Raw genomic sequence first — 230,686 nt, forward strand, 5'->3', positions numbered from 1 at the left:
ATGCCCGACTATCGCGATGACCTGCGCCTCGCCCATGTCCTGGCGGACGCCGCCGACGCCGCGACGATGGACCGGTTCAAGGCGCTCGACCTCAAGGTCGAGACCAAGCCGGACATGACCCCGGTGAGCGAGGCCGACAAAGCCGCCGAGGAACTGATCCGCGGCCACCTCGGAAGGGCACGGCCACGGGACGCGATCCTGGGCGAGGAGTACGGGGTCGAGGGCACGGGCCCCCGCCGCTGGGTGATCGACCCGATCGACGGCACCAAGAACTACGTACGCGGAGTCCCCGTCTGGGCCACCCTGATCGCGCTGATGGAGGCGGGCGAGGGCGGCTACCAGCCCGTCGTCGGCGTGGTCTCCGCACCCGCGCTGGCCCGCCGCTGGTGGGCCTCGAAGGGCCACGGCGCCTTCACCGGCCGCAGCCTGTCGTCCGCGTCCCGGCTGAAGGTCTCCCAGGTCTCCCGGATGAAGGACGCCTCCTTCGCGTACTCCTCGCTGAGCGGCTGGGAGGAGCGCAGCCTGCTGGACGGCTTCCTGGACCTGTCCCGCGAGGTGTGGCGCACGCGCGCGTACGGCGACTTCTGGCCGTACATGATGGTCGCCGAGGGCTCGGTCGACATCTGCGCGGAGCCCGAACTCTCGCTCTGGGACATGGCGGCCACCGCGATCGTGGTGACCGAGGCGGGCGGCTCCTTCACCGGCCTCGACGGCCGCCCGGGCCCGCACAGCGGCGACGCGGCGGCCTCGAACGGCATCCTCCACGACGAGCTGCTGGGGTACCTGAACCAGCGCTACTAGCCGGACACGCGCCCCGAACCAGCCACGTACGCCCCCTTGTTGACCCTCCCTTTAACTGCGACTCTGAGAGTTCCCCCACTTGTGAACTTGTGAATTCGTTAACGAACGGATTCGTAGGAGGTGGCTCGGTCCATGCTCGTCCGCGACGCCATGAGCACGGTGGTCCTCACCATCGGCCCCGCCCACACACTCCGGAAGGCTTCCGCCCTGATGGCCGCGCGCCGCATCGGCGCGGCGGTGGTCCTCGATCCCGACGGCACCGGGATCGGCATCCTCACCGAGCGCGACATCCTCAACTCCGTCGGCCTGGGCCAGAACCCGGACACCGAGCGGGCGCACGCGCACACGACCACCGACGTGGTGTTCGCGGCCCCGACCTGGACGCTGGAGGAGGCCGCCCGGGCGATGGCCCACGGCGGCTTCCGGCATCTCATCGTCCTCGACCGCGGCGAACCGGTCGGCATCGTCTCGGTCCGCGACATCATCCGCTGCTGGGCGCCGCTGCGTCAGCCCGCCCCGGCCTGAGAGCCCCGACGGGCTCCGAGCGGGCGGCGGCACAGGGGTGAGCGGGCCGGCTCCCCGGTACGGGGGAATCCGGCCCGCTCTCTACGGCAAGCGATCCAGTGCTGGTGTCAGCCGCGCAGGGCCTGGACCGCGGCGTCCAGCCGCTTGCCGAAGTCCTCGTCGGCCTGACGGAAGTTGCCGATCGCCCGCGCGGCGATGTCGTCGCGCGAGACCTCGGCGATGAACCCCGCCAGGTTGCCGATCAGCCGCTCCCGCTCGGCCTCGGACATCAGACGGTAGAGATCGCCCGCCTGTACGAAGTCGTTGTCCTCGGCGTGGGCGGGCGCCTCGCCGTTGCCGGTGACGCCGGTGACGGGAAGGGGCTGCCACAGCGGCCGGTCCGTCTGGACGGGCCCGCCGAAGCTGTTGGGCTCGTAGTTCTTCGCGCCCTTGTGACGGCCGTCGTACAGGAAGCCGTCACGGGAGTTGGTACGCGCCTCGGTGGCGTGCGGACGGTTCACCGGCAGATGGTCGGCGTTGACGCCGACGCGGTAGCGGTGGGCGTCGCCGTACGCGAAGAGGCGGCCCTGGAGCATCTTGTCGGGCGAGGGCCCGATGCCCGGCACGAAGTGCGCGGGGCTGAAGACGCTCTGCTCGACCTCGGCGAAGATGTTCTCCGGGTTGCGGTCCAGCTCCAGCTTCCCGATCTCGATCGGCGGGTAGTCCTCGTGCGGCCACACCTTGGTGAGGTCGAACGGGTTGAAGCGGTAGGCCGCCGCGTCGGCCGCCGGCATGATCTGCACCTGCACCGTCCAGGACGGGAAGTCGCCGCGCTCGATCGACTCCCGCAGATCGCGCTGGTGCGAGTCGGGGTCGAGCCCCGAGACCCGCACCGCCTCCTCGGTCGTCAGGTTCTTGATGCCCTGGTCGGTCTTGAAGTGGTACTTGACCCAGAAGACCTCGCCGGCCTCGTTGTTCCACTGGTAGGTGTGCGAGCCGTACCCGTTCATGTGGCGGTACGAGGCCGGGATGCCGCGGTCGCCGAAGAGCCAGGTCACCTGGTGGGTGGACTCGGGCGACAGCCCCCAGAAGTCCCACACGTTGTCGGCTTCCTGCGAGCCCGTGTACGGGTCGCGCTTCTGCGTGTGGATGAAGTCGGGGAACTTGATGGCGTCCTTGACGAAGAACACCGGGGTGTTGTTGCCGACGAGGTCGTAGTTGCCCTCCTCGGTGTAGAACTTCAGCGCCCAGCCGCGCGGGTCACGGACGGCGTCGGCCGAGCCGAGGTTGCCGGCCACGGTGGAGAAGCGCAGAAAGGTCTCGGTCCGCTTGCCGACCTCGGAGAGGAACGCGGCACGCGTGTAGCCGGTGACATCGGCGGTGACGGTGAACGTGCCGTAGGCGCCGGCGCCCCGGGCGTGCACGACCCGCTCCGGAATGCGCTCGCGGTTGAAGTGCGCGAGCTTCTCCAGCAGGAGCTGGTCCTGGACGAGGACCGGGCCGCCGATGCCCGCGGTCTCGCTGTTCTGGTTGTCGGCCACCGGCGCGCCGGCCTCCGTCGTAAGCGGTCCCTGCGTCACGTGCGCCTCCTGGTTCCTGTGCCAAAGTCGAGATCGATCCTACAATGGACATTGTCTAAGTCAAGCCAAGCTCCAAAGTCACACTTGTTCGGGTTCTGGTCCAGCAGGCTGTTAAGCTGTGCGTATGAGCGACCTGTTGGAACGACTGCGCGGACGCGGCTGGCGCATGACCGCGCAGCGGCGCGTCGTGGCCGAGGTCCTGAACGGGGATCACGTCCACCTGACGGCCGACGAGGTGCACGCGCGCGCCGTGGTGCGACTCCCGGAGATCTCCCGGGCGACCGTCTACAACACCCTGGGCGAGCTGGTCTCGCTCGGCGAGGTGCTGGAGGTCGCCACGGACAAGCGCGCCAAGCGGTACGACCCGAACGCCCACCGGCCGCACCACCACCTGGTCTGCGCCCAGTGCGGCGCGATCAAGGACGTGCACCCGGACGGCAACCCGCTGGCGGACCTCCCCGACTCCGAGCGCTTCGGCTTCACGGTGTCGAACGTAGAGGTGACGTACCGAGGCCTCTGCCCGAACTGCGCGGCAGCCTGAGCGGGACTCCCGGCCCCTGGCTGCCGGGAGCACGCACAACACCGAGGGCCCGGAACCAATGATCTGGTTCCGGGCCCTCGGTCTTCAGTAGCGGGGACAGGATTTGAACCTGCGACCTCTGGGTTATGAGCCCAGCGAGCTACCGAGCTGCTCCACCCCGCGGCGATGTCTGAACATTACGCCACCCCGACCGACCAGCGCAAATCACTATTCCGACGGCTCCATTCAGCCCGTCCGCGAATTATTTAGCCCGTCCGGCGCTTGAGGACGAGCGCGAAGCGCGACAGGGGGGCAAGGGGGCGAAGCCCCCATACGTGGACGGGAACGGGAAGGGGCGGCGGGGGCGAAAACCCCACCCCGCCACCCCTTCCCCCTCTCCCCCCCGCCCGGAGGGCTCACGCGGACAACTCCTGCCGCAAAGCATCCCGCAACCGAGCCGCCCGCTCAGAAACCTCCCGAGGCCCGAGCGACACCGCCCGATCGGCCCACCGCTGCCCCTCCGCCAGCTCCCCCCGACGCGCGTAGACGAGGGCGAGCCGCAACGCCGCCCGCCCATGCCCCGCATCGGCGGCCCGGGCCCACCACAGCGCGGCCTCCGGCTCGCTCCCCTCCCGCGCCAGCAGCAGCCCGAGATTGAACGCCCCGTTCCGCGACCCCGCCTCGGCCGCCTCCCGGTACCACCGGGCGGCCTCCACGACGTCCCCGCGCGCGGACGCGAGCATCCCCACCCGCACCTGGGCCCGCCGATGCCCCTGGGACGCGGCCCGCTCGTACCACTCCTCGCACTCGCTCTTCTCGGTGGCCGGCTCCCCCAGCTCGTGTTCGGGCGCGGGCGGGCGCCGCGCGTCGAGCACGGTCGCCAGCCGGTAGGCCCCCTCCGCGCTGCCGCCTCCCGCGGCGCACCTGAGGTGCCGCTCGGCGGCCGACTCGTCGCCGTCCCGGAGCCGGGCGATGCCGACCTGGAGCGCGGCCTCGGTGTGCCCGGCCGCGGCGGCCCGCTCGTAGCAGCGCAGCGCCGCCGCGTCCTCACCGCGCCCGGCGTGCAGGATGCCGAGGTTGAACGCGGCGTCGACACTGCCGGCCTCGGCGGCCTTGGAGAACCACGGCTCGGCCCCGGCGGCGTCACCGACCTGCAGCAGCAGAATGGCCAGCGCGTTCGCCGCCTCGCGGTGCCCCGCGTACGCCGCCCGCCGGTACCACTGCTCGGCCTGGGCGGTCCGCGACTGCTCGGCGCAGAGCAGCCCGAGGTTGTACGCGCCGTTCACGTCGCCCGCGTCCATCGCGGCCCGGTACCACCGCTCGGCGGTCTGCGTCTCGCCCCGCTCCGCGTGCAGCGCGCCCAGGGCGTTGGCGGCGTTCCCGTCGCCGTCCTGGGCGGCGCGCAGCCACCACACGGCCGCGCTCTCGGTGTCGCCCGCGTCCCGCAGCAGGAAGCCGAGCGCGCAGGCGGCCCGCGCCTCACCGTCCTTGGCGGAGGTCAGGTACCAGCGCCCGGCCTCCTTGAGCTCCCCGCGCCTCTCCAGGATCGCCCCGAGGTGCAGCGCGGCCCGGCGGTGGCCGCGCGCGGCGGCCTGCCTGTACCACTGCTCGGCCGCCTCGCCCGCGGCCCCCGCGGTCTCGGAGGCACCGCCGTCGAGGTCGGTCCCGTCCGCCTGCGCGGCCGTCCGGTCGAGTGCGCGCGCGAGCCGGTAGGCCGCCTCGCGGTGTCCTCGCTCGGCGGCGGCACGCATCCAGTCCTCGGCGCGGGGGTCACCGCGGTGCTCCAGGAGATCGGCGAGCGCGTACGCGCCCAGCGAGTGGCCCTGCTCGGCGGACTGGCGCAGCCAGTACTCGGCGGCGGGCTCGTCGCCGCGCTCACGGTGGTGGCGGCCCAGCGCGTGCGCGGCGGCGGCGGAACCGGCGACGGCGGCGATCCGCCACCATCCGGCGGCCTCCTCCGCGTAGCCGCGCTGGTGCAGGAGGACACCGAGGTTGTTGGCGGCGGCCCGGTCGCCGGCCGCGGTGGCAGCGCGCAGCTGCGGCTCGGCTCCGTCGAGATCACCGCGGCGGAGCAGCATGGCTCCGAGGACGCTCATGGCCTCGGCGTCGCCCTCTTGCGCGGCGAGCCGCTGACGAGCCTCCTCCACTGCCTCACCGGTCTCGTCCCGGTCGGAAGGCTGCACAAACCGCCCTGTATCCAACAGAGTTGCCTTGTCCCCCATAACGTCCATCGTCGCACCACCTGCAACCTGGGTACACCTGGTATACCGCAGCCAGTGAGGTCACTTCAGCGTTTTGTCGACATGCCCACAGAGAGACAAGTGAAACACAGTTCCCCCAACTCCCTCCGTCTCGCGCGGCCTTCACCGCGGCAGCACTGGTGAACGAGGAGCGCCTTCGCGCACTCGGCTGACGGTCCGCACACGCAGAAGGACCCGGATCCTGTGAGGATCCGGGTCCTTCAACATCAGTAGCGGGGACAGGATTTGAACCTGCGACCTCTGGGTTATGAGCCCAGCGAGCTACCGAGCTGCTCCACCCCGCGCCGTTGTGTTGAAACCGTACCACGGCGCGAGGGTGGCTCCTGACTCACCTCTGCTCAGCCGCTGTCCGGGCTCTTGCTGCTGCTCGGACTGCTGCCGGGCTTGGCGCTCTCCTCGGTCTTCTTGTCGCCCGAGTCGCCGGCCTTGTCGCTGCCGCCCGCCTTCTTGTCGGCCGCGGCCTGTGCGTCCTCGGCCTTCTTGAGCGCGTCCTCCAGGTCCTTCTGCGCCGTTCCGTACGCCTCCCAGTCGCCCTTCTTGAGGGCTTCCTGGCCCTGGTCGAAGGCCTTCTGGGCGTCGTCGAGCGCTTCCTGGACCGTCGGGTCGCTGGAGGTCGGCGGCGGATTCGTCTCGTCCTCATCCGGCGGTTCGGCGGTCGAACCCTCCGCTCCGAAGACCTTGTCGAGCGCCTGCCCCAGCGTGTCCTCGAAGGCCGTCGCGCCTCCGTAGGTCACGAGCACCTTCCGCAGCAGGGGGTACTTCAGTCCACCACCGCGTACGTAGACGGGCTCCACGTAGAGCAGTCCGCCGTCGAGCGGCACCGTCAGCAGGTTGCCGTACTCGACTTCCGAGTCACCACCTCTGAGGAGCCTGATGGACTCGGCGATGGACGGCTCGGAGTTGAACTGGCTCTGCACCCGTTTCGGTCCGTCGACCGTTCTGCCGGTGGGCAGTTTGAGAATGTTGATCTTGCCGTAGTCGCTCGTGCCGGCTTCGGCGTTGACCGACATGAAGGCGCTCAGGTTGTCCCGGCCGTTCGGAGTGAGCGTCGTCGTCAGGGAGAACGCCTGCGACTCCTCCCCCGGCATCTTCATGCTGAGGTAGTACGGCGGCACCGCGTTGCCCGACTTGTTCGTCGGGTCGTCCGGCACCTGCCACACCTCGCTGCCGCTGAGGAACGTCTCGGCGTCCTTCACGTGGTAGCGGGTCAGCAGCTCGCGCTGGACCTTGAACAGGTCCTGCGGGTACCGCAGATGATCCATGAGGGCCTGCGGGATGTCGCCCTTCGGCTTCACCGTCCCGGGGAAGGCCTTCTTCCAGGTCTTCAGGACCGGGTCCTTGGTGTCCCACTCGTAGAGCGTGACCTTGCCGGTGTACGCGTCGACGGTCGCCTTCACCGAGTTGCGGATGTAGTTGACCTGGTTCTGCTGGGCCACCACCGCCCGCTGGTTGTTGGCGGCGGTCAGCGAGTCGGCCGTCGTGTCCCCGAGCGTGGTGCGCGAGGCGTACGGGTAGCCGTTCGTCGTCGTGTACGCGTCGACGATCCACTCGATCTTGTTGCCGACGACCGCGGGGTAGGCGTCGCCGTCGATGGTCAGCCAGGGGGCCACCGCCTCGACGCGCTCCTTGGGCGTGCGGTTGTAGAGGATCCTCGAACCCTCGCCGATCGCTCCGGAGTAGAGGATCTGCGGCTCGCTGAACGCCACCGCGTACGCCGCCCGGTTGACCGGGTTCGAGAGGTTGACCCCGCTCTTGCCCTTGTAGCTGGTCGTCTTCTCGCCGGTGTCGTCGGAGTAGTCGATCTCCTTCTGCGGACCGCCGACGATCGAGTACTGGCTGGTCTTCTCGCCGTAGTAGATCCGCTGCTGGTACTCACCGAGGTCGCCCTTGGACGGCAGGTCGTACTCGGTGAACTCGGGGCGTCCCTCGGAGTCGGCGGTGGTGCCCTTGGCCGCGACCACTCCGAAGCCGTGCGTGTAACGGAAGTGGTTGTTGATCCAGTTGCTCTTCGGGATGCCCTGCAGGTTCAGCTCGCGCAGACCGATGACGGTGTCCTGGTCCTTGCCGTCCTTGCTGTAGCGGTCGACGTCGAGGTTCGACGGGAACGCGTAGTAATTACGGACCTGCTGGAGCTGCTGGAACGTGGGCGAGACGACGTTCGGGTCCAGGAGCCTGATGCTCGCGGCGCCGTCGGCGTCGTCGCGCAGCTTGGTCTTGTCCTTGGTCGTGCTCGTGCCCGCGTACTCGGTGACCTCGGTGCCCGTGATGCCGTACGCGTCGCGGGTCGCCTTGAGGTTCTTCTCGACGTACGGCGCTTCCTTGGCCTGCTCGTTCGGCTGGACCTGGAACTTCTGCACGATCGCCGGGTACAGACCGCCGATGAGGATCGCGGAGAGCACCATCAGGCCGAAGCCGATGACGGGCAGCTGCCAGGTGCGCCGCCACAGGGTGGCGAAGAACAGCAGGGCGCAGATGACCGCGATGCAGAAGAGGATCGTCTTGGCCGGCAGGTAGGCGTTGGCGTCGACGTACCTCAGGCCCGTCCAGTTGCCGGTCGCCTTGAAGTCGCTGGACTTCACCGCAAGGCCGTACCGGTCGAGCCAGTACGCCACCGCCTTCAGCGCGACGAAGATGCCCAGCAGCACCGAGAGATGGCCGGTGGCCGCCGCCGTGGCGCGCGCTCCGGGGCTGGTGACGCGCAGTCCGCCGTACAGGTAGTGCGTCAGCGCCGCGGCGATCAGGGAGAGGATCGCGGCCGCGAAGCCGAAGCCCAGCATGAAGCGGTACCAGGGCAGGTCGAAGGCGTAGAAGGACACGTCGAGGTGGAACTGGGGGTCCTTCTGGTCGAAGGGCACTCCGTTCACCCACATGAGCCACGTACGCCACTGGCCGGCCGCGGAGGCTCCCGCGATCAGCCCGACCAGCGAGGTGATCCCGAGAAGAATCCACTTCTTGTACGGGGCCACGCTCATCCGGTACCGGTCGAGGCTCTGCTGCTCCATCGACATGGCGCTGAGCGGCGGCCTCAGACGGTGGGCCAGCCAGATGTTCACGCCGACGGCCACGGCCATCAGCAGTCCGAAGACGAAGAACAGACCGATCTTGGTCCACAGCGTGGTCGTGAAGACCGACGAGTACTTCACCGACCGGTACCAGAGCCAGTCCGTCCAGAACCCCGCGAACATGACGAAGGCCATGGCCAGCACGGCCAGTACGCCCAGTGTCATGAGCAGGGTCCGGACGCGCCGGGACGGTCGGCCCACTCTCATCCGCGGCCCTGTCGGGCCTCCGCCGCGGTCCGGCATCTGGAAAGCCAAGGTGCGCACCTCGAAGTTCGCTGTTGGAATCTGGGGGCCCTGCAAACGCCGGGCCCCATCTATGCAACTTACTAATGCTTTACTCGGTTCCCGGTTCGGGGGCCGAACGAGGCAGGATTGTGACCATGTCCAACACCGCCTCCTCAGGCACCCCCATGGCGGCCGGGCCGCTCACCCGCGCCGCGCTCGAAATCGACGAGTACGTCGCGGGGCTCGGCTGGGACCAGCCCGCCCGGCTCTTCGCCCTGGTCGACACCGGCAGACTGCGTTCTCAGGAACCCGGACTCGCCGAGCGGCTGGGTCTGACCGAAGACGTGCCCGACGGCACCCTCACCCCTATCGAGCAGGAGGAAATTCCCGCGGGCAGCCCGCTGGACGAGTTCCTGGGCACCATCGCCTGGCCGGACTCCGTGGTCGGCTGCGCGCTGTCCGTGGAGCGGCTGATGCTGCCGCCGTCCGCGGAGGCGTCCGTACCGGACGGCCTCGACGAGAAGCGGCTGGCGAAGTGGGTCGCCGAGCACCCGGAGCGCCAGGAGGTCCGGATGACCGTCGCCGTGCTGCGGGGCGGGAAGCGCGAATCGGCGCTGCGGCTGCGCGAGAAGGACTCGGCGAACGACGTGCTCACCGGCTCCGACCTGGTCCCGGGACTGGCCGACGCGCTCACGGCGACGTTCGCGGCGTAGTCCGGGCGTCCGCGGCCTGCCGGTGTGCCCGGACCCGGTGTCCTAGGCGCATTTCGGCAGGCCGTCCGTGTCGCCGCCACGGATGTCCTTGAGGGCGCTCACCGCGTCGTCGATGGTGTCGACCTTGACGAGCGTGAGCCCGTCGGGGACGTCACGGGCGGCGGCCGCGCAGTTGTCCTTGGGCGTCAGGAAGTACTGGGCGCCCTTGGCGCGGGCGCCGACGGTCTTCATCTCGATACCGCCGATCGGGCCCACCTTGCCGTCGTCGGTGATCGTGCCGGTGCCGGCGACGAACTTGCCGCCGGTGAGGCTCCCCGGGGTCAGCTTGTCGACGATGCCGAGGGCGAACATCAGACCGGCGCTGGGGCCGCCCACGTCGGCGAGCTTGATGTCGATGGTGAACGGGAAGGTGTGGTCGGTCCCGGCCGAGATGCCGACGATCGCACGGTCCTCGCCGCTGTCGTCGGACTTGGCGGTGGTGATCGTGATGTCCTCGGTCCTGGTCGCCGTCTTCTTCTGCTTCTCGGCGGCGGCCTGTTCCTTGGCGGGCACGATCGTGAAGACGACCTTCTCGCCGGCCTTGTGCTTGGTGACCAGCTTCGCGACGTCGTCGTACGCCTTCACCGCCGTGCCGTCGACGGCCTTGATCACGTCACCGGCGTGCAGCCTGCCCTCGGCGGGGGTGTCCTTGACCACGGTGGAGACGATCACCCAGGACTTCACGGGGATGCCGATCTCCTTGAGCGCCGCGACCTTGGCGCTCTCCTGGGACTGGCTGAACTCCTCGGCGTTCTCCTGCGTCGACTGCTCCTCCGTCTTGCCGTTGGGGTAGAGCGTGTCGTGCGGGACCACCTTGTTGTCGTGTGCCAGCCAGCCGTACACGGCTTCGACGAGGTTCATGTTGTAGTCGGCGCTCGTGACCCGGACGGTGGTCATGTTCAGATGACCGCTCGTCGGGTAGGTCTTGCGGCCGGAGATCTGGAGCACCGGCTCGCCGTCGTGCTCGCCGAGCGTGTTCACCGTCGGGCCCGGTGACATCTCCGAATACGGCACGTTGATGAAGACTCCCGCGCACAGGAGCGCGATCAGCATCAGGGTGGAGGCGAGCATCGTCGCGGTGCGGCGTGGCATGGAACGACAGTACGGGACAGCACTGTCAACGCACCGTCGGGGCCGCCCGTCCGGGGGTCCGACGGTCGGTCAGGCGTCCGAGTGCGACTTCTCCATGGCCTCGCGGAAGCGTGTGTAGCCGGCGAGCTCGTGGCCGTCACCGATGGTCTTGCGGTTCCGTCCCGCCCAACTGCCCCAGGCTCCGGCACCGATCGCGGCGAACAGCGGAATCAGCAACCAGGCGAGCGCCGCCATGCCGACCTCCCAACCCCATGATCCACCGCAACTGACTGATCAGCAGATTAACCATCCGCTTGTCCAACGTTCGCGGCAGGGGTCGGGTTACGCAACCGGAGCGGTCAGCAGGCCCCGACCCATTCCTCCGTGCCGTCGGAGAACTTCTGGTGCTTCCAGATCGGGACCTCGTGCTTCAGGTCGTCGATCAGCTTCCGGCAGGCCTCGAAGGCCTCGCCCCGGTGCGGGCAGGAGACGGCGACGACCACCGCGAGATCGCCCACCCGCAGGTCACCGACCCGGTGCACGGCGGCGAGCGCCCGCACCGGGTACTCCGCGACGACCTTCTCCGCGACCCGCCGCATCTCAGCCTCGGCACTGGGGTGGCAGGAGTATCCGAGGGCGTCGACGTCCGCTCCCCCGTCGTGGTTGCGCACGGTCCCCACGAAGAGCGCGGTCCCTCCGGAGGCGTCGTCACCGACGGCCCGGAAGACCTCGTCCAGGGAGAGGTCGGTCTCCCGGATCGCCAGAAGCTTGATGGGGTCCTGCGCCGCCTGCTCACCGGGATGGTCGCTCATGGGTGCCATGCCCCCATCGTGCCCCACCCCGTCGGCACGGCGGAACGGCACTTTCGCACGTACGCGCGCGTCAGCCGTCGGAGCCTCCTACAGGACCGCGGGCAGGGCCCGGTCCGGCGCCTCGCCGTTTCGGCGTCGTCCCGGCTCCGGCACCGGCTCAGATCCGCCGCCGGGCCTTGCGCGCCCGCCGTACCAGCGCGGCCGTGCCCAGCAGGGCGACCGTCGCCCCCGCGGCTCCCGCCGCCGTGGCGTCCTTGCGGCCGAGCCGCCGTCCGGCGAGGGTGTGCCGCCCGGCGACCTCGCCCAGCAGCTCGGCGAGCACCTCCTCGTTGGTCCACCGGGGACGCCACCCGGCATCGTGCAGCCGGCTCCCGCTGACCACCCAGGGGTACATCGTGTACGCGAGGTCCCCGGCCGGCGACGGGGTGAGCCCGATGCGGTGGAGGCGGGCCGCGGCGCCCAGGGCGACGGCGGACGGCAGCTCCATGCGCCGGATGCCGCTGAGCTCCTCGACCTCCTCCTGCTCCAGCCATCCGTCGCACCCGACGGCCAGCTCCCCGTCGACCTTCTCCAGGGCTGCGTACTCCAGAGCGGCGCACAGGTCCTCGACGTGGCAGAACTGCCAGGCGGGCCGCGAACCGGCGACGACCAGGAGGCGGGGCGACTCGAAATACCTGGTCAGCGCGGTGTCGGTGCCTCCGACGAGCACGGCGGGGCGTACGACGGTGACGTTGAGCCCGGGGTGCGCGCGGGGCGCCCGCCGGGCGAGCCGCTCGACCTCCAGCAGGTCCCCGACGCCCGTGGCCTCGGCGGTGGCCCGCAGTTCGGCGTCTTCGGAGAGGGGCAGTTCGTTGTCGGGCAGCGCTCCGTAGACCATGGCCGACGTGCACAGCACGACGCGGTGGACCCCGGCAGCGGCGGCGGCCGTGAGCACGGTCTGGGTGCCCCGCACGTTGTACGCCGTACGCGCCGCCGGATCCGTCTCAAGGTCGAGGTCGAGGGCCAGGTGCACCACGACGTCCGCCCCGCGCAGCTTCTCGGCGATGGCCGGGTCCCGGACGTCCAGGATGTGCCACTGCGCGCCCGCGCACTCGCCGCGCCGCTCGTCGATGGCGATGACCTGCTTGATCTCGTCGCAGGCGACGAGCCGCTCGGTGAGCATCGCGCCGATCCCGGCCGCGGCACCGGTGATCGCGACGACGGGGCCGCGCACGGCGGAGGTCCCGTCGGCGCGCTGCGACGCCGGTGCGGGCCGATGTTCGGGTGACGGGTGGGTTGAGAGGTTTCGCGCTGCGCGAACCTGTGGATCTGGGGAACTCACCAGGCGTCTCCAGCGGTTGTCTTCAGTAAGAACGCGAGTGACGCGTACGTACCAGGTGGCATCCATCCTGCCGCAGCCGCCGAGTCGGCGACGCACCGAGGCCCGAACCGGTTGTGGTGTCTACGCTGGGTGGTGATGCAGGGCAGCCGCCGTCGGAGCGAACCGGCGGCCTTAACAGCCGAGGAATCCCGTGAGTGACACCCCATTCGGATTCGGCCTTCCGCCGGAGGAGCCGGAGAACGGCGACGAGGGCAAGAAGAAGGACCAGCAGAGCGGTGGTGGTCAGGGACCTGCCAACCCGTTCGGTTTCGGGCCCGGCGGACCTGGAGGCGACAACCCGCTCGCCGCCATGTTCGGTTCGCTGAACCCCAACGACCTGGGCGCCGCGTTCCAGCAGCTGGGCCAGATGCTCTCGTACGAGGGCGGCCCGGTGAACTGGGACATGGCCAAGCAGATCGCCCGCCAGACGGTCTCCCAGGGCACCTCCGACGGCACGAAGGACGCGAGCGTCGGCCCCTCCGAGCGCGCCGCGGTCCTGGACGCGGTGCGGCTGGCCGACCTGTGGCTGGACGACGCGACCTCGCTGCCGTCCGGCGCCACGTCCGCGGTGGCCTGGAGCCGCGCGGAGTGGGTCGAGGCGACCCTGCCGGTGTGGAAGGAGCTCGTCGACCCGGTCGCCGAGCGCGTCGGCGCGGCCATGGGCGATGTGCTGCCCGAGGAGATGCAGGCCATGGCGGGCCCGCTGCTCGGCATGATGCGCTCCATGGGCGGCGCCATGTTCGGTTCGCAGATCGGACAGGCCGTCGGCGTGCTCGCCGGCGAGGTCGTCGGCTCGTCCGACGTCGGCCTGCCGCTCGGCCCGGCCGGCAAGGCCGCGCTGCTCCCGCTGAACATCGAGGCCTTCGGCAAGGACCTGGGGATCGCCCAGGACGAGGTGCGCCTCTACATCGCCCTGCGCGAGGCCGCCCACCAGCGGCTCTTCGCCCACGTGCCGTGGCTGCGCTCGCACCTGTTCGGCGCGGTCGAGGGGTACGCGCGCGGGATCAAGGTCGACACGGCGAAGCTGGAGGACGTGGTCGGCCAGTTCGACCCGCAGAACCCCGAGGAGCTGCAGCAGGCCCTTCAGCAGGGCATGTTCCAGCCGGAGGACACACCGGAGCAGAAGGCCGCGCTGGCCCGTCTGGAGACGGCTCTCGCGCTCGTCGAGGGTTGGGTCGACGCGGTGGTCCACTCCGCCGCGAAGCCCCGTCTGACGTCCGCCGACGCGCTGCGCGAGACACTGCGCCGCCGCCGCGCCACGGGCGGCCCGGCCGAGCAGACGTTCGCCACGCTGATCGGCCTGGAGCTGCGTCCGCGCCGGCTGCGGGACGCCTCGCGCCTGTGGGCCTCGCTCACGGACGCGCGCGGGGTCGACGGCCGGGACAACCTGTGGGAGCACCCGGACATGCTGCCGACCGCCTCCGACCTGGACGACCCGGACGGCTTCGTGCACCGCGAGCAGCTGGACTTCTCCGAACTCGACAAGATGCTCGGCGAGGCAGCGGGCGGTTCACCCGAAAAGCCCAACCTCACGAAGGACGAGAGCGGGCCCGAGGACGAGAACGACGACAAGGGCGACAACGACAAGTGAGCCTGTACGACGACGCCGTCCTGGTCCTGAAGGACATCGAGGGCCAGGAGGAGCTGCGCGAGGCCTACCTCGACCATCTTCGGGCTCACCCGGACGGCATGTGGAAGGCCTGCACGGCAGGACACGTCACGGCGAGCGCCCTGGTGATCGACCCCGAGCAGGGCAGGGTGCTGCTGACGCTCCACAGGAAGCTGCGGATGTGGCTCCAGATGGGCGGTCACTGCGAGCCCGGGGACACCACCCTGGAGGCCGCGGCCCTGCGTGAGGCCACGGAGGAGTCGGGCATCGCGGGTCTGACGCTGCTCCCGGGCGGACCCGTCCGGCTCGACCGGCACCCCATCCCGGCGCCGTGCCACTGGCACTTCGACGTCCAGTACGCGGTCGTGGCCGAGCCGGGCGCCGTCCAGGAGATCAGCGACGAGTCCCTGGACCTGCGCTGGTTCGCCTACGACGAGGTGGCACAGGTGGCGGACGACTCGGTCGTCCGCCTGCTGAACGCGACACGGGCAAGACTCTGATCGGGGGTATCGGGGGTACGGGTAAAGGAGCGCCCGCAGTAGCGACCGCCCCTTACACACGTGCCCCGTCAGGGGCGCGGGGAACTGCGCGACAAGCCCTCACCGGACCGGCACCCGTCCACCGGCCCCTCCCCGCGCGCCCCCGAAGGGCCTAGCTCCAGACATTCCCCTGGTTCTGCCCCCGGGCGCCCTGCTGCCCGACCCCGTACTGCGCCCCGAGCCCGGACCCGATGACCGCGTTCTGCGGCGGCAGCATCTCGCTGGGCTGGACGAGCACGTACCCCTGCCCCATGAAGCTGAGCTCCCAGCCCTCCCCCGTGTTGCCACGACGGCGGAACACTCCGGAGGAATGCGTCTGGGCCTGCATCTGTACGCGCAGACTCGTGGACCAGGCGACGATCGCGTCCGCGTCGCAGTTGACGTACTTGTCCGGCGTGACCTGCATCATCAGGGGCATGCCCGACGTCATCAGGGCGACCTTGCCGCGCCCGGTGATGTTGAGCTGATACTTGCCGGAGCCGGAGATGCCGTACTGGCTGTCCACGGCGATCACCTCGTGGTGCAGCGCGGAGTCCATCGCCAGGACGTAACTGCTGTCCACGGTGAGACCGTCCTGGTCCACGTCCACCACGTGGATGTGCTGGGCGAGGTTGGCCAGGAAGACGGTGCCCTGCCCGTGGCAGCGCATCAGGTCGAGGCCCTCACCGGTGTAGGCGCGCGACCGCTGCTGGCCGGAGTTCTGGTACTCGGCGTCGAACTCCACCATGCCCTGGTAGGCGACCATGGTGCCCTTGCGGGCGAGCACGTCGTCGTGGCCCTCCAGAAGGACCCGCAGCATCTGCTTGTTCTGCAGGCTGTAGCGGTCCTGGGACTGCTGGTCGTTGTAGGCGAAAAGCGAACTCTGCATGATGTGTGTCCCCCCTCAGCCCCGTACCCGGAGGCGGTCGGTGCTGTCCTCGCTGGGCTGGACGACGACGATGCCCTGTCCGGAGAAGGCCATCTGGAAGGCCTCGCCGCTGCCGCGCCCTATCAGCGACTGCGCCTTGAAGCTGCGCTTGCCCTTCACCTTGAGGTTCGGGGACCAGGCGACGAGCGCGTCCGGGTCGACGTACGTCTCGTCCTCGCCGCCGCCGCAGTCGACGACGATGGGCTTGCCCCGGGAGGTCAGCGCGACCCAGCCCTGCCCGGAGATCTTGGTGTTCCACAGGCCCTGGCCTGCGAACTTGGCAAGCCCCTTGACCCGCTCGACACCCCACGTCAGATGGGCGTCGAAGGCGAGCAGGTTGGTGGCGTTGACGGAGATCGCGTCGCCGTTCAGGTTGATGACGACGACGTTCGCCCCGTAGTCGGAGAGGTAGAGCAGGCCGTCTCCGGAGCACTTCATCAGAGGTGCGCCCTCGCCGGTCATCCAGTCCTTGGCGATCTGGCGCACAGCCGGCGGATTGGGCTCGTACTGGACGAAGCCTTCGTAGGCGACCATCGACCCCACGCGCGCGAGGAGGTCGTTTCCGGTCTGCATGGCGACCTTGAGCATGTGATTGCCGTGGTTCTCCATGCGCGCGGCAACGGGTGCCGGGGCGAAGCCCGCGAGTTGCTGGATCATGAAACGGGCTCCCTCAGACCTCGTACGGCTGGACGACGATGAAATTGCCGGGCGCGCCGCGGAACTGGAGGTTCACGCTCTCCCCGGTGTCGCCCGGATAGGCGTTGCGGCGCATGCGCACCTGGCTGGAGACGATCACCTGGGAGGCGGCGGACCAGGCGACGACGGCGTTGCAGTCGGCGAACGTCGTCGGTGTCACGGGCAGGACGACGGGCACGCCACGCGTCTTGACGACGATCGTGCCGGTCCCCTGGAACTGCATCGTGAACAGGGCCCCTCCGGGGATGCCGTGCCCCTCGACGCGGCGCACCTCGTACTGCAGCGTCTCGTCGAAGGCCAGGACGTTCTCCGCGGAGACGCAGACGGCGTCCCCCTGCAGCTCGATGGGGTGCAGCATGGCGCCGTTCTCCGCGAGGAAGACCTGGCCGCGGCCCGAACACCGCATGAGCTGCATCTCCTGGCCGGTCGCGTTGCCCACGAGCCGGCCGGAGAACCCGGCGCCCTTGTAGCTGAAGTCGACCTTGCCCTGGTAGAGCACCATGCTGCCCTGGCGGGCCAGTACGGCCTGGTCGCCGCCCATGCCGAGGTCGACACGGACCATCTTCTTGTTCTGCTGGGTCCAGCGCTGCCCGGTGGGCGTCTCCTTGTAGGCCTGCAGTGCCGCGGTGACACCGGCGCCGCCCTGGGGAGCGCCCTGCGGCACGCCGTATCCGGCGGGCGCGCCCGGTGCGCCGGGCGGACCGGGCACCTGACCGAACGGCGGCTGCTGTCCGTAGCCCGGAGGCGGAGCCGGCTGGCCGCCGTAGCCGGGTGGCGGGGCGGGCGCCTGAGGTGCCTGGGGCTGTCCGTAACCGGGCGGCAGAGGTGCGGTCTGGCCGGGGGCCTGGCCGTACGAGGGCTGCTGGCCGGGCTGTCCGTACGGCGCCGGAGCGGGTGCCGGCGGCGGTACGGGAGCGCCACCGGGCGGGGTCATGGGCGCGATGATGGTCGGCGCCGCGTGCACCGGAGGCGCGGGCGCGGGCGGCGGCGTCTGGCCCGCAGGCGGCGCGAAACCCTGCGCGGGCTGCGGTGCCGGAGGGGCGGGCGGGGCATGACCCGCCGGGGCCCCGAACGCGGGCGGCGCGGCGGCCTGGGCCGGCGGCGCGAACGACGGCGCACCGGCCTGCGGCGCGGGCGCGGCGGCGGGCTCCTCCTCGGCGACCTCGCCGCCGAAGTTCTTCAGCAGCGCGTCGAGGCCGCCGTCGAAGCCCTGCCCGACCGCGGCGAACCGCCAGACGTCCTTCAGGTAGAAGTCGCCCAGCATCACGGCACGCTCGGTGGAGAACTCGGCGCCGGTGAACGAGTACCGGGCCACCTCCTCGCCGCCCGCCACGATCCGGATGTACCCGGGCGCGATCTGGGACATCTGTCCCGCGCCGTCGACGGTCGCCGTGAACGACAGTTTCTGGATCTGCGGAGGGATCCTGTCGAGCGTGACGCGGAAGGACTCCGTGTCGCCCGCCTGCGCGCCGAGGAGCTGAATCGACTCCTCGGGGGACTTCGGCTGGTTGAAGAAGATGAAGTACCGGTCGTCCGACAGCCGTTCGTCGGCGTCCAGACCGAAGCAGCTGATGTCGAAGGTCAGCCCCGGGCCGGTGATCTGCACGCCTACGTACAGATCGGTGCCCGCGGTGAGGTCACTGATCCTGGCCTTGTGGCCGCGTTGGAATTCCCTGGCCATGCGTAACGACCGTCCCCCATCCCGAATACAAGTGCGTCGCGTCAGGCTAACGGCAAAATCCAGCCGTGGCGGAAGCCGGTACAGACCCGGTACACAAACCCGCTCCCGGCGGTCCGTGCAGGGCGTTCGGCGTCAGGCCGTCAGCCGTGCCTCACTCGCCGCGCGCCGCGGGCAGATGGGGCAGCCGGTCGGCGGCGACCACTCCTTCGAGGTAGCCACGGGCCCGCTCGGTGCGCGGATAGGCCTCCAGGAGCCGCCAGAAATCGGCTCCGTGGCCCGGTACGAGCAGATGCGCGAGCTCATGGACGAGGACGTAGTCGACGACGTACTCGGGCATGCCCTGCAGGCGGTGCGAGAGTCGGATACTGCCCTCGGCCGGGGTGCACGAGCCCCAGCGCGTGTTCTGATTGGTGACCCAGCGCACCGAAGTGGGCCGGGCCCGGCCGTCGAAGTACAGCTCGGAGAGGCGCGCGGCCCGCTCGGACAGCTCCGTGTCGCCGAGCACCCGCCTGTTCTCCTGGGCGGCCAGCTTGTCGAGCATGACGGTGACCCAGCGCTGCTCCTCCGCCTCGGACATCCGGGCGGGAATGAGCACGACGGTGCGATCGCCCTCACGGTACGCGGAGACCGTTCTGCGCCGTCGCGCGCTCCTGCGGACCTCGATCGCGCTCGCCCCCGAGCCGCTCGGCGGCTGGCTCGTCGTGCTGCGCTGTGGGTTTCCGGCACGGTGCAGTGGGTCGGCGGGCACGCCCCGACGTTACCCGTTGCGCATGGTGGAAGTCCCGTCCCCGGTACGCATCGATGCCGAACCGCACCCGACGCGCTCGATTTGTATGACGAACATCCACCGCCTGTGGACAACTTTCGGCACGCGCCGGGCAATGCGGGCATCCTGGCATTCGGCCGACGGAGCAGGACGAACTCCGCCGGCACACCGGGACGACGACGGGGACGTACGGGGGTCGCTGCATGCATCCGATGGTGAAACCCGCGCTGCGGCGCGGCTGGCGGGATCTGAACACCGTGCAGTTCGGGATGGCACCGGCGCACGCGATGGTGCTCGGCCCGGTGGACACGGCGACGGGCAGCCTCCTGACCTTGTTCGACGGAACACGCGGGCTGCCCCTGCTGCGCGACGAGGGGCGCCGGATGGGCCTGCCCGACGGCCATGTCGACGGCTTGGTGGAGCGGCTGTCCCGGGCCGGACTGCTGGACGACGCGACGGGCGGCGGCCCGGCCGCCGACGCCCTGCGCGGAAAACCGGCCGTCCTGGACCGGTTACGGCCCGACGCCGCCTCGCTCTCCCTCGTCGCTCCCGATCCGGGCGAGGCCATGCGTCGGCTGGCGGCCCGCCACTCGCTGCGCGTTCAGGTACGGGGCGCGGGCAGGGTCGGGGCCGTCCTGGCCGCGGCGCTGGCGGGCGCGGGCGTGGGCAGGGTCGAGGTGCAGGACGGCGGCTGCGTCGAGCCCTGGGACGTGGCGCCGGGCGGACTGCCCGTGGAGTCCGTCGGCGAGCGCAGGGACGAGGCCGCACGGCGCGCGGTGCGCAGAGCGGCCCCCGGCCGACCGCCTCGCCAAGGAGGCGCCCGGTCCGCTTCCGCTCAGGACGACCCGGGTTTCTCCCTGGTGATCGTCGCGCCCCGGGACGGCCTCGCCGTCCACGCGCCCGATCCGGCGGTCTTCGAGCCACTGATCGACTCCGGTACGCCGCATCTGTTCGCCGGGGTCGTGGAAGGGACAGGCGTCGTCGGCCCGCTGGTCCTGCCCGGGGACACGGCCTGCGTGGGCTGTCTGGACCTCGGGCGCACCGACCGGGACCCGGCCTGGCCCCGCCTTCTCGCACAGTGGCGCTCCGGGCGGCCCCGTCAGGTTCCGGCGTGCGATCTGACCCTGGCGGCCACGGTCGCGGGGCTGGCCGCGGGGCACGCGCTGGCCTTCCTGGACGGGGGGCTACCGTCGAGTGCGGGAGCCCGCTGGGAGGTCTCGGTCCCCGGTTTCGACTGGCACGCCCGCCCGGTGTGGCAGCATCCCGCATGCCCCTGCGGGCCCGGGGAGAAAGCTAAGGGGGAGCAGACCTCGGAAGACGAAGGGCCGCACGAGACAATGGCCGGGCAACAGCCGCACGCGGCACGGCTGTCCGGTACTTGGAGGGCGCATGTCTGATCTTCCCCGGAAGGCGGTCACCCGGACCGCCAAGCTCGCCGCGCTACCGCTCGGCTTCGCCGGGCGCGCCACCTGGGGACTCGGCAAGCGGATCGGCGGCAAGTCCGCGGAACTCGTGGGCCGCGAGCTGCAGCAGCGGACGGCCGAGCAGCTGTTCAAGGTGCTCGGTGAGCTCAAGGGCGGCGCCATGAAGTTCGGGCAGGCCATGTCCGTCTTCGAGTCGGCTCTCCCCGAGGAAGTCGCGGGCCCCTACCGCGCGGCGCTCACGAAGCTCCAGGAAGCGGCCCCGCCGATGCCGACGCGCACGGTGCACACCGTGCTGGCCGAGCGGCTCGGCGAGGACTGGCAGGATCTGTTCCTGGAGTTCGAGGACAAACCCGCCGCGGCGGCCTCGATCGGGCAGGTGCACCGGGCGGTCTGGCACGACGGCCGGCAGGTCGCCGTCAAGGTCCAGTACCCCGGTGCGGGCGAGGCCCTGCTGTCCGATCTGAACCAGCTGAGCCGTTTCGCCCGGCTGCTGGGACCGCTGATCCCGGGCATGGACATCAAGCCGCTCATCGCGGAACTGCGCGACCGGGTGTCCGAGGAGCTCGACTACGGCCTGGAGGCACAGGCGCAGCAGGCACACGCGGAGGAGTTCGCGGACGACCCGGATGTGCTGGTGCCGGCGGTGGTCCACCAGCGCGAGCAGGTGCTGGTGACGGAGTGGATCGACGGAACGCCTCTGTCCGAGGTGATAACGGACGGCACTCCCGAGGAGCGGGACCGGGCCGGTCAGCTCCTCGCCCGCTTCCTCTTCTCCGGCCCCTCCCGTACAGGTCTGCTGCACGCCGACCCGCATCCGGGGAACTTCCGTCTCGTGCCGGACGACGGTACCGACAGCCCCGACGGCTCCGACGGCCCCGCCGACATGAGCGGCTGGCGGCTGGGGGTCCTGGACTTCGGCACGGTGGACCGCCTCCCGGACGGGCTGCCGTGGACGATCGGCGCATCTCTCCGTATGACCCTCGACGGCGAGGCGGACGCCGTCTACGAACTGCTCCGCGAGGAGGGCTTCGTCAAGGAGTCCATAGAGCTGGACCCGGACGCCGTCCTCGACTACCTGCTCCCCATCATCGAGCCGGCTCAGGTCGACGAGTTCACCTTCAGCCGGGGCTGGATGCGGAACCAGGCGGCCCGGATCGCCGACCCTCGCTCCCCCGCACACCAGTTGGGCAAGCAGCTCAATCTGCCCCCGGCGTATCTGCTGATCCACCGGGTGACCCTGAGCACGATCGGTGTGCTGTGCCAGCTGGGAGCGACGGTCCGGCTACGGCAGGAGCTCGAAGAATGGCTCCCCGGCTTCCTGCCGGACACGGAGCCTGATCTGGACACGGACTTGGACGCCGATGCGGACACGGATGTGGACGAGGCGGAGGACTCGGCAGCCGGGGCGTGACGTCCTCCCGCGCGTTCGCAGAGCGAAGCGAAGGAAGGCACAACGCACCGCGGGGGCCGGTCCCGTTCGGACCGGCCCCCGCGATCAGCGGTTGTTCGTGCTGCCTCTCGGCCAGTGGGTCCTACTGCATGACCGCCATGGCCAGGGCGCGGCGGGCACGCAGCGACGCGCGCTCGGCCCTGCGCTGCATACGGCGGGCGACCACCAGGCGCATGGCCCGGCGTTCCCTCTCCGCCTCCTGGATTCGCTCGTGCATATGCGCACGGGCGAGAGCTTCTGGGATGAGTTGCATCTCGCGGGTCCTGTTCTGACGCGAGTCGTTCGCGCCGGTGGCAGTGAAGTCTGGGGTCGCGGAGCCGGTGGGCTCGCCGGTGGACGGCTTCATCGGGGCCTGTTTCTTGGGGTCGTGCGTCAGGGGGCGATCGATCGTTCCTGTGATGTTCATGCCGCAACCGGGTTCTTGCGCGGGCGGCCACGCGGCCGCTTCCGGGCGACAACGACACCCTGGACGAAGAGCTCGCCGCCCCAGACGCCCCAAGGCTCGCGCCGCTCCTTGGCGCCGGCGAGGCAGGCCTCGATCAGCGGGCAGGTGCGGCAGAGGGACTTGGCGTACTCGACATCGGCCGGCGACTCGGCGAAGAAGACCTCCGGGTCGTACGAACGGCAGGGGACGGGCACGCCGAGGTTCTCGATGGCGTCGTCGAGCGCGGTCAGCGCAGTGAGCGGGGTCAAGGTGGAGTCCTCCGTGGAGCCGGGCGGGGTGATCGTTTCGGAAGGCGGTACGGACGGGGCGTGCGCTTCGAGTTGCACGGTTGGTCTTCCTCGTCTGGTCGTGCCGGCCGGGTCGGCCGGTTGGCGGCTGGTACCGGGTTTTTTCTTGTCCCGAGGCCCCTTCGCTCCGTCGTCCCCGGTCGGGGACAAACAGAAGGGCCGCGGATCCCGGGTGGGGTTCCGCGGCCCTGAAGGCGCCGGCCTGATCATCGGATCAGGCTGGATCACTCCAGGGGTCAGGCCCACGGAAGGCCCACATCGTGTGATGCGTCTGCTTGCTGGCTCCGGCACCGGCCGCCTCAAAGGCATAGGCCTTCGCCTGTGCCTCTACTGCTTCCAGTGCCTTCATCGGTCGCTCATTGCGCTCGCGGACAGGGAGTGTCGCGAGAGACACGGGGGACGCCGGCCGAACGGCAGCGATGCCGGACAGACCGGTGCCCAGGTTCGAGAAGCCGAGCAGGCAGGTGGAGACGACCGAGCGATCGGTCATTTTGGCGGTGCTGGCGGAGCTGGTGGTGATGCTGATCACTGGAATCGCCTCCTCTCGGCGTCTCTGGGACCGGGCGAGCCGGTCCGTCGGTTGTTAAGTACAGCACGAAACCTGGGCCTTCGAGAAGGCCGCCGTTTCCGTGCTCTAGAACTTATGGGGATTGCTGGGGCATGCGCAAACTATTTTCTCGACGAGTTTGAATCATTCCTCGTCTTCACCGGTATCAGGCTCTTGACCTGCGCAGATGGCGAGTACGTCGGTTCCGTAGCGGTTGAGCTTGCGGGCGCGGACGCCCGGGATGCGGGCCAGCTCAACCGGAGTGGACGGCACCGCTTCCGCGATGGCCATCAGCGTCTTGTCCGTGAAGACGCAGAAATCCGGCTGCCCGCTCCCCTGGGCCTGGACCGCGCGCCAGTCGCGCAGCCGCTCATAGAGCCCTTCGTCCATGTCGGAGGGGCAGTCCTCGCAGCGCATCAGCTTCATCTCGCCGGCGTCGTTGAGGGTGCGACCGCAGACCCGGCAGCGGGCGGGGGTGCGGTTGGTCCGCCGGGGTGCGTCGGGGACGCTGCCCGCGGCCCCGCGCTCGATGCCGCCGGGCCCGCCGCCCGTCAAGCCCCGGCGGCCCGCGGTGGCGACGGAGCCGGGCCGCAGGCCGTCGAGGAAGCGGCTGGGCCGCCGGTTGGGACGGCCGCCGGGCGAGCGGGACTGCGACCAGGAGACGCAGAGGTGCTGTCGTGCGCGGGTGACACCGACATAGAGGAGGCGGCGCTCCTCCTCGATCTGGTCGTCGGTCTTGGCGTAGGAGATCGGCATCATGCCCTCGGCCACGCCGACCAGGAAGACGACGTCCCACTCCAGGCCCTTGGCGGAGTGGAGGGAGGCGAGGGTGACGCCCTGGACGGTCGGGGCGTGCTGGGCGCCGGCGCGCTCTTCGAGTTCGGCCACGAGGTCGCCGAGGGTGGCGCCGTCCCTGGCGGCGGCGAAGTCCTGGGCGAGGTTCACGAGGGCGGCGAGGGACTCCCAGCGCTCCCTGACGGCGCCGGAGCCCGCCGGTGGCTGATGGGTCCAGCCGTCCCCGGACAGCACCGCCCGGACCTGCGAAGGCAGGTCGGGGGCGTCGTCGAGGAGCGAGTCGTTGCCCCCGAAACGGGCCGCGCCGCGCAGGGCGTGGATGGCCCGCTTCACCTCGGGGCGGTCGAAGAAACGCTCGGCCCCGCGCAGCTGGTAGGGCACGGCGACATCGGCGAGGGCCTGTTCGTAGATCTCGGACTGCGAGTTCGTACGGAAGAGGATCGCGATCTCGCTCGCGGGGGTGCCGGAGGCCATGAGGTCGCGGATGCGGCGGGCGGCGCCCTCGGCCTCCGCGGGTTCGTCGGCGTACTCCGCGTAGCCGGGCTCGGGGCCCGCGGCGCGCTGGGAGATCAGCTCCAGCCGGTGGTCGGCGGCGCGACCGCGGGCCTGGGCGAGCAGCCCGTTGGCGAGGTGGACCACCTGGGGGGTGGAGCGGTAGTCGCGGACGAGCTTGACGACCGTGGCGCCGGGATGGCGGGCGCGGAAGTCGAGGAGGTGGTCGGGGGTGGCGCCGGTGAACGAGTAGATGGTCTGGCTGGCGTCGCCGACGACACAGAGGCTGTCGCGCTCGCCGAGCCACAGTTCCAGGAGGCGCTGCTGGAGGGGGCTGACGTCCTGGTACTCGTCGACCACGAAGTGCTGGTACTGGGCGCGGACCGCTTCCGCGATGTGGTGCTGGTCCTGGAGGATGCCGACGGTCAGCAGCAGGACGTCCTCGAAGTCGATGACACCGCGCCCGCGTTTGATGTCCTCGTACGCCGCGTAGAGCTGTGCGATCTCGGCGCGGTCGCGGGGGGCCTCGCGTCCTGCCTTCACGGCCGCCGCCGCGTAGTCGGCGGGGATGGTCTGGGTGACCTTGGACCATTCGATCTCGGCGGTGACGTCCCGCAGTTCGCCGCGGTCGAGCCGGATGCGGGAGGCGGCCGCGGCGTCGGCGACGAGCTGGATCTTGCGGTCGACGATGCGGGGCAGGCTGCCACCGACCGCTTTCGGCCAGAAGTACTGGAGCTGACGCAGGGCGGCGGAGTGGAAGGTACGGGCCTGGACCCCGGAGGCGCCGAGCTGGCGGAGACGGCCGCGCATCTCGCCCGCGGCGCGTGCGGTGAAGGTGACGGCGAGCACGCTGGAGGGCTGGAGGATCCCCGCCCGCACCCCGTAGGCGATCCGGTGGGTGATGGCACGGGTCTTGCCCGTGCCGGCTCCCGCGAGCACGCAGACCGGGCCGTGCAGGGCGGTGGCGACCTCGCGCTGCTCGGGGTCGAGCCCTTCGAGCACCGCATCGGCCCCACTCGGCGGTGCCGGGTACTGAGAGCCGTGGGTGCCCTGCGGGAAAAGGGTGGAGTGCGATGCTGCTGTCACCCCGCCATGCTGCCAGGTCGGCCGGGACGGATGCGCCGGTTGTCCACAGGCAGCCGCTCGCAGTCGTACTAATACGGCAGGCGTCGCCCGCCCCCGGGTCGCCCCTGCCCGCCCGCGCACGGGAATGGCAGCCCGGTCGCGTACGTTCCCCTCACTGCGAACACGCACCTCCCTGCAGCGAAGGAGCATGAGAGACATGCCGGGCACTGTGACGATGTACAGCACCACGTGGTGCGGCTACTGCCGTCGGCTGAAGAGCCAGATGGACCGTGAGGGCATCACGTACGACGAGATCAACATCGAGCACGACCCGGCGTCCGCGGCGTTCGTGGAGAAGGCGAACGGCGGAAACCAGACAGTTCCCACCGTCCTCTTCCCGGACGGCTCGACGCTGACGAACCCTTCGCTGGCGCAGGTGAAGCAGAAGATCGGCGCCTAGGGGGACCTGTCAACGGTCCCGGGCGCGGGCTGCCTCAGGCGGCCGCCGAGCGCGTCGGCAGGGGCTTGCCGTACCAGAGCTCGATCAGACGGGCCGCAATCGAGATGCCGTACGGAGGCAGGACCTCCCCGGACTCGAAAGCGGCCCGCAGGTCTTCGCGGGAGAACCAGCGCGCTTCCTCGATCTCCTCGCCGTCGACGTTGATCTCCGCCGAGGTCGCGCGGGCCATGAAGCCCAGCATGAGGCTGGAGGGGAACGGCCAGGGCTGACTGGCGACGTACTCGACCTCGCCGACGGTGATGCCGGCCTCCTCGAACACCTCGCGGCGGACCGACTGCTCGATGGACTCGCCGGGCTCGACGAAGCCCGCGAGGGTGGAGAAGCGGCCTTCGGGCCAGTGCACCTGCCGGCCGAGCAGGATGCGGTCCTCGTTGTCCGTCACGGCCATGATCACGGCCGGGTCGGTGCGCGGGTAGTGCTCGGCACCGCAGGCGGGGCAGCGGCGGATGTGACCGGCCGCGGCGATCACCGTGCGTTCACCGCAGCGGGAGCAGAAACGGTGCAGGCGCTGCCAGTTCTCCAGGGCGACCGCGTGCACCATGAGACCCGCGTCACGGGGTGACAGGAGCAGGCCCGCCTCGCGCAGACCCGCCGCGCGCGCGGACTGGTCCATACGGCCGGGCAGGGTGTCCTTCTGGAGGGCGAAGTAGCTCACACCGTCGTCGTCGGTGCCGAGGAAGTAGCGGTGCGCCTCGGTGAGGGGCGCTTCGAAGGACGGGGTCATGACGAGTTCGGTGGTGCCGTCGGGCGTCTCGTCGATGAGGACCTGACCGCCGGAGACCACGAAGGCCCGGGTGGTGGGGTGGCTCCACGCCGCGGCGAGCCAGGCCTCGTCGAGCCGGTGGTGGGCGGCCCGGTCGATGCCGCTCGGGGCGGTGAGCGAGATGGGACGGTCGGCGGTGCGGTCGGTCCAGGTGGTCACGGGTGCTTCCAACTCCCCCGGTGAAACGGTTGGTTCGGCGGGCTGTTCAGCCGGATGTCCGGTTGTACGGCAGGACGGGTGCGGCGGGGCTTCTTCAGTGTGCATCTCGCCAGTTCCGGGCCAGATCGCCCCACAGGTGGGCGGAGGTCTCGACGCCTTTCAGGAGGAGGTCGAGTTCGACCTTCTCGTTCGGGGCGTGCCAGCCGTCGGACGGGACCGAGATGCCGAGGAACAGCACCGGGGCGGCGAGGACGTCCTGGAGGTCCGCGGCGGGCCCCGAACCGCCTTCGCGGGTGAAGCGGATCTCCTTGTCGAAGGCGCGGCCCATGGCCCGTACGACGGACTGCAGGGCGGGATGGTCGAGCGGTGTCAGGCACGGGCGCGTGGCGGCGCCGAAGGTGATCTCGTGGCGGATCCCGGCGGGCAGCTGCTCGGCGGTCCAGGCGCGGACGGCCTTCTCGATGTGGTCGGGGTCTTGTCCGGCGACGAGCCGGAAGGAGAGTTTGACCATCGCCGAGGACGGCACGATCGTCTTGTTGCCGGGGCCCTGGTAGCCGCCGCCGATGCCGTTGACCTCGGCGGTCGGGCGGGCCCAGACGCGCTCCAGAGTGGTGTGGCCGCTCTCTCCGTAGGTGGCCGTGGACCGGGCGGTGCGCAGCCAGCTCTCCTCGTCGAAGGGCAGTTCGGCGAAGAGTTCCCGCTCACGGTCGGTGAGTTCGGTGATGCCTTCGTAGAACCCCGGGATCGCCACGCGCGCGTGCTCGTCGTGCAGGGCGGCGACGAGGCGGGCGACGGCGGTGGCCGGATTGGGCACGGCGCCGCCGAAGGAGCCGGAGTGGATGTCCTGGTCGGGTCCGTACAGCTGGATCTCGCACTCGGCGAGGCCGCGCATGCCGGTGCACACCGTGGGGGTGTCCTCGGACCACATGCCGGTGTCGGAGACGATCACCGCGTCGGCGGTCAGCCGGTCCTTGCGGGCTTCGACGAGGTCACGGAAGTGCGGGGAGCCGGACTCCTCCTCGCCCTCGATCAGCAGCTTCAGATGGACCGCGGGAGTCGTGCGGCCCGTGGCGGCGAGGTGGGCCCGGACGCCGAGTGTGTGGAAGAACACCTGCCCCTTGTCGTCGGCGGCCCCGCGCGCGTGGAGTCGGTTCCCGCGGATCACGGGCTCGAAGGGGTCGGTGTCCCAGCCGTCCTCGCGGGCGGCGGGCTGTACGTCGTGGTGGCCGTAGACGAGGACCGTGGGCGCCCGCGGATCGTCCGAGGGCCATTCGGCGAAGACCGCGGGTGCGCCGGGGGTCGACCAGACCTCGCAGGTCGGGAAGCCCGTCTCCCGCAGTTTCGCGGCGAGCCAGTCGGCACTGCGCCGTACGTCCGCGGCGTGCTCGGGCTGGGCCGAGACGGACGGGATGCGCAGCCATTCGGCGAGGTCGTCGAGGAAGGCTGCGCGGTGCTGCTCGGTGTACGCGCGGACGGCGCTGTCCGGAGTCTTGCTCATGGTCACGAGCCTATCCGTCCACGCGCGCGTGCTGGTCCGGCGGTTCGTCGGGAACCCCTTCGGGTGGTTCTTCCAGGAGGAGGCGTTCCAGCGCGGCCCGGTCCGGCAGGCTCCTGGGGCGTACGACCTCGCCGCTGCGCACGTACAGGAAGGTGGCCTGTACGGATTCCAGGGGGATGCCGTGCTTCTCGGCCCAGGCGAGCCGGTAGACGGCGAGCTGGAGCGGATCGGCGGTGCGGGTGCGGCTGGTCTTCCAGTCGACGATCTCGTACATCGTCGTCGCCCGCCCGTCCCCGTCGGCCTCCTCCTCGGGGACCTCTTCCTTGTAGACCGCGTCGATCCGGCCCCGTACGACGCGGCCGGCGATGGCGAGCTGGAAGGGGACCTCGACCCGGTGGGGCGTGCGGTGGGCGTAGGGGGTGCGTTCGAAGGCGTCCTTGAGGGCTTCCAGGTCGCGTTCGTCGGCGATCTCGGCCCCGCTGCCGGGCAGGTCCTCCGGCTCCAGCATCGGCAGGCGCAGCGCTTCGAAGCGGGCTTCGACCCAGGCGTGGAAGCGGGTGCCCCGGCGGGCGGCGGGCTGGGGAGGGCTCGGCATGGGGCGTGCCAGTTCCTGGGCGAACCCTTCCGGGTCCGCGGCCAGACGCAGCAGCTGGGACGCGGTCAGGGAGGCCGGCAGGGGGACGTCCGTGACGCTCTCGCGGGCGCGCAGGAGTTCCCCGGTGAGGGCGTCCAGGTCGCGGTCCCAGGAGGCGATGGTGCGGGCTTCCTCGGGGGTGGGGCGCGTGGTCCCGGGAGAGTGCGGGCGGGCGTCCGGGGCGGGGCTGGGGTGCGGGACCGTCGGACGGTCGGAGGTCGCCGGGCGGTCGGGGGTCGCCGGGCGGTCGGGGGTCGCCGGGCGGTCCGGTGTCCACGAGTCCCAGTCGTCTGGGGCCGCGTCCGTGAAATCGGCCTCTTCGTAAGGAGGCTCGTCCTCCTCCGGCGGCGGCCAGTCCGGGTCGTCGTAGGGACCCGGCTCGTCGGGAGCCGAGGGGTGGGCGCTCTCGTGGGAGTGGCCGGACTCCAGGTGGGCCAGCACCGTCCGGGCGGCCTCGCGGCGGCGGGCCGTCGCCAGGTCGTCGAGCGGGAGCGGCCAGGCGTGGTCGCCACCGGCCGCCAGCAGCGCGGGGTTCTCCTCGTCCTCCTCGGGCTCGTCCTCCCAGGCCTCGATCTCGCCGTGCCCGGCCGCGCAGTGCTCGTACAGGGCGTGCAGGAAGTCGGAGGGGCCGCGGGGCTTCTTCTGGGAGGGGCCCCACCAGTGGCCGGAGCCGAGCAGCAGGGAGCGGGGGCGGGTGAAGGTGACGTAGCCGAGGCGGAGTTCCTCGGTGTGCTGGTGCTCCTTCATGGCCTCGTGGAAGGCCTTCATGCTGCGGGAGTCCCAGGCGTCGATGTCGGGCAGGGTGTCGGCGTCGCCGCGCAGTCCGTGCGGCAGGACCTTGCCCTGGGCGGTCCATTTCTCGCGGCCCTGGGCGCTGGGGAACGTGCCGGTGACGAGCCCCGGGACCACGACGACGTCCCATTCCAGGCCCTTGGACTTGTGCGCGGTGAGCACCTTGACGGTGTTCTCGCCGCCCGGCAGGGCGTTGTCGAGGCCCTTCTCGTACTGGGCCGCGGTGCGCAGGAAGCCGAGGAAGGCGAGCAGGCTGGCCTCGCCCTCGTTCGCGGCGAAGGAGGCGGCGACGTCCAGGAAGTTGGACAGGGTCTCGCGGCGGCGGGCGGCCAGGGCGTGCGGGGACGCGGAGAGCTCCACCTCAAGGCCTGTGGTGGCCAGGACCCGGTGCAGGACGTCCATGAGCGGGTCGGCGAGCGAGCGGCGCAGATCGCGCAGTTCGGTGGCCAGGCGCGCGAACCGTACGCGTGCGTCGGCCGAGAACGGCAGCCCGTCGTCGTCCCCTTCACCGCCGAGGGGCGTCTCCAGGAAGGTGTCGAGCGCGTCCGCGAGGGAGATCACCTCGGCCGGGTCGACGCCTTCGACGGCTGCGGCGAGCCGCAGGTCGGGGTCGTCGTCGGCGTCCACGCGCGCGTGGGACACGAGCAGCCGGGCCCGGCGGCCCAGGAGGGCGAGGTCGCGGGGGCCGATGCGCCAGCGCGGTCCGGTGAGCAGACGGACCAGTGAGGCGTTGGCCCCGGGGTCCTGGAGGACCTCGCAGACGGCGACCAGGTCGGCGACCTCGGGCAGGTGCAGCAGCCCGGAGAGCCCGACGACCTCCACCGGGATGTCGCGGGCCACGAGCGCGCCCTGGATCTGGGCGAAGTCGGTCGCGGTGCGGCACAGGACGGCGATCTCACCGGGGGACTTGCCGGTGCGTACGAGATGGGCGATGGAGTCGGCGAGCCAGTCCATCTCCTCGGCGTGGGTACGCAGCAGCGCGCAGCGGACCGTGCCGTCGTGCTCGGCGCCTGGGGCGGGGCGGAGGGCCTCCACGCCCGCGTGCATGGCGCGCAGGGGTTCCGCGAGGCCGTTGGCGAGGTCGAGGAGGCGGCCGCCGCTGCGGCGGTTCTCGCTGAGCGACTGGCGGGTCGCCGGGCGGCCGTCGGCGTGCGCGAAGTGTTCGGGGAAGTCGTCGAGGTTGGCGACGGAGGCGCCGCGCCAGCCGTAGATGGCCTGGCAGGGGTCACCGACGGCGGTCACCGGGTGGCCCGTGCCGCCGCCGAACAGGCCTGCCAGGAGGATGCGCTGGGCCACGGAGGTGTCCTGGTACTCGTCCAGGAGGACCACCCGGAACTCGTCGCGCAGGATGCCGCCGACCTCGGAGCGGGTGCGGGCGAGGGTCGCCGAGAGGGCGATCTGGTCGCCGAAGTCGAGGAGGTCGCGCTCGCGCTTGGCCTTCCGGTAGCGGCTCACCAGCTCGGTCAGTTCACGCCGGGCGGCGGCGGTCTCCGGGACCTTGCGCAGGTCGGCGTTGGTGAGCTTGGCGCCCTCCAGGTCGTGCAGCAGCCGGGCGTCGTACGCGCGCAGTTCCTCCGGCTGTACGAGGTGTTCCGCCAGCTCGGAGTCGAGGGTGAGGAGGTCGCCGACCAGGTCGGGGAAGGAGCGGGTGAGCGCGGGGTAGGGGCCCGGTGCCTCGCGCAGGACCCGGGCGGCGAGCTGGTAGCGCGTGGCGTCGGCGAGGAGGCGCGCGGTGGGTTCGAGTCCGATGCGCAGCCCGTGATCGGTCAGGAGGCGGCCGGCGAAGGCATGGTAGGTGGAGATCACCGGTTCGCCCGGCGGGTTGTCCGGGTCGATCACGTCCGGGTCGGTGACTCCGGCCTTGATCAGGGCCTTCCGTACGCGCTCGGCGAGTTCGCCCGCCGCCTTGTTGGTGAACGTCAGGCCCAGGACCTGCTCGGGGGCCACCTGTCCGGTGCCGACCAGCCACACCACGCGCGCGGCCATCACCGTGGTCTTGCCGGAGCCGGCTCCGGCCACGATCACCTGCGGGGCGGGCGGGGCGACGATGCAGGCCGTCTGCTCCGGGGTGAACGGGATGCCGAGGAGCTCCTTGAGCTGCTCGGGATCGGAGATACGGGCTGGCACGTCAGAGAGGCTAGTCGCGCCCACTGACAGTCGGCGCCGATTCGGCGGCAGGGTCGAAGGATGCGCAGGTCAGCACACGTGGTGCTGTATGTCACTTCGCGGCGCTTCGTACCCGGCAGGCACCCTTTGGTGCGGATTGCCGCAGACACTTCGGCGCGGATTTCCGCAGACGCCTCGGCGCGAATTGGCGCAGACGGGGCGGACACCCCGCGCACGGCTGCCCGGGGTCGTGCCCCGTCACTCGACGACGTGGCGTCCCTCCGGGCGGGCGCTGCACGAGGCCCGGAACGCGCAGTGCGTGCAGTGCTGGCCGGTCGTCGGCGTGAACCGTTCGTCGAGGACCTTGCCCGCGGCGGTGGCGAGGAGGTCGCCGACCCACTCCCCCTCCAGCGGCTGCTGGGCCTGCACCTTGGGCAGGGTCTCGCCGCCGTCCTTCTTGGGGGCGCCCTGGCGCAGCTGGACGAGTTCGGCGCCGCCGGGCTCGGGGCGTTCGCCGTCGAAGGCCTCGTCCACGGCGCCCTCGCTGACCGCGAGCTGGTAGACCGCGAGCTGCGGGTGATGAGCCACGTCCGCGGCGCTCGGTGCCTGCTTGCCGGTCTTGAAGTCGACCACGTAGGCGCGGCCCTCGGCGTCCCGCTCGACGCGGTCCATGGAGCCGCGGATGCGGACTTCGTAGGAGCCCGCTTCGAGGGTGACGTCGAAGTCGTGCTCGCTGGCCACCGCGGTGCGTTCGGCGCGGTCCATGACGTGCCACTTCAGGAAGCGTTCGAGCGCCACGCGCGCGTGCTCCTTCTCCTGGGCCGACTTCCAAGGCGCGTCGAAGGCGAGCGCCTCCCACACGGAGTCGAGGCGCTCCATGAGGACGGCGAGGTCGGCGGGCGTGCGGCCGGAGGCGACCTCGTCCGCCAGGACGTGCACCACGTTGCCGAAGCCCTGGGCCGCGGTCGCGGGGGCGTCGGCCTTCACCTCGCGGCCCAGGAACCACTGCAGGGCGCAGGTGTTGGCGAGCTGGTCGAGGGCGCTGCCGGAGAGCACGACGGGATGGTCGCGGTCGCGCAGCGGCACCTTGCTCTCGGTGGGCTCGTACATGCCCCACCAGCGGTAGGGGTGCGCGGACGGCACCAGGGGGCGGCCGTCCTCGTCGCCGAGCGCGGCGAGTCTGCCCAGGCGGCGCGCGGCGGCCTCCCTGAGGGTGGCCGAGACGCGGGGGTCGACCGTGGTGGACCGCAGTTCCGCGACGAGCGCGGCGACGGACAGGGGGCGGCGGGGGCGGCCCGTTATGTCCTTGGGCTCCGTGCCGAGTTCGGTGAGGAAACGGGAAGGCTGGTCGCCGTCGTCCGCGGGGGCCTTCACGGCGGTGACGACGAGCCGTTCACGCGCGCGCGTGGCGGCCACGTAGAACAGGCGGCGCTCTTCGGAGAGGAGCGCTCCGGGGGTGAGCGGCTCCGCGAGACCGTCCCGTCCGATGCGGTCGGCCTCCAGGAGGGAGCCGCGCCGGCGCAGGTCGGGCCACAGGCCCTCCTGGACGCCCGCGACGACGACCAGGCGCCACTCCAGGCCCTTGGAGCGGTGCGCGGTCATCAGACGTACGGCGTCGGGGCGCACGGCCCTGCGGGTGAGCGTGTCGGCGGCGATGTCCTGGGCGTCGACCTCCTCCAGGAAGTTGAGGGCGCCTCGGCCTCCGGTGCGTTCCTCGGCGCGGGCCGCGGTCGCGAACAGCGCGCACACGGCGTCGAGGTCGCGGTCCGCGTTGCGGCCGGCCGCTCCGCCGCGCCGGGCGGCCCGCTCCAGGCGCTGCGGCCAGGGTGTGCCGTCCCACAGCTCCCAGAGCGCCTCCTCGGCCGTGCCGCCCCCTGCCAGGCGCTCCCGTGCCTTGCGCAGGAGGGCGCCCAGGCGCTGGGCCCCGCGCGCGTACGCGGGGTCGTGGGCGACCAGCCGCTCCGGCTCGGCCAGGGCCCGCGCCAGCAACTCGTCGGAGGGCGGCGGCACGTGGTTGCCCGCGGCGCGCTCCTCCTCGCGCAGGGCGCGGCCCAGACGGCGCAGGTCCGCGGCGTCCATCCCGGCCAGCGGGGACGCGAGGAGGGTGAGCGCGGTCTCGACGTCGAGCCACGGCTTCTCCTGGACGGCCTGTTCCCCCGGGGCGGTCTGTTTCTCCGGGACGGCCTGCTCTTCCTGGACGGACCGCTCCTCCGAGGCGGCCTGCTCCTCCGGGACGGACTCCTCCGGCGAGGCGGGTCCCTCCGGCGTCACCTCGGCCGAGGCCGGCTCCTCAAGCTCCGCCACGGCCACCGCCTTGAGAGCCGTCAGCAAGGGCGTCACCGCCGGTTCGTGGCGCAGCGGCAGGTCGTCGCCGTCGATGTCGAGGGGGACGCCGGCCGCGGTGAGCGTGCGGCGGATCGTCGGGATGGTGCGGGAGCCGGCACGTACCAGGACGGCCATCTCCTTCCACGGAACGCCGTCCTCCAGGTGGGCGCGGCGCAGGATGTCCGCGATGTTGTCCAGCTCCGTACCGGCGGTCGGGTACGTGTAGACCTCCACCTGGCCGCCGTCCCGTACGGGGGCGAGTTCCCTGTGGGCGCGTACCTTCTCCGCCGGGAGGCGGGTCAGGGGCATGCGCTGGGTCAGCAGCCGGGTGGCCGCCAGCAGGCCCGCCCCCGACCTGCGGGACGTCCTGAGGACCTCGACCGGCGCCGGTGTGCCGTCCACGCGCGGGAAGACGTCCGGGAACTCCAGGATGCCGTTCACGTCGGCGCCCCGGAACGCGTAGATCGACTGGTCGGGGTCGCCGAAGGCCACCAGCGTGCGGCCGCCGCCCGCGAGCGCGTCCAGGAGCCGCAGCTGCGCCGGATCGGTGTCCTGGTACTCGTCGACGAAGACCGCGTCGTACCGCTCGGCGAGCCGTTCGGCCACGCCGGGACGCCGGGCGAGCAGCACCGCGCGGTGCACCAGTTCGGCGTAGTCGAGCACTCCCTGCATGTCGAGCACGTCGAGGTACTCGGCGAGGAAGGCGGAGGCGGCCAGCCAGTCGGGGCGGCCGATGCGCCTGGCGAAGGTCTCCAGGGCGTCGGGGCCGAGGCCCAGTTCACGGCTGCGGGCGAGGACCGCGCGGACCTCGTCGGCGAAGCCGCGCGTCGTCAGGCACGCGCGCAGTTCGTCCGGCCAGCGCACATGGGCGAGGCCGAGCCGCTCCAGGCCGGGCTGGCCCGCGAGCAGTTCCCGTACCGCCACGTCCTGTTCGGGGCCGGAGAGCAGCCGCATCGGTTCCACGAACAGATCGGTGTCCTGGTGGGCCCGGACCAGGGCGTAGCAGAAGGAGTGGAAGGTCGTCGCCCGGGGCGCGCGGGCCGCTCCCACGCGCAGCGCCATGCGGTCGCGCAGTTCCACGGCGGCCCTGCGGCTGAACGTCAGCACCAGGATGCGCTCGGGGTCCGCGCCGCGGGCGACCCGGGCCGCCACGGACTCGACGAGCGTGGTCGTCTTGCCGGTGCCCGGACCTGCGAGGACGAGCAGCGGGCCCCCCTCGTGGTCAACCGCCGCACGCTGGGCTGCGTCCAGCAGAGGGGGAGCCACCCGTACCGGCGGGGTACGCACCAGCCGGTAAGCGCCACGGGTCCCCTGTCGACCCTGGGGGTACGACAGGCGCCTGGTGGAGAAAGAGGAGCTCACGTGGTTCGCCGGTCCTGGTGGGTGTGCTGGGGATTGTCACTGTCGGCGCGGGTCGCCGTCGGTGAGGGATCGTGCTCGGGCGACGGGTGGGAGATCGGCGGCGCGAGGCGGGCGGTGGCCGCGGGATGAACGGGACGCGTGCCGTCGACGCTACGCCGGTGGATGCCGTGGAAACGGCGCTTCCCCGTGTTCCCTCCCGGCACCGGTGTCTCCCGCATCACGAACGTACGGCATGTCCCGGGCGTGCCCGCATTCCCCCGTACGGGTCACCCGTCCCCCTCCTGGCGGTTGGATGCCGGAAGCTGTCGGGTGTGACCCTCCGCGCGATCACCGCCGTCCCATCTGGCCTGTTTCATGTCGATACGCGGAAGGTGACCCTCGGAGGATCTGCTCGCGCCCTTCAGGGGCGTACCTTCGGCCCGGTACTGCTCCAGCGCCCGCAGTTCGTGGCCGGGGAGCAGCGTCCCGTCCGCGCGGACGACCCGCCACCACGGAACGGCTCCTCCGTAGAGGGCCATCACCCGTCCGACCTGTCGCGGACCGCCCTCCTCCAGCCATTCCGCGACATCTCCGTACGTCATGACGCGCCCGGGCGGGATCTGCTCAGCCACGTCGAGGACCCGCTCCGCGTACTCCGGCAAGGCGTCCGCCGGGAGGCTCTGCTCGCTCATCCGGTCCATCCTGCACCACCCCTCCGACAACGTGACGCGGCGGCGACGGTACGTATCCCTCGCCCCGGAACAGCGCTTCGGGCAGACTGTGCGCCCCCGCATTGCACCCTGATGCCCCCCTGTGTCGGCGGGGCATGCCACCATCGTGCGGGCGGTTACTGGTGATACGAGACCAAGAAGAGACGATGAAACAGCAGGGTGTGCACCCCGAAGACGCGGAGGGCACCTCTGAGGTTTCGTCGCGCCCGGATTCCGGCGACGATACGGACGAGAGCCTTCCGGAGAAGGCAGAGGCGTCCGTGACACCGGTGACGGACGCCACGCCCGAGACGGGTGTGGCGTCCAAGACGAGTGTGACGGGCGTGACGTCCGGGAATCCGGACACGTCCCGGAAGAAGGACATGCGCAAGGAGAGCGGAGCCGCGGAGACCGACGGCGTGGCCTGCGACGACGCCCCGGCCGAGGCGGTCGAGGGCGACGAACCGCTGCTCCCCGCGCGCGTGCACCGTCCCTCCGACCTGATGCGCCTGCTGGTGGGCGTTCTCGCGATCGTCGTACTGCTGTCGATCGCCGCTTTCGCGCACGGCACGACGTCGGGGCTGGCGCAGGACATCAACAAGGGCACCGACGAGGCGCCCGACCTGCTGATCAAGATCGCCGGGCTCGCGTCGAGCATCGCGATCCTCCTGGTGCCGGTCGCCTTCGCCATCGAGCGGCTGATCAAGCGGGACGGCCTGCGGATCGCCGACGGCGTGCTGGCCGCGGTCCTCGCCCACGGTGTGACGCTCGCCACCGATCTGTGGGTCGCCAAAGGCGCTCCGGACTCGATCCAGAAAGCGCTCACACAGCCCTCCCCCGGAGACATCCACGCCCTGACCGACCCGGTGCACGGTTACCTCGCGCCGGTCATCGCCTACATGACGGCCGTCGGCATGTCGCGACGGCCGCGCTGGCGTGCGGTCCTGTGGGTCGTGCTGATGCTCGACGCCTTCTCCATGCTGGTCACCGGCTACACGACCCCCTTCTCGATCGTCCTCACGGTGCTGATCGGCTGGAGCGTCGCCTACGGGACGCTGTACGCGGTCGGCTCACCGAACGTCCGGCCCACGGGCCGGACCCTGATGGCCGGCCTGCGGCACGTCGGCTTCCACCCGGTGAGCGCCGCGCGCGACGAGACCCCGGAGGCCGCGGACGGCGACCGCGGCCGCCGGTACTTCGTGACACTCCAGGACGGCGCCCCGCTGGACGTCACGGTGGTGGACCGGGAACAGCAGGCACAGGGCTTCTTCTACCGCGTGTGGCGCCGGCTGACCCTGCGGGGCATCACCACGCGCCGCAGCCTCCAGTCGCTGCGCCAGGCCCTGGAACAAGAGGCGCTCCTCGCGTACGCGGCCATCGCGGCCGGGGCCAACGCGCCGAAGCTGATCGCGACCTCCGAGCTGGGTCCGGACGCCGTGATGCTGGTCTACGAGCACATCGGCGGGCGCACCCTCGACGCGCTGACGGACGAGGAGATCACCGACGACCTGCTGCGCGAGACCTGGCACCAGGTGCAGGCGCTGCAGTCGCGGCGCATCGCCCACCGCAGGCTGGCCGGTGACGCCGTTCTGGTGGATCGTTCCGGCACGGTGATCCTCACGGACCTGCGCAACGGCGAGATCGCCGCCGGTGAGCTGATGCTGCGCATGGACGTCGCCCAGCTGGTGACCACGCTGGGCCTGCGCGTCGGCGCTGAACGCGCGGTGGCCTCGGCCGTCGGTGTGCTCGGCCCGGACGCGGTCGCCGACTGCCTGCCCATGCTGCAGCCCATCGCGCTCACCCGCTCCCACCGCGCCACCTTGCGCAAACTGGCCCGGGAGCGTTCGGAGCGCGAGCGCGAGGCGGTCCTGGAGGCCTCCCGGCAGGCCAAACTGGCCCGCGCCGAGGAGCACGAGGCCACGCCCGAGGAGACCAGGCCCGTCCTGGAGAAGCCCGACAAGAAAACCGTACGGGCCGAGCAGCGGGCCGAGAAGCGGGCGATCGACGAGGCGCTGGACGAGGCCCGCGAGGAGGATCTGCTCACCCAGATCCGGCATCAGGTGCTGCTGATCAGGCCGCAGGCTCCGGTCGAGCCGGCCCGTCTTGAGCGCATCCGTCCGCGCACGCTGATCAGTTTCATCGCGGGCGCGTTCGGCGCGTACTTCCTGCTGACGCAGCTCACGCACATCGAGTTCGGCACGCTCTTCGAAAGCGCCCAGTGGGGCTGGGTCGCCGCGGCGGCGCTCTTCTCGATGCTGAGCTACTTCGCCGCGGCCATGAGCCTGCTGGGCTTCGTGCCCGAGCGGGTGCCGTTCATGCGGGCTGTTGCGGCGCAGGTCGCCGGGTCCTTCGTGAAGATCGTGGCGCCCGCGGCGGTGGGCGGTGTCGCGCTCAACACGCGGTTCCTCCAGCGTGCGGGGGTACGGCCGGGGCTCGCGGTGGCGAGCGTCGGCGCGTCGCAGCTGTTCGGGCTCGGCTGTCACATCCTGATGCTGCTGTCGTTCGGCTATCTGACCGGTACCGAGAAGACGCCCTCCTTGTCGCCGTCCCGGACGGTCATCGCGGGTCTGCTGACCGTCGCGGTCCTCGTCCTCGTCGTGACCTCGGTGCCGTTCCTGCGGAAATTCGTGGTCACGCGCGTGCGGTCACTTTTCGCGGGTGTCATTCCCCGCATGCTGGACGTCCTCCAGCGGCCGCAGAAGCTGATCACCGGCATCGGCGGCATGCTTCTGCTGACGGCCTGCTTCGTGATGTGCCTCGACGCGTCGATCCGGGCGTTCGGCAGCGAGGACATGCCCGCGATCAGCATCGCCAGCGTGGCCGTCGTCTTCCTCGCCGGGAACGCGCTCGGTTCCGCGGCGCCCACCCCGGGCGGGGTGGGCGCGGTCGAGGCCACCCTGACGGTCGGTCTGATCGCCGTCGGGCTCCCCAAGGAGGTCGCGGCGCCCGCCGTGCTCCTGTACCGCCTGCTCACGCTGTGGCTGCCCGTGCTGCCGGGGTGGCTGTTCTTCAACCACCTGACACGCAAGGGCGCGCTCTAGGCCCTGTCGTCAAATTCCCGCCTGCCGGGCGGACGTCGGGAATTTGACGACAGGACCTAGGGGGTCTCCGGGACCCGTCCGGCGCTCCCCCGGGCCGCCCGACGGGCGACGACGGTCCGCAAGGGCGGACGCGGGTTCCTCACCCGCACGGCCCGCGCCCCGAGCGGCCGGTCCTGTACGACCTCAGGATGGGTCTATGCCGAACCCTTCCCCGCCGCGTGCCGCCGCCCTGACCGCCACCGCCCTTCTGCTGCTGGCGGCCCTCGCCGGATGCGGCGACGACGGCGGCTCCGCGGACGAGGACCTGTCGGCGCAGAAGCTCAGCTGGAAGGACTGTCCCGAACCGTCCGAGTCCGAGGGCGGCGGGGACGCCCCCTCGCCGCTGCCGGACGGCGGCACCTGGCAGTGCGCGACCCTGAAGGCGCCGCTGGACTGGGACAAGCCCAAGGGGGACACCATCGGTCTCGCGCTGATCCGCGCGCGGACGAGCGGCGCCGAGGACCGGCGCATCGGTTCACTGCTCTTCAACTTCGGCGGACCGGGCGGCTCGGGCGTCACCACGCTCCCCGCGTTCGGCAAGGACTACGACGAGCTGCGTACCCGCTACGACCTGGTCAGTTTCGACCCGCGCGGTGTCGGCCGCAGCGCCGGTGTGAAGTGCGAGGACAGCGAACAGCTCGACGAGTACTTCCAGCAGGACGCCACCCCGGACGACGAAGCCGAGCAGCGGACTCTGCTGAACAGCACGAAGAACTTCAACAAGGCCTGCGAGAAGAACTCCGGGAAGCTCCTCCCCCACGTACGCACCACCGACGCGGCCCGCGACATGGACCTGATGCGCCAGGTCCTCGGCGACGACGAGCTGCACTACTTCGGCATCTCGTACGGCACCGAACTGGGCGGCGTGTACGCGCACCTGTTCCCCGAGAAGGTCGGGCGGGCCGTCTTCGACGCGGTCGTGGACCCGACGCAGAACTCCGAACAGGGGTCCCTCGGACAGGCCAAGGGCTTCCAGCTGGCGCTCGACAACTTCGCCGAGGACTGCGCCTCCAAGGCCGAGGAGTGCCCCCTCGGCGACAGCGCGCAGGACGTCAAGGACCGGATCGCCACACTGCTCAAGGAACTCGACGGCAAACCGATCCCGGGCATCTTCCCTCGTCAGCTCACCCAGACCGCCGCCACGAGCGGCATCGCGCAGTCCCTGTACTCCAAGGAGTTCTGGGAGTACCTCACCGAAGGACTCCAGCAGGCGTACGACGGTGACGGCAAGGTTCTGATGCTGCTGTCCGACTCGATGAACGGACGCAACCAGGACGGCGAGTACAGCAACATCAGCGCCGCCAACGTCTCCATCAACTGCGCGGACGACAAACCGCGTTACACCGCCGCCGACGTGACGGCGAAGCTCCCGGAGTTCCGCAGGGCCTCGCCCGTCTTCGGCGACTATCTGGCGTGGGGCATGGTCGGCTGCACCGACTGGGCGGTGGCGGGCGACGCCGACCACCCCGATGTGAACGCGCCCGGCTCCGCTCCGATCCTCGTGGTCGGAAACACCGGCGACCCGGCGACCCCGTACGAGGGCGCCCGGAAGATGGTGGATGCACTGGGCAAGGGGGTCGGTGTGGAGCTGACGTACAAAGGCCAGGGGCACGGGGCGTACGACAGCGGGAACAAGTGCGTGCGCGGCGCGGTGAACGGCTATCTGCTGAACGGGAAGGTCCCGCGGACCGGAACGGTCTGCTCCTGACGAACCTCGCAAAGCGGCAGGTCAGAGGGTTATCCACAGGGCTCCGCTGTGCTCGCGGAGATCTGCCTACTATGGCCTGACTGTCATCCGCGACATCGGCGGACGACGATGCGAGGGGGGAAGTTCATGGCGCGTATCGCACGGTGGACGGCACTGGCCGCCGCCGCGTTGCTGGTGGCCGGCTGCAGCGGCTCGTCCGGGGACGACGGAGGGAACGACAAGAACGACGACGCGGGCAGGTCCCCGGGCGCGGCATCCTCCTCGGACACCGTGCCGGGGCTGCCCGCCTCGCTCACCTCGCAGAAGCTCGACTGGGACAAGTGCAAGGCCACCGAGACCGGCCCCGCGCCGGGCGGGGACTGGCGGTGTACGACGCTCAAGGTGCCGCTGGACTGGGCGAAGCCGGCGGGCGAGACCATCGGACTGGCCCTGATCCGCAGCGAGTCGAGCGGATCCTCGGACGACCGCATCGGCTCACTGCTGTTCAACTTCGGCGGCCCCGGCGGCTCGGGCGTCGACTATCTGCCGCCGTACGGGCCGACGTTCGCGAAGCTCCACGAGCGGTACGACCTGGTCAGCTGGGACCCGCGCGGTGTCGCGGCCAGTGAGGGCGTGCGCTGCCGCAGCGACAAAGAGGTCCAGGCGGCCGAAGCCGTCGACACCACCCCGGACACCTCCGCCGAGGAGACCGCGTTCCTCAAGGACGCCGCGGACTTCGGCAAGGGCTGCCAGAAGTCCGCGGGCAAGCTCCTCGGACATGTCTCGACGACCGACACGGCCCGGGACATGGACCTGATGCGGCATGTCCTCGGCGACCGGAAGATGCACTACTTCGGCATCTCGTACGGCACCGAACTGGGCGGCGTGTACGCCCACTTGTTCCCCAAGAACGCGGGGCGGCTGGTCCTGGACGCGGTCGTCGACCCGAGCGCCGGGACGGTGGGCCACGCGGAGAACCAGACCAGGGGTTTCCAGCGCGCGCTGGAGGACTACCTCGAATCCACGGGCCGGGACCCGAAGGAGGGCTCCCAGGAGATCGCGGCCCTGCTCAAGCGGATCGACTCGAAGCCGCTGGCGACCACGAGCGGCCGCGAGCTGACCCAGCAGCTCGCTCTCACCGGCATCATCTATCCGCTGTACAGCAAGTCGTCCTGGCCGGCTCTCACCAGCGCGCTCGCAGCGGCCGAGGACGGCGACGGAACGGAACTGCTCGCGCAGGCCGACGGCTACAACGACCGTGACGCCTCGGGCCACTACGGCACGACCACGCATTCCCAACGGGTCATATCGTGCTTGGACGACAAGGAGCGGCCGACGCCCGAGGAGGCGAAGAAGCGGCTCCCGGAGTTCAGGAAGATCTCGCCCGTGTTCGGGGACTCGATGGGCTGGGACACGGCCGGCTGGTGCCACGACTGGCCGGTGGCCGGGCAGTACGAGACACCGGAGGTGAGCGCGCCCGGCGCGGACCCCGTCCTGGTGGTGGGCAACACCGGCGACCCGGCGACGCCGTACGAGGGTGCGCGCAAGATGGCGGACGAGCTGGGCAAGGGCGTCGGTGTGCAGCTGACCTGGAAGGGCGAGGGACACGGGGCCTACGGGAACGGGAGCGACTGCGTCGACAGCACGGTGGACGACTACCTGCTGGACGGATCGGTACCGGACGACGGCAAGGTCTGCTCCTAGCCGACCCGGCCACCCCTGCCCGGGCGACGGGAAGGGGCCCGGCACACACGGTGCCGAGCCCCTCTCCGTACAGGGTCTGTCCCTGCGGGGTCCTGCTAGTAGATCGGCTTCTCCGGCTCGATCTGGTTGACCCAGCCGATCACACCGCCGCCCACGTGCACGGCGTCGGAGAATCCGGCCGACTTGAGGACCGCGAGGACCTCCGCGCTGCGGACACCGGTCTTGCAGTGCAGGACGATCTTCTTGTCCTGCGGCAGGGTCGCCAGGGCGGTGCCCATGAGGAACTCGTTCTTCGGGATCAGCTTGGCGCCGGGGATCGAGACGATCTCGTACTCGTTGATCTCGCGGACGTCGATGATCTCGATGTTCTCGCCGTCGTCGATCCACTCCTTGAGCTGCTTGGGAGTGATCGTCGAGCCGGCGGCCGCCTCCTGGGCCTCTTCGGAGACGACGCCGCAGAAGGCCTCGTAGTCGATGAGCTCGGTGACGGTCGGGTTCTCGCCGCAGACCGCGCAGTTCGGGTCCTTGCGGACCTTGACCTGGCGGTACTGCATCTCCAGGGCGTCGTAGATCATCAGGCGGCCGAGGAGCGGCTCGCCGATGCCCGCGAGGAGCTTGATGGCCTCGTTGACCTGGATGGAGCCGATGGACGCGCACAGCACGCCCAGGACACCGCCCTCGGCGCAGGAGGGGACCATGCCGGGGGGCGGGGGCTCCGGGTAGAGGCAGCGGTAGCATGGCCCGTGCTCGGACCAGAAGACGGAGGCCTGACCGTCGAAGCGGTAGATCGAGCCCCAGACGTACGGCTTGTTCAACAGCACGCACGCGTCGTTGACCAGGTAGCGGGTCGCGAAGTTGTCCGTGCCGTCGACGATCAGGTCGTACTGGCTGAAGATGTCCATCACGTTCTCGGCTTCGAGCCGCTCTTCGTGAAGGACCACGTTCACGTAGGGGTTGATGCCGAGCACGCTGTCGCGGGCCGACGCCGCCTTGGAGCGGCCGATGTCCGCCTGGCTGTGGATGATCTGGCGCTGCAGGTTCGACTCGTCGACCTCGTCGAACTCCACGATGCCGAGCGTGCCCACGCCCGCGGCGGCCAGGTACATCAGCGCCGGCGAGCCCAGGCCGCCGGCGCCCACACAGAGCACCTTGGCGTTCTTCAGCCGCTTCTGCCCGTCCATGCCCACGTCGGGGATGATCAGGTGGCGGGAGTACCTGCGGACCTCGTCTACGGTGAGCTCAGCAGCTGGCTCGACCAGGGGTGGCAGCGACACGGGGACTCCGTTGGTCGGTCAATCACTACGGTTGTTCTCCCCGTAACACTGCCACGCCCTTCTTCATTCCGAGACACCCGTTCCGATCCGCGAGACGAGTTCGTCCCAGTAGCCGGGCAGGCTCTCCCAGGGGCCGGCCGAACCTCCGCGGTCCGTGCGGTCCGTGAAGTAGATCGTCGAGGCTCCCTGCCAGCGGGCGATGCGCAGAGCCTCGTCGAGATGGCCTCGGGGCATGCCGTGGACGAAGTGGCAGAAGCGCTCCGGCGGGTATTCGGCGGTCCACTCCGCCACCTGCGACCAGCGGTAGTCGCTCCAGGGCCCGGAGAAGGTCACCAGCTGGTCGGCGGTCTCGGCGTAGCCGGGATACGGGTGGGTGCCGTGGCCGAGGACGATGTGGCCGTCGCCGAGGAGCGCCCGCAGGGTGTCGCTGGTGCGCCGGACCTCCGGGAGGGCTGTCCGCTCCGTGGGACAGCGGTCCAGGAGGAAGCCGTCGACCTGATACCAGTCGAGATAGCGGTGTGCCTCGGAGACGACTTCGCCGAAGGCGCGGGCGCCGTAGGTCACGTCCAGGTGGCCGAGTACGCGGACGCCCGCGTTGCGCAGGCGTCCGGCGGCCTCCAGGCAGTGGGGGTCGGGGCGGGCGCCGGGGCCGTCGGAGACGTTCAGGACGACCCAGTGCAAGGGGGTCCCGGGGCGGGTGAGGCCGCCCCATTCGACCGGGGCGACCAGCGGGTGCGCATAGCCGGGGACGCCGAAGCCGATCCTCAGGTCCGTGCTCGCGGTGCCCGTCGGCGTGCTGGTCAGATACGGCATGCGGCCTCCATCCAGATGTCGGCGAGGGATTCCTCAAGGTTGATCCGGGGCCGCCAGCCGAGCCGGTCGCGTGCGGTGCGCACGTCGGCCTGCTGCCAGCTGCCGCAGCCGTCCGGGTAGGGGTACGCGGCGGGGGCCGTGTGCTCTGTTTCGGAACGGGGGTGACCGATGGATGGCCGGGCGGGGCCGGGAACTCCGTCGAGTTCGTGGAGGGCTCCCCCGTAGCCGGCGACGCGTGCGAGGACGGAGGCGGCGTCGCGCAGACGTACGGCACGACCGGATCCGATGTTGATGACGCCCTGCGCGGCGGAGAGGGAGGCGGCATGGACGGCACGGGCTACGTCGCGTACGTCGATGAAGTCGCGTTGGACACCGAGGCCGGCGAGTTTGAGGTCGCCGTCGCCGGACTGCATGGCGCGGCGCATCGCTTCGGCGAGCCGGCCGAGCGGGGAGCCCGCCGGGGTGCCGGGCCCGCACGGCGAGAACACCCGCAGGACGACGGCGTCCAGGCCGGAGCCGAGGACCAGTTCGGTGGCGGCGAGCTTGCTCACGCCGTAGGGGCCGCCGGGGCGGGGCACCGCGTCCTCGGCCGTGGAGGATCCGGGCTGGCTGGGCCCGTACTCCGCGCCGCAGCCGATCTGTACGAGGCGTGCACCGCACCCGCTGCGGCGCAGTGCCTCACAGACGGTGGCGACGGCGACGGTGTTGTGCCGGGTGAGCTCGCGGGCGCCGCCACGGGTGGTACCGGCGCAGTTGACGACGACCCCGGGGTGCACCGCGTCGAGGAAGCGGGTGAGCGCTCCCGGGCTGCCACTGGCGAGGTCGAAGCGCACGTCCGCGTCGTCGCCCCGGCCGAGCGCGGTGAGCTGCACGGCCGGGTCGGCGAGGAGACGGTCGGCGACGAATCGGCCGAGGTATCCGTTGGCTCCGATCAGCAGCACCCTCATCGGGCGGCTCCCGGGGCGGACTCTCCGATGCGGAGGGTGATCATCTTGCGTTCTCCTTCAGGGTGGTGCCATGGGTCGTACGGAAGGCCCGCGGTGTCGGCCCCGCGGGAAGGGGGGTGCTCGGCGCGGGGATCCATCACGAATCCTGGAGCCGAGAGTCGGTGGCGGGTCACGGCGTGTCCCCGTGCGCCGCGTGGGCGGAGGCCCGGGTGAGGGTCCTGGTCGCGTGGATCAGGAGGACGAGCGCCGCGGCCCCGCACGCGAGAGCCGGGATCGCGCCCGCTCCCCAGGCGTCGGCCACGGTCTCGACGGGCACGGCCAGCGCCTCGCAGCCGGGAAGGCGGCTTCCGAAGACGCTCAGGAGGGCCAGCGCCTCGGCCACGCCCGCGGCCGCGAGCATGACGGCGGGGGCGTGCCTGAATCCGTGCACGGTGAGAAGCCGGGCGAGCAGGAGGAGCGCGCCGAGGGCCCCGGCCCCGGCGTAGGCGGCGGACTCGTCCAGTACCGCCCCGCTCAGGGCGAGCAGGCCGCCGAGGACGCAGAGGAACAGGACGAAGACGCCCAGGAGCAGGGGTTTCACGGAGGACGCGAACTCCTCCAGGGCGCGGCTGGTGACGAGGCGGCGGCGCGCACGCACCGTGAAGAGGTGCGCGCACCAGGCCGCCGGGGCGCAGGCCGCGCTCAGGGCCAGGACGGACGCGAGGGCGATCGGCCAGGAGCTGCCGGGGCTGCCGGTGGGCGGTCCGTCGGGGCCGCCCTCGATGGCGGCGGCGAGCAGGCCGTCGCCGAGGAGGGCGTAGGCGACGAGCCAGTAGGTCCACGCGCGGGTGGACGGCGTCGGGGACCACGGCCGCGTGGCGTGCAGGGGGCCGCGGCTGCGGGCCGCGCGTACGGCGAGGGCCACGGCGAGTACGCCGACGACGGTCACCGCGAGGCGCGGCCGGCCCTCGGTGTAGCGCAGTCCGGTCACGACAGCCGCGCACAGGGCGCCCGGCAGCAGGGTGAGTACGGCCCAGTCGGCGTGCGCCTTCGGGGTGTCGGGTGTCTCGGGCCGGGGTGCCGTGTCGCCGGCGCGGGGCACTCGCGCGTACATCTCCTCCGCGAGGGAGAAGACGTCCCGGTGCCGGAAGTGGGTGGCGGTCCGGTCGGTCACACCGTGCGCCTCCAGGGCCGCCGCGATCTCCAGCGGGTCCACCGCGCGCTCGCACAGTTGCCGGTGGCGGTGCATCAGGGCCTTCACCGGGTCGGCGTCGCCGCGGGGGGCGGAGGGCGTGCGGTCGGCGACGTCAGGCTCGCCGAGCTGTCCGTCGGCCTGGTCGTGAACCGGGCCGAGGGCAGCGACCGCGTCCACCGGACCGGGAGCCTGCCGGTCGGAGATCCGCCGACCGAGGTGCTGCTGGTCGACGGTCTGCTGGTCGGCGTCCGGCCACGCGGGAACCTTCGGCTCGGGAACCGGCCGGTCGGAGACGTGCGCCTCGGGAACCGGCCGGTCGGAGACGTGCGGCTCGGGAACCGACCGGTCGGAAGCCTGCTCGTCCGCAGCCGGAGGGGACGCCTCCGGCGTGACGGTCACGGCGTCCCACGCCAGCCGGGCGTACGTGGCCGTCGAGGACCCCTGCCTCGGTCCCGGCCGGGACCCGTGCTGGGCCGGGTCCTTCGCCCAGCTGGGCCGTGGGACCGTCGGTCCCGGTTCGCCCGGGGGGCGTGCGTCCGCGATTCTCGACTCGCCCAGCTGGACGTCGACCACACGGGTCTCGCCGGGCTGGATGTCCACCACCTTGATCTCGCCCACCTCGGCGTTCATGCCCCGCACGTCCCCGAGGTCTCCCGACCGCCCGGCCTCCGTGTCCTCGGTGGGGCCGCCGGAGGTCCGGTCCGCCGCTTTGATCCGTCGCGCGCTCACCGCGCCCCCTCCCCCGCGGGTACGGGCTCGCCCGGAGCGCTTCCCAGCGGGACACCCCGTACCGGCGGTCCCGCCGCCCAGCCCGGGCCCGGTCTCCCGGCCGCCGGCCGCGCCTCCGGTTCCGGCCACCGGCCCGGCACCTGTGCCTCGACGGGTATGGCGAACGGAAGGGGCTCGCCCGAGGCGTCGACCACGTCCCGCCGGACCGGGCAATGCGAGACGATATCGAGGTAAATGCCGTGAAATGCCATGATGTTCTGCTCGACGGTGAAGAGTTCGAGGGCCCGGGCGCGGGCCGCGGCACCGAGGCGCGACCGGCGTTCCGGATCGCGCAGCAGGGCGACGCAGGCCTCGGCGAGCGCCCGCGGGTTGCGCGGCGGAACGACGAGCCCCGTACCGCCGATGACCTCGACGACCGCGCCGACGTCCGTGGAGACCGTGGCGCGGCCGGCGAACATCGCTTCGACGAGGCTGATGGGGAAGCCCTCGACGACGCTGGACAGGACGACGAGGGCGCCTGCCGCATAGGCCTCGGGGAGGGTCGGTACGTCGGGTCCGCCGATCTCCTCGAAGGAGACCGGGTTGTCGCCGACGGCGTGCACGCGCTCGGCCTCGTCGGGGAAGAGTTGCGAGGCCAGCGCCTTGCAGTGCGCCAGATGGGTCGCGCCCTCCGGGCCGTCCGCGGGTGCGCCGACGATCCGCAGCCGCGCCTTCGGCTCCTCCTTGCGGATCTCCGCGAAGGCGTTCAGCAGCGAGGCCAGATCCTTGGCGGGCTCGATGCGTCCGACCCACACGAGGGTGTACGGGTCGGCGTGTTCGGCGCTCTCGCCCACCTCCGAGAAGCGGGACGCCTCCATGCCGGGGTAGACGGTACGGATTTTGGTCCGGTCGGCGCCGCAGCGCTCCTGCCAGCGGCGGGCGTGCGTGTTGCCGGGCGTGATGACCGTGGCCTGCCGGTAGGCCTCCGCGGCGAGCCGGCCGTGGAACGCCGCGAGCAGGGCCCGCGCCGGCGCCGACGCGGCGTGCCCCCGAAGATCCTCGCGGGGGCCCAGGTAGTGCGCCCGCAGCTGTACTCCGTACTCCGTGACCAGCAGGGGTACGCCCGAGAAGTGGCGGGCGAGCAGTCCCGGCAGGGCCGCGGCGCCGCCGGACGTGGCGTGGCACAGGTCGACCGAGCCGAGCCCGTCGTCGCCGTACCAGTCGAGGGAGAGGGGGCGCAGTGCGCGTTCCACCTGGGCGGCGACGGTGAGCAGGTCCGGCACGCGGGCAGTGCGCGCGGCGCGCAGTGCGCCGGGCGCGCGGCAGGCGCGTTCGAGGGCGCACACCGCCGCCTCGGAGCGCAGGGCGCCGACCATGCCGCCCTCGTCGCGGGCCAGTTCGGCGAGCCCGTACAGCGCGCTGCCGAAACGGTCCGCCGCACCGGCCGAGGCGCCCTCGCCCCGACCCCCGGCGTGACCATCGGCCCCGGCGTGACCATCGGCTCCGGCGAAACCCCCGGACGCCGTATCGGACATCACACCGGACACCACGCCGGGCAGGGCACCCGACACCGCATCGGGCGCGGCGCCGCCGAGGGCGTCCGGCGCGCACATGGCCGCCGCCAACTCCGCGTAGCACTCGGCGAATCGGCGCCGGGCCCGTCGCCCGTAGGCCACGCCGTCGTCGTTCGCCGTCCAGAGCGGGGCGGTGCGCACCCGGCTCACCTGGGAGGGGAGCTGGATCCAGCCCTCGTCCTCCTGCTGCTCACTGCGGCTCAGCGCGTAGATGTCGAACTCGTGCTGTCCGAGCCCGCGCACGAGCCGGTCGCACCAGAGCCTGGCCTCACCGCTCACATACGGATAGCCACCCTCCGTAAGCAGTCCTATGCGCACGACCGCACTCCCGATCTCCCGTATGGGGAGCCGCCGTTGACCCGGCGGCTCGCAGCGGGAAGAACGTATGCGGACATGGCGGTGGTGCGATGGAGGGTTGTCCATCGCACCACCAAAAGGGGTGAACGGTCGTAACTTTCCCGTGCGGGTCGCGTTCCGTCGCGCTAAGAGATCAACCGAACACGTTTCGTCATACGGCGGCCAGTTGTTGGCGGGCGGCTCGACGGGTCGCGCGACGGGCGGCCGCGACCGCCGGATCGAGCGCGGGGACGGCGGCGAGGAGCTGCCGTGTGTACGGGTCCCGCGGCGACTCGTAGACCTCGTCGACGGGTCCGTACTCGACGATCCGGCCGCCGCGCATCACCGCCACCCGGTCGCTGACCTGGCGTACGACGGCGAGGTCGTGGGCCACGAAGACCAGGGCGAGGCCGAGTTCCCGCCGCAGTTCGCCGAGCAGGGCGACCACCTGGGCCTGGGTGGTGACGTCCAGTGCGGAGACCGGTTCGTCGCACACGATGACCCTCGGGTCGGCCGCCAGAGCACGTGCGATGCCGACGCGTTGGCGCTGGCCGCCGCTGAACTCGTGCGGGTAGCGGTCGTAGTGCGCCCCTTCGAGCCCCACGCGCTCCAACAGCTCCCGTACGCGTCCCCGCACGCCCCCTTCGTCCCGCTCGCCCCGCGCCCGAAGAGGGTCGGCGATCGACTCGCCCACGCTGCGGCGGGGGTTGAGGGAGGAGACGGGGTCCTGGAAGACCATCTGCACATCGGGGCGTACCCCGCCGCCGGGGGTGATGCGCCCCGCCGTCGGTTCCAGCAGGCCGACCAGCATGCGGCCCAGCGTCGTCTTGCCGCTGCCGCTCTCGCCCACGATGCCGAGCGTCTCGCCCCGGCGGACCGTGAGCGACACGTCGTCGACGGCCGCGAACGCCCGCTTCCCGCGCCCGAACTCGCGCCGCAGCCCGACCGCTTCCAGCACGACCTCGTCCGCCGCCGCGCCGGACGTCACGCTCGCCGCCACGCCGGACGTCACGCTCGCCGCCGCGCCGACCGCCGCACCGGTCTCCACACCGCCTGGCGCGTCCCCCCTCGACGCCGACGCGTCCACCCTTGGCGCATCCACCCTCGGGACCGCGCCCAGCAGTTCGCGTGTGTAGGGCTGCGCCGGCGCGCCGAGGACCGTGGCGACGGGGCCGTGTTCGACCACGCGTCCGTGCCGCATGACCAGGATCTCGTCGACGCTCCCGGCGGCGACGCCCACGTCGTGCGTGACGAGCAGGAGCCCCATTCCGGTCTCCTCCCGCAACGTGTGGAGCAGGTCGAGGATCTGGGCCTGGACGGTCACGTCGAGCGCGGTGGTCGGCTCGTCGGCGATCAGCAGATCGGGCTCGCAGGCCAGCGCCATCGCGATGAGGGCACGCTGGCGCATCCCGCCGCTGAACTCGTGCGGGCGCGAACGGGAGCGCCGGACCGCGTCCGGGATCCCGACACGGTCCAGCACCTCCACGGCACGCGCGCGGGCAGCCCGCCGCGAGGCACGCGTGTGCACGCGGTACACCTCGGCGATCTGGTCCCCGATCGCGTAGTACGGGTCGAGGGACGACAGCGGGTCCTGGAAGACCATTGCGGCCCGCGCGCCGCGCAGCCGCCGCAGTTCGTCGTCCGACGCCCGCTGTACGTCGATCCCGGCGACCTCGACCGAACCGCCGACGTACGCGCCCGTGCCCCGGTGCAGTCCCAGCAGGGCCGAGGCGACCGTGGACTTGCCCGAGCCGGACTCGCCGACCAGCGCGAGCGCGGCGCCCCGCGCCAGCCGGAAGGAGAGCCCGTCGACGGCCCGCAGTTCGCCGAACCCGACGGTGAGATCGCTCACTTCGACCAGGCTCACGCCCGCACCACCCGTACTACCCGCACCACTCATGCCACCCGCACCACCCGTGCCTCCCGTACTACCCGCACCACCCATGCCCCCCGCATCACCCGCACTCATGCCAGTACCACCCGTCGGTCGGCCACCGCGTAGAGCACGTCCGCGAGGGCGTTGGCGATGACGACGAAGAACCCGACGACCAGGACCATCCCGACCACGACGGGGAGGTCGACGACATCGACGGCGTGGACCAGTTCCCTTCCGATGCCGGGCAGCCCGAAGAGCGTCTCGGTGAGGACCGCGCCGCCGACGGCCGATCCGACGTTGTTGGCGTTCAGCGCGATGACCGGGGCGAACGCCCCGCGCAACGCGTGCCGCCAGATGACCGACCGCTCGCCGACGCCGTACGCGCGGAAGGTCCGGATGTGGTCCTCGGCCAGGGTCTCCAGCATCGACGACCTGGTCAGCCGGGCGAACGCCGCGGCCTCGATGAGCGCGAGGGAGAGCCAGGGCAGCAGCAGGTTCCACGCCCACTGTTCGGGGTCGTCGGTGAGGTTCACGTACTGCGGGAAGGGCAGCAGTTCCAGTTCGCCGCAGACGACGATCATCAGGACCAGGCCGATGACGAAGACGGGTGTGGCCACGCCCACGAGCGTGATGCCGGTCAGCACCCGCTCGGTGAGCCGTCCGCGCCGCCACGCCGAGAGCACGCCGGTGCCGACGCCGAGGATCAGCCAGATCACCATCGCACCGAACACGAGCGACAGGCTGACCGGCAGCTTCGTGAGGATCAGCTCGGTGACCTGCTGGTCGCTCTGGTACGACAGCCCGAGGCAGGGCGCCGGGCAGTGCTGCACCGCGGTGCCGGTCGAGTAGTCCTGGCCGGCGACGAGCCCTTCCAGGAAGTGCCAGTAGCGCACGTACAGCGGGTCGTCGAGGCGTAGTTGCTCGGAGACCTGCTGGACCTGGACGGGCGAGCAGCGCGGGCCGCAGGTGATCTGGGCGACGTTGCCGGGGGTGACGTAGAAGACGACGTAGATGATCACCGAGATGGCGAAGAGGGTGACCAGGACGCCGACGACCCGGCGCAGGACGAACCCCGTGAACCCACTCATGAGGCACCTCCCCGCCCCGACCCACCGGACACACCTGACACATCTGACACACCGGAGCCATCGGCCCCATCGGCCGCGGCAACCGCCCCAGCCACCCCAGCCCCCTCAACCGCCACAGCGGACCGCGTCACCTTCGCCTCCCGCCGCCGCCCCGTCCCGACCCGCAGCCGTGAGGCCGCGCGCGGGTCGAGGGCCGTGCGGACCCCGTCGCCGAGGACGGTCAGCGCGAGGACCGTCACGAAGAGCGCGCCCGCCGGCAGCAGCAGATACTGCGGCGCGGCCTGGTACCAGACGTCGGCGGCGGTGAGCATCTGCCCCCACGACGGTGTCGGCGGCTTCACGCCCACCCCCAGGAAGGACAGGGCCGCCTCGACGGTGATGTTCTGCGGGATGAGGATCGCCGCGTACGTGATGACGGGCGCCGCGAGCCCCGGCAGCAGCTCTCGCCGGGCGATCCGCCAGGTGCCCCAGCCGCTGAGCCGGGCGGCGGAGACGTAGTCCAGCCCCTTGAGGGTGAGCGTCTGCGCGCGGACGATCTTCGCGATGTTGCCCCAGGCGATCAGCCCGATGACGCCTGCGACGAGGACGGGCCGCGGGAATCCCGACGGCACGATCGCGAGCAACGCGAGGGACATGATCATCAGCGGCAGGGCGACGATGATGTCGGTGAACCGGCTCAGCAGCTGGTCGACCCAGCGGGTGCCGAGCGCGGCCGCGACTCCGACCACCACGCCGATGACGATCTGCGCGACGGTCGCGGCCAGCGCGACACCCAGTGAGACCCGGGCCCCGTACACGAGCCGTGCGAACAGGTCGCGGCCGGTCTGCGGCTCGACGCCGAGCCAGTGGTCGCCGCTCATGCCGCCGAACGATCCGACCGGCACACCGCCGCGCGCGGAATCGATCAGATCCGGGTGGTACGTGGTCGGATCCTGACCCTCGATCGCGGTGAGCAGCGGTGCGGCGAGCGCGACCAGGACGAGCAGGGCGACGACGGCCGCCGCCGCGAGGGCGGCGCGCTGTGCGCGCAGCCGCCGCCAGAACTGACGAGCCCCCGAGGCCCCCGGCGCGACGGAGAGGTCCGCCGCGCCGGGGGCCTGGGAGGCGACGAGTACGTCGCTCACGGCGCTACTTCACCGAGACCTGCGAGATGTCCAGCACCCCGGTCCAGTCGCTGATCACGATGTTCTTGATGTCCTTGCCGTACAGGCGCTTGTAGACCGGGTGGAACAGCGGCACGGTCAGCGCCTGCTCGCCGATCTTCTTGTCGAGGGCGCCCCAGCGGGTGGCGGCCTCGTCGAGGTCGGTCAGCTTGTTGATCGCGTCGATCTCGGCGTTGACCGACTTGTCGTCGAGGAAGCCGGTGTTGAAGTTGGCGCCGTCCTTGACGATCTGGCGGCCGTCGAAGATCGGGGCCAGGAAGGGCCCGCCCGAGGGCCAGTCGGCACCCCAGTGCGCGAGGAAGAAGCCGGGCTCGGTCTTCGCGCTGTGGATCTTGTCGCTGTAGTCGTTGTCCTCCAGGCCCTGGAGCTTGACGGTGATCCCGGCCTTCTTCAGGGCGTCCTGGATCGCGGTCGCTATCTCGGGGCTGGTCTCGAAGTCCTTGGCGTTGGAATGGGTGAGGGTCACGGTCAGGCCCTTCGCGTGCCCGGCCTCCTTCAGCAGCTCCTTCGCCTTGGCCGCGTTGCCTGACTTGCCGGCCGGGAAGTGGTCGTAGGCGGTGTAGCCGAAGGACTTCTGGTTCGGCAGGTACGTCGTCGCGGCCTCGGCCAGCGAGGAGCCGCCCGCCGCGTTGATCACGGAGGTGCGGTCGATGGCGTACGAGATCGCCTGGCGCACCTTCGGGTCGTCGAACGGCTTCACCTTCGGGTTGAAGGCGATGTAGTTCGTGTAGCCGAAGTGCCCGGTGCCGACCCGCGCGGCCAGTTCCTTGTCACCGCTGACCTTGGCGAGTTCGGCGGGTCCGAGGTTCGTGTCGGTGGTCACGGCGGCGGCGTCCGCGCCCTGCGAGGAGGACAGCCGCTGGTTGATGACGGACGAGTCGAGCCCGGAGCGTACGTCGATCCTGTCGGGGTAGGCCTTGCGCTCGGCGTCCGTCGAGGCGGACCAGTGCGTATTGCGCTCCAGGGTCAGCCGCTCGCCGTCGTTCTCGTTCTTGACGACCTTGTACGGACCGGACGAGACCGGGTGCTCCTCGTACTTCGTACCGGTGTCCTTGGCCTTCGGGACGGGCGCGAACTGCGTCTGCGTGGCGAGGTACGGGAACTCGCCCTCGGGCTTGTTCAGATGGAAGACGATGGTCTGCTCGTCGGGCGTCTCGATGGAGTCGAGGCCCTTCTTGTCCTTGTAGGGCCCCTGGTAGTCGGCGCCGCCGATCAGCCAGTCCCGCAGGTAGGGCGCACCGCCGGAGAGTTCGGCCGCGAAGGACCGCTCGATGCCGTACTTGATGTCGGCCGAGGTGATCGCGCTGCCGTCCTCGTACGTGAGGCCCTTCTTCAGCGTGTACGTCCACACAGTCGCGTTCTTGCTGGGGCGGCCGGTGTCCGTGGCGAGGTCGGGGACGACCTTGGCGCCCTCGGCCCCGTCCTCGCGGTTGCGCGTGGTGAGCGTACGGAAGACGAGCGAGGGGACGTTTCCGCCGCCGGAGGTGTAGAGCCGGGCGGGGTCGAAGTCCTGCTGCGGGTTGGAGTTCAGGACCGTGAGGGTGCCGCCCTTGGCCGGCTTCGCGTCCGCGCCGCCGGACGTGGCCTTGGCATCGTTGTCCTCCGGCCCGCAGGCGACTGCACCCGCTGCCACGGCGAGGCTGACGGATACGGCGGCCAGACGGCGCGCTGTGACGGACGATTGACGCATGGGAGGAAACCCCTCGGAGAATTCGGCGAACACCGCGCGCGAACAGGGCACGGCGTGAGGAAGTAATCGCGGAATCGCCCCGAGGGCACGCTGGCACAAGAGCACGAGGGCGCTCTGGAAAACACCCGGCACCGTGATTCCGGTGCCGGTGAAAGAGCGGGAGAACGCCGACGCGCGCCAGGGGCGAGGGTCAGCGACAGTGAATGTCGGCCACGCAGAGCGCGGTCACGCCGAACAGCGCCAGCTCAAGGGCTGCGCGTGCGGAGATGTGACGAGGCGACATGCGAGAAAATATGAACGAACTTTTCCCGCCTGTCAATGTGAGCCGTCCGTCCCCCGACCGCTCCCGCGGCGCGCCCGCTCAACTCGACGGGAAGGGCCACGGGTTGGGCCGGCACTTGATCCCGTCGTGGTTCAGGAACTTGGTCTGCTGCTGCATGACGGGGGCGAGCCCGCCGTCGACACTGCAGCTCACATGCCCGTACCCGAGCCGGTGCCCCACCTCGTGGTTGATCAGCATCTGCCGGTACGAGTACATCTTGTCCCCGTACGTCTCGGAGCCCTGGGCCCACCGATATGCGTTGATCATCACGCGGTCGGTGGCGGCCGAGTCGCAGGAGACATTGTCCTCGGTGGTGTCGAGACCCGACTTGGCGCACCAGAACGCGGTGGTGCCGGGACTCGCGAGCGTGATGACGAAGTCGGGCTTTCCGGAAGAAATCCGCTCGAAGGTGCGGCCGCCGCCGTGCGCCCAACTCCGCTTGTCGTTGAGGGTTTTCTGCACGGCCTGTGCGAAGAGCTTTCCGTCGAGTCCGAGGGATTTCTCCACGTCGACGCGGTAGGTGAATTTCTGTCCCGTACCCGGCGCCTTGTCGAAGCCGGTGACCGCGTCGAATTTCCCGCCGCCCTTGAGTTCGGCCTCCAGGGGGTATTTCGCCGCCATCTGCTGGGCGTACGACAGCGTCGTCACCGCGCGCGGTGACGTGGAGGGCGCGGGCCGCTTGTCGGTGCGCGACGCGGAGTCCTTGGCCTCCCGGTCGGCGCCGGCCGCCTGCGAGCCCGCGGAGTCCTCCTTGCCGCCGTCGGCGACCTGGCCCGCCACGACGACGGCCAGCACGGTGGTGACGGCCGCGGCCGCGATGCCGGTGAAGGCCCGGCCCTTGCCGCCCTTGGTCCTGTCCGGCCGGGTGTCCGGCGTCCGCGGCCCCCGGGGCGACGACGTCTTGTGCTCGGCCTCCTCGTCCGGGTCGGTGACCGGGGCGAAGGGGTCCGCGCGCAGCGCCGCCCCCGCGGGTGTGGCGGCACGCGGTGCGAACCGGTCGTCCTCACCACCCCCGCCGCTCCCGCCGCCCCCGTCGAACGCGTCGACGTAGGCCTGGCGCGGGCCGCCCGCTCCCGCCGTGCCCGGCGCGTACCGCTGCCCGGGGATCGGCACTCCCGGGCGGTCGCGCGGCGCGCCCTGGCCCGGACCGCGCGGCGGCCCCTGCGGAGACGCCTGCGTCACGCCGACGCCGACGCCGTACCCGGACCCGGCGGCCGTCCTCGCCGTGCCCCAGCCGCCGCCCGCCTCACGCTGCTCGGGGTGACCGCCGCGGACACGGGGCACGCCGTGGGCCGGGGTGCCGTCGGCGTCGAGCGGCGCACCCTGCGCCGGACCGCCACCGGGCGACCCACCGGGCGACCGCTGAAAGCCATGGGCCGGGGTCCCGTCCTGAAGGCGCGGGAACCCGTGCGCCGGAGTGCCGTCCGGCAGCCGGGGAAATCCATGGGCGGGGGTGCCGTCGGGGAGCCGCGGAAAACCGTGGGCCGGAGTGCCGTCCTGGAGACGGGGGAATCCGTGTGCCGGAGTGCCGTCGGGCAGGTGCGGGAATCCATGGGCGGGCGTTCCGTCGGGAAGACGCGGGCCTCCGCCCGGCTGCGCGCCGCCCCGGTACTGGCCCGCGGACGGGCCTCCCTGTCCGGGCACACTTCCCGGCCCTTGCGGAACCCATCCTTCAGGCAGCCGGGGCACCCCCCGAGCAGGTGTCCCGTGGGCCGGCGGGACCGGCGGTGTCGCGGACTGCGGTCCGCCCGGGGGCCGTCGGCGCGCCGCCGCCTCCGAGGTGGTCCCCGTCTGCGGCCGGGCAGCCCGAGCAGCGGGAGGGTCGGCGGTCTCGCCCTTGGGGGCGGGCCCGCGCCGGCTGTGACGTCCCACGTGCCGCTTCAGCTCCTCGCGCCGGTAGCGCCGGTGTCGGTCAACTCGCCTGTGTCCGCGAGGAGTTCGCGGAAGGCCGTGGCCACGGTCTCCGGATACTCCATCATCGCCACATGCCCCGCGTCAGGCAATGTCAGCAACCGTGAGTCCCTGAACGCACGCGCCGCGCGCTGGGCCATACGGTACGAGACGAGCTGATCGCGGCCTCCGTAGACAAGAAGTGTAGGGGCGAGCACCCGCTCGGCCTGACGCCACAGTCCGTGCTGGCCGCCCAGGGTGTACGCGTTCACGATGCCGCGCGCCGAGCGGGCCATGACGTCCCAGAAGTAGGGAAGGGCGAGCCGCCGCTCCATCTCCTCGACCGCGTTGCGGAATCCTTCCGGCGTCACCATGCCGGGGTCCCCGTAGCAGAGCGCGGTGACCCCCCGCACCCGCTGCTCGGCGGTCCAGCCCTTGGTGAAACCGGTGAACAGGGCCGCCACACCCGGCAGGGCGAGCAGCGCCGTCGGCACCGCGCTGCGCTGCACCCGCAGTTCCGGGAGCGCCGGTGAGACGAGCGTGAGCGTACGGACGAGATCGGGACGGACGGCGGCCACGCGTGTCGAGACGGCGCCGCCCAGCGAGTTCCCGAAGAGGTGCACGGGCCCGCGCTCGGCCGCGTCGAGATAGCGGATGACCGCGCGGGCGTGTCCGGTCACCGAGTAGTCGCTATCGTCCGGTGGCGGCGAGTCGCCGAAGCCCGGCAGATCGAGGGCCTCGCTGTCCACGAGGCCGTCCAGGAGCGGCATCAGCGCCGACCAGTTCTGCGAGGAACCGCCCAGCCCGTGCACGTACAGCGCGGGTGGCAGGCCCTCCGAGGCCGGCGGCCTCGAACGGACCGTCAGCGTGATCCCGGGGAGCCCGACCGTGCGCAGCCGCTCCCCCGCGGCCACCCTGACGGAACTGACCTTCGGCGCGACGGAGGTGGCCAGCACTGACGGCAGTTCGGTCGAAGACATGCGGCAATGTTACGAGACGATCACGCGCTGGATCGTGTGTTCGCCGTCACAGGAAGCAGTCACGGCCCGGCTGGATCGCGTAGCGCCCCCCTCCCAGGTCTCTTAGGCTTCGTGAACGAGGGCACTCGTACCAGCGCAAGAGCGCACTCGCACCGCTCGGGAAGAGGACTCATGACTGTCGACCCCACCGACCCCGAGGCAATCGAGGACACGGACGCCACCGGCGCGACCGAGATCGGCGTGGAGGCCCCCGAGGCCGACGCCGCCGAGCAGCGGACGGATCTCGCACCCCGGCAGGACGACCCGCTGACCGGGGCGGACCCGGACAGCGCCAGCGAGGGAGACCTCGCCGAGCAGGCGAGAGTCGTGGCACTCGACGAGGACGACTATCGGTGAACCGCCCCCGGGCGGTCCGACCGACCGCCCGGACCGCGGCATCCGGACCGCGGCACCGGGACCGCCGTGCCCGGACACACGGGCACCCGTCACCGGGTGCGGCACCGGGAACCCCACGAGCCCGCCATGACCCCCTATGGCGCGATCTGCACGGTTTCACCGGCGTCCGGTCCGTGAAATTCTCCGCTCGCACCGCGCACACCACGGTTACCGAAAAGTACGATGGCCGCGCGGCGCTCACCGCATGTGGACGATTTTGGGAGGCGGCGTGACAGCCATCGAGCAGACAGAGGCGGCACGCCCGCGGGGCACACGCCTGCCGCGCCGTGCCCGACGCAACCAGCTCCTCGGCGCCGCCCAGGAAGTGTTCGTTGCGCAGGGATATCACTCGGCCGCGATGGACGACATCGCCGAACGCGCGGGCGTCAGCAAGCCGGTTCTCTACCAGCACTTCCCCGGCAAGCTCGATCTGTATCTCGCGCTGCTCGACCAGCACTGCGAGTCGCTGCTGGTCGCCGTACGGACCGCGCTGGCGTCCACCTCGGACAACAGCCTGCGCGTACGGGCCACCATGGACGCCTACTTCGCGTACGTGGAGGACGAGGGCGGCGCCTTCCGGCTGGTCTTCGAGTCGGACCTGACGAACGAGCCCGCGGTGCGCGAGCGGGTCGACAAGGTCACGTTCGAGTGCGCGGAGGCGATCTGCGAGGTCATCGCGGAGGACACCGGTCTGTCGAAGGCCGAGTCCATGCTGCTCGCCTCGGGCCTGGGCGGACTCGCCCAGGTGGTGGCCCGCTCCTGGCTGCACAGCGACCGCAGCGTGCCGCGCGAGCAAGCGGTGCAGCTGCTGACCTCGCTGGCGTGGCGGGGCATCGCGGGTTTCCCCCTGCACGGCACCGAGCACCACTGACCGCCACTTTGTTCCCACAAGGTGTTCGCTCCTGGCGTTCTCGGGCGGAGCATGTACGTCCCCTCACCGGGCTAATGTGTGCTGCGTACGGCGCGGAGACACGCGCACATCAGTGACCGTCGGAGGGACATAGCCGTGGAGGTCAAGATCGGCGTGCAGCACGCGCCCCGCGAGATCGTTCTGGAGAGCGGTCAGACCCCGGAAGAGGTCGAGCGCGCGGTGTCCGAGGCGCTGGCAGGCAAGTCGCAGCTGCTCAGCCTCGTGGACGACCACGGCCGCAAGGTCCTGGTACCGGCGGACCGCCTCGCGTACGTGGAGCTCGGCGAGCCCACGACCCGCAAGGTGGGCTTCAGCGCGCTGTAGGACGCGGTACGCAGTACGCCGCAGAAGGCGGAAGAGGGGCTCGGAGGCCGATGGCCACCGGGCCCCTTTTCATGCCTTTCATCGCCCTTCCATGCCGTTCTTCCCTACCGTTCCTCCCTGCTGTGCGCCCCGTCCGCGCCGCATGTCCGCGCTTCACGGATGGAGCACAACTCATCCACACGGGAGGGTTGCATTCCGCAGGTCACGGGTATGACGGGCTACGACCGAAGTGCACACAGCCGTGCGGAAGGGACCCCCCTCATGTTCTTGGAAGCGCTCGGCTCGGCCATCCTCGGTCTGGCACTGGCCCTGGCGGCGGCATACCGCCTGCCGCACCGCCTGCCGGTCCGCAGGATCGTCCTCCCGACGGGCGTCGCGGGCGGCCTCTTCGGAGCCTTCCTGACCCACACCGCGCTGGGATCCGTCGGCTTCCTGCCGGTGATGCTGGGCGCGGCAGCAGTGGCCGCGGCCTCCGTCTCCCTGCTCCTACGCCCCGCGGGAAGACTCCGCCACCACCACGGGGCAACGGTCTGAAACACGACGACTGAACCCCCGAAAGGCCCCGCCAGGGGCCTTCTTGGGGGCGCGGGGAACTGCGCGACCAGCCACGACGTGGCCCGCACCCGAACACCGGAGGCCCAGGGGCCCCTTCAGGGGCGCGGGCAACGGCGCGACAAGCCCCCACGGACCCGCAGCCGAACGCGACAGGCCCGAAGGGCCTTTCAGGGGCGCGGGGAACGGCGCGACCGGCCCCCACGGACCCGCAGCGACGACGAACCGTCACCACTCAAAGCTCAGGCGGCCAGCCCCAACGCAGCCATCCTCTTCGTGTGCGCCTCCGTGATCCGCGAGAACATCCGCCCCACCTCCGCGAGATCGAACCCGTCCGCGACCCCACCGACGAGCATCGTCGACAGCGCGTCCCGGTCGGCGACCACCCGCTGGGACTGCGACAACGCCTCCCCCATCAGCCGCCGCGCCCACAGCGCGAGCCGCCCGCCCACGCGCGGATCCGCGTCGATGGCGGCCCGCACCTTCTCGACGGCGAACGACGCGTGCCCCGTGTCGTCGAGGACGGCCAGCACGAGTTTCCGCGTATCGGCGTCGAGCCGCGCCGCGACCTCCCGGTAGAAGTCACTGGCGATCGAGTCGCCGACGTAGGCCTTCACGAGCCCTTCCAGCCAGTCGGACGGCGCGGTCTGCTTGTGGAACCCGTCGAGCGCGGCGACGAACGGCTCCATCGCCTGCGTCGGCTCCGCCCCGATCTCGGTCAGCCGGGCCCGCAGCTGCTCGAAGTGGTGGAACTCGGCCGAGGCCATCTTCGCCAGCTCCGCCTTGTCCCCGAGCGTCGGCGCCAGTTTCGCGTCCTCCGCGAGCCGCTCGAACGCCGCCAGCTCCCCGTACGCGAGCGCGCCGATCAGGTCCACGACCGCGGCACGGTACTGGGGGTCCACGGAGGCCGTGGCCCAGTCCTGGGCGGCGACTCCGGTGGGTTCGGCGGGTGCGTCGGAAGATTTGGCAGGCGTCGTCATGAAGCGCACAATAGCCCGCTCGCCGCACGGCGTAAGGCCCTGGTCAATCAGTGTGACGACGACTACGTGACCAAATCGGCCATCGCATATGCGCGGATCCGGGGTATGGTGGTAATGCGCTCGCTGAGTTGATCTACGTAACCCGGCGGGTCCGCACGAATGAGGATGCCCGGTCGGTGGCCCGATCGGCTCCGACCCGACAGCCCTCTCAGCCCGTACGGCACAGTGCGTACGGCATCCGGAGGGACCCTCAGCGGTACGAACGCTTGAGCGTCGGCAGTGGTCCCATGCCACCCCGGCCGCTGGTCAATAGCGGCCGACGTCCCCGGCACGGTCCCCGACACGACCCCCGCGCTCGCCTCGCACCGCGTACACAGAAGAGGCAGCACCCTGACTACTTTCCGAGACCTCGGGATCCTTCCCGAGACTGCCGAGGCCCTTGAGGCCGTCGGCATCACGAGTCCCTTTCCCATCCAGGAGATGACGCTCCCCGTCGCCCTCGCGGGCAACGACGTCATCGGCCAGGCCAAGACCGGCACCGGCAAGACGCTGGGCTTCGGCCTCCCGCTCCTTGAGCGCGTGACCGTCCCCGCGGACGTCGAGACGGGCCGGGCGCAGCCCGAGCAGCTCACCGACGCCCCGCAGGCCCTCGTCGTCGTCCCGACGCGCGAGCTGTGCACCCAGGTCACGAACGACCTGCTGACGGCCGGCAAGGTCCGTAACGTCCGCGTTCTCGCCATCTACGGCGGCCGGGCGTACGAGCCGCAGGTCGAGGCCCTCAAGAAGGGCATCGACGTCGTCGTCGGCACCCCGGGCCGACTGCTGGACCTCGCGGGCCAGAAGAAGCTCAACCTCAAGCACGTGCGCGCCCTCGTCCTCGACGAGGCCGACGAGATGCTCGACCTGGGCTTCCTGCCCGACGTCGAGAAGATCATGAACATGCTGCCGGTGCGCCGTCAGACGATGCTGTTCTCGGCAACCATGCCGGGCGCGGTCATCGGTCTCGCGCGCCGCTACATGTCGCAGCCCACGCACATCCGCGCCACCACGCCGGACGACGCGGGCGCGACCGTCGCGAACACCGCGCAGTTCGTCTACCGCGCGCACAACATGGACAAGCCCGAGATGGTCGCGCGGATACTGCAGGCCGACGGCCGCGGTCTCGCGATGGTCTTCTGCCGTACGAAGCGCACGGCCGCCGACCTCGCCGACCAGCTGCAGCAGCGCGGTTTCGCCTCCGGCGCGGTCCACGGCGACCTCGGCCAGGGCGCCCGCGAGCAGGCGCTGCGCGCGTTCCGCAACGGCAAGGTGGACGTGCTCGTCTGCACCGACGTGGCCGCGCGCGGCATCGACGTCGAGGGCGTGACGCACGTCATCAACTACCAGTCCCCCGAGGACGAGAAGACGTATCTGCACCGCATCGGCCGCACCGGCCGCGCGGGCGCCAAGGGCATCGCGATCACCCTCGTCGACTGGGACGACATCCCGCGCTGGCAGCTCATCAACAAGGCGCTGAACCTCGGCTTCAACGACCCGCCGGAGACGTACTCCACGTCCCCGCACCTCTTCGAGGAGCTGAGCATCCCGGCCGGCACCAAGGGTGTCCTGCCGCGTTCCGAGCGCACCCGTGCCGGTCTGTCGGCCGAGGTCGTCGAGGACCTCGGCGAGACCGGTGGGCGGGGCGCACGCGGTGGCCGCGGAGGCCGTCCCTCCACAGGTCCGGCCCCGGCCGCCGAGCGCGGTCGTGACCGCGACCGTGACCGTGACCGTGACCGTTCGGAGCGCACCCCGCGCCGCCGCCGGCGTACGCGCAACGGCACGGCGCTCGACGCCGCGGAGCCGCAGAACACGTCGCGGACGGCAGCACAGTCCGCGCCGGAGACCGTGATCGACGGCACCGAGCCGGGCCGGGCGACGGAGTCGCGCACCCCGCGCCGCCGCCGTCGTACGCGTGCCGCGGGCTCGGAGGCAGCCGCGAGCGCGGTCGCGACGTCCGAGAACACGGCCGTCGAGGTCCCCGAGGCGGCTGCCGTACCGGCCGTCGTGCCCGTCGCCGAGCCGGTGGCGGACGCCGAGGCCAAGCCGCGCCGCCGTCGCACGCGTCGTACGGCGGAGGTCGCGCAGCCCGAGGCCGTCGTCGTCGAGGAGGCCCCCAAGGCCGAGCCGACCGTCGTGACCGAGGTGGCCGAGGCAGCCGAGGCCGTGGTGACCAAGCCCCGCCGCCGCACCCGCAAGACCACGGTCGCCGAACCGGTCGTGGCCGCGGTGGAAGCCGTCGCCGACCCGGTCGAGGCCGTCGAGGCCAAGCCGCGCCGCACCCGCAAGGCCACAACGGCCAAGGCAGCCGCCGCCGAGACGGTCCTGGACACCGCGGAGGCCGTCGAGGCCAAGCCGCGTCGGCGGACCCGCAAGGCCGCCGCGGCCACCGAGACCGCCGAGGTCACCGCGGTCGCCGAGGCCGGTATCCCGGCTCAGGCGACCGAGGAGCCCGAGGCCAAGCCGCGCCGCCGCACCCGCAAGGCCGCCGCGACCGCCGAGACGGCTCCCGCGGCTCCGGCCGCCGTGGTCGCTCCGGTGGAGGAGGCGCCCGTCGAGGAGACCAAGCCTCGTCGGCGTACGCGCAAGGCCGCCGTCGCCGCCGAGACCGCGGTGGACGCCGCCGAGGGCACGACGGCCGAGGCACCGGCCGCCGCGGTGACCAAGCCGCGTCGCACCCGTAAGGCCGCCGCGACCGTGGAGGCGGCGGAGAGCGCCGTGGACACGGCCGAGGCGACCGAGGCGAAGCCGCGCCGCCGCACCCGTAAGGCCGCGGTCGCCGAGGCCGACATCCCGGCCCAGGCCACCGAGGCCGCGGCGGACACCGCCGAGGCTCCGGTCAAGCCGCGCCGCACCCGCAAGACGGCCGCCAAGACAGCGGCCAAGGCGACCGCCACGGACGCGGTGACCGAGCCGGTCGCGGCCGAGGCAGCGACCGAGGCCAAGCCGCGTCGGCGTACACGCAAGGCCGCTGCGGCGGTCGAGCCCACGGAGGGCTGAGTTCCGTATCCGAACGGCCCGGTTCCCCTCACGGGGGCCGGGCCGTTCGGCGTTGCGGGAAAGGCCGGCTTCGAAAGCCCGGTGCCACCGCCCGGTATCCCGCCCGTCAGGTCGCCCGTCAGGTCGCCCGGATAGCCTCCTCCTCATGAGCAGGCCCTTCACCTTCGTCCCGCCCTCCGGGGCCCGCGCGTATCGCCTGGGCACCGCGCGCGGGGAGTTCGCCGTGATCGACGCGGGCAGCCCCGCGAAGGGAACCGTGCTGCTGCTGCCAGGGTTCACCGGCAGCAAGGAGGACTTCATCTCGCTGCACGAGCCACTGGCGGCGGCCGGCTACCGGACCGTCGCGGTGGACGGCCGGGGCCAGTACGAGTCACCGGGCCCACGCGACGACGAAACGCCTTACGCACAGGGCGAGTTGGCGCAGGACGTGCTGGCCCAGCTCGACGCGCTCGCCGACGGCCCCGGCGCCTCCGGCAGCTCCCAGGAGCGCTTTCATCTTCTGGGCCATTCGTTCGGCGGACAGGTCGCGCGCGCGGCCGTTCTGCTGGCACCGGCCCGCTTCCGGTCGCTCACCATGGTGTCCTCCGGGCCCGCGGAGATCTCTCCCGGTCAGCAGCAGCGGGTGAAGCTGCTGCGGGACGCGCTGACCGTGATGGACATGGCGCAGGTGTGGGAGGCGATCCGGGCGCTGGACCCGCCGGAGGACGCCGAGGGTGAGCTGGACGCCGGCCTGGACGACCAGCAGGACCTCAGGCGGCGCTGGCTGGGCAACAGCCCGGCTCAGCTCGCCGCCGCCGGGCGGCAGCTGTGCGAGGAGCCCGACCGGGTGGCCGAGCTGGCGGCCCTGCGCCTGCCCGTGCACGTCCTGTCGGGCGAGAGCGACGACACCTGGCCGGTCCCGCTCCTCGACGACATGGCCGTACGCCTGGAGGCGCACCGCACGATCATCCACGGAGCCGAGCACTCCCCGAACACGGACCGCCCGCTGGAGACGGCGGAGGCGCTGGCCGCGTTCTGGGACGGCGTGGACTAGCCGCGCCCCGTCAGGGGCGCGGGGAACTGCGCGGCCGACCCCCACCGGCCCGCGGTCATACGGCTACGTGTCCCTCACCACGCCGAGAGCGGAGCGCCTAGTACTGCCCCTGCAAGTGCTCCCAGAACCCGTCCCGCAGCGCCCGCCGCAGATCCGCCTGCCCGCGCAGCGAGTACTGCAACAGCCCCTCGGACTCCACGAGCAGCTCTTGGTCGACGGGCCCGGGCAGATACGGATGCCCGGGCAGCAGTTCGGCCAGAGACTCCCGCCCCCGCGCGGCCAGCCACTTCGCCGCGATCTGCGCCCCCACGAACCGCACGTCCTCCCTGCTGGGCCGGGCCACCGCCGACGTCTCGTACGAGGTGGTGGTGCGCCGGGCCACGTACGGCTTGAAGAAGTCGAGGTCGAACGTGCGCTGGCTGTCGACCTCCCAGAGCAGCGGCTCCGCCTGGTTGCGGCCCTCCGGGGCCTCGATGCCCCAGAGGTGGACCCGGGCCCCGTACCCCTGCGCCGCCTCGACCGCCGAGACCAGGTCCTCGTCGCCGCCGATGAGGGCCGCGTCGCTGATGGCGCGGTGCCGGGCCAGTGACTCCAGGTCGGAACGGATCAGGGAGTCGACGCCCTTCTGCTGGTTGTTGGCGTTGAGGTTGCCGAGCCGGACCTTGACGTCGGGCAGCTCGGCGATGGACTGCTGCTCCGCGGTGTGGATGCGGCGCCGCGCCCCGTCGTACCAGTAGACGCGCAGCAGCCTGCTGTCCGCGAAGATCGTGCGCGCCCGGTCGATGAGCGCGTCGATGAGCCCCTCGGCGTCCAGCTCGAAGGCCCGGCGGTCCTCCGTGCCCGCGACGAGCCGGCCCGCGGCCGCGTAGAGGTACCCGGCGTCGACGAAGATCGCGTGGGTCGACGGCGTCTTCGCCACCTCGGCCAGCATGCGCTGGAGCAGCTCGTTCGAGCGGTCGATGCGCGCGGCGAGGGCGGAGAGGTCGTCGGGGTCGTCGGCTGCCGCGATGTCGTCATTCATATGCGCCTCATTGTCGCAGGACGTCACTGTGTGTACACACGCGGTCCCGATACTCGCAAGTAATTAGACGTTCGAAAGTTTTCTTTAGCGTAGGGAATGTTCGTAACAATCAACCCGTTGACTCCTATGGGAACGCGGAGCGCTCGCGCTTCGCTCACCCACCCCCACCAGTAGTTCTCCTCCAGGAGGATGACCAGACGAAGGGAGAAGCCCTTGCGCTTCGAAATCATGCGACTCGACGACGTCGACGGCACGCCCGTGGACAGCACCGTCGTGGACGCCGCCTCCGTCAACCGGATCGTTCAGCAGGCCGCCGCCATCGGGCAGCGCCTCTGGATCCGCCCGGCCGACACCTCGGCCTCATAACAGCGGTCGTTTGACAGTCTTCGGAACCCCCGTCCGGCACGATGCCGGGCGGGGGTTCCGCGTTCGGTCGCGCCCCGCCCGCCCCGCCCGGCCGCACGTCAGCTGTTCTGAATGACCTGGGTGACGCCGTTGATGATCTGCTGCACGGCGATCGCGGAGAGCATCATGCCCGCGAGGCGCGTCACGAGCACGACTCCGCCATCCTTGATGACCCGGATGATCAGCAGCGAGTACCGCATCACGATCCACAGCACGACATGGATGGCGAGGATCGCCGCCCACACCGAGACCTGGGTCGCCACGCTGTCGGCCTTCTGCACGGCGAGGATGACGGACACGATCGCGCCGGGGCCCGCGAGCAGGGGCATGCCCAGGGGTACGAGGGCGACGTTGACGTCCTTGGTCTGCTTGGGCTCGTCGGTCTTGCCCGTGAGCAGGTCGAGCGCGATGAGCAGGAGCAGGAGGCCGCCGGCGATCATCAGGGCGGGGACCGACACGTGCAGGTAGTCGAGGATCTGGTGCCCGAGCAGGCCGAAGACGGTGATGACGCCGCCGGCGACGCAGACGGCCTGGAAGGCCATGCGCTTCTGCGTCTTGGCGGGGCGGCCGGATGTCAGCGCGAGGAAGATCGGGGTGATCCCCGGGGGGTCCATGATGACGAAGAGGGTGAGGAAGAGGGAGCCGAAGACGGCGAGGTCGAACATGAGCAGGTGAGCCTTGCTGGGTGTCGAGGGGGTGGGTGGGGGTGAATGTGGGCGGGTTGCTGCGGGTGCGTTGTGGCTGGGCGCGCCCACGCGGCGGAGCCGCATGTGTCACAGCGCCGCGCCCCTTGGCGGTCGGCGGTGAGCCGTGCCTGGAGGCGGAGGGGGACGTGCGTGGGTCGCTGCGGGTGCGTCGTGGCTGGGCGCGCAGTTCCCCGCGCCCCTTAGGGGGCTGGCGGTGAGCCGTGCTCGGAGGTGGGGCGAGTTGCCGGGCCGCTACCGAGTGCGACGGCGCCCGGCCGGTGGACGGGCGCCCTGTGCCGGTCCGGCAGCGGTGCCGGGGGCTAGGCGCCCGCCGGTCCGCCCGTGCCCGGGACGGGGAACGCGCCCGTCGCCCGGCGGGTGATCTCGGCGTAGATCTCGGGGTCCGTCGTGTACTCGCCGAGTTCGCACGCCTTGCGGTGGCCGTGGTAGTCGCTCGAACCGGTGGTCAGCAGCCCCAGCTCGGCCGCCAGGCCGCGCAGCCGGGCCCGGGTCGGCGCGTCGTGGTCCATGTGGTCGACCTCGATGCCGTCGAGCCCGGCCGCGGCCAGTTCGGCGATCGCGGACTCCGGTACGGTCCGGCCCCGCTTGGCGGCGGCGGGATGCGCGAAGACGGTGACCCCGCCCGCGGCCTTGACCAGCCGGATCATCTCGAAGGGGTCGGACTCGTGCTTCTGGATGTGCGCCCGGCCGCCGTCGGCGAGCCACTGGCTCGTGAACGCGTCCGAGACGGTCGGCACCACGCCCAGCTCGACGAGCGCGGTGGCGATGTGCGGCCGGCCCACGGACCCGCCGGACGCGATCCGCTCCACATGCTCCCAGGTGATGGGCACCCCCAGGTCACGCAGGCTGCCGATCATCGCCTGGGCCCGGGGCACCCGGTCGTCGCGTACGAGCTCGCGCTCACGCAGCAGGTCCGGCTCCTCGGGGTCGAAGAGGTACGCCAGCATGTGCAGGCCTACGCCGTCGAGGCGGCAGGACAGCTCGGCGCCGGTCACGAGCGTCAGCCCGGCGGGCACGGCCGCGATGGCCTCGGCATAGCCGCGGGTGGTGTCGTGGTCGGTCAGCGCGACGACGTCGAGACCGGCCGCGGCGGCGTTCCGTACCAGCTCGGCGGGGGTGTCCGTACCGTCGGAGGCCTTGGAGTGGCAGTGCAGATCGATGCGCACGAGCGGACTCCAGACAAGGCCAGGACAAGGGGAACCGTTCAAGGATAACGGGCCCAGAGCCCACTCCTGTCACACCCACCACCCAGGGTCGCCCCCTACAGAACCTGGACCGCAGACACGGACTCGCCACCGCCGCCCAAGGGGCGCGGCCATGGCGACACGGGCTCACCCCCACCGCCCAGGGACGCGGGGAACTGCGCGACCAGCCACGACGCACCCGCACCCGCACCCGACAACCCACGCACCCCAGGAGGGGCCGCGCGGAACCTACGGCTCCAGGATCCGCGGCGACAGCGCCCCGCAAGGCAACAGATCCGCCTCCGCACCCGCGTCCCGCAGATCCGTCAGCACCAGTTCGTCGTACATCATCATTCCCGACTGCTCCGGCCACACGACCGCCCACAGCCACAGCCCGAGCGCCTCACCGGCGAAGACGGCCCGGTCGCCGGGCACCCCGGGGACGTGCCAGAGCGGCGTCGGCCGCCCCGCGGCCAGCACCTTCACCTGAGGGGGCTTGTCCACGTTCATGTACGGCCCCGGGTCGAGCCCCTCGATGCCCGCGTACCGCGCGCCCAGACCCACGCCCAGTTCCTCGGCGACGAGCATCAGCTCCCCGAATCCGCCGAGCGGCCCGGGCCCCGAGCAGGCGACGGCCGTCGCGCGACCGCCGCTGCGGTCGTCACCGGCGAACGCGGCACCCGTGAAGAGCCAGCCGACGGGCAGCGGCCACGGCATCCACACCGGTACGCGCGCACGGTGCACGACCACACCGAGGGCTTCCACGCTGGGCGGGATCACGGGCTGCAGCGGATGCACGATGCCGTGCACATCGCACTGCCAGGAGTCGGCAAAGAGGCCGGGAGCCCTGACCCGGCCACCACACTTCGGGCAACTGGGTTCGCCCCTCATAAGGCACAACGGTCCTCCCCGTCCTTCGTCGCGTCAAGGACGATCACCCGTCCGGCGCGCGCCTGTCACCTCGTCGCCACGGCCCACCACCAGGGAAAACTAGATGTAGCTTGCATTCATTAGCCGCTCTAACTTATTATGTGTATACGCCAACCATCTATGAGCATCTCTCCGCGAGCAGCGTGAAGGAGCGGGCATGAACAGCAGCACGGGAGGCCCCACCGAAGGGGACACCTTCGACGCGGGGGCCACGAGCCTCCTGCGTCAGCCGAAGGCGGTCTGGGCGACCGCCGGGGCATCCGTCGTCGCCTTCATGGGCATCGGCCTCGTCGACCCGATCCTGCCGTCCATCGCCAAGGGCCTGGACGCCACCGCCGGCCAGGTCTCGCTGCTCTTCACCTCGTACTTCCTGATCACCGCGCTCGCGATGCTGGTCACGGGCTTCGTCTCCAGCCGTATCGGCGGCCGTCGCACACTGCTGCTCGGCCTCGCGCTGGTCGTGGTCTTCGCCGGACTCTCCGGCACCTCCGGCTCGGTCGGCGAACTCGTCGGCTTCCGGGCCGGCTGGGGCCTCGGCAACGCCCTGTTCGTCTCCACCGCCCTCGCCGTCATCGTGGGCGCGGCGGCCGGCGGCAGCGCGGCGGCGATCCTGCTGTACGAGTCGGCCCTGGGCCTCGGCATGGCCTGCGGCCCCCTGCTCGGCGCGCTGCTCGGCGACGCCAGCTGGCGCTACCCGTTCTTCGGTACCGCGTTCCTGATGGCGATCGGGTTCCTGTGCATCACGGCGTTCCTGAAGGAGCAGCCGAAGCCCGCGCGCAGGACGGGCCTGCTCGACCCGGTCAAGGCCCTCGGCCACGGCGGCCTCGCCTCGGTGGCGGGCTCGGCGTTCTTCTACAACTACACCTTCTTCACCGTGCTGGCCTTCACACCCTTCGTACTGAACATGAGCCCGTACAACAGCGGCGCGGTCTTCTTCGCCTGGGGTGTGCTGCTCGCGGTGTTCTCGGTGCTCGTCGCGCCGCGCATGCAGGCCCGGTTCGGCTCGCTGAAGGTGCTCGGCGGCTCACTGGTGCTGCTCGCGGCCGACGTCCTCGTGCTCGGCTACGGCAGCCACACCACGGCCGTCGTCTGCACGATCCTCTCCGGTGCCTTCATCGGCGTGAACAACACCGTCTACACGGAGCTGGCCCTCGGCGTGTCGGACGCGCCGCGCCCGGTGGCGAGCGCCGGCTACAACTTCGTCCGCTGGTTCGCCGCCGCGGCGGCGCCGTTCTTCGCGCCGAGGATCGAGGAGTGGACCGACATCCACATCCCGTTCGTGGTCGCGGCGGTCACGGCGGCGCTGGGCGCGCTCGTGGTCCTCGTACGCCGGGACGCCCTGACGCACGAGGCCGAGGAGCTGGAGGAGCGGCACGCGGTGGAGGACGGGGTCACCGTCTTCGCGAACTGATCCCCGGCCGCCCTCCGCCGGACCTCCCGGAGGGCTCCACGGAGTGTGAGATAGCCAACTGGCCGACCCGGGTCGGCTGTTGAGCGTCAGTCCAGGGAAACGGACTTGCGTGCGGGATCGCGCAGGTCCGTTCCGCTTGCCAGCCAGCGCTCCTGGAGCGCCGCCGCGCCGTGCACCCGCTTCCACGCGGCCTCGTTCGGTGTCATGGGCAACAGCGGCAGGAAACGTACGGGATCCAGGGGTGCGTCGAGTTCGAGATCCTCGACCAGGCCGCCCGGCTCGGCGACCAGGACGGAGGTGAAGGGGGCGCCCGGCCACAGCGGATCGCCCACGTCGAGCGAGGCGCCCGGGGCCACGACCAGGCCCTCGACCTGCGGGGACGCGGCCAGTACGGCGAGCGGGCGGAGCACCTTGTCGGTGTCGGCGGCACCGGCCCGTACCGACAGGACCAGCTCGGCGCGCGGGCCCGCGACCGGGTCGGCGACGGCCGCCGTGGGGTCCGCCATCGGCTGGGCCGACATGCCGAGCGTGGCGTACCGGACGATCCCGGCGGGGGTCGTACCGGAGGTGTCCAGGTCCGTGAAACGGAGCACCTCGACGCGGTCCGTGCCCAGGAACGTCACCGCGGCGCGCGCGTCCGGTTCGCCCAGGGCGGTACGCAAACGGGCTTCCACCAGAGCAAGAACATCAACCATGCGCCGAGCATAGAACTCGTCAGCAGCGGGCAAAGCGAGGGCTTGACACTTCAGCCGGCTGCTAGTCTTGGCCGCTGGCCGGGGCAGCACGCAGAAGCGTCGCTCTCAAGTCCCGGCCCACGTCTCGACGCATGAGACTCCCCTACGGGGGATGGACCTCCCCTACGGGGGACCGGCCGGAGGAGGTGGGGCTCCATGGATCGAAGTCGACCAGGCAGTACCACCCGCTCTTCCGGCTGCTGAGTTCCTCTCAGCTTCCCGAGCTCACGCTCTGCCGACTGCCACCCCTCGCGTTCGCGTCGTTTCCCGCGCTCGTGTCATGGCCGGTCCGGTACACAACGGAAGAGCACTTCGTTTTCCCTGATCTGTCTGAATTTTTCTGATCTGTATCAGTAGCGAAGTCGCCACCGTGACGGTGCGGTGCTCCCCGCTTTGTGGACGTGCCAAACATCCGCAGTCTGGACGTCCCCATTCCGGGCAGTTCCAACCGTCGTCGGCGGCCTTCGTTCGCGAAGGAGCCACCATGTCGATGATCCACAACCTGCGTGCCGCGGTCCGCCCCTCGCTCCGCAAGGACGGCGGCGCGTACGACACCACCCGGTCGGCCGCGGAGAGTTCGGCCGTCGTGGACTGCGCGGTCTACCGCGACGGCGTCCGCCTCCCGTCCGACGACAGCCTCACGCCGCGTACCGCGATCCGTCAGGTGCGGCGCGACGGCGGATTCGCGTGGATCGGCCTGCACGAGCCCACCGAGGACGAATTCGCCGGCGTGGCCGCTGAGTTCGGGCTGCACCCGCTCGCCGTCGAGGACGCCGTCCACGCCCACCAGCGGCCCAAGCTGGAGCGGTACGACGACACGCTGTTCGCCGTCTTCAAGACCATCCACTACGTCGAGCACGACGAACTCACCGCCACCAGCGAGGTCGTGGAGACCGGCGAGGTGATGTGCTTCACCGGGCGGGACTTCTTCATCACCGTGCGGCACGGCGGGCAGGGCTCGCTGCGGGCGCTGCGGCACCGGCTGCAGGACGACCCCGAGCTGCTCGCCAAAGGTCCCTCCGCCGTGCTGCACTCCATCGCCGACCACGTCGTCGACGGTTACATCGCGGTCGCGGACGCCATGCAGGACGACATCGACGACGTCGAGACCGAGGTGTTCTCGCCCGGCCGCCGGGGCGGGGTGTCGCGCGGTGTCGACTCGGCGCGGATCTACCAGCTCAAGCGTGAGGTACTGGAGTTCAAGCGCGCGGTGTCGCCGCTGCTGCGGCCCATGCAGTTGCTGAGCGAGCGGCCGATGCGGCTGGTCGACCCCGACATCCAGAAGTACTTCCGCGATGTCGCCGACCACCTGGCGCGGGTGCACGAGCAGGTCGTCGCCTTCGACGAACTGCTCAACTCGATCCTGCAGGCCAACCTCGCGCAGGCGTCCGTCGCGCAGAACGAGGACATGCGCAAGATCACGTCCTGGGCGGCGATCATCGCCGTGCCGACGATGGTGTGCGGCGTGTACGGCATGAACTTCGAGCACATGCCGGAGCTGCACTGGCGGTACGGGTACCCCTCGATCATGGGCATCACGGTGGTGCTCTGCCTGGGCATCCACCGGACGCTGAAGCGCAACGGCTGGCTCTGAGCGCTCGCCCCGGGGGCCGTTCGGGGCGGCGCTAGGGTGACCCTCATGACGGATCAGGCTCTTGCCGAACAGGCCCTCGTCGAGGAGGCCACGAAGAAGTCCGGGCTCATCTGGGTGCGCGGGAGCGGTGTCCCGTCGCTGGACCCCCAGGATCAGGGTCCGGGCCGGGGTGCGCCGACTCGTGCGTTGTGGCACGTGTGGCACGACGGGGCCGTGTACCTGGTCGGGGACGGGCCCGGTGAGCAGCCGCTGCCGGGGCTCGTGGACGGGCGGGAGGCGGTCGTGACCGTCCGCAGCAAGGACAAGGGCGGGCGGCTGGTGTCCTGGACGGCGTCCGTGGCGGAGCTGGCCTCCGGGTCCGAGGAGTGGGGGGTGGCCGTCGGCGAGCTGAAGGGGAAGCGGTTGAACGCGCCCGACGGGGAGGCGATGACGGAGCGGTGGGCTCGCGAGTGCCGGGTCGTCCGGCTGGCGCCGACGGGTTCTACTGCGTCTTTGCCTTCGGGGTCGTTGGCGGCGGTGCCGGTGCCTACGTCGGCGACCACGCGGCTGCCGGTCCCGGCGGGTCTGCCCCGCCTGCTCTTCCGCCGCCGCCGACGCCCCTGAGCGCTCCGCGGGCCGACTACGGGCTGCGGCCCGGCGGGGGTCGCCCGCGCCGTTCCCCGCGCCCCTGAAGCCTCCGCAGGCCGACCATCGGGTGCGGCCCGGTGGGGGTTGCTCGCGCCGTTCCCCGCGCCCCTGAAGCCTCCGCAGGCCGACCATCGGGTGCGGCCCGGTGGGGGTTGCTCGCGCCGTTCCCCGCGCCCCTGAAAGACGGGGCTGCGCCCCGGTCTTTCAGGCTTCAGCCGTGCGGCCACCATCGCTATTAGGGGCGCGGGGAACTGCGCAGGCTTTTGTCTTTAGGGGCGCGGGGAACTGCGCAATCCTTTTGTCTTTGAGGGGGCTCGGGGACACACCCGGGGTCAGGACGACGGGAGTTGTTGGCCGTAGTCGACAGTGTCCGCCGCGGCCGGGGCCTTCAGCGTGAAGTCGCGGCCCCAGTCCGTCAGCCGGATCGTCCCCGCACCCCCGGCCCGCACCAGCAACAGCGGATACGGCTTCCCCTCCAGGGAGACGTCGATCCGGCCCCCGGAACCCTCGTCACTGGTGAGCCGGATCGTACGGACGCCGTTCAGTTCGTGGTGCCCGTCCGTCGCCAGCTCACCCGGCAGCGACAGGAGCCCGTCCAGCAGCACGTCCTTCTCGGTGAAGACACTGAGCTGCTGATACGCGGGATCCCCCTTCGGGACCTTCACGTACATGCCCTCAAGCTTCCCCGCCGCGGCCGTGTCCGACGTACTGTCGTCGCTCTTGCCGTCCTGGTGGTTCCAGAAGTCCGCGTCGGCCTTGATGAACAGGTGCTCGTCCACCCGCAGCAGGCGGAACGTCACACCGTCGGAGGTGACCGACCCCGTACCGCCGTCCTTCTTGAGCTGCATGTCCAGCTTGTAGGTGCGCTTGTCGCTGACGACGGCCCCGGACAGCCGTACCGTTCCGGCCGCCGCCGCGGCCGACTGCGTTCTGCTCTGGATCTTCGCGGGGGGAAGTTTCCCGACCCCGTTCGTCCCCGCGTCCGGGTCCTCACCGCCGCACCCCGTCACCCCTGCCCCCGCCACGACGAGCGCGCACACGGCCCTCGCCAACGCGGCCTTACGGGTTCGTCCACGGGGAATCGCAGTCACAGGTGGCGCTGCCTCTCGTGCGGTTGTCCTCAACGGCGTACCGCAGCGTACCGGGGCCCGCTACGCCACTCGGAGTCAGTCCGTCCGCACCGCTCACCAGGGCGTATCCGACCGGGACGGGCTAGCCTGAAGCCCACCCGAGCGGACATGACACTCAATAACACCCGAAGCCAAGCGCGTACACCAGAGTCCGTGCACCGAAGCCCGTACGAAGAAGGAGGCGCCCGGATGGCGGCAGGCGCCCCCAGGATCTTCGTCTCGCACCTCTCCGGCATCGCCGTCTTCGACCCCAACGGCGACCAGGTGGGACGTGTGCGCGACCTCGTCGCCATGCTGCGCGTGGGACGGCGGCCCCCGCGGCTGCTCGGCCTCGTCGTCGAACTGTCCACCCGGCGCCGTATCTTCCTGCCCATGACCCGGGTGACGGGCATCGAGTCGGGCCAGGTCATCACCACCGGCGTACTGAACGTCCGCCGGTTCGAGCAGCGCCCCACCGAGCGGCTCGTCCTCGGCGAGCTCCTCGACCGGCGCGTCACCCTCGTGGAGAGCGGCGAGGAGCCCGAGACGGTCACCGTCCTGGACATCGCCATCCAGCAGCTGCCCGCGCGCCGCGACTGGGAGATCGACCGGGTCTTCGTACGGAAGGGGCGGACCGGCGGCGCGTTCCGGCGGGCCAGGGGCGAGACCCTGACCGTCGAATGGTCGGCCGTCACCGGGTTCTCGCTGGAGGAGCACGGACAGGGCGCCGAGAACCTGCTCGCCACCTTCGAGCAGCTGCGCCCCGCCGACCTCGCGAACGTCCTGCACCATCTGTCCGCGAAGCGGCGCGCCGAGGTCGCGGCGGCCCTGGACGACGACCGGCTCGCCGACGTCCTGGAGGAGCTGCCGGAGGACGACCAGATCGAGATCCTCGGCAAGCTCAAGGAGGAGCGCGCCGCGGACGTCCTGGAGGCCATGGACCCCGACGACGCGGCCGACCTGCTCGGCGAGCTGCCGGAGGACGACAAGGAGCGGCTGCTCGCGCTCATGCGCCCGGACGACGCGGCGGACGTACGGCGGCTGATGGCGTACGAGGAACGCACCGCAGGCGGTCTGATGACGACCGAGCCGATCGTGCTGCGGCCCGACGCGACCGTCGCGGACGCCCTCGCCCGGGTGCGCAACGCCGACCTCTCCCCCGCGCTGGCCGCCCAGGTGTACGTGTGCCGCCCGCCGGACGAGACCCCCACCGGCAAGTACCTCGGCACGGTCCACTTCCAGCGGCTCCTGCGCGATCCGCCGTACACGCTGGTGGGCTCGATCATCGACGACGACCTGCGGCCGCTGGACCCCGAGGCCGTGCTGCCCGTCGTGGCCGGCTTCTTCGCCACGTACGACATGGTCGCGGCGCCCGTCGTCGACGAGAGCGGTTCGCTGCTCGGCGCGGTCACCGTGGACGACGTCCTCGACCACATGCTGCCCGAGGACTGGCGGGAGAGGGAGTTCCACTCGGACGAGGAGGCGATGGGGTCCGGCACCGGGCCGGCCGCACCCGCGACCGCCTCCGCCTCCGCGACAGCCGACGCGACCGCCACCTCGGCTGCCGCCGGCGGACGCACGGGTGCCCAGGAGGCCGCTGATGGCTCCTGAGCGCGAGACCCGGGAGCGGGCCGCGGGCGGGGCGGGCGCCCCCGCGCGGTCCCGCCTGCGGCTCGACCAGCCGCAGCCGCCGCGGCGCAGACTCCTGCCCGAGTACGACCCGGAGGCCTTCGGACGGCTCTCGGAGCGGATCGCGCGGTTCCTGGGCACGGGCCGGTTCATCGTCTGGATGACGTTCGTCATCATCCTGTGGGTGGTGTGGAACGTGTCCGCGCCGCGTGATCTGCGCTTCGACAACTACCCGTTCATCTTCCTCACCCTGATGCTCTCGCTCCAGGCCTCGTACGCCGCCCCGCTGATCCTCCTCGCGCAGAACCGGCAGGACGACCGCGACAAGGTCAACCTCGAACAGGACCGCAAGCAGAACGAGCGGTCGATCGCGGACACCGAGTACCTGACCCGGGAGATCGCCGCGCTGCGCGTGGGCCTCGGCGAGGTCGCCACCCGCGACTGGATCCGCTCCGAGCTGGAGGACCTGGTCAAGGAGCTGGAGGAACGGCGCCGCGACGGCGACGGGGGCGGGCCGGCGGACCGCCCCTTCGACCGCCCCGGCGACCGGCGTGGCGTATTCCCGGCGGATCACCCTCGGGGACGTGACGTAGACGACCGGTGACGGGGCTTTCCGGCCCCCGGGCCGGGCGCCGTACCATCGACCCATGGCTACGGAAGACGCGGTGCGTGAAGCACTGTCGACGGTGAACGACCCCGAGATCCAGCGACCCATCACCGAGCTGGGGATGGTCAAATCGGTGGAGATCGGCGCGGACGGTTCGGTCGCGGTCGCGGTGTACCTGACCGTCTCCGGGTGCCCCATGCGCGACACCATCACGAAGAACGTGACCGAGGCGGTCGCGCGCGTCGAGGGCGTCACGCGCGTCGACGTCACGCTGGACGTGATGAGCGACGAGCAGCGCAAGGACCTGGCGTCCGCGCTGCGCGGCGGCCAGGCCGAGCGCGAGGTGCCCTTCGCCAAACCGGGCTCCCTCACGCGCGTGTACGCGGTCGCCTCCGGCAAGGGCGGCGTCGGCAAGTCGTCCGTGACGGTCAACCTCGCGGCGGCGATGGCCGCGGACGGGCTGAAGGTGGGCGTCGTCGACGCCGACATCTACGGTCACTCCGTGCCGCGCATGCTCGGTGCCGAGGGCCGTCCGACCCAGGTCGAGAACATGATCATGCCGCCGTCGGCGAACGGTGTGAAGGTCATCTCGATCGGCATGTTCACCCCCGGCAACGCGCCGGTCGTGTGGCGCGGTCCGATGCTCCACCGCGCGCTGCAGCAGTTCCTCGCGGACGTGTACTGGGGCGACCTGGACGTCCTGCTCCTGGACCTGCCGCCGGGTACGGGCGACATCGCGATCTCGGTCGCGCAGCTCGTCCCGAACGCGGAGATCCTGGTCGTGACGACCCCTCAGCAGGCGGCGGCGGAGGTCGCCGAGCGGGCCGGGTCGATCGCCGTGCAGACCCACCAGAAGATCGTCGGTGTGGTCGAGAACATGGCGGGCATGCCGTGCCCCCACTGCGACGAGATGGTCGACATCTTCGGTACGGGGGGTGGGCAGTCGGTGGCCGACGGGCTGACCCGCACGACCGGGGCGACCGTGCCGGTGCTCGGCTCGATCCCCATCGACGTGCGGCTGCGCGAGGGCGGGGACGACGGCCGGCCGGTCGTCCTGACGGACCCCGACTCCCCGGCGGGCGCGGCGCTGCGCGCGATCGCCGGCAAGCTCGGTGGCCGCCAGCGGGGCTTGTCGGGCATGTCCTTGGGCATCACCCCGCGGAACAAGTTCTAGAGCTTCACGGGGGCGTGGCGGGGGCTGCGCCTCGGCGACTGCGGGCACGTCGCGGCGGGCCGCGCGGTTCCCCACGCCCCTGAGGGCTCCGCAGGCCGACTATCGGCTGCGGCCCGGTGGCGGCTGGCCGCGCCGTTCCCCGCGCCCCTATCGGGCCCGCACCCGGACAACGACGCAGCCCGCCGCCTAGGCGTACGTGCCGATGTCCTTGATCATCGCGAAAGCCACCCCGTACGCGCTCATCCCCCGCCCGTACGCCCCCACATGAACCCCTTCCTGCGTGGACCCCGCGAGGACCCAGCCGAACTCGGATTCTCTGTAGTGGAACGGCGTCGGCACCCCGTCCACGGGAAGGGACAGCGTCGACCAGTCGGACCCGTTCAGATCGTCCGCGAGGACCCACGCCGTCTCGGTCTGCTGGTCCAGCCAGTCGTCGCGCAGGGTGTGGTCCATCTGGCCGGGCCAGGTGAAGGACAGCAGCCCCACTCCGGCGAGCCAGGCCGCGGAGGACACCGAAGTGGCCTCCAGCAGCCCCGTACCGTCGGCACTGCGCCGCACGGGGTTGCCCGCGACGGTCACCACGACCGCGAATCGCTCCTTGTCCTCGGTGGACTCACTGCGCACCGACGGCTCGTCGCCGTGCCCGATCGAGCCGTGTTCGATGGCTCCGTCGGCCGCGGCGCCGACCTGCATCAGCCAGCGCGGCCCCGTGAAGGCCTCGTCGAGGCCGTACCACGGGAAGGGCGCCAGCAGGTAGCCGTCGACCGTGCGCCGGGCGGAGGGGAGCTGTTGTCCACCCTCCGCAGCCGGCGCCTGCGCGCCTACCCGACTTGTCGTCTCCATCTGCCCGGACGCCTCCTCGCTCTCGGCGGACCGGGTGGCCCGCCCCCCTTCGGGCGTCCGTCCGGTCCGCACAACAACTAGGCAGGATAGCCACAGCTCCGCCGAAGGCCGGAAAACCGGTCGGCACATGGCTCACATACGCACCTGATCCGGCGCATCCCGAACGGATGGAACCCCAAGCGGGGCACGGGGAGAGGGACGGCGTTCGACTGAAAGTGAAGCGCGTCCGGGACGGCGGGCGCGCCGCCCGGGGTGAGGACGCGTCAGGTCGCCTCGGTCCGCCTCAGGTCGCGTCCGCGTCGAACGGAGGGCGCTCTTGCGGCGCCAGCTTCTCGCGCTTCTTCGTCATGTCCACCGTGCCGCCGGTGGAGCCCGCAGACGAGGACGAGGAGGACGAGGACGTCGACTCGGACTCGCGGCCGTGCACGGCGTCCGTGACCTCGGCCATCTCCTTCTTCAGGTCGAAGCCGTTACGGATCTCCTTGAGCCCCAGCTCGTCGTTGTCCAGCTGCTTGCGGATGAACGTCTTGGGGTTGAGGTCCTCGAACTCGAAGTCCTTGAACTCCGGACCCAGCTCCTCGCGGATGTCCGCCTTGGCGCTCTCCGAGAACTCACGGATCTTGCGAATGGTCCGTGTGACGTCCTGGATCATCTTCGGGAGCTTCTCCGGACCGAAGACGAGCACGGCAAGGACAACGATCGTGACCAGCTCAAGCGGTCCTATGTCATTGAACACCTTGCGTCTCCTTGCGATGTCCTCGGCGCTCGGCAGTTCGTCCGTGGTCCGGGCCCGGTCCACGGTACCCGGCGATCCTGTCCGACCGGTACTGCCCCGGGCCGCCGGACCGCGTGTACACGGCGGGTTTTCCCGGTTGTTTGCCTTGGGGGACAAGGGGGTGGACGGATTTCTGTGAACTTCCTGTCAGTCCCCGTCGGCCGAGCCGAGGACGAGGGTGACCTTCCGCTCCTTGCCGTCCCGCTCCAGCGTCAGCTCCAGCCGGTCGCCGGGCCGGTGGGACCGCGTCTTGACGATGAGCTCCTCGCCGGAGTGCACCCGCTGTCCGTCCACCTCGGTGATGACGTCACCGGCCTTGATGCCGGCCCGGGCGCCGGGGCCGCCCCGGGTGACCGCCGAGCCGCCGTCGTTGCCCTTGACGCCGACGCGGGCGCCGTCGCCGGAGTACTCCATGTCGAGCGTCACGCCGATCACCGGATGGGTCGCCCTGCCGGTGTTGATCAGCTCCTCGGCGACGCGCCTGCCCTGGTTGATGGGTATGGCGAAACCGAGGCCGATCGAACCGGACTGGCCGCCCTCCAGGTCGGAGCCGCTGTCGGCGGAGCGGATGGCGCTGTTGATGCCGATGACACGGGCCTTGGAGTCGACCAGGGGACCGCCGGAGTTGCCGGGGTTTATCGGGGCGTCCGTCTGCAGCGCGTCCACGTACGAGATGTCGCTGCCGTCGCCCTCCTCGCCGCCCGCCGTGATGGGGCGCTCCTTGGCGCTGATGATGCCCGCGGTGACGGTGTTCTCCAGGTCGAAGGGCGCTCCGATGGCCACCACCGGATCACCGACCTGGACGTTGTCGGAGTTGCCGAGCGAGAGGGGCTTGAGGCCGCTGACATGGGCGACCTTGACCACGGCGAGGTCGTAGCCGCTGTCGTGGCCCACGACCTCGGCCTTGGCGGTCTCGCCGCCGCTGAACGTCACGGTGATCCCGCCGCCGCCGTCGGCCGGTTCCACCACGTGGTTGTTGGTGAGGATGTGGCCGCGCCGGTCGAGGACGAACCCCGTGCCGGTGCCCTGCGCCTCCGAACCGCTCACATGCAGGGTCACCACACTGGGCAGCGCGCTGGCCGCGATACCGGCCACGCTGTCCGGCGCCCGCCCCTTGGACTCCACTCCGGCCTGCGGGAGCTCGACGTCGTCGATCCCCCCGGTCCGCTCCAGATAGGCGCCCACGGCCCCGCCCACGCCTCCGGAGACCAGGGCGAGCAGGACGGCGCCGAGGACCAGCGCACGCCCGGTCCTCCTGCGGCGGACGCCCGGCGCCTCGGCGGCGGCCCCGTGGTGCTGGAGGGGCGCGGCGGCCCAGGGGTCGTAGTTCTGCCAGGGGGTGTGGGGGCTGGGGGCGTCCAGGGCGGGGGCGCCGTTCTCGGCGGCGGCATGGGAGGCCCCGGCCGTCCGGTGCCCGACGGGCGGCTCCGGACCGAGGAGACCCTGCGGCTGCGGGGCGGGAGTCCCCGAGGCGGGTGCCTCCGGGAAGGGGGCCTCGGGGAAGGAGGTCTCGGGGAAGGGCGGCCGCGGCGCGGGCAGGTGCGGGGCAGGCCTGTACGGGGCGGACGTGTGCGGGGTGGGCGCCCCGGAGCCGGCCTCGCCCGGGGGGTCCTGGGGCGCAGCGTCCTGGGGCGGAGCCACCGCCTCCACCGTCGTGCCGTGCGCGGGGGTCGTCCCGGGGTGCTGCACCGGCGGCGCGGGCGCCCAGGGGCCCGGTCCGCCGTACGGCGGTGTGCTGTAGCGGTCCGGGTCGTGCAGGGGCCTCGGCCGCTCACCGGGGACGGGCGTACCGACGCCGTCACCCACCTCGCCCGCGGTCCGCGCGGCGATGGGGCCCGCGCCGGTGCCTGTGGCCGCGCCGGTGCCTCCGACAGCGGTCGCCCCCGTGCCCGTACCCTCACCCGTACCCGCGGGCTTCTCCAGCTCGAAGTCGCCGTCCATGTCTCCCCCGTGCACCCCGCTCGCGCCGTCCCCCGTGGAAACCGGGTCCGCCGGAGCGGAGTCCGGCCCATGGGTCCGTGGCCGGCTCCACCACTTCGGCTTCGTGGGCTTCCCCTCGTCCATGCTCTCCCCACACCTGACCCGCGGCACGGCATGTCGGCGCTCGCCGCGTCGTCTCGACCTCCGCGCCCGGATCACAGCGGCGGGCGCGGCCCATCCCTGGATTCAACCAGGTTCGCGGGCCGCCGCGCAGAGGGCCGGTTCAGCCCGAGGAGGAAGGCGCGGGTGAGGCGGACGGGTCGAACGTCGGCACGGCCGACAGGACGGACGCCTCGAACTCCGGTCCCGACGACCACGTGGTCAGCGTGACCCGTGGGGCCGGCGCGAACGGACGTATCAGCGGGGACATCGCGGCGGCACCGGCCACCACGGGGGTGGTCAGCGCGTGCGCCGGGCCCGAGGCCTTGTTCGGCTCGCCCTTCGAGGGCAGTCCGGGCGCGGGCGCCGGGACACCGGGCAGCAGCGGCGCGGACAGTTCGGTCTGCGCGCCCCCTTCGTTGCCGAAGGAACGCTGGCCCTGGGCGAGCAGCGGTGCGAGGGACCGGCGGCGCTGCGACTCGGAGCCCGTGGCACCGGTCGTGCTCGTCGTGCGCATCGGGGTCACGTTGCTTCCGTTGCCCGAACCGCCGCGCGCGTCCGCGGTGTCGGTCGGGACGCCGGTCGAGACCCCGCCGAGCGCGATCGCGGCGAGCGAGACGGCACCGGCCGCGGCGGCGGCGAAGCGCAGTCCACGGGAGGCGGAGCGCTCGGCCTCGCGCCGGCCGATGTCATGGATGCGGAATCCGCGCTGTTCCGAGGGGAGCGCGGTCGCATGGGGGCCGGAGGGCAGGTAACCGAAGGAGTCCGGCGTCATGTCGAAGACTCCGGACGCTCCGAGCGCTCCCCGGCCCAGTCGCGGGCTGTCGCCGTCCGGGTCACCTCCGGGGAGCCCCTGCAGTCTGGCCAGGAAGCTCTCGGACGGGGGCGGCGGGGCGACCTCCGCGAACACGTTCTTCAGTCGTCGCTGCTCGTCGGCCTCCGACTTGCACTTCGCGCAGGTGGCGAGGTGGGCCAGGACGCGCTCGCGCGCCTCATGGCCGAGCTCACCGTCCACCAGGGCGGAAAGTCGGTCGCCGAGGTGCTCCTCGGCAAGGGGTCCGTCGGCAGGATTCAGCCGTGATCCACTCACGCGCTCGTGCCCCCTCCTCCCAGAGCGGGCACACCGGTGACCGCGAAACCGCGGCGCTCGGCACGGGCCTCGGGAGAACGGTGGGCGAGCGCCTTGCGGAGCTGGGAGCGACCGCGGTGGATCCGGCTGCGGACCGTACCGAGCTTGACGCCCAGGGTCGCGGCGATCTCCTCGTACGAGAGTCCCTCGATGTCGCACAGGACGACCGCGGCGCGGAACTCCGGCGCCAGGGTGTCGAGGGCCTGCTGGACGTCCGCGTCGAAGTGCGTGTCGTTGAAGACCTGCTGCGGGGAGGGCTCGCGGCTGGGCAGGCGCTCGGCCGCGTCGTCGCCGAGGGCGTCGAAACGGATGCGCTGCTTGCGGCGGACCATGTCCAGGAAGAGGTTGGTGGTGATGCGGTGGAGCCAGCCCTCGAAGGTGCCGGGCGTGTAGGTCGACAAGGAGCGGAAGACCCGGACGAAGACTTCCTGCGTCAGGTCCTCGGCGTCGTGCTGGTTGCCCGTCAGGCGGTAGGCGAGCCGGTACACCCGGCCGCTGTGCGTGCTGACGATCTCCTCCCACGTGGGGGGAGTCCACGCCTGCGAGTCCGCGTCGGACGTGAAGGTCGCGGTCTGAGCGGAGTCAGCGATGCGGGATCGGTCAGCAGTGTTGTTCACGGATTTCGGCTCCCCCGACGATCTGAGCAGGCGCCGGAGCACCCCTCCTCGATCCACAGGTTCAGCCGCACCTCCCCTGTCGGCTCTGGTGGTGTCCAGTGGAGCCCCTACCATAGCCACCTCGCCCGTTAGCTCCGGATAAGCGGTTTTACGAGAAATTGATACGCGCTCATATGGCTGCGCGAGCACTTGCCGGCCGTCCCGCTCCATCCGCCACCCCCCGTGCAGTTCCCGACCCTTGTCGCCCACCCTCTCTAAACGCCTGGTCCCATCTGCGGGTTCCCGGCGGCAACGGATACAGTCACGCCCAGGCAACCACGGGGACAGGAGAGGGCCATTACCGGCAACCGGCTGACGAGCTGGGCGTTCGCCGACGCCTTTGTCGCCGAGGACGAGGCACTGCACTGGGCCCGGGACCGGGCCCGGGAGGCAGGCCTGCGCTCGGTGTCGCCCGGCACGGGCGCCGCGCTGCGACTGCTCGCCGCCACCGTGGACGCCAAGGCGGTCGCGGAGATCGGCACCGGAACCGGAGTCTCCGGTATTCATCTGCTGCACGGGATGCGGCCGGACGGCGTACTGACGACGGTGGATCCCGAGCCGGAGCACCAGCAGTTCGCCCGCCAGGCCTTCCGCGCGTCGGGCTTCGCCAGCAACCGGGCCCGCTTCATCCCGGGCCGCGCACTCGACGTCCTGCCCCGGCTCGCGGACGCGGGCTATGACCTCGTGTTCTGCGACGGCGACCGGCTGGAGTGCCTCGACTACCTCGCTGAATCGTTGCGCCTGCTGCGGGTGGGCGGCCTCGTCGTCTTCGAGGGCGTGTTCGCGAACGGGCGCACGGTGGAGTCGGGTCCGCAGCCCACGGAGGTGCTGCGGCTGCGCGAACTGCTCCGCGCGATCCGCGAGAGCCAGGAGCTGGTCCCCTCGCTGCTGCCGGTGGGCGACGGCCTGCTGTGCGCGGTCAAGCGCTGATCCCGGCCCCCGCCCGCACACCCGTCCCGTACGGCCGCCCCCACACACCTGTCCCGTACCAGCCGCCCCGTACACCCGGCCCGCACGCGCTGAAGTCCCCGGAGCCTGCCGGAACCGCGGGAATCCCCGGAAACACCACTGCCCCGGCATCGCGTTGATGCCGGGGCAGTGGAAGGGTATGGTCGCGTTCCGCGTCAGCCGACGACCTTCTTGAGGGCGTCGCCGAGCGCGTCAGCCTCGTCGGGGGTCAGCTCTACGACGAGCCGTCCGCCGCCTTCGAGCGGAACGCGCATGACGATGCCCCGCCCCTCCTTTGTCACCTCGAGCGGGCCATCGCCCGTCCGCGGCTTCATGGCCGCCATGCTCGTTCCCCTTCCTGAAACCAGCTCATCGTCGCCGACGGCCCCATTGAAGGGCACGCGTCCTCTCGTCGGACACGCGTCACCGGCATCGAACACATTGCTTCCAAGCCATTATCCCGCATCTCAGGACCCGATGACCAACATCAGTCGGCATCGCTTGCGCAACGCGCTCGATCAAAACCACCCATTTCGGCGGTGTGACTGCGATACTGCGCCACTGCATGGACTTTCGGACACCGGAATTCTTTGACGCAGGTCACATGTACGAACCCCGCCGCCCACCATGATCTCCGCCATGCTGTCCTCGGAAGCAGTGCGTACCGACGGGTACGACGAATCCGCGACACCTGAGGGGACCATCATGGCCGACACCGTGCTCTACGAGGTGAGCGACGGACTCGCGACGATCACGCTGAACCGCCCCGAGGCGATGAACGCGATGAACACCGAGACCAAGGTCGCCTTCCGGGAGGCGGCGCGGACGGCCGCGGCGGACGAGTCCGTACGGGCCGTGCTCCTCACCGCCGCCGGCAACCGGGCGTTCTGTGTGGGTCAGGACCTCAAGGAGCATGTCGGCGGACTGCTGGCGGCGCGCGAGTCGGGCGCGGGCGAGGGCGTCATGAGCACGGTCCAGGAGCATTACAACCCGATCGTGCGGGCCCTGACGGGCGCGGCGAAGCCAGTGGTGGCTGCCGTCAACGGCGTCGCGGCCGGTGCGGGTCTCGGCTTCGCGCTCGCCGCGGACTACCGCATCGTCGCCGACACGGCCGCCTTCAACACGTCGTTCGCCGGGGTCGCGCTCACCGCCGACTCCGGGATCTCCTGGACGCTGCCCCGGGTCGTCGGACCCTCCCGCGCGGCCGACCTGCTCCTCTTCCCGCGCAGCATCACGGCGCAGGAGGCGTACGAGCTGGGGATCGCGAATCGGATCGTGCCGTCCGCGGAGCTGGCAGCCGAGGCCGTGAAGGTCGCCCGCGCGCTGGCCGAGGGGCCGACCCTCGCGTACGCCGCGATCAAGGAGTCCCTCGCCTTCGGGGTCACGCACTCGTTGGACGAGACCCTGGAGAAGGAGGACGAGCTGCAGGCGCGGGCGGGGGAATCGGAGGATCACCTGATCGCTGTGCAGGCGTTCGTCAACAAGGAGAAGCCGAAGTATTTGGGGCGGTAGCCAAAAGGGGACCAGATTGGTTCGGTTCGGTTCGGTTCGACGGTGCCGGTCCGGTGGGGGCTGGGCGCGCAGTTCCCCGCGCCCCTAAAAGGCCCCCTTCGGGGCGCCTTTCCGGGACGCGCAGTCCGTCAAGTGGTCGTTCACCAGGCCGCAGGCCTGCATCAGGGCGTAGGCCGTGGTGGGGCCCACGAAGCGGATGCCCCGTTTTTTGAGGGCCTTGGAGAGGGCGGTCGACTCGTCGGTCACCGCCGGGACCTCGGACAGCGACTTCGGGGCCGGGCGCGTGGCCGGGTCCGGGGCGAAGGACCAGATCAGCTCGTCCAGTTCACCCAGCTCCCAGTCGGCCAGCACGCGCGCGTTGGCGACCGTCGCCTCGATCTTGGCGCGGTTGCGGATGATCCCCGTGTCGGCGAGGAGGCGCTCCTTGTCGGCGTCCGTGAACGTCGCCACCTCGGCGATCCTGAACGCCGCGAAGGCGGCCCGGAAGCCCTCGCGGCGACGCAGGATCGTGATCCAGGACAGCCCCGACTGGAAGGCTTCCAGGCACAGCCGCTCGTACAGCGCGTCGTCGCCGTGGACCGGACGCCCCCACTCCTCGTCGTGGTACGCCACGTAGTCGTCGGCGGACAGCGCCCAGGGGCAGCGCAGGGCCCCGTCGGCGCCCTTCAGGGCGTCGCTCACCGGCGGTCCTCCTCCGCGGGCTTCTCCAGGGAGGTGGTCTGGAGGGAGGTGGCCGGGGCGGCGGTCGCGGACGGGGCCGTGGCCGAGCGGGCGCCGGACAGCGCGGCCTCCAGGTCGGCGATACGGGCGTCCCGCTCGGCCAGTTCGGCGCCGAGGCGGCCCAGGGCGTCGTCCACGTCCGCCATGCGGTAGCCGCGCAGGGTCAGCGGGAAGCGCAGTGCGTCCACGTCGCCGCGGTGCACGGGGCGGTCCACGGGAAGCGGGTCCCGCAGACGCTCCGGCAGCGCGTCGGGGAGGGCGCCGCTGTCACCGCCCCCGACGACGGAGAGGGTCACCGCGCCGACCACGACGACGAGGGCGACGACCAGGAACAGGAACATGAACATCTCTGAGGTCCCCACGCTCTGATGCCGACGCGGGGCGCGTCGGCACGTTAAGTGTCAGGCACCGATCGTGCCATGCGACTCTGACCGTTAGGGTCGCAGGCGGCCCGACGGCGACAACTACTGGGAGAGGTCACAGGGGATGCTCAGGCTGGGCAGGCGCGAGTTCGACGCGCACGAGCCGGTGATCATGGCGATCGTGAACCGGACCCCGGACTCCTTCTACGACCAGGGAGCCACCTTCCGCGACGAGCCGGCGCTCGCCCGCGTGGAGCAGGCGGTGTCCGAGGGAGCCGCCATCATCGACATCGGCGGGGTCAAGGCCGGACCGGGCGAGGAGGTGACCGCCGAGGAGGAAGCGCGGCGGACCGTCGGATTCGTCGCCGAGGTGCGGCGCCGCTTCCCCGACGTGATCATCAGCGTCGACACCTGGCGGCACGAGGTCGGCGAGGCCGTCTGCGAGGCCGGCGCGGACCTGCTGAACGACGCCTGGGGCGGGGTCGATCCGCGGCTCGCCGAGGTCGCCGGGCGGTACGGGGTGGGGATCGTGTGCACGCACGCGGGCGGTACGCAGCCTCGTACGCGGCCGCATCGCGTCGCGTACGACGACGTCATGGCCGACATCCTGGACGTGACCGTGGGGCTGGCCGAGCGGGCCGTGTCCCTCGGGGTGCCCCGGGAGTCCGTGATGATCGATCCCGGGCACGACTTCGGGAAGAACACGCGGCACTCGCTGGAGGCGACCCGGCGGCTCGGGGAGATGGTGTCCACCGGGTGGCCCGTGCTGGTGTCGTTGTCCAACAAGGACTTCGTGGGCGAGACGCTCGACCGGCCGGTCAAGGAGCGGGTGGTGGGGACGCTCGCGACCACTGCCGTGTCGGCGTGGCTGGGGGCTCAGGTGTATCGGGTGCATGAGGTTGCGGAGACGCGGCAGGTGTTGGACATGGTGGCGTCGATCGCGGGCCACCGTCCGCCTTCGGTCGCCAGGCGGGGGCTGGCGTAGGGGTTCTCGCCCCCGCCGCCCCTACCCGTTCCCGTCCACGACTCGGGGGCCAGCCCCCGAACCCCCGGTCCTCAAACGCCGGACGGGCTGGAAAACCAGCCCGTCCGGCGTTTGAGGACACAGTGACGGTGACGGGAAGGGTAGGGGCGGCGGGGGCGAGGAAAAGCCCCCCTACCTCCCCGCCTCCTTCGACACCAACGCCACCGCCTCGTCCACGTCATCCGTCAGGTGGAACAGCAGCAGGTCCTTCTCCGATGCCTTGCCCTGGGCGATCAGGGTGTTCTTGAGCCAGTCGACCAGCCCGCCCCAGTACTCCGTACCGAAGAGCACGATCGGGAAGCGCGTGACCTTCTGGGTCTGCACGAGGGTGAGCGCCTCGAAGAGTTCGTCGAGCGTGCCGAGCCCGCCGGGCAGCACCACGAACCCCTGCGCGTACTTCACGAACATCATCTTGCGGACGAAGAAGTACCGGAAGTTGAGACCGATGTCGACGTACTCGTTGAGCCCCTGCTCGAAGGGCAGCTCGATGCCGAGGCCGACCGAGATGCCCTTCGCCTCGCAGGCGCCCTTGTTGGCCGCCTCCATGGCCCCGGGACCACCGCCGGTGATCACCGCGAAGCCCGCCTCGACCAGGCCCCGGCCGAGCGCGACCCCCGCCTCGTACTCGGGCGAGCCCACCGGCGTACGCGCCGAGCCGAACACGCTGATGGCGGCCGGGAGTTCGGCCAGCGTGCCGAAGCCCTCGATGAACTCCGACTGGATGCGCAGCACGCGCCAGGGATCGGTGTGCACCCAGTCCGACGGCCCGCCGGCGTCCAGCAGCCGCTGGTCCGTCGTGCTCGCCTGCACCTGCCCCCGCCTGCGCAGCACGGGTCCCAGCTGCTGCTCCTCCGGTGGCTGCTTGCTGCCCTCGGGGTTGCCGGTAGCCATATCCGCTCCCTCCGCTTGCCGATCGTTCCACCTCAGCGTAGATCTCCACGGGTTAAGGAGGGGGGACGCCGGCATGTCCGCCTCGGATCGGACGGCAGATCGGACCGCGGGCCGGGCCGCGGGTCAGGCCGTCAGCCAGGCCTTCAGCCGCTCCTCGCCCGCCAGGATTTTGGCGGTTTCGACCCGTTCGTCACGCTTGTGCGCCAAGTGCGGGTTGCCGGGGCCGTAGTTGACCGCGGGGACGCCGAGCGCGCTGAAGCGGGAGACGTCCGTCCAGCCGTACTTGGGCTGCGGGGTGCCTCCGACGGCCTCGATGAACGCCGCCGCGGCCGGATGCGAGAGGCCGGGCAGCGCCGCCCCGCTGTGGTCGTCGACGACGAACTCGGCCACGCCGCAGTCGGCGAAGACCTCGCGGACGTGCGCGAGCGCCTCCTCCTCGCTGCGGTCGGGCGCGTAACGGAAGTTGACGCTCACCACGCACTCGTCAGGGATCACATTGCCCGCCACCCCGCCCGAGATGCCGACGGCGTTCAGGCCCTCGCGGTATTCGAGGCCGTCGATGACCGGGTAGCGCGGCTCGTAGGAGGCGAGGCGGGCGAGGATCGGGGCGGCCGCGTGGATGGCGTTGGAGCCCATCCAGCTGCGCGCGGAGTGCGCCCGCTCCCCCGTGGTCTTCAGGAGCACCCGCAGGGTCCCCTGGCAGCCGCCCTCGACCTGCCCGTCGGAGGGCTCCAGGAGGACCGCGAAATCACCCTCCAGCCACTCCGGGTGGGCCTCGGCCACATGCTTGAGGCCGTTCAGGTCGGCGGCGACCTCTTCGTTGTCGTAGAAGATGAAGGTGAGGTCGCGGTTGGGGGCCGGCACCGTGGCCGCGATCCGCAGCTGTACCGCGACGCCCGACTTCATGTCGCAGGTGCCGCAGCCCCAGAGCACGCCGTCCTCGTCCAGGCGCGAGGGCACGTTGTCCGCGATGGGCACCGTGTCGATGTGCCCGGCCAGGATCACGCGCTCGGCCCGGCCCAGGTTCGTGCGCGCGACGACGTTGTTGCCGTACCGGTCGACCGTGAGGTGCGGCAGGGCGCGCAGGGCGGTCTCGACGGCGTCCGCGAGGGGCTTCTCGGTGCCGCTCTCCGACGGGAAGTCGACGAGCCGCGCGGTGAGCCGGGCGGCGTCCAGCGTGAGGTCAAGTGGGGTGTCGGCCATGCCGTCGACCCTAACGCGCCCGGTCCTCGCGGCCTCCCCGCAGGCCGGTCCGCGAGCCGGTGGATCTCCGCGACCTCACACGGCTCCGACAGTACTCTCCAGTACCTTGTACGCGTGCCTGAGCCGTCCCCCGCTTCCGTCGCCCCCAGGCGCCGTGGCCGTCTCCTGCGTTCCGGAGCGGCCCTCGTCGTACTGCTCGGCGTCGCGGCGTATCTCACCGTGCAGTACCTGACCGGCGGGTCCGGAGTGCCGAAGTGCACCGTCGTTTCGGCCGCGGGCGACGGCACGTCGTACGAGTTCACGGCGGAGCAGGCGGTGAACGCGGCGACGATCTCGGCGGTCGGCGTCCACCGCGGGATGCCCGAGCGGGCCGTCACGATCGCCCTCGCGACAGCCCTCCAGGAGTCCGCCCTGCGCAACCTCGGCCATGGCGACCGGGATTCGCTCGGGCTCTTCCAGCAGCGGCCCTCGCAGGGCTGGGGCACCGAGCAGGAGATCCTGGATCCGGCGTACGCGGCGGGCGAGTTCTACGAGCATCTGGACAAGGTGCCCGACTACGGGCGACTGCCGCTCACCGTCGCCGCGCAGCGCGTCCAGCGCAGCGGCTACCCGGAGGCGTACGCGAAGCACGAGCCGGACGCGACGCTCCTCGCGGCGGCCCTGACCGGCCGCGCCGCCGCGACGCTGACCTGCGAGGGCCGCCCCGACACGCGCCCCGGCGGCCCGGAGTCGGTACGCACCGCGCTGGTACGGGACTTCGGGCGCGGGGTCTTCGAGGAGGCGGGCGCCACGGTGGCGGCGACTTCCTCGGCCGACCCGTCGACCGGCTCGTCGGCTGATCCGTCGGCCGGCTCGTCGGCCGGCTCTTCGCTCGCGCCGTCGGGTCCGTCCGTGCCGTCCGCCTCGGTGAGCGGGTCCGGTGGCAAGCGCACGGTGACCCTGCCCGTACCGAAGACGGCGGCCACCGGGGGCGGGCAGCGGCAGCGCGGGTGGGCCCTCGCGCACTGGGCCGTCGCCAACTCCTCGGCGCTGCACGTCGAGCGGGTCTCGTACGCGGGCCGGGTGTGGACGGCCGGAAGCACCCGGAGCGAGTGGCGCGAGGACGGTCGGGTCGGCCGGAACGCCGTCGGCGAGGTTCGAATCGTCACCGGGCAGTAGTACGGACCCTCACCCGTTGGTGGCACTCCCGGCGTGCCACGTCGACAGGTGACCGCAGTTTTCTGCGGCTCTTTCCCGCGCTTGTCCCGCACCTGTCCCGTGGACGTCAAAACCCTTGTCAGCAAAGGGCTGTGGGGATTCGGCGGGCTGTGCGACCAGGCCTTCTTTGCCCGGGTTTCTCCGCAGCCGATAATGCGACGCATTACCAACTCTTTACTTCGGGCCACCGCAACCTTCGCGGGCTTCGAGCGGTAGTCACTGCGTCCGAGCCCGGAACGATCAACACCGGTCGACAGCCGGTCGACATCCAGTCGGCAGCCAGTCGGCGGCGAGTAGGTCAACTGCCGGGCGCGGCGGAAGATTTCATCGTTCTCTCCCCGTCAAAGGAGCACCATGTCCCTCCCCCTGACCCGTCGGATCGCCCGTGTCGCGCTGCTCATCGCAGCCGGAGCGGCACCCGTGGTCGGTGCGGCCGGCTCCGCGAGCGCGGCCGCACTGCCGGCCACCCCCGACCTCGGCGGCCTGAGCGCGCTGGACAACGCGGGCACCACGGTCGACGGTGCCACGCAGAACGCCACCGGGATGGCCGGCGAAACGGGCAGCAAGGCCGTGAAGAAGGCCGTGCCGTCCGCGGGCAAGACGGGCGGCAAGGCCGTCAAGACCGCGACGCCCGCGGCGCAGAAGACCGCCGGGGATGTTGCCGGGACCACGGGTGACGTGCTCGGTGACACCGCGGGGTCGGCGACCGGTGGTGGGCTGCCGACCGACGCGGTCTCGAAGGGCGGGCTGCCGACCGAGGGGCTGCCGCTGCAGGGGCTGCCGCTCGGCTGATCGGCTTGCCGCCGGTTCGCTTGCGGTGAAGGGGTCCAGGGGTTTCCCCTGGGCCCCTTCGCCTTTGCGCTTGCGCGTGCGGGTTCGCCTGCGGCGGGCTGGTGGGTTTTCGGGTGCGGGTGCGTCGTGGCTGGTCGCGCCGTTCCCCGCGCCCCTTGTGGGGGCTGGTCACGGGGTTTGGGGTGCGGGTGCGTCTCGGCCGGGCGCGCCGTTCCCCGCGCCCCTGGACGGCGGCCCTTCGGGCGCCGACAGAAGCTGGAGGCCGTCAGGCCACGGACACCGTCAGGCTGTGGGTGTCGTCAGGCGGGTTGTCGCCGCCTGGACTCTTTCGTCCGTTGCCGTCAGGGCCACCCTTACGAAGTTGGCGCCCGCCGGGCCGTAGAAGTCGCCCGGGGCCACCAGGATGCCGAGGGCGGCCAGGTGGGCCACCGTGTCCCAGCAGGACTCGTCGCGGGTCGCCCAGAGGTAGAGGCTGGCCTCGCTGTGTTCGATGCGGAAGCCGTGGCTGACCAGGGCGTCGCGGAGGGCCTTGCGGCGGGCCGCGTACCGTTCGCGCTGCTCCTGGACGTGCGTGTCGTCCGAGAGGGCGGCCACCGTGGCGGCCTGCGTCGGCGCGGACGTCATCATTCCGCCGTGCTTGCGGATCTGGAGCAGGTCGCCCAGGACCGCGGGGTCACCGGCGAGGAACGCCGACCGGTAGCCCGCCAGGTTCGACCGCTTCGACAGCGAGTGGACCGCGACGATCCCCTCGTACGAGCCGCCGCACACCTCGGAGTGCAGGACCGAGACCGGGTCGGCCTCCCAGCCCAGTTCGATGTAGCACTCGTCGGCGAGGACGAGGATGCCGTGCTCACGCGCCCAGGCGACGATCCGGGTGAGTTCCTGCTGGGAGAGCACCCGGCCGGTGGGGTTCGACGGGGAGTTGAGCCACAGCAGCTTCAGGCCGGTGGGGTCCAGGTCCGTCGGGTCGTCGTACGCGATGTGGTCCGCGCGGGCGAGGCGGGCGCCGACCTCGTACGTCGGGTACGCCAGGCGCGGGTAGGCCACCTTGTCCCCCGGGCCGAGGCCCAGCTGGGTCGGCAGCCAGGCCACCAGTTCCTTGGAACCGACCACCGGCAGGACGTTGCGGTGGGTAAGGTCCCGGGCGCCGAGCCGTCGCCCGCACCAGCTGACCAGCGCGTCCCGCAGCTCCGGGGTGCCCCACACCGTCGGATAGCCGGGCGAGTCGGCGGCGGCGACCAGAGCTTTCTGGATCAGCTCGGGCACCGGGTCGACCGGGGTGCCGACGGAGAGGTCGACGATGCCGTCCGGGTGAGCGGCGGCCTTCGCTTTGAAGGGCTCCAGCTTGTCCCAGGGAAAGGCGGGAAGCCGGTCGGAGACTGCGGACACGGGTTCTGGCTCACTTTCTGCGCGGCAGGCACGGCAGGCACGGGGCAGGCACGGCAAACACGGCGGCCCCGCACGGCGGCGGGCCGTACGGGACCGGGACGGCACCCGCGGCTGCCGCCGGGCGGGGCCGCCGGCGCACGGGCCGCTTACTGGTTCTGCGGCGGCAGTCCCGCGACGAAGGGGTGGTCGCGCTCGATGAGGCCCAGCTTGCTGGCACCACCGGGCGAACCCAGCTCGTCGAAGAACTCGACGTTCGCCTTGTAGTAGTCCTTCCACTCCTCGGGAGTGTCGTCCTCGTAGAAGATCGCCTCGACCGGGCAGACCGGCTCACAGGCACCACAGTCGACGCATTCGTCCGGGTGGATGTACAAGGACCGCTGGCCCTCGTAGATGCAGTCGACCGGGCACTCCTCGATGCACGCCTTGTCCTTGACGTCGACACAAGGCTGCGCGATGACGTAGGTCACGCTGTCGTTCCTCCTCGATAGGGCGCTGGCGAGCCGTCTTCAGGCTCCGCCACCTGGCGCGCGGGAGCGCGGCGTCGTCGATGCCCGCACCTAGTATCTCCGTTCTTGGGCATGATCCGAACAGGAGGGTTGGACTGAGCTGTGGATTTCTCACCACACTTCCGGCTTGAGGTCCGTGTCACCCCCGCTGACGTGGGCAAACGCGTTTCGGTACGACGGATGCGCGAAGAGGACCCCGAGGGTGAGAAGTTCACCGACACGGTCGGTGTTCTCACATCATGGGACGACGGTGTGCTGCTGATCACACGCCGGTCCGGGGAAAGCGTCCGCATTTCGGAAGCGACGCTGGTCGCGGGCAAGGTCGTCCCCTCCGCGCCGGCCCGCAGACGGGGCCCCGCCGCCTCGTACGAGGAACTGGCGCGGGTCGCCGCACGGGCCTGGCAGCCGGTGGAGCGCGAACGGCTCGGCGCGTGGGAGCTGCGGGCCGCGTCCGGCTTCACGCGACGCGCCAACTCGGTCCTGCCCCTCGGTGACCCGGGCGTGCCGCTGGACGAGGCGCTGTCGCGCGTACAGGAGTGGTACGCGGCACGCGGCCTGCCCGCCTACACGCAGACCGCCACGGGCGCGGAGGGCACGCAGGAAGCGCTGTGCGCGGAGCTGGAGGTACGGGGGTGGGTGCGTGAGGTGTCCGCGGAGCTGTGGACCGGCGCGCTGGCGCCGGTGGCGGACCTCCCGGACCCCGGGCCCGGGCGGACGGTCACGCTGTCGCGCGAGGCCGACGAGGGGTGGCTGGGCCGCTACCAGCGCAAGGGGGTGAGCGAGGTGGCGCTGAAGGTGCTGGGCAGCGGCCCCTCGGTGTGGTTCGCGACCGTGCCCGGCAGCGAGCCGGGGGTACCCGCGGCGATCGGCCGGTGTGTGGTCGACGGCCGCTGGGCCGGGTTCGCCGCGGTGGAGGTGGACCCCGCGCTGCGCCGCCAGGGTCTGGCCACCACGGTCATGACGGCCCTCGCCCGCCAGGCCCTGACGGAGGGCGCCTCGGCCGCCTGGCTCCAGGTGGAATCGGACAACACGGGCGCCCGCTCCCTCTACACCCGCCTGTCCTTCACCCCTCACCATGCCTACCACCACTACAGAGCCCCGGCTCCAGAACGGGCCCCGTGAAGGGCGCGGGGAACGGCGCGCGCAACCACGACGCTGCCGCACCCGACGACACACCGGCACCACCCCCCACCAGGGGCGCGGGGAACGGCGCGACCAGCCACGACGCACCCGCGCCCGACAACCCCACGCCCACCCCCCCCGTTCCCCCCCGTACCCCCCACAGAGAACCGCGCGCCGCGCACCGGTATCGATCGGCGTGAAAGGGCACGAAGCAGCTATGCGTCCACTACATCCCCCCGACCCGGCGCGAAGCGCCGAATGGCGGCGGCGCTTCGGCGAAGAGGCACGAGCCGACCGCCCCGACCTGTCGGCCCTGTGTCTGCTGGTGGGCGCACAGGCGGACGGCGAACTGACCGAGGCCGGGATGGACGCGGCCCAGATCGAACTGGACCGGCTGGCCGGAGAACTGCCGTTCCGGCCCGGCGGCCCCCGGTCCTGGGCCACGGCGCTCTCCGAGCACCTCGGCACCGGCCTCGGCTTCCGCGGTACGCCGGGCGACTACCAGCGCCTGGAGTCCTCCCTGCTGGACAAGGTGCTGAAGCGCCGCCGCGGACTGCCCATCCTGCTCTCCGTGGTGTGGATGGAGGTCGCGAGAAGGGCCGGAGCGCCCGTCTACGGAGTCGCCCTGCCCGGTCACTTCGTCGTCGGTTTCGGCCCGCCCGAGCAGCAGGTCCTCGTCGACCCCTTCGTCGGCGGCCGCGTACTGACCGGCACCGACGCGGAGCTGCTGGTGGCCGGTGCCACCGGCTCCCCCCTCGACCCGTCGATGCTCTCGCCCGCCGACCCGCTCGACGTCGTCCTGCGCATCCTCAACAACATCCGCGCCTGGGCCGCCGCCCGCCCCGAACGCTCCGACGTGGCCCTCTGGGCGGTCGACTTCTCGCTCCTGCTGCCCTCGCACCCGGCTCGTCTGCGCTACGAACGCGCCCAGCTCCTCGTGCAGCGCGGCGACTTCCTCATGGGCGCCACGGAACTCGACGCGTACGCGGAGATCGTGGCCGCCGTCGACGAGCCTGCGGCGGCCCGTGTACGGAGCCAGGCGCACGCGGCCCGCGCGATGCTCAACTGACCCCCGGACCGGCCCCCGGTTGTCCCTGTCGGAGTCCTTGCCGGAGTCCCTTTCAGGGCTTCTTGACGGCCAGTTCCCCCAGCACGCGGGCCACCGATCCGATGAAGGCCGCGTACGCCCGGGCGCTGCACGGCAGTTCCGGGTTCCAGGGCGTCACGGTCGCGGCGGCGGTCAGGGCGCGCCAGGCCGGTACGGACTCCAACTCGGCGGCCGGGGCGGCGTTTCCGCGGACGTCCGCGAGGACCAGGTCGGGAGCGAGTTCCACCGCCCGCTCCCAGGTGGTCGTGGCCCAGTTCGCGCCGCCCTCGCCCGGCTCGATCAACTCCACTCCCAGTTCGGCCAGATGACGTAACTCCGGCCAGGCCCCGGGGCGGGCGAGGTGCACCTGGCCGGGCCCGGCGGCCGACAGGGCGAGGACCTTGAGCGGCACCGCGGCCTTCGGCCGTACTGCCGACCGGACAAGGTCCTCCGCGGCTGCCAACTCGTCGTCTTGTCCGGCCGGTTCACCGCCGAGGGCCTCGGCGAGTTCGGTGAAGCGGGCCAGGATGCGGGGCAGCGAGGTGTCGGCGCCGACCGCGAGGGCGAGCACCGGCGCGTCCGCCCGTGCGGCCGCCGGCTCCGTGACCGCGTACGGCTTCTTCCCGTCGTAGGTGACGTCGACGACCAGGTCCGGTCGCACGGAACCCAGCGTCGCGTGGTCGAGGGTTCTGCCCGCGCCCAGGTACGGGACGTCCGCGAGGGAGCCGGACTTGGCGCGGTCGGGCTCGTCGCCGTCGTGTCCTGACCCGTACACCGCGACGGGCCGCACCCCCAGGTCCCACAGCCCCGCACCCGCGCGTACGTACGCGGCGACGCGCTCGGGCCGTCCGGTGAGCCGGACCGTGATTCCCCGGTCGTCCGTGAATTCCCAGCCCATACGGCATCCGCCCCTTCGACACCCGCCCGGCGCGGCCCACCCGGCACCGGCAACGATGCGGCGGACGTCCGGACAGGGCAAGAGGGCACCCGGCCATCACCGGGTGCCCTCTCGATGTTCCGCGAAGCGAACTGCTGCGGCGGCTACTGCTGCTACTGCTACTGCGTGGGGTCTACGTCGGGTTGGTCTCGATCACTCCGACGCGGTCCGCCGCCGTCTTGCCGAGGAGCGCCTGGCGCAGTGCGCCGACCACGTCCTGCGGGGTCACGGCGGTCTTCTTGCCGTTGCCCCGGGCGATCGTCACACCGTCGAACGCGCCGCCGTACAGCTCCTTCAGCGCGGGCAGATCGTAGTAGTCGACCAGCTTGCCCTCAGGAGTGGCCTTGACGCCGAGGAACTTCCACAGGGAGTTCTCGGGGCTGAACTGGACCACCGCGGCGCCCGCCTTGATGGTCACAAGTCCCGACATGGCGGGCTGCGCGAACTCCTTCATCATGCGGTCGACCTCGGCCTTGGAGACCTTGGGCTCCTTCGCCGTGGTCGGCACCTTCACGGGAGCCGACTCACCCGTCTCCACCTGGGTGCGGTACGCGTCCTCGACGGCCTTGGTCGACCGGTCGATGTCGATGCCCTGGCCCGCCTTGCCGTAGACGGCGACGGCCTTGCCCGACTGGAACTTGATCGTTCCTTCGGTCGCCGAGCCGGAACCGCCCGCGGCCCCTTCGAGGGCTGCCGCCAGCTTCTCCTCGTCGACGGGCATGACGGGGGCGACGACCCGCTCCTGGCCGATCAGCGAGCCGATCACCGAGACGGGGTTGTAGTCGCTGCCCGCGGCGGCCCGCACGGTGGCCTGGCTGTCGAGCTGGAGCCCGGCCTGGTCCGGCTTGAGCGCGACGGTGTCGCCCTCGACCGAGAGCTGCAACGGTTTTGCGGCCGACGCCTTGAACGCGTCGTCGAGCTTCTGGACGGCCTCGTCGCGCGTACCGCCGCCGATGTCCACACCGAGCACGCTGGTGCCCTTGGGGACGTCGGAGTGGTTCATGAGCAGTCCGGCGCCGTACGCGAGGCCGCCCAGGGCCACCACGCCGGTGACCAGGAGCACGAGCTTGTTGCGGCCCTTTTTCTTCTGCTTGGGCCGCGCGGCGGCGGGCGCGGCCGGTGAGACCGGTTCCGGCAGCTTCGGGGGCTGGTGCGGCAGCGGTCCGTCGGTGTGCGCACCCGGTCCGAACGGCGAGTTCGGGGCGGAGGGCACGACGGGGATGCCGCTGGTGAGGGTGTGCCCGGAGACGTTCTCACCGGCGCCGCCGTAGCCCGGCGCGCCCGGTTCGGGTGCGGGGACCTGCGGGGTGAGGATCGCGGTGTCGTCGCTCAGGCCGCCACCGGGACGGCCGGCGCCCGCGGGGGCACCGTTGAAGGCGGAACCGCTCTGGGCGCCCTTGCCACCGGGGAAGCCGGAGGCGTCCGGGCCACCGGGAGCGCCCTGCCCGCCGGGGCCGGGACCGCCGGGGGCACGGTGACCGCCGGGACCAGCCTGGCCGCCGGGCGCACCGGGGTTGCCGGGAGCACGGTGACCGCCGGGGAAGCCCTGGCCGCCTGGGGCGCCGGGTGCCGCCAGGGGCGTGTCGCCGCTGACCGGGCCGCCGGTGGGACCCGCGGGCCCACGCTGGCCGCCCTGACCGTTCTGGCCGTTCTGGGCGCCCTGACCGTTCTGGCCGCCGTCGGAGAAGTACGGGAGTCCGTCGCGGCGCGGTTCGGCGCCGCCGTTGTCGCCCGCCTGGGCGCCCGTCGGGTACGGAGATCCGCCCGGCCCGGTGCCCAGCGGCCCCGCCGCCAGCGCCCGGGAGACGTCGAAGGAGCCGGTACCGCCGCCGTGGCCGGGGGCCACCGGTGCGGTGCCGCCCGCGCCGGGCAGTCCCGCGCCGTTGGTACCGCCGCCGGGCCGCGCGCCGGGGGTGGCGGCGCCGCCGGGCCGCGCCGTGGGCGCTCCGGAGGGGCCAACTCCCGCACCGGCGCCCGTCGCCGGGCCCTGCGCGCCCGAACCGGCGGCCATTCCGGCGCCGTTGGCGTTGCCGCCGCCCGGGCCGCCCTTGGGCGCACCGGCCTTGCGGGGGGCGAACCAGTCGCTCCGCTTCTCCTCGGCGCCACCACCGGAAGCACCGGCACCACCGGCGCCGGGCGCGGGGTGGGAGCCCGTGTCGGAGTCGACGGGCCGGGTCGGAAGGGCGGGCGGTCCGGCCTCCGGGGCCGTGGACCGGGACGCACCTGTGGCGTCGGAGGACTCCGCGTTGGCCACGGGCGTGCGCACGACGACCGGCGGAATCGGCCGGGATCCGGGGATGTTGATGCGGATCCGCGTCGTCAGCGTGGTCTCGGTCTTGGGCTGTTCCGGCCGGTCACCGGCACTGCGCCCCGCGTCGGCGGCGCCGTCGGAAGCCATCGGCGTTCCGTACGGCGGAGTCCCCGACGGGTATGCGGTTCCCCCGCGCCCGTTGGGCCCGGAGGACGAACTGTCAGTTTCACGACTCAAGGCAGGTTCTCCTGGTTGGCTCCACCGCCCGGGTTACTCGACCTCGACCTCGATTCGGGCGGCTCGGCGGCGCGCTCCACCATACTGGCCACTTGTCCCCCTCATTTTGCGGCCGTCGGGGAAACCCACACCGGACTTGCACCTGCGCGCTGTGGCGAAGTGGTACGTCACTTGCCAAGTCGGGCGGCGGGGCCGCCCGGTTGCCGTTCCTGGCCAAGGGTGGCGCACATCACAGCCAGAGCCATCCCGCCGAGCAGGAAGAGATAGGAGCCCGCTCCCGCGGCGAAGAGGAAGTCGCCCTCGGGGCGGCTGGCGGTGAGCAGGACGACGGCGATCATCCAGCCGGCCGCGGGCGCGACCGCTCCGGCCCGGCCGCCGGTCGCGCGTGATCCGCCGAGGAACAGGCCCGCCGCACCGGCCAGCGCGAGCAGCAGCCCGCCCGGGAACCAGCCCGACTGGACCAGCGCCCCGGCCACCGCGACCACGGCGCCGAGGACGAAGAGGCCCAGGTGGACGACGACCCGCAGGGCCGAGGGCGGGCGCAGGGGCTGGGCGAGCATGACGCCCGCGTTCGACCGGTCCGCCGGCGAACGGTTCGCGCTCGACCTGTTCGCCGCGTTCATCGCGTACCGCCCTCGGTGGTTGCTTCTGTGATCTGTGCGAATGTGCTCTCCGCGAACAGTTCCGTGATGCCCGCGAACAGATCGCTCTCCCGGGCCGTCCCGCCACGCTCGCCGCGCACCAACTCGTAGTACTCCACGGGGAAGAGGGGCTGCGCGAGCCGGTTGGAGAGGGCGAACCACGGTTCGGCGACCTCGATCTGGGTGGCGTGCGCCCGCATCGCGGCGGCCTTGGCCGCGACCTGGGCGGTGCCGTCGATCTCCGTGGTGACCACCGGGTCGTCCACCACGCCCGGCACGTCGTCGACCGTGGCGGAGGCGGGGAAGGGCAGTTCGCCGAGTACGTCCTTGAGGCGGGCGAAGCCCTCGTCGGCGACGGAACGCGGCACGCGGTTCCAGTAGATCTTCGCGATCGTCCACGGTTCGCCGAGGTCGGTGCGGAAGTCCGGCTCGGCCGCGAGATCGGCGGCGCGCATGGCGACGCGGTGGGCCTGGATGTGATCCGGGTGGCCGTAGCCGCCGTCCGGGTCGTAGGTGACGAGCACGTGGGGGCGTACCTCGCGGATCACGCCGACCAGATGGGCGGCCGCCTCGTCGACGTCCGCGCGCCAGAAGCAGCGCGGGTCGTCGTTGTCCGGGAGGCCCATCATCCCGGAGTCCTCGTAGCGGCCGGCGCCGCCGAGCGAACGGGCGTCCCGCACGCCCAGCTCACGCATCGCCTCGGCAAGCTCCGCCAGGCGGTGCTCGCCGAGGTGTTCTCCCGACAGATGCGCGAGTGTGGGCGGAATGACCTCGCCCAGCTCGCCCCGTGTACAGGTCACGAGGGTGACCTGAGCGCCCATGGCCGCGTACCTGGCCATGGTGGCGCCGTTGTTGATCGCCTCGTCGTCCGGGTGCGCGTGCACCAGGAGCAGACGCCCGGCGAAGGGGGAGGGGGGTCCCCCGGGCCGGCGGCCGGAAGAGGGCAGTTCCGTCATGGTCCCCACCCTACGAGGCGGGGGTCACGGTCAGAACTTGATGTCCCCGATCATGCCGGCGATGTTCGTGGTCAGCTCGTTGATCGTCGGGGCGATCGTCGAGCTGGCGAGGTAGAAGCCGAGCAGGACGCAGACGATGGCGTGAGGCGCCTTCAGCCCTGATTTCTTGACCAGGATGAAGACGATGATCGCCAGTAGCACCACCGCCGAAATCGAAAGTGCCACGGCGGCTCACCTCCAAAGATCCCAGGGACAACGGGGGGTGGGGTCGAACATTGGGGGGCAACAAATCCGTGCAACGGTCAGCAGGTTGATACCCACACAGCGCTAGTGATCATAACTATTCGTGCGTGCGCATTGATCGGCGCACGGCCGCACAAGGGGGCGCATGGCCAATATGGTCGGAGCATGACGACCGAGCCTCTCTCCTTTCCGCGCCGGCAGGCGCGCACCCTGCGTTTCACGCTGGGCGCGCCCCGCGCGTTCACCGTGGCGCCCGACGGTTCACGTGTGGTGTTCCTGCGGTCCTCGTCCGGCACGGACCGGGCGAACCAGCTGTGGGTCCTCGACGTGGCGAGCGGCGAGGAGCGCCCGGCGGCCGACCCGGGGGCGCTCCTAGGGGGTTCCTCCGAGCGCCTCCCGGCGGCGGAACGGGCCCGCCGCGAGCGCAGCCGCGAGGGCGGCGCGGGCATCGTCGGGTATGCCACGGACGCCGCCGTGGAGGTGGCGTCCTTCGCCCTGTCGGGGCGGCTGTTCACCGCCGAGCTGAGGGCCGGAACGGCACGTGAACTGCGGGTTCGCGGACCGGTGATCGACCCGCGCCCGTCCCCCGACGGACGGCTCGTCGCCTACGTCGCCGGGGGCGCCCTGCGGGTCGTCGGCGCGGAGGGCGAGGACGACCGGGCGCTCGCGGAGCCGGAGTCGGACACGGTGACCTACGGGCTCGCCGAGTTCGTCGCGGCCGAGGAGATGGGCCGCTCACGGGGCTTCTGGTGGTCACCGGAGTCGGACCGCCTGCTGGTGGCGCGGGCCGACGACGCCCCCGTACGCCGCTGGTGGATCTCCGACCCCGCGCATCCCGGGCGGGAGCCGCAGCAGGTCGCGTATCCGGCGGCGGGCACCGACAACGCCGAGGTGCGGCTATTCGTACTGGGGCTCGACGGGGTACGTACGGAGGTCCGGTGGGACCGGGCGCGCTATCCCTATCTGGCGCGAGTGCACTGGTCGGCCGCCGGGGCGCCGCTACTGCTCGTACAGGCGCGCGACCAGGCGAGTCAGCTCTATCTCGCCGTCGATCCGGACTCCGGGACGACCAGGATGGTGCACGCGGACGAAGATCCGATTTGGCTTGATCTTTTCCCTGGTGTGCCGAGCTGGAGCCCGAGCGGACAGCTCGTGCGGATCGCCGACGAGGGAGGGGCGCGTGTGCTGGCGGTGGGCGAACGCCCCCTCACGGGTCCGCAGTTGCACGTGCGCGCCGTGCTCGACGTGTCCGACGACGACGTGCTCGTGTCCGCGTCGGCCGGCACGGCCGCGGCCGACCCCGAGATCGGGGAGGTCCACGTCTACCGGGTCAGCGACCTCGGCGTGGAGCGGATCTCCCAGGAGCCCGGCGTGCACTCGGCGGTGCGGGCGGGCGGTACGACCGTCCTCGTGTCGGCCGTGCCCGACCGGCCCGGAGCACAGGTCCGCGTGGTGCGCGACACAGGACGCAGGGCGACGGGGAGCGGCCGTCCGGAGGCGGTGACCGTGGCCTCGTACGCCGAGCACCCCGGAACGAGCCCGCGCGTGCACCTCACGGAAGCCGGTGAGCGCCGGGTGCCGTGCGCCGTCGTGCTCCCCACGGATTACGAGAGCGGTCCGCTGCCCGTCCTGATGGACCCGTACGGCGGGCCGCACGGGCAGCGGGTCCTGGCGGCGCACAACGCGTACCTCGCGCCCCAGTGGTTCGCCGATCAGGGCTTCGCCGTGGTCGTGGCGGACGGGCGGGGCATGCCGGGCCGCTCACCGGCCTGGGAGAAGGCGGTCAAGGACGATCTGGCGGCGGTCGTCCTCGACGACCAGATCCACGCGCTGCACGCCCTCGCCGAGCGCTTCCCGCTGGATCTGACCCGGGTGGCGATCCGCGGCTGGTCGTTCGGCGGCTATCTCGCGGGCCTCGCGGCGCTGCGCCGCCCCGACGTCTTCCACGCGGCCGTGGTGGGCGCGCCGGTCACCGACCAGCGGCTGTACGACACCCACTACACGGAGCGATATCTGGGCGACCCGAACCGGCAGCCCGAGGTGTACGCGGCGAACTCGCTGATCGACGACGACGGGCTGGTGGGGGCGGTCGAACCGGCGCGGCCCATGATGGTCGTGCACGGTCTCGCCGACGACAACGTGGTGGTCGCGCACTCCCTGCGGCTGTCCTCCGCGCTGCTGGCCGCGGGCCGTCCGCACGAGGTGCTGCCGCTGTCCGGGGTCACGCACATGACCCCGCAGGAACAGGTCGCGGAGAACCTGCTGCTGCTCCAGGTGGACTTCCTGAAGCGGTCCCTGGGACTGCGGTAGGACCGGCGCACCGGACGGTCGGGGTCCGGGCGGCCGGGGTCCGGCGTCCGAGCGGTCGGAGTCCGAGGTCCGGGCGGTCGGGGTCCGGCCGCCCGCACGGCCGTTACCGCAGGCTTCGGACGAGCAGGTCGATCAGCCGCCGGTAGGTGTCAGGCGAGCCGGACACCTGCCCGATGCCGCCCGACTCCAGGTGCACCGCGCCGTGCAGGGCCGTCCAGACGACCTGCGCGGCCTCCCCCACGTCGGCGAAGCCCCGGGGTGTGCGGCCTCCGGCGAGGTCCTGGACCAGCTCGATCAGGACCTCGAAGACCGCATGGCCGTACACCGACGCCTCGGAGCCCGTCCGGGCGACCGGTCCGCCGCCGCCGAAGACGAGCGCATAGCGCCGCGGATGCGCGAGCGCGAAGTGCCGGTATCCGTCGCAGGCCTGACGGAAGCGCGGCTCGGGGGCCACCGACCGGTCCACGTCGACCGCGTGCCAGAGGTCGTTCAGCGCCCGGACGGCCAGGGCGCCGAGCAGTCCGTCCTTGTTGCCGAACCGGTTGTACACCCCCATGGGCGCGACCTCGGCCTCGCGGGCGACCGCGCGCACGGTGACGCCGGCCAGGCCCTCGCGGTCGAGCACGTCCTGCGCCGCGTCCAGCAGTACCTCGTGCAGCCGTTCGCTCGCCGTACGGCGCCTGGACGGCGGACCTGCTCCGGCGCTCATCCGTCCCACTCCTCCTGTTCGGGCCACCCGGCGGGCCACGCTGTATAACATCGTTCTACAGGGTGCCTCGTCGTGCCCACAGGGCGGCAACCGGAGTGATCACTCGTGCGATCCGTTGCATGGACGCGATCCGTTGCATGGACGCGATCCGACCCATGGGCGGCCGGTGGCACGCTCGCCGTGGCGGTCGCGCTGGCCGTGGGAGCGGCGTCCGCGGTCTTCGGCGACCATGCCGGTTCGGCGACGCTGTGGGCGATCGTCGCCCTGGGAGCGGCCGGCCTCGTCCTGGCCGTGCGGGCGTGGAGTCCCGCCGTCGCCGTCGCCGCCCTGCTGGCCGCCCTGGAGATCCGCGATCCGGCGCCGTGGGGCACCTGGGCGGTCGCCGGAGGGCTGCTGTTCCTGTTCACCCTCCGCCGCCCCCGTCTCGACGCGATCGCCGCCGGCGCGGTGGTCGCGGGCGGCACGCTGCTCGCCGCGTACAACCCGTACGCCTCGTGGCAGGACAGCGGCGGCGTCGGAGCGTTCGGGATCGTCACGCTCGCGGCCGCCATGGTCGGGGTGGGGCAGTGGGTGCAGGCGCAACGGCGCTATGTCGTCGCGGAGCTGGGACGGCGGCGCCAGGAGGCCGAACGCCGGCGGGAGGAGGTGGCCCGCCACGTGGCGGAGGAACGGCTGCGGATCGCCCGCGAGCTCCACGACAGCGTCGCCCATCACCTCGCGGTGGTCAGCGTCCACACCAATGTCGCCAAGGCCAGTCTCGACTCCTCGCCGGAGGCGTCCAGACGCGCCCTGGACGAGGTGCAGGCCGCCACCCGGTCGGTGCTGGAGGAACTGGGAGTCGTCCTGGGCGTGCTGCGCGCGTCGGAGTCCGAGGTCGCCCCGGCCGCCCCCGTGGACGCTCCCGTGGACGCCGCCGTGGTCGACGAACTCCTGGAGAGCTTCGCGGGCATCGGGCTGAAGGTCGGCGCCGAGGGACTGGACCACCTGCTCGCCCTCGCACCGGTCGCCCGGACCGCCGCCCGGCGCATCCTCCAGGAATCGCTCACCAACGCACAGCGGTACGGCGACGGCGGCGCCCACGTGACGGTGGACCCGCCGGCCGGCGGATACGTCACCCTGTCGGTCCGCAACCCCTGGGTACCGCGCGAGACCGGGTCCGCCGGAAGCGGGCTGGGGCTCGTGGGCATGGAGGAGCGGGTCCACGCGCTCGGTGGCACCTTCCACGCGGGCCCGGACGCGAAGGGATTCCTGGTGACCGCACAACTCCCGGCCGCCGCGCCGCGAAGAACAGCGAAGGAGACATCCGGATGAGCGTCGTACGCGTCCTCGTCGTCGACGACCAGGTCATGATCCGCTCCGGTATACGGGCCCTCCTGGAGACCGGCACCGGAGTCGACGTCGTCGGCGAGGCGGCCGACGGGAGCCGGGCGGTCGACATGGCGCGGGCCCTCGTGCCCGACGTGGTCCTCATGGACCTGCGGATGCCGGTGCTCGACGGGGTGGGAGCGATCACCCGGCTGCGGGCCGACGCCGTCACCGCGGACATCGGGATCCTGGTGCTGACCACGTTCGACACCGACCAGGACATCCTGGCCGCCCTCCAGGCCGGGGCCAACGGCTTCCTCGGCAAGTCCGCGGACCACGAGGAGCTCCTGCGGGCGGTCGAGCGGGTCGCCGCGGGCGGCTCCTCCCTGTCCGCCGTCGCGACGGACACCGTCGTCGGGCACCTCACCCGCACCGCACGCGAGCAGCGGCAGCCGGACCCGGTCTCCCCCGAGGATCTGCGCAGGGCCGGGTCCCTGACGTCCCGCGAACGGGAGGTCACCGTGCTGGTCTCCCAGGGGCTGACCAACGACGCCATCGCGGAGCGCCTGTTCATCTCGCCGCTGACGGTGAAGACCCATGTGAACCGGGCCATGAGCAAGATGCACGTCAGGGACCGGGCCCAACTCGTGGTCGCGGCCCTGCGGGCGGGCCTGCGCGAGGACTGACCGCTCCGGGCGACGGACCACCGCGGGTGAGGATCCACTCCGGGCGGAGGAGAACCGGGGCGCCGGAAATACACCAGCGGCGGTAGATCCGCTACCGCCGCCGTGCGACGACCACCGGGCGCCTCCCGGCGGAGGCTGGGCACCGGCCGCACGAGCGGCCCGCGCACCGCTTTCCGCAGGAGTCCCGATGTCCCGATTGTTGTCCAGGATCGGCGCGTTCAGCGCCGCTCACCGGCTCGTCGTCACCGGAGCATGGTTCATGCTGACGGTCGTCCTCACCGTCGTGACGATCAGCGGCGCCAAGTTCTCCGACGCCGAATTCAGCATCTCGGGCGCCGAGTCGACGACGGCGCTCGCCACGATGAAGAAGGCGTTTCCCGAGGCGGACCCCGGCGCCGGCGAGCTGATGCTGGTCGTAGAAGCGCCCGACGGCACCTCCCTGACCCGGCCGGCGGACCGGGAACTGGTCGCGGGCCTCGTGTCCCGCGCCACCGGCGTCCCCGACGTGAAGTCCGCCGCGGACCCGTACGCCGAGGACCGCCCCTACGTGTCGAAGGACGGTTCGGTCGCCGTCTCGACGCTCAGCGTCGACCTGGAGGCGGACCAGGCCGTCGTCGAGAAGGACCTCCGGGAGGCCGCGGCACCCCTGACGGACCAGGGATACCGCGTCGAACTCGGCGGAACCCTGGAGGACGGGCCGCCCGAGATCGCCGGCGTCACCGAGATCGTCGGAGTCGTGGTCGCCTTCGTCGTACTGCTGCTGACCTTCGGCTCGCTGGCCGCCGCGGGCGCGAACATGCTGACCGCCCTGAGCGGGGTCGTCGTCGGCGTCCTGGGCATTCTGGCGTGGTCCGCCACGGGCGAGGGCATCCAGTCCACCACGCTGATCATCGCGGTGATGCTCGGGCTGGCCGTGGGCATCGACTACGCCCTGCTGATCCTCTCGCGGTTCCGTGACGAGCTCCGCCGGGGCGCCGGCGTCGACGCCGCCGTGGCCCGCGCCTGCGGCACGGCCGGCACCTCCGTGGTGGTGGCCGGGACCACCGTGGTCATCGCCCTGACGGGGCTGGCGATCGTCCGGATCGCGTTCATCACCGAGATGGGGCTCGGCGCGGCACTCGCCGTGATCGTGGCCGTGGCCGCCTCGCTCACGGTCGTACCGGCCGTGCTGAAGACCCTCGGGCACCGGGCACTGCCGCGCAGGGAGCGCCCGGCACGGGGCGCGGCGTACGCGGCACCCGCGACCGGAGTGGCCGAAGTGGCCGGAACATCCGCCGCGAAGGACGCGCAGGAGCCGGGCGGCCGCCGTGGGACGGGCCTGCTGGGCCGCTGGGCCCGGATGGTGGTCGACCGGCCCGTCCTCACGATGCTGGGCAGCACCGTCCTCGTCGCCCTGCTCGCCGTGCCGGCCCTCTCTCTCCAGACCGAACTCGATCCCCCGGGCGGCCCCGACCCGGCCAGTTCCGAGCGCGCGGCGTACACCACGGTCAGCGACGCGTTCGGCGCCGGCGAGCAGAACCCCCTGGTGGTGCTCTTCGAAGGCCGGGACGCGGCGGACACCGCGGCCGGCACGGCGAAGCGGATCACCGAGCTGAAGGGGGTGGCCGACGTCAGCCCGGTCCAGCGCGCCGAGGACCCGGGGTTCGCCTTCCTCGCGGTCACTCCCGACCACGGCCCGACCGACGCGCGTACGAGCGCCCTGGTGAACTCGCTGCGCACGGAGATGGACGACGTGGCGGGCGCGGAGGTCTCGGTGACGGGCCAGACCGCGGTCGACGTGGACGTCGACTCGGCGCTCTCGTCGGGCCTGATCGTCTATCTGATCGCCGTGGTCGGGCTCTCGCTGCTCCTGCTGACGCTCGTGTTCCGTTCCGTCATGGTGCCGCTGCTGGCCACCGCCGGGTTCCTGATGTCGCTGGCCGCGGGCCTCGGCGTGACGGTGGCGGTGTTCCAGTGGGGCTGGGCCGGCGTACTGGTCGGCCTCGACGAGGCCCGGCCGCTGGCCAGCCTGACGCCGCTGATCGTGGTGGGCGTGCTGTTCGGCCTCGCCATGGACTACCAGGTGTTCCTGGTGGCCCGTATGCACGAGGCGCACCGCGGCGGGCTGCACACCAGGGCCGCCATCGTGCGGGGCTTCGGGCAGGCCTCGCCCGTCGTCGTGGCGGCGGCCTCGATCATGGCGGCGGTGTTCGCCGGCTTCGCCTTCAGCGGCGGCGACCAGATGGTCGCGTCCATCGGACTGGCTCTGACCGTCGGGGTGCTGGTCGACGCGCTCGTCGTCCGCATGCTCCTCGTACCGGCGGCCCTGCGGCTCCTCGGTGAGGCGAGCTGGTGGATGCCCCGGGCGCTGGACCGTGTACTGCCGGACATCGACACGGAGGGTGCGTCCCTGGACCGGGAGGAGCCGCCGGCGGGCGACGGCCCACGCCAGGAGCTGGCCGGATCGGCCCGGGTCTAGAGAAACGGCACTCGCCCCCGCCGCCCCTACCCGTTCCCGTCCACGACTCGGGGGCGCTGCCCCCGAACCCCCGCTCCTCAAACGCCGGAGAGGCTGAAACGCTCTCAGCCCGTCCGGCGTTTGAGGACGAGCGCGAAGCGCGATCAGGGGGCGAGGGGCGCAGCCCCATGCGTGGACGGGAACGGCGACCGGCCGGGGAGACATGGCGCTCCCCGGCCGGTCTACGGCACCCGCACGGCCGTACGCTGTTCAGGGTGACGCGTCCGTATATCGGTGCCGGGTCGGCCAAGTTGCCTGCGTGTTAACGCGGTTGCTCCCTGTTTGTCGGCTTACGCGGGCCCGTCCGTCGGTTCGCCCGGCGGCTCCACCGGCTCCTGCGGCACAACCGTCTTCTCCTCCGCGAAGTGGCAGGCCGAGTCATGGGCGGCGGGACCGGCCTCGTACCGGAACTCCGCGGGCACCGCGAGCAGCGGGACCTCCATCTCGCAGCGCTCCGCGGCCTTCCAGCAGCGGGTGCGGAAGCGGCAGCCGGAGGGGATGTTCGCGGGCGAGGGCACGTCGCCGAAGAGGATGATCCGCTCCCGGTGCTCCCGGGCCTCCGGGTCCGGCACGGGCACGGCGGACAGCAGCGCCTGGGTGTACGGGTGCGTCGGGTGGTCGTAGATCTCGGCGTCCCGGCCGGTCTCCACGATCCGCCCGAGGTACATCACCCCGACCCGGTCGGAGATGTGCCGCACGATCGACAGGTCGTGCGCGATGAAGACGTAACTGAGGGCGAACTCGCTCTGGAGGCGGTCCATCAGGTTGATCACCTGCGCCTGAACCGACACGTCGAGGGCCGACACCGGCTCGTCCGCGACGATGATCTCGGGGCGCAGGGCGAGGCCGCGCGCGATGCCGATGCGCTGGCGCTGGCCGCCGGAGAACTGGTGCGGATAGCGGTTGATGTACTCGGGGTTGAGCCCGACCACGTCCAGCAGGTCCTGCACCTGCCGCCGCCGGTCGCCCTTCGGCGCGACCTCGGGGTGGATCTCGTACGGCTCCCCGATGATGTCGCCGACGGTCATCCGGGGGTTGAGCGAGGTGTACGGGTCCTGGAAGACCATCTGGATGTTACGGCGGACGGCCTTGAGGGCGCGGCCGGACAGCTTGGTGATGTCGTCGCCCTTGTATCTGATCTCGCCCGCGGTCGGCCGCTCCAGGTTGACCAGCATCTTGGCGACCGTCGACTTGCCGCAGCCCGATTCGCCGACGATGCCGAGGGTTTCCCCCGCGCCGAGGTCGAAGTCGACGCCGTCGACGGCCTTCACCGCGCCCACCTGTTTGCGGAACAGGATTCCCTGGGTGAGCGGGTAGTGCTTGACGAGGCCGCGGACCTGGAGGATCGGCTCGCCGACCGGGGCGTTCAGATGCTCGGCGACAGCGCCGTTCTTCCGCTCAGCCATTGAGGCACTCCCTCCAGAAGTGGCAGGCGCTCACGCGGTCCGTGCCCGCCTCGGTCACCTCGTACAGGGGCGGTACGTCGGTGCGGCAGACGTCCTGGGCCATGGGGCAGCGGGGGTTGAAGGCGCAGCCCGGCGGGATGTTCATCAGGTTCGGCGGCAGGCCCTTGATCGCGTACAGCTCCCGGCCCTTCTGGTCGAGCCGCGGGATCGATTCGAGGAGGCCCTTCGTGTACGGGTGCGCGGGGGCCTTGTAGATGTCGTGGACCGGGGCGGACTCGACGATCCGGCCCGCGTACATCACGGCGATCCGGTCGGCGACGTCCGCGACCACGCCGAGGTCGTGGGTGATGAGGATGAGGCCCATGTTGAGCTCGCGCTGCAGCTCGGCGAGCAGGTCCATGACCTGGGCCTGGACGGTGACGTCGAGGGCGGTGGTGGGTTCGTCGGCGATGATCAGGGCCGGTTCGAGGGCCAGCGCCATCGCGATCATGATGCGCTGGCGCATGCCGCCGGAGAACTGGTGGGGGTAGTCGCCCACGCGGGAGGCGGCCCCCGGGATACGGACGCGGTCCATCAGCTCGACGGCCTTGGCCTTCGCGTCCTTGCGGGACAGGCCCCGGTGGACGGTGAACATCTCGCCGAGCTGGGCGCCGACGCTGAGCACCGGGTTCAGGGACGACAGCGCGTCCTGGAAGATCATCGCCATCTGGGCGCCGCGGACCTTGCGCCGCTCCTCCTCCTTGAACTTCAGGAGGTCCTGGCCCTTGAAGAGGATCTCGCCCGAGGTGATCTTCCCGGGCGGGGTGTCGAGGATGCCCATCACGGCCTGCGCGGTGACGGACTTGCCGGAGCCCGACTCGCCGAGCACGGCGAGCGTCTCGCCCTCGTCCACGCTGTAGGTGACGCCGTTGACGGCCTTGGCGACGCCGTCGCGGGTCCTGAACTCCACGTGCAGGTCGCGCACTTCGAGCAGCACGTCGGTCACCTCAGCTTCGGGTCGAGGGCGTCGCGCACCGCGTCGCCGAGCATGATGAACGCGAGGACGGTGACGGCCAGCGCCCCGGCGGGCCACAGCAGGGCGTGCGGCGCGGTGCGGATGTACTGGGACGCCGAGGAGATGTCGATGCCCCAGCTCACGGTGGGCGGCTTCAGCCCGACGCCGAGGAACGAGAGGGTCGCCTCCAGCGAGATGTACGTGCCCAGCGCGATGGTCGCCACGACGATGACCGGGGCGATCGCGTTGGGCGTGATGTGCCGCAGCAGCATCCGGGAGTTGGAGGCGCCGAGCGCGCGGGCGGCCTGCACGTAGTCGTTCTGCTTGGTGGTGATGACCGAGCCGCGGGCGATCCGGGAGATCTGCGGCCAGCCGAGCAGCACCATGAAGCCGATCACGGGCCAGATGGTGGAGCTGGTGACGACGGACAGCAGCACCAGACCGCCGAGGACGACGGGGATCGCGAAGAAGATGTCGGTGATACGGGAGAGGACCGCGTCCCACGCCCCGCCGAAGAACCCGGCGAGCCCGCCGAGCACCGAGCCGAGGATCGCCACCCCGAGCGTGGCGCAGACGCCGACGGTGACGGAGACCCGGGCCCCGTACACCGTGCGCGTGTAGACGTCGCAGCCCTGGCCGTTGTAGCCGAAGGGGTGGCCCGGCTGGGAGCCCTCCTGGGACTTGGCGAGGTCGCACTTGAGGGGGTTGCCGGAGGCGATCGCCGAGGGCCACAGCGAGATGACGATCAGGAAGAGGATGACGAGCCCCGAGATGATGAAGACGGGGTTGCGCCGCAGATCGCGCCAGGCGTCGGACCACAGGGAACGGGGCTTGTCCTGGGGCCCCGTACCGTCGGGTCCGCCGATCGGCTTCCGCAGCGAGTCGGCCTCCTCGGTGGCGAGGTCCATCGCGCCGCCCATGCCGGTCGCGGCGATGGCGCCGTCCTCGGGGGCGCGTCCGCCGCCGGACAGGTGCGGCCCCGGTGGCATGGAGGGCAGGGGCCGCTCCGGCGGCGTCGGCTGCTCAGGCATAGCGGATCCTCGGGTCGAGTACGGCGTACAGGAGGTCGACCAGCAGGTTGGCCACCAGGAAGACGAGGACGAGGACGGTCACGAAGCCGACGACGGTCTGCGTGTTCTGGCGCAGGATGCCCTGGTAGAGCTGGAATCCGACGCCGTGGATGTTGAAGATCCGCTCGGTGACGATCGCGCCGCCCATCAGCGCCCCGATGTCGGTGCCGATGAAGGTGACCACCGGGATCAGGGAGTTGCGCAGCAGGTGCCGGGTGATGACGCGGCGCCGGGGCAGGCCCTTGGCGATGGCCGTACGGACGTAGTCGGCGCGCCGGTTCTCCGCGATGGACGTCCGGGTCAGCCGGGTCACATAGGCGAGGGAGACGGACGCGAGGACCAGGCCGGGCACGATCAGCTCGTCGAAGGGTGCCTCGGAGGAGACGGACGGGCTGATCCAGCCCCATTTGACGCCGAGCAGCAGTTGCAGCAGCAGACCGGTGACGAAGGTGGGCACCGAGATGACGACGAGGGTGATCAGCAGGACACCGGTGTCGACGGGCCGGCCGCGGCGCAGTCCGGTGACGACACCGAGCGCGATGCCGATGACGACCTCGAAGAGGATCGCGACGATCGTGAGCCGGATGGTGACCGGGAACGCGGTCGACATCAGCTCGGTGACCGCCTGTCCGTTGAAGGCGGTGCCGAAGTCGCCGGTGAAGACGTTGCCCATGTAGGTCGCGTACTGCTGCCACACGGGCTTGTCCAAGCCGAACTCCCTGCGCAGCTGGGTCGCCGTGGCGGGGTCGCACTGCCGGTCGCCGCAGAGGCCCGCGATGGGGTCGCCCATCACGTTCACCATCAGGAAGATCAGCAGGGTGGCGCCGATGAAGACCGGGATCATCTGCAGCAGACGCCGGATCACATACCGTCCCATGAGGGCTCCGGAGGTAGGTGGGGGTAGGCGGGGGCGCGCGCCTGCTTTCCTGCTGAAGTGCGCGCCCCCGTGGCTCAGTTGACCTTGATCTCGTTGTAGACGGGCAGGCTGAAGGGGTTCAGTGCCACGTTCGAGATCCGGTCCGAGTAGCCGGCGCTGCCGTTCTGGTACCAGAGCGGAATGGCGCCCATGTCGTCCCGCAGGACCTCTTCGGCGTCCTGGAAGAGGCCGACGGCCTTGGCCTGGTCGGTCTCCGCGTTCGCCTTGTCGACGAGGTCGTCGAACTCCTTGCTGGTCCACTTGCCGTCGTTGGAGGAGGCGTTGGTGTAGTACAGCGGCTGCAGGAAGTTCTGGATCAGCGGGTAGTCCATCTGCCAGCCCGCCCGGAAGGGGCCGGACATCTTGGACTGGGTGATCTGGTTGCGGAAGTCGGCGAAGGTGCCGACCGGGTTGCCGACGCAGGCCTTGTCGTTGTCGAGGGCGTTGTTGACGGAGTTGCAGACGGCGTCCACCCACTCCTTGTGGGAGCCGGTGTCGGCGTTGTAGGAGATCTTGACCTGCCCGCCGGGCAGGCCTCCGCCCTCCTCGATCATCTTCTTGGCCTTGTCGGGGTCGTACTCGCAGGCGTCACCGCACAGGCCCTCCTTGTAGCCGCCGTCCTCGCCGAGGACGGGTGAGGTCCAGTCGGTGGCGGGGGTGCGCGTCTTCTGGAAGATGGTCTCGGTGATCTGCTTGCGGTTGATGGCCATGGACAGCCCGGTACGGACCTTCTCCATCCCGTCCTTGCCCCAGTTCTTGTCGTAGAACGGGAAGGCGAGGGTCTGGATGATGCCGGCGGGGGTGTTGATGTACCGGTCGCCGAGGTCGCTCTTGGCGTTCTTGAGCTGGGCGGCGGGCACGTCGTCGACGAGGTCGAGGTTGCCGGCCATCAGGTCCGTGTAGGCGGTGTTGTTGTCGGTGTAGACCTTCAGATCCACCCCGCCGTTCTGCGCCTTGTCGTCCCCGGGGTACTTGTCCCACGTGCGCATCTTCATCGCCGAGCCCTTGGCGTACGAGTCGATCGTGTACGGGCCGTTGCCGACCGGCTTCTTCAGCCAGGCCGCGTGGTCGTCGAAGAACGCCTTGGGCAGCGGGGCGAAGGCGGCGTAGCCGAGGGTGTCGGGGAAGGTCGAGAACTTCTGGTTGAGCTTGATCGTGAAGGTGTTGTCGCCGGTGACCTTGAGGCCGCTCAGGGTCTGCGCGGACTGCTTGCCGCCGTCCTCCGGGTGGACCTTGTCGTAGCCGTCGATGTACCCGAAGAAGTACGCGTTCTTCTGGTTGTTCTTGAGGCTGGCGCCGTAGTTCCAGGCGTCCACGAAGGACTTGGCGGTGACCGCCTCGCCGTTGCTGAACGTCCAGCCGCTCTTGACGGTGACGGTGAAGTTCTGCGAGTCCGACGTGTCGATCTTCTCGGCCAGCATGTCCTTGGCCTCGCCGGTCTTGGCGTCGTAGCGCTTGAGACCGCGGAAGAGCATGTCGAGGACCTTGCCGCCCTGCACCTCGTTGGTGTTGGCGGGCTCCAGGGGGTTCTGCGGGTCGCCCCACGACGAACTGAGGATGCCGGAGCCGTCGCCGCCGCCACCGCTGTCGCCGTCTCCCCCTCCCCCACAGGCCGTCGCGGCGAGGGCTACCGCCGTCGCGCAAACGGCCCATCTGGCGTGTGTGGCTCCACGCATGGAGTGCCTCCTCATCGATGCGCTGCGGCTCCGGCGCCGGAGCCGGTTCCTTTGCGCCCAATATCGGTGCAGAACTCACATAGCGCATATTCGGCGACCCAAGTGGGTGCATGGGGTACGCGCTCTGGGGGCGGCTGGAACGGGTTGCGCCGTTCCCCGCGCCCTTTGGGGGGTGGGGTGGAACGAGGAGTGCGTGTCGGCTGCCGGCCGGTGGGGGCTTGTCGCGCCGTTCCTCGCGCCCCTGAGGGGTGGGGTGGAACGGGAGTGTGTCGGCTGCCGGCCAGTGGGGGTCACCCGCGCCGTTCCCCGCGCCCCCTAGGGGTGGGATCGGACGGGGAGTGTGTCGGCTGCAGGCCGGTGGGGGCTTGTCGCGCCGTTCCTCGCGCCCCCGAGCGGGGGCGGCCCGCTGCGTTTCCGCGTCTCGGGTGGTGTCTTTAGGGGCGCGGGGAACTGCGCGGCCCGCCCCCACCGCGTCGCAGTCAACACACGACCGGTCACCCCCTCAGGGGCGCGGGGAACTGCGCGATCGGCCCCCACCGGCCCGCAGCCGACACACGACCGGTCCACCCCTAGGGGCGCGGGGAACTGCGCGACAAGCCCCCACCCGCGGCCGACACACCACCGGTCCACCCCAGGGGGCCGGCGCAGCAAGACAGCGCGTACTGACCAGTCAGTCCGAGTCGCCCCGTTCCACGCAGAACTCGTTGCCCTCAGGGTCCGCCAGGAGAACCCACCCGCCCCCGTCCGGCCGCGTCCGGTCCGCGATCAGGGTCGCGCCGAGCGCGAGCGCCCGCTCGACCTCCGCAGCCCGCGTACGCCCCGTCGGCCGCAGATCGAAGTGGATGCGGTTCTTGGCCGTCTTGCCCTCCGGAACGCGGACGAAGAGCAGCCGCGGACCTCCGTCCGGGTCCGCGATAAGCGCCTCCGGATCACCCGGTTTGTCGTCGTCGTCCAACGGCCGGCCCAGCAGCTCGCTCCAGAAGAGGCCGAGGTCGTACGGGTCGCCCGTGCAGTCGAACGTGATGCTGTGAATGGCGGGGTTCGTCATGGCGGGGAGCCTCCCCGATGACCTTGCGGAAGTCGAACCCTTTTCACCTCCTCCCGCCGGGTCCGTTCATCCGTTGGGGCGGAAGTCGCCGAACCCCGGCCGGAACGGCGGCGCGGCCCGCCAGGGTGGGCCCGAGAGCGACGGCACGTCACACCACCTCATGCCAGGAGGTCACCGCATGCCCCCCACCGCACCGGACTTCGGTCCCGGTATCGACGACTACGCACCCCACGAGGGGCAACGGAACTGCGACCCGGCCGCGAAGCCTGGCCTCCTCGACTTCCGCGATCTGGTCCTCGCCGCCTACCCGGACACCCAGAGCCTGGGCATCAGCAGAGAGTGCGGCAGGCCGGGGGTCAGCGAGCACAAGGAGGGCAGAGCCTGGGACTGGGGTGTCGTCGCCGACGGCCAGTCCGCCATCGCCGACGACCTCATCGGCTGGCTGCTCGCCACCGACCGGCACGGCAACCGCCACGCCCTCGCCCGCCGCTTCGGAATCATGTACATGATCTGGAACCGGCGGATCTGGCAGGCCGCCCGCGCGGACGCCGGCTGGACCCCGTACACCGGTGCCAGCCCGCACACCGACCACGTCCACTTCAGTTTCGGGTGGGCGGGAGCGCGTAAGGAGACCACCTGGTGGACCGGGCGCGGGACGGCCGCGCCGCAGGTCGGCGTGGGGATCCCGTCCGTCGTGGACCACGGTTCGGGCATGGTCGTGTCCGGGGTCGACGGGACGGGCGACGTGGCGCACCGCTGGCAGAACCAGGCGGGCGGCGCGTGGTCGTCGTGGACGCCTCTGGGCCGTCCGGCCTCCGGAGCGGTGGGCCGGCCGTGGGCGCTGGTCGGCCGCTACGGCAAGCTCGCGGTGTTCGTCCGCGGGTCCGACGGGGCGCTGTGGCACACCTGGCAGTCGGAGGCGGGCGCGTGGGCGCCGGAGTGGGTGTCCCTGGGCGGACACCTCGCCAGTGACCCGGCCGTGGTCCTCAGCCCGAACGGCGCGCTGTCGGTGTTCGCCCGCGACCCCGAGGGGCGTATCACCCACACCTGGCAGCGCGGCCCCGAGCACGGTCACGGCTGGCACGGATCCTGGGTAGACATGGGCGGCGCCGCGCAAGGGCGGCCCGTCGTCCTCGTCGGCCGCGACGGCGGCATGGTCCTCTTCACCCGCGGCACCGACAACGCCCTCCACCACCGCTGGCAGACCGGCACCGGAGGCCCCTGGTCCGACTGGAGCCCCCTCGGCGGACAGCTCACCAGTGACCCGGCCGTGGTTCTCAGCCCGAACGGCGCGCTGTCGGTGTTCGCCCGCGACCCCGAAGGACGTATCACCCACACCTGGCAGCACGGCCCGGAGCACGGCCACGCCTGGAACGACACCTGGGCCGACATGGGCGGCACCGCACAAGGACGGCCCACCGTCCTCGTGGGCCGCGACGGCGGCATGGTCCTCTTCACCCGCGGCACCGACAACGCCCTCCACCACCGCTGGCAGACCGGCACCGGAGGCCCCTGGTCCGACTGGAGCCCCCTCGGCGGACAGCTCACCGCCGACCCGGCCGTCGTCCTCAATCCCAGCGGCGATCTCTCCGTCTTCGGACGGGACCCGCGGGGCCGGGTCACCCACACCTGGCAGCGCGGCCCCGAGCACGGCCACGCCTGGAACGACTCCTGGGCCGACATGGAGGGCAGCCTCGCCGCCGATCCCGACGCCCCCGCGGTCAGCGGCGTACTCGCGTCCCCCCGTACCCCGGTCCAGGACCGAGCCGCCCCGGCGGCCGCCCGCCCCACGCCGTGACCGTCCGCCCAAGGATCAGGAGCCCCAGGATGGCGTGCCACATCCCGCCCGACCGCGATCTCGAAGTGACCAAGGCCGTGTACCTCGTCGGCGTCGAACTCCAGGTCTCGGACAAGGTGATGCTCGCCGGTTTCGAGGCCGGCTGGGTCGAGTCGCACATGAACAACCTCGACTGCGGCGACCGCGACTCCCTCGGCGTCTTCCAGCAACGCCCCAGTCAGGGCTGGGGAACCCCGGAGCAGATCCGGCACGTACCGTACGCGGCCCGGCAGTTCTTCGTGCGCGCCGTACGGGTCGAGGAGCAGTCGCCGCAGCTCACCGCGGGGCAGACGGCCCAGAAGGTGCAGCGTTCGGCCTTCCCTGAGCGGTACGACCAGGTCGAGGACAAGGCCCGCGCTCTCCTCGACGAGGCGAGAAAGGCCACGGGCACGCCTTCCCTGCCGACGCCGCGTGTCAGCACCGGGGTTCCGTCGGTGGTGGACCACGGCTCGGGGATGGCGGTCTTCGGCGTCGACGACACGGGCGGGGTGTTCCACCGCTGGCAGAACGAGCCGGGCGGTCCGTGGTCGGGCTGAACTGCGATGTCCTCAAACGCCGGACGGGCTGAAAGACAATCTTTCAGCCCGTCCGGCGTTTGAGGACCGGGGGTTCGGGGGCCGGCCCCCGAGTACCTACTCCCCTTCCTTCTCCAGCGCCGCCAGCGCCGGGTCCAGCACGATGTCCTCGTTGCGGGCCTCCGTCGTCGGGTCCTCCGGGAAGTGGCAGGCCGTCAGATGGTTCTCACGGTTGCCGGAGATCTGCACGAGCGGCGGCTCGGTCGTCGCGCACTTGTCCTGCGCCTTCCAGCAGCGCGTACGGAAGCGGCAGCCGGACGGCGGGTGGATCGGCGAGGGGACGTCGCCGGAGAGCCGGATCCGCTCCCGGTCCTCGGTCTCGTCGTCGAGGGCGACCTCGGGGACGGCCGACAGCAGGGCGTGCGTGTACGGGTGACGGGGCCGGTTGTAGATGGAGTCGCGGTCGCCGACCTCCACCACCTTGCCCAGGTACATCACCGCGAGGCGCTGCGAGAAGTGCCGGACGATCGCCAGGTCGTGGGCGATGAAGAGGAAGGCGATGCCCATCTCTTCCTGGACCTTCTGGAGCAGGTTGACGACCTGCGCCTGGATCGACACGTCCAGGGCCGACACCGGCTCGTCCGCGACGATCAGCTTCGGGTTCAGGGACAGCGCGCGGGCCACGCCGATGCGCTGGCGCTGACCGCCGGAGAACTCGTGCGGGAAGCGGTTGTAGTGCTCGGGGTTGAGCCCGACCAGCTCCAGCAGCTCACGGACGCGGTTCTCGACGCCGCCCTTCGGGTTGATCCCGTTGACCTCCATCGGCGACTTGATGATGGTGCCGACGGTTTGCCGGGGGTTCAGCGAGGAGTACGGGTCCTGGAAGATCATCTGGATCTCGGACCGTACGGGCGCCATCTGCCGGCGCGAGGCGTGCGTGATGTCCTGGCCCGCGTACGTGACCTTGCCGGCCGTCGGCTCCAGGAGCCGGGTGATGAGCCGGCCGGTCGTCGACTTGCCGCAGCCGGACTCGCCGACCAGGCCGACGCTCTCGCCGACCCCGACGGTCAGGTCGACCCCGTCGACGGCCTGGACCGCTCCGACCTTGCGCTTGATCGGGAAGCCGCCGTAGATCGGGAAGTGTTTCGTCAGGCCCTCGACGGAGAGCAGCGTCTCGGCCGCTCCGTCCACCGGGCCCTGCGGCTTCGGCAGGGTGAGTTTGTCGCTCATGAGTCGTTCTCCCTAGCCCAGCCGGGGCTTGATCTGCTCGATGAAAAAGGTCGACTTCTGCGCGTCGTCCAGGTGACAGGCGGCGCCGCGGCCCGCGGGCAGCTCCGGCCGCTCGCCGGAGCAGCGGTTGCCGCCGACCTCGGACGTGAAGCCGCACCGGGGGTGGAACGGGCAGCCCGACGGCGGGTTCAGCAGGCTGGGCGGGGACCCCGGGATCGGGGTGAGCGCCTGCGCCGTGTCACCGCCGAGTCGCGGCATGGAGCTCAGCAGGCCCCAGGTGTACGGGTGCTGGGGGGCGCGCAGCACCTCGCGGACGCTGCCGCGTTCCACGGCCCGGCCCGAGTACATCACCAAAAGGTCGTCGGCCATCTTGGAGATGACACCGAGGTCGTGGGTGATGAAGATGATCGCCGAGCCGAACTCCTGCTGGAGGTCCTTGAGCAGGTCCAGGATCTGGGCCTGCACGGTGACGTCCAGGGCCGTGGTCGGCTCGTCCGCGATGAGCAGGTCCGGGTTGCAGATCAGCGACATCGCGATCATCGCGCGCTGGCGCATACCGCCGGAGAACTGGTGCGGGTAGTCCTCGAAGCGCAGCGCGGGCTGCGGGATGCCGACCTTGTCGAGCATCTCGATGGCGCGCAGCTTCGCCTCCTTCTTGGAGGCGCCGGTGTGCTTCATGAAGGGCTCCGCGATCTGCCGGCCCACCGTGTAGTACGGCGAGAGCGCGGTCAGCGGGTCCTGGAAGATCATCGCGACCTTGTTGCCGCGGAGCTTCTCCATCTCCTTCTCGGTCGCGGTGACCAGTTCCTTGCCGTCGAGGACGATCTCGCCCTCGACGGTGGCGGTCTTGGGGTTGTGCAGTCCGAGGACGGTCAGGTTGGTGACGGACTTGCCCGATCCCGACTCCCCCACGATGCCGAGCGTCTTGCCGCGCTCGACGTCGAAGGAGAGCCCGTCGACGGCCTTCACGATGCCGTCCTCTGTGGAGAACCGCACCCGCAGGTCGCGGACCGAGAGGAAGGCCTCCGGCCCGCTCGGGGCCCTCTCGCCTTCGGTCTTGGTCAGTGTGGTCACGGTATTTCTCCTAGGCGAGGCGCACGCGCGGGTCGATGTAGGCGTAGGCGAGGTCCACGACGATGTTCAGGATCAGGATGAAGAAGGCGCCGAACAGCATGACACCCATCGTCAGCGGAAGGTCCTTGGTCAGTGAGCCCTCGACCGCGAGACGCCCGATACCGGCGAGGTCGAAGGTGAACTCCGTGACCACGGCGCCCGACAGGAGCGCGCTGAGGTCCATGCCGATGATCGTGACGATCGGGATGAGCGAACCGCGCCAGGCGTAGCGGAAGAAGACGTATCCCTGCCGCATGCCCTTGGCGCGCGCGGTTCTGACGTGCTCCTCCTGGAGCTGCTCGATCATCGTCGAGCGTGCCATACGGGTGTACTGGGCGGTGAAGATGGTGGCCATCACGGCCCATGGGATCAGCATGCCCATGAACCAGCTGCCCGGGTTGTCCGTGAAGGACACGTACTTGGGGCTCTCCAGCCAGCCGGTGTTGTAGACGAGGAGGCTGAGGACGATGGGGCCCAGGAAGTAGATCTGGAACGAGCTGAGCACCATCGAGGAACCGCTGACGACCTTGTCGAGGGCCGTACCGCGCTTCCACGCCGCCATCAGACCCGTACCGAGGCCGAAGAGCAGGAAGATCACCAGGCCGCCGATGGTCAGCGAGAGCGTCAGCGGGAAGCGGTCCATGATGGAGTCCCACACGAAGTCGCCGCTGTCGAACGAGACACCCAGGCACGGGGCGGCGCAGTGTCCCTGCGGGAAGTCCCGGCCGGACACGATGCCCATCATGAATTCCCAGAACTGGGTGGTGATGGGCTTGTCCAGGCCGAGGTTCTCGCGGATGACCGCGATGTTCTCGGGGGAGCAGTTCTTGCCGCAGGACAGCTGCGCGAAGTCCTGGGGGATCGTATAGAACAGGAAGAACGTGAAGGCGCCGATCAGGAACATGATCACGACGGCGCCGCTCAGCCTGCGGATGAGGAACTGAAGCATGGCGGGTGGGTGCTCTCTTCGAAACGCGGCGGCAGGAGGGGGATACCGACCGCGGGGGTGCGCTCCGCCTGGCGCACACCCCCGCGGATCAGCCGAGCATGGGTGTTACGGCTGCTTCAGGAACAGGTCGTTGATGTCGATGTAGCTCGACTCCGTGCTGAACCGGGCGCCACCGATGTTCGAACCGTAGAGCTGCATCTGCTTCGAGTAGTAGACCGGGGCGCTGGGGTTGGTGTCCTCCACGATGCGGTGGTGGGCCTCTTCCCAGGTCTTGGCGGCCGCCTCGGGCTCCTCGGTCACGGCCTTCTTGATGAGGTCGTTGACGTTCTTGTCGTTGATGTGCGAGTAGTTCGGCGCACCGTCGGCGATCAGGTCACCGTCGTAGACGGGCGTGATGACCGTGGACGGCGACGGCCAGTCCTGGCCCCAGCCGGTCATGTACAGGTCGTACGGGTTCTTGAGCTTGCCGACCTGCTCGTAGAACGTCGCGCGGTCGATCTCCTTGGCCTGGACATCGAAGCCGAGCTTGTTCAGCGCGTCCTTGATGATGACCATCTGGGCCTGGCCGCGCGGGGTGTTGGAGTAGGCGTAGCTGAGCTTGGTGCCCTCCTTGAAGCCTGCTTCCTTCAGCAGCTCCTTGGCCTTGGCCGGGTCACCGTTGGGCTTCTTCAGCTTGCCGAACGGGTCGTACTTCGGGTCGAAGCCGGGCAGGGTCGGGGCCAGCAGACCACCCGCGACCTCACCGCCGTACCGGCCGCCGTCCGCCTGCACCATGGACTGGTTCGGGATCGCGTAGGTGATCGCGTCCCGAATCTTCTTGTCCTTCATCTGGGCGCTGTCGAGGTTGAAGCTCAGGGCCCAGACGTAGACCTGGTAGCCCTGGATGGTGCGCTTCTTGGCGTCGGCGTTGCCGATGACCGTCGACAGCTGCGCCGGGTCCACCGAGTCGGTGAACTGGATGGCGTTCTTGGCCTCGCCCTTGTCGGCGATCAGACGCTTGGTCTGGCTGGCCTGGTCGATGGTGTTGGTGAAGTTGTAGCCGTCGACGTACTGGTGGCGCACCGAGTCCGTCTTCTCGTCCCACTGGTCGTTCTTGACCAGCTTGAGGGACTTGCCGGCCTTGTACTCGGCGATCTTGTACGGGCCGAGGGAGGCGGGGGCCTTGTCGTACTTCTCCTTCGTGTCCTGCTTCTCGGGCACGATGGCGTAGCCGGCCATGGCCAGGGCCTGCGGGAGGTCCGGCTGGGCGGCCTTGAAGTGGAAGACGACCGTTTTGTCGTCCGGCGTCTCAAGGACCGAGTCCGGCAGGTGCTTGCCCTTGTAGGGGCCGTCCGGCAGCGCCTTGCGGTAGTCGGAGCCCGAGAGCCAGGTCTGGACGTAGGTGGGACCGTCGAAGATCACCTTCGAGTACTGCCGCTCGATGGTGTGCCGGACGTCCTTGGACGTGATGACGTTGCCGTCCTCGTCCTTGACGTCGTCCTTCAGGGTGTACGTCCAGGTCTTGCCGCCGTCGGACGACTTGCCGGAGTCGGTGGCGATGTCACCGACGACGGTCAGGTTGCCCTTCGCGTCCTCCTGGAAGTTCGTCAGACCGCGGTGGATCAGGTTGGCGAACTGGCCGGCGTCGCTGACGTAGATCTGGCCCGGGTCCATGTGGGACAGGTCGGACTGCTGGTAGACGTTGATCGTGCCACCGGTCTTGGCCCCGGTCACCGCTTCGGCCGGACCGGTCGACGCCTGCGCGTCGCCGTAGGCGACAGGCTTCGACTGCGCCTTGGCGTCCTCCTTGGACTTGGAGTCGTCCTTGCCGCTGTCCTTGCCACTGTCGGAGCAGCCGGTCAGGGCGAGCGACCCCGCCGCGACGGCGACGGTTATGGCGCGAACGGTGCGCATTCTTATGGGCTTCATGATGCCGATGACCTACCTGTCGTAGTTGTCCACGAGTGCTGCCTGACGGTCCGGACGAGCCGGAACGGGGGTGGCAGCCCCCCCACCACCAATGGACGTTTAGCGTCCGGTCTTGGGGTCGAATGCGTCCCGGACGGAGTCGCCGAGAAGATTGAAGGCGAGCACGAAGATCACCATCGCGATGCCCGGGAAGAACATGAACATCGGGTCCTGCTCGTAGATCCCGGCGCCGATGGCGAACATCCGGCCCCAGTCCGGTGTCGGCTCCACGAAGCCCACACCCACGTAACTGAGGAACGCGATCGAGAGGATCGCGCTGGGCAGCATGTACGTGCCCTGCACCAGGATCGGTGTGACGATGTTCGGCAGGATCTCCTTGCGCACGATACGCGCCGGAGAGGCTCCCGAGACCTTCGCCGCCTCCACGAACTCCCGCTCCCGCAGGGAGAGTACGGAGCTGCGCACCAGACGGGCCATACCCATCCAGCCGAGGAACCACATCACCAGGATGATCGCCACCGCACGCAGATAGGTGGGGGTCTCGTCCGTCGGGGAGACGAACATCGCGGTGACCACCGGCATGAAGGCGATGAAGAACAGCTGCTGCGGGAAGGCCAGGAAGAAGTCGGTGATCCGGCCCAGCCAGTAGTCGACCTTGCCGCCGAAGTAGCCGCTGATCATGCCGAGGACCACGCCCGTCACCACGCTGAACAGCGTGACGAGCACGGCCATGTAGAGCGAGGTGCGCATGCCGTACAGCAGCATGGTGAACACATCGCGGCCCAGCTTGGGCTCGACGCCGAACCAGAAGTCGGAGGACATGCCGCCGAAGGATCCGGTGGGCATGGCGAAGTCGTCGAGCAGGAACGGGTAGTCGGGCTCCTGCGCGTACAGCGTGTAGGGGTCCTTGCCGTACAGGGACGAGATGACCGGGGCGAGGGCGGCGACCGCGAAGAAAAAAATCACCACGCACGCGGAGATGACTCCGGTACGGTCTCGCTTGAAGCGATGCCACATCAGCTGCCCGGGGGAACGACCTTCGAGCTGCTCGGCCTCGGCGGGCTCGGCGTTCGGCGCGAGCTCGGGGTCCAAGGCCGCCGACGGCCCGGAGCCCTCGGCCTTGGTTGGACTGGTCATCTTTGTTCTTCCCCCGGGGGATGGAGAGTTGAGCGCAGCACAGATACCGGCAGGTTCTGTGGTTTCAGGGAACTTTCACCAAGTGGGTCAACGCGCGTCAAGGGCGGAAGACATAGGGATCTCCCTACCGTCGAAATTTTGAGCAAAAATTGCAGAGAATGACACCTGCGCGCGCTTGACAGGTGAGACGAGATTCCGGCGAACCGGGCATCTGCTGCGAAAATTTCGTTTACGTGTCCGAAACTTGATTGGGCATTGACCGATATGCGAACGCCGCCGCATCCTTTCCGCCGTTGTCCGAACTGAGCCGGTTTTTCGGCCTGCGGGCGCACGGGCATTTCGGGTACGCCAAAGGCCCGGATCCCCGCCGAGCGGGGAACCGGGCACTGGCGAAGCAGGGTCAGCCGTGCTTGGCGCGGCTCGCGGCGCGACCGCGCTCACGGGCGTCCAGGTTGACCTTGCGGATGCGCACGGCCTCCGGGGTCACCTCGACGCACTCGTCGTCGCGGCAGAACTCCAGCGACTGTTCGAGCGAGAGCTTGCGCGGCGGGACGATCGCCTCGAAGGAGTCGGCCGCGGCCGAGCGCATGTTGGTGAGCTTCTTCTCCTTGGTGATGTTCACGTCCATGTCGTCGGCGCGCGAGTTCTCACCGACGATCATGCCCTCGTACACCTCGGTGCCGGGCTCGGTGAACAGCACACCGCGCTCCTGGAGGTTCGTCATCGCGAACGCGGTGACGGCGCCGGAGCGGTCGGCGACCAGCGAGCCGTTGTTACGGGTCGTCAGCGTACCGAACCACGGCTCGTGGCCCTCGTGGATCGAGTGGGCGATACCCGTGCCGCGCGTCCCGGTCAGGAACTCCGTACGGAAGCCGATGAGACCGCGGGACGGCACGACGAACTCCAGCCGGACCCAGCCCGAGCCGTGGTTCGACATGTTGTCCATCCGGCCCTTGCGGACGCCCATGAGCTGCGTGACCGCGCCCATGTGCTCCTCGGGCACGTCGATCGTCATGCGCTCGACCGGCTCGTGCACCTTGCCGTCGATGACCTGCGTGACCACCTGCGGCTTGCCGATGGTCAGCTCGAAGCCCTCACGGCGCATCTGCTCGACCAGGATGGCCAGCGCCAGCTCACCGCGGCCCTGCACCTCCCAGGCGTCGGGGCGCTCGGTGTCCAGGACCCGCAGCGAGACGTTACCGATCAGCTCGCGGTCCAGGCGGTCCTTGACCTGCCGGGCGGTGACCTTGCGGTCCTTGACCACGGCCTTGTCCGCGCCCTTGCCGGTCGCGCCGCGGCCGACCATCGGGGAGGTGTTCGTACCGATGGTCATCGAGATGGCCGGCTCGTCCACCGTGATGAGCGGCAGCGCGATCGGGTTCTCGGGGTCGGCGAGGGTCTCGCCGATCATGATGTCCGGGATACCGGCGACGGCACAGATGTCACCGGGGCCCGCCTTCTCGGCGGGCTTGCGGGTGAGCGCCTCGGTCATCAGCAGCTCGGTGATGCGGACGTTCGACATGGTGCCGTCACGCTTGATCCACGTGACCGTCTGGCCCTTGCGCAGCTCGCCCTGCTCGACGCGGAGCAGCGCGATACGGCCGAGGAAGTTGTCCGCGTCCAGGTTGGTGACGTGCGCCTGGAGCGGGGCCTCCTCGTCGAAGGACGGGGCCGGGACGTGCGAAAGGATCGTGGAGAAGAACGGCTCCAGGCTGTCGCTGTCCGCCGGGACGGTGCCGTCCTCCGGCTTGGTGAGCGACGCCACACCGTCACGCGCACACGCGTAGACGATGGGGAACTCGATCTGGTCCTCGTCCGCGTCCAGGTCGAGGAAGAGGTCGTACGCCTCGTTCACGACCTCGTCGATGCGCGAGTCGGGGCGGTCCGTCTTGTTGATGCACAGGATGACGGGCAGGCGGGCCTGCAGCGCCTTGCGCAGCACGAAGCGGGTCTGGGGCAGGGGGCCCTCGGAGGCGTCGACCAGGAGGACGACCGCGTCCACCATCGACAGACCGCGCTCGACCTCACCACCGAAGTCGGCGTGGCCGGGGGTGTCGATGATGTTGATGGTGATGACGTCGCCGCCATCCTTCGGGTGGTACTTCACCGCCGTGTTCTTGGCCAGGATCGTGATGCCCTTCTCACGTTCCAGGTCGTTCGAGTCCATCATGCGGTCGTCGAGCGACTCGGCGGCGTGCGCGGCGAAGGCACCGGCCTGCTTGAGCATGGCGTCGACCAGGGTGGTCTTGCCGTGGTCGACGTGGGCGACGATGGCGACGTTGCGGATGTCGTGGCGCGTGGCCATATTGAGGCGCTTCTCCCGGAGTGAGGTGACGGCCATCCGCTGCTGCGCGGGGCCCTGCCGGGCTGAAACGTGCCACGGCCTTACCCCATGGTACGGGTGCGCTGCCGCTGGGGCTCGACAGGGCTTCGGCCGGTGGCCACACTGCGGGCCGGTGGGGGTCGGCCGCGCAGTTCCCCGCGCCCCTGAAGGGGCCCGCCTCACCTGCGGGATCAGGGCTTTTTCAGGAAGCCCATGTCCTCGTAGAGGGGGGTTTGGAAACCGAATGCTCCCGCGTTCGCGAGGGTCGTGCGGGAGGCCGTCAGCTGGGGGCGCTGATAGAGGGGGATCGAGGCCGCCGCCGCCCAGATGCGGGCGTCCGCCTTGCGGACCAGGGCGCGGGACTCGTCCGCGTCCAGTTCGGCGACGGCCTGGTCGAAGAGCTGGTCCACCTGGTCGGTGCCGACCCGGGTGAAGTTCTGCTCGACGTTCAGGGAGCCGTCCGCCGCCGGGACCGGCTTGGCGTAGATGGGGCGGGCGTCGGTCGCGGGGAACGCGGACGCGGGCCAGGAGTACAGCGCCAGGTCGTACTGGCCCGAGGCGATGTGATCCTTGAAATAGCTGTCGTCGGCGACCTTGGAGATCTCCGTCCGGATGCCGACGCGGCCCAGCATCCGGGCGATCCGGTCCCCGACCGCCCGCAGCGACTGGGATCCGGGGCCCGAGGGGAGCACGAAGCGCAGCGACAGCGGCTTGCCGTTCTTGGCGAGCGGCCCGGCGGCCTCGGGTCCCGGGGCGCGGGTGCCCCTCGGCGCGTACGCCCCCGGGGCGCCGCCGGGCCTGAGCTGCTGCTTCCCGTCCTGGGCGAGGTGCTTCTCCGCCCCGCTCGCCCCGTCCCGCTTCCCGGGCGCGAGCACGGTGGGGCTCTCGTCGTCCGCGGGCTTGTCGTCCGTCCCGCCGACGATGTACGTGCCGTCGTCCCCGGAGCCGTCCGCGTCGTCCGTGTCCTTGGAGTCCTTGGAGTCCTTGGAGTCCTTGGAGTCCTTCTTGTCCTTGGCCGTCTTCGAGGCCTCGGCGCCCGCCGCCTTCTTGGACTTCTTCTCCTTGACCGGGCCGCCCGCCACCCAGCCCGCGTCGGAGAGCAGGGCCTGCGCCTCCCGGGTGTCCTGGCCGCCGAGCGCGCCGCTGTTGTCGGCGTACGCCTGCTGGCCGGCCAGCGCGAGGTGGCTGCCGACCGGCTCGGCGGGCAGGCCGAGCGGTTCGAGGACGGCCTTGGCCAGCTCCCTGCGGTCGAGGGCGCGGGCCACGGCCCGGCGGACGCGTTCGTCGGCGAGCGGGCCCTCGGAGCCGTTCAACGCGAGTTGGGTGAAAGCCGGTTCGAGGGACTTGCGGACCACGAAACCGCGCAGGGCGGACTGCTGACCGGTGTACTTCTTCACGGCCTTGGCGCGCTTCTTGCGGGCCGTGGTCTCCTTGTCGGCCGCCTCCTCGTCGGAGCCGTGCGCGATCGCCCAGGAACGCAGCGCCCGGCCCGGGGTGAGGGCGGCGCCGGGGCCGTGGGTGAGCGGCACGCCCGCGCCGCCCTTGGCCTCCCGGGCGGCGGACGTGATGCGGTGGGCCTCGGTCGCGTCGATCTCGGCCAGGTCGAGCCGGCCGCCGGCGAGGGCGGCGGCACGTTTCTCCCGGGGCACGGCCCGCAGGACCAGCTCGGAGAGTTTGGCGGGCCGCCCCCACCAGCGGGGGTTGCGCTTGAGGGTGACGTCGCCCGACTTGCGGTCGACCGTGTCGACGGAGAAGGGGCCCGCGGTGACCTTCAGCCTGCGGCGGGCGCTGTCGTTGAAGGTGTCCGGGGTGCCCGTGACGTCCTTCGGGTACAGCGGTGAGAACAGCGACTGCCAGTCCGCGTACGGCTTCTTGAAGGTGACCCGCACCTCCAGGTCGTTCTTGCCGCGTTCGATCTTCTCGATGCGGTCGTAGCCGGCGTTGCGGGCCGTCCAGTACGCGGTGTCCTTGCCGGACAGGGCGCGCCACTGGGCCAGGAAGTCCGCGGCGCCGATCTCGCGGCCGTCGCTCCAGACGGCCTGCTGGTTGAGCTTGTAGAGCACGACCTGCCGGGGCTCGCGCTCGACGACCTTCGCGCCCTCCAGGTAGTCGGGGTTGCGCAGGGGGCGGCCGTTCGCGTCGAGCCGGTACAGGGAGGGCAGTACGGCGCCGGCGACCCGGGAGGTGGCGGCGTCCGCGTCCGCCTGGAAGGCGTTCAGGGTCTCGGGGACGGCGTCCACGGCCCAGTGCAGGGTGCCGCCGTCGGCGATCCGATCACGCTTCGCGGACGCGATGTCCTGGCCGGCGGCGGGCTTGCCCGCCTCGTCCTGCTCACTGCACCCGGCGAGAGCGGGCACCGCGAGGACGCCCGCCGTGAGGAACGCTACCGAGCGCGTCACCGCGCGCAGTCCGACGCCGTCGTGGGACATGACTGGTACCTCCGGGGGGCCGCTCCACGGGTGAACACGGGTGGTCTGATCACGTTTGGCGGTATTTGGAGTTGATCAGATCTATGCGGCCACTGAAGAGGAAAGGTTCCGGCACCGGGCGGCGACACGGCGACGGACCCGGGGAAGCCCACCCGTGCGGCGCAATGCCCCGGGCCCGCGCGCCGGAGCCCGATCCGTACCCGCGCGCCCCCTGGAGGGCTTCTGCCGGATCTTCCCAATCCATGCACGTCCCTTCCCACCAGCCGGTGTGACGCGCGACACTCGCAGGCGCATGAACGTTGCCGCCTTGGGCCGAGGGGTCCGCGGAAGTGAGGGCAAGTCATGTCCGTGCACGACGAACTGACGTCAGTCCAGCGCTGCCTCGACGACCTGGTGAGGTCCGTGAAGCGGCTGGAACAGCAGTTGGACGGTGGCGGCCTGGAGATGCGCAGGGTGCGCACCGACGCCGATCACCTGCGCGAGAGCGTGGCGCTGCTGCGCGAGACCGCCCCCGGTCTCGCGAAGCCCAAGCGCCCCGACCTCGTGTCCATCCCCGACACCCCGTACGACACGACCCTGTGGACGGACTCCGACGACGAGGGTCTCGGCGCCCGCGACCGCCACGCACCCTGATCCCCGACCGGAGCTCTCCTTGGCCACTGGTACGGAACCCCAAATGAAGAGCGGCGGCGTACGCAACGCCACGCGCGCCGCGATCTCCGCCCCGCATCTGCGGACCGACCGCTGGTGGCTGGCGCCCGCCGCGACGGCGGCCGGGCTGCTGGCCTTCGTCGTCTACTCGACCTGGCGGGCGTTCTCGAACAGCCACTACTACGCCGCCCCGTACGTCTCGCCGTTCTACTCCCCGTGTCTGGCGGAGAACTGCGTGCCGATGAGGAACGGGCCCAACTGGGAGATCTTCGGCAGCTGGTGGGGTCTGTCCCCCGCCCTGCTCGTACTGATCTTCCCGCTCGGCTTCCGGCTGACCTGCTACTACTACCGCAAGGCCTACTACCGCGGCTTCTGGGCCTCCCCGCCCGCCTGCGCGGTCGCCGAGCCGCACAAGAAGTACTCCGGTGAGACGCGCTTCCCGCTGATCTTCCAGAACATCCACCGCTACTTCTTCTACGCGGCGGTGCCGGTCGCCGGGATCCTCACGTACGACACGGTCCTCGCCTTCCGGAACGAGGACTACGAGTGGGGCCACATGGGGCTCGGCACGCTCGTGTTCCTGGTGAACATCACGCTGATCTGGGCGTACACCCTCTCGTGCCACTCCTGCCGGCACATCGTCGGCGGCAAGCTGAAGCACTTCTCCAGACATCCCGTGCGCTACCGGGCCTGGCAGCTGGTGGGCCGGCTGAACGCACGTCACATGCAGCTCGCCTGGGCGTCGCTGGTGAGCGTGGCGCTCGCCGACTTCTACGTGTACCTGGTCGCGTCCGGCGTCTTCGACGACCCGACCTTCTTCTAACAGACAAAAGGTGCTTCAGATGTCCGTGGTCGACCGGCAGGAGTGGGACGTCGTCGTGGTCGGTGCCGGAGGAGCCGGCCTGCGCGCGGCGATCGCGGCGCGGGAACGCGGCGCGCGCACGGCCGTCATCTGCAAGTCGCTGTTCGGCAAGGCCCACACCGTGATGGCCGAGGGCGGCATCGCGGCGGCCATGGGCAACGTCAACTCCGGCGACAACTGGCAGGTCCACTTCCGCGACACCCTGCGCGGCGGCAAGTTCCTCAACCAGTGGCGGATGGCCGAGCTGCACGCCCAGGAGGCCCCCGACCGGGTGTGGGAGCTGGAGACCTGGGGCGCCCTCTTCGACCGTACGGCGGACGGGCGCATCTCCCAGCGCAACTTCGGCGGGCACGAGTACCCGCGGCTCGCGCACGTCGGCGACCGTACGGGCCTGGAGCTGATCCGCACGCTCCAGCAGAAGATCGTGTCGCTCCAGCAGGAGGACTTCAAGGAGACCGGCGACTACGAGTCACGGCTGAAGGTCTACCAGGAGTGCACGGTCACCCGGATCCTCAAGGACGGCAGCAGGGTCGCCGGGGCCTTCTGCTACGAGCGGGAGTCGGGCCGGTTCTTCGTGCTCGACGCGCCCTCGGTCGTGGTCGCCACCGGCGGCATCGGCAAGTCCTTCAAGGTGACGTCGAACTCCTGGGAGTACACGGGCGACGGGCACGCGCTGGCACTGCTCGCCGGGGCGCCCCTGCTGAACATGGAGTTCGTGCAGTTCCACCCCACGGGCATGGTCTGGCCGCCGTCCGTGAAGGGCATCCTCGTCACGGAGTCGGTGCGCGGCGACGGCGGGGTGCTCAGGAACTCCGAGGGCAAGCGGTTCATGTTCGAGTACATCCCGGACGTGTTCAAGGAGAAGTACGCCCAGTCCGAGGAGGAGGGCGACCGCTGGTACGAGGACCCGGACCACAACCGGCGCCCGCCCGAACTGCTCCCCCGGGACGAGGTGGCCCGGGCCATCAACTCCGAGGTCAAGGCGGGCCGCGGCTCCCCGCACGGCGGAGTCTTCCTCGACGTCTCCACCCGGATGCCCGCCGAGGTGATCCGGCGCCGGCTGCCGTCCATGTACCACCAGTTCAAGGAACTCGCCGACGTCGACATCACCGCCGAGGCGATGGAGGTCGGACCGACCTGCCACTACGTGATGGGCGGTATCGCGGTCGAGTCGGACACCGCGGCGGCCCGCGGGGTGCCGGGACTGTTCGCGGCCGGTGAGGTCGCGGGCGGGATGCACGGCTCCAACCGGCTCGGCGGGAACTCGCTCTCCGACCTGCTGGTCTTCGGGCGGCGGGCCGGACTGCACGCCGCGGAGTACGCCACCGGCCTCACCGGACCCACCGGGGGCCGCCCGCTCGTGGACGACGTCCAGGTCGACGCGGCCGCCGCGGAGGCGCTGCGGCCCTTCTCCGCCGAGGGGCCCGCGCCCGGCGAGGTCGAGGACGGCCGGCCGCCGGAGAACCCGTACACCCTCCACCAGGAGCTCCAGCAGACGATGAACGACCTCGTCGGCATCATCCGCCGGGAGGCGGAGATGGAGGCGGCCCTGGAGAAACTCGCGGACCTGCGGGTACGGGCCCGGCGCGCCGGGGTCGAGGGGCACCGGCAGTTCAACCCGGGCTGGCACCTCGCGCTGGACCTGCGCAACATGCTGCTCGTCAGCGAGTGCGTGGCACGGGCCGCGCTGGAGCGCACCGAGTCGCGCGGCGGCCACACCCGTGAGGACCATCCGGCGATGGACCGGGCCTGGCGGCGCGTGAACCTGCTCTGCCGGCTGACCAATCCCACCGGCGGTCTGGCGGCGACGGACCCGGTGCACGGCCAGATCGACCTCGCGCGGGAGAACACCGAACCCATCCGACCCGACCTGCTCGCTCTCTTCGAGAAGGAAGAGCTGGTCAAGTACCTCGCCGAAGAGGAGCTCTACGAGTGAGCAGCTACGAGGCCCGCTTCAAGGTGTGGCGCGGGGACGTCGAAGGCGGCGGCCTGGAGGACTTCGGGGTCGAGGTGAACGACGGCGAGGTGGTCCTCGACATCATCCACCGGATCCAGGCGACCCAGGCCCCGGATCTCGCCGTGCGCTGGAACTGCAAGGCGGGCAAGTGCGGTTCGTGTTCGGCGGAGGTCAACGGCCGGCCGCGGCTGCTGTGCATGACCCGGATGTCGGTGTTCACCCGGGAGGAGACGATCACCGTCACTCCCCTGCGGGCGTTCCCCGTGGTCCGCGACCTGGTCACCGACGTCGGCTTCAACTACACCAAGGCGCGGGAGGTGCCCGCGTTCGTGCCGCCGGAGGGGCTGGCGGCCGGTGAGTACCGGATGATGCAGGAGGACGTGGACCGGTCGCAGGAGTTCCGCAAGTGCATCGAGTGCTTCCTGTGCCAGGACACCTGCCATGTGGTGCGCGACCACGAGGAGAACAAGACCGCCTTCGCCGGGCCGCGTTTCCTGATGCGGGTGGCCGAGCTGGACATGCACCCGCTGGACGCGGCGGACGACAGCGGCCTGGACCGCAAGAGGACCGCTCAGGACGAGCACGGGCTCGGCTACTGCAACATCACCAAGTGCTGCACCGAGGTCTGCCCCGAGGGCATCAAGATCACGGACAACGCCCTGATCCCCCTCAAGGAACGCGCGGTCGACCGCAAGTACGACCCGCTGGTCTGGCTGGGGTCGAAGATCGGCAGGCGTTCCTCGAAGGGGTGAGGTCTTCGGGGCGGCCGTGGTGGGCGGGGGTCAGAACAGGCTCAGCAGGGCCTCCGCCGGGTCCGCGAGGCTCGTTCCGCCGTTGGGCAGGGGCAGTTCGAACCACACCGTCTTGCCCCGGGGGGTGCGGCGCGAGCCCCAGGCGGCGCTGAGGAGCCCCACCAGCTGGAGCCCCCGGCCGCCCTCGTCGGTGTCGCGGGCCCGGCGCCGGCGTGGCTGGACGAGACCGGCGTCCCAGACCTCGCAGACCAGCGTGCGGTCGAGGAGGAGCCGCAGCCGGATCTCGCCCTCGCCGTAGCGCAGCGCGTTGGTGACCAGCTCGCTGACGAGCAGTTCGGCCGTGTCGACGAGCGGTTCAAGGTCCCAGCCGACCAGCTGGTTGCGGGCGAACTCGCGGGCGCGGCCCACGCTCCGGGGTTCGCGCGGCAGCGTCCAGTCGCCCACCGACTCGGCGGGCAGCCCCTGGACACGTGCCATCAGCAGCGCGATGTCGTCCTCGCCGTGATGGGTGTCGAGGGTGCTGAGGACGTGGTCGCAGACGTCCTCCAGCGGGGCCGAGGGGTCCGTGAGGGCGCCCACGAAGGCCTGCAGGCCCTCGTCGAGGGGATGGTCGCGGGATTCGACGAGACCGTCCGTGTAGAGCGCCAGGAGGGCTCCCTCGGGCAGTTCGACCTCCACCTCCTCGAACGGCTCGCCGCCGACTCCCAGCGGCATGCCCGGCGGTACGTCGAGCATGAGCGCGCTCTCGCCCGGTTCGACCAGGACGGGCGGGAGATGGCCGGCGTTGGCGAACGTACAGCGGCGGGTGACGGAGTCGTAGACCGCGTACACACAGGTGGCGAGGTACACCTCGGAGAGGTCGGCGTCCCGGGACTGACGGGCACCGCGCGTAGATTGCTGGGTACCGCCGGGTGTGCCGAGTCCCCGGGCGATCTCGTCCAACGCGGAGAGCACTTCGGCCGGTTCGAGGTCGAGCAGGGCCAGCGTGCGTACGGCCGTGCGGAGTTCGCCCATCGCGACGGCCGCCCGCAGACCGCGGCCCATGACGTCGCCGACGACCAGCGCCGTGCGGTGACCGGGCAGTTCGATGACGTCGAACCAGTCGCCGCCGACCTCCGTCGCCGCGTTCCCCGGGAGGTAGCGGCAGGCGATGTCCAGGCCGGAGGCCTCCGGGTCGCCCGGGGGCAGCAGGGAGCGCTGGAGGATCAGGGCGCGTTCGTGCTCGCGTCGGTACAGGCGCGCGTTGTCCATGCAGACGGCGGCCCGTGCGGCCAGTTCCACCGCCAGCGCCCGGTCGCGCTCCCCGAACGGCTCGCTGCCCTTCGTACGGGAGAACTGGACGATGCCGACGACCGTGTCGTGGGCGACCATCGGCACCGCGAGCGTGGACTGGATCAGCTCGCCCTCCTCGGCGGCGACGAACTGCGGTTTGGCGGTGCGCAGGGCGTCCGCGCAGGCGGAGTTGAAGGAGAAGCGGTGGACCGCGCCGACGCTCACGAGCTTGCGGCCGCCGACGAAGGGCGCGTCGGACACGGCGCTGGCGTAGGCCACCCGGCGCAGTTCGGCGCTGCCGTCGGCGAGGCCCGGCGGGGTCTCGTCACCGGCGAGCAGACCTTGGTAGAGGTCGACGGAGGCCAGGTCGCAGAAGCCGGGGACGGCGACGTCGAGCAGTTCGCGGGCCGTGGTCTCCAGATCGAGCGAATTCCCTATACGCGCTCCCGCCTCGTTCAGGAGGGCGAGATTGCGCCGGGCCTGAGCGGCCTCACGGGCAGCGGCGCGGCGTGCGGTGATGTCGGTACCCAGCCACGCGATCCCGATCGGACGGCCCGAACCGCCCTGTACGCGATAGAGGTTGATGGACCAGTGGCGGCGCTCGGTGGAACCGGGCACGGTGCCCGTGACCAGCATCTCGGTGACGGAGTCGCCCGTCTCCAGGACCCGGCGCAGTATCGCCGAGACGCGGTCGGTCTCGCCCGGCGACAGATAGTCCTTGACCGTACGGCCGCGGTGGTCGTCGACGGTGCCGCCGAAGGTCGAGGCGAACCGCTGGTTGGCGCGGCGAATCCGCAGGTCCGGGTCGATCAGGAGGAAACCGAACGGAGATTGGCCGAATATTGCCTGCGAGGCGGCGAGGTCGGTTTCGATGCTGCGGAGCGTGCGCACGTCCACGACGATGCACACGGCGGCCCGTTCGCCCTCCTCGGTGCGCGTCGGCATGACGTACACCTCGGCGAGTCCCTCGGTGATCCGGCCACTGCCCCCCGGGTCGGGCAGCCGGAAGGGGACCACGCCGGTCCACTCCCTGCCGTCGAGGACTTCGGCCATCTTCCGCTGGCCGAAGTCGCGCCTGTCCTCCGCCACGAAGGCCTCGATGGGGTCCATGCCCACGGCGCGGTCGGTGGAGATACCGAAGAGCTGCTCGGCGCGCAGGCTCCACTGGTCGACGAGACCGTCGGGGCCGATCGAGAAGGAGGCGACCTTGATGTAGTCGTAGATCGATCCGGGCGGACTGCTCTGCCACACGACCTCACCGGACGAGTCGCCCGACACCCCGCCCGACGGTGCGCCGAGCGCTCCGCCCGACACGCCGCCCGACGCTCCGGCCGCCGTCCTGCCCGCCGCGGGCGTGGCGTCATCGCCTGTCGTCGCATCAGCCATCGCGCCGCCCGACGGATCCTCGGACTCCGTGGCCTTCGCTGGTATCTCGCTCACGCGAACCGTCCCCTCCAGCTCACCGCGCCCGGCACCGGTCACCGAAAGCGGCTGCCCGCAGTATCCAGCACTACGGAGCCGCACAACACGGTGTTCACGATCACAGCACGGTCCCGATGCTTTTAGGACCGGCTGCGACAAACACTCCCAGTCTTCTAACCACGTGGCACCCCGTCGAACCACCGACTCGTCCCGTCTCTCCAGGCGAGACGGGACGGACTGCCCGCGGACCGTGCCGAAGGGCCGGCGATCAGCCGGGGAGGGCCAGTTCGAACCACACCGTCTTGCCCGTTTCGCCTGGTCTGGTGCCCCAGCGGCGCGCGGACTCCGCCACCAGCCGCAGCCCCCGGCCGGTCTCGTCGTCGGGCTGGGCGGAACGCTCCCGGGGCGGGTCGGGCAGCGGGTCGGAGACCTCCACGAGCAGGGCGTCCAGCAGGCCCGAGGGGTAGACGAGTCGGACACCGATGGGGCCGGTCGCATGCCGCAGGGAATTGGTCACCAACTCGCTGACCAGCAGCGTCGTCACATCGCTCAGGGCATCGAGGCCCCAGACGCGCAGTTGGGCGCGGACCGTGGCACGGGCGGTCCTGACGGCGCCGGGCTCCGCGGGGAAGGTCCACTCGGCGACATCGCCCTCGGTGTGAATCACGCAGCTCACTCCCAGGCCTACGGCAGACCATGTCCGATTTCATCGGGTAAATAGGCACATACCCGATATCCCGGGCGAAGTACCGCGCGCGAGGGCGTGCCGTGGCACGAACGGCGTACTCCGAGCCCGCATCACGCTCCACACACGCCCCGCGAGGGCGAGCGTCCCACGTACGACGCGTGTATCGCATCCCCTCGGGGGCTGCGCCCCCGAACCCCCCGTCGCGCTGACGCGCTCGTCCTCAAACGCCGGACGGGCTAACCGATAGCCCCTCCGGCGTTTGAGGAGCGGGGGTTCGGGGGCGGAGCCCCTGACTCAGTGACGGGAACGGGTAGGGGCGGCGGGGGCGAGAACTCCCCCCACACCACCCGCGCCACCTCGGCGACAGCCGGCACGTCCTGGTCCAGCCAGTCGACGTCCCATACCTCGTCCGCCGTCAACCAGCGCAACGCGTCATGGTCCTGAAGAGCGAGCGGCTCAGACGACCCGGCAAGCAACCGAACCGTCCACACCCGCAACACGTACGGCGCCCGCAGGGCGTACTCCCCCGGCACCCGCCGCACGACCTCCGCCGAAACCCCCAGCTCCTCCCGGAGTTCCCGCACGAGGGCCCGCTCGGGGCTCTCCCCCGGCTCGACCTTCCCCCCGGGAAGCTCCCAGCGCCCGGCCAACTCCACGGGCGCACTGCGACGCGCGGCGAGCAGGCGCCCGCCGCTCAGCACGGCGGCCCCCACCACCACGATCAGTTCGGTCATGCGCGGGAGCCTACGGGAGCCGCGCGAACCCTCCGGCGCCGCTCACCACCGCTCACCGCCGCTCATCCGACGGCCGTCACCTCGCGCCGTTCTGCGCGATCCGCTCGACCCAGTACAGCTGCTTGTGTCCCCGGCCGTCGAGGCTGTCCGCGATCTTCTGGGCCTCGGCCCTGGTCGCGTACCTGCCGACGCGATAGCGATTGCCGTTGTCGTCCTGTCGGACGACAAGCCAGGGAAGTGTGATCGTGCCGTCGTTCATCGCGCCCCTCCACTCCCCGCCCCCGGTTCGCGCCCAACCCCGTTCCATAAGGAAACCGCAATCCGCATATGCCGGAGCCTACGCCTAACCTTTACGCAGCGAATACGGCTTTTCACAAAGAGGTATGCATGACGTAAGCAACCGGCCAGCGCAGAGAGGGCGCATCCTCACGGATACGCCCTCCGACACCCCCTGCAACCCCAGGCGGGTCCCGCCGACGGGGCGAGGCCCGGCCCCGGCCCCGCCCGGAGAGGGCCGCGAGAACGACCGGATTGCACCGCCGGGCCGCCCCTCGAACCGCCGCCCGTGGCCCCTGCTTCACCGGCAGGTGGTACGCGATGCGGTACCGGTCACTTCACCGGCAGGTGGTACGCGATCCGGTACCGGTCGGCCGGCACGACCACGTCCGCCGTCTCCACCGGCCGGCCCGACGCGTAGTACGTGCGCTGGATGACGAGCACGACATGGCCCGGCACTCCCCCCAGCGCCGACAGCTCCTCGGCGAGGCCGGGCCGGGCGCCCACCTCCTCCGTGACGTTGTCCACGACCACGTCGATGCCGGCCATGCGCTCGACCACGCCCATCCCGCCGAGGGGTCCCTCCTCGGGGAGCATCACCGGAGTGCGGCCCGTGACGGCGAGGGGCTCCCAGGAGGTGGAGAGCATCATCGCCTCGCCCGCGTCCCGGAAGACGTACTTCGTGCACATCACCCGCTCGCCGGCCTCGATGCCGAGCCGCTCGGCGATGGCGCCGCTCGCCTCCGTCTGCGCGCTGTGCGACTCCCACGTACCGCGCGCGGCCAGGTCAGCCTGCTCCTGGCGGAACGGGGTCGAGCCGCTGTCCGACCGGTATCCGGAGCGGGCGACACGGCGGGGCACCGGGCGCGCGCGCACATACGTGCCGGACCCGGAGCGGCCCTCGACCAGCCCCTCGGCCATCAGCACCTTGCGGGCCTCCAGGGCGACCGTGTCCGAGACCCCGTACTCCTCGCGGATTCTGGCCTGCGACGGGAGTCTGGTGTGCGGTGGCAGCGATCCGTCGACGATCTTCTTGCGAAGATCGCCGGCGACACGCAGATACGCCGGCTGCTCACCGAATGTCACGGGCCACTCCCTCAGGTTGTACAGACAGCTACAGGGTGGCAACCGTGGGTTGTACCAGGCAAGTAAAGGCCAGAGAATCACTCGATGTGATGACGTAGGGCCTTCGGGGGCTTTACGCAGGCACTTTCTTTCCGCTACGGACGGCTCTACACCTCGGCGTCGCCGGCGCCGGCGTCACCGCCGCCGTCCTCGTACGCGGGCGGCGGGGTCGACTCAAGCCCCAGAGCCTTGCGGGTCGTGACGGACTTCTTCGCGTCGGTGAGGTCCAGCGCCTTGCCGTAGTGCTCGTAGAAGGTGTCCACGTCGGAGGTCTTCGCCGCGTCGGCCCACTCGTCCTTCGCGGACTCCAGGTGCCCGACGAGCGCGGCGACCGGCTTCTCGGCGTCGGCGGGCCACCGGTGGGCGCGCAGCAGGCCGACCTGCTCCGTGAGGGCGCCCGAGACCCGGGTCGCCCACGCCTTGTGACCAGGCAGGTCGTCCTCGACGTACTCCTCCTCGGGCGCCGAGTCCATCGCCTTGTTCAGGACCTCGGCCGCCTCCAGATAGGCGACCTGGTCGGCGTCGAGGGTCGTCTCGTCCTGGCGCAGGGAGCCGGTCAGGGTGCCCTTCTCATCCATGTTGCCGAAGACACAGCTGATCTCGCGGTCCCCGAAGCTCCAACTGTCGCTCGTGGGCGTGAAGTAGTAGATGTCGACGTCGTCCGGAACGGCCCAGGCGTCCATCGCGTAGGCGTACTGGAGCGAGTAGCACTTGTCGTCGGCGGCCTCGGTGACGGCGTCGTCGCCCGGGTAACCGCCGTCCGGCATCGGGAAGTTCGCGAAGACCTCGCCGTCGTGCTCACCCTCGCAGGACACCGTGTCGACGTCGTAGGCCATGCCCTCCAGGGAACCGCCCTGCGTGTCGAAGCACTGGCCCTTCTCCAGGGAGAAGACGGCGCCGCTGCCGCTCGCGTCGCGCGCGCCCTCCTTGAAGCCCTCCCAGAAGCCGGCCGCGCCGCCGGTGGCGAGCGCGAGCACGAGGATCGCGGTGCCGAGGCCCGACAGGACGATCCCGGCGATTGCCATGCCCTTGCCGCGTTCGCCCTTCCTCCTGATCTGCCCCAGCGCGACGAACCCGAGCACGAGCCCGACCAGCGGCAGGAAGCAGAGGATGCCGAGCACCAGCGCGGAGATGGCGAGGCCGTTGACGGGCGCCGGGGTGTTGTACGGGGAGTAGCCGTGCCCCCAGGGCTGGTACCCGTACGGGGCGGGCCCCTGCGGCGGGTACGGCCCCTGGCCCGGGTATGCACCGTACGGGCCCTGTGGCGGCTGCGGTGGCCCGGCGGGCGGGGGTATCTCCACTTGTGCTCTGCTCCTCGTCCGAGTGGTGCTGCGTTTCGCCGCCGATACGGAACTGTGTGCGACAAAGCGCATGGTAAGCGGCGTGCGGGCGGAGGTGGAACAGCAATTCCTTCCGCCCCCGCCGCCCCTACCCGTTCCCGTCACTGACTCGGGGGCGCCGCCCCCGAACCCCCGGTCCTCAAACGCCGGACGGGCTGAGATGTCGCGGGGCCGGCTGAGATGTCGCGGACGGCCGGAGATCTTCAGCACGCCCGCACACCTTCAGCCCGTCCGGCGTTTGAGGACGAGCGCGCAGCGCGACAAGGGGGGCGAGGGGGCGCAGCCCCCATGCAGTGACGGGAAGGGAAGGGGCGGCGGGGGCGAGAGAAGCATCTAACCTGCCGGAATGACACCCTTGCCGGACTGTTTCTGCCCGGTGGACGGCACCCGCGTCCCCACGGACTCCCCAGCCTGGTGCTGCCCCACCTGCCGAGGCCCCCTCGACCTGGACTTCGCACCGACCCCCGCCCCCCTCAAGTCCCTGACGGGAAGGGTCAATTCGCTCTGGCGGTACACGGAGTGCCTGCCCCTGCCGACCCCCACGGTGTCGCTGGGCGAGGGCCGCACCCCACTGGTCACCCTCAGAGAGGGCGTCTCGGCCAAACTGGACTTCCTGATGCCGACGCTCTCCTTCAAGGACCGCGGAGCCGTCATGCTCGCCGAGCTGGCCCTGCGGCTGCGCCCCCGGCGGGTCGTCGCGGACAGCAGCGGCAACGCGGGCACGGCCGTCGCCGCGTACTGCGCCCGGGCCCGTCTGTCGTGCACGGTGTACGTCCCCGAGGGCACGTCCGCCAAGAAGCTGGAGCAGATCGCGACGCACGGGGCCCGGCTCGAAGTGGTCCCGGGCGACCGTGAGGCGACGGCGTCGGCGGCCCGGGAGGCGGCGGACGAGGAGGGCACGTTCTACGCCTCGCACGTCTTCAACCCGTACTTCCTGCACGGTACGAAGACGTACGTCCACGAGGTGTGGGAGGAACTCGGCGGCCGGCTCCCCGAGGTGCTGGTCGTGCCCGTCGGGAACGGCACGCTCCTGCTCGGCGCGGCACTCGCCGTCGCCGAACTGCACGCGGCGGGCCTGATCGACCGCAGACCCGCGCTGTACGCGGTCCAGTCCGCGGCGGTCGCCCCGCTGGCCCGCGCCTGGCACGAGGGGGCGGACGACCTGGTCGGGGTCACCCCGGCGGCCCCCACGTTCGCCGAGGGCATCGCGATCCCCCGTCCGCCGAGGGCCCGCCAGATCCTGCGGGCGGTACGCGAGTCGGGCGGCGCGTTCCTCACCGTGACGGAGGACCAGATCCGCCACGCCCAGACCGACCTGGCCTCCCAGGGCCTGTACGTGGAATCGACGGGGGCGGCCTGCTGGGCGGCGACGAGAGAGGGCCCCCTGGGCTCCCGCACAGCGGTGATCCCCCTCTGCGGAGCAGGCCTGAAATCAGGCCCGGCAACCCCCGCTTGAGGGGCGCGGGGAACGGCGCGACCTTTCGTCGCTAAGGCGCGCCAGGATCGGCCCGCCCCGCCGAAGCCAACCGTTCCTGCTCCTCCTCCACGATCCGCCGAGCGATCGCCCCGTCGGAGACATCCACCGCGTCGGGCGAAGCCTCGGCCACATCGCTGCGCCGGGCGTACGCGTCGAAGAGCCGCGCCTTGCTCTCAAGAATGCGCAGCAGCCGATCGTCGACACTGTCCGTCGCCAGCAGCCGATGCACCTGGACCGACCGCACCTGCCCCATCCGGTGCGCCCGCGCGACGGCCTGATGTTCCAGCGTCGGCTTGACCTGCGGCTCGCACAGGATCACCACGGACGCGGCCTGCAGATTCAGCCCGACCCCACCCGCCTCGATCTGGCAGAGCAGCACCGCGTGCCCGTCCGTGTCCGCGAACTCGTCGACGAGCTGCTGTCGGCGCACCGCGGGCACACCCCCGGCCAGCGGCCCCAGCACGACACCACCACTGCCGTCGCCGTCCCCCAGAGCCTGCTGCACGGCGGCGAGCACATCGCGGAAGTAGGAGAAGACGACGACCTTCAACCCGTTCGCGGCGGCCTCGGTCACCAGCTCACGCAGCCGCTGGAGCTTCGCCGACTTCTCCGCGTGCGCGTACGCGGCCCGGCGCATCGCCATGAAGTTCCCCGCGGCGACCGCGAGCCGGTAGGCGTCCTCGTCGGCCGCGCTGAACTCCTCCCACTCGTCGACGTGCACCAGCGCGGGCAGTTCGGTCAGCACGTCCTGCTGGTTGCGCCGCAGATAGGCGGGGGCTACGGACCTGCGGAAGGTGTGCGGTCCGGCGACCGCGTCGCTGCCCTGGATCCTCGGCACCAGATCGGGCTGGAGGTAGCGCACGAGCGTACGGAACTCCTCGACGCGGTTCTCCATGGGCGTACCCGTGAGGAACAGGACCCGCTCGCAGCGGTTCGTCCAGCGTGCGACGGCCCGTGAGCGGCGGGCCTCGGGGTTCTTCACGTAGTGGGCCTCGTCGACGACGAGCGCGGCGGGCGCCTCCAGCGGATGCGGTTCGGCCTTCTTCGGGTCGGGCAGGCTGTGCAGCACGTCGAAGGTGGTGACCGCGACCCCACCGCGCTCACGCCACTCCGCATACGCGTCCAGCCGGTCGGGGCCGTGCACGGGCACCGCGCGCAGGGTGCTGCGGGCGCCGATCTCCCGCGTCCAGTTGATCAGTACGCTCGCCGGGCACACCACCAGGAAGTGCCGGTGCCCGTCGGCGGCGAGGTGGGCGAGGACCGCGATGGCCTGGATCGTCTTGCCGAGCCCCATCTCGTCACCGAGGACCACCCGCCGCTGGGCCAGCGCGAACCGCGCGCCGAAGGACTGGTAGCCGCGCAGCGAGACCCGACGGTGGGTGTCGTCGAGCCCCTGCGCGTGCACCCGGTCGGCGACCTCCGCCGGCAGAAAGCCCTCGGACGCCTCGACATCGGGCGCGCTGCCGGCGATCTCGGCGAGCTGGCTGTAGTACTCCGCGGACCGCAGCTCGAAGTCCACCCACGCCCCGGCGTCGGACGAGGACTCCCGCAGCAGATCGGTGGAGGCCTGTGTGAGCAGCATCGGTACGCCCTTGGAGACGGCGTCGGCGACGAGTGTGCGCAGTTCGGTCGCCGCCGCGAGCGCGCTCTCCCGCCCGGCCCGGCCGAGGAGCGCCATCCGCAGCCGTCCGCCGGCCGGCCGCGCCGCCGGAAGGAGCCCCGCGAGCTGTCGCTCAAGGCCCTGGGCCGCGTCCACGGCCCGGCGCAGGTCGGGCCCCGCCTCGACGATCCGCCGCAGCGCGATGACCAGGGCGGTGGTCCGCGGCTCCGGGTGGTCCACGTCGATCCGTACGGACACGGTCTCTTCCAGGGCGCGGGCGATCTGCCGGGCGGCGGCGAGCGCCTGGTCGGCGGTCTGCGCGCCGACCCCCGGAATCTGCCGCAGTTCGTACCGGCTCGCCTCGAACACCGGCCGTACGCTGCCGAATCCGGCGGTCTCCAGGGCGCCGAGCCGCAGCCGCCCCTCGGTGACGTCCTTCAGCCGGGAGACGGGGATGCCCTCCAGCTCCTGGGCGACCAGTTCGGCGAGGAGCGGGGCGAGGGCGGCCCGTACCTGCTCCACCGCGCGGGCGTGGTCGGCGAGCACGTTGCGGGCGAGGCCGCCCAGCCGTTCGCCGCGCGCGACGACCTCCCGCGCCTTGCGCCCCACCGCCACGGGGCCGCCGACAGCCCTCTCGCCCTCCGCCATGACGCCCCTCATACCCCGCCATACCCCGCAGACCCCGATCGAGCGGTCATCCTCGCACGGGGGTACGACAACCGGCCCGGACGCACGCTCCGGACCGTGGACCCGCGGTTCGGTACCCGCGTCAGCCCCGGTCGGTGTCCGCCGGATGCTCCAGCAGCCGCCCGCACTGTGCCGCGAGTCCCGCCATGCCGTAGGCCCGTGCGCTGCGCAGGGACTCCTGCAGCAGGCTCTGCGCCTGGGCCTCGTTGCCCGCCCCGCCGACACCGCGCAGCGCACGGGCCCGGGCCAGCCGGAGGCGGGCGAGTTCGGGCTGTGACGAACGGGCCGGTACGGCGCCCTGCCGGAAGTGGCCGAGCGCGGTCTCCGGTTCGCCCGCGGCCAGCGCCAGCAGCCCGCGGGCCCGCGCGGTCGAGCCGACCAGCACGGTGGGCCAGCCGGCGAGCGCGATCTGCTGTCCGTCGTGCGGCGCCAACCGCTCGCGCAGTCCCGGCACCAGCTCCCTCAGTCGGCTCTCGTACCCCCCTTGGATGTCCAGGGCCGCGCAGGCCTCGGCGAGGACGACGAGGGTGGGCACCGCCCAGCCGGAGGGCGGGAACCGGCTGAAGGCGACGGTGTCGGCGGCGAACCCCGCCAGCAGGTCCGCCGCCTCGGCGTGCCGTCCCGTCTCGCAGTGGGCGAGCGCGAGGCCGGCCCGCCAGATGGGGAAGTAGGCGTGCCGCTCGACGTCCTCGGCCAGGTCCGAGGTGAACAGCTCCGCCATCCGGCCCTGTTCGCGCAGCAGCCAGAAGGCCTGGCCGAGGCGGGTCTGGCGCAGGGCGTCGGCGGGGACCGCGAGATCGGCGTGCAGTCCTTCGATGTACTTCGGGGACTCGCCGAGGATCCAGTGCGCCGCCGCGTCGAACCTGCCGTGCCACAGGTCGAGCAGGGCGTCCAGGGTGTGCCGCTGCCAGGTGGCGAGGACGCTGCGGGTGTCGGCGGCGTACTTGCGGTACTGGCTCGCGGTGGCCAGTGCGCTGTAGACCCTGCCGGTGCGCAACTGGTCGATGACGAGGGCCATGAGCGCCTCGCCGTGGAAGTAGGGGGAGTCGAGCCGGACCGCGGCGTCGTGCAGTCGCTGGGACAGTGCCAGGGCGTCGGCCGCCGGGGTGAAGTCGTAGCGCGCCCAGCGGCATTCGGTGAGCACTTCGCAGCGCACCTCGTCGTCCCGGACGTCTCGTCCGTCCCGAACGTCTCTGCCGTCTCTGCCCTCTCGGCCATCTCTGCCGTCCGCCGGTAATCGGCTCAGTGTGTCGTCGGCGAGTCCGGCCCCCTCCTCGGGGCCCACCCGGCCGGCCGCGGTGTCCTCGCTGACCGCCATGGACACCTTCTTCGCCAGGTGCGCGGTGAGGCGCAGCCGCAGGCCCACGGCCTCGGCCCCGCCGTCGCCCTGCAACTCGGCGAGGCTGTTCCTGATCAGATGCAGCACTTCGTGGTCGACCTGCCCGGGGTCAGACCAGCGCCGGGCCATCCGGATCACGGCCTCGGCCTGCGCCCTGGGGTCCCCGGCGGCGCCGTGCAGCGCGGCCCGGTAGAGCCGGTCGGCCTCCCGCATGTCACCGGTGGTGTGGCTCAGGTCGCCGCGTCTGAGCAGCCGGTCGAACTCAAGGCGCCGCTGGGCACCGGTCCCCGGCGCACGGCCGCCGCCGGCCGGTCCCGCCGTCCGTCTCGTGGACCCGGTCCTGACCGGCCTCGGTAAGGGGTCGAGGCTCGGCGGAGCCAGGGCCGTCAACACCCCCTTGGCGTCCAGCACCTGCTCACACAGCTGGGCCAGCTCCACGGACGCCCGTCGCTGGCCGGTCTCGACCCGGCTCAGGAAACTGCGGCTGCAGTGCACCTTGCGGGCCAGCTCGCTGAGCGACAGTCCTGCCGCGACGCGGCGGCGGCGCAGCTCGGAGCCCAAGGCGTTGTCCTCGATCGTCATCCCCCCAACGGTCCGCCGTCCGCCCCGTGTTGCCAAAAAAGCGCTGGCAACAGCGGACCACTCCACATCGTCGCGGATACGAACGAACCTGTCCGTGCGGAGCTTATCGGGAGCAAGGGCTTGGTCACCGGCAGACAGGAGCACCGGCCACCGGCGGCACGGGCGTGCCCGCACGGTGTCGCCCCGGCCTTGTCGAACGGTGCCGGTGACCCGCACAGGTGCGGCCTGCCCGGACGGCCGCACGAGTTCGTCGCCGACGAGCACTCTTTGGGGGAAGAGGCTCGTCGGCGACGGCCTGTCCGCCCTGGGGCCCGGGGCCGGAGTCGGGGCAGGGCACGATCGGTCCGGGGCGCACGGGGGTCGCTCCGGACCGGCTCGTACGCCCGGGGCCCGACGCCCGGCCCGTACGCCGGCTAGACGCGTATTCGGGTGTCGCGGGGGCGGCGGAACGCGAAGGCCGCGACCACCCCGCCCAGCAGTCCGAAGAGATGCCCCTGCCAGCTGACCCCGGTCGCCGTCGGCAGGACGCCCCACAGGATCGAGCCGTACACCGCGCCCACGAGGAGTCCCACGACCACGTCTCCGATGCGGCGGTCCACGAAGCCCCGTACCAGCAGATAGCCGAAGAGGCCGAACACGACGCCGGACGCGCCCGCGGTCAGGGAGTGGGCGGGTGCGGTGAGCCAGACGCCCAGGCCGCTGACGAGGATCGTCACCGTGACGACGGCGAGGAAGCGGCGGGTGCCGGACAGCGCGGTGAGGAAGCCGAGGACGAGCAGCGGCAGGCTGTTCGCCGCGAGATGGTCGAAGCCGAAGTGCAGGAAGGCGGCGGGCACGATGTCGCGCAGCTCGCCGAACTCGCGCGGGGTGATGCCGAACGTGTCCAGGGCATGGCCGCTGACCGCGTCGATGCCTTCGAGCACCCAGAGCAGGGCGACCCAGCCGCCGGTCAGCAGGGCCGCGCTCCTGGCCCGCTCACCGCGCGACTGCGGAGCGGGAAGGCCCACGCCCTGCCGTTCGTACGTCATGGATGCCCCCTGCCGGTCCCTTTTCGGCCCCTGTGTTCCGTTCAACGCGCGAAGGGCTCGGGCCGGTTCCCGTCGCGGGGCGGGAAAAGGCGCGTACGCCCGCCGTCCCGGGGCTGTCCCCCGTCCGAGCTACGCGCAGGTGTCCACCGGGCGGTGACGATTCCCGGCCGCCGGATCCATAGCTTTCTGCACAGCCCGCGGCACTCGGTCGCGGCTCTGGTGCAGGAGTGCTCATGAGGTTCGTCTGGCAGCTCGTGGCGGTCGCCGCGGTCGCTTTCGTCGGTGGTCAGGGAATCATGGCGACGGAGGGCGAACCGTGGCTCCAGTTGCTCGTCGGCGTACCGACGGCCGTGCTCGCGGTGTTCGTCTACCGGTGGGTGGTGGGGCGGACCGAGCGGCGGCCGGTCACCGAACTGGCCCTGGAGGAGGCCCCCTCCGCGCTGGGCCGCGGAACCCTGATCGGCGCCGCGCTGTTCAGCGCCGTCATCGTCAACCTCTTCACCTCCGGGTACTACGACGTCGACGGGATCGACTCGCGGTCGGGCGCGATGGGCCTGCTCGGCTTCATGGCCGCCGCCGCGACGACGGAGGAACTGATGTTCCGTGGCGTCCTGTTCCGTATCGCCGAGGAGCGCATCGGCACCTGGATCGCGCTGGTGCTGACCGGCGCGCTGTTCGGTCTGTCGCACCTGCTCAACCCGAACGCCAGCCTGTGGGGCGCCGCCGCCATCGCCGTCGAGGCGGGCGGCATGCTCACCGCCGCGTATGTCGCCACCCGCTCGCTGTGGCTGCCCATCGGCCTGCACTTCGGCTGGAACTACGCCGCGTCCGGCGTCTTCAGTACCGAAGTGTCCGGCAACGACACTCCTCCGGGGCTGCTGGACTCCTCGATGTCGGGCCCGTCGCTGCTCACCGGCGGCGACTTCGGCCCGGAGGGAAGCGTGTACTCGGTGCTGTTCTGCGTGCTGGCGACGATCACGTTCATGTGGCTGGCCCACCGGCGCGGCCGGGTGCTGCCGCGCCGCTCGCGTGCCCAGCGTGCCGGCGCCACCGCTACACTCCCCCGATGATCGGGATGGTCAGTCTTCGGCGGGCCCGTGACCGGTGGCCCGCCCTGGTCAGGCGGCGGGCCCCGCAGTGGTGGCGCCGATCGGACGTCACCCTCCGGGACCTTCCGCTCGCGCTGCTGCTCGTCGCCGTCTCGTTCCTCCCGGACGCCCACGGGACGCAGATCGGCGGCCTGCCGGACCGCCCCCTGGACGCCCTGGCCCTCCTGCTGATCGCCCTCCAGAGCCTCCCGCTCGCGGTGCGCCGCCGCTGGCCGGCCGTCTGTCTCGCCCTGGTGTCGGTGGGGTTCGCCGTCGACCAGCTCCGCGGCTACCACTCGTTCGCGAGCACCGCGCTGCCGATCGCGCTGCTGAGCGTGGGGGCCCACCTGGTACGGCATCGGCGTACGGCCGCGATCGTCTTCTCCTTGGCGTACGTGCCGCTGGCGGTCGCGTTCAACCGGCTCGATCCGGGTGAGCCGCCGAGCGAACTCGTGACGTTCTATCTGGCGATGGTGCTGGCGTGGGGCCTGGGGGCATGGCTCAGGTCCACGCGGGTCGCGGACGCCGAGCACCGGCTCCGGATCGCCGAGGACACCCGGACCGCCGAACGCACCCGTATCGCCCGGGAGTTGCACGACGTCGTGACCCATCATGTGACGGCGATGGTCGTGCAGGCCGAGGCGGCGCGCTATCTCACCGCCTCGCCCGACCGCCTCGACCAGTCGCTGACCGCCGTCACCGACACCGGTCGGCGGGCCATCGCCGATCTGCGGCACCTGCTCGACCTGCTCAACCCCGACCACGGCACGGGACACGGCACCGACCAGCCGCGGACGCCGTCCGGCGGCGGGCTGCTCACGCTCGTGGAGCAGACGCGGCTGGCCGGGCAGCCGGTGGAGTTCACCGAGGAGGGCTCCCCGGCGGAGCCGGCGGGCAGCGCCGAACTCGTGGCCTACCGGGTGGTGCAGGAGTCCCTGACCAACGCCCTGAAATACGCTCACGGCAGCCGCACCTCGGTTCAGGTGCGGCACGCCGAAAGGGAGATCAGCGTGGAGGTCAGTACGGACGGTTCCGGCTCGGGGGCCGGTTCACCGGGCGGGAGCGGGCGGGGCCTCGCCGGTCTCCGCGAGCGGGTCGACATCCTGGGCGGCGACTTCAGCGCGGGCCCGCGGACGGCCGGCGGCTTCGTCGTACGGGCGCGGATACCCGCCGGGAGCCCTTCGTGAGCGCACCCGTGGCCTCCCCGATCCGGGTCCTGGTCTGCGACGACCAGGTGCTGATCCGCACCGGTCTGGTGACGATCATCGACGCCCAGCCCGATCTGGAGGTGGCGGGCGAGTGCGGGGACGGACGGGCCGCGGTCGACCTCGCCGCCCAAGTGCGGCCGGACGTCGTGGTGATGGACGTACGGATGCCGGTGCTCGACGGCATCGAGGCCACCCGCCTGCTGGCCGGCGCGGGGGTGCCGCATCCCGTCAAGGTGCTCGTGGTGACCACGTTCAATCTGGACGAGTACGTGTACGAAGCGCTGCGCGCGGGGGCGAGCGGTTTCCTGCTCAAGGACGCTCCCCCCGCCCAACTCCTGCACGGCATCAGGACCGTGGGCGCGGGCGCGGCCCTGCTGGACCCCGAGGTGACGCGCAGGCTGGTGGGCCGTTACGCCGCCCGCATCCGCCCCGCCGACAGCACCGCTCCGCAGGACATCCCGCTGACACCGCGCGAGTTGGAGGTCCTGCGCCTCATCGCGAACGGCCTCTCCAACAGCGAGATCGCCGCGACCCTCGTGATCAGCCCGGAGACGGTCAAGACCTTCGTCTCCCGCATCCTGGCGAAGCTCAATCTGCGCGACCGGGTGCAGGCGGTGGTGTACGCGTACCGCCAGGGGCTGGTGACCTGACCCGGACGCGCACAGGCGAGAGCGCCCACGGATCTCCGCGGGCGCTCTTCGTTCGGCGGGGGCCGTTGCCCTGGCCCCCTCGGTCAGGACGCGGCGGTCGTCCCCGCGGACCGGAGCTGCCGGCGGGTGTAGAGGCGGCCACGGCGCTTGGCCAGGCGCAGGAACACGACCGTGGGGACGGTGCAGACGACGATGGCGAAGATGCCGGCCTCCGGGCCGAAGCCGCCGCCGGTGATCGCCTCGGGGCCCGACAGCACGCCGTGGAGCAGGCCGGTGGGCTGGTCGTCGTTGCCGGAGACCGTGACGCCGAAGATGCCGCTCAGGGCGAAGTTCCAGCCGAAGTGGATGCCGATCGGCATCCACAGGGAGCGGGTGGCCGCGTAGACGGCGCCGAGCATCAGGCCGCCCTCGATGGCGATGGCCAGCGCGCCCCACACGGTGGCACCGGAGTTGACCAGGTGCAGACCTCCGAAGAGCAGGCCCGAGATCACCATCGCGCCCCGGGTGCCGGTGAGTTCCTCGACGAGGCGGAAGACGATGCCGCGGAAGAGGAGTTCCTCGACGACCGCGACCCCGGCCATCATCCCGAGAACGGTCAGGGCGCCGCCGACGGACACCCCGCCCTTCGTGCCGTAGCCGCCGAACAGGGCGATCAGCGCGAGCGTCGCGGTGAGGAGTCCGAGGCCGACGGCGGTGCCGACGCGCAGACCGGATCCGGCGTCGGTGGTGTCCAGTTCGGTCACGGGACGCTGTTCGAGGAACCGCACCGCCGCCGCGTAGACCGTCAGGGCGATCAGCACGGACACGGCGCCGAACAGCAGGGACAGCACCGGGTTGTCGCCCGCCACGCTCCGCATCCCGGCGGCGAGCCCCGTCACCAGGACGAACAGCACCACCATCACCGCGAGCCGCACCCCGACCGGCCACACCCGGCGCGTGGGCTCGAAGTCCGACTGCGTGTACTGGTCCTTGACCCACCGCACGGCCTGCGTGTTCCAGAGCGACATCAGATTTTCCCTCCTCGACCGGCGGCCCGGCCGCCCCTGTCATCGAGTGGAACGCTATGAGGAGGGGGTACTCCGGAACGTCCCGCCGGGGTGGGCATTGCTTGTCGCTCACGTGGGGGACAACGGGTCGTACGGGCGTCGCGGCCGTTCCCGCCCCCGTCCCTCAGAGCTGGTTCTCGCCGCCGTCGACGTAGAGGTTGGCTCCGAGGATGAAGCCGCTCCGCCCGGAGGCGAGGAAGGCCACCGCGTCGGCGACCTCGTCCGCCCGCCCGATGCGGCCGAGCGGGACGTTCGCGGCGAACTGCGCCTTGGTGACGGACGGGCGGCCCGCGGCGGCCGACGCGTCCGGCACGTCCTGCGCGTCCGCCACGTCCTGCGTGGCGACCACGGCGTCGAGGCCGGGGGTGTCGATCGTGCCCGGGGAGATCGCGTTGACCCGGACACCGCGGCCCTTGAGCTCGTTGGCCCAGGTCCGGGCGAAGGACCGGATCGCCGCCTTGGAGGCCGCGTACGTGCCGAACGCGGCGACCCCGTCGTCGGCGCGCACCGAGGAGTTGAGGATGACCGAGGCGCCGTCGTTGAGCAGCGGCAGCGCCTTCTGGACCGTGAACACCGTGCCCCGGACGTTGACTCCGAAGATCCGGTCGAAGTGTTCCTCGGTGATCTCCTCCAGCGTCGCGAACGACGCGGTGCCGGCGTTGGCGAAGAGCACGTCCAGGCCCCGGCCCCGGGCGCGGACCGCGTCGTAGAGCCGGTCCAGATCGGCCGGTTCGGAGATGTCACCCACCACCGCGGTGGCCCTCTCCGGCCCGATGGTCTCGACGGCCCTGTCCAGATCGGCCTCGCGCCGGCCGGTGACGAACACGTGCGCGCCGTCGGCCGCGAGTCGCCTCGCGGTCGCCAGACCGATCCCGGTGCCGCCGCCGGTGACGACGGCGGTCATGCCTTCGAACTGTCCCATCGGAATGACCTCCACAAACATCGGTACCGATCGGTACTGATTAACGTCGAGGGGGACCGTAACACATCCGCACCGACCGGTACGGAAAGGTAGGATGGCCCGCATGGAGACGCGACAGAGGGCACCGATCGGCCGGCCGAGAGGCTTCGACACCGAAGAGGCCCTTGAGCGCGCGATGCGGGTCTTCTGGGAGCAGGGCTACGAGGGCGCCAGCCTCACCGACCTGACGAACGCCATGGGCATCACCCGTACGAGCATGTACGCGGCCTTCGGCAACAAGGAGGACCTGTTCCGCAAGGCCCTGGAGCGGTACACCGAGGGGCCCGCCTCCTACGGCGTCCGGGCCACCCGGGAGCCGACCGCACGGCAGGTGGCCACCGCGTTCCTCGCCGGCTCCGTCCGGGCGAGCACCCAGCCCGGCGGCCCCGCAGGCTGCCTCGGGGTCCAGGGCGCCCTCGCCGCCGGCGAGCCGGGACGCACCGCCCGGGACACCCTGGTCACCTGGCGCAACGAGGGCACCACCCTCCTCCACGACCGCTTCCGGCGGGCCGTCGACGAAGGCGACCTGCCGCCGGACCTGGATCCCGCCCTGCTCGCCCGCTACCTCATGACCCTCGCGAACGGCATCGCCGTCCAGGCAGCGGGCGGCGCCACCCGCGAGGACCTCCAACTGGTGGCGGACATGGCCCTGGGGAGCTGGCCTTCGGCCGGGACACGGCGAACCGCCCCCTGAGGCGCGCGGACGCGGGTCAGGGGGCGGTTCGAGGCGGAACTAGACGTTGAAGCGGAACTCCACGACGTCCCCGTCCTGCATCACGTAGTCCTTGCCCTCCATGCGCGCCTTGCCCTTGGCGCGGGACTCCGCGACCGAGCCCGTCTCGACGAGGTCCTCGAAGGAGATGACCTCCGCCTTGATGAAGCCCTTCTGGAAGTCGGTATGGATGACTCCGGCGGCCTCGGGGGCGGTGGCGCCCTTCTTGATGGTCCAGGCGCGGGATTCCTTCGGGCCTGCCGTGAGGTAGGTCTGCAGGCCGAGGGTGTTGAAGCCGACGTGCGCGAGCCTGGCGAGGCCCGGCTCCTCGACTCCGACCGACTGGAGGAGTTCCATGGCCTCCTCGTCGTCGAGCTCCGCGAGGTCCGACTCCAGCTTGGCGTTGAGGAAGATCGCCTCGGCGGGGGCGACCAGGGCGCTCTGCTCGGCCTTGAACGCGTCGTCGGTCAGTTCGTCCTCGTCGACGTTGAAGACGTACAGGAACGGCTTGACCGTGAGCAGGTGCAGGTCGTGGAGCAGTTCTTCCTGGTCGGAGCCCTGGGTGATGCCCGCCGCGAACAGCGTCTGCCCGGCGTCGAGGATCTCCTTCGCCGCCTCGATCGCGGTCACCTTCGCCACGACGTCCTTCTTGATCCGCGACTCCCGCTGGAGGCGCGGCAGGACCTTCTCGATGGTCTGCAGGTCCGCGAGGATCAGCTCGGTGTTGATCGTCTCGATGTCGTCCTTGGGCGAGACCTTGCCGTCCACGTGCACGACGTTCTCGTCCGCGAAGGCGCGGATGACCTGGCAGATCGCGTCGGACTCGCGGATGTTCGCGAGGAACTTGTTGCCCAGGCCCTCGCCCTCGCTCGCGCCGCGCACGATGCCCGCGATGTCGACGAAGTCCACGGTGGCGGGCAGGATCTTCTGCGAGCCGAAGATCTCCGCCAGCTTGGTCAGCCGGGCGTCGGGGACACCGACCACTCCCACGTTCGGCTCGATCGTGGCGAACGGGTAGTTGGCCGCCAGCACGTCGTTCTTGGTCAGGGCGTTGAAAAGGGTCGACTTGCCGACATTCGGCAGACCGACGATTCCGATCGTGAGCGACACGTTGCGACTTCCCGTACGTGAGGGTGTGGGGCGATGACTGGGACCCGGAGGGATGCTCAGGCCGATTCATCAGTCTACGGCGTGCCGCGCCTCGCACCGGCGACGTATCGAACGCTTGGCCAAGGTCGGCCAAAGCGCGTGTCTAGGGGGGCATTCCACACATAACCCGACCTAAGTTGGACCAGTGGAGCAACACAGGACGCGTCCTCCCCAGTCACAGCCGTCGCGAGGCGGCTCGCCCCTTCCCCCGCAGGCCGGGCGGGGCGGTGCCCGTACGGCCCGGCAGGCCGGGGCCGGTGTCCCGCGTACCGCGAAGTCCGTCCCACCGCTCGTGCAGGCGGTACGCCGGTTTCCCAACCCCCGGCTCACCGGGCTGGGCAGCGGACTGTTCTGCGCCGCGTCGATGTTCGCGCTGGCATGTCTGATCCAGCTGCTGTTCGGGGCGTCGCTCGTCGTCTACGGAGTGCTGTTCCTGCCGGTCTGCGTACTGACCGCGGTGTGGGTGCGGCGGGCCGACCTCGTCACGGCGGTCGTCGCCGTGCCGATCGCCTTCGCCGTCGGCCTCCTGCCCATCGCGGACAGCGAGGGCGGCTTCGGCGGCCGGGTGATGGGCCTCGTCACCGCCCTCGCGATGCACGCGGGGTGGCTGTACGGGGGGACGCTGCTGGCCGGGGTCATCGTGACCGTGCGCAAGGCGCGGATGATGACGCGTAAGGCCGCGCAGCGGCGGCGGGTGGCCTGACCGGCCGGGTTGTCTGTTGGCCGGCTGGCCGACTGGCCGAGGGTTCGAATCTGCGGGTCGGTGGGGGCTGGTCGCGCAGTTCCCCGCGCCCCTTACGGGGCGGGGGCAGGGCGCTCAGTCCGTCTGGGCCGCTCTCATTGCCGCGCCCACGATTCCCGCGTTGTTCTGCAGTTGCGCCGGCACGATCTCCGCCTTGATGCCCTCGATCAGCGGCAGGAACTTCTGCGACTTGCGGCTGACGCCGCCGCCGATGATGAACAGCTCGGGCGAGAAGAGCATCTCCACATGGGCGAGGTACTTCTGGACGCGGTGCGCCCAGTGCTCCCAGGAGAGGTCGTGGTCCTCCTTGGCCTTCGTGGAGGCGTGCTTCTCGGCGTCGTGGCCGTTCAGTTCGAGATGGCCCAGCTCCGTGTTCGGGACGAGGGTGCCGTCCACGAAGAGGGCGCTGCCGATCCCCGTACCGAAGGTGAGCAGGAAGACCGTGCCCTTGCGGCCCTTGCCCGCGCCGAACTGCATCTCGGCGACGCCCGCCGCGTCCGCGTCGTTCAGGACGGTCACCGGCAGGCCGCCCAGCCGGTCGCCGAGCAGGGCGCGCGCGTCGGTGTCGATCCAGGCCTTGTCCACGTTGGCCGCGGTGCGGATGGTGGAACCACCGGTGACCACACCGGGGAAGGTGATGCCGACCGGGCCGGTCCAGCCGAAGTGGCCGACGACCTCCTTCACACCGTCCGCCACCGCGTCGGGTGTCGCCGGATGCGGCGTGAGCACCTTGCAGCGCTCCTCCGCCAGGTCGCCCTTGTCCAGGTCCACGGGAGCGCCCTTGATCCCTGAACCACCGATGTCCACGCCGAAGATCTGCATGGCTCTACGTTACGTCGTGGGACGGACAGTCACTCGGCCGAGGGGGTGGTTCCGGTGCGCTGCGCCACCAGGGCCGCCGCCTCCGCGCGCAGGTCGCGGCGCAGCTCCTTGGGCAGCGAGAACGTGATGGACTCCTCGGCCGCCTTCACGAGCTCGACGTCCTCGTAACCGTGCGTGGTGAGGTACTCCAGGACCTGCTCCACGAGGATCTCCGGCACCGAGGCCCCGGAGGTGACGCCGACCGTGGAGACGCCCTCGAACCAGCTGTCGTCGATCTCGTCGGCGAAGTCCACGAGGTACGCCTCCTTGGCGCCCGCGAGCTTGGCGACCTCGACGAGCCGTACGGAGTTGGACGAGTTGCGCGAGCCGACCACGATGACGAGATCGGCCTGCTCGCCCATCTGCTTCACCGCGAGCTGGCGGTTCTGCGTGGCGTAGCAGATGTCGTCGCTCGGCGGGGAGATGAGCTGCGGGAACTTCTCCTTGAGGGCGTCCACCGTCTCCATGGTCTCGTCGACCGACAGCGTCGTCTGGGAGAGCCAGACGACCCGGGAGGGGTCGCGGACCTCGACCTTCGCCACGTCACCGGGGCCGTCGACCAGCGTGATGTGGTCGGGCGCCTCGCCGGACGTGCCGATGACCTCCTCGTGGCCCTCGTGGCCGATGAGGAGGATGTCGTAGTCGTCGTCCGCGAACCGGACGGCTTCCTTGTGGACCTTGGTGACCAGCGGGCACGTCGCGTCGATGGTGGCGAGCTTGCCGGCCGCGGCCTCGTCGTGGACCACGGGGGCGACGCCGTGCGCCGAGAACATGACGATGGACCCCTCGGGGACCTCCGCCGTCCGCTCGACGAAGATCGCGCCCTTCTTCTCCAGGGTCTGCACGACGTACTTGTTGTGGACGATCTCATGACGGACATAGATCGGGGCCCCGTACTGCTCCAGGGCTTTCTCGACGGCGATCACGGCACGGTCGACACCCGCGCAGTAGCCACGGGGGGCGGCGAGCAGGACACGGCGGCCAGTCGAAGCAGTCATGCATCCCATCGTAAGGGTGCGCCCGACAGGTCGGAGATCACGTCCACGGGGAGACTGGTCCGGGGGCCGGGGAGCTGAACGGGGGGTGCAGGCGGCACGACTCTCGGGAGGCATGGATGTCCGGTACGGATTCACCGGCCCGCGCGGCCGACGGCGGACAGGGCCTGCGGCGCAGCCTCGGCTTCCGCGACCTGGTCGTGTACGGGCTGCTGTTCATCGCCCCCATGGCGCCGGTCGGTGTCTACGGGACCCTCGACGCGAGGTCGCACGGCGCGGTCGCGCTGGTCTACGTGGTCGCGACGGTCGCGATGGCGTTCACCGCGTTCAGCTACGCGCAGATGGTGCGGGTCGTCCCCCAGGCGGGGTCGGTGTTCGCCTACGCGCGCGTGGGGCTCGGGAAGGAGGCCGGGTTCATCGCCGGGTGGATGGCGATGCTGGACTACCTCCTCATCCCGGCGGTGGCGTACCTCTTCTCCGGGATCGCGATGAACTCCCTGGTCCCGGACGTCTCCCGCTGGGTGTGGACGGCGCTCGCGGTCGTCGTGACGACCCTGCTGAACCTGTGGGGCGTACGGGTCGCCGCGCGCGTCGGTTTCCTGGTGCTCGCGATGGAGATCGTGGTCCTCCTCGTCTTCTTCGTGTCGGCGATCGTCGTCCTCGCGCGCGACGGGGCGCAGCGCGGCTGGCTGTCGCCGTTCTCCGGAGACGGCTCCCAGGGGGCGTTCGCGCTGTCCGCGGTCCTCGGAGCGGTGTCGATCGCGGTCCTGTCGTATCTCGGCTTCGACGCGATCGCCTCCTTCGCGGAGGAGGTCACCGGCAGCTCGGAGAAGGTCGCTAGGGCGGTCCTGTTCTGTCTCGCGCTCGCCGGGGTGCTGTTCATCGCGCAGACGTACCTGGTCGCCCTCCTGGAGCCGATGTCGTCGGCGCGGCTCGCCGCCGATCCGGTGAAGCAGGGGTCGGCCTTCTACGACGCCGTGGACGCCTCGGTCGGTACGTGGCTGCACGACCTGGTGGCCGTCAGCAAGGCGATCGGGGCGGCGTTCGCCGCGCTCGCCGGGCAGGCGGCGGCCGGGCGGCTGCTGTTCGCGATGTCCCGGGAGCGGCGGCTGCCGCGGGCGCTGTCGCGGACGGACTCCGGGGTGCCGCGGGTCGCGCTGCTCTGCGCGGCCGTCATCACGCTGGTGGCCGCGGTGTGGGCGGCGCGGCGCGACGACGGGATGGACCATCTGGTGTCGGTGGTCGACGTGGGCGCGCTGACGGCGTTCACGCTGCTGCACGCGAGCGTGGTGGGGTGGTTCGCCGTGCGGCGGCGGGGGGTGGGTGGGGTGGTTTCGTGGTGGCGGCATGTGGTGGTGCCTGTGGTGGGGGCGGGGGTCACTGTGCTGGTGATCTTTGAGGCGTCGGGGGCGGCGCAGGTGGTGGGGGCGGTGTGGTTGGTGGTGGGGGTTGGGGTGCTGGTCGCCCAGCGGGCGTCCGCGTCCGGCTGATCCGGGCCTTTTCCTCGCCCCCGCCGCCCCTACCCGTCCCGTACCTGGGGCTGCGCCCCTTGCCCCCGTGTGCGGCTGCGGGCCGGTGGGGGTTGGCCGCGCAGTTCCCCGCGCCCCTGGGTGGGACGGGGCGAAGCCCCTCCCCGAGGGGCGCGGGGAACTGCGCGAGCAACCCCCACCGGACCCGCAGACGAACGCCGTCCGCGCAGCCCACCCCGCCGGGGCACACCCCGTCACGACCCCGGCTGTGTCAGTGGGTGCGGCTACGCTCGGCGCATGGCTCTCAATACGTCCGCCGACGCCCCCCTCCCCGTCGGCGAGGTGTCGCGGCTCATCGGGGGATGGATCGACCGGCTGGGCGCGGTGTGGGTCGAGGGGCAGATCACCCAGCTGTCGCGCCGCCCGGGCGCCGGCGTCGTCTTCCTGACGCTGCGTGACCCGTCGCACGACATCTCCGTGGGCGTGACCTGCTACCGGCAGGTGTTCGACGCCATCGCCGACGTCGTGAGCGAGGGCGCCCGCGTGGTCGTCCACGCGAAGCCCGAGTGGTACGCGCCGCGGGGCCAGCTGTCGCTGAGGGCCGTCGAGATCAAACCCGTCGGCGTGGGCGAACTGCTCGCCCGTCTGGAGCAGTTGAAGAAGTCCCTGGCCGCGGAAGGGCTGTTCGCCGCCGAGCGCAAGAAGCCGCTCCCGTTCCTGCCCCAGCTCGTCGGGCTGGTCACCGGCCGCGCCTCCGCCGCCGAGCGGGACGTCCTGGAGAACGCGCGCCACCGCTGGCCGGCCGTCCGCTTCGAGGTGCGCAATGTCGCCGTGCAGGGCGTGCACGCGGTGCCGCAGGTCGTCCAGGCGGTCAAGGACCTGGACGCGCTCGACGACGTCGACGTGATCATCGTGGCGCGCGGCGGCGGCAGCGTGGAGGACCTGCTCCCCTTCTCGGACGAGCAGCTCGTCCGGGCGGTCGCGGCATGCCGTACGCCGGTCGTGTCGGCCATCGGCCACGAGCCCGACAACCCGCTCCTGGACCACGTGGCCGACCTGCGCGCCTCCACCCCGACCGACGCCGCGAAGAAGGTCGTACCGGACGTCGGGGAGGAGTACGAGCGGGTCCGGTTCCTGCGGGACCGTGCCCGTCGGTGCGTCGGGTCCTTCATCGAGCGCGAGGAGCGGGGGCTCGCGCACGCGCTGGCCCGTCCCTCGATAGAGGATCCGCACCGGATGGTGGACGAGCGCGCCGACCACGTCGCCGCGCTCCTGGACCGGGGCCGCCGTACGCTCGGCCATCTCCTGGACCGGGCCGACTCGGAGCTGACCCACACCCACGCGCGCGTGGTGGCCCTCTCCCCCGCCGCGACCCTGAAGCGGGGGTACGCGGTCCTGCAGAAGTCCGACGGCCACGCCGTCCGGTCCCCGGACGAGGTGACGGCGGACGAGAGCCTGCGGGCGCGGGTCGCCGAGGGCGAGTTCACGGTACGAGTCGATGTCTGAGGCAGACCCTAGGGTGGACGCATGACCAGCAGGACCGGCACGGCCGGCACGACGGACGAGGCGCTCGGGTACGAGCAGGCGCGCGACGAACTCATCGAGGTCGTACGACGCCTGGAGACGGGCGGTACGACGCTTGAGGAGTCGCTCGCCCTGTGGGAGCGCGGCGAGGAGCTGGCCAAGGTGTGCCGGCGATGGCTGGACGGGGCCCGCGCCCGCCTCGACGCGGCGCTGGCGGAGGAAGAGCAGCAGGAAGGCGAGGACGGGTCGGCGGCCGGTAACGGCTGACTCCGGGGAGGCCCCAGAGGGAACGTCCGAGCAGGCGGGGCGGCGCGAGTGCGTCGCCCTTTCCTTTCGCTAGATAATTGGTCTGGCCATGTATATGTGAAGCGGATCACCCTGGTCCACTTTTGATTGAATCTTAAACCTACTCGGCGTACCGTGACACGTGTCAGCCGATCCCCCCGGATCCGACGCACGCTCCGAGAAGGTTTTGCTTCATGTCTCTCGTTCTTGACCCCGCCGCCCAGGACCTGCTGTTCCGCGAGGCCCGTACCGCCAACGCCTTCACCGACGAGCCGGTGACCGACGAGCAGGTGCAGGCGATCTACGACCTGGTCAAGTACGGCCCGACCGCCTTCAACCAGTCGCCGCTGCGCATCACCCTGGTCCGCTCCGCCGAGGCCCGCGAGCGCCTGGTGCAGCACATGGCCGAGGGCAACCAGCCGAAGACCGCCTCCGCCCCGCTCGTCGCGATCCTCTCCGCGGACAACGAGTTCCACGAGGAGCTGCCGGCCCTTCTCCCGCACTTCCCGCAGGCCAAGGACCTCTTCTTCGCCGAGCGCCCGGCCCGCGAGGGCGCCGCCGCGCTCAACGCCGCGCTGCAGGCCGCGTACTTCATCATCGGCGTCCGTGCCGCCGGACTGGCGGCCGGTCCGATGACGGGCTTCGACTTCGCGGGCGTCCAGAAGGAGTTCCTCGACGGCGACCACACCCCGCTGATGGTGGTCAACATCGGCCGGCCCGCCGAGAACGCCTGGTTCCCGCGCTCCCCGCGCCTTGAGGCCGACCAGGTCATCACGACGGTCTGAGCCGGACAGCATCCCGGACAGGACGACGGACATGCGAGAGGCCCCGGCATCGCCGGGGGCCTCTCGCATGTCCGTGCGTGCTCACGACGTCCTGAGCGACTCCGCCATCTTCGTCAGCTTCGCGAACGACGCCGTGCCGGTAACGACGGTCGTGGAGTTCTTCTCCCGGAGCACGAGGGCGTCGTACTTCTCGCCCTTGTAGCGCTTCCAGGACTTCTCGCCGATGCGCTGGGTGACGTTCGTCTCCTCGGCGCCCTGCGTGGTGTCACCGATGAACGTGACGGGCTTCTGAGTGGACTGCTCGATCGCCACGTACTCCCCGTCGGGGTCGTGGAAGCCGAGGTGCCACGCGTCGAAGTCGGCTCCGCGGAACCGCACCGAGGTCGCCTTCCACTCCGTGGGCAGACCCTCGGGCGCCGCCACCGGATAGGTGGCCGCGCGGCGAGCCGTGAGGAGCTCCACGCGGTAGTCGACCCGTTCGAGAGGGGGCTCCGAGTCGTCCTTGGGGATGAAGACGTAGATGAAGCCCGCGACGATGCCGATCAGGCCCAGGGACAACACCATGTCCCGGACCGACTGCTTGCCTTTTCTGCCTGCCACTCCCCCATCGTCGCAGGTGCACTGCCCCGCTCATCCGTGGGGCCCCCTGCTCATTTTGTCGGACTGAGGATAGAGTCGGTGAAAACCCTCATCCGGCCGTCGCCGTATCAGAAAGGTGCGCTCCGATGACCGAGCATCACTTGCCGTCCGAACTAGAGGTCCCCTCCGAGGCCCCCGACCGCAACCTCGCACTTGAGCTCGTCCGGGTCACCGAGGCCGCCGCGATGGCCGCGGGCCGCTGGGTCGGCCGCGGCGACAAGAACGGCGCCGACGGCGCGGCCGTGCGGGCCATGCGGACCCTCGTCTCCACCGTCTCGATGAACGGCGTCGTCGTCATCGGGGAGGGCGAGAAGGACGAGGCCCCGATGCTCTTCAACGGGGAGAACGTCGGCGACGGGACGGGTCCCGCGTGCGACATCGCCGTCGACCCGATCGACGGGACGACCCTCGCCGCGGCGGGCATGACCAACGCGATCGCCGTACTGGCCGCCGCCGACCGCGGCACGATGTTCGACCCGTCCGCGGTCTTCTACATGGACAAGCTGGTCACCGGGCCCGAGGCCGCCGACTTCGTCGACATCAACGCGCCGGTGTCCGTGAACATCCGGCGGGTCGCCAAGGCCAAGCGCGTCACGCCCGAGGACGTCACGGTCGTCATCCTCGACCGGCCGCGGCACGACGGCATCATCAAGGAGATCCGGGAGACCGGCGCACGCATCAAGCTCATCTCCGACGGGGATGTGGCCGGCTCGATCCTGGCGCTGCGCGAGGGCACCGGGATCGATCTGCTGCTCGGTATCGGTGGTACGCCCGAGGGGATCATCTCCGCCTGTGCGGTGAAGTGCCTCGGTGGCACCATCCAGGGGAAGTTGTGGCCCAAGGACGACGAGGAGCGGGCGCGGGCCGTTGATGCGGGGCACGACCTGGACCGGGTGCTGCTCACGGATGACCTGGTGTCCGGGGAGAACGTGTTCTTCGTGGCCACCGGGATCACCGACGGGGAGTTGCTGCGGGGGGTTCGGTACCGGCCCGAGACCGCTACGACCGACTCGATCGTGATGCGGTCGAAGTCGGGGACGGTGCGGCAGATCAGCTCCGAGCATCGGCTTGCGAAGTTGCGGGCGTACAGCGCGATCGACTTCGACCGGGCGAAGTAGCTCCGCTGGTTTTGGGGGTCGTGGGGGCCGTGGTCGGGTGCGGGTCCGTGGGGGTTGCTCGCGCAGTTCCCCGCGCCCCTTATCGGGCCGGTGGGTGCCTGCAGGTACGTCGTGGCTTGTCGCGCAGTTCCCCGCGCCCCTGACAGGGCCCGTCGTCGGGTGCGGGATCGTCGTGGCTTGTCGCGCAGTTCCCCGCGCCCCCTTCGGGGCGCGGGTGGGTGGTCGTTTGGCGGGGCGGGTCAGCCGGCTGCGGCTATCGGGCCCGGGGTTCGGGCCGTTTTCTGGAGGTCCAGGTCTCGGCGGCGGCGTCGGGCCAGGACCACGCGGCGCTCCGCGGCGGTGAGGCCGCCCCAGACGCCGTACGGCTCCGGTTGCAGCAGTGCGTGTTCCCGGCACTCGATCATCACCGGACAGCGCGCGCAGACCCGCTTCGCCGCCTCCTCGCGGGACAGCCGGGCCGCGGTGGGTTCCTTCGAGGGTGCGAAGAACAGCCCGGCCTCGTCGCGGCGGCACACGGCCTCCGTGTGCCAGGGGGCGTCCTGGTCCCTCTCGCGCACCGGCACCGGCTGGGGCGGAACGGCAGCGACCTGCAGGGACTGATGCGGCGGATGCAGCACGGTCTACTCCTGACGACGGCTTCGCGAGCGAGAGACGATGCAGCAAGGCCTACCCGCTGTACGCGCGCCTATGCACTCAGTTCGCAAGCGCCGAGGATCCCGGCCGGTACCGGACCGGGCACGAGGCTTCGCCCCGGACCGTACTCTTCCGGTCGTCGTGGATTCGCGACCGTCAATGTCCCAGATGTTTGCGCAACTTGGCGTTCACCTTGTCGGTGACCCGGTCGAGGATGTCCTCGATCAGCTTCCCCCGCTTCGGCTTCGCCTCGATGCTCCCCAGCACGGCCAGCCCGTCCACGTACACCACGGGGGCGTCCTGTTCGCCCGAGTCCAGCGTGTCCACCTCGAAGCTGCCGAGGACTCCCCCGCCGCTGCCGCGCAGCGACACGTTCTCCGGGACGCGGACCTCGACGCTGCCGAACACCGATATCGCCTTGATCACGACCTGCTGGTGCTCGAATATCGCCTCGCTGAGGTCTATCTCCACACTGCCGAAGATCGCGTACGCGTGCGTGCGGCGGCCCACGCGCCAGCGGCCCCTGCGCACGGCCGCGCTGAACACCGCCACCACGTTCTCGTCGGCGACCGGGGGGATCGCGCCCGGGACGGGCCGGTTGGGAGCCGCCGTGAACGCGGCCGACGCGCGGGGGCGGTGGGCCGCGGGCAGGTCCCGCACCAGCGGTTCCAGGTCGCCCACGGTCTTCGCGCGGAAGACCTCCTCGACCCGCTCCGCGTGCTCCTCCGCGGTGAGGCGGCCCTCGGCGTGGGCGTCGCGCAGCATGTCCGCGATCCGGTCGCGGTCCGCGTCGGACGCGCGGAGGTCGGTGTGCTTCCGAAGGTCGGGCTCGGTGTGCTTCTGAAGGTCCACGGCAGCAGCGTACCCAAACGCGATAGATCGCGACTAGAGGGTGTGGACAGCGGGTCCGGACGACCTACTGAGCCTTACCTCACAAACTCGGTGTCCGAGGCAGGTTCTACGCTGGTGGCGCCGCCAACGGAGGCCGGCCGCTGTCTGTCGATGAAGGATTTGGCGAGATGCCGCATAATTCCCCCCCGCCCAGCCCTGCGTTCGCGTACACCGATCTGCTCCCCCAGGGAGAGGACACCACCCCGTACCGGCTGGTGACCTCCGAGGGTGTGTCCACCTTCGAGGCCGACGGGCGCACGTTCCTCAAGGTGGAGCCGGAGGCGCTGCGTACGCTCGCGGCCGAGGCGATCCACGACATCCAGCACTATCTGCGGCCCGCGCACCTCGCTCAGCTGCGGCGCATCATCGACGACCCCGAGGCGTCGAGCAACGACAAGTTCGTCGCGCTGGACCTCCTGAAGAACGCGAACATCGCGGCCGCCGGCGTGCTCCCCATGTGCCAGGACACCGGCACGGCGATCGTGATGGGCAAGCGCGGCCAGAACGTGCTGACGACGGGCGGCGACGAGGCCGCCCTGTCCCGCGGCATCTACGACGCGTACCTGAACCTGAATCTGCGCTACTCGCAGATGGCCCCGCTGACCATGTGGGACGAGAAGAACACCGGCTCGAACCTCCCGGCCCAGATCGAGCTGTACGCGACCGACGGCGGCGCCTACAAGTTCCTCTTCATGGCGAAGGGCGGCGGCTCGGCCAACAAGTCGTTCCTCTACCAGGAGACGAAGGCCGTCCTGAACGAGGCCTCCATGATGAAGTTCCTGGAGGAGAAGATCCGCTCGCTCGGCACGGCCGCCTGCCCGCCGTACCACCTGGCGATCGTCGTCGGCGGCACGAGCGCGGAGTACGCCCTGAAGACCGCGAAATACGCGTCCGCGCACTACCTGGACGAGATTCCGGCCGAGGGGTCCGAGCTGGGCCACGGCTTCCGGGACAAGGACCTGGAGGAGAAGGTCTTCGAGCTGACGCAGCGGATCGGGATCGGCGCGCAGTTCGGTGGCAAGTACTTCTGCCACGACGTGCGCGTGGTGCGGCTGCCCCGGCACGGCGCGTCCTGCCCGGTCGCCATCGCCGTCTCCTGCTCGGCCGACCGCCAGGCCGTCGCGAAGATCACCGCGGAGGGCGTGTTCCTGGAGCAGCTGGAGACGGACCCGGCGCGGTTCCTGCCCGACACGACGGACGAGCACCTGGACGAGGCCGGGGACGTCGTGCGCATCGACCTGAACCGGCCGATGGACGACATCCTCGCCGAGCTGACGAAGTACCCGGTCAAGACGCGGCTGTCGCTGTCTGGGCCGCTCGTCGTGGCGCGTGACATCGCGCACGCGAAGATCAAGGAGCGGCTCGACGCGGGTGAGGAGATGCCGCAGTACCTGAAGGACCACCCCGTGTACTACGCGGGGCCCGCGAAGACCCCCGAGGGGTACGCGTCCGGGTCGTTCGGGCCGACCACGGCCGGGCGCATGGACTCCTATGTGGAGCAGTTCCAGGCGGCGGGCGGGTCGAAGGTGATGCTGGCGAAGGGGAATCGGTCGCAGCAGGTCACTGACGCGTGCGGATCGCACGGCGGGTTCTATCTCGGGTCCATCGGGGGGCCGGCCGCTCGGCTCGCGCAGGACTGCATCAAGAAGGTCGAGGTCGTCGAGTACGAGGAGCTCGGGATGGAAGCCGTGTGGAAGATCGAGGTGGAGGACTTCCCGGCGTTCGTCGTCGTCGACGACAAGGGCAACGACTTCTTCAAGGACCCGGCGCCGGCGCCCACGTTCACGTCGATTCCCGTGCGGGGGCCCGGGCTCTAGATTTTTTTCGCCCCCGCCGCCCCTACCCTTCCCGTCACTGCATGGGGGCTGCGCCCCCTCGCCCCCCGTATCGCGCTGCGCGCTCGTCCTCAAACGCCGGACGGGCTGAAAGATGTCTTTCAGCCCGTCCAGCGTTTGAGGACCGGGGGTTCGGGGGCAGCGCCCCCGAGTCAGTGACGGGAATGGGTAGGGGCGGCGGGGGCGATATACCTGCTATGACCGACTACCGCATCGAACACGACTCCATGGGCGAGGTCCGCGTCCCCGCGGACGCGAAGTGGCGGGCCCAGACCCAGCGCGCCGTCGAGAACTTCCCGATCTCCGGGCAGCATCTGGAGCGCGCCCACATCGAGGCCCTGGCCAGGATCAAGGCGGCCGCGGCCAAGGTGAACGCGGGCCTCGGGGTGCTGGACAAGGACGTCGCGGAGGCCATCCAGGAGGCGGCGGCCGAGGTCGCGGACGGGAAGTGGGACGCGGAATTCCCCGTGGACGTCTTCCAGACGGGGTCGGGGACCTCGTCCAACATGAACACCAACGAGGTCCTCGCCACCCTGGCGACGGAACGGCTCGGCAGGGACGTACACCCGAACGACCACGTGAACGCCTCGCAGTCCAGCAACGACGTCTTCCCCTCCTCCCTCCACATCGCCGCGACCGCCGCCGTCACCCGCGATCTCGTCCCGGCGCTCGAACACCTCGCCACGTCGCTCAGCCGCAAGTCCGAGGAGTTCGCCGATGTGGTGAAGTCCGGGCGGACCCATCTCATGGACGCCACGCCGGTGACGCTGGGCCAGGAGTTCGGCGGGTACGCGGCCCAGGTGCGGTACGGGATCGAGCGGCTGGAGGCCTCCCTGCCGCGGCTCGCCGAGCTGCCGCTCGGGGGGACGGCCGTCGGGACGGGGATCAACACGCCGCCCGGGTTCTCCGCAGCCGTGATCGCCGAGGTCGCGCGCACCACCGGGCTGCCGCTCACCGAGGCCCGCGACCACTTCGAGGCGCAGGGCGCGCGGGACGGGGTCGTAGAGACCAGCGGGCAGCTGCGGACCATCGCCGTGGGGCTCACGAAGATCGCGAACGATCTGCGGTGGATGGCGTCCGGGCCGCGTACGGGTCTCGCGGAGATCAGTCTGCCCGATCTGCAGCCGGGCTCGTCGATCATGCCCGGCAAGGTGAATCCGGTGATTCCCGAGGCCGTGCTGATGGTGGCCGCGCAGGTGGTCGGGAACGACGCCACGATCGGCGTCGCCGGCGCCTCCGGCAACTTCGAGCTGAACGTCATGCTGCCGGTCATCGCGAAGAACGTCCTGGAGTCCGTGCGGCTGCTCGCGAACGTCTCCCGGCTGCTCGCCGACCGGACCGTGGACGGCATCACGGCCGACCGCGAGCGGGCCCGCGAGTACGCCGAGTCGTCGCCGTCGGTCGTGACACCGCTGAACAAGTACATCGGGTACGAGGAGGCCGCCAAGGTCGCCAAGAAGGCGCTCGCCGAGCGGAGGACCATCCGCGAGGTCGTCCTGGAGTCGGGGTACGTGGAGCGCGGCGACCTCACCCGGGAGCAGCTGGACGAGGCCCTGGATGTCCTGCGGATGACAAGGCCGTAACGTCGTCGGGCGAGCAGGCGAACCATGGCGCTTACCGCAGCGTCGTATGCCCCGGGCACCTAATATCTGTTCATGGCAGAGGGCGGAGCGGTGACACATGTGGAAGCGGGCGGTTCGGCGGCGTACTGGAACCCCGGGAGTCAGATCCTGTGGCGTTACCGGGAGAACGCCGGCGATCGCTTCCACATCGCGCGTCCCGTGACCGTCGTGCGGGACGACGGCGACCTGCTCGCCGTGTGGCTGGCCCCGGGGACGGAGTGCGTGAAGCCCGTCCTCACGGACGGCACGTCCGTGCACGCGGAGCCGCTGGAGTCCCGCTACACCAAGCCCCGGACCGTGCAGCGCGACCGCTGGTTCGGCACCGGCGTCCTGAAGCTGGCGCGGCCCGGCGAGCCCTGGTCGGTGTGGCTGTTCTGGGAGCCGGGCTGGCAGTTCAAGAACTGGTACGTCAACCTGGAGGAACCGCTGGCCAGATGGTCCGGCGGCGTCGACTCCGAGGACCACTTCCTCGACATCTCGGTCCATCCGGACCGGACTTGGGGCTGGCGCGACGAGGACGAGTTCGCACAGGCCCAGCGGGACGGCCTGATGGACGAACGGCTGGCCGCGCGCGTGGGCGAGGCCGGACGCGCCGCGGTGGAGGTGATCCGCCACTGGGGCCCGCCGTTCTCGGACGGCTGGCAGCACTGGCGACCCGATCCCGCCTGGTCCGTACCGTCCCTGCCCGACGACTGGGATCGCACACCCGCGCACGTGTCCACATGAGACCCTTGATGCGCCCCCGTGGTAGAACCGTAGGATCGTCCTCCGCAACGCGAACGAACAGTCAGGGTCGGTGCGCGACACCGTCGTTGAGGAGTGATGGTCGGGCGGCGGGCGGGTGCGCCACGGCAACTCCCGCACAAGGCGCTGAGCTTGACCGAACGTCACCGAGGGGCGGCAGGACGTGAGCGTGGGATACGAGGGTCACAGCGGTACGACCCGGAGCCGGCGAATCAGGCTGTTCCCGCCGGTGTCCGAAGGTCATTCTTCTGAGAGGCTGTCTGATCACGCGGGGATTCCGTTCCTGGGGCACGCATTCCGGGTATCGGGCTCTCTGCGGGACGAACTGCACGCACGGCGCGCAGCACCGGACGGATGGATTCGACACGCGTGACGGAGCACCCCACCTCCCATGAGCGCCGACAGCCCAGCGCTGCCAGGCCCACGGCCCCCGCGGACCCTCGCGGGGCGCTTCTGCGTACCCCGGAGCCGCCCGCACAGGGCTCTCCCGGTTTACCGGCGCAGGGACGGCCTGACGACACCCCCGATGCGTCGGGGGCCGTCGGCACGCCCGTTCCCGACGGCCAGAGCCCGATCGGCACGCCCGTGACCGCGGACGCGCAAGGCGCCGCCACGGGCGCGCCCGCCGGTTCCGGGCCTGAGCACTCCCAGCCGTCGGCCACCGAACCGGCCGGCGAACCCGATCCGCACCGGCCGCGGCCCGAATCGCTGGGCGGCGCCTCCGGCACGGAGGCCGCCGTCCACCTGGGCGGCAAGGACCGCCGTACGGGGCAGAGCCCGGCGCCCGGCGCGCCCATGCCCATGCGTCGGGACGGCGACCGGCTGCGTTTCGTGGGCGCCGCCACCCGGCGGATCGCCCGCGGCATCGACCTCGACGAGATCGTGATGGGGCTGTGCCGGGCGACCGTGCCGACCTTCTCGGACGCGATCCTCGTCTATCTGCGCGACCCGCTGCCGGTGGGCGACGAGCGGCCCACCGGGCCCGTCGTCCTGCGGCTGCGGCGCACGGACCGCATCCCCGAGGACCGGGACACCGAGGGCTTCCTGCTGCCCGCGCTGCAGCCCGAGCCGGACGTCGGCATCACCGCCGAGCTGTGCACCGTACGGCCCGGTGGCGCCCTGAACGAGGTGCTGCGCGGGGTGCGGCCCGTCTTCGCGGACGCGCCCGCCGCCCGGGCCGCGCTGCCCGAGCTGATCGGCGACGACCTGAGCGTGCCCGGCGGCCAGCGCGCGATCCTCGCGCCGCTGCGCGGCCGGCGGCGCGTGATCGGGGCCGCGCTGTTCCTGCGCCGCCCCGACCGGCCCGCCTTCGAGACCGATGACCTGCTGGTCGCGGCGCAGCTCGCCACGCACAGCGCGCTCGGCATCGACAAGGCGGTGCTGTACGGGCGCGAGGCGTACATCGCCGACGAGCTGCAGCGCACGATGCTGCCCGAGACCCTGCCCCGGCCGACCGGTGTGCGGCTGGCGTCCCGCTATCTGCCGGCCGCCGAGACGGCCCGGGTGGGCGGCGACTGGTACGACGCGATCCCGCTGCCCGGCAGCCGGGTCGCCCTCGTCGTGGGTGACGTCATGGGCCACTCCATGACCTCCGCGGCGATCATGGGCCAGCTGCGCACGACCGCGCAGACCCTCGCCGGGCTCGACCTGCCGCCGCAGGAGGTCCTGCACCACCTGGACGAGCAGGCCCAGCGCCTGGGCACCGACCGGATGGCGACCTGCCTGTACGCGGTGTACGACCCGGTCGCGCACCGCATCACCATCGCCAACGCGGGCCATCCCCCGCCCGTACTGCTGCATCTGGGCGGGCGGGCCGAGGTCCTGCGCGTACCTCCCGGTGCTCCCATCGGCGTAGGGGGCGTGGACTTCGAGGCGGTCGAGCTGGACGCGCCCGCGGGCGCCACGCTGCTGCTGTACACCGACGGGCTGGTCGAGTCGCGGCTGCGTGACGTGTGGACCGGGATAGAGCAACTGCGCGAGCGGATCGCCGCGACCGCCCAGCTGACCGGGCCGGACCATCCGCCGCCCCTTGAGGCCCTGTGCGACGAGGTGCTCGACATGCTCGGCCCGGGCGACCGGGACGACGACATCGCGCTGCTCGCCGCCCGCTTCGACGGGATCGCGCCGAGCGATGTCGCGCTGTGGCACCTGGACCCGGAGGACGCGGCGCCCGGCCGGGCCCGCCGGCTGGCCCGCAAGGCGCTGTCGCGCTGGGACCTGGAGGAGCTCACGGACTCCGTGGAGCTGCTCGTCAGCGAGGTCGTCACCAACGCCGTGCGGTACGCGTCACGGCCCGTGACGCTGCGGCTGCTGCGGACCGACGTGCTGCGCTGCGAGGTCGGCGACGACGTGCCACAGCTGCCGCGGCTGCGGCAGGCGCGCGCCACGGACGAGGGCGGACGCGGCCTCTACCTGGTGAACAAGCTGGCCAGGCGGTGGGGCGCGACCCGGCTCAGTGCGGGAAAGGTCGTCTGGTTCGAGTTGAACCACAGCTGAGGGGTACCCAGGCGGGACTCACCCCGGCAGTGACCCGGCGACCCCGAGAACGACCTTGGAAGCGACCCTGAAAGCGAGCCGGAACAGAACCGGAATCAGACCCCGTCCAAATGTTGCCGACATCCCGTCGGCGGAGTTGACTGCTGGGTGAGCGAAGCGACCAATCGACTCTTCTCGAACGGGAGGACGCTCGTGACGCAGGCACCCGACCAGGCTCCGTACACCACGAACAACGTCGGCATTCCGGTGGAGAGCGACGAACACTCGCTCACCGTCGGCCCCGACGGCCCGATCCTGCTCCAGGACCATTACCTCATCGAGAAGATGGCCCAGTTCAACCGGGAGCGGGTACCGGAGCGGGTGGTGCACGCAAAGGGCAGTGGCGCGTACGGCTTCTTCGAAGTCACCAATGACGTCAGCCAGTTCACCCGGGCCGACCTCTTCCAGCCCGGTAAGCGCACGGACATGCTGGCGCGTTTCTCCACCGTCGCGGGTGAGCAGGGCTCCCCCGACACCTGGCGCGACCCGCGCGGTTTCGCGCTGAAGTTCTACACCGAGCACGGCAACTACGACATGGTCGGCAACAACACGCCGGTCTTCTTCGTCCGTGACACGATCAAGTTCCAGGACTTCATCCGCTCGCAGAAGCGCCACCCGGTGACCGGGCTGCGCAGCAACGACATGCAGTGGGACTTCTGGACGCTCTCGCCCGAGTCCGCGCACCAGGTGACGTGGCTGATGGGCGACCGGGGCATCCCGAGGACGTACCGCCATATGAACGGCTACTCGTCCCACACCTACATGTGGATCAACGGCGGCGGCGAGCGGTTCTGGGTGAAGTACCACTTCAAGACCGACCAGGGCATCGAGTTCCTGCCCCAGGCCGAGGCCGACGAGCTGGCCGGTTCGGACGCGGACAAGCACCGCCGTGACCTGTACGAGTCGATCGAGTCCGGGAACGCGCCGAGCTGGAGCCTCAAGGTCCAGGTCATGCCGTTCGAGGACGCGGCGGACTACCGCTTCAACCCCTTCGACCTGACGAAGGTGTGGCCGCACGGCGACTACCCGCTGATCGACGTCGGCCGGATGGTCCTCGACAAGAACCCCGAGGACTACTTCGTCCATATCGAGCAGGCCGCCTTCGAGCCGTCCAACCTGGTGCCGGGCATCGGCCCCTCGCCGGACAAGATGCTGCTCGGCCGGCTGTTCTCGTACCCGGACACCCACCGGTACCGGATCGGCCCGAACTACGCGCAGCTGCCGCCCAACCGGCCGCACTCGGCGGTGAACTCGTACGCCAAGGACGGGCCGATGCGGTACGTGCCGTCCAGTGCGGCGCGGCCGTACGCGCCCAACTCGTACGGCGGGCCCGCGGCGGACTTCGGGCGGTTCGGTGAGCCGGCGAGCTGGCAGACAGCGGGTGAGCTGGTGCGCGAGGCGACGAAGCGGCATCGTGAGGACGACGACTTCGGGCAGGCCGGGACGATGGTTCGGCAGGTCCTCGACGACGCTCAGCGTGAGCGGCTCGTGGCGAACGTCAGTGGGCATCTGCTGGCCGATGTCTCGCAGCCTGTGCTGGAGCGGGCGTTCCAGTACTGGCGGAACATCGACAAGGGGATCGGGGATCGGATCGCCCAGGCGGTCATGGGGGCGTGAACGCCGGTGGGAAGCTGCGGGTCCGTCGTGGCCGGTCGCGCAGTTCCCCGCGCCCCTAGGAGGGGCTGCGCCCCATCAGGGGCGCGGGGAACTGCGCGGCCCGCCCCCCACCGGGCCGCACCGCAGGTCAGTCGTCCGACTGGGGGTCGTCCGGGTCCGGGGGCAGTTCGATACCTCCCGGGGACGACGGAGCGCTCGTCGTGGGCGTCGGGTCCTCTTCCGTGGGAGTCTCCTCGGGAGTGGACTCCGGCGGGGACGTACTCGTCGGCGGTTTCGTCGTCGGATCCTCCGTGGAGGGCTCCGTGGACGGCGTCGTCGGCGTGGAGCTGACCGTCGGCGTCCGGGTCGGCTTGACCGCCGCACCCTGCTTCGTGTCCAGGTCGAACCTGGTCACCTCACCCATCGCGTCGAACGTGAACGCCGCCCAGATCTGCGCGGGATAGCCACCGCCGTTGACGCGGCCCTTGCCCGGCAGGAGGCCGGTGGCACCCTGCATCGTCACCTGCGCGTGGGACTTCGCGTCCTCGCCGAACATCCCGACCGAGGTGACCAGGTCGGGGGTGTAACCGGTGAACCAGGCCGACCTGTTGAAGTCGGACGTACCGGTCTTGCCGGCGACCTGCTGGCCGTCCCGTTCCGGGTTGTCCCGCACGGACGTGCGGGCCGTACCGTCGTCGACCACGCCCGTCAGCACCGAGGTGACCGTGTCGGCGGCCTCCCGGCTGATGACCTGATCGCCGATCGGGTCCGGGAATTTGACCGCGCGGTCCTTGTGCTCGACCGACTTGATGACGGCCGGGGTGACCTTCTTGCCGTGGTTGTCGAGGGTCGCGTAGACCCCGGCCATCTCCAGCGGGCTCGCGCCCATCGTGCCGAGGGTCTGGGCGGGCACCGACTTGACGCCCTCGACGTCCATGCCCAGCTCGCCCGCGGTCTTCATGACCTGGTCCATGCCGACGTCGACGCCCATCTGCGCGAAGACGGAGTTGATGGACTTGTTCATGGCGGTCTGGACGTCGACGTCGCCGTAGTCGACGTCGTCCTCGTTCGGCGGGGAGAAGCCGACCTTCGTACCGTCGTCGAGGACGGGACGCTTGCTGGTGCCGTCGTAGATCGTGTTCGCCGTGATCGGGTCGTCGTCCTGGGTCGTGGCGTCCTCGTCGACGGCCGCGGCCAGGATGACCGGCTTGAAGGTGGAGGCGGGCTGGTAGTCGCGGCGCGTGGCGTTGTTCGTGAAGTGCTTCACGTAGTCCACGCCGCCGTACATCGCGAGGACCCGGCCCGTCTTCGGGTCGACGGAGGCGGCGCCGGCCTGGATGTCGGCGTCGACGTCCCGCTTCTTCCCGTCGAGCTTGCTGGTCAGCTTGGCCTTGACGGCCTTCTCCAGCTGGGCCTGCTTCTTCTTGTCGATGTTCAGCGTGATGGTCCAGCCGCCCGCCTTGACCATCGTCGCGGCCTCGTCCATGTCGGAGGCCGTGCCCTGCTCGACGAGCTGCTTCTCCAGCGTCGAGTTGGCGGCCTCCACCAGATAGCCCGCCTGGCCCTCCAGGCCGGGTGCGCCCTTGGGGTCCTTCGGCACGGGGAACGTCATGCCGTCGCGCTTGGCGGAGTCCAGCCAGCCCTCCTCGACCATGTTGTCGAGGACGTAGTTCCAGCGGTTCTTGACCAGCTTCTTGCTGGTGTCGCTCGCCACCGCCCAGTCGTACTGGCTCGGGGCCTGGAGCAGGGCGGCCAGATACGCGCTCTGGGCGACGCTGAGCTTGTCCGCGTCGACCCGGTAGTACGCCTGCGCGGCGGCCTGGATGCCCCAGGCGTTACGGCCGTAGTAGCTGGTGTTGATGTAACCCGCGAGGATGTCGTCCTTGGACTGCTGGCGGTCCACCTTCAGCGAGATGACCAGTTCCTTCAGCTTGCGCGTGACGGTCTGGTCCTGCGTGAGGTAGTAGTTCTTGACGTACTGCTGGGTGATCGTCGAGCCACCCTGCTTGCCCTTGCCGGACAGGGTGTTGATCAGGCCGCGGGCCGTACCCCTGAGGTCGACGCCGGAGTCCTTGTAGAAGGACTTGTTCTCGGCGGCGACGAAGGTCATCCGGACGCCCTTGGAGACCTGGTCCAGGTCGACCAGCTCGCGGTTGACCTCACCGTCGCGGGCGAGGGTCTCGCCGTTGGCGTACTTGTAGATGTTGCTCTGCTGCACCGCCGCCGCGTTCCCCTTGGGGACGTCGATCATCAGATAGAGCCCGATGAAGGCGGCCATGCCGAGCAGGCAGAGACCGAAGAACGTGCCGAGCATCTTCTTCCAGGTGAAGAACCGGCGTATACCGCTCTTGCCGGTCTTGCCCTCCGCCTTGGACGAGCGTTTCGGCGCGCCGCGGTGCCCACCGCGCTGCCGCGCTCGTCGTTCATCCGCTCGTCCCATGGATACGTCCGCTCCGCTTCCGTCTCTCGTGTCTCACAGGTTCATCGCTCGGTTCGGCTCAGCAAACTAACACCGCACCTGCGGACAAACGCCTGTCGATCCGGCCTTTTACGGACGTGAGAATCAGCACCCACCCCTATGGAACCGACGGTTCACAGGAGTGGAAGGTTGCCGTGGCGGGTAAAGTGATATCACTTAGATAGTCATCCGGATCGAGCCGGGCGCGTCCGCACACCGGACGAAAGCACCATGAAACGGGGGAACACCCATGTCCACACACAACTCTCCGGACACAGGCCCAGGGACCGGAGCGGGGACGGGGACAGGGACGGACGCCACCGACCTGCCCGAGATGCCCGCTCCGCGCGTCCGGGAGGTCTCCGCGCACAGCATCGGCGGCGGGCTCGCGCTGCTGCTCGGGCTGGTCGGCCTGCTGCTGGGCGCCGCGCTGGTCGTCTCCGCCACCGCGGTGGACGCCGCCGGCGGCAAGGCCGTGCTCATCGTGGCCGGCGTCCTGATCGGCCTCGCGGCGTTCATCGCGATGTGCGGTCTGAACATGGTGGCGCCCGGCGAGGCCCGCGTCGTCCAGCTCTTCGGCCGCTACCGCGGCACGATCCGCGAGGACGGACTGCGCTGGGTGAACCCGCTCACGTCCCGTACGAAGATCTCGACGCGGGTACGCAATCACGAGACGGCCGTCCTCAAGGTCAACGACGCCTACGGCAACCCGATCGAACTCGCCGCCGTCGTGGTGTGGCGGGTCGAGGACACCGCGCAGGCCAGCTTCGAGGTGGACGACTTCCTGGAGTTCGTCGCCACCCAGACCGAGGCGGCCGTGCGGCACATCGCCATCGAGTACCCGTACGACGCCCATGACGAGGAGGGCCTGTCGCTGCGGGGCAACGCGGAGGAGATCACCGAGAAGCTCGCGGTCGAACTGCGGGCGCGGGTGGACGCGGCGGGTGTGCAGATCATCGAGTCCCGCTTCACGCATCTCGCGTACGCGCCCGAGATCGCCTCGGCGATGCTCCAGCGGCAGCAGGCGGGTGCGGTCGTCGCCGCGCGGCGTCAGATCGTGGACGGGGCCGTCGGCATGGTGGAGGCCGCGCTCGCGCGGATCTCCGAGCGGGACATCGTGGAGCTGGACTCCGAGCGGAAGGCGGCGATGGTGTCGAATCTGATGGTGGTGCTGTGCGGGGACCGGGCGCCGCAGCCCGTCCTGAACACGGGGTCCCTCTACCAGTGAGTTCGACTCCGGAGGGGGCCCCTCCGACTCCCCCTGATCCTCCCCCTCCTCCTCCGCGGAGGGCGCAGCAGCAGCGCAAGCAGGTGCTGTTGCGGCTGGATCCGCTGGTGTACGAGGCGTTGGCGCGGTGGGCCGGGGACGAGTTGCGCTCGGCCAATGCGCAGATCGAGTTCCTGCTGCGGCGGGCGCTCGGCGAGGCGGGCCGCCTCCCCGGCGGGGCGGGCCCGATCCCCCGCCGCGGCCGCCCTTCCCTCTCCGAGGAGGGGGAGGAGTAGGCGGGGCCGTTGCCGGGTGCGGGCCGGTGGGGCGGGCGGGCTGCGCCGTTCCCCGCACCCCTTCATCCGGGTGCGGGTCCGGTGGGGGCCGGCCGCGCCGTTCCTCGCGCCCCTTCGGTCACGTGCGGGTCCGGTGGGGGTTGCTCGCGCAGTTCCCCGCGCCCCTCGGGGAGGGGCTTCGCCCCGTCCCACCCAGGGGCGCGGGGAACTGCGCGGCCCACCCCCACCGGACCCGCACCACACATCCGACCCAAGGCCCCGCAGACCTCAGGGGCGCGGGGAACTGCGCGATCAGCCCCCACCGGCCCGCACCCGAAACAGTGCGATCGATCGCGGTGGCAGAACCGTGACAATCGGCTTCGACCTGCGAGGACGCACCCTCGGGAAGAGCGTCTACACAGTGCGTATACATGGCGTGTATACGCACTGTGTAGAGTGCTCCGCATGTCCATCGGTCACACGCTCCTAGGGCTCCTGGAGTCCGGCCCCCGACACGGTTACGACCTGAAGCGGGCCTTCGACGAGAAGTTCGGTCACGACCGGCCGCTCCACTACGGCCAGGTCTATTCGACGATGTCCCGGCTGCTGAAGAACGGCCTCGTGGAGGTCGACGGGATAGAGGCGGGCGAAGGCCCCGAGCGCAAGCGGTACGCGATCACCGAGGCGGGCGTCACCGACGTCCAGCGGTGGCTCGCGACGCCGGAGAAGCCGGAGCCGTATCTCCAGTCGACCCTCTACACGAAGGTCGTCCTCGCCCTCCTGACGCACCGCGACGCGTCCGAGATCCTCGACACCCAGCGCTCGGAACACCTGCGCATGATGCGCATCCTCACCGACCGCAAGCGCAAGGGCGATCTCGCCGACCAGCTGATCTGCGACCACGCCCTCTTCCATCTTGAGGCCGACCTGCGGTGGCTCGAACTCACCGCGGCCCGCCTCGGCAAACTCGCTGAGGCGGTGACCCGATGACCCCCGCAGGCTCCCTGCTCGTGGCCCACGACCTGCGCAAGGCGTACGGCCCCACCAACGCCCTCGACGGCGCCGAGTTCTCCATCCACCCGGGCGAGGTCGTCGCCGTGATGGGCCCCTCGGGCTCCGGCAAGTCGACCCTCCTGCACTGCCTCGCCGGCATCGTGACGCCCGACTCGGGCTCGATCACGTACAACGGCCGTGAGATGGCGACCATGAACGACTCCCAGCGCAGCGCGCTGCGGCGCTCGGAGTTCGGGTTCGTCTTCCAGTTCGGCCAGCTGGTGCCGGAGCTGACCTGCGTCGAGAACGTGGCCCTGCCGCTGCGCCTCAACGGCACCTCCCGCAAGGAGGCCGAGCGCACCGCCCTGGCCTGGATGGAGCGCCTGGAGGTCGACGACCTTGCGGGCAAGCGGCCCGGCGAGGTCTCCGGCGGCCAGGGCCAGCGCGTCGCCGTGGCCCGCTCCCTGGTCACCAGCCCGCGGGTGCTGTTCGCGGACGAGCCCACCGGCGCCCTCGACTCGCTCAACGGCGAGCGCGTGATGGAGCTGCTCACGGACGCCGCCCGGTCCGCCAACGCCGCCGTCGTCCTCGTCACGCACGAGACCCGGGTGGCCGCCTACTCGGACCGCGAGATCGTCGTACGCGACGGGAAGTCCCGGGACATGGAGCGCGCCGTATGAGCGCCCGCCCGTCGACCACCGCCGCCCCGCCCGAGGCTCCCGCGGAACTGCCCTCCTGGGACGACCCGCGCCACCGGACCCCCGTGCTGCGGCAGTGGTCCAGGGACCTCGCCATGGGGATCAAGTTCGCGTTCACGGGCGGCCGCGAGGGCTGGGTACGGGTCCTGCTCACCGGTGTCGGGGTGGGGCTCGGCGTGGCGCTACTGCTGCTCACCACCGCCATCCCGAGCGCGCTGCAGGCACGGTCCGACCGCGAGTACGCGCGGATGGACCTGGCGATGAACGGCGTCGAACCGGCCAGGTCCGACAACACGGTGCTCGTCGCGAACGTCGACACCGAGTTCCGCGGCCTGGACGTCCGGGGCCGCCAGCTGGAGCCGGAGGGCCTGCGGGCGCCACTGCCGCCGGGCATCAAGAAGTTCCCGGCGCCGGGCGAGATGGTCGTGTCCCCCGCGCTGAAGGAACTGCTGGACTCCAAGGACGCGAAGCTGCTGCACGACCGGCTGCCGTACCGCGTCACGGGAACCATCGGTGAGAGCGGCCTGATCGGCTCGGCCGAACTCGCCTACTACACGGGCGGCCAGAACCTGGCGAAGTTCGACGAGGGCTCCCGCATCGTGCGCCTCGACACCTTCGGCGCGAGGAAGGGGCCCGCGGAGGAGATGGACCCGGTCCTCCTCCTGCTCGTCCTCACGGTCTTCGTGGTGCTGCTGATGCCGGTCGGCGTCTTCATCGCCGCGGCCGTACGCTTCGGCGGCGAGCGGCGCGACCGCAGACTCGCCGCGTTGCGGCTGGTCGGCGCCGACGGCCGGATGACCCGCCGGATCGCCGCGGGCGAGGCGCTCGCCGGGGCCTTCCTCGGGCTGGCCTTCGGTGTCGGCTTCTTCCTGATCGGCCGCCAGATCGCCGGCTCGCTGGAGCTCTTCGGGATCAGCGTCTTCCCGAGCTACCTCAACCCGACGCCCGTACTCGCCGTCCTGATCGCCGTCGCGGTCCCGGCCGCCGCGGTGGCGGTGACCCTCCTCGCCCTGCGCGGCGTGGTCATCGAGCCGCTCGGCGTGGTGCGTACGGCCAGGCCCGCGCGGCGCCGGCTGTGGTGGCGGCTGCTGCTGCCGCTGGGCGGCCTCGGCCTGCTCAGCCCGATGATCGGCAAGGGCAACGACAACGGCGACTTCAACGAGTACATGGTGACCGGCGGTGTCGTCCTGCTCCTCGTCGGCATCACCGCGCTGCTGCCGTGGGTCGTGGAGTCCGTGGTGGCCCGGCTGAACTCGGGCTCGGTCTCCTGGCAGCTGGCCGTCCGCAGGCTGCAGTTGAGCAGTGGCACCGCGGCCCGCATGGTCAACGGCATCGCGGTGGCGGTGGCCGGCGCGATCGCCCTGCAGATGCTGTTCTCCGGTGTCCAGAGCGACTACACGAAGTCCACGGGCGAGGACCTCTCGCGCGCCCAGATGCAGGTCTCCGTACCGAAGTCCGTCTCCCTCGCGGACGCCCGGACCGAACTCGCGGACACCCGCGGGGTGCGCGGCGCCGTCGCGCTGTCCGACCTCTCGCTGAGCGAGCGGGCGAAGAACCCCGACACGTCCTCGGGGATCACGGTCGGCGACTGCGCCGCGCTGCGCGAGGTGGCGAAGCTGTCCTCGTGCCGCGAGGGCGATGTGTTCGCCGTGCAGGGCGCCGAGTACGACTCGGAGACCGCGAAGTTCGCGAAGCCCGGCCGCGAGCTCGTCATCGACCCCACCTACGACGACGTCGTCAAGGGCGCGGAGGTGGCCTGGACCGTGCCGCGCGACATCAAGAAGGCCGATCCGCGCAAGGACCCGACGGGCTGGGAGCGGGGCGGTTTCCTGTTCACCACGAGCGCGCTGCCCGCCGCGGCGGTTCCCGCGAGCAGCGGCGTGATCTACCTCAAGCTCGACGGGACGGTCCCGGACGGCCAGGAGCTCGTACGCAACACCGCGGCGGAGATCAATCCGCTCACGGAGCCCATGACGTTCACGGGCAGTGAGCGCTCGGAGCGTTTCGACTCCATCCGCACCGGGCTGTTCGTCGGCGCGGCCTGTGTCCTCGCGCTGATCGGGGCGAGCCTGCTGGTCTCCCAGCTGGAGCAGCTGCGCGAGCGCAAGAAGCTGCTCTCGGCGCTGGTCGCGTTCGGCACGCGGCGCCGTACGCTGAGCCTGTCGGTCCTGTGGCAGACCGCGATCCCGGTCGCGCTGGGCCTGGTCCTCGCCTCGGTGGTGGGCCTCACCCTGGGCGCGGTCCTCCTGAAGATGACGGCCACGAGGGTGACGGTGGACTGGCTGAGCGTCCTGGCCATGACGGGCATCGGAGCGGCGGTGGTCGTGGCGGTGACGGCCCTGAGCGTCCCACCGCTCCTACGCCTGATGCGCCCGGACGGCTTGCGCACGGAGTAGCCCCCCAAGGGGGTCCGTCATCGCCCGCCTGTCGCGCCGTTCCCCGCGCCCCTTAAAGATTGCGCAGTTCCCCGCGCCCCTCAAGGTGGCCGCGCCGTTGCCGGTGCGGGTGTCACAACACCCGTACCGGCAACGGCTTCAGCTCTTCCCGGAGCGCCGAAGCCAGCTCCCCGTACTCCCCCGCCCGAGCCGCCCCACCCCGCATCGCGAGCGCGATCCGCCGAGTGGGGGCGGGCTCCGCGAAGAACCCCGTGAGCAGCTGACTGCTCCGAGCCGTCTCGACCCTGACGGCCGTACGCGGCAACAGCGTCACCCCCAACCCGCCCGCGACCAGTTGCACCAACGTGGAGAGCCCCGCCGCGGTCGTGGTGACCGGCGCGTCCGCCCGCCCGGCCTCCCGGCAGATGTCGAGCGCCTGGTCCCGCAGACAGTGCCCCTCGTCCAGCAGCAGCAGATTCAGCTCGCGCAGCGCCTCACGCGCGATGCCCTCCCTGCCGCCCAGCCGGTGGCCCAACGGCGTGACCAGCACGAAGTCCTCGTCGAACAGCGGCAGTTCGACGACCCCGGGCACTCCGAGGGGCACCGCGAGCAGCAGCAGATCGAGTCGGCCCGTGGTGAGCCCCGCCAGCAGGTTCGACGTCTGCTCCTCGTGGACCTGGAGGTCGAGCGCCGGATAGCGGTCGTGGACGAGCCGCAGGACGGTCGGCAGGAGATACGGCGCCACCGTCGGGATCACCCCGAGCCGCAGCACCCCGGTGAACGGCGCCCGCACCGCCTCGGCCTCCTCCATCAGCGCGCCCACCTCGTCGAGCACCGCCCTGGCCCGTACGGCCAGCCGCTCGCCCGCCGGTGACAGGAGCACCTTGCGGGTCGTACGCTCCAGCAGCGTCACGCCGAGGGTCTCCTCCAGTGCCGAGACCGCGCCGGACAGCGCGGGCTGGCTCATGCCGAGGGCGGCGGCCGCGTCCCTGAAGTGCAGATGCTCGGCCACCGCGGCGAAGGCGCGCAGCTGCGGGAGGCTGGGCTGCCTCTTCCTGACGGGGGGCACGGTCACGGTCCTTTCGCTTCGCTCTCCGCGCTCACATGCACTGATAGCTGTTTTCGATCAACACGACCGAGTGTAGCTATTTCCCTAATCAATGCACTCTGTGCCACGATCATGGACGTCCAACCCATGGGAAAACCCCTCAAATTGGGGTTTTCTTCGCTGCAAGGAGAGCCCGTGCTCACTGTCGGTGACAAGTTCCCCGAGTTCGATCTGACCGCCTGTGTCTCGCTGGAGAAGGGCGAGGAGTTCGAGCAGATCAACCACAAGACGTACGAAGGTCAGTGGAAGATCGTCTTCGCGTGGCCCAAGGACTTCACCTTCGTGTGCCCGACCGAGATCGCCGCCTTCGGGAAGCTGAACGACGAGTTCGCCGACCGTGACGCGCAGGTGCTCGGCTTCTCCGGCGACTCCGAGTTCGTGCACCACGCCTGGCGCAAGGACCACCCGGACCTGACCGACCTGCCGTTCCCGATGATGGCCGACTCGAAGCACGAGCTGATGCGGGACCTCGGCATCGAGGGCGAGGACGGCTTCGCCAAGCGCGCCGTCTTCGTCGTCGACCAGAACAACGAGATCCAGTTCTCCATGGTGACCGCCGGCTCCGTCGGCCGTAACCCCAAGGAGGTCCTGCGGGTCCTGGACGCACTCCAGACGGACGAGCTGTGCCCCTGCAACTGGACCAAGGGCGAGACCACGCTCGACCCGGTCAAGCTCCTGGCCGGTGAGTGACCCATGTCCCTCGACGCGCTGAAGTCCGCGATTCCGGACTACGCCAAGGACCTGCGGCTGAACCTCGGTTCCGTCATCGGCAACTCCGACCTTCCGCAGCAGCAGCTGTGGGGCACGGTGCTCGCCTGCGCCATCGCCTCGCGCTCGCCGCGCGTGCTGCGTGAGCTGGAGGAGGAGGCCAACGCGAAGCTCTCGCCCGAGGCGTACACCGCGGCGAAGTCCGCGGCGGCGGTCATGGCGATGAACAACGTCTTCTACCGCACGCGGCATCTGCTCTCCGATCCGGAGTACGGGACGCTGCGGGCGGGGCTGCGGATGAACGTCATCGGCAACCCGGGGGTGGAGAAGGTCGACTTCGAGCTGTGGTCGCTGGCCGTTTCCGCGATCAATGGGTGCGGGCAGTGTCTTGACTCGCACGAGCAGGTGCTCCGCCGGGCCGGTGTCGACCGGGAGACGATTCAGGAAGCGTTCAAGATCGCGGCGGTTGTGCAGGCGGTCGGGGTCACGCTGGACGCCGAGGCGGTCCTGGCGGAGTAGTTCCGCAGGGGTTTGCTCTCGCCCCCGCCGCCCCTACCCGTTCCCGTCCACGACTCGGGGGCGCTGCCCCCGAACCCCCGGTCCTCAAACGCCGGACGGGCTGAGATGTCGCGGACGGCCGGAGATCTTCAGCACGCCCGCGAATCTTCCAGCCCGTCCGCGTATCTTTCAGCCCGTCCGGCGTTTGAGGACAAAGGGGGGCGAGGGGGCGCACCCCCCATGCAGTGACGGGAAGGGTAGGGGCGGCGGGGGCGAGGAACCCGGGCTACGCCGGTGGGGGTGTGTCCTCCGGGGGCCGGGCCGCCGCCGTCGACCCGTGCGGCCCCGGCGCATACCGCAGCGCCGCCTCACGCGAGTGGGACCGCAGGTACCCCACCACCGTGTTGGTGACGGCGACGAGCGGCACGGCGACCACCGCGCCACCGATCCCCGCCACCATCCCCCCCGCCGCCACGGACAGCACGACGGCCAGCGGATGCACCCGCACCGCCCGCCCGAGGATGAACGGCTGCAGGATGTGGCCCTCGATCTGCTGGACGGCAAGGACGACGGCCAGGGTCATGACCGCCGTGAAGACGCCCTGCGTCACGAGGGCGACGACGACCGCCAGCGCCCCGGAGATGACGGCGCCGACGAGCGGGATGAACGCGCCGAGGAAGATGAAGACGGCGAGCGGAACGGCCATCGGGACGTCGAGGAAGAAGATGCCGAGCCCGATGAAGATGGCGTCGATCAGAGCCACTATCACCGTGCCGCGGACGTACGCGGTGAGCGTGCGCCAGGCCCGCGGCCCCGCTCCGGCGACCCCCGGGCGCGCCGCGGCCGGGACGAGCTTGAGCGTCCACTCCCAGATGCGCTTGCCGTCGTAGAGCAGGAAGAGCGTGGAGAACATCGTCAGCAGGATGCCGGTGAGCGCCTCGACGATGACGGTGACGCCTTCGAGCCCAGCGGAGGTGATCTCCTCGGTGTTCGCCCCGACCGCCTCGCGCAGGCTCTTGGCGATGTCCTTGATCTGGTCCTCGGTGACATGGAACGGGCTGTTGAGCAGCCAGCGCTGCAGCTCGTCGATGCCGTCCTGGATCTGGTCGGCGAGGTTGTTGATGTTCTCCATGACCTGCCAGACCACGAACCATCCGACGAGCCCCATGATGACGAAGCCGAGGATCGCGGTGAGCGCGGTGGCGAGGCCGCGCGGAAAACCGTATCTGCGCAGCCGGGCGACCGTGGGCTGCAGCAGGGCGGTGATGAGCAGCGCGGAGACGAAGGCCAGGACGACCAGTTGGACGGCGCTGATGACGCGCATCAGCACCCAGACGGTGCCCGCGAGGACGAGCAGCCGCCAGCCGGCCTCGGCGGCGACCCGCATCCCCCACGGGACGGCGGTGGCGGGATCGGGGCGGACGCGGACGACCGGGCCGTCGGGGGGCGACCCCGGCAGGGACGCGGACGAGGAGTCCGTACCTGCTGCTTCGTCCTTGACGATCTCGTCGATCTCGTCGTCCTTCTCGGCTGCCGCGCGGCGCGCGTCCAGCCGTTCTCCCACTTCGGTGAGTCCGGCACCGATCCGGCCGAACCAACCTGGCACTCGCGACATGAACCGTCCTCTTCCCCCGTTGCTCCCCACCACTCCTCCCTGGAGTCCCTGGAGACGTCGGCATCGACCGTACATGGCAGAAGCCCCTCACCGTAGGACGGTGAAGGGCTCCGCGAGGTTGAGCCGACTGCGGCTCAGTAGTAGTTGTTGGCCTGCCAGAAGTTCCAGGCGGCGCACGGGCTGCCGTAGCGGCCGTCCATGTAGCTCAGGCCCCACTTGATCTGCGTCGCCGGGTTGGTCGCCCAGTCGGCACCGGCCGAGGACATCTTCGAACCCGGCAGGGCCTGCATGAGGCCGTACGCGTCGGAGGTGGGGTTGTCAGCCTGGTAGTTCCAGCTGGACTCGTGGTCGACGATCCGGCTGAAGCACGCGAACTGGTCCGCGGGGACGAGCTGGCGGGCCATCTCCTGGACCTCGGCGGCGGTGTACGACGCCTTGACCGTGAAGCTGGCGGCGTCACGCGTGGCGGAACGGCTGGCGACCTTCTCGGCCTCCTTGCGCTCCTTCGCCTCTTTCTCGGCCTTCTCGGCGGCCTGCTGCTTGGCGACCGCGTCCTTGGCCGCCTGCTTGCGCGCGGCTGCTTCGGCGTCCTTCTTGGCTGTCGCGTCCGCCGCGATGGCCTGGGAGTCGGCCTGCTGAGTCAGAGAGGCGGTCTGCACCTGCGCTTGCGCGCCCGCGGGTATGTCCGCGAGGAGCGTCGCGCCGCTCGCCGTTGCCTCGGCGTCATCGCTCGCCGGTGCGGTGCTGCCCGAGGCAACACCCGTTACAGCGCCGACTGCGGTGACTGCGGTGGCCGAGGCCACTGCGAGCCCACGGACCGAAATCCGGCTCACACGGTTTCCTTCCAGCATCGACCGCTACAGGTGACCCTCGCGGACGCAATCTTGCCCCTGGCACTGGCCTCCCAACTGCGGGGTCACGGGAGGCACGGGCCCGGTGGGCAACTCCCTTGCGGGGAGCGCCGCTTGGTGCGCGGGCGGCATACGACGGCGTTATGGAGTTCTGAGGTTCTTGCTGTGCTGTGCCGCTGGGGGTACAGGTGTGTCGTATGCGGGGCCTGACAGGAGTGAGACTCTGCCGTACCCCGGCGCCGGGTGGCAATTCTGTGCTGGGTGTGAAAGCTCACACCTCGTTTGCCTCAGAAGTTTTCCGGAAACGAGCGCGCACGACGACGCCGCCCGGCTAGGATCTTCGCCTTTGCCGGACGGCGCCAACTACCGCGCATCCCCCACCCGTCGGACAGACCGGGACGGGTGGGGGCAGCCGGGATCAGATCTGTCCGTCCTCCAGCATTTCGGTCACAAGGGCGGCGATCTGGGACCGCTCGGACCGGGTGAGGGTGACGTGCGCGAAGAGCGGATGCCCCTTCAGTTTCTCGACGACGGCCACCACTCCGTCGTACCGACCGACCCTGAGGTTGTCCCGCTGGGCCACGTCATGGGTCAGGATCACCCGTGAATTCGATCCGATTCGGGACAGAACGGTCAACAGGACGTTCCGTTCGAGGGATTGCGCCTCGTCCACGATCACGAACGCGTCGTGGAGCGAGCGGCCCCGGATGTGCGTGAGCGGCAGGACCTCCAGCATGCCGCGCGCGGTGATCTCCTCGATGACCTCGCGGCTGGTGACCGCGGAGAGGGTGTCGAAGACCGCCTGCGCCCAGGGGCCCATCTTCTCGGACTCGGAACCGGGCAGATAGCCCAGCTCCTGCCCGCCGACCGCGTACAGCGGCCGGAAGACCATCACCTTCTGGTGCTGGCGCCGTTCGAGCACGGCCTCCAGGCCCGCGCACAGGGCGAGCGCCGACTTTCCTGTGCCGGCCCGGCCGCCCATCGACACGATCCCGATGTCCGGGTCGAGGAGCAGATCCAGCGCGATGCGCTGCTCCGCGCTGCGGCCCTTGATGCCGAAGGCCTCCCTGTCCCCGCGTACGAGCCGGACGTTGCCCTCGGCCGTCACACGGCCCAGCGCCTTGCCGCGCTCGGACTGGATCATCAGACCCGTGTGGACGGGGAAGTCGGACGCCTCGGGGACGTACAGGCTCTCCTGGTCGAAGAGGAGGTCCACCTGCTCGCCCGAGAGCGTCAGTTCGGACATTCCGGTCCAGCCGGAGGAGCCTGTGATGGCGAGTTCCGCCCGGTACTCCTCGGCGAGGAGCCCGACCGAGGAGGCCTTGATCCGCAGCGGGAGGTCCTTCGACACGACCGTGACGTCGAAACCCTCCGCCTGCAGATTGCGGGCGACCGCGAGGATGCGGGAGTCGTTGTCCCCCAGGCGGTAGCCGCTCGGCAGCACGCTGGGGTCCGAGTGATTGAGCTCGACACGGACCGTCCCGCCCAACTCCCCCGTGGGGATGGGGGCGTCGAGACGGCCATATTTCACCCGGAACTCGTCGAGCAGACGCAGGGCCTGCCGGGCGAAGTAGCCGAGCTCGGGATGGTGCCGCTTGGCCTCCAATTCCGTGACCACGACGATCGGCAGCACTACTTCGTGCTCGTCGAAGCGGTTCATGGCGTGCGGGTCGGCCAGCAGGACGCTGGTGTCGAGAACATAGGTGCGCCGGTCTGGCATACGGCGCTTTGTGCTGGTCACCACGGAAGGACGTACCCCCTCGGATGAGGTCGGGGAGCGACGGAGGAGAGGTGGACCGGTTTCCGGCACCGATGCACGGGCCGTGAACCGGCCCTCCGCCTCGTCCGTACTGACCGCACGGTCGCGCTGGTGCAAAGGGCCTCCCGGGCGGACGGCCCCGTGCCGTCCGCTGAGATCCGACACCCGTGATTCGGGCGTCGACCTGGAGGCTTTATGCCCTCGAACGAGCCATGCCATGCCAGCACACATGACGGCGCCCTGGTGAACTCCTCATTACTTCCACCCCAAAGGACCAATCCCCGGTCCCGCGGCAGCCCCTGGCGGTGGGGCCGCCTCGGTCCCTCATCCGCCGTAGCGCCGGTGGCGGGCCGCGTAGTCGCGCAGGGCGCGCAGGAAGTCGACCTTGCGGAAGGCCGGCCAGAAGACCTCACAGAAGTAGTACTCGGAGTGGGCCGTCTGCCAGAGCATGAATCCGGACAGCCGCTGCTCGCCGCTCGTACGGATCACGAGGTCGGGGTCGGGCTGGTCGCTGGTGTAGAGGTGCTTGCCGATCATGTCGACGCTGACGTCCTCGGCGAGTTTCTCCAACGAGGTGCCCTTGTCGGCGTGGTCGAGGATCATCGAGCGCACGGCGTCGGCGATCTCCTGCCGGCCGCCGTAGCCGATGGCGACGTTGACCAGTATTCCGCCGACGTGCGCGGTGGACTCCTCGGCCTCCTTCAGGACGGTCTGCATCCGCGAGGGCAGGATGTCCGGCGTGCCGACGTGGTGCACGCGCCAGCGGCCGTCGGCGGCGAGGGAACTCACGACGTTCTCGATGATGCCGAGCAGCGGTACGAGTTCTTCCTCCGGGCGGTCGAAGTTGTCCGTGGACAACAGCCAGAGGGTGACGACCTCGACGTCGGTCTCGGAGCACCAGCCGAGGAATTCCTCGATCTTGTGCGCTCCGGCCCGGTGCCCCTGGGCGGCGGTGCTGCCGGCGGCCTTCGCCCAGCGCCGGTTGCCGTCCATGATGACCCCGATGTGCTTGGGCACCTGGTCGTGGTCAAGGTGGCCTTCCACCCTGCGTGCATAGAACCTGACCAGCAAGCGGCGCAGGTTGTCGCGCAGGTTCACGTTTTCGTCAGCCCCTCCGTGCAGATGGCAGTCCCCGAGGGCGACACCCTACCCCCGCCGGAGCGGCTCTCCCCCTAGGGGTGCAAGGGCTCCCGGCCGATGGACGGGCCGTGGCGCGGACCGGAAGTGGACCGGAAGCGGACCGATGGGCGGACCGGGAGCGGGCCCGGAGCGGACCGGTGAGCAGGACGGGAGCGAGGGCGCCCGGTTCGGTACGAGGGCTGCTCCGGGGCGTACGCCCGGCGTGTGTCGGGGCACAAAAAAACGGGCCGGTCCGTGGGGGGGGAGACGGACCGGCCCGAGGGGGGGTTTCCACCATAACCCTTCGTAAGTGATGTCGCGCGCATCGGCGTGCCACAACTACTCTCCGGAGTCGGCCGACACCGTCTGAGTGGGAGTGGAAGCGTTCATTCAGTGGCAGATCATGGCCGATTCCCAGCTAATTCGAAGGAGATCGAGGAGAATTCGAAGAGAACCAGGGGGTTCGCACGAGGATATGGGGTGTCGACCCGTCCGTCTCGGACGTACGCCCCAAGAGTGACGCGGCCGGGTGACGACCGCCCCCGCCCCGGGAATCAAGGGGAGTGGCGGGCACCGCGCAGCCCCCTCCGCAGCGCGGTGCCGTCCCGCGCAGCTTTGCTGACGCGAATTGCCTTGGTCCGAACTTACGGGACCCCGAAGAGCGGAATGAGCCAATCGGCATAACGATGTGGAAACTCTGTGTGCGTTTCAGGGATTTTTGCAGCCACCCCACCCGGCCCCCGGAGGCAGTTGGCGCTATTTGCTCCGTCTTGAGTGTTTACAGCAGATAATTTCCCTCACACATGGGTTGCTCACCATTTGCCCGGATGTGAACGTCGATTCGTGTGGCCGTCGGCCTCAGCGGCCAGGATCCGACCTACTTCCCGCCTAGCGTCGCCGCCATGACATCGAGGATCACGAAGGTCACCTGGGCCGAGGCGAGCGCGCGGCGCTACGGGCGTCAACTGCTGCACCTGCCCGCGCGGTCCGGTACCTCCGTCGCCGCGGTCGCGTCCACGCTGCTCGCCGTGCACGCGCAGGTCCTGTCGGCGGCCGAGCTCTCCCTGGCCCTGCGGCTCGGCGGCGCGACCCGCCAGGACGTGCGCTCCGCGCTGTGGGAGGACCGGAGCCTGGTGAAGACGTACGGCCCGCGGGGCACGATCCATCTCCTCGCCGCCGACGAACTCCCCTTCTGGACCGCCGCCCTGACCGCCGTGCCGGGCGGGACGAGCCCGAACCCGGCGGTGCGCATGACCGCCGAACAGGAGGAACAGGTCGTCGCCGCGGTCGGCGACGCCCTCGACGGACGGCGGCTGACCATCGACGAGCTGTCCGAGGAGGTCGTGGCCCGCACCGGACCGTGGGCCGGGGACCTGGTGATGGAGGCGTTCCAGGGCAAGTGGCCGCGCTGGCGCCAGGTGATGCACCGCACGGGCCAGTCCGGCGCCCTGTGCTTCGCGCCGAACCGGGGCCGCAAGGCGACGTACACCCGCCCGCCGCACTTCGACCCGCTCCCCGCCGACGAGGCCCTCGCCACCCTCGTACGCCATTATCTGCGCGCGTACGGTCCCGCGACGCCGCAGCACTTCGCCAAGTGGGCCGCCGCGCCACGGGGTTGGGCCGCCGCCCTCTTCTCGTCGCTGGCCGCGTCCGGCGGGATCGAGGAGGTCGACTTCGAGGGGACACCGGCCTGGGTGGTGGCGGGCGACAGGGACTTCCCCACCGAGCCCGTACGGGGCGTGCGGCTCCTCCCCTACTTCGACGCGTACGCCGTCGCCGCCCAGCCGCGTGAGCGGATGTTCCCAGGCGCCGCCTACCAGCGGGCCCTGGCCGGCGGACAGGCGGGGAACTTTCCCGTGCTGCTCGTCGACGGGGTGGTCGCGGGGGTCTGGCACCAGCGGCGGCAGGGGAAGCGGACCACGGTGACGGTGGAGCCGCTGGGACGGCTGACCGCCGCGCAGGAGAGGGAACTGGGCGAGCAGGTCGAGCGGGTGGGCGAGATCCTGGAGGCCGTACCGCAACTGGTGGTGGGGAAGGTGACGGCGGGGGCGCACGCCTGACCGGCCCGGGCACGGGGCCCGGGAGCACTTGGTGACCTACTCGCGCCAGGCGCTCTCCCGCAGGAGCCGCAGGCCGTTGAGCCCGACCAGGATCGTGGAGCCCTCGTGGCCGGCGACGCCGAGGGGCAGCGGCAGATGGCCCGCGAGGTCCCAGACGACCAGGACGCCGATGAACGCACCCGCCAGGCACAGGTTCTGCACGACCAGGCGCCGGGCGCGCCGGGAGAGGGCGACCGCCCTGGGGACGGCGGTGAGGTCGTCGTGGACGAGTACGGCGTCCGCGGTCTCCAGGGCCAGGTCCGAGCCCGCCCGGCCCATCGCGATGCCGGTGTGGGCGGCGGCCAGGGCGGGGGCGTCGTTCACCCCGTCGCCGACGAAGAGCACCCGGCCGCCCATTTCCCGTACCGCTTCGGCCTTCTCGTGCGGGAGCAGGCCGGCGCGTACGCCGTCGGAGGGGATGCCGGTCCGCTCGGCGACGGAGTGCGCTGCCCGCGAGCTGTCGCCGGTGAGGAGTGCGGGCGGGGCTGTGGTGAGGCGGTTCAGCGCGGTGACGGCCTCGGGGGCGCCGGGGCGGATCCGGTCGGCGAGGAGCAGCCAGCCCGCGCGGACGCCGTCCACGCGCACCACGACCGCCGTGCCGTCGGTGTCGGGGACCGCCGTCCCCTCACCGAGACGCTCGGGCGAACCGACCGCCACCTCGCGTCCGGCGACGGTCGCGGTGACTCCGCGGCCGGGTGCGGACCGGAAGTCGTACGCCTCCCCGTGCGTCTCGCCGCGCGGGAGGTCGTGCGCGGCGGCCACGATCGCGCGGGCCAGCGGGTGCTCGCTGCGGTGCTCGGCGGCGGCCGCGAGGGAGAGCAGCTCGTTCTCCGCGAAGCCGGGCCCGGGCTCAGGCTCGGGGAGGATCTTGACGAGGTGGGGGGTGCCCTCGGTGAGCGTGCCGGTCTTGTCGTAGGCGATCCGGTCGGTCTGTCCGAGGCGTTCCATCACGACGGCGGACTTGATGAGCACGCCGTGGCGGCCCGCGTTGGCGATGGCCGACAGGAGCGGCGGCATCGTCGCCAGGACCACCGCGCACGGCGAGGCGACGATCATGAAGGTCATGGCGCGCAGGAGCGCCCCGGTGAGGTCGGCGCCGAAGGCCAGCGGGACGGCGAAGACGAGGACGGTCGCGGCCACCATGCCGAGCGCGTAGCGGTGTTCGATCCGCTCGACGAAGAGCTGGGTGGGGGCCTTCGTACGGGACGCCTCCTCGACGAGGGCGACGACCCGCGCGATGACCGTGTCGGAGGGGTCGCGCTCGACGCGGACGCGCAGGGCGCCGGTCCCGTTCAGGGTCCCGGCGAAGACCTCGTCGCCCGCCGCCTTCGGTACGGGCAGGGGTTCGCCGGTGATGGTCGCCTGGTCGATGTCGCTCGCACCGTCGAGGACGCGGCCGTCGGCCGCGACGCGCTCACCGGGGCGTACGAGGATCACGTCGCCGATGGCGAGCGCGGACGCCTCGACGGTCTCCTCCCTCTCCCCCTCGCCCGCTACCTCCTTCTCTTCCGCCGCGCCGCTCGCGGGGTGCAGCCGGGTGGCCGTGGGGGGTGCCAGACCGAGGAGGCCGCGGACGCTGTCCTCGGTGCGGGCGGTGGCCAGGGCCTCCATCGCGCCCGAGGTGGCGAAGATGACGATGAGCAGCGCGCCGTCCATGACCTGGCCGATCGAGGCCGCGCCGAGCGCCGCGACGATCATCAGCAGGTCGACGTCGAGGGTCTTCGCGCGCAGCGCCCTGAGCCCTTCGAGGGCGGGCTCCCAGCCGCCCGCCAGATAGGCGGCGGCGTACAGCGGGCCCCACAGCCAGGCGGTCGCGCCGAGCAGGTGGAGCGGGAGCGCGAGCAGGAAGGCCGCCGTGGAGACGGCGGCCCAGCGGGCTTCGGGCAGGGCGAGGAGACGGGTGTCGGTGGGCTGCACGAGCGCCACCATACAGGAACACATGAATACGTCTTCATCTGTGCCGATGGATTTCTCTGGGCCGGCGCGGACGTCTCGCTACGATGTCGGCATGGGTCATGGAGTGGATGCGAAGAGCAGCATCCGCGATCGTCTGGACGCCGTCGGCGCCGCGGACGTCGCGGCGACGCTCCAGGCCCTGGCCACGCCTTCCCGGCTGCGCATCCTGGCGCGCCTGCGGGAGGGCCCGTGCGCGGTCGGCGAACTCGCCGGAGCGGCCGACCTGGAGCAGTCGGCGTGCTCCCACCAGCTGCGGCTGCTGCGGAACCTGGGGCTCGTCACGGGAGAGCGGCGCGGACGGTCGATCGTGTACGCGCTGTACGACGACCATGTGGCGGAGCTGCTGGAGCAGGCGCTGCACCACGTGGAGCATCTGCGGCTGGGGCTGCGGGACGAGGCGTGACCGTCCTGACGTGACCGTCGCGGTGCGCGGGTCAGGCTTCGGGCCTGCGGGCCTCGATGAGGTGACGGGTGCTGTGGGCCACGAACGGGCCCTCCGCCTCGATCCGCTCGTGCAGGCGCACCAGTTGGGGCCGGTACCGGTCGACGGTGAAGCCGGGCACCATCCACACCACCTTCCGCAGGAAGTGCACGACGGCCCCGATGTCGTGAAACTCCATCCGCAGCCTCGCCGCCTTCAGGTCGACGATCCGCAGCCCTGCCGCCTCGGCGCCGGCGCGCTCGCGGTCGGGGTGGCGGTCGCTCCGCCCGGCTTCGGGCTGCGGGCCGAGGAAGTACTCGATGATCTCGAAGACGCTGCCGGGGCCCACGTGCTGGGCGAAGTACGTGCCGCCCGGTTGGAGCACGCGGGCGATCTCCGTCCAGTGCGGGGTCACCGGGTGCCGGCTCACGACGAGGTCGAAGGCCTGGTCGCCGAAGGGCAGCGGGGCGTCCTCCGGGGCGGCGACGACGACCGCGCCGAGCGGATGGAGCAGGGCGGTGGCCTTGGCGACGTTCGGGGGCCAGCCCTCGGTGGCGACGGTGAGCGTCGGCAGCTTCCGCGCGGAGGCGAGCACTTCGCCGCCGCCGGTCTGGATGTCGAGAGCGGCGTCCGCTCGGGCGAGGCGCTCCGCCATGGCTCGCGCGTATCCCCAGGAGGGGCGTTCCTCGGTGGCCCGCCCCTCGAACCACGAGAAGTCCCACCCCTCGGTCGGGACGGCCTCGGCTTCGGCGACGAGTTCTTGGAAGGACCTCATCGGGCGATGGTGACAGGAGGTGCGGACGGGTCGCGACAGGTTTCCTACCGGGTTACTCCCGTGTCGGGGGCTCGTCGAGTAGGGGTTCCTCGTCGAGTACGAGGAGGGTGTGGACGTCGTCGCCGTGCCGGACCGTGCCCGCCGGGCGGAAGCCGTGCCGTTCCAGGAGGCGGACCGAGGCGGTGTTCCCGGCGAACGGGTCGGCGTAGAGCGGGCGGACACGCTCCTCGCGGAGGAAGAGCGCGAGCGCCACGGTGCCGATGCCTCTGCCCCAGTAGGGCCGCCCGAGCCAGTACCCGACGAAGCGCCGCCGTGTCTCTCCTTCCCCGTCCCACCAGGCGACGATGTGACCGGCCGGGGCGCCGTCCACGTCGACCGTCCGGACGAGCACAGTGTCGTCGCCGAGGATGCGCGTGGCCCAGTGGGTCATGAAGCGCCCGCGCGGCCGGGCGGGAAATCTCGACCGGCGGGTCGCCTCGGGGTCCTGCTCCTGTTCGAAGAACGCCTCCAAGTCGGCTTCCGCCACGGGTCTCAGCCGTACGTCCGCCCGGGTGTGCGCGTGGTCGCTCATACCGAGGGAGTCTGGCAGGAGGCACTGACAGTCGCCGGGCCGTCGCCGTCGCTCAGGGCACGAGGGGGCGTACCTCTTCGGCGGTGAAACGGATGAAACGCTCGGGGTCCGGTTCGTCGGCGGTGGGCTGGAGGACGACCGTGTCGGCGCCCGCCTCCGTGAGGCGCCGCACGGCCTTGGCGACGGCGCCCGCGTCCCCGGCGACGCCGAGGTCCGGGACCGATGCCACGCCCTCGGCCTCCAGTTCGGCGTGGAGCCGGTCGGCGGCGCCGGGGCCGGTGGCGGTGAGGAGGTAGACGACGACGGTGTGCGGGGCGTCGGTACGGGAGGCCGACGCCCGCCCCTCGTCGATGAGTTGCCGGGCCTTGCGTACGCCGTCGGGGGGCGTGCTCGCGGTGAGGATCGTGCCGTCCGCGGCCTCTCCGGAGAGCTTGAGCGAACGGGGGCCGGTGGCTCCGGCGAGGATCGGCACGGGCGCGGGCGGGGGCCAGTCGAGGGCGACGCCGTCGAGCTTCACGTACCGGCCGTCGGTGGTGACGTGCTCACCGGCGAGCAGGGCGCGCAGGGCGGCGAGGTATTCGCGCAGGAGCGTCACGGGCGACTCGGCCCGCGCGCCGACCTGCCCCATCCAGCTCTGCACGCCGTGGCCGACGCCCAGGACGGGCCGGCCCGGGAAGAGCCGGTGCAGGGTGGCGGCCTCCATGGCGGTGACGGCGACGTTGCGCAGGGGCACGGGGAGGAGGCCGACGCCGACGCGGAGCCGTTCGGTCCAGGCGAGGGCGGCCGCCGCGGCGGAGATGCCCCCTTCGAGGAAGCAGTCCTCCCACAGCCAGAGCTCCTCCAGCCCCGCGTCGTCCGCGGCACGGACCAGCTCTCGCAGACGTTCTGGTGGCAGTTGAGGCCGAAAGACAGCACCGAGTGAGGTCATGGCCTGTTCCTACCCGGGGGGTGGGAGGGGCTCAACCCTCCTTCGGGAACGTGACCTCCACCCGGCGGTTCTTTCTACGGCCCTGTTCCGAGGTGTTGTCGGCGATCGGGTAGTCCTCGCTGTAGCCGCGGACCACGAAGGTGACGTTCATTCCGCCGAGGTTCGAGGCCAGTTCCTCGTGGACGACCTCCGCCCGCCGCTTGGAGAGGGTGAGGCCGTGGGCGTACGAGCCGAGGTTGTCCGTGAAGCCGAAGACGCGGACGTTCGTGGCCTTCTGGGACTTGATCTCGTTCGCGATCGCCGCGATGCGGGCGTTCGCCTCCGGGTTGAGCTTCGAGCTGTCCTTGGGGAAGAGGACCTCCGCCTGGAGCGCGAACGTCACGTTCTCGTTCGTGTCCTCGCGCCGCTCCTCCCCGCCGAGGTCCTCGACGACCGACTTGATGTCGAGCACCCGGGCGCCGGCGAGCGTCGCGCCGTCGGCCAGCTTCAGCCCCGGGCTGTTCGCGTCCACCTCCGGTGGCGGGGACGTGCTGACGCTGCCCGGCGGGGAGCTCGGGTCCTCGTCGTCCGCATGGGCCGAGGTCAGCGGCGTCATGAAGACGAGGGTCGTGAGGGCGGTGAGGGTGATCGACGTGGCGCGGGGGGTGAGGGGCATGGTCACTCGCCCTCGGAGATCTCGACGGAGGCCGGGGGCATCGAGCCGACCTGGAAGGAGACCTTGGTGGTGTCTTCGGGTGGGGCGGGGAACTGGGCGAACCACTCCGTGGTCTCGCCCGACCGGACGCCGCCGGTGAACCTGGTGCAGAGGCAGCGTCCCTCCGTGTCGCGCAGCACCAGGTACTTCTTCTTGCCGGTCTGGTCGACCAGGCTGGCCCCCGCGATGGATCCGCCGTTCCCGGCCAGCTCCCGCTCGTCACCCCGCCAGTCCGCCGCCACCCACGACTTTCCGCTGTTGTTGGTCACCGTCCCCTCGACGGTGACGAAGCCGCCGTCGTCCCTGTTCGCCGAGGTGACGGCCAGCGTCAGGCCGCCGCTCTTCACTTCGGCCAGGATCTGCTGCGCGGAGGGCGACTCGGACTTCTCCTTGTCGTCGCCCCCGTCGTTCTTCGCCGGCGAGGAGGACGACGGGTTCTTGTCCGAACCCTCGTCGTCGCCGCCTCCGCCGCAGCCGGCCACCGTGAGGACCAGCCCAGTCGTGATCGCCACGGCGGTCAGTACCGTGCGGCCCTTCGTGGTGCGCCGAATGTTCATCGGTACGGCTTCCTTTCACTCGGCCAGTTGCACAGAGAACAGCACGGACGCGTCGGGAAGGTCGTCCAAATCGAAATCTTCGGGGTCGATTTCCAAAATGTCGCCGTCACAATCCAGTTCGACGACGTCCATCGGATCGTCGGGCACGTCGAAGTCGCAGCGGGGTTTGATGACGGCCGCCGCGTCGGCGGTCGCGTGCATGCCCTCCGTGCCCGGAATGATCGAGTCCCCGACCGTGTAGTTGGTCTCGATCTGCACCTCGAAGCCGGGGAACCCGGCCGCGGCGTAGGGGGCGAACCCCGTCACGCTCGCGTCGTTCTCGGCGGCCAGCTCACCGGCCGCGCCCGCGGCTCCGGCACCGTCGAATCCGTCGCCGTCGAGCCAGTCCAGCCAGTGGTCGTCCACGCCGACGGCGCCCTCCAGGCCCTCCACCAGTTCGTCCCTGGCGTCCTGTGCCGCCGCCAACGCGGCGGCGTCCGCCGCGGACTGCGCTCCGTTCCGGGCGGACGCCGCCTGGGCGAACGCGAAGAAGGCGAACGCGGCGAAGAGCAGAATCCCCGTCAGCCAGATGGAGACCGGGAGGGTCGCCCCCCGGTCACCGAGCAGCCGTGCGGGGGGCGCTGAGGGCGCGGGGGTCAGCCGCCGATGACCTGATTGACGGCGTCCAGGATCGCGCCGGAGATCAGGCCGTCGAGACCGAGGCCGTCGATCAGGGTGAAGATCCCGGCGATCAGGATCATCAGGCCCGCGTACTCCACGAAGCCCGCTCCCGCGTCCCGGTCCCGTCCGCGCATCCGGGAGGCCACGGTCCGGACCCGCCCGCGAAGCGCCCGCTTCAATCCCGTGGACGTCTCCGGCTCCAGGTTGTTGGTCACAGTGATCCCTTCCCTCCCACCCAAAACCACTACCGTCTCGCGCACCGTACGTGAGAATCCGCCTACTGCGGGTGGGTCCAGGGGCCCAACTTCTCCTGGTCGGAGTCATCGGTTCCACCCCCCGTGGGCCGTGCCCAGCCAGCAGGCGATCGCTTCGCTGCGCGAAGAACTGTGCAGCTTCGCGAAGATGCGGTTGATGTGATTCTTCACCGTCTTCTCGCTGATGAAGCACGTGGCGGCGATCTGCTGGTTGCTCATGCCGGCCGCGATGAGATCCATGACCTCCACCTCCCGTGAACTCAGGCCATGATCAAGGCGGTTGTGGCCGCGGCGGTGGAGTCCCGTCGCGTAGGCGGGGCGAGCCTTCCACGACTGTGCCACAACCGATTGCAGCTGCGAAGAGCTTTGGTTCGGTTCGTACGAAACACCGAGCGAATCCGAGACACCGACGGCGGACGAGGTGAAGGTCGCCGTCCCGTCGCCCAGGTCCCGTACCGCCATGATCAGTTCATCCGCGGTGAACTCCCCGTGCACCAGATAGCCGACCGCGCCCCGGCGCAACGCCTCGGCCACCACCTCGGGTTCACGGCTGTACGTCAGCATCATCACCAGCGCCAGCCGGGCCAGCCGGGGAAGCGCCGTCAGGCCGTCGGTGCCGGGCATGCGCACGTCCAGGAGGATCACGTCGGGGCGGTGACAGGTCGCGGCGGCGACCGCCTCCGCGCCGTCGGCCGCCTGGGCCACCACCCGGATGTCGGGGTGGGCGTTCAGCAGGGCCGCGAGACCGGCCCGGACGACCGGATTGTCGTCGGCCACCAGCACGCGCAGGAGCGGGCCGGGAAGTGCCTGGTCAGGCATGTGCGGCCTCCTCTTGGGGAGAGCGTGGGAGGGGTGCGGGGACGGTGGGGGTGCGGGGGAGGGTCAGCGTGACCTCCGTGCCTCCGTGTGCGGTGCTGTGCAGGTGGAGCTCCGCGGCCACCGTCGCCGCGCGCTCCAGCATTCCCAGCAGGCCGAAATGGCCGGTATTCGCCAGGAGTCGTACGTCGTCCAGGGAGACGGCCGTGCCCTCGCCGTCGTCCCGCACCGTCAGGCGCAGGACCGACCGCGAACACTCCAGAGTCACTCGTACGTGCGTCGCGTTCGCGTGGCGGTGGGTGTTCTCCAATGCTTCCGAGGCGATCGCCAGGAGTTGGCGGGGTGCCCCCGGGGCGAGTCCGGGGGCCGGGCCCGGCCGGTGGGGGTCCTGCCGGTGGGCGAAGGTCGCCTCGATCCCCGTACGGGACTCGAAGTCCGCCACCCTCGAAGCCAGTTCCGTCACCATGTCCATCGGCGGGTGGGACATCGCCGTGTGGGCCCGCAGGTCCGTCAGGAGTTCCCTGGACTCCGTCGCCGCCCTGCGTGCCGCTCCCGCCACCGCTGTCGCCTGGGACTTGAGGGCCTGGGGGTTCGACTCGTTGTCCGCGGCGACCGCCAGGGCCTCCGCCGACAGGGCGAGGCCGTGCAGGGTCTTCGCCACCGAGTCGTGCATCTCCCGGGCCAGGCGGGCGCGTTCGGACTCCACCGCCTCCGCCACCGCCAGGCGGGAGTTCGCCTCCGCGAGCGCCTGACTGGCCGCACCGAAGCGGAACATCAGGTTCCGCAGGGTGACGCCGATAACGCCCGCCGCGACGCAGAAGCCCGCGATCAGGAGGGTGCTGGCGCCGGCTCCCGGGCGGTGTTCCCACGCCCTGAACACCGTGAGCAGGACCACGAGCTGCAGTCCCGTGAAGACTCCGGAGCCGCGCCAGCCGTACAGCAGGCCCGAGAGGAGCGGGGTGCAGACCGCCGCGTACGCGAGGGGGGACGCGGGGGACGCCGTGAGCAGGAGTATCGCGCCGAAGAACAGGTCCACCGCCATGAGGGTGGGGTGGGCGAGGAGTTGCGGAGCGCAGCGGTCCCAGTCCCTGAGCATGGCGTACGAGCCCATCACGCCGAGGACCGCGGCGGTGAGGACGGCGTGGCGGGGGAAGCCGTCGGCGGCGTTCGCCGTTGCGAAGGGGGCGCCTATGGCGATGAGGGCGAGGCGGATCGCGAATGCCTGGCGGCAGAGGGCCTGGAGGGCGTTGAGTTGGAGGCGGATGCCGTCCGGCGCCGCCGCGTCGTCCGCGAAGTAGCCTGTGGCCCACTTGGCGGAGCCGCCGGGGAGAAGGGGCGTTCGTCGGCTGCGGGCCGGATGTGGCTGGGCGCGCCCCGCGGCGGAGCCGCCACATGTCACAGCCCCGCGCCCCTTACGGGGCCACCCCTGCTTCCAGCTGCCGGCCGCCATCTCAGCGCCCCAGGATCGAGCCGAAGTTCGTTCCCGAGCCGAGGAACATGCCCGTGGCGATGAGGATCATCGTGGCCGGGAGCATGAAGACCAGCGTGACCATCGTCGCCTTGGGGATCGTCTTCGCCGCCCGGCGGCGGGAGTTCTGGGCGTCGGTGCGGCGCATGTCCGTGGCGAGCTGGATCAGGGTGTCCGCGATCGGGGAGCCCAGCTCCTCTCCCTGCTGGAGCGCCGACACGAACTGGGCGACCTGCTCGGAGGAGTTGCGCCTGCGCAGTTCGTCGAAGGCCTGGCGGCGGCTGACGCCCATGTCCATCTGGCGCAGGGTGATGCGCAGTTCGTCCGCCCACGGGCCCTCGTAGTGGTCCGCGACCCGTTCCAGGGCCTGGCGGAAGCCGAGGCCCGCCGACACCACGACCGCCAGGACGTCCAGGAAGTCGGGGAGGGTGCGGTCGATGACCTCCTTGCGGTCGCGGATCGCCTGCCAGATCAGGGCGTCGGCGGCCAGCAGGCCGAACGCCAGGGCCATCAGGGCGAAGAGGGTCCGGCCGTTGGAGAGGAAGATCAGGAAGAGCAGGGCGCCGAAGACCCCGTACACCGCGCGGCGGGCCGCGTAGCGGTTGAGGGTCAGGCCGCCGGGGTTGCCCGCCATGTCGATGCGGCGGCGTTTGGCGTCGACGCGGCGGGGGCCCATCAGACGCAGGACGAGCGGGGCGAAACGCATGCCGAGGCGGTCGACGGCCGAGTCCGCCTTCGAGACGCGGGTGCCGCCGACCTCCAGCGCGAGGGCCATGTCGCCGGGGAGCTTGGCCTCCGCGCGGTACATGCGGATACCGAGGAGGAAGCCCGCGACGGCCAGTCCCATCAGCGCGGCGAGCAGCAGAGCGATCATCCTGGACCCCTCCTCATACTTCGATCCTGCCGAGGCGGCGGATCACGAAGAAGCCGATCGTGTAGAGGCCCATGGCGATCAGGACCAGGGTCTGGCCCAGGGGGGAGCCGGTCACCTTGGCCAGGGCGCCCTCGTTCGAGGAGTTGATGAGGAGGAGGGAGCCGAGGCCGAGGAGGGGCACGGTGAAGGCCGTCGCGTTGACCTCGGAGAGCATCGTGCGGACCTCGCGGCGGGTCTCCTTGCGGTCCTCCAGGGTCTTGGTGAGGTTGCGCAGGGAGTTGACGACCGTGCCGCCCGCCTTGTTGGACAGGACCAGGGTGGTGACCAGGACGACGAGTTCGCGGGACGGCAGGCGTTCGGCCAGCTCGCCGAGCGCGTCGTCGACCGAGCGGCCGAGGGTCAGCTGGTCGGCGACCCGGGCCAGCTCCTCCCCCGCCGGGGCCTCCAACTCCTCCGCCGCCATCGCGAGGGCGGTGCGCAGGGCGAGGCCGGCCGCCGCCGCGTTGGCCAGCAGGCGTGCCACGTCCGGGAGCTGGTTGATGAAGGCCTCGATGCGCTTCTGGCGCTGCCAGTTGAGGAAGATCGCGGCGCTCCACACGCCGACCAGGCCCGCGATGGGGCCGAAGAACGGGGCCAGGGCCGCCGCCGCGATCAGCCAGAGCGCGACGACCACGGCGGCCACGTACGTGAAGAACTCGCCCGGCGTCACGTCGAGTCCCGTCGCCGACAGGCGCAGCTGGATCGTGCGGCCCAGGCGGGTGCGGCGCAGCCGGCGGTCGACGGCGGCGAAGCGGCGGGCCCGGCCGGCGGCGGTGCGCAGGGGGCCGCCGCCGGAGAGGCGGTCGACGAGGGCCTGGCGCTGGGCGCGGCCGGAGACGTACGTGTGGACGCCCGCGACGGCCAGCGTGCCGCACAGCATGGTGGCGCCGAGGGCGAGGGGGACCGCGTTGTTCACGGCTCGCTCCTCTCGGTCGGGACTGCGCCGACACCGACGACAGCGGCACTGACAGTGACAGCGGCTGCGGCTGCGGCTGCGCCCACAGCGACGACTGCGGCGGATTCAAAGGTTCCGGTGGGTGTCATCCGATCGCCTGCCGGGTGTTGAGGACGTCGATCGCCTCCGCCACCCCGAAGGCGGGCGGCAGCGGCTCGTTGGCGACGTACAGCTTCTCCGCGACCGAGCGGGGCAGCGGGAGGTGTTCGAAGTGGCCGTGGACGACCCGGTCGGGGCCGGTGGGGCGCGGGACGAAGCGGGTGACGGGCACGATGCGGAACTGTTCGCGGCCGTGCGAGACCAGCAGCGCGATCTCGGTGACCTTGCGGGAGCCGTCCGCGTGCCGGGTGAGCTGGACGACGACGTCGACCGCCGAGTTGATCTGGTCCTTGAGCGCCTCGAACGGGATCTGCACCTCGGACATCGAGCCCAGTGTCTGGAGGCGCATCAGCGCGTCCTCCGCGGAGTTCGAGTGGACGGTCGCCAGGGAGCCGTCGTGGCCCGTCGACATGGCCTGGAGCATGTCGAGCGTCTCGCCGCCGCGAACCTCACCGACGATGATGCGGTCGGGGCGCATGCGCAGGGAGTTGCGGACCAGGTCGCGGATGGTGATCTGGCCCTTGCCCTCCACGTTCGGGGGCCGGGATTCGAGGCGGATGACGTGCTCCTGCTGGAGCTGCAGTTCCGCGGAGTCCTCGATGGTGATGATGCGCTCGTGGGACGGGACGAGTCCGGAGAGCGCGTTGAGGAGCGTGGTCTTGCCCGAGCCCGTACCGCCGCTGACGATGACGTTGAAGCGTGCGCGCACGAACGCCGCGAGCAGCATCAGCATCTGCTCGTCGAGCGAGCCGAGGCCGATCAGCTCCGGGAGCGTGTACGCGCGGGGGAAGCGGCGGATCGTGAGGGTGGGGCCGGTGAGGGCGAGCGGCGGGATGATGACGTTGACGCGCTCCCCGGTGGGGAGGCGGGCGTCGACCATCGGGTTCGACTCGTCCACACGGCGGTTGACCGTGGAGACGATGCGCTCGATGGTCTGCATCAGCTGCTCGTTCGAGGCGAAGCGCAGCGGGAGCTGTTCCACGCGTCCGGCGCGCTCCACGAAGATGGAGTCCGGGCCGTTGACCATGATCTCGGTGATCGACGCGTCGGCGAGGAGGGGTTCCAGGACGCCGAGGCCGAGGGCCTCGTCGACGACCCTGCGGATCAGCTGGGAGCGCTCGGCGGTCGACAGGACCGGGCCCTCGCGGCTGATGATGTGCCCGAGGACGCGCTCCAGGCGGATGCGCCGTTCGGCCGCCGCGAGGCTCGACATCTCCGCGAGGTCGATCTCCTCCAGCAGCTTGGCACGGTAGACGGCGACGAGGTGTCCGTCCTCGCGGCCGGCTCCGCCCTCTTCGGGGGCGGCGATACGGGCTCGCAGGCTCATGTCTTCAACTCCTCTCGGTCGTACGGTGACTCGGTCGTGCGGTCAGTCGGTGTCGCGGTCGTGCGGTCGGTCGGCTGTGCGGTCGTGCGGTCAGTCGTCGGTGGGCATCGTGGCCTGGCGTTCCACCGTCACGCTCGGCAGGAGGGGGATGACGGCGGGGACCTGGAGGGTGACGGTCGCGGTGGTGAGGTCGGCGCCCTCGTCGGCCGACACGTCCGGGTTGAGCCAGCCGCTCACCGCCGCCGTCCCCGCCGCTCCCCCGTCGTCGCCCTGCGAGGCGGCCCGTGCCGCGGCCCGCGCCGCCGAACCGGCCTGGTTGATGCCGTAGCCGATCAGGCCGAGCTGGATGGCCGCCATCCCGACGAGCAGCAGGATCGGCAGGAATCCGGCGAACTCCAGCATGGAGACGCCCCGGTCGTCCCGGTCCCGTAACCGCCGCCGCAGGCGCCGCGCGAGACGCTTCATCAGTCGTCCCCCTCCAGTGCGGCCCCGGCCGTGCCCTCGACCGTCCAGCCCGCGTCGAAGCCCGGGAAGAACAGGGGCACCTGAGCGGTCACCGTGGCCTTCATGACCGGGCCCGCGACACCGCAGTCGATCCCTGCGCCGTCCCAGGCACCCGGCAGGTGCTTCCCGCCGGCGGCGCTGCAGGCACCGCCGACGTCCCCGTCGATCGCGTACGCGGCGGTCGCGGCCCGTGCCGCCTCGTCCGCCGCGTTCCCGGCGAGGGAGTACGTGTAGCCGTACAGCGCGCACTGCCACAGGATCGTCATCACGACCAGCAGGATCGGGAACATACCGGCGAATTCGAGGGTGACCGCGCCCCGGTCGCCGCCCTTGCGGCGCAGGGAGAGGGAGCCCCTGTCCTTGTCCGGGGAGGTCTTGCGGCGCCGGCCGCCACCGCCGCCCGCGGGCTGCTCGGCCATCAGGCCCAGCTCGCCCGCCAGCGCCCACAGGGCCTGCTTGACCGTCGAGCGGGTGTCCAGGTCCTGCATACGGCCCGCGTCCACGACGGACTGGAGTTCCTTGAAGGCGGCGGGGACCGTGGTGCGGACGACCTTGGTGCCGGTGACGCGTTCGACCAGGGACGGCTGTATCTCCGTACCTCGGGCGAAGCGGTTGACGACCGTGCGGGTCTCCTCGGCCTTGCGGATCTGGAGGCGGTCCCACATGCGGACCATGCGTTTGGCGGCGCGGACGGCGACGACGTCGGGGGTGACCAGGAGCAGGGCCTGGTCGGCGAGTTCGACGGCGGCGGCGTTCGCGGCGTTCAGCTGGGCGCCGCAGTCGACGACCACGAGGTCGTAGCGGGAGCGCAGGGCGCCCAGGACCTGGCGGGCGACACGGTCGGTGATCTCCTCGCCGCGTTCGCCCTCGGCAGGGGCGAGGAGCAGGCCGAGGCCGGTGTCGTGGGCGTAGACGGCGTCCTGGAGGACGCGCGGGTTGATGTCGCTGATCGCGGCGAGGTCGGCGATGGAGCGGCGGAACTGCACGTCCAGGTACGAGGCCACGTCGCCGGACTGGAGGTCCAGGTCGAGCAGGGCGACCGAGCGGCCGGAGGACTGGGCGGCCAGGGCGAGCTGGACGGCGGTGACGGTCGCGCCGACGCCGCCCTTCGCGCCGGTCACCGTGACGATCGAGCCGCCCGGTCCCGTGTACAGCTCGGGCGTGGCGCTGCCCAGGTGGCGGCGCATGCCGGTGGACCAGGCGGCGGCGGCCTGGACGCGTTCGGCGAGGGCGTCGTAGCCGAGCGGCAGGGCGACGATGCCGCGTGCGCCGCAGTCCATGGCGGCGGTCAGGACGCCGGTGCTGGTGTCGGCGGTGATGAGGACGACGCCGACGGCCGGGAAGCGCATGACCAGGTCGCGGATGACGTCGAGCGCGGGGACCGGGCCGATCCGCTCGTGGACGAGGACGACCTCGGGCAGTTCGTCGAGGGATTCGGTGGCCAGCCGGGCCAGGGTGTCCAGCAGGGCCGTGGTGTCGGGGACCGGCGGGGCGGGTTCGGCGTCGGCGAGCTGGCTCAGGAGGGTGCTGAGGGCGCGGGCCGAGTCGATGTCGCCGACGGCGGGCAGGATGCGGATGGTCATCGGCACGCCCTCGCGAGTGACGGCCCCAAGGGGACTGCGCTCATCACGGCCTCCTACTTGTCCTCGTCGAGGGTGTACGAGCGGTCGCCGGGGGCGACGGTGGCGTCGGCGCCGCCCGCGATCAGGGCGAGGCGGACGTGTTCGGCGAACGACTCGGCGTACGCGACGCGCTGGGCGTCGGCGGTGTCGAGGGCGAACGTGATCGGGACGGCCTCGGTGGCGGTGCGGCGGCGGTCGTTGCTGGACTGGCCGGGTTCGAGCGCGGTCAGTTTGCCGACGTCGATGACGCGGGCGTTCTGCACGATGACCTTCGACTGGTCCTTGCCGTTGTCGGTGTCGTCCTTGAACGTGGCGTAGATGTTGACCCGCGAGCCCGGGTCGATCTTGCCCGCCACCCCGGTCGCCGCGTCGATCAGGATCGCGATCTCCTGCTGGCCGGCCTGCAGGGCGGGCCGGTCGACGATCATGTCCGTCTGGAGCAGCGAGCCCTTCTTCAGCTGCGTGACGGCGATCTTGCCGCGGACCTGGGAGAGGCGGGTGACCGCGGTGGACGACAGCCACCGCTCGGGCATCGAGACCTTCTCGAACTGGTCGGCCGACAGCTCCTTGTAGGGCGCGATGTCGTCCTTCAGGCGGTACGCCGCGACCTCGGGGCCGACCTTCGAGTTCACGTCGCGGATCACCGAGAGCACTCCGGCGAAGGCGCCCACGGCGCACAGGACCGAGAGGACCAGCAGGATGACGCCGCGGCGCTGGCGCGAGTTCACTACATCTCACCTCGTGGGGACAATGCCGAGTTCAAGGGGTATTCACCGGTAACAGGGGGTGCTGCAGGGTATTCACCGTTATTCAGGTGTACGTGCCTGACGTGCGGGGCTCACGTGGCCCCTCGGGGCAGGGCGCGTACCGAAGAGGCTGCCCGCGCGACGGCCGTCGGAAGCTCGTTCGACGAGGGTGGCGGCAACGGCGCCGCACAGAAGCCGCAGCGGTCCCCGATGAGTTCGAGACCGCACCAGTGGCATTCGTCGCGCCGTACGGACGAGACCAGCTGGTACAGCACGGACACGTCGTAGAGGCCCGCGGCGAACTCGGCGACCTTGCCCGTGCCCCACCAGCGGGCCGACTCGGCGGGCAGCGGCACGGTCGCCACCCCCTGTACGTGCCAGGCGGGGGCGAGCGTCCCGGTGAGCCAGTCGGCGGGCAGCTGCCCGGCCGCGACGAGCATCCGGGTCCCGAACTCGGGCCCGGTCAGCTCGTCCTGCCCGACGCGCACCAGCTGGGGCCGCGGCGTGGCCAGTACGGCGAACTGGGCGCCCGGCACCCACGACTTGGCGTGGGACCTGAGCGAGACCGGGATCCGGTCGAGTCTGGCGACCGAGTTCAGCAGGGCGCCCGAGTAGATGTAGTGGGCGAGCAGCCGGGCGGAGGAGGCGAGCACTCCGGGGCTGAAGTCGCAGACGGAGAGCTGGCGCAGCTGCTGGGCGAGCAGGGCGAGGCCGAGCGGCGGCAGGTCGAGGGCGAGCAGCGCGATGCGGTCGCTCTCCAGGACGGAGCGCACGGCGTGCAGCCGCCGGATCACGGCGGTCGGCGCGGAGGACGGACAGAGCGCGATCACATAGCCGTGCTGCTCGATGAGGGCGTGCATGGCCGTGAGGGAGGCTTCGAGGCCGTCGAGGGGCTGGACGGCGGCGGGCGGGGTCTGCCGGTCGTGCGGCGGGAGCACCAGATCGGAACTGGTGACGGCTATCGCGGTCGGCACGCTGCACACCACCCCGTTCACTGGGACGGAGTGGTCAACCGCGTCCCAGATCGCCCCTGTATCGCCTGAATGTTGTCGTGAATGTCGCCATCAATCCCTCACGGACGGACACAACTTGCCACTGTGGCGTCCTTCCGCAACTGCACCTTATCCACGGCATGCGCCGCTCAACACCGGATCCTTGAGATCAATTCACGCAACGTGCGACGTGATCCACACAGAGTGATCCGCATATGCCTCAACTCCGCGCCGCGGCACGTGCGTTGGCCTCGCCAAAGGTCTTGACAACCTGATTGGTCTGGACCAGTTTGGAGAGGCGACGGTGGCCACCGTGTCAGGGCCTGTGCAACAGGACCTGAGTTCCCTCCCGCACCCCCACTTCCCCACTCCCCCACCGGAGGCCCCAGTGGACCGCGTATCAGGCATGCCCAGACGCAGACGGACCTGGGCAGGCGCCCTCGCCGCCGTGCTCGCCGCGTCCGCCCTCTCCCTCGCCGGCGCAGGCCAGGCCTCGGCCGCGGACGTCAACAACACGAAGAACGCCGGCTACGAGTCGGGGCTCACCGGCTGGACCTGTTCGGCGGCCAGCGGCGCCACCGTCTCCTCCCCCGTGCACGGGGGCGCGGCGGCCCTGAAGGCCACCCCCGCCGGGCAGGACAACGCCCGCTGCAGCCAGACCGTGGCCGTGAAGGCCAACTCGACGTACACGCTGAGCGCCTGGGTGCAGGGCGGGTACGCGTATCTCGGCGCGAGCGGCACGGGCACGACCGACGTGTCGACCTGGACCCCGGACTCCTCGTCCTGGAAGCAGCTGACGACGTCCTTCACGACGGGCGCCAACACCACGTCCGTGACGGTCTACACCCACGGCTGGTACGGACAGGCGGCCTACTTCGCCGACGACGTGTCCGTGTTCGGGCCCGACGGGGGCGGCGGCGGTGACCCCGACCCGGTGGTCCCCGCGACCCCCGCCGGCCTGAACGTGGCCTCCACCACCTCCTCCTCCGTCTCCCTGGCCTGGAGCCCGGTGTCGGGCGCGAGCGGCTACAGCGTCTACCGCAGCGGTACGAAGGTCGCGGCGGTGACCGGCACCTCGGCCACCGTCACCGGGCTGGCCGCGTCCACCTCGTACTCCTTCCAGGTCACCGCCACCAACACGGCCGGTGAGTCGGCGAAGTCGACGGCGGTCACCGGGACGACCAAGGCGTCCTCCGGCAACACGGGCAACCTGCCCAAGCACGCCGTGACCGGCTACTGGCAGAACTTCAACAACGGCGCGACCGTCCAGAAGATCTCCGACGTCCCGTCCCAGTACGACATCATCGCGGTGTCCTTCGCCGACGCCACGTCCACGCCGGGCGCCGTGACCTTCAACCTCGACTCGGCCGGGCTCGGCGGCTACACCGTCGACCAGTTCAAGGCCGACGTCCAGGCCAAGAAGGCCGCGGGCAAGAAGGTGATCATCTCGATCGGCGGCGAGCGCGGCACGGTCGCGGTGAACGACGCCGCCTCGGCGACGAACTTCGCGAACTCCGTCTACTCGCTGATGCAGACGTACGGGTTCGACGGCGTCGACATCGACCTGGAGAACGGGCTCAACTCCACCTACATGACGCAGGCGCTGCGATCGCTGTCCTCGAAGGCCGGCTCCTCGCTGATCATCACGATGGCACCGCAGACCATCGACATGCAGTCCACGTCGAACACGTACTTCCAGACGGCCCTGAACATCAAGGACATCCTCACGGTCGTCAACATGCAGTACTACAACAGCGGTTCGATGCTCGGCTGCGACGGCAAGGTGTACTCGCAGGGCTCGGTGGACTTCCTGACCGCCCTCGCCTGCATCCAGCTGGAGGGCGGGCTCGCCCCGTCCCAGGTCGGCCTCGGCGTCCCGGCGTCGACGCGCGGCGCGGGCAGCGGATACGTCTCCCCGACGATCGTGAACAACGCCCTGGACTGCCTCGCCAAGGGCACGAACTGCGGCTCCTTCAAGCCGTCCAGGACCTACCCGGACCTGCGCGGCGCGATGACCTGGTCCACGAACTGGGACGCCACGGCGGGCAACGCGTGGTCGAACGCGGTGGGGCCGCACGTGCACGCGCTGCCGTAGCGGCGGAGGGCTTCATATTTTCGGCGCCGCACCGGTGTTGTACGCACCGGTGCGGCGTCGTGTCGTGCTGCGGCTGCGGGATCAGAAGAAGTCCGCCCACGGCTGGTCCCAGATCTGCTTCACGCACAGGACGACGAAGAGCAGGCCCGCGATCGTCAGCATGGCGTTGCTCAGGAGTCCGTTGCGCCACTCGGGCGGTGTGCGGGAGGAGTTGAGGAGCCAGACCAGGGTGAGGGCCAGGAAGGGGAGGAAGGCCGCGCCCAGGACTCCGTACAGGATGATCAGGCGGAAGGGCTGGCCCTCGAAGAGCAGGATCATCGGCGGGAAGGTCAGCCACAGGAGGTAGGCGCGGAACGGCCAGGACTTCTCGTGGGCGCCTGATGCGACCTCCTCGCCGGAGGCGGGGGCGGGGGCAGGGGCGGGGGTTGTGATGTCCGGGGTGTCCGAGGTGGTGTTCTGCGGGTTCGTGCGTTGTGCGGCTGATGCCGCCCTGTCCTTGCGGAGGCGTTCCACGAAGTCCGCGAACATCAGGCTCACGCCGTGCCAGACGCCGATCAGCGAGGTGAAGGACGTGGCGAAGAAGCCGATCAGGAAGAACTTGGCGGTCGCCGTGCCGTACTCGTCCTCCAGGATGTCCCCCAGCTGGATCAGCCCCTTGTCGCCGCTCGCGATCGCGACGTTGGACGAGTGCAGGATCTCCGCCCCCACGAACAGCATGGCGATGACGAAGATGCCGGTGGTGATGTAGGCGACGCGGTTGTCGAGCCGCATCACCTTCATCCAGCCGGTGTTCGTCCAGCCCTTCGCGTTGACCCAGTAGCCGTACGCGGCGAGCGTGATCGTGCCACCGACTCCACCGATCAGGCCGAGCGTGTTGAGGATCGAGTCCTTCTCGTCGGGGAGCACCGGGAGCAGGCCCGCGAACGCCTCGCCCAGGTTCGGGGTGACGCGGATCGCCAGGTAGACCGTGACGACGAACATGACGCCCACCAGGACCGTCATGACCTTCTCGAAGACCGCGTACTTGTTGAACCAGACGAAGACCAGACCCACCAGGCCGGTCAGGATCGCCCACCACTTGAGGTCCATCACGTCCGGGAACAGCGCTTGCAGGGGCAGGCCCGACGAGGACATGGCCGCCGCGCCGTAGACGAAGCCCCAGATCACGACGTACACGACGAAGAACCACGACGTCCAGCGGCCGAGGCTCGCCCAGCCGTCGAAGAGCGTCCGGCCGGTGGACAGGTGCCAGCGGCCCGCCGCCTCCGCGAGGGAGATCTTGACGAGGCAGCCGATCACGGCGGCCCACAGCAGGGTGTAGCCGAAGTTCGAGCCCGCGATCAGGGTGGCGACGAGGTCGCCCGCGCCCACACCGGTCGCGGCGACCACGATTCCGGGGCCGATGTACTTCCAACTGGATTTACGAGGGGCGGCCACTTCATTTCCCGGTGGCCCTGGTGCCGTTGTTCCTCCCGGGGGTCCCGCCGTACTGCCCGAGCCCCTGGTGTCCGCGTGTCCCGAGGTGTCCGCCATGCCGATCAAGAAAGCGTAAAGAGATCCGCGGCACAAGAGGGCGTGCAGCGATCCCCACCTGATGTGCACAGCGTGAACTGCCTGTTCGAAGGGTGGTCGAGCGGCCGGAGCGGTTCTTTTTCGGCCTGATTCCGGTGTCGGGTTCCGGGCCAAGCTTGACCCGGACATGCCATGGCTCCACGATGAGCGCCACACCGCACAGCCATCCCCCGCTCCAATCCCCACATTTCCGGTGATCCCGGATTCCATGGAGAAAACAGGAGGATCCATGCGTTTTCGTGACAGACGTGGGCGGCGCTCCGCTGCTCTCGCCACGCTCCTCGCGCTGGCCCTCGCGGCGCCCGTCGCCGCCATGACCGACGCGGGAGCCGCCCCCGGCAAGGCTCCCGCCTCCGACACGGACGAGATCCGCCAGTACGAGATCCATGTGCACGGCAGTACGTCCGCCGTCCGTACGGCGATCGCGCGGACCGGCGTCTCCATCGACGAGGCCGACGAAGAAACCGTCGTCGTCTCGGGACGCGCGTCCCAGGCGAAGGAACTGCGGCGGCTGGGGTACGAGGTCACCTCCCTCGGCGCCGCGCCCGACCGGTCCAGCGCCGCCGACGTCGGTGTTCTCGACTTCCCCTCCGCCGACTCGCGCTATCACAACTACGCCGAGATGAACACGGAGATCGACCAGCGGCTGGCCGCCTACCCGAGCATCATGAGCAAGCGCGTGATCGGGAAGTCGTACCAGGGCCGGGACATCGTCGCCATCAAGATCAGCGACAACGTCGCCACCGACGAGTCCGAGCCCGAGGTGCTGTTCACCCACCACCAGCACGCGCGCGAGCACCTCACCGTGGAGATGGCGCTGTATCTCCTGCGGGAGCTGGGCGCGGGGTACGGGTCCGACTCCCGCGTCACCAACATGGTGAACAACCGCGAGATCTGGATCGTGCCGGACCTCAACCCCGACGGCGGCGAGTACGACATCGCCACCGGCGCGTATCGGTCCTGGCGGAAGAATCGGCAGCCCAACAGTGGCAGTTCGGCCGTCGGGACCGATCTGAACCGCAACTGGAACTACCGGTGGGGGTGCTGTGGCGGGTCCTCCGGGTCCACCTCGTCCGAGACCTACCGGGGCGCCTCGGCCGAGTCCGCGCCCGAGGTGAAGGTCGTCGCCGACTTCGTACGCAGCCGGGTCGTCGGCGGCACTCAGCAGATCAAGGCGGGCGTGGACTTCCACACGTACAGCGAGCTGGTGCTGTGGCCCTTCGGGTACACCACCGCGGACACCACGACCGGGATGACGCTGGACGACCGCAACGCGTTCGCCGCGGTCGGGCAGAAGATGGCCGCGAGCAACGGGTACACGGCGGAGCAGGCGAGCGACCTGTACATCACCGACGGGTCGATCGACGACTACCTCTGGGGCAGCCACAAGATCTTCTCGTACACCTTCGAGATGTATCCGTCGTCCAGTGGCGGGGGCGGGTTCTATCCGCCCGACGAGGTCATCGAACGGGAGACCTCGCGGAACCGGGACGCGGTGCTGCAGCTTCTGGAGAACTCCGACTGCATGTATCGGTCCATCGGCAAGGAAGCGCAGTATTGCGGCTGATCCGTGCCTGATCCGTGCCTGACCTGCGGTCGGCTTTGACTTGGCGGGTCGGGGGCGGGTCGTGGGGAACTGGGCGTCCGTTGTGGCTGGGCGCTCAGTTCCCCGCGGGCCTAAGGGGTGGGTTCCGCTGTCTTGGATTCTTCGGGGTCGGCTTCGGGTTCGGCTTCGGTTTCCTCGAAGTAGGTGTCGAGGACCTCGTCCAAGCTCGTTTCCCAGAGTTTGAAGTCCGAGCGTGACTTCGCCTCGATCTCCAAGGGGTACCAGCGGCGGTCCGGCGTGTGCACCGTGATGGTGAAACGCTTCCCGAAGCGCGGGGACTCCGTCTCCACCGCGCCGATCTCGTCCCAGCGGAACTCGGCCTCCTGGTCGTCCAGGGTCAGCCGTACGCCCTTGTGGTCCGCGACGATCTTCGCGCGGCGGTCGGAGGCCTCGAAGACCGGGGCCCCCTCGGGGGCCGGCGTCTCGTCCGGGGCCGGCGTCTCGTCCGGGGCCGAGGTGCCGTCCGGGGTCGGGGCGTCGTCGGACTCGGCTCGCTCGGGCTTGCTGGAGGGTTCCTGTTCCTCCTTCGTCGCCGTGTCGTGGGGCGCCGTCCCGGAGGAGACGGCGTCCACGGCTCCGGCTTCGCGGCTGCGGGCGCGGCGGGGCGCGGGCCCGTGATGCCGGGCACGGCCGCCGGGTCGACCGCGGCACCTTGCAGGGGCTGGATGTTGGGTCCTATGCGCTGCTCCACAGCGGGCAGTATGGTCGACGATCCTGTGTCAGGAACAGTCGGACTCCGGTTCGTCCCGCTACATCGTTATATGAAGACGCTCAGTGCCGCCGCCATCGCGAAGCCCGCCACCGACAGCACCGTCTCCAGGACCGTCCACGACTTGAGGGTGTCGCGTTCGCTGATGCCGAAGTACTTGGCGACGATCCAGAAGCCGCCGTCGTTGACGTGCGAGGCGAAGATCGAACCGGCCGAGATCGCCATGATGATCAGCGCCAGGTGCGCCTGGGACAGGTCCTGGCCCTCCACCAGCGGGACCACGATGCCCGCCGTGGTGACGATCGCCACCGTTGCCGAACCCTGGGCGACGCGCAGGACGACCGAGATCAGGTACGCCAGCACGATGACCGGCAGGCCCACGTCGTTGAACGTGTCCGCGAGCGCGTCCGCGATGCCCGAGCCCTTGAGAACCGCGCCGAAGACCCCGCCCGCGCCCACCACCAGCAGGATGTTGCCCACCGGCTTGAGGGATGACGTGGAGACCGTTTCGAGGGACTTGCGGGACCAGCCGCGCCTGATGCCCAGCAGGTAGTACGCCATCAGCAGCGCGATCGTCAGCGCGACGAAGGGGTGGCCGAAGAACTCGACGACCGAGCGGAAGGTCGAGGGGTCCAGCGCGATCGAGGAGAACGTCGCGGCCAGGATCAGCAGCAGGGGGGTGCCGATGATGAGGAAGACCGTGGGGAGGGAGACCGGTTCTTCCGCGTAGTCGTCGGGGGTCGTGGTGGTGGCGACAGTTCCCGCTTCGCCTGCGGCCGCGTTGTCGGGTGTTCCCGTGGAGCGGGCTGCCGCCCGGCGGGCCGCGCGCTCCTCGGCCACCGCCGCCTTCGCCTCGTCCGCCGCCTCCAGCATGTCCTGCGGTACGGGGACGAAGAGGCGCTTGCCGATCCAGGCCGCGTACGCCCAGGCCGCGAGGACCGCCGGGATGCCCACGACGATGCCCATCAGGATGACCCAGCCGAGGTCCACCTTGAACAGGCCCGCTGCGGCCACCGGGCCGGGGTGCGGGGGCAGGAACGCGTGCGTCATCGACAGGCCCGCGAGCAGCGGCATGCAGTACAGCAGGATCGACTTGCCCGAGCGCTTGGCTGCCGCGTAGACGATCGGCGCCAGGACGAAGATGCCCACGTCGAAGAAGACCGGGATGCCGAAGATCAGGCCGGTCAGGCCCATGGCGAGCGGGGCCCGCTTCTCGCCGAAGAGGTTCAGCAGGCGGGTGGAGAGTGCCTCTGCTCCGCCCGACACCTCCAGGATCGCGCCCAGCATCGTGCCCAGGCCGATGATGATCGCCACGTGGCCGAGGATGCCGCCCATGCCCGACTCGATCATCGAGACGGACGCCGATCGCTGGACCGTGCCGAAGAGTTCCGTGACGGAGAGGCCGGCGGAGAGGCCCACGGCTATGGAGACCGCCAGCAGGGCTACGAACGGCTGGAGTCTGACCTTGATGATCAGGACCAGCAGAAGAACGATGCCCAGGGCCGCGACGGTCAGGAGTCCTGCCGTGCCGTCCAGGAGGAGGAGCAGGCCTCCTGTGTGGGGTGGGGTTTCTGGGGCTGGTGGGGCTGCTGCGAGGAGCGGTGTCATGGGGAGGGCCTCTTCTTCGGGGCAGGGTGTGGGGTGGGGCCGGGGCGGGGGGTGGGGTTTGGGGTGGGGTTTGGGGTGGGGTTTGGAGCATGTTTTTGGGCAGGGGGTATCGCCGTACGTCGTGCGGGGGGGGTGTGGGGGGTGGGGCGGCGTTTTACGCGGTCAGGACCGCCAAGGCGTCGATCTCGATCAGGAGGCCCGCGGGCAGGCCCACGTAGACCGTGGTGCGGGCCGCCGGGGGTACGGTGAGCTTCTGGTCCTCGAAGTACTCGTTGTAGATCGCGTTCATCTCTGCGAAGTGGTCCACGTCCGTGAGGTAGACGCGAATCATCATCGCGTCGTCCCAGGAGGCGCCGCCCTCTTCGAGGATCGCCTTGACGTTGGCGAGCGTCTGGAGCGTCTGCTCGCGCAGGGTCGGTCCCGCGGGGGTCGGCGGCTGGCCCTCCACCGCGGGCAGGAAGCCGACCTGGCCCGCGACCTGGAGGATGTTGCCCTTCCTGACGCCGTGCGAGAACTTCGCGGGCGGGGTGGTGTGGGTCTTGGGGGTGAGGGCGGTCTTGTCGGTCATGAGCTGTGTTCCTTCGTCGGGTTCTTGCCTGAGTACTCGGCGCTGATGGCCTCCGCGGTGCGGCGGACCAGGGGGAGCAGTGTGAGGAGTTCGTCCGCCGTGACCACTACGTTCGGGGCCGAGACGGACATCGCTGCCACTACGCGTCCGTCGGTGCCCCGGATGGGGGCGGCCACGCAGTTGATGGACTCCTCGTGGCCTCCGAGGTCGGTGGCCCAGCCCTGTTCTCCGACCTTGTCCAGTTCCCGCAGGAAGGCGGGGGCGCTGGGGGTCGAACGGGCCGTGTACATGGGGTAGTCGAGCTTCTCCGCGAAGGCGCGGCGCTCGGGGTCGGGGAGGTCCGCGAGGAGGAGCTTCGCCACGGCGGCCACGGTGATCGCTACCGGTTTGCCGATGCGGGAGTACATGCGGACCGGGTAGCGGCTGTCGACCTTGTCGATGTAGAGGACCTCGCCGTCCTCGTGGACCGCCAGGTGGACCGTGTGGCCGATATTTTCGTTGAGGCGTACGAGGTGGGGGTGGGCGATCTCGCGGACGTCCAGGTTCTCCACGGCTTCCTGCGCGAGCGCGAAGAGGCGGGCGCCCAGGCGGTAGCGCTGATCGGACTGGCGGTAGACCAGGCCGTGTTCGTGGAGGGTGCGCAGGAGCCGGAGGGCGGTGGACTTGTGGACGTCCAGGCGGTCGGCGACCTGTCCTAGGTCGGCGGGGCCCTCGGCGAGCAGCGGCAGGATGCTCAGCGCTCGGTCGACTGTCTGGCTCATGGGGTCGGTACCTCCTCCTGGGCCCGGTCTGCGGTGTTCGTCCAGCCAGGGGCGAGTCGAAGTCTCCCCCACTCCGTGTCGTCCAGGGCGGCGAGGCGGTCGGCGTGGGCGCGGGAGGGGGGTGCGGCCAGGTCTCCGGAGGTGGTGAGGGCTGCCGCGGCCATGAGGTGGCCGTGGCGGAGGCGGTGCTTCGGGGGGAGGCCGCGGAGGGTCGCCGAGAGGAAGCCTGCCGCGAAGGCGTCTCCTGCTCCCACTGTGGCCACTACGTCCACCTTGAGGGCGTTGGCCTCTGTCACTGTGTCGCCCTCGCGTGGGGGGCGGGGCGGGGGCGTACCGGGGGGTGTCCGTCCTCGGTCCGGTGCGGAAGAGGGGGCTTTGGAGGGGAGGGCGGTGGACGCACCGGCGCCTGCGGGCGAACACCCCCCGGTACGCCCCCTCGCGTCCGTGGGCGCGTGCGGGTGCGTGGAGGGGGTCGACTCGAAGACCGTGGCGCCTTGGCTGCCGTTCTTGATCACCAGGGTTCGGGGTTCCGGGAGTGCCTCTCGGATGGCTGTGGGGCCGCCTGTGATGCCCCAGGCCTCCTCTGCCTCGTCCTCGCCCACGAAGACCAGGTCCGCGCCTCGGGCCAGGGCGAGGAGGGTGTCGCCCGCCGTGGTGGCGTCCGGCCAGAGACCCTGTCGGTAGTTCACGTCGAAGGAGATCAACGGGCGGGTGGGGTGGCTTGGGCGGGTGGGGTGGGCCGTTAGGGATTTCAGGAGGCTCAGGCAGGTGGTGGAGAGGGCTGCCGTGATGCCGGAGAGGTGGAGGATGTCCGTCGCTTGGAGGGTCTTGAGGTCGACCGTGGTGGGGGACATGGCTGAAGCCGCGGAGCCTGCGCGGTAGTACGCCACTTCGTGGGCGTCTGTCGCTCTGTCGCCGGCCGTGCGGAAGTAGATGCCTGTGGGGCGGGTGGGGTCGCGTTCCACGGCGGAGGTGTCCACGCCGTAGGACCCGATCGTCTCCAGGAGGTGGTCGCCGAAGCCGTCCGCGCCGACCCTGCTGACCCACTTGGTGGTGTGGCCTGCGGCTGCCAGGACGCACGCCACGTTGGATTCCGCGCCGCCGATCGCGCGCTCGAACGTCGGTACGTCGGCGAGGCGGCCCGGGCGGGAGGGGAGGAACGTGACCATGGACTCGCCGAGGGTGACGACCTCCGCCGCGGCCGGAGGGCGCTGGGTGTCGTCGCGTTCGGACGGTCCGGTGGCGGTCACGGTGGTGGGGGCTCCTGTCTCTGCCGTGGGTCTGGGCGGCTCCGTTGACCCGGCGTTGGCCGAGATGTTAGACAGCAGTAAGCGTGATACGCAATGGCCGTTGCGGAGAATGCAATGGCCTCTATGAAGGAGGCTCGCACTATGGCCGCCGACTCCGTCTCTGCTCGTGGCAGGGAAGGTCTTGCCTCGCTCGCCGATGAGACTGTCGACCATCGGTTCAAGGGCCTGCCGCCCGACGCCGAGGGGCTGACCGTCGGCGAGCTGGCCCGTGAGCGCCGCAATCTGTTCAGCGGTGGGTTCACCACGCCGTTGCTCGCCCTGTCCGCCGAGCGGCTTGAGCACAATCTGCGGCTGATGGAGACGTACGCGGAGCGGCACGGTCTTGTTTTCGCTCCGCACGGCAAGACGTCCATGGCTCCCCAGCTTTTTTGGCGGCAGATCGAGCACGGGGCCTGGGGCATCACGCTCGCCGTGCCGCATCAGGTGCGGGTGGCCCGCGCCTTCGGTGTCCAGCGGGTCTTTCTGGCCAATGAGTTGGTCGATGCGGCCGCGCTTGAGTGGCTTGCCGCCCAGCTGACTGCCGATCCCTCGTTCCGGTTCGTCTGTTACGTCGACTCCGTGCGGGGGGTCGAGTTGATGGATGCCGCGCTGCGGGGGCTCTCCTCACGGCCCGTTGACGTCGTCGTCGAGCTTGCGGCCGGTGAGGGCGCCCGGACCGGCGTGCGGACCGAGGCCGAGTGCCGGGTCGTCGCCGATGCCGTGGCCGGTGTGGACACGCTTCGGCTGGTGGGGGTCGCGGGGTACGAGGGTGAGGTGCCGGACGCCGACCCCGAGCGGGTACGGGCCTGGCTGCGGCGGCTCACCGGCCTGGTCGTGGACTTCGACATGGCGGGGCGCTTTGCGGGGGCGGGGCTTGACGAGATCGTGGTGAGTGCGGGTGGCAGCGCCTGGTTCGATGCTGTGGCCGATGTATTTGCCGAGGTGCCTGAGCTGTCGCTGCCTGCGCTGAAGGTGCTGCGATCGGGTGCCTATGTCTCGCACGATGACGGGCATTACCGGGAAGTGACGCCCTTTGTGCGGGTTCCTGAGGAGGGTGCTCTGCTGCCCGCTTTCCGGCTCTGGGCTCAGGTCGTCTCCCGGCCCTCGGCCGAGCAGGCCTTCGCCAACGCCGGCAAGCGCGATGCCGCCTACGACCTGGATCTGCCCGTCGTGCAGGTCGTGCGGGGGGAGGGGGGTGAGCGGCCGGCCGATGGTGTTCGTGTTGTCTCTCTGTCCGATCAGCACGCGTGGATCCGGACCGACGAGGGCGCTGCGTTGGAGGTCGGTGAGTGGGTGGGGATGGGGCTCTCGCATCCCTGTACCTCGTTCGACAAGTGGCAGTTGATCCCTGTGGTGGAGCAGGACGGCACCGTCGTCGACTACGTCCGCACCTATTTCTAGGAGTTCGCCATGCTGGATCTCGTCATCCGTGACGTGGACGTCGTCGACGGCAGCGGAGGCCCCTCCTTCCGGGCCGACGTGGGGATCGAGGGCGGCAGGATCACGACCGTGGTGCAGGAGGCGGCTGCTGCCGGGTGTCTGAGGCCCGTTGCCCGTCGGGTGGTGGATGCCGAGGGGCTGGTGTTGGCTCCCGGGTTCATCGACATGCACGCCCACAGCGATCTGGCCCTGCTGCGGGATCCCGATCACAGCGCGAAGGTGGCCCAGGGGGTCACCCTGGAGGTCATCGGGCAGGACGGGCTGTCGTACGCCCCCGTGGACGACCGCACGCTCGCCGAGGTGCGCCGCGCGATCACCGGCTGGAACGGCAGCGGCGACGACATCGACTTCAGCTGGCGCTCGGTGGGGGGATACCTCGACCGCCTGGACCATGGGTTCGGTGGTGAGGGGATCGCTGTCAACGCCGCCTATCTGATTCCTCAGGGTGCTGTGCGGATGCTCGCCGTCGGCTGGGACGACCGGGAGGCGACGCCCGAAGAGTTGCGGCGGATGCGGCAGTTGGTCGCCGACGGGATGCGTGAGGGCGCGGTCGGCATGTCGTCGGGGCTCACGTACACCCCCGGCATGTACGCCAAGGACGCCGAGCTGACCGAGCTGTGCCGGGTCGTCGCCGAGTACGGCGGCTACTACTGCCCGCACCATCGGTCGTACGGCGCCGGCGCCCTGGACGCCTACCGGGAGATGGTGGAGCTGACACGCGAGGCCGGGTGCTCACTCCATCTCGCACACGCCACCATGAACTTCGGCGTCAATAAGGGAAGGGGGCCTGAACTGTTGGCGCTGCTTGACGAGGCTTTGGACGGTGGGGCGGACATCAGTCTTGATACGTATCCGTACACGCCTGGTTGTACGACTCTTGTGGCGATGCTGCCCAGTTGGGCGAGTGAGGGTGGGCCGGAGGCCATTCTGGGCCGGTTGAGGGATGAGGGGGCGGGCGGGGCGGCCGAGCGGATTCGGCACCATATGGAGGTGGTGGGGGCTGACGGGTGTCATGGTGTGCCCATCGAGTGGAACACCATTGAGATTTCGGGTGTCGCCGATCCGGCACTCGGGTCCTATGTGGGGCGGACCGTTCAGGAGTCCGCGGACGCGCGGGGCGAGGCGCCGTGGACGACCGCGCGTCGGCTGTTGCTCGACGACAATCTCGGGTCGACGATCCTTCAGCACGTGGGGCACGAGGAGAACGTGCGGACGATCATGCGGCACCGCGTGCACACCGGCGGCTCGGACGGCATTCTCCGCGGTGACAAGCCGCATCCGCGGGCGTACGGCACCTTCCCGCAGTACCTCGGGAAATATGTGCGGGAGTTGGGTGTGCTGAGCCTGGAGGAGTGTGTCGCCCATCTGACCTCGCGTCCGGCGGCGCGGCTGCGACTGCCCGACCGCGGGCTCGTGCGGGAGGGGTACCGGGCGGATCTGGTGCTCTTCGACCCGGAGACGGTCGCCGCGGGGTCCACGTTCGACGCGCCTCGTACGCTGCCGACCGGCATCCCGCATGTCCTGATCGACGGGCGGTTCGTGATCGAGGACGGGCGGCGGACGGATGTGCTCGCGGGGCGGGCGGTCCGCCGTACCACTGGCTGACCGCCCGCCCTGTCGGCCGACCGGTTACGGCTTGGGCAGGGTGCAGCCGCTGGCATTCAGGTCGAGTTTGCTGTCCAGGCCGAAGCAGGCGGGTATCTGGTAGGTCTCCTGGCCGTAGTTGATGCCCGCGCGGACGGTGACGGTGCCGTTCTCGTCCACCTCGCACGGGTTGTTGTCCGTGCAGCGACCGCCGTCCTCGTTGCCGGTGTTGTTGACGGCGACGACGTTGCCGGTGGCGTTGTCGATCACGGGTGAGCCCGAGGTGCCGCCGATGGTCTGGCAGGCGGAGGTGTAGCGGACCGAGTCCTTCCAGGTCCAGACACCTTCCTTGAGGCGGTAGGCGAAGCCGTCGACGTTGCAGGCGTACGTGCGCTTCCAGTAGCCGGAGACCACCGTGATGGCGGTGCCGGCGACCGGGTGCGTGTCGTTGAGGGTCAGTGGGCTGATGCCGTACGAGGTCTTGATCGCCCCATAGGTGGTGGTGAGCTGGTAGAGCGAGACGTCCGTGTCGGTCATGGTGGCGTACGTGATCTTGCTGGCGCGCAGGGTGGCGACGCGGGTGCCGGCGGAGTTCAGCAGGCCGAAGGTGCGGGTGGAGGCCTGGTCGACGATGACCTCGCCGGCCGCGGGGAAACCGGTCTCCAGGCAGTGGCCGTTCGACATCACCAGCGCCGGGTCGTCGTCCTCGGAGTCGGGGAAGCGCACGACGGAGCCGGAGCAGTTGCTGAGCGAGACGGTGCCGGCGAAGGTGACGGCCTGGATGGCCGCGGGTGCGGTGGTGGCGGTGTCCGTCTCCGTGGCGGCCACCGCCGGTGCTGCCAGGCCGGTCCCTGTGATCATCAGGGCGCCGAGCGCGGCAAGGAGAGGCTTTTTCATGTGGGGGTCCCCTCTTGTGACGTGAGCGGCCGAAGATCTTCCGACCACTTCCCGTTTTTGTCATGCGCATTCTGATGACCCGCCCTCACCCCGACAAGAACCCATTTCCAGCCGCCGGGGGTGTGGGGGCCGCGTGGGGGTGACCCGCGTGTGTCGTCTGCGGGTGGGTGGGGGCTGGCCGCGCAGTTCCCCGCGCGCCCTAAAGGCGCACCCCGACAGGGGCGCGGGGAACTGCGCGGGCGACCCCCACCCACCCGCAGGCGAAACCCGACCGACGCCCCCACCCCCCAAGGGGCGCGGGGAACTGCGCGACAAGCCCCCACCGACCCGCACCCACCCCACAGCCGCCAGCCGGCACCCGCACCCGCACACACCCGCCCCAAGACGGACGTCTCACGTGGTGGAAAACACGGCGCGACACCCCCTACCCGCCCGTAAGCTCACGAACATGCAGGTGATCCAGTCGACCAAGCTCGCCAACGTCTGTTACGAGATCCGGGGCCCGGTCCTTGAGGAGGCGATGCGGCTGGAAGCAGCAGGCCACCGCATCCTCAAGCTGAACACCGGAAACCCCGCGGCGTTCGGCTTCGAGTGCCCCCCGGAGATCCTGGAGGACATCCTCCGCAACGTCTCGTCGGCGCACGGCTACGGAGATGCGAAGGGCCTGCTCGCGGCCCGCCGCGCCGTGGTGATGCACAACCAGACCCTCGGCATAGAGACGGACGTCGAGCACGTCTTCATCGGCAACGGCGTGTCCGAGCTGATCGTGATGGCGATGCAGGGCCTGCTGGACGACGGCGACGAGGTCCTCGTACCCGCGCCGGACTACCCCCTGTGGACCGCCGCCGTCTCCCTCTCCGGCGGCACCGCGGTCCACTACCGCTGCGACGAGCAGTCCGACTGGATGCCCGATCTCGCCGACGTGGAGCGGAAGGTCACCGACCGCACCAAGGCGATCGTGATCATCAACCCGAACAACCCGACGGGCGCGGTCTACGACGAGGCGATGCTGCGGGGCCTCACCGACATCGCCCGCCGCCACAACCTGCTGGTCTGCTCGGACGAGATCTACGACAAGATCCTGTACGACGAGGCCGTGCACACCCCGACCGCCAAGGTGGCCCCCGACCTGCTCACCCTCACCTTCAACGGGATGTCGAAGGCGTACCGCGTGGCCGGGTACCGGGTGGGGTGGATGGCCATCTCCGGGCCGCGCGCGCACGCCGACTCGTACATCGAGGGGCTGACGATCCTCGCCAACATGCGGCTCTGTGCGAACATGCCCGGTCAGCACGGTGTCGTCGCCGCTCTGAGCGGTCGGCAGACCATCAACGATCTCGTCCTGCCCGGTGGGCGGCTGCGCGAGCAGCGGGACGTGGCGCACAAGCTGCTGACCCAGATCCCGGGCGTGACCTGCGTGAAGCCCAAGGGTGCGCTCTATCTCTTCCCGCGTCTCGATCCGAAGGTCTACAAGATCAAGGACGACCGGCGGATGGTGCTGGACCTGCTGCGCACGGAGAAGATCATGGTCGTGCAGGGGACGGGCTTCAACTGGCCGGAACCCGACCACTTCCGGGTCGTCACCCTGCCGACCGCCCGGGACCTGACGGACGCGGTGACCCGGATCGGGAACTTCCTGGACGGGTACGGACAGAACTGACGCCTGGTCACCCTGCGTGGTTGGGTGGCTGCGTTTTCGGAGTTTGCTCAACTTTAGACGAAATCTAAGCTAGGATGGCTTCCTGTCAGAGCACAGGAGGCCATCTCCCATGTACGAACCGATTCGCACCAAGTCGGTCCACACGATGGCCGGCACCGCCGACTTTCCCCATCGGTCGCGCGAGGAGGAGCTGGACATCCAGCTCGCCGGTCATCTGGCGGCACTGCTCGCGGTCACGGACGAGCTCCGCGGGCTCGAACCGTCCGCCTCCGCCGAGCTCGATGTCGCCGCGGAACGGCTGGCCGAGCAGGTGACGCGGCTGCGTGGGGGGCGTGCGCCCGTTCGCGCGGCGGTCGTCGGCGGCGGCCGCGGGGCGACGTCCGCCGGGTTGCATCAGCGGGCGCATGCCCTGGCGGGGCGTGCGCTTGTCGTCGCCGCGTCGCGGGCGGATACGGCGGGGGCGATCCTGGCCGCGCAGCGCATGGATGTGCATGCGGCTGCCGTCGCCACTCCCGTCGCGGAACCGGCGCTCACGGTCGGCTGAGCCGCCGGCTCCCCCGATCGGCCCCGGTCCGCACGCACCCGCAGCGACGTGCGGACCGGGAGCCATGCGTGCGGTGAAGGGTCGCGCCCTGGGGCGCGACCCTTTTTCGCACTGCGTGCGAGCGTTTCCTGTCACCTGCGGCCAGGTGGGGGCTGATCGCGCAGTTCCCCGCGCCCCTAAGAGGCAGGGCTGCGCCCTGCAATCCTCCAGCCCAGGCGGCCTTCACCCCGTCTGTGCGGTGGCCTTTCAGCTCGTCTGTCCTGGGGAACCGTTCAGCCCGTCCGGGGATCATTCAGCCCGTCCGGCGATTGAGGACCGGGGGTTCGGGGGCTGGCCCCCGAGTCCTTGACCCGCGGGGAGACCGGACTCGCACGCCCCCTGACGTCTTTCAACCCGTCCGGTCGGCGCTTGGGGGCTGGGGGTCCGGGGGTTCTTTCAGCCCGTCCGGCGATTGAGGACCGGGGGTTCGGGGGCTGGGCCCCGAGTTCTTGGGCCGGCGGTCGGAAGCCGGGACCTCCTTCAGCCCGTCCGGCGTTTGAGGACCAGGGGGGATGAGGGCGCGAGCCTCAAGGGGAAGGCTGGCGTCCGGTTGCGTACTGGGATGCGGTCGTCACCCCGTGTTCATGCGATGCGACGAGGAACGTTGAGTTCCGGGAGCACGCTCCGGATGTGAGACGAATCATCGCCATCGTCCTGGCGGTATTCCTGATCGGCGGAGTGGCAGCAGCCGTCGTAGCGGGCCGCGAAGACCAGGACAGCAGCACGGCAACGAAGACCGTGCAGGGAGTGATCGGGTCGGAGAAGGCGGAGTTCTTCGCCGACCCGGATGTGGTGAAGGCCCTCGCTGCCAGGGGCTACACCGTGGAGACGGAGACCTCCGGGTCCTGGGCCATGGAGGGACTCGACCTCAAGGGGTACGACTTCGCGTTCCCCTCCAGCCAGGCGCCCGCCGGGGAACTGGCCTCGAAGTACCACGTACGGCAGCCCCTGCCGCGCCCCTTCTACTCGCCCCTCGTGGTCGTGGCGCACCGCAGCGCCGCCGAGGTACTGGCCGCCAACGGTCTCGCGGCCCTGGGCGAGAAGGGCAACGGCACTCTGAACATGGGTGCCTACCTCAAGGCCGCCGAGGCCGACCGGACCTGGCAGCAGCTGAAGGGGAGCGAGAAGCACGGCGAGTTGAGCGGCACGCTGTTCATCTCCTCCACCGATCCGACCAGTTCGAACTCCGGCGCCCTGTACCTCGCCGCAGCCTCCTACGTGGCCGACGGCGGCCGGGTCGCCGACGGTGCCGCCGCCGTCGGCCGCACCGCGCCCCTCATGCGCAAGCTGATCAGTGTCCAGGGCTCCCAGCAGACCAGCACGGACGCGGCCTTCCGCGACTTCGTCAGCGGCGTCGGCAACCCGCTGGTCCTCGTGTACGAGTCCCAGGTCGCCGCCCTCCTCGCCGACGGCCAGGGCGTCGACGACCTGGTCGTTCTCTACCCGGACACCACCGCCAACAGCGACCACACGGTCGTCCCCCTCACGCCGGAGGGACGCGCCCTCGGTGAACTGCTGGGGACGGACAAGGAGTTGCGCAGGCTCGCGGTACGGCACGGGTTCCGGCCGCAGGGCGCCGCCGCCGAGTTCACGGCGGCCACCGACGCCCACACCACCTACCTCAACCAGACGCTGACCGGCGTCCGGCAGGTGCCCGTGCCCGCCTCCAAGGTGCTGCACGAGATGGCACGCCGGGCCCGGGACTAGGGGGAACAGCACGTGAGCGACAACGCGAACACGAACGACGACACCTTCACTCTCACTCCTCCCGAGGCCGTCGCCGCCGTGCCGAAGGAGAAGGCCGGCGGGCTCGTACCGGTCGACGAGTCCGTGCGTACGGACATGGCGCGCAAGGCCGCCGAGTACGTCGACGGGCTCGCCGTGCTCGACGCCCGCTCCCCCGCGTTCGCCGGGAAGATCGGCGAGATCGTCGCACTCGGCTCCGGTGAGATGCGCGGCGCCGCCGCCCAGTCGAACCGCATGCTGGAGCGCACGATCCGCGCCCTGCCCGCGAACGGCGAGGACGCCCAGTCCCGTGTCTCGTCCTCCCTCGTCGAACTCCGGCGCACCGTCGAGGACCTGGACCCGCGCGAACTGCCCGGCGGCAAGGCCCGCAAGCTGCTGTCCCGGCTGCCCGGCGGCAACAAGCTCCGGGACCATGTGGCCAAGTACGCCTCCGCGCAGGGCACGTTGAACAGAATCGTGGGCTCGTTGCGCGGCGGCCAGGACGAACTGCGGCGCGACAACGCCGCCCTGCAGACCGAACGCGTCCGCCTCTGGGACTCGATGGGCAAGCTCCAGGAGTACGTCGTCCTGACCGAGGCACTGGACACGGCGGTCGAGGCCCACATCGGCGGGGTGGAGGCGCAGGATCCCGCCCAGGCGGACACGCTGCGCGCCGACGTCCTGTTTCCCGTACGGCAGAAGCACCAGGACCTGCTCACCCAGCTCGCGGTGTGCGCCCAGGGCTATCTGGCGATGGACGTGGTCCGGCGCAACAACGAGGAGCTGATCAAGGGCGTCGACCGCGCGGCCACCACCACGGTCTCCGCGCTGCGCATCTCGGTGATGCTCGCCTCGGCCCTCGACAACCAGCGCAAGGTCGTCGAGCAGGTCAACGCGCTGCGCGGCACGACGGAGGACCTCATCCGCGGCAACGCGGAGATGCTCGCCACCCAGAGCGGCGAGATCCAGCGCATCGCCGCCGACCCGGCCGTGGGAGCGGAAACGCTCCGCTCGGCCTTCCAGCAGATCTACCAGACCCTCGACACCATCGACACGTACAAGGCCCAGGCCACGGAGACGATGGCGGCGACGGTGGAGTCCCTCACCTCGGAACTCCAGCACGCCACGGCGTACTTGGAACGCAGCCGCGCACAGGGCGCCCTGGACGGAGGCCACCTCACATGAGAGACCCTCGCACTCCTGCACCCCGCGGGCCCGCGGCCAGGCGTCCGCACCCGTCCCCACCCAGGTGGTCCGCGGACACGCACCCGTCCCCGTGGTCTGTGGGCAGGCGTTCCGCAGGGCGGAACGGGTGGGCACGGACCACCCACCGGGCCGCGGCCGCCATCGCGCTGGTATTGGTGACGGCCGGATGCACAGCCGCAGAGGGGGCCGACCCTGCCAAGGAACAGGCCCCAGGAACCCTCCGCATACTCGCATCAAGCGAACTCATCGACATGAAGCCCGTCCTGGACCAGGTCCACAAAGACACCGGCATCAAGGTCGAGCCCACCTACATCGGCACGCTCGACGCCGTCGACCTCCTGGCGAAGGGCAGGGCGAAGGGCGCGTACGACGCCGTCTGGCTGTCCTCGAACGACTACCTCCGCCTCACCCCCGCCGCCGCACGGCAGGTCGTGTCCCAGACCCCGGTGATGTCCAGCCCGCTGGCCATCGGCGTGAAGGCCGCCACCGTACGGAAGCTGGAGTGGAAGCCCGAGGACGTCACCTGGGCCGACATCGAGAAGGCGGTGCACGACGGCGGCCTGACCTACGGCATGACCGACCCGTCCCGCTCGAACTCGGGCTTCTCCACCCTCGTGTCCGTGGCCTCGGGCCTGTCCGACGCCCAGTCCGCGCTGACGGACGCCGACGTGCAGGAGGCCACGCCCCGGCTGGCGGAGTTCTTCAAGGGGCAGAAGCTGACGTCCGGGTCGTCGGGCTGGCTGGCGCAGGCGTACGACCGGCGCGGTGACGTGGACGCGCTGCTCAACTACGAGTCGGTGCTGAAGTCGAGGAAGGACCTGACGGTGATCCGGCCGCGGGACGGCGTCGTCACCGCCGACTATCCGCTCTCCTCGCTCACGAACACGGGTCAGGAGGTCCGGGAGGACGTCAGGCGGCTCACCGAGGCCCTGCGTACCCCGGCGACCCAGCGGCTGATCACCGAGCGGACGCTGCGCCGACCCGTCGTGCCCTCCGTGCGGCCCGCCGCGGGGCTCGACACCACCCGGCGGCGCGAACTGCCGTTCCCGGGCAGCCGTTCCGTCGCCGACGGGCTCCTCGACTCGTACGAGAACAAGCTGCGCCGGCCCTCGCGGACCGTGTACGTGCTGGACACCTCGGGCTCGATGGGTGAGGACGGGCGGCTCGGGCGGCTGAAGAAGGCGCTCACCGACCTCACCGGCGACTTCCGCGAACGCGAGGAGGTGACGCTGATGCCGTTCGGCTCGGCCGTCAAGAGCGTACGCACGCATGTGGTGCGGCCCGAGGACCCGCGCGCGGGGCTCGACGGCATCCGCCGTGACACGCGGGCGCTCACCGCGGAGGGCGACACCGCGATCTATACGTCGCTGCAGAAGGCGTACGAGCAGTTGGGGGCCGACGGTGACACGTTCACGTCGGTCGTGCTGATGACGGACGGCGAGAACACGAAGGGCGCGAGCCCGGCGGAGTTCGACGCGTTCTACGGGCGGCTGTCCGCGGACGAGCGGCGGATTCCCGTCTTCCCGATCCTGTTCGGCGACTCCGACCGCGGCGAGCTGGAACACATCGCCGAGCTGACCGGCGGCCGTCTCTTCGACGCGCAGCAGGGCTCCCTGGACGGCGCCTTCAAGGAGATCCGTGGCTACCAATAAGGCTGACAGGGCCCATAAGGCCAACAGGATCCTCGGCTATCTGGAGTCCCGTAAGAACCTCACCGGGAGCGCCTGCGGGATCGCCGGTCTCGGGCTGACCTTCGCGGGGGTCGCGGGGGCGTACTGGCCCGTCGTCGTCGTGGGTCTGTACGGGGCGGGCGCGCTGATCGCCCCGCCGGAGCGGCCGCCGCTGCCGGACTTCCCCGATCCGTCCGCGCAGTTGGACGAGATCCGGGCCGACTTCGGGAAGCTGCGGGCCTACCTCGCGGACGTCGAGCTGCCGCCCGCCGCCGCCGGGCGGCTCACCGAGCTGACCGAGCTGCTGGCGGCGCTGCTCGATCCCGGGTGGGTCGCGGAGATCCTCACGCAGGACCCGGAGGGGGTGCACGCCCTGTCGCGGGCCGTGCGGACGGATGTGCCGGAGGCCGTCGACACGTTCGTACGGACGCGGTGGTGGGTGCGGCTGGCGCCCGGTACGGAGGCGCCCGAGCGGCATCTTGAGCGACAGCTCACGCTGCTGCACGAGGAGGCGGAGGCCCTGGCCGCCGGTCTGCGCGAGACGGAGGCCCGGCGGCAGGAGTCCCACACCCGTTATCTGGAGGACCGGGCGTAGTCGGGAGAAGGGGGCTCAGTCGGGGCCGAACTCCGTGAGCGCCCGGTCCACGATCGCCTGCAGCTGCTCGTGGTGTGCGCCCCGCCAGTACGCCCGCCCGCACCCCGCGCACTTCGCGAACACGTCGTACGACCGTCGCGTGCCGCCTCGGAGTTGCTCGGCGACCTCGTCCTTCGAGGCCTCCGTGAGCAGTCCGTTGCACGCGGTGCAGCGGGTCCAGGGGTGCAGGTCGGGGGCGAAACGGCCGAGGACGTCCCGTAGTTGTTCGTCCGGTCGGGTGCTGTAGACGAACGCCCCCGCCCACAGCTCGCGGCGGCGCAGCAGGCCCCGGTCCCGGCTGAGCATCACTCGTCGTTCGGCCGCGGATCTCGCCGCGAGCGCGGGGTCGCCGATGTCCAGCGACTCGTACGCCGCGTCGACGCCGAGCAGTCGCAGCCTGCGCGCCAGCGTGCCCAGGTGGACGTCGAGCAGGAATCGCAGCGGGGCCCCCGGCACCGGCTGGGGGCGCTCGACCGCACGCACCTCGACGGAGTCGGCCGGCACGGGCAGATGGGAGACGGTCACCGGGCGGCCGTTCACCACGAGTTCCCCGACCTCGGTCAGCGGGACGCCGAGCGACTCGACGACATGGCCCAGCGTGGAGGAGCCGTCGGTGGCGACGGACGTGGCCCCCGACCGGCGTCCGTGCGGGACGAACACCCGCAGTCCGGGGGCGAATTCGACGTGGATCTCCGGTCCGTTCACCGGGTCAGGATGACATGCGGGGCGGGGCCGTGGCCTCAGGGTTTTCCCGGAGCGAGCCCTTGTTCCAGGATGTCCAGGGCCCGGTCGACGAGGGCGCCGAGGTCGTCCTCGTGCCCGTGCTCGGCCCAGTACAGGGACGCCTCCGTCAGAGCGCCCACCAGGGACATCGCGGCGACGCGCACCTCGAAGCCGTCCGGTGCCCGGCCGGTGCGCTCGCCGATGACCTGGCAGAGCAGCCGACCGGTGCCGGCCATGTTCTCCGTCATCCGGGTGCGCACGGCGGGCACCTCGACCATCAGCCTGGTGCGCAGCCGGGTCGCCTCCTCCTCTTCCGCTGCCTCCGATTCTTCCGAGGCAGGGGCTCCGAGGGCGAGGCCTGTCCTGCACACGTGCCGGAGGGAGTCGAGCCACGGTTCGTCGGCCGGGCGGGCGCGCAGCTCCGCCACCAGGAGCGGGGCGTACTCGTCCGTGAGGACGATGTCCTCCTTGGCCGGAAAGTAGCGAAGGACCGTGGACGGCGACACCTCGGCCCGCTCGGCGATCTGCTCGATCGTCGTCGCGTCGTACCCCTGCTCGCGGATCAGGTCGTACGTCGCGGCACGGATGGCCGTGCGTGTCCTGATCTTCTTGCGCTCACGGAGTCCTGGCCCGGGTCGGGCGGCGGTGGCGGTGGCGGGAGGCGGAGTACGTGCGGCCGTCATGGCGGTC

The 230,686-nt window shown here is 70.9% G+C and carries 196 protein-coding genes and 2 tRNA genes; 77 read left to right on the forward strand and 121 right to left on the reverse strand.

Annotated elements, in window-relative coordinates:
- Together hisN and J8N05_RS00010 are read left to right on the forward strand one after the other, a co-directional pair.
- A complete protein-coding gene (hisN, locus tag J8N05_RS00005; protein ID WP_210880446.1) occupies window positions 1–801 on the forward strand; it encodes a histidinol-phosphatase in 801 nt (266 codons plus the stop codon).
- Between the two features lie 132 nt (window positions 802–933).
- Window positions 934–1,326: a CBS domain-containing protein gene (locus J8N05_RS00010; protein WP_210880447.1), complete on the forward strand. Its 393-nt coding sequence runs from the start codon at window positions 934–936 to the stop codon at window positions 1,324–1,326.
- A 107-nt stretch (window positions 1,327–1,433) separates the two neighbouring features.
- Here the strand turns inward: J8N05_RS00010 and J8N05_RS00015 are convergent, their stop codons facing one another.
- Window positions 1,434–2,885 carry a catalase gene (locus J8N05_RS00015; protein WP_210880448.1) on the reverse strand — a complete coding sequence of 484 codons (1,452 nt, stop codon included), beginning with the start codon at window positions 2,883–2,885 and terminating at the stop codon, window positions 1,434–1,436.
- 124 nt (window positions 2,886–3,009) lie between these two features.
- Between J8N05_RS00015 and J8N05_RS00020 the strand changes: the two genes are divergently transcribed.
- Window positions 3,010–3,426: a Fur family transcriptional regulator gene (locus J8N05_RS00020; RefSeq protein WP_210880449.1), complete on the forward strand. Its 417-nt coding sequence runs from the start codon at window positions 3,010–3,012 to the stop codon at window positions 3,424–3,426.
- An 88-nt stretch (window positions 3,427–3,514) separates the two neighbouring features.
- Here the strand turns inward: J8N05_RS00020 and J8N05_RS00025 are convergent.
- The 4 genes from J8N05_RS00025 to J8N05_RS00040 all read right to left on the reverse strand — a co-directional run bounded on the left by J8N05_RS00025 (window position 3,515) and on the right by J8N05_RS00040 (window position 8,971).
- Window positions 3,515–3,588 (reverse strand) — tRNA-Met (locus J8N05_RS00025).
- Between the two features lie 233 nt (window positions 3,589–3,821).
- On the reverse strand, window positions 3,822–5,636 hold the full coding sequence (locus J8N05_RS00030; protein WP_210880450.1) for a tetratricopeptide repeat protein: 1,815 nt from the start codon (window positions 5,634–5,636) through the stop codon (window positions 3,822–3,824).
- A gap of 240 nt (window positions 5,637–5,876) precedes the next feature.
- A tRNA-Met gene (locus J8N05_RS00035) sits at window positions 5,877–5,950 on the reverse strand.
- 54 nt (window positions 5,951–6,004) lie between these two features.
- Complete coding sequence (locus J8N05_RS00040; protein WP_210889921.1) at window positions 6,005–8,971, reverse strand: UPF0182 family membrane protein; 2,967 nt, start codon at window positions 8,969–8,971, stop codon at window positions 6,005–6,007.
- 137 nt (window positions 8,972–9,108) lie between these two features.
- On the opposite strand from J8N05_RS00040, the gene J8N05_RS00045 reads away from it, so the two are divergent.
- Entirely contained in the window at window positions 9,109–9,666 is a 558-nt protein-coding gene (locus J8N05_RS00045; RefSeq protein WP_210880451.1) for a PPA1309 family protein, read from the forward strand.
- A gap of 42 nt (window positions 9,667–9,708) precedes the next feature.
- Here the strand turns inward: J8N05_RS00045 and J8N05_RS00050 are convergent, their stop codons facing one another.
- The 4 genes from J8N05_RS00050 to J8N05_RS00065 form a co-directional block, all read right to left on the reverse strand.
- Complete coding sequence (locus J8N05_RS00050; RefSeq protein WP_210880452.1) at window positions 9,709–10,797, reverse strand: YlbL family protein; 1,089 nt, start codon at window positions 10,795–10,797, stop codon at window positions 9,709–9,711.
- A 69-nt stretch (window positions 10,798–10,866) separates the two neighbouring features.
- Window positions 10,867–11,031: a hypothetical protein gene (locus J8N05_RS00055; RefSeq protein ID WP_189773698.1), complete on the reverse strand. Its 165-nt coding sequence runs from the start codon at window positions 11,029–11,031 to the stop codon at window positions 10,867–10,869.
- 104 nt (window positions 11,032–11,135) lie between these two features.
- The gene (locus tag J8N05_RS00060) at window positions 11,136–11,597 is read right to left on the reverse strand and encodes a molybdenum cofactor biosynthesis protein MoaE (protein WP_210880453.1); all 462 of its coding nucleotides are present in this window, start codon (window positions 11,595–11,597) and stop codon (window positions 11,136–11,138) included.
- Window positions 11,598–11,745: 148 nt separating this feature from the next.
- Window positions 11,746–12,909: an SDR family oxidoreductase gene (locus J8N05_RS00065; protein ID WP_210880454.1), complete on the reverse strand. Its 1,164-nt coding sequence runs from the start codon at window positions 12,907–12,909 to the stop codon at window positions 11,746–11,748.
- 190 nt (window positions 12,910–13,099) lie between these two features.
- Between J8N05_RS00065 and J8N05_RS00070 the strand changes: the two genes are divergently transcribed.
- Both J8N05_RS00070 and J8N05_RS00075 read left to right on the forward strand, forming a co-directional pair.
- On the forward strand, window positions 13,100–14,539 hold the full coding sequence (locus J8N05_RS00070; RefSeq protein ID WP_210880455.1) for a zinc-dependent metalloprotease: 1,440 nt from the start codon (window positions 13,100–13,102) through the stop codon (window positions 14,537–14,539).
- Complete coding sequence (locus J8N05_RS00075) at window positions 14,536–15,057, forward strand: NUDIX hydrolase (RefSeq protein WP_210880456.1); 522 nt, start codon at window positions 14,536–14,538, stop codon at window positions 15,055–15,057. Before J8N05_RS00070 ends, J8N05_RS00075 begins: the two co-directional genes overlap by 4 nt.
- Window positions 15,058–15,208: 151 nt before the next feature.
- Here J8N05_RS00075 and J8N05_RS00080 read toward each other — a convergent pair whose 3' ends face one another.
- The 4 genes from J8N05_RS00080 to J8N05_RS00095 form a co-directional block, all read right to left on the reverse strand.
- Window positions 15,209–15,964, reverse strand: a complete 756-nt coding sequence (locus J8N05_RS00080; RefSeq protein WP_210880457.1) for an AIM24 family protein — start codon at window positions 15,962–15,964, stop codon at window positions 15,209–15,211.
- 15 nt (window positions 15,965–15,979) lie between these two features.
- Window positions 15,980–16,660 (reverse strand): AIM24 family protein, encoded by a 681-nt coding sequence (locus J8N05_RS00085; protein ID WP_107020137.1) that lies wholly within the window; start codon window positions 16,658–16,660, stop codon window positions 15,980–15,982.
- A 13-nt stretch (window positions 16,661–16,673) separates the two neighbouring features.
- Window positions 16,674–18,380 carry a TerD family protein gene (locus tag J8N05_RS00090; protein WP_210880458.1) on the reverse strand — a complete coding sequence of 569 codons (1,707 nt, stop codon included), beginning with the start codon at window positions 18,378–18,380 and terminating at the stop codon, window positions 16,674–16,676.
- A gap of 151 nt (window positions 18,381–18,531) precedes the next feature.
- Complete coding sequence (locus tag J8N05_RS00095; RefSeq protein WP_210880459.1) at window positions 18,532–19,128, reverse strand: M48 metallopeptidase family protein; 597 nt, start codon at window positions 19,126–19,128, stop codon at window positions 18,532–18,534.
- 221 nt (window positions 19,129–19,349) lie between these two features.
- Between J8N05_RS00095 and J8N05_RS00100 the strand changes: the two genes are divergently transcribed.
- Both J8N05_RS00100 and J8N05_RS00105 read left to right on the forward strand, forming a co-directional pair.
- A complete protein-coding gene (locus J8N05_RS00100) occupies window positions 19,350–20,543 on the forward strand; it encodes a TOMM precursor leader peptide-binding protein (RefSeq protein ID WP_210880460.1) in 1,194 nt (397 codons plus the stop codon).
- The gene (locus J8N05_RS00105; RefSeq protein ID WP_210880461.1) at window positions 20,536–21,981 is read left to right on the forward strand and encodes an ABC1 kinase family protein; all 1,446 of its coding nucleotides are present in this window, start codon (window positions 20,536–20,538) and stop codon (window positions 21,979–21,981) included. Before J8N05_RS00100 ends, J8N05_RS00105 begins: the two co-directional genes overlap by 8 nt.
- 121 nt (window positions 21,982–22,102) lie before the next feature.
- Here J8N05_RS00105 and J8N05_RS00110 read toward each other — a convergent pair whose 3' ends face one another.
- The 4 genes from J8N05_RS00110 to J8N05_RS00125 form a co-directional block, all read right to left on the reverse strand.
- Window positions 22,103–22,426, reverse strand: coding sequence for a hypothetical protein (locus J8N05_RS00110; protein ID WP_210880462.1), 324 nt, complete (start codon window positions 22,424–22,426; stop codon window positions 22,103–22,105).
- Window positions 22,423–22,791: a WhiB family transcriptional regulator gene (locus J8N05_RS00115; protein ID WP_107020143.1), complete on the reverse strand. Its 369-nt coding sequence runs from the start codon at window positions 22,789–22,791 to the stop codon at window positions 22,423–22,425. Before J8N05_RS00115 ends, J8N05_RS00110 begins: the two co-directional genes overlap by 4 nt.
- Before the next feature lie 175 nt (window positions 22,792–22,966).
- Window positions 22,967–23,281, reverse strand: a complete 315-nt coding sequence (locus tag J8N05_RS00120) for a hypothetical protein (RefSeq protein ID WP_210880463.1) — start codon at window positions 23,279–23,281, stop codon at window positions 22,967–22,969.
- Window positions 23,282–23,443: 162 nt separating this feature from the next.
- Window positions 23,444–25,672, reverse strand: coding sequence for an ATP-dependent DNA helicase UvrD2 (locus J8N05_RS00125; RefSeq protein WP_210880464.1), 2,229 nt, complete (start codon window positions 25,670–25,672; stop codon window positions 23,444–23,446).
- Between the two features lie 196 nt (window positions 25,673–25,868).
- Between J8N05_RS00125 and J8N05_RS00130 the strand changes: the two genes are divergently transcribed.
- A complete protein-coding gene (locus J8N05_RS00130) occupies window positions 25,869–26,111 on the forward strand; it encodes a mycoredoxin (protein ID WP_107020145.1) in 243 nt (80 codons plus the stop codon).
- Between the two features lie 34 nt (window positions 26,112–26,145).
- Here J8N05_RS00130 and nudC read toward each other — a convergent pair whose 3' ends face one another.
- From nudC to J8N05_RS00155, 5 genes are all read right to left on the reverse strand, one after another.
- Window positions 26,146–27,093, reverse strand: a complete 948-nt coding sequence (gene nudC, locus J8N05_RS00135; protein WP_210880465.1) for an NAD(+) diphosphatase — start codon at window positions 27,091–27,093, stop codon at window positions 26,146–26,148.
- 94 nt (window positions 27,094–27,187) lie between these two features.
- Window positions 27,188–28,591, reverse strand: a complete 1,404-nt coding sequence (locus J8N05_RS00140; protein ID WP_210880466.1) for a dipeptidase — start codon at window positions 28,589–28,591, stop codon at window positions 27,188–27,190.
- A 10-nt stretch (window positions 28,592–28,601) separates the two neighbouring features.
- Window positions 28,602–32,144, reverse strand: coding sequence for an ATP-dependent DNA helicase (locus tag J8N05_RS00145; protein ID WP_210880467.1), 3,543 nt, complete (start codon window positions 32,142–32,144; stop codon window positions 28,602–28,604).
- 237 nt (window positions 32,145–32,381) lie between these two features.
- A complete protein-coding gene (locus J8N05_RS00150; RefSeq protein ID WP_210880468.1) occupies window positions 32,382–35,810 on the reverse strand; it encodes an ATP-dependent helicase in 3,429 nt (1,142 codons plus the stop codon).
- 266 nt (window positions 35,811–36,076) lie between these two features.
- Window positions 36,077–36,481: an MGMT family protein gene (locus tag J8N05_RS00155; protein ID WP_210880469.1), complete on the reverse strand. Its 405-nt coding sequence runs from the start codon at window positions 36,479–36,481 to the stop codon at window positions 36,077–36,079.
- Window positions 36,482–36,666: 185 nt separating this feature from the next.
- On the opposite strand from J8N05_RS00155, the gene J8N05_RS00160 reads away from it, so the two are divergent.
- The 3 genes from J8N05_RS00160 to J8N05_RS00170 all read left to right on the forward strand — a co-directional run bounded on the left by J8N05_RS00160 (window position 36,667) and on the right by J8N05_RS00170 (window position 42,970).
- A complete protein-coding gene (locus J8N05_RS00160; RefSeq protein ID WP_210880470.1) occupies window positions 36,667–39,540 on the forward strand; it encodes a lysylphosphatidylglycerol synthase transmembrane domain-containing protein in 2,874 nt (957 codons plus the stop codon).
- 196 nt (window positions 39,541–39,736) lie between these two features.
- Window positions 39,737–41,287, forward strand: coding sequence for an alpha/beta hydrolase (locus J8N05_RS00165; protein ID WP_210880471.1), 1,551 nt, complete (start codon window positions 39,737–39,739; stop codon window positions 41,285–41,287).
- A 126-nt stretch (window positions 41,288–41,413) separates the two neighbouring features.
- A complete protein-coding gene (locus J8N05_RS00170) occupies window positions 41,414–42,970 on the forward strand; it encodes an alpha/beta hydrolase (protein ID WP_210880472.1) in 1,557 nt (518 codons plus the stop codon).
- Window positions 42,971–43,065: 95 nt separating this feature from the next.
- Here the strand turns inward: J8N05_RS00170 and moeZ are convergent, their stop codons facing one another.
- The 12 genes from moeZ to J8N05_RS00225 form a co-directional block, all read right to left on the reverse strand.
- Complete coding sequence (gene moeZ, locus J8N05_RS00175) at window positions 43,066–44,244, reverse strand: adenylyltransferase/sulfurtransferase MoeZ (RefSeq protein ID WP_189769161.1); 1,179 nt, start codon at window positions 44,242–44,244, stop codon at window positions 43,066–43,068.
- Between the two features lie 63 nt (window positions 44,245–44,307).
- Window positions 44,308–45,057, reverse strand: coding sequence for a spherulation-specific family 4 protein (locus J8N05_RS00180; RefSeq protein WP_210880473.1), 750 nt, complete (start codon window positions 45,055–45,057; stop codon window positions 44,308–44,310).
- On the reverse strand, window positions 45,045–46,004 hold the full coding sequence (locus tag J8N05_RS00185; RefSeq protein WP_210880474.1) for an NAD-dependent epimerase/dehydratase family protein: 960 nt from the start codon (window positions 46,002–46,004) through the stop codon (window positions 45,045–45,047). Before J8N05_RS00185 ends, J8N05_RS00180 begins: the two co-directional genes overlap by 13 nt.
- A gap of 169 nt (window positions 46,005–46,173) precedes the next feature.
- Window positions 46,174–47,907 carry a hypothetical protein gene (locus tag J8N05_RS00190; protein ID WP_407699877.1) on the reverse strand — a complete coding sequence of 578 codons (1,734 nt, stop codon included), beginning with the start codon at window positions 47,905–47,907 and terminating at the stop codon, window positions 46,174–46,176.
- A complete protein-coding gene (locus J8N05_RS00195) occupies window positions 47,904–49,778 on the reverse strand; it encodes a DUF3492 domain-containing protein (protein ID WP_247706080.1) in 1,875 nt (624 codons plus the stop codon). The genes J8N05_RS00190 and J8N05_RS00195 overlap by 4 nt, the downstream gene beginning before the upstream one ends.
- 190 nt (window positions 49,779–49,968) lie before the next feature.
- Complete coding sequence (locus J8N05_RS00200) at window positions 49,969–51,696, reverse strand: dipeptide ABC transporter ATP-binding protein (protein ID WP_407699878.1); 1,728 nt, start codon at window positions 51,694–51,696, stop codon at window positions 49,969–49,971.
- Between the two features lie 65 nt (window positions 51,697–51,761).
- Window positions 51,762–52,760, reverse strand: coding sequence for an ABC transporter permease (locus J8N05_RS00205; protein ID WP_210880477.1), 999 nt, complete (start codon window positions 52,758–52,760; stop codon window positions 51,762–51,764).
- Window positions 52,757–53,884 (reverse strand): ABC transporter permease, encoded by a 1,128-nt coding sequence (locus J8N05_RS00210; RefSeq protein ID WP_247706081.1) that lies wholly within the window; start codon window positions 53,882–53,884, stop codon window positions 52,757–52,759. The genes J8N05_RS00205 and J8N05_RS00210 overlap by 4 nt, the downstream gene beginning before the upstream one ends.
- A 4-nt stretch (window positions 53,885–53,888) precedes the next feature.
- Window positions 53,889–55,613: an ABC transporter substrate-binding protein gene (locus tag J8N05_RS00215; RefSeq protein WP_210880478.1), complete on the reverse strand. Its 1,725-nt coding sequence runs from the start codon at window positions 55,611–55,613 to the stop codon at window positions 53,889–53,891.
- 190 nt (window positions 55,614–55,803) lie between these two features.
- Complete coding sequence (locus J8N05_RS48085; RefSeq protein ID WP_318658070.1) at window positions 55,804–55,896, reverse strand: Ms4533A family Cys-rich leader peptide; 93 nt, start codon at window positions 55,894–55,896, stop codon at window positions 55,804–55,806.
- Between the two features lie 78 nt (window positions 55,897–55,974).
- Window positions 55,975–57,579 (reverse strand): DUF3152 domain-containing protein, encoded by a 1,605-nt coding sequence (locus J8N05_RS00220; protein WP_456339968.1) that lies wholly within the window; start codon window positions 57,577–57,579, stop codon window positions 55,975–55,977.
- Window positions 57,580–57,815: 236 nt separating this feature from the next.
- Window positions 57,816–58,805, reverse strand: coding sequence for an alpha/beta fold hydrolase (locus J8N05_RS00225; protein WP_210880480.1), 990 nt, complete (start codon window positions 58,803–58,805; stop codon window positions 57,816–57,818).
- A 171-nt stretch (window positions 58,806–58,976) separates the two neighbouring features.
- Here J8N05_RS00225 and J8N05_RS00230 point away from each other — a divergent pair, with 171 nt between their 5' ends.
- The 4 genes from J8N05_RS00230 to J8N05_RS00245 all read left to right on the forward strand — a co-directional run bounded on the left by J8N05_RS00230 (window position 58,977) and on the right by J8N05_RS00245 (window position 61,008).
- Window positions 58,977–59,201, forward strand: coding sequence for a hypothetical protein (locus tag J8N05_RS00230; RefSeq protein ID WP_210880481.1), 225 nt, complete (start codon window positions 58,977–58,979; stop codon window positions 59,199–59,201).
- Window positions 59,202–59,469: 268 nt separating this feature from the next.
- Window positions 59,470–60,111 (forward strand): TetR/AcrR family transcriptional regulator, encoded by a 642-nt coding sequence (locus J8N05_RS00235; protein WP_210880482.1) that lies wholly within the window; start codon window positions 59,470–59,472, stop codon window positions 60,109–60,111.
- 135 nt (window positions 60,112–60,246) lie between these two features.
- Window positions 60,247–60,474, forward strand: a complete 228-nt coding sequence (locus J8N05_RS00240) for a DUF3107 domain-containing protein (RefSeq protein ID WP_055610545.1) — start codon at window positions 60,247–60,249, stop codon at window positions 60,472–60,474.
- Window positions 60,475–60,735: 261 nt separating this feature from the next.
- A complete protein-coding gene (locus J8N05_RS00245) occupies window positions 60,736–61,008 on the forward strand; it encodes a hypothetical protein (RefSeq protein ID WP_210880483.1) in 273 nt (90 codons plus the stop codon).
- Window positions 61,009–61,268: 260 nt separating this feature from the next.
- On the opposite strand, the gene J8N05_RS00250 is transcribed toward J8N05_RS00245, so the two are convergent.
- Window positions 61,269–62,006, reverse strand: coding sequence for a ferritin-like fold-containing protein (locus J8N05_RS00250; protein ID WP_210880484.1), 738 nt, complete (start codon window positions 62,004–62,006; stop codon window positions 61,269–61,271).
- 480 nt (window positions 62,007–62,486) lie between these two features.
- Here J8N05_RS00250 and J8N05_RS00255 point away from each other — a divergent pair, with 480 nt between their 5' ends.
- Both J8N05_RS00255 and J8N05_RS00260 read left to right on the forward strand, forming a co-directional pair.
- Window positions 62,487–65,042, forward strand: coding sequence for a DEAD/DEAH box helicase (locus J8N05_RS00255; RefSeq protein ID WP_247706082.1), 2,556 nt, complete (start codon window positions 62,487–62,489; stop codon window positions 65,040–65,042).
- 145 nt (window positions 65,043–65,187) lie between these two features.
- Window positions 65,188–66,075: an alpha/beta fold hydrolase gene (locus J8N05_RS00260; RefSeq protein WP_210880485.1), complete on the forward strand. Its 888-nt coding sequence runs from the start codon at window positions 65,188–65,190 to the stop codon at window positions 66,073–66,075.
- A 97-nt stretch (window positions 66,076–66,172) separates the two neighbouring features.
- Here the strand turns inward: J8N05_RS00260 and J8N05_RS00265 are convergent, their stop codons facing one another.
- On the reverse strand, window positions 66,173–67,096 hold the full coding sequence (locus tag J8N05_RS00265) for an NYN domain-containing protein (protein ID WP_210880486.1): 924 nt from the start codon (window positions 67,094–67,096) through the stop codon (window positions 66,173–66,175).
- A 213-nt stretch (window positions 67,097–67,309) separates the two neighbouring features.
- On the opposite strand from J8N05_RS00265, the gene J8N05_RS00270 reads away from it, so the two are divergent.
- The gene (locus J8N05_RS00270) at window positions 67,310–67,462 is read left to right on the forward strand and encodes a hypothetical protein (protein ID WP_007384531.1); all 153 of its coding nucleotides are present in this window, start codon (window positions 67,310–67,312) and stop codon (window positions 67,460–67,462) included.
- 98 nt (window positions 67,463–67,560) lie between these two features.
- Here the strand turns inward: J8N05_RS00270 and J8N05_RS00275 are convergent, their stop codons facing one another.
- From J8N05_RS00275 to J8N05_RS00285, 3 genes are all read right to left on the reverse strand, one after another.
- On the reverse strand, window positions 67,561–68,166 hold the full coding sequence (locus J8N05_RS00275; RefSeq protein ID WP_210880487.1) for a MarC family protein: 606 nt from the start codon (window positions 68,164–68,166) through the stop codon (window positions 67,561–67,563).
- A 341-nt stretch (window positions 68,167–68,507) separates the two neighbouring features.
- A complete protein-coding gene (locus tag J8N05_RS00280; RefSeq protein ID WP_210880488.1) occupies window positions 68,508–69,374 on the reverse strand; it encodes a PHP domain-containing protein in 867 nt (288 codons plus the stop codon).
- A 267-nt stretch (window positions 69,375–69,641) separates the two neighbouring features.
- Window positions 69,642–70,283 carry a DUF6758 family protein gene (locus J8N05_RS00285; protein ID WP_189769189.1) on the reverse strand — a complete coding sequence of 214 codons (642 nt, stop codon included), beginning with the start codon at window positions 70,281–70,283 and terminating at the stop codon, window positions 69,642–69,644.
- A gap of 196 nt (window positions 70,284–70,479) precedes the next feature.
- Here J8N05_RS00285 and J8N05_RS00290 point away from each other — a divergent pair, with 196 nt between their 5' ends.
- Window positions 70,480–71,733 (forward strand): MFS transporter, encoded by a 1,254-nt coding sequence (locus J8N05_RS00290; RefSeq protein WP_210880489.1) that lies wholly within the window; start codon window positions 70,480–70,482, stop codon window positions 71,731–71,733.
- A gap of 86 nt (window positions 71,734–71,819) precedes the next feature.
- On the opposite strand, the gene J8N05_RS00295 is transcribed toward J8N05_RS00290, so the two are convergent.
- Complete coding sequence (locus J8N05_RS00295) at window positions 71,820–72,428, reverse strand: suppressor of fused domain protein (protein ID WP_210880490.1); 609 nt, start codon at window positions 72,426–72,428, stop codon at window positions 71,820–71,822.
- 523 nt (window positions 72,429–72,951) lie between these two features.
- On the opposite strand from J8N05_RS00295, the gene J8N05_RS00300 reads away from it, so the two are divergent.
- Together J8N05_RS00300 and J8N05_RS00305 are read left to right on the forward strand one after the other, a co-directional pair.
- Window positions 72,952–74,061 carry a magnesium and cobalt transport protein CorA gene (locus J8N05_RS00300; RefSeq protein ID WP_107020174.1) on the forward strand — a complete coding sequence of 370 codons (1,110 nt, stop codon included), beginning with the start codon at window positions 72,952–72,954 and terminating at the stop codon, window positions 74,059–74,061.
- Between the two features lie 45 nt (window positions 74,062–74,106).
- Complete coding sequence (locus J8N05_RS00305; RefSeq protein WP_210880491.1) at window positions 74,107–74,664, forward strand: hypothetical protein; 558 nt, start codon at window positions 74,107–74,109, stop codon at window positions 74,662–74,664.
- A 356-nt stretch (window positions 74,665–75,020) separates the two neighbouring features.
- Here J8N05_RS00305 and J8N05_RS00310 read toward each other — a convergent pair whose 3' ends face one another.
- Window positions 75,021–75,779 (reverse strand): hypothetical protein, encoded by a 759-nt coding sequence (locus J8N05_RS00310; RefSeq protein ID WP_210880492.1) that lies wholly within the window; start codon window positions 75,777–75,779, stop codon window positions 75,021–75,023.
- A 228-nt stretch (window positions 75,780–76,007) separates the two neighbouring features.
- Between J8N05_RS00310 and J8N05_RS00315 the strand changes: the two genes are divergently transcribed.
- From J8N05_RS00315 to J8N05_RS00325, 3 genes are read left to right on the forward strand one after another with little or no spacing between them, the layout of a single operon-like run.
- Window positions 76,008–77,408: a magnesium transporter MgtE N-terminal domain-containing protein gene (locus J8N05_RS00315; RefSeq protein WP_247706083.1), complete on the forward strand. Its 1,401-nt coding sequence runs from the start codon at window positions 76,008–76,010 to the stop codon at window positions 77,406–77,408.
- Entirely contained in the window at window positions 77,398–78,030 is a 633-nt protein-coding gene (locus J8N05_RS00320) for a DUF1003 domain-containing protein (RefSeq protein ID WP_210880493.1), read from the forward strand. Before J8N05_RS00315 ends, J8N05_RS00320 begins: the two co-directional genes overlap by 11 nt.
- A gap of 43 nt (window positions 78,031–78,073) precedes the next feature.
- A complete protein-coding gene (locus J8N05_RS00325; protein ID WP_210880494.1) occupies window positions 78,074–79,207 on the forward strand; it encodes an Mrp/NBP35 family ATP-binding protein in 1,134 nt (377 codons plus the stop codon).
- Between the two features lie 186 nt (window positions 79,208–79,393).
- Here J8N05_RS00325 and J8N05_RS00330 read toward each other — a convergent pair whose 3' ends face one another.
- From J8N05_RS00330 to sigE, 5 genes are all read right to left on the reverse strand, one after another.
- Window positions 79,394–80,050, reverse strand: a complete 657-nt coding sequence (locus J8N05_RS00330) for a hypothetical protein (protein WP_210880495.1) — start codon at window positions 80,048–80,050, stop codon at window positions 79,394–79,396.
- A 283-nt stretch (window positions 80,051–80,333) separates the two neighbouring features.
- Window positions 80,334–80,786: a sec-independent translocase gene (locus tag J8N05_RS00335; protein ID WP_210880496.1), complete on the reverse strand. Its 453-nt coding sequence runs from the start codon at window positions 80,784–80,786 to the stop codon at window positions 80,334–80,336.
- Window positions 80,787–80,972: 186 nt separating this feature from the next.
- On the reverse strand, window positions 80,973–82,889 hold the full coding sequence (locus J8N05_RS00340) for a S1C family serine protease (RefSeq protein WP_210880497.1): 1,917 nt from the start codon (window positions 82,887–82,889) through the stop codon (window positions 80,973–80,975).
- 139 nt (window positions 82,890–83,028) lie between these two features.
- Window positions 83,029–83,994, reverse strand: coding sequence for an anti-sigma factor family protein (locus J8N05_RS00345; protein WP_210880498.1), 966 nt, complete (start codon window positions 83,992–83,994; stop codon window positions 83,029–83,031).
- A complete protein-coding gene (gene sigE / locus J8N05_RS00350) occupies window positions 83,991–84,692 on the reverse strand; it encodes an RNA polymerase sigma factor SigE (RefSeq protein WP_107020182.1) in 702 nt (233 codons plus the stop codon). Before sigE ends, J8N05_RS00345 begins: the two co-directional genes overlap by 4 nt.
- A gap of 228 nt (window positions 84,693–84,920) precedes the next feature.
- Between sigE and J8N05_RS00355 the strand changes: the two genes are divergently transcribed.
- Window positions 84,921–85,619: an O-methyltransferase gene (locus J8N05_RS00355; protein WP_281403130.1), complete on the forward strand. Its 699-nt coding sequence runs from the start codon at window positions 84,921–84,923 to the stop codon at window positions 85,617–85,619.
- A 194-nt stretch (window positions 85,620–85,813) separates the two neighbouring features.
- Here the strand turns inward: J8N05_RS00355 and J8N05_RS00360 are convergent, their stop codons facing one another.
- Window positions 85,814–85,981 (reverse strand): DUF3117 domain-containing protein, encoded by a 168-nt coding sequence (locus J8N05_RS00360; RefSeq protein ID WP_003966491.1) that lies wholly within the window; start codon window positions 85,979–85,981, stop codon window positions 85,814–85,816.
- A gap of 361 nt (window positions 85,982–86,342) precedes the next feature.
- On the opposite strand from J8N05_RS00360, the gene chcB reads away from it, so the two are divergent.
- Window positions 86,343–87,149 (forward strand): 2-cyclohexenylcarbonyl CoA isomerase, encoded by an 807-nt coding sequence (gene chcB / locus J8N05_RS00365; protein ID WP_210889924.1) that lies wholly within the window; start codon window positions 86,343–86,345, stop codon window positions 87,147–87,149.
- An 84-nt stretch (window positions 87,150–87,233) separates the two neighbouring features.
- Here chcB and J8N05_RS00370 read toward each other — a convergent pair whose 3' ends face one another.
- Window positions 87,234–87,830: a DNA-3-methyladenine glycosylase I gene (locus J8N05_RS00370; RefSeq protein ID WP_210880499.1), complete on the reverse strand. Its 597-nt coding sequence runs from the start codon at window positions 87,828–87,830 to the stop codon at window positions 87,234–87,236.
- The gene (locus J8N05_RS00375) at window positions 87,827–88,216 is read right to left on the reverse strand and encodes a DivIVA domain-containing protein (protein ID WP_210889925.1); all 390 of its coding nucleotides are present in this window, start codon (window positions 88,214–88,216) and stop codon (window positions 87,827–87,829) included. The genes J8N05_RS00370 and J8N05_RS00375 overlap by 4 nt, the downstream gene beginning before the upstream one ends.
- A gap of 139 nt (window positions 88,217–88,355) precedes the next feature.
- Here J8N05_RS00375 and folP point away from each other — a divergent pair, with 139 nt between their 5' ends.
- A complete protein-coding gene (folP, locus tag J8N05_RS00380) occupies window positions 88,356–89,216 on the forward strand; it encodes a dihydropteroate synthase (protein ID WP_210880500.1) in 861 nt (286 codons plus the stop codon).
- Between the two features lie 171 nt (window positions 89,217–89,387).
- Here folP and J8N05_RS00385 read toward each other — a convergent pair whose 3' ends face one another.
- Together J8N05_RS00385 and dapE are read right to left on the reverse strand one after the other, a co-directional pair.
- On the reverse strand, window positions 89,388–90,146 hold the full coding sequence (locus tag J8N05_RS00385) for an LOG family protein (RefSeq protein ID WP_210880501.1): 759 nt from the start codon (window positions 90,144–90,146) through the stop codon (window positions 89,388–89,390).
- A 123-nt stretch (window positions 90,147–90,269) separates the two neighbouring features.
- Complete coding sequence (dapE, locus tag J8N05_RS00390; RefSeq protein WP_210880502.1) at window positions 90,270–91,349, reverse strand: succinyl-diaminopimelate desuccinylase; 1,080 nt, start codon at window positions 91,347–91,349, stop codon at window positions 90,270–90,272.
- Between the two features lie 114 nt (window positions 91,350–91,463).
- Between dapE and J8N05_RS00395 the strand changes: the two genes are divergently transcribed.
- Together J8N05_RS00395 and J8N05_RS00400 are read left to right on the forward strand one after the other, a co-directional pair.
- Window positions 91,464–92,507, forward strand: coding sequence for a heavy metal transporter (locus J8N05_RS00395; protein ID WP_210880503.1), 1,044 nt, complete (start codon window positions 91,464–91,466; stop codon window positions 92,505–92,507).
- A 393-nt stretch (window positions 92,508–92,900) separates the two neighbouring features.
- Window positions 92,901–93,338, forward strand: coding sequence for an ATP-binding protein (locus J8N05_RS00400; protein ID WP_210880504.1), 438 nt, complete (start codon window positions 92,901–92,903; stop codon window positions 93,336–93,338).
- A gap of 282 nt (window positions 93,339–93,620) precedes the next feature.
- Here J8N05_RS00400 and J8N05_RS00405 read toward each other — a convergent pair whose 3' ends face one another.
- Together J8N05_RS00405 and fdxA are read right to left on the reverse strand one after the other, a co-directional pair.
- Entirely contained in the window at window positions 93,621–94,727 is a 1,107-nt protein-coding gene (locus J8N05_RS00405; RefSeq protein ID WP_210880505.1) for a bifunctional succinyldiaminopimelate transaminase/glutamate-prephenate aminotransferase, read from the reverse strand.
- A 146-nt stretch (window positions 94,728–94,873) separates the two neighbouring features.
- Window positions 94,874–95,194 carry a ferredoxin gene (fdxA, locus tag J8N05_RS00410; RefSeq protein ID WP_190033468.1) on the reverse strand — a complete coding sequence of 107 codons (321 nt, stop codon included), beginning with the start codon at window positions 95,192–95,194 and terminating at the stop codon, window positions 94,874–94,876.
- A 141-nt stretch (window positions 95,195–95,335) separates the two neighbouring features.
- Between fdxA and J8N05_RS00415 the strand changes: the two genes are divergently transcribed.
- The gene (locus tag J8N05_RS00415) at window positions 95,336–96,355 is read left to right on the forward strand and encodes a GNAT family N-acetyltransferase (protein ID WP_456339970.1); all 1,020 of its coding nucleotides are present in this window, start codon (window positions 95,336–95,338) and stop codon (window positions 96,353–96,355) included.
- Between the two features lie 217 nt (window positions 96,356–96,572).
- Window positions 96,573–97,424, forward strand: coding sequence for a transglutaminase family protein (locus J8N05_RS00420; RefSeq protein WP_210880507.1), 852 nt, complete (start codon window positions 96,573–96,575; stop codon window positions 97,422–97,424).
- A gap of 52 nt (window positions 97,425–97,476) precedes the next feature.
- On the opposite strand, the gene J8N05_RS00425 is transcribed toward J8N05_RS00420, so the two are convergent.
- From J8N05_RS00425 to J8N05_RS00445, 5 genes are all read right to left on the reverse strand, one after another.
- Window positions 97,477–98,340 carry an ABC transporter substrate-binding protein gene (locus J8N05_RS00425; protein WP_210880508.1) on the reverse strand — a complete coding sequence of 288 codons (864 nt, stop codon included), beginning with the start codon at window positions 98,338–98,340 and terminating at the stop codon, window positions 97,477–97,479.
- Between the two features lie 172 nt (window positions 98,341–98,512).
- Window positions 98,513–100,867 (reverse strand): hypothetical protein, encoded by a 2,355-nt coding sequence (locus tag J8N05_RS00430; RefSeq protein ID WP_210880509.1) that lies wholly within the window; start codon window positions 100,865–100,867, stop codon window positions 98,513–98,515.
- 167 nt (window positions 100,868–101,034) lie between these two features.
- The gene (locus J8N05_RS00435) at window positions 101,035–101,427 is read right to left on the reverse strand and encodes a DUF6113 family protein (protein WP_210889926.1); all 393 of its coding nucleotides are present in this window, start codon (window positions 101,425–101,427) and stop codon (window positions 101,035–101,037) included.
- Window positions 101,428–101,486: 59 nt separating this feature from the next.
- Window positions 101,487–102,464, reverse strand: a complete 978-nt coding sequence (gene mshB / locus J8N05_RS00440; RefSeq protein WP_210880510.1) for an N-acetyl-1-D-myo-inositol-2-amino-2-deoxy-alpha-D-glucopyranoside deacetylase — start codon at window positions 102,462–102,464, stop codon at window positions 101,487–101,489.
- A 30-nt stretch (window positions 102,465–102,494) separates the two neighbouring features.
- Entirely contained in the window at window positions 102,495–102,689 is a 195-nt protein-coding gene (locus J8N05_RS00445) for a hypothetical protein (RefSeq protein WP_107020199.1), read from the reverse strand.
- Window positions 102,690–102,872: 183 nt separating this feature from the next.
- On the opposite strand from J8N05_RS00445, the gene J8N05_RS00450 reads away from it, so the two are divergent.
- Complete coding sequence (locus tag J8N05_RS00450; protein ID WP_210880511.1) at window positions 102,873–105,017, forward strand: S9 family peptidase; 2,145 nt, start codon at window positions 102,873–102,875, stop codon at window positions 105,015–105,017.
- Between the two features lie 103 nt (window positions 105,018–105,120).
- On the opposite strand, the gene J8N05_RS00455 is transcribed toward J8N05_RS00450, so the two are convergent.
- Window positions 105,121–105,726, reverse strand: coding sequence for a TetR/AcrR family transcriptional regulator (locus J8N05_RS00455; RefSeq protein ID WP_210880512.1), 606 nt, complete (start codon window positions 105,724–105,726; stop codon window positions 105,121–105,123).
- Between the two features lie 180 nt (window positions 105,727–105,906).
- On the opposite strand from J8N05_RS00455, the gene J8N05_RS00460 reads away from it, so the two are divergent.
- The 3 genes from J8N05_RS00460 to J8N05_RS00470 all read left to right on the forward strand — a co-directional run bounded on the left by J8N05_RS00460 (window position 105,907) and on the right by J8N05_RS00470 (window position 110,175).
- Window positions 105,907–107,037 carry a sensor histidine kinase gene (locus J8N05_RS00460; RefSeq protein WP_210880513.1) on the forward strand — a complete coding sequence of 377 codons (1,131 nt, stop codon included), beginning with the start codon at window positions 105,907–105,909 and terminating at the stop codon, window positions 107,035–107,037.
- The gene (locus tag J8N05_RS00465) at window positions 107,034–107,717 is read left to right on the forward strand and encodes a response regulator (RefSeq protein WP_210880514.1); all 684 of its coding nucleotides are present in this window, start codon (window positions 107,034–107,036) and stop codon (window positions 107,715–107,717) included. Before J8N05_RS00460 ends, J8N05_RS00465 begins: the two co-directional genes overlap by 4 nt.
- A 187-nt stretch (window positions 107,718–107,904) precedes the next feature.
- On the forward strand, window positions 107,905–110,175 hold the full coding sequence (locus J8N05_RS00470; RefSeq protein WP_210880515.1) for an MMPL family transporter: 2,271 nt from the start codon (window positions 107,905–107,907) through the stop codon (window positions 110,173–110,175).
- A 329-nt stretch (window positions 110,176–110,504) separates the two neighbouring features.
- On the opposite strand, the gene J8N05_RS00475 is transcribed toward J8N05_RS00470, so the two are convergent.
- The 6 genes from J8N05_RS00475 to J8N05_RS00500 form a co-directional block, all read right to left on the reverse strand.
- Window positions 110,505–111,620 (reverse strand): ABC transporter ATP-binding protein, encoded by a 1,116-nt coding sequence (locus tag J8N05_RS00475; protein WP_210880516.1) that lies wholly within the window; start codon window positions 111,618–111,620, stop codon window positions 110,505–110,507.
- Window positions 111,613–112,596, reverse strand: a complete 984-nt coding sequence (locus J8N05_RS00480; protein WP_210880517.1) for an ABC transporter ATP-binding protein — start codon at window positions 112,594–112,596, stop codon at window positions 111,613–111,615. The genes J8N05_RS00475 and J8N05_RS00480 overlap by 8 nt, the downstream gene beginning before the upstream one ends.
- 5 nt (window positions 112,597–112,601) lie before the next feature.
- On the reverse strand, window positions 112,602–113,645 hold the full coding sequence (locus tag J8N05_RS00485) for an ABC transporter permease (protein ID WP_383948026.1): 1,044 nt from the start codon (window positions 113,643–113,645) through the stop codon (window positions 112,602–112,604).
- Window positions 113,638–114,561 (reverse strand): ABC transporter permease, encoded by a 924-nt coding sequence (locus J8N05_RS00490; RefSeq protein ID WP_210880518.1) that lies wholly within the window; start codon window positions 114,559–114,561, stop codon window positions 113,638–113,640. The genes J8N05_RS00485 and J8N05_RS00490 overlap by 8 nt, the downstream gene beginning before the upstream one ends.
- 74 nt (window positions 114,562–114,635) lie before the next feature.
- Window positions 114,636–116,276: a peptide ABC transporter substrate-binding protein gene (locus J8N05_RS00495; RefSeq protein WP_210880519.1), complete on the reverse strand. Its 1,641-nt coding sequence runs from the start codon at window positions 116,274–116,276 to the stop codon at window positions 114,636–114,638.
- Between the two features lie 670 nt (window positions 116,277–116,946).
- On the reverse strand, window positions 116,947–117,324 hold the full coding sequence (locus J8N05_RS00500; protein ID WP_210880520.1) for a VOC family protein: 378 nt from the start codon (window positions 117,322–117,324) through the stop codon (window positions 116,947–116,949).
- 178 nt (window positions 117,325–117,502) lie between these two features.
- Between J8N05_RS00500 and J8N05_RS00505 the strand changes: the two genes are divergently transcribed.
- Entirely contained in the window at window positions 117,503–119,122 is a 1,620-nt protein-coding gene (locus J8N05_RS00505) for a hypothetical protein (protein WP_210880521.1), read from the forward strand.
- A 29-nt stretch (window positions 119,123–119,151) separates the two neighbouring features.
- Window positions 119,152–119,697, forward strand: a complete 546-nt coding sequence (locus tag J8N05_RS00510; protein ID WP_210880522.1) for a hypothetical protein — start codon at window positions 119,152–119,154, stop codon at window positions 119,695–119,697.
- Between the two features lie 96 nt (window positions 119,698–119,793).
- On the opposite strand, the gene J8N05_RS00515 is transcribed toward J8N05_RS00510, so the two are convergent.
- The 7 genes from J8N05_RS00515 to J8N05_RS00545 all read right to left on the reverse strand — a co-directional run bounded on the left by J8N05_RS00515 (window position 119,794) and on the right by J8N05_RS00545 (window position 130,765).
- Entirely contained in the window at window positions 119,794–120,906 is a 1,113-nt protein-coding gene (locus J8N05_RS00515; protein ID WP_210880523.1) for an ABC transporter ATP-binding protein, read from the reverse strand.
- Between the two features lie 12 nt (window positions 120,907–120,918).
- Entirely contained in the window at window positions 120,919–121,980 is a 1,062-nt protein-coding gene (locus J8N05_RS00520; RefSeq protein WP_210880524.1) for an ABC transporter ATP-binding protein, read from the reverse strand.
- A 10-nt stretch (window positions 121,981–121,990) separates the two neighbouring features.
- Window positions 121,991–122,968 (reverse strand): ABC transporter permease, encoded by a 978-nt coding sequence (locus J8N05_RS00525; protein ID WP_210880525.1) that lies wholly within the window; start codon window positions 122,966–122,968, stop codon window positions 121,991–121,993.
- A gap of 105 nt (window positions 122,969–123,073) precedes the next feature.
- A complete protein-coding gene (locus J8N05_RS00530) occupies window positions 123,074–124,876 on the reverse strand; it encodes an ABC transporter substrate-binding protein (RefSeq protein WP_210880526.1) in 1,803 nt (600 codons plus the stop codon).
- 99 nt (window positions 124,877–124,975) lie between these two features.
- Window positions 124,976–126,013 carry an ABC transporter permease gene (locus tag J8N05_RS00535; RefSeq protein WP_210880527.1) on the reverse strand — a complete coding sequence of 346 codons (1,038 nt, stop codon included), beginning with the start codon at window positions 126,011–126,013 and terminating at the stop codon, window positions 124,976–124,978.
- 400 nt (window positions 126,014–126,413) lie between these two features.
- The gene (gene typA / locus J8N05_RS00540) at window positions 126,414–128,318 is read right to left on the reverse strand and encodes a translational GTPase TypA (RefSeq protein ID WP_210880528.1); all 1,905 of its coding nucleotides are present in this window, start codon (window positions 128,316–128,318) and stop codon (window positions 126,414–126,416) included.
- A gap of 209 nt (window positions 128,319–128,527) precedes the next feature.
- A complete protein-coding gene (locus J8N05_RS00545) occupies window positions 128,528–130,765 on the reverse strand; it encodes an ABC transporter family substrate-binding protein (protein ID WP_210880529.1) in 2,238 nt (745 codons plus the stop codon).
- A gap of 342 nt (window positions 130,766–131,107) precedes the next feature.
- Between J8N05_RS00545 and J8N05_RS00550 the strand changes: the two genes are divergently transcribed.
- From J8N05_RS00550 to J8N05_RS00565, 4 genes are read left to right on the forward strand one after another with little or no spacing between them, the layout of a single operon-like run.
- Complete coding sequence (locus tag J8N05_RS00550; protein WP_210880530.1) at window positions 131,108–131,398, forward strand: hypothetical protein; 291 nt, start codon at window positions 131,108–131,110, stop codon at window positions 131,396–131,398.
- 43 nt (window positions 131,399–131,441) lie between these two features.
- Window positions 131,442–132,239: a hypothetical protein gene (locus J8N05_RS00555; protein WP_210880531.1), complete on the forward strand. Its 798-nt coding sequence runs from the start codon at window positions 131,442–131,444 to the stop codon at window positions 132,237–132,239.
- Window positions 132,240–132,258: 19 nt separating this feature from the next.
- Complete coding sequence (locus J8N05_RS00560) at window positions 132,259–134,214, forward strand: fumarate reductase/succinate dehydrogenase flavoprotein subunit (RefSeq protein ID WP_210880532.1); 1,956 nt, start codon at window positions 132,259–132,261, stop codon at window positions 134,212–134,214.
- Window positions 134,211–134,987 carry a succinate dehydrogenase/fumarate reductase iron-sulfur subunit gene (locus J8N05_RS00565; protein ID WP_210880533.1) on the forward strand — a complete coding sequence of 259 codons (777 nt, stop codon included), beginning with the start codon at window positions 134,211–134,213 and terminating at the stop codon, window positions 134,985–134,987. The genes J8N05_RS00560 and J8N05_RS00565 overlap by 4 nt, the downstream gene beginning before the upstream one ends.
- A gap of 30 nt (window positions 134,988–135,017) precedes the next feature.
- On the opposite strand, the gene J8N05_RS00570 is transcribed toward J8N05_RS00565, so the two are convergent.
- The 6 genes from J8N05_RS00570 to J8N05_RS00595 all read right to left on the reverse strand — a co-directional run bounded on the left by J8N05_RS00570 (window position 135,018) and on the right by J8N05_RS00595 (window position 141,805).
- Window positions 135,018–137,699, reverse strand: coding sequence for a SpoIIE family protein phosphatase (locus J8N05_RS00570; RefSeq protein ID WP_210880534.1), 2,682 nt, complete (start codon window positions 137,697–137,699; stop codon window positions 135,018–135,020).
- A gap of 250 nt (window positions 137,700–137,949) precedes the next feature.
- Complete coding sequence (locus J8N05_RS00575; protein ID WP_383942908.1) at window positions 137,950–138,348, reverse strand: ATP-binding protein; 399 nt, start codon at window positions 138,346–138,348, stop codon at window positions 137,950–137,952.
- A gap of 257 nt (window positions 138,349–138,605) precedes the next feature.
- The gene (locus tag J8N05_RS00580) at window positions 138,606–139,103 is read right to left on the reverse strand and encodes a (deoxy)nucleoside triphosphate pyrophosphohydrolase (protein ID WP_210880536.1); all 498 of its coding nucleotides are present in this window, start codon (window positions 139,101–139,103) and stop codon (window positions 138,606–138,608) included.
- 76 nt (window positions 139,104–139,179) lie between these two features.
- On the reverse strand, window positions 139,180–139,362 hold the full coding sequence (locus tag J8N05_RS00585) for an SPOR domain-containing protein (RefSeq protein ID WP_210880537.1): 183 nt from the start codon (window positions 139,360–139,362) through the stop codon (window positions 139,180–139,182).
- Between the two features lie 350 nt (window positions 139,363–139,712).
- Window positions 139,713–140,465 (reverse strand): GntR family transcriptional regulator, encoded by a 753-nt coding sequence (locus tag J8N05_RS00590; protein WP_210880538.1) that lies wholly within the window; start codon window positions 140,463–140,465, stop codon window positions 139,713–139,715.
- A gap of 146 nt (window positions 140,466–140,611) precedes the next feature.
- A complete protein-coding gene (locus J8N05_RS00595; protein ID WP_247706084.1) occupies window positions 140,612–141,805 on the reverse strand; it encodes a DUF4190 domain-containing protein in 1,194 nt (397 codons plus the stop codon).
- A gap of 385 nt (window positions 141,806–142,190) precedes the next feature.
- Here J8N05_RS00595 and J8N05_RS00600 point away from each other — a divergent pair, with 385 nt between their 5' ends.
- On the forward strand, window positions 142,191–143,300 hold the full coding sequence (locus J8N05_RS00600; RefSeq protein WP_210880540.1) for a threonine synthase: 1,110 nt from the start codon (window positions 142,191–142,193) through the stop codon (window positions 143,298–143,300).
- A 31-nt stretch (window positions 143,301–143,331) separates the two neighbouring features.
- Here J8N05_RS00600 and J8N05_RS00605 read toward each other — a convergent pair whose 3' ends face one another.
- The 3 genes from J8N05_RS00605 to J8N05_RS00615 all read right to left on the reverse strand — a co-directional run bounded on the left by J8N05_RS00605 (window position 143,332) and on the right by J8N05_RS00615 (window position 148,557).
- Window positions 143,332–145,569 carry a DEAD/DEAH box helicase gene (locus tag J8N05_RS00605; protein ID WP_210880541.1) on the reverse strand — a complete coding sequence of 746 codons (2,238 nt, stop codon included), beginning with the start codon at window positions 145,567–145,569 and terminating at the stop codon, window positions 143,332–143,334.
- A 121-nt stretch (window positions 145,570–145,690) separates the two neighbouring features.
- On the reverse strand, window positions 145,691–147,529 hold the full coding sequence (locus tag J8N05_RS00610) for a helix-turn-helix transcriptional regulator (RefSeq protein WP_210880542.1): 1,839 nt from the start codon (window positions 147,527–147,529) through the stop codon (window positions 145,691–145,693).
- Window positions 147,530–147,942: 413 nt separating this feature from the next.
- On the reverse strand, window positions 147,943–148,557 hold the full coding sequence (locus J8N05_RS00615) for a rhomboid family intramembrane serine protease (RefSeq protein WP_210880543.1): 615 nt from the start codon (window positions 148,555–148,557) through the stop codon (window positions 147,943–147,945).
- Between the two features lie 233 nt (window positions 148,558–148,790).
- Here J8N05_RS00615 and J8N05_RS00620 point away from each other — a divergent pair, with 233 nt between their 5' ends.
- The 3 genes from J8N05_RS00620 to J8N05_RS00630 are packed head-to-tail and all read left to right on the forward strand — an operon-like array spanning window position 148,791 to window position 151,503.
- The gene (locus J8N05_RS00620; protein WP_210880544.1) at window positions 148,791–149,627 is read left to right on the forward strand and encodes a CPBP family intramembrane glutamic endopeptidase; all 837 of its coding nucleotides are present in this window, start codon (window positions 148,791–148,793) and stop codon (window positions 149,625–149,627) included.
- A 5-nt stretch (window positions 149,628–149,632) separates the two neighbouring features.
- A complete protein-coding gene (locus tag J8N05_RS00625) occupies window positions 149,633–150,832 on the forward strand; it encodes a sensor histidine kinase (protein WP_210889928.1) in 1,200 nt (399 codons plus the stop codon).
- A gap of 8 nt (window positions 150,833–150,840) precedes the next feature.
- Complete coding sequence (locus tag J8N05_RS00630; RefSeq protein WP_210889929.1) at window positions 150,841–151,503, forward strand: response regulator; 663 nt, start codon at window positions 150,841–150,843, stop codon at window positions 151,501–151,503.
- 83 nt (window positions 151,504–151,586) lie between these two features.
- Here J8N05_RS00630 and J8N05_RS00635 read toward each other — a convergent pair whose 3' ends face one another.
- Together J8N05_RS00635 and J8N05_RS00640 are read right to left on the reverse strand one after the other, a co-directional pair.
- Window positions 151,587–152,510, reverse strand: coding sequence for a CPBP family intramembrane glutamic endopeptidase (locus tag J8N05_RS00635; RefSeq protein ID WP_210880545.1), 924 nt, complete (start codon window positions 152,508–152,510; stop codon window positions 151,587–151,589).
- A gap of 163 nt (window positions 152,511–152,673) precedes the next feature.
- Window positions 152,674–153,471 (reverse strand): SDR family NAD(P)-dependent oxidoreductase, encoded by a 798-nt coding sequence (locus tag J8N05_RS00640; protein ID WP_210880546.1) that lies wholly within the window; start codon window positions 153,469–153,471, stop codon window positions 152,674–152,676.
- Between the two features lie 103 nt (window positions 153,472–153,574).
- Here J8N05_RS00640 and J8N05_RS00645 point away from each other — a divergent pair, with 103 nt between their 5' ends.
- Window positions 153,575–154,204 (forward strand): TetR/AcrR family transcriptional regulator, encoded by a 630-nt coding sequence (locus J8N05_RS00645; RefSeq protein ID WP_210880547.1) that lies wholly within the window; start codon window positions 153,575–153,577, stop codon window positions 154,202–154,204.
- 39 nt (window positions 154,205–154,243) lie between these two features.
- On the opposite strand, the gene ychF is transcribed toward J8N05_RS00645, so the two are convergent.
- On the reverse strand, window positions 154,244–155,332 hold the full coding sequence (ychF, locus tag J8N05_RS00650) for a redox-regulated ATPase YchF (RefSeq protein ID WP_210880548.1): 1,089 nt from the start codon (window positions 155,330–155,332) through the stop codon (window positions 154,244–154,246).
- 184 nt (window positions 155,333–155,516) lie between these two features.
- Here ychF and J8N05_RS00655 point away from each other — a divergent pair, with 184 nt between their 5' ends.
- Window positions 155,517–156,074 carry a DUF6542 domain-containing protein gene (locus J8N05_RS00655; RefSeq protein WP_210880549.1) on the forward strand — a complete coding sequence of 186 codons (558 nt, stop codon included), beginning with the start codon at window positions 155,517–155,519 and terminating at the stop codon, window positions 156,072–156,074.
- A gap of 114 nt (window positions 156,075–156,188) precedes the next feature.
- Here the strand turns inward: J8N05_RS00655 and ppgK are convergent, their stop codons facing one another.
- Entirely contained in the window at window positions 156,189–156,935 is a 747-nt protein-coding gene (ppgK, locus tag J8N05_RS00660; RefSeq protein WP_210880550.1) for a polyphosphate--glucose phosphotransferase, read from the reverse strand.
- A gap of 29 nt (window positions 156,936–156,964) precedes the next feature.
- Complete coding sequence (locus J8N05_RS00665) at window positions 156,965–157,981, reverse strand: 4-hydroxy-3-methylbut-2-enyl diphosphate reductase (protein WP_210880551.1); 1,017 nt, start codon at window positions 157,979–157,981, stop codon at window positions 156,965–156,967.
- A gap of 107 nt (window positions 157,982–158,088) precedes the next feature.
- On the opposite strand from J8N05_RS00665, the gene J8N05_RS00670 reads away from it, so the two are divergent.
- The 4 genes from J8N05_RS00670 (at window position 158,089) to J8N05_RS00685 (ending at window position 162,032) form a co-directional block, all read left to right on the forward strand.
- On the forward strand, window positions 158,089–159,459 hold the full coding sequence (locus J8N05_RS00670; RefSeq protein WP_210880552.1) for an APC family permease: 1,371 nt from the start codon (window positions 158,089–158,091) through the stop codon (window positions 159,457–159,459).
- A 276-nt stretch (window positions 159,460–159,735) separates the two neighbouring features.
- On the forward strand, window positions 159,736–160,944 hold the full coding sequence (xseA, locus tag J8N05_RS00675; RefSeq protein WP_210880553.1) for an exodeoxyribonuclease VII large subunit: 1,209 nt from the start codon (window positions 159,736–159,738) through the stop codon (window positions 160,942–160,944).
- Between the two features lie 21 nt (window positions 160,945–160,965).
- Window positions 160,966–161,229, forward strand: coding sequence for an exodeoxyribonuclease VII small subunit (locus tag J8N05_RS00680; RefSeq protein ID WP_210880554.1), 264 nt, complete (start codon window positions 160,966–160,968; stop codon window positions 161,227–161,229).
- Window positions 161,230–161,441: 212 nt separating this feature from the next.
- Window positions 161,442–162,032 carry a malonic semialdehyde reductase gene (locus J8N05_RS00685; RefSeq protein ID WP_210880555.1) on the forward strand — a complete coding sequence of 197 codons (591 nt, stop codon included), beginning with the start codon at window positions 161,442–161,444 and terminating at the stop codon, window positions 162,030–162,032.
- Window positions 162,033–162,113: 81 nt separating this feature from the next.
- Here the strand turns inward: J8N05_RS00685 and J8N05_RS00690 are convergent, their stop codons facing one another.
- Window positions 162,114–162,632, reverse strand: coding sequence for a DUF4245 domain-containing protein (locus tag J8N05_RS00690; RefSeq protein ID WP_107020244.1), 519 nt, complete (start codon window positions 162,630–162,632; stop codon window positions 162,114–162,116).
- 125 nt (window positions 162,633–162,757) lie between these two features.
- On the opposite strand from J8N05_RS00690, the gene glpX reads away from it, so the two are divergent.
- Window positions 162,758–163,789 (forward strand): class II fructose-bisphosphatase, encoded by a 1,032-nt coding sequence (gene glpX / locus J8N05_RS00695; protein WP_107020245.1) that lies wholly within the window; start codon window positions 162,758–162,760, stop codon window positions 163,787–163,789.
- Between the two features lie 239 nt (window positions 163,790–164,028).
- On the opposite strand, the gene J8N05_RS00700 is transcribed toward glpX, so the two are convergent.
- Both J8N05_RS00700 and J8N05_RS00705 read right to left on the reverse strand, forming a co-directional pair.
- Entirely contained in the window at window positions 164,029–164,406 is a 378-nt protein-coding gene (locus tag J8N05_RS00700) for a WhiB family transcriptional regulator (protein ID WP_210880556.1), read from the reverse strand.
- A 172-nt stretch (window positions 164,407–164,578) separates the two neighbouring features.
- Entirely contained in the window at window positions 164,579–165,274 is a 696-nt protein-coding gene (locus tag J8N05_RS00705; protein ID WP_210880557.1) for a DUF1707 SHOCT-like domain-containing protein, read from the reverse strand.
- A gap of 167 nt (window positions 165,275–165,441) precedes the next feature.
- Here J8N05_RS00705 and J8N05_RS00710 point away from each other — a divergent pair, with 167 nt between their 5' ends.
- The 5 genes from J8N05_RS00710 to J8N05_RS00730 all read left to right on the forward strand — a co-directional run bounded on the left by J8N05_RS00710 (window position 165,442) and on the right by J8N05_RS00730 (window position 173,666).
- Window positions 165,442–167,130, forward strand: coding sequence for a fumarate hydratase (locus J8N05_RS00710; protein WP_210880558.1), 1,689 nt, complete (start codon window positions 165,442–165,444; stop codon window positions 167,128–167,130).
- A gap of 215 nt (window positions 167,131–167,345) precedes the next feature.
- On the forward strand, window positions 167,346–168,731 hold the full coding sequence (locus J8N05_RS00715; protein ID WP_210880559.1) for a class II fumarate hydratase: 1,386 nt from the start codon (window positions 167,346–167,348) through the stop codon (window positions 168,729–168,731).
- A 72-nt stretch (window positions 168,732–168,803) separates the two neighbouring features.
- Window positions 168,804–169,496 (forward strand): cytidylyl-2-hydroxypropylphosphonate hydrolase, encoded by a 693-nt coding sequence (gene fomD / locus J8N05_RS00720; RefSeq protein WP_210880560.1) that lies wholly within the window; start codon window positions 168,804–168,806, stop codon window positions 169,494–169,496.
- Window positions 169,497–169,868: 372 nt separating this feature from the next.
- A complete protein-coding gene (locus J8N05_RS00725; RefSeq protein ID WP_210880561.1) occupies window positions 169,869–172,010 on the forward strand; it encodes an ATP-binding SpoIIE family protein phosphatase in 2,142 nt (713 codons plus the stop codon).
- Window positions 172,011–172,202: 192 nt separating this feature from the next.
- Window positions 172,203–173,666, forward strand: coding sequence for a catalase (locus J8N05_RS00730; RefSeq protein WP_210880562.1), 1,464 nt, complete (start codon window positions 172,203–172,205; stop codon window positions 173,664–173,666).
- Window positions 173,667–173,793: 127 nt separating this feature from the next.
- Here J8N05_RS00730 and J8N05_RS00735 read toward each other — a convergent pair whose 3' ends face one another.
- Window positions 173,794–176,085, reverse strand: coding sequence for a transglycosylase domain-containing protein (locus tag J8N05_RS00735; protein WP_210880563.1), 2,292 nt, complete (start codon window positions 176,083–176,085; stop codon window positions 173,794–173,796).
- 268 nt (window positions 176,086–176,353) lie between these two features.
- On the opposite strand from J8N05_RS00735, the gene J8N05_RS00740 reads away from it, so the two are divergent.
- From J8N05_RS00740 to J8N05_RS00760, 5 genes are all read left to right on the forward strand, one after another.
- Window positions 176,354–177,331 carry an SPFH domain-containing protein gene (locus J8N05_RS00740; RefSeq protein ID WP_210880564.1) on the forward strand — a complete coding sequence of 326 codons (978 nt, stop codon included), beginning with the start codon at window positions 176,354–176,356 and terminating at the stop codon, window positions 177,329–177,331.
- Window positions 177,328–177,606: a hypothetical protein gene (locus J8N05_RS00745; RefSeq protein WP_210880565.1), complete on the forward strand. Its 279-nt coding sequence runs from the start codon at window positions 177,328–177,330 to the stop codon at window positions 177,604–177,606. The genes J8N05_RS00740 and J8N05_RS00745 overlap by 4 nt, the downstream gene beginning before the upstream one ends.
- Window positions 177,607–178,050: 444 nt before the next feature.
- Window positions 178,051–178,575 carry a PadR family transcriptional regulator gene (locus J8N05_RS00750; RefSeq protein WP_107020256.1) on the forward strand — a complete coding sequence of 175 codons (525 nt, stop codon included), beginning with the start codon at window positions 178,051–178,053 and terminating at the stop codon, window positions 178,573–178,575.
- The gene (locus J8N05_RS00755; protein ID WP_210880566.1) at window positions 178,572–179,258 is read left to right on the forward strand and encodes an ABC transporter ATP-binding protein; all 687 of its coding nucleotides are present in this window, start codon (window positions 178,572–178,574) and stop codon (window positions 179,256–179,258) included. Before J8N05_RS00750 ends, J8N05_RS00755 begins: the two co-directional genes overlap by 4 nt.
- A gap of 113 nt (window positions 179,259–179,371) precedes the next feature.
- Entirely contained in the window at window positions 179,372–181,672 is a 2,301-nt protein-coding gene (locus J8N05_RS00760; RefSeq protein ID WP_210889930.1) for an ABC transporter permease, read from the forward strand.
- A gap of 112 nt (window positions 181,673–181,784) precedes the next feature.
- Here the strand turns inward: J8N05_RS00760 and J8N05_RS00765 are convergent, their stop codons facing one another.
- Window positions 181,785–182,720, reverse strand: coding sequence for a LysR substrate-binding domain-containing protein (locus J8N05_RS00765; RefSeq protein WP_247706087.1), 936 nt, complete (start codon window positions 182,718–182,720; stop codon window positions 181,785–181,787).
- A gap of 174 nt (window positions 182,721–182,894) precedes the next feature.
- Here J8N05_RS00765 and J8N05_RS00770 point away from each other — a divergent pair, with 174 nt between their 5' ends.
- Complete coding sequence (locus J8N05_RS00770) at window positions 182,895–183,449, forward strand: peroxiredoxin (RefSeq protein WP_210880568.1); 555 nt, start codon at window positions 182,895–182,897, stop codon at window positions 183,447–183,449.
- A 3-nt stretch (window positions 183,450–183,452) separates the two neighbouring features.
- Complete coding sequence (locus J8N05_RS00775) at window positions 183,453–183,986, forward strand: alkyl hydroperoxide reductase (protein ID WP_210880569.1); 534 nt, start codon at window positions 183,453–183,455, stop codon at window positions 183,984–183,986.
- 265 nt (window positions 183,987–184,251) lie between these two features.
- On the opposite strand, the gene J8N05_RS00780 is transcribed toward J8N05_RS00775, so the two are convergent.
- The 4 genes from J8N05_RS00780 to J8N05_RS00795 form a co-directional block, all read right to left on the reverse strand.
- Window positions 184,252–185,580 (reverse strand): AI-2E family transporter, encoded by a 1,329-nt coding sequence (locus J8N05_RS00780; RefSeq protein WP_210880570.1) that lies wholly within the window; start codon window positions 185,578–185,580, stop codon window positions 184,252–184,254.
- Window positions 185,581–185,714: 134 nt separating this feature from the next.
- Entirely contained in the window at window positions 185,715–186,413 is a 699-nt protein-coding gene (locus J8N05_RS00785) for an aggregation-promoting factor C-terminal-like domain-containing protein (RefSeq protein WP_456339971.1), read from the reverse strand.
- A gap of 436 nt (window positions 186,414–186,849) precedes the next feature.
- Window positions 186,850–188,175 carry a PhoH family protein gene (locus J8N05_RS00790; RefSeq protein ID WP_107020261.1) on the reverse strand — a complete coding sequence of 442 codons (1,326 nt, stop codon included), beginning with the start codon at window positions 188,173–188,175 and terminating at the stop codon, window positions 186,850–186,852.
- 339 nt (window positions 188,176–188,514) lie between these two features.
- On the reverse strand, window positions 188,515–189,288 hold the full coding sequence (locus J8N05_RS00795) for an isoprenyl transferase (protein ID WP_210880572.1): 774 nt from the start codon (window positions 189,286–189,288) through the stop codon (window positions 188,515–188,517).
- A 923-nt stretch (window positions 189,289–190,211) separates the two neighbouring features.
- Here J8N05_RS00795 and J8N05_RS00800 point away from each other — a divergent pair.
- Window positions 190,212–191,369 (forward strand): winged helix DNA-binding domain-containing protein, encoded by a 1,158-nt coding sequence (locus tag J8N05_RS00800; protein WP_210880573.1) that lies wholly within the window; start codon window positions 190,212–190,214, stop codon window positions 191,367–191,369.
- Window positions 191,370–191,405: 36 nt separating this feature from the next.
- On the opposite strand, the gene J8N05_RS00805 is transcribed toward J8N05_RS00800, so the two are convergent.
- Window positions 191,406–193,325, reverse strand: a complete 1,920-nt coding sequence (locus J8N05_RS00805) for a heavy metal translocating P-type ATPase (RefSeq protein ID WP_282108136.1) — start codon at window positions 193,323–193,325, stop codon at window positions 191,406–191,408.
- A gap of 91 nt (window positions 193,326–193,416) precedes the next feature.
- Between J8N05_RS00805 and J8N05_RS00810 the strand changes: the two genes are divergently transcribed.
- Complete coding sequence (locus tag J8N05_RS00810) at window positions 193,417–193,767, forward strand: ArsR/SmtB family transcription factor (RefSeq protein ID WP_210880575.1); 351 nt, start codon at window positions 193,417–193,419, stop codon at window positions 193,765–193,767.
- Between the two features lie 31 nt (window positions 193,768–193,798).
- Here the strand turns inward: J8N05_RS00810 and J8N05_RS00815 are convergent, their stop codons facing one another.
- The 16 genes from J8N05_RS00815 to J8N05_RS00890 all read right to left on the reverse strand — a co-directional run bounded on the left by J8N05_RS00815 (window position 193,799) and on the right by J8N05_RS00890 (window position 207,648).
- Window positions 193,799–194,560 (reverse strand): class I SAM-dependent methyltransferase, encoded by a 762-nt coding sequence (locus J8N05_RS00815; protein ID WP_210880576.1) that lies wholly within the window; start codon window positions 194,558–194,560, stop codon window positions 193,799–193,801.
- Between the two features lie 52 nt (window positions 194,561–194,612).
- A complete protein-coding gene (locus tag J8N05_RS00820) occupies window positions 194,613–195,131 on the reverse strand; it encodes a GNAT family N-acetyltransferase (RefSeq protein WP_210880577.1) in 519 nt (172 codons plus the stop codon).
- Window positions 195,132–195,183: 52 nt separating this feature from the next.
- Window positions 195,184–196,059 carry an LLM class flavin-dependent oxidoreductase gene (locus J8N05_RS00825; RefSeq protein ID WP_210880578.1) on the reverse strand — a complete coding sequence of 292 codons (876 nt, stop codon included), beginning with the start codon at window positions 196,057–196,059 and terminating at the stop codon, window positions 195,184–195,186.
- A gap of 31 nt (window positions 196,060–196,090) precedes the next feature.
- Window positions 196,091–196,714, reverse strand: coding sequence for an OmpA family protein (locus tag J8N05_RS00830; protein ID WP_210880579.1), 624 nt, complete (start codon window positions 196,712–196,714; stop codon window positions 196,091–196,093).
- A gap of 2 nt (window positions 196,715–196,716) precedes the next feature.
- Window positions 196,717–197,310 carry a hypothetical protein gene (locus tag J8N05_RS00835; RefSeq protein WP_210880580.1) on the reverse strand — a complete coding sequence of 198 codons (594 nt, stop codon included), beginning with the start codon at window positions 197,308–197,310 and terminating at the stop codon, window positions 196,717–196,719.
- 15 nt (window positions 197,311–197,325) lie between these two features.
- A complete protein-coding gene (locus J8N05_RS00840) occupies window positions 197,326–197,949 on the reverse strand; it encodes a pilus assembly protein TadG-related protein (protein ID WP_282108184.1) in 624 nt (207 codons plus the stop codon).
- Window positions 197,946–198,149, reverse strand: a complete 204-nt coding sequence (locus J8N05_RS00845) for a hypothetical protein (protein ID WP_247706644.1) — start codon at window positions 198,147–198,149, stop codon at window positions 197,946–197,948. The genes J8N05_RS00840 and J8N05_RS00845 overlap by 4 nt, the downstream gene beginning before the upstream one ends.
- Before the next feature lie 141 nt (window positions 198,150–198,290).
- Window positions 198,291–199,043, reverse strand: coding sequence for a response regulator (locus J8N05_RS00850; RefSeq protein ID WP_210880581.1), 753 nt, complete (start codon window positions 199,041–199,043; stop codon window positions 198,291–198,293).
- Window positions 199,036–200,439, reverse strand: a complete 1,404-nt coding sequence (locus tag J8N05_RS00855; RefSeq protein WP_247706088.1) for a sensor histidine kinase — start codon at window positions 200,437–200,439, stop codon at window positions 199,036–199,038. The genes J8N05_RS00850 and J8N05_RS00855 overlap by 8 nt, the downstream gene beginning before the upstream one ends.
- Window positions 200,440–200,491: 52 nt before the next feature.
- Complete coding sequence (locus J8N05_RS00860) at window positions 200,492–201,382, reverse strand: DUF5936 domain-containing protein (RefSeq protein WP_210880583.1); 891 nt, start codon at window positions 201,380–201,382, stop codon at window positions 200,492–200,494.
- Window positions 201,383–201,395: 13 nt separating this feature from the next.
- Window positions 201,396–202,301 carry a type II secretion system F family protein gene (locus J8N05_RS00865; RefSeq protein ID WP_210889932.1) on the reverse strand — a complete coding sequence of 302 codons (906 nt, stop codon included), beginning with the start codon at window positions 202,299–202,301 and terminating at the stop codon, window positions 201,396–201,398.
- Between the two features lie 160 nt (window positions 202,302–202,461).
- Entirely contained in the window at window positions 202,462–203,802 is a 1,341-nt protein-coding gene (locus J8N05_RS00870) for a CpaF family protein (protein ID WP_210880584.1), read from the reverse strand.
- A gap of 90 nt (window positions 203,803–203,892) precedes the next feature.
- Entirely contained in the window at window positions 203,893–204,267 is a 375-nt protein-coding gene (locus tag J8N05_RS00875) for a TadE/TadG family type IV pilus assembly protein (RefSeq protein WP_247706089.1), read from the reverse strand.
- Window positions 204,267–205,889: an AAA family ATPase gene (locus J8N05_RS00880; protein ID WP_210880585.1), complete on the reverse strand. Its 1,623-nt coding sequence runs from the start codon at window positions 205,887–205,889 to the stop codon at window positions 204,267–204,269. Before J8N05_RS00880 ends, J8N05_RS00875 begins: the two co-directional genes overlap by 1 nt.
- Before the next feature lie 53 nt (window positions 205,890–205,942).
- Window positions 205,943–206,656, reverse strand: coding sequence for a Flp pilus assembly protein CpaB (gene cpaB / locus J8N05_RS00885; protein WP_210880586.1), 714 nt, complete (start codon window positions 206,654–206,656; stop codon window positions 205,943–205,945).
- A 110-nt stretch (window positions 206,657–206,766) separates the two neighbouring features.
- Window positions 206,767–207,648 (reverse strand): hypothetical protein, encoded by an 882-nt coding sequence (locus J8N05_RS00890; RefSeq protein ID WP_247706090.1) that lies wholly within the window; start codon window positions 207,646–207,648, stop codon window positions 206,767–206,769.
- 424 nt (window positions 207,649–208,072) lie between these two features.
- On the opposite strand from J8N05_RS00890, the gene J8N05_RS00895 reads away from it, so the two are divergent.
- Complete coding sequence (locus J8N05_RS00895; protein ID WP_210880587.1) at window positions 208,073–209,761, forward strand: chitinase; 1,689 nt, start codon at window positions 208,073–208,075, stop codon at window positions 209,759–209,761.
- Window positions 209,762–209,842: 81 nt separating this feature from the next.
- Here J8N05_RS00895 and J8N05_RS00900 read toward each other — a convergent pair whose 3' ends face one another.
- Window positions 209,843–211,294, reverse strand: coding sequence for an Nramp family divalent metal transporter (locus J8N05_RS00900; protein WP_247706091.1), 1,452 nt, complete (start codon window positions 211,292–211,294; stop codon window positions 209,843–209,845).
- Between the two features lie 268 nt (window positions 211,295–211,562).
- Between J8N05_RS00900 and J8N05_RS00905 the strand changes: the two genes are divergently transcribed.
- Window positions 211,563–212,900: a M14 family metallopeptidase gene (locus tag J8N05_RS00905; RefSeq protein WP_210880589.1), complete on the forward strand. Its 1,338-nt coding sequence runs from the start codon at window positions 211,563–211,565 to the stop codon at window positions 212,898–212,900.
- 110 nt (window positions 212,901–213,010) lie between these two features.
- On the opposite strand, the gene J8N05_RS00910 is transcribed toward J8N05_RS00905, so the two are convergent.
- From J8N05_RS00910 to J8N05_RS00930, 5 genes are all read right to left on the reverse strand, one after another.
- Window positions 213,011–213,511 (reverse strand): P-loop NTPase family protein, encoded by a 501-nt coding sequence (locus J8N05_RS00910; protein WP_247706092.1) that lies wholly within the window; start codon window positions 213,509–213,511, stop codon window positions 213,011–213,013.
- Window positions 213,512–213,696: 185 nt separating this feature from the next.
- Window positions 213,697–215,256: a GntP family permease gene (locus tag J8N05_RS00915; RefSeq protein WP_210880590.1), complete on the reverse strand. Its 1,560-nt coding sequence runs from the start codon at window positions 215,254–215,256 to the stop codon at window positions 213,697–213,699.
- A gap of 154 nt (window positions 215,257–215,410) precedes the next feature.
- A complete protein-coding gene (locus J8N05_RS00920; RefSeq protein WP_210880591.1) occupies window positions 215,411–215,824 on the reverse strand; it encodes a RidA family protein in 414 nt (137 codons plus the stop codon).
- On the reverse strand, window positions 215,821–216,585 hold the full coding sequence (locus J8N05_RS00925) for an IclR family transcriptional regulator (protein WP_210880592.1): 765 nt from the start codon (window positions 216,583–216,585) through the stop codon (window positions 215,821–215,823). Before J8N05_RS00925 ends, J8N05_RS00920 begins: the two co-directional genes overlap by 4 nt.
- On the reverse strand, window positions 216,582–217,754 hold the full coding sequence (locus J8N05_RS00930) for a sugar kinase (protein WP_210889935.1): 1,173 nt from the start codon (window positions 217,752–217,754) through the stop codon (window positions 216,582–216,584). The genes J8N05_RS00925 and J8N05_RS00930 overlap by 4 nt, the downstream gene beginning before the upstream one ends.
- A gap of 222 nt (window positions 217,755–217,976) precedes the next feature.
- On the opposite strand from J8N05_RS00930, the gene J8N05_RS00935 reads away from it, so the two are divergent.
- Window positions 217,977–219,275 carry an amino acid deaminase gene (locus J8N05_RS00935; protein ID WP_210880593.1) on the forward strand — a complete coding sequence of 433 codons (1,299 nt, stop codon included), beginning with the start codon at window positions 217,977–217,979 and terminating at the stop codon, window positions 219,273–219,275.
- A 9-nt stretch (window positions 219,276–219,284) separates the two neighbouring features.
- A complete protein-coding gene (locus tag J8N05_RS00940; RefSeq protein ID WP_210880594.1) occupies window positions 219,285–220,919 on the forward strand; it encodes an N-acyl-D-amino-acid deacylase family protein in 1,635 nt (544 codons plus the stop codon).
- 24 nt (window positions 220,920–220,943) lie between these two features.
- Here the strand turns inward: J8N05_RS00940 and J8N05_RS00945 are convergent, their stop codons facing one another.
- Window positions 220,944–221,795 (reverse strand): S1 family peptidase, encoded by an 852-nt coding sequence (locus J8N05_RS00945; RefSeq protein ID WP_210880595.1) that lies wholly within the window; start codon window positions 221,793–221,795, stop codon window positions 220,944–220,946.
- Window positions 221,796–222,243: 448 nt separating this feature from the next.
- On the opposite strand from J8N05_RS00945, the gene J8N05_RS00950 reads away from it, so the two are divergent.
- The 6 genes from J8N05_RS00950 to J8N05_RS00975 all read left to right on the forward strand — a co-directional run bounded on the left by J8N05_RS00950 (window position 222,244) and on the right by J8N05_RS00975 (window position 229,234).
- Window positions 222,244–223,455: a pyridoxal phosphate-dependent aminotransferase gene (locus J8N05_RS00950; protein WP_210880596.1), complete on the forward strand. Its 1,212-nt coding sequence runs from the start codon at window positions 222,244–222,246 to the stop codon at window positions 223,453–223,455.
- A 109-nt stretch (window positions 223,456–223,564) separates the two neighbouring features.
- Window positions 223,565–223,999 carry an SCO4983 family protein gene (locus J8N05_RS00955; protein WP_210880597.1) on the forward strand — a complete coding sequence of 145 codons (435 nt, stop codon included), beginning with the start codon at window positions 223,565–223,567 and terminating at the stop codon, window positions 223,997–223,999.
- A 669-nt stretch (window positions 224,000–224,668) separates the two neighbouring features.
- The gene (locus J8N05_RS00960) at window positions 224,669–225,745 is read left to right on the forward strand and encodes a hypothetical protein (RefSeq protein ID WP_210880598.1); all 1,077 of its coding nucleotides are present in this window, start codon (window positions 224,669–224,671) and stop codon (window positions 225,743–225,745) included.
- Window positions 225,746–225,757: 12 nt separating this feature from the next.
- Window positions 225,758–226,948: a toxic anion resistance protein gene (locus J8N05_RS00965; protein WP_210880599.1), complete on the forward strand. Its 1,191-nt coding sequence runs from the start codon at window positions 225,758–225,760 to the stop codon at window positions 226,946–226,948.
- A complete protein-coding gene (locus J8N05_RS00970; protein ID WP_210880600.1) occupies window positions 226,945–228,621 on the forward strand; it encodes a substrate-binding and vWA domain-containing protein in 1,677 nt (558 codons plus the stop codon). The genes J8N05_RS00965 and J8N05_RS00970 overlap by 4 nt, the downstream gene beginning before the upstream one ends.
- Window positions 228,608–229,234, forward strand: a complete 627-nt coding sequence (locus J8N05_RS00975; protein WP_247706094.1) for a hypothetical protein — start codon at window positions 228,608–228,610, stop codon at window positions 229,232–229,234. The genes J8N05_RS00970 and J8N05_RS00975 overlap by 14 nt, the downstream gene beginning before the upstream one ends.
- 15 nt (window positions 229,235–229,249) lie before the next feature.
- Here J8N05_RS00975 and J8N05_RS00980 read toward each other — a convergent pair whose 3' ends face one another.
- Together J8N05_RS00980 and J8N05_RS00985 are read right to left on the reverse strand one after the other, a co-directional pair.
- Window positions 229,250–229,978: a Mut7-C ubiquitin/RNAse domain-containing protein gene (locus J8N05_RS00980; protein ID WP_210880601.1), complete on the reverse strand. Its 729-nt coding sequence runs from the start codon at window positions 229,976–229,978 to the stop codon at window positions 229,250–229,252.
- A gap of 35 nt (window positions 229,979–230,013) precedes the next feature.
- Window positions 230,014–230,679 carry a TetR/AcrR family transcriptional regulator gene (locus J8N05_RS00985; protein ID WP_247706095.1) on the reverse strand — a complete coding sequence of 222 codons (666 nt, stop codon included), beginning with the start codon at window positions 230,677–230,679 and terminating at the stop codon, window positions 230,014–230,016.
- Window positions 230,680–230,686 lie beyond the last annotated feature (7 nt).

It is taken from the genome of Streptomyces liliiviolaceus (assembly GCF_018070025.1).
GTDB lineage: Bacteria > Actinomycetota > Actinomycetes > Streptomycetales > Streptomycetaceae > Streptomyces > Streptomyces liliiviolaceus.

Coding starts and splice junctions, on each gene's coding strand:
- hisN (WP_210880446.1), top strand. CDS start 1: ATGCCCGACTATCGCGATGACCTGCGCCTCGCCCATGTCCTGGCGGAC.
- J8N05_RS00010 (WP_210880447.1), top strand. CDS start 934: ATGCTCGTCCGCGACGCCATGAGCACGGTGGTCCTCACCATCGGCCCC.
- J8N05_RS00020 (WP_210880449.1), top strand. CDS start 3,010: ATGAGCGACCTGTTGGAACGACTGCGCGGACGCGGCTGGCGCATGACC.
- J8N05_RS00030 (WP_210880450.1), bottom strand. CDS start 5,636: ATGGACGTTATGGGGGACAAGGCAACTCTGTTGGATACAGGGCGGTTT.
- J8N05_RS00040 (WP_210889921.1), bottom strand. CDS start 8,971: ATGCCGGACCGCGGCGGAGGCCCGACAGGGCCGCGGATGAGAGTGGGC.
- J8N05_RS00045 (WP_210880451.1), top strand. CDS start 9,109: ATGTCCAACACCGCCTCCTCAGGCACCCCCATGGCGGCCGGGCCGCTC.
- J8N05_RS00050 (WP_210880452.1), bottom strand. CDS start 10,797: ATGCCACGCCGCACCGCGACGATGCTCGCCTCCACCCTGATGCTGATC.
- J8N05_RS00055 (WP_189773698.1), bottom strand. CDS start 11,031: ATGGCGGCGCTCGCCTGGTTGCTGATTCCGCTGTTCGCCGCGATCGGT.
- J8N05_RS00060 (WP_210880453.1), bottom strand. CDS start 11,597: ATGGCACCCATGAGCGACCATCCCGGTGAGCAGGCGGCGCAGGACCCC.
- J8N05_RS00080 (WP_210880457.1), bottom strand. CDS start 15,964: ATGCAGAGTTCGCTTTTCGCCTACAACGACCAGCAGTCCCAGGACCGC.
- J8N05_RS00085 (WP_107020137.1), bottom strand. CDS start 16,660: ATGATCCAGCAACTCGCGGGCTTCGCCCCGGCACCCGTTGCCGCGCGC.
- J8N05_RS00090 (WP_210880458.1), bottom strand. CDS start 18,380: ATGGCCAGGGAATTCCAACGCGGCCACAAGGCCAGGATCAGTGACCTC.
- J8N05_RS00100 (WP_210880460.1), top strand. CDS start 19,350: ATGCATCCGATGGTGAAACCCGCGCTGCGGCGCGGCTGGCGGGATCTG.
- J8N05_RS00105 (WP_210880461.1), top strand. CDS start 20,536: ATGTCTGATCTTCCCCGGAAGGCGGTCACCCGGACCGCCAAGCTCGCC.
- J8N05_RS00110 (WP_210880462.1), bottom strand. CDS start 22,426: ATGAACATCACAGGAACGATCGATCGCCCCCTGACGCACGACCCCAAG.
- J8N05_RS00130 (WP_107020145.1), top strand. CDS start 25,869: ATGCCGGGCACTGTGACGATGTACAGCACCACGTGGTGCGGCTACTGC.
- J8N05_RS00140 (WP_210880466.1), bottom strand. CDS start 28,591: ATGAGCAAGACTCCGGACAGCGCCGTCCGCGCGTACACCGAGCAGCAC.
- J8N05_RS00155 (WP_210880469.1), bottom strand. CDS start 36,481: ATGAGCGAGCAGAGCCTCCCGGCGGACGCCTTGCCGGAGTACGCGGAG.
- J8N05_RS00160 (WP_210880470.1), top strand. CDS start 36,667: ATGAAACAGCAGGGTGTGCACCCCGAAGACGCGGAGGGCACCTCTGAG.
- J8N05_RS00165 (WP_210880471.1), top strand. CDS start 39,737: ATGCCGAACCCTTCCCCGCCGCGTGCCGCCGCCCTGACCGCCACCGCC.
- J8N05_RS00170 (WP_210880472.1), top strand. CDS start 41,414: ATGGCGCGTATCGCACGGTGGACGGCACTGGCCGCCGCCGCGTTGCTG.
- J8N05_RS00180 (WP_210880473.1), bottom strand. CDS start 45,057: ATGCCGTATCTGACCAGCACGCCGACGGGCACCGCGAGCACGGACCTG.
- J8N05_RS00185 (WP_210880474.1), bottom strand. CDS start 46,004: ATGAGGGTGCTGCTGATCGGAGCCAACGGATACCTCGGCCGATTCGTC.
- J8N05_RS00200 (WP_407699878.1), bottom strand. CDS start 51,696: ATGAGTGGTGCGGGTAGTACGGGTGGTGCGGGCGTGAGCCTGGTCGAA.
- J8N05_RS00205 (WP_210880477.1), bottom strand. CDS start 52,760: ATGAGTGGGTTCACGGGGTTCGTCCTGCGCCGGGTCGTCGGCGTCCTG.
- J8N05_RS00215 (WP_210880478.1), bottom strand. CDS start 55,613: ATGCGTCAATCGTCCGTCACAGCGCGCCGTCTGGCCGCCGTATCCGTC.
- J8N05_RS48085 (WP_318658070.1), bottom strand. CDS start 55,896: ATGTCGCCTCGTCACATCTCCGCACGCGCAGCCCTTGAGCTGGCGCTG.
- J8N05_RS00225 (WP_210880480.1), bottom strand. CDS start 58,805: ATGTCTTCGACCGAACTGCCGTCAGTGCTGGCCACCTCCGTCGCGCCG.
- J8N05_RS00230 (WP_210880481.1), top strand. CDS start 58,977: ATGACTGTCGACCCCACCGACCCCGAGGCAATCGAGGACACGGACGCC.
- J8N05_RS00245 (WP_210880483.1), top strand. CDS start 60,736: ATGTTCTTGGAAGCGCTCGGCTCGGCCATCCTCGGTCTGGCACTGGCC.
- J8N05_RS00250 (WP_210880484.1), bottom strand. CDS start 62,006: ATGACGACGCCTGCCAAATCTTCCGACGCACCCGCCGAACCCACCGGA.
- J8N05_RS00255 (WP_247706082.1), top strand. CDS start 62,487: ATGACGCTCCCCGTCGCCCTCGCGGGCAACGACGTCATCGGCCAGGCC.
- J8N05_RS00260 (WP_210880485.1), top strand. CDS start 65,188: ATGAGCAGGCCCTTCACCTTCGTCCCGCCCTCCGGGGCCCGCGCGTAT.
- J8N05_RS00265 (WP_210880486.1), bottom strand. CDS start 67,096: ATGAATGACGACATCGCGGCAGCCGACGACCCCGACGACCTCTCCGCC.
- J8N05_RS00275 (WP_210880487.1), bottom strand. CDS start 68,166: ATGTTCGACCTCGCCGTCTTCGGCTCCCTCTTCCTCACCCTCTTCGTC.
- J8N05_RS00285 (WP_189769189.1), bottom strand. CDS start 70,283: ATGAGGGGCGAACCCAGTTGCCCGAAGTGTGGTGGCCGGGTCAGGGCT.
- J8N05_RS00290 (WP_210880489.1), top strand. CDS start 70,480: ATGAACAGCAGCACGGGAGGCCCCACCGAAGGGGACACCTTCGACGCG.
- J8N05_RS00295 (WP_210880490.1), bottom strand. CDS start 72,428: ATGGTTGATGTTCTTGCTCTGGTGGAAGCCCGTTTGCGTACCGCCCTG.
- J8N05_RS00300 (WP_107020174.1), top strand. CDS start 72,952: ATGTCGATGATCCACAACCTGCGTGCCGCGGTCCGCCCCTCGCTCCGC.
- J8N05_RS00305 (WP_210880491.1), top strand. CDS start 74,107: ATGACGGATCAGGCTCTTGCCGAACAGGCCCTCGTCGAGGAGGCCACG.
- J8N05_RS00315 (WP_247706083.1), top strand. CDS start 76,008: ATGGCGGCAGGCGCCCCCAGGATCTTCGTCTCGCACCTCTCCGGCATC.
- J8N05_RS00320 (WP_210880493.1), top strand. CDS start 77,398: ATGGCTCCTGAGCGCGAGACCCGGGAGCGGGCCGCGGGCGGGGCGGGC.
- J8N05_RS00325 (WP_210880494.1), top strand. CDS start 78,074: ATGGCTACGGAAGACGCGGTGCGTGAAGCACTGTCGACGGTGAACGAC.
- J8N05_RS00330 (WP_210880495.1), bottom strand. CDS start 80,050: ATGGAGACGACAAGTCGGGTAGGCGCGCAGGCGCCGGCTGCGGAGGGT.
- J8N05_RS00340 (WP_210880497.1), bottom strand. CDS start 82,889: ATGGACGAGGGGAAGCCCACGAAGCCGAAGTGGTGGAGCCGGCCACGG.
- J8N05_RS00360 (WP_003966491.1), bottom strand. CDS start 85,981: ATGGCGGCCATGAAGCCGCGGACGGGCGATGGCCCGCTCGAGGTGACA.
- chcB (WP_210889924.1), top strand. CDS start 86,343: ATGGCCGACACCGTGCTCTACGAGGTGAGCGACGGACTCGCGACGATC.
- J8N05_RS00375 (WP_210889925.1), bottom strand. CDS start 88,216: ATGTTCATGTTCCTGTTCCTGGTCGTCGCCCTCGTCGTCGTGGTCGGC.
- folP (WP_210880500.1), top strand. CDS start 88,356: ATGCTCAGGCTGGGCAGGCGCGAGTTCGACGCGCACGAGCCGGTGATC.
- J8N05_RS00385 (WP_210880501.1), bottom strand. CDS start 90,146: ATGGCTACCGGCAACCCCGAGGGCAGCAAGCAGCCACCGGAGGAGCAG.
- dapE (WP_210880502.1), bottom strand. CDS start 91,349: ATGGCCGACACCCCACTTGACCTCACGCTGGACGCCGCCCGGCTCACC.
- J8N05_RS00400 (WP_210880504.1), top strand. CDS start 92,901: ATGTCCCTCCCCCTGACCCGTCGGATCGCCCGTGTCGCGCTGCTCATC.
- J8N05_RS00420 (WP_210880507.1), top strand. CDS start 96,573: ATGCGTCCACTACATCCCCCCGACCCGGCGCGAAGCGCCGAATGGCGG.
- J8N05_RS00425 (WP_210880508.1), bottom strand. CDS start 98,340: ATGGGCTGGGAATTCACGGACGACCGGGGAATCACGGTCCGGCTCACC.
- J8N05_RS00435 (WP_210889926.1), bottom strand. CDS start 101,427: ATGCTCGCCCAGCCCCTGCGCCCGCCCTCGGCCCTGCGGGTCGTCGTC.
- mshB (WP_210880510.1), bottom strand. CDS start 102,464: ATGACGGAACTGCCCTCTTCCGGCCGCCGGCCCGGGGGACCCCCCTCC.
- J8N05_RS00450 (WP_210880511.1), top strand. CDS start 102,873: ATGACGACCGAGCCTCTCTCCTTTCCGCGCCGGCAGGCGCGCACCCTG.
- J8N05_RS00455 (WP_210880512.1), bottom strand. CDS start 105,726: ATGAGCGCCGGAGCAGGTCCGCCGTCCAGGCGCCGTACGGCGAGCGAA.
- J8N05_RS00465 (WP_210880514.1), top strand. CDS start 107,034: ATGAGCGTCGTACGCGTCCTCGTCGTCGACGACCAGGTCATGATCCGC.
- J8N05_RS00470 (WP_210880515.1), top strand. CDS start 107,905: ATGTCCCGATTGTTGTCCAGGATCGGCGCGTTCAGCGCCGCTCACCGG.
- J8N05_RS00475 (WP_210880516.1), bottom strand. CDS start 111,620: ATGGCTGAGCGGAAGAACGGCGCTGTCGCCGAGCATCTGAACGCCCCG.
- J8N05_RS00485 (WP_383948026.1), bottom strand. CDS start 113,645: ATGCCTGAGCAGCCGACGCCGCCGGAGCGGCCCCTGCCCTCCATGCCA.
- J8N05_RS00490 (WP_210880518.1), bottom strand. CDS start 114,561: ATGGGACGGTATGTGATCCGGCGTCTGCTGCAGATGATCCCGGTCTTC.
- J8N05_RS00495 (WP_210880519.1), bottom strand. CDS start 116,276: ATGCGTGGAGCCACACACGCCAGATGGGCCGTTTGCGCGACGGCGGTA.
- J8N05_RS00500 (WP_210880520.1), bottom strand. CDS start 117,324: ATGACGAACCCCGCCATTCACAGCATCACGTTCGACTGCACGGGCGAC.
- J8N05_RS00505 (WP_210880521.1), top strand. CDS start 117,503: ATGCCCCCCACCGCACCGGACTTCGGTCCCGGTATCGACGACTACGCA.
- J8N05_RS00510 (WP_210880522.1), top strand. CDS start 119,152: ATGGCGTGCCACATCCCGCCCGACCGCGATCTCGAAGTGACCAAGGCC.
- J8N05_RS00515 (WP_210880523.1), bottom strand. CDS start 120,906: ATGAGCGACAAACTCACCCTGCCGAAGCCGCAGGGCCCGGTGGACGGA.
- J8N05_RS00525 (WP_210880525.1), bottom strand. CDS start 122,968: ATGCTTCAGTTCCTCATCCGCAGGCTGAGCGGCGCCGTCGTGATCATG.
- J8N05_RS00530 (WP_210880526.1), bottom strand. CDS start 124,876: ATGAAGCCCATAAGAATGCGCACCGTTCGCGCCATAACCGTCGCCGTC.
- J8N05_RS00535 (WP_210880527.1), bottom strand. CDS start 126,013: ATGACCAGTCCAACCAAGGCCGAGGGCTCCGGGCCGTCGGCGGCCTTG.
- typA (WP_210880528.1), bottom strand. CDS start 128,318: ATGGCCACGCGCCACGACATCCGCAACGTCGCCATCGTCGCCCACGTC.
- J8N05_RS00545 (WP_210880529.1), bottom strand. CDS start 130,765: ATGTCCCACGACGGCGTCGGACTGCGCGCGGTGACGCGCTCGGTAGCG.
- J8N05_RS00550 (WP_210880530.1), top strand. CDS start 131,108: ATGTCCGTGCACGACGAACTGACGTCAGTCCAGCGCTGCCTCGACGAC.
- J8N05_RS00555 (WP_210880531.1), top strand. CDS start 131,442: ATGAAGAGCGGCGGCGTACGCAACGCCACGCGCGCCGCGATCTCCGCC.
- J8N05_RS00560 (WP_210880532.1), top strand. CDS start 132,259: ATGTCCGTGGTCGACCGGCAGGAGTGGGACGTCGTCGTGGTCGGTGCC.
- J8N05_RS00580 (WP_210880536.1), bottom strand. CDS start 139,103: ATGACCGAACTGATCGTGGTGGTGGGGGCCGCCGTGCTGAGCGGCGGG.
- J8N05_RS00585 (WP_210880537.1), bottom strand. CDS start 139,362: ATGAACGACGGCACGATCACACTTCCCTGGCTTGTCGTCCGACAGGAC.
- J8N05_RS00600 (WP_210880540.1), top strand. CDS start 142,191: ATGACACCCTTGCCGGACTGTTTCTGCCCGGTGGACGGCACCCGCGTC.
- J8N05_RS00605 (WP_210880541.1), bottom strand. CDS start 145,569: ATGGCGGAGGGCGAGAGGGCTGTCGGCGGCCCCGTGGCGGTGGGGCGC.
- J8N05_RS00610 (WP_210880542.1), bottom strand. CDS start 147,529: ATGACGATCGAGGACAACGCCTTGGGCTCCGAGCTGCGCCGCCGCCGC.
- J8N05_RS00615 (WP_210880543.1), bottom strand. CDS start 148,557: ATGACGTACGAACGGCAGGGCGTGGGCCTTCCCGCTCCGCAGTCGCGC.
- J8N05_RS00620 (WP_210880544.1), top strand. CDS start 148,791: ATGAGGTTCGTCTGGCAGCTCGTGGCGGTCGCCGCGGTCGCTTTCGTC.
- J8N05_RS00625 (WP_210889928.1), top strand. CDS start 149,633: ATGGTCAGTCTTCGGCGGGCCCGTGACCGGTGGCCCGCCCTGGTCAGG.
- J8N05_RS00635 (WP_210880545.1), bottom strand. CDS start 152,510: ATGTCGCTCTGGAACACGCAGGCCGTGCGGTGGGTCAAGGACCAGTAC.
- J8N05_RS00640 (WP_210880546.1), bottom strand. CDS start 153,471: ATGGGACAGTTCGAAGGCATGACCGCCGTCGTCACCGGCGGCGGCACC.
- J8N05_RS00645 (WP_210880547.1), top strand. CDS start 153,575: ATGGAGACGCGACAGAGGGCACCGATCGGCCGGCCGAGAGGCTTCGAC.
- ppgK (WP_210880550.1), bottom strand. CDS start 156,935: ATGCAGATCTTCGGCGTGGACATCGGTGGTTCAGGGATCAAGGGCGCT.
- J8N05_RS00665 (WP_210880551.1), bottom strand. CDS start 157,981: ATGGGATGCATGACTGCTTCGACTGGCCGCCGTGTCCTGCTCGCCGCC.
- J8N05_RS00670 (WP_210880552.1), top strand. CDS start 158,089: ATGTCCGGTACGGATTCACCGGCCCGCGCGGCCGACGGCGGACAGGGC.
- xseA (WP_210880553.1), top strand. CDS start 159,736: ATGGCTCTCAATACGTCCGCCGACGCCCCCCTCCCCGTCGGCGAGGTG.
- J8N05_RS00680 (WP_210880554.1), top strand. CDS start 160,966: ATGACCAGCAGGACCGGCACGGCCGGCACGACGGACGAGGCGCTCGGG.
- J8N05_RS00685 (WP_210880555.1), top strand. CDS start 161,442: ATGTCTCTCGTTCTTGACCCCGCCGCCCAGGACCTGCTGTTCCGCGAG.
- glpX (WP_107020245.1), top strand. CDS start 162,758: ATGACCGAGCATCACTTGCCGTCCGAACTAGAGGTCCCCTCCGAGGCC.
- J8N05_RS00710 (WP_210880558.1), top strand. CDS start 165,442: ATGCCGCATAATTCCCCCCCGCCCAGCCCTGCGTTCGCGTACACCGAT.
- J8N05_RS00715 (WP_210880559.1), top strand. CDS start 167,346: ATGACCGACTACCGCATCGAACACGACTCCATGGGCGAGGTCCGCGTC.
- fomD (WP_210880560.1), top strand. CDS start 168,804: ATGGCAGAGGGCGGAGCGGTGACACATGTGGAAGCGGGCGGTTCGGCG.
- J8N05_RS00725 (WP_210880561.1), top strand. CDS start 169,869: ATGGATTCGACACGCGTGACGGAGCACCCCACCTCCCATGAGCGCCGA.
- J8N05_RS00735 (WP_210880563.1), bottom strand. CDS start 176,085: ATGGGACGAGCGGATGAACGACGAGCGCGGCAGCGCGGTGGGCACCGC.
- J8N05_RS00740 (WP_210880564.1), top strand. CDS start 176,354: ATGTCCACACACAACTCTCCGGACACAGGCCCAGGGACCGGAGCGGGG.
- J8N05_RS00750 (WP_107020256.1), top strand. CDS start 178,051: ATGTCCATCGGTCACACGCTCCTAGGGCTCCTGGAGTCCGGCCCCCGA.
- J8N05_RS00755 (WP_210880566.1), top strand. CDS start 178,572: ATGACCCCCGCAGGCTCCCTGCTCGTGGCCCACGACCTGCGCAAGGCG.
- J8N05_RS00760 (WP_210889930.1), top strand. CDS start 179,372: ATGGGGATCAAGTTCGCGTTCACGGGCGGCCGCGAGGGCTGGGTACGG.
- J8N05_RS00775 (WP_210880569.1), top strand. CDS start 183,453: ATGTCCCTCGACGCGCTGAAGTCCGCGATTCCGGACTACGCCAAGGAC.
- J8N05_RS00780 (WP_210880570.1), bottom strand. CDS start 185,580: ATGTCGCGAGTGCCAGGTTGGTTCGGCCGGATCGGTGCCGGACTCACC.
- J8N05_RS00800 (WP_210880573.1), top strand. CDS start 190,212: ATGACATCGAGGATCACGAAGGTCACCTGGGCCGAGGCGAGCGCGCGG.
- J8N05_RS00810 (WP_210880575.1), top strand. CDS start 193,417: ATGGGTCATGGAGTGGATGCGAAGAGCAGCATCCGCGATCGTCTGGAC.
- J8N05_RS00815 (WP_210880576.1), bottom strand. CDS start 194,560: ATGAGGTCCTTCCAAGAACTCGTCGCCGAAGCCGAGGCCGTCCCGACC.
- J8N05_RS00820 (WP_210880577.1), bottom strand. CDS start 195,131: ATGAGCGACCACGCGCACACCCGGGCGGACGTACGGCTGAGACCCGTG.
- J8N05_RS00825 (WP_210880578.1), bottom strand. CDS start 196,059: ATGACCTCACTCGGTGCTGTCTTTCGGCCTCAACTGCCACCAGAACGT.
- J8N05_RS00830 (WP_210880579.1), bottom strand. CDS start 196,714: ATGCCCCTCACCCCCCGCGCCACGTCGATCACCCTCACCGCCCTCACG.
- J8N05_RS00835 (WP_210880580.1), bottom strand. CDS start 197,310: ATGAACATTCGGCGCACCACGAAGGGCCGCACGGTACTGACCGCCGTG.
- J8N05_RS00850 (WP_210880581.1), bottom strand. CDS start 199,043: ATGCCTGACCAGGCACTTCCCGGCCCGCTCCTGCGCGTGCTGGTGGCC.
- J8N05_RS00860 (WP_210880583.1), bottom strand. CDS start 201,382: ATGATCGCTCTGCTGCTCGCCGCGCTGATGGGACTGGCCGTCGCGGGC.
- J8N05_RS00865 (WP_210889932.1), bottom strand. CDS start 202,301: ATGCTGTGCGGCACGCTGGCCGTCGCGGGCGTCCACACGTACGTCTCC.
- J8N05_RS00870 (WP_210880584.1), bottom strand. CDS start 203,802: ATGAGCCTGCGAGCCCGTATCGCCGCCCCCGAAGAGGGCGGAGCCGGC.
- J8N05_RS00875 (WP_247706089.1), bottom strand. CDS start 204,267: ATGAAGCGTCTCGCGCGGCGCCTGCGGCGGCGGTTACGGGACCGGGAC.
- J8N05_RS00880 (WP_210880585.1), bottom strand. CDS start 205,889: ATGACCATCCGCATCCTGCCCGCCGTCGGCGACATCGACTCGGCCCGC.
- J8N05_RS00895 (WP_210880587.1), top strand. CDS start 208,073: ATGCCCAGACGCAGACGGACCTGGGCAGGCGCCCTCGCCGCCGTGCTC.
- J8N05_RS00900 (WP_247706091.1), bottom strand. CDS start 211,294: ATGGCGGACACCTCGGGACACGCGGACACCAGGGGCTCGGGCAGTACG.
- J8N05_RS00905 (WP_210880589.1), top strand. CDS start 211,563: ATGCGTTTTCGTGACAGACGTGGGCGGCGCTCCGCTGCTCTCGCCACG.
- J8N05_RS00915 (WP_210880590.1), bottom strand. CDS start 215,256: ATGACACCGCTCCTCGCAGCAGCCCCACCAGCCCCAGAAACCCCACCC.
- J8N05_RS00920 (WP_210880591.1), bottom strand. CDS start 215,824: ATGACCGACAAGACCGCCCTCACCCCCAAGACCCACACCACCCCGCCC.
- J8N05_RS00925 (WP_210880592.1), bottom strand. CDS start 216,585: ATGAGCCAGACAGTCGACCGAGCGCTGAGCATCCTGCCGCTGCTCGCC.
- J8N05_RS00930 (WP_210889935.1), bottom strand. CDS start 217,754: ATGGTCACGTTCCTCCCCTCCCGCCCGGGCCGCCTCGCCGACGTACCG.
- J8N05_RS00935 (WP_210880593.1), top strand. CDS start 217,977: ATGGCCGCCGACTCCGTCTCTGCTCGTGGCAGGGAAGGTCTTGCCTCG.
- J8N05_RS00940 (WP_210880594.1), top strand. CDS start 219,285: ATGCTGGATCTCGTCATCCGTGACGTGGACGTCGTCGACGGCAGCGGA.
- J8N05_RS00945 (WP_210880595.1), bottom strand. CDS start 221,795: ATGAAAAAGCCTCTCCTTGCCGCGCTCGGCGCCCTGATGATCACAGGG.
- J8N05_RS00950 (WP_210880596.1), top strand. CDS start 222,244: ATGCAGGTGATCCAGTCGACCAAGCTCGCCAACGTCTGTTACGAGATC.
- J8N05_RS00955 (WP_210880597.1), top strand. CDS start 223,565: ATGTACGAACCGATTCGCACCAAGTCGGTCCACACGATGGCCGGCACC.
- J8N05_RS00970 (WP_210880600.1), top strand. CDS start 226,945: ATGAGAGACCCTCGCACTCCTGCACCCCGCGGGCCCGCGGCCAGGCGT.
- J8N05_RS00985 (WP_247706095.1), bottom strand. CDS start 230,679: ATGACGGCCGCACGTACTCCGCCTCCCGCCACCGCCACCGCCGCCCGA.